Here is a 228,783-nt window from a genome sequence, read left to right on the forward strand (position 1 = left end):
TTCGTGCGGCGGACGCGACAGCGGCGCGGCACGTGGCGATGTGGACGGCCAGCAGCCGTGCGGCGTCGGGGATGTGGAAGCCGGGCACGTCGGCGGCCGCCACGGTGACGTCAGCCGACGCCGTCTCGGCCCGCCCGCCGCGTGGCGGCGGTCAGGGCGGCGCGGATCGCCACGGCGGTGGGCAGGTCCAGACGGCAGGAGGCTCCGCCACCGTTGGCACCCATGACGTCGGTGCCGTTGACGAGCACGGAAGGCGACGGGTACTCGCCGACCAGCTCGACGAACTCCACAGGAAGCCCGTGTTCTGCCAGGCAGGCGCGTAGCAGTTCGCGCGCCGGTACCAGGTTCGGGCAGTCGGGCACGGACCGCAGTTCGATCAGCACGTTCTCATCCTTCACCGCCCGGGACGCCGGATGTGGGCTACGCGGTCGCGAGGTTGAGCAGCCGCGACAGGGCGGTGATCTTCTCCGGGAGGACCCGGTAGTAGACCCAGGTGCCGCGCCGTTCGCCATCGATCAGGCCGGCCTCGCGCAGCACCTTGAGGTGGTGCGAGATCGTCGGCCCGGACAGGTCGATGGTGTCGGAGATGTCGCACACGCACGCCTCTCCTCCTTCCGCGGAAGCGATCATCGAGATCAGCCGCAGGCGGACCGGGTCCCCGAGTGCCTTGAACGCCGGGGCGAGTTCGTCGGCGGCCTCGGGGGTGACGGCCGCCGTGGTCAGGGGGGTGCAGCACGCCTCGGCGACGACGGGGGTGAGGGCGAGGACCGCTGGCTGCTTCGACATACCCCTAGGTTGACAGATGTCGAATCAGTGTGCAAGCTTCTGTTACTTCGACAACATTCGAGACAGGAGATGGTCATGACGGTAGAGAACATCCAGGTGGGCGACTTAGCGGGGGACCCGGCCGAGGCGCTGAACCCGGCTGCCGCGACTGGTGGCTGTTGCGGCAGCGCGACCGCCTTGGACGAGGCTCCGGCGGGCACGTGCTGTGGGACTGCCGCCGCGGCGCAGGTGGCCGGGGCGTGCTGTGAACCGGGCGCGAAGGCCGAGGCGGTCGACGCCGGGGCTGGGTGCTGCGGATGACCGAGGTGTCGCCGGGGTCGACGCGCGCCGTCGGCCCCGGCCTCGCCGAGGTGCGCTTCGTGCTGGCAGGGCCGGTCGGCGATTCCCGGCGGTACCGGGTAGGCGAAGCGTGCCTGTCGAGGTTCGCGACCGCCGCCGACATCGTCATGGGCAAGCCCGCCCCCGACCCGGGGGGCCGCTGCTCATGATCACCGTCCGAGCGATGACGCCGGTGGACGCCGGTGCGGTTCTGACCATCTACCAGGCGGGGATCGACGGCGGCGACGCCACCTTCGAGACCGCCGCCCCGACCTGGGAGCGGTTCGACGGTGCCCGGTTGCGCGGCCACCTCGGCCCGCGCGGTCTACGCCGGGGTCGTCGAACACGGCGTCTACGTCCACCCCGCCGCGCGCGGCCTCGGTGTCGGCTCGGCGCTCCTGGCTGCGCTGGTCGCCTCCACGGAGGCGGCGGGGATCTGGACCATCCAGTCCGGGATCTTCCCCGAGAACGCCGCCAGTCTCGCACTGCATCACCGCGCCGGTTTCCGGGTCATCGGCACCAGGGAGCGGGTCGGCCGCCACCACGGCCGGTGGCGCGACGTCGTCCTTCTGGAGCGTCGCAGCGCCGTCGCCGGCATCTCGTAAATCCCACTGACTTGACGAATTTCAAATTAGATGGCAGTCTAAGCAGTAGAAGTTAGAGGAACGTCGAAATAAGGAGTCGGTCATGTTCGCGATCATCCGCAAGCTCACCGCCGCCCACACCGCCGCCGTCGCGGCCGGGGTCCGGTTCTGCGAGGAGTGCACCGACGCGGTCAGCACTGCGGCCCAGCGCGCCGAGGCCCGGTTCCAGCAGGCCCACGACAAGGCCCTGACCACCGGCTTCCGTTTCTAGTCCGCGCGACACCTGATCAACCCTCGCAGGCGACTGGGACGCAGCCCGCGAGGTCCAACTCGCACTCCCCGAAACCGGCGTGTGCTCCACCAACCTCGTCTAGGACGAGAGCGGACCCGCCGCTGAGGGGGAGTCCTGTGGCACCGCTTCGGCGTCGGACGTGCGACGCGGGCTGGCCATCGGCATCTCCGGCGGGCTGCTGTCCACGGCCCTGCAGCTGGTCGACGCCAGCGCCCACGTGGGCGGCGGCTGCTGCGGGTCGTGACCCACTGTCGGTTCCTGGCGGCCGCCGGGCCCTGGCGGTGCACCCTGGGCCTGCGGCCCACCGAACTGTCGGTTCCTGGCGGCGGCCCGGGCACTGACGCCACCGCCGCGTGCCTGGTCGCCCCGGGGCGCACGCGGCACGACGCACACCGGCTGAGTGCGACATCGCCGGCGCCGCAATAGCTCGAGAAGCCGGCGGGCGTGGGCGAACGACCCCGGTCAGCTGACGCTGTCGACGTGTGTCGCGACAGGGTCGTGCCCGTCGGCGAGCATGTGCAGCAGCAGGGCCGCGATGTTGCGCGCGTCGTCGACGCCCCGGTGGTGGCGTCCTTCCAGCGGCAGGCCCGCGTGGTGGAGGGCTGCGGCCATGCCCGGCCGGCGGGGCAGGTCGTAGGCGTCCGTGTAGGCGGCTTTCAGGTTGATGTGCCGCCCGAACGGATACGCCACCCCGCTGCCCTGGCAGTCGCGGTGGAACTGCTTGCGGTCGTAGTCGCCCCAACTCAGCCATACCCGGTTCGCGGAGTCCTCCTCGCCGACGAGGGCCGTGCACGCTTCGGCGAAGGTCATGCCGGAGTCGACGTCGACCTGGGTGAGGCTGGTCAGCTCGGTGCAGAACGCGCTCACCGTGGAGCGGGTCGGACGCACGAGGATGCCACGGTTGGCTACCCGCTCACGGGCGGCGAGGTCGACGACGCACAGGCCGATCTCGATGATCTGGCTGACCTGTCCGGCCGGCGGCTGCCCGGACCAGCAGGTCGCTTCGACGTCGATCACGTTCACCAGCTGCTCGGACATGCCGGTCACACTAGTCGGCGACGTCGATCTCCACGATCCGATTTCCGCGCCGGCCGCTCGTCGGGCACTCCCACGAGGACCGAGGCGACGAGGGCGACGGCCCGATCGTCATCGTCGGTCAAACGCCGCAGGACGCCCCGCGCGATGGCCACCGGCATCTCGGCGAGGGCCTGAACCAGGCGGATCCGCACCGTGGCGTCCGCGGTGTGTGCGGCGAGCTCGGCGACCAGCGCGCTCATGATCCGGTCCGCGCACCCGGGGTCCCGGGCCAGTGCTCCCAGGACCTCGGCCGCCTCGACGTCGTTCGTGCCCTCGACCACCATGTCGACGAGTGTCGGTACGGCCGAGGTCGCGCCACGCGTGCCCAGAGCCAGGGCTGCGCGCCCGCGTACCGTCGGATCCGGGTCGCCGAGAGCGCCCGTGAGCGCCGCGGTGGCCTCGTCGCCGGGCATCGCGGCGATCGCGAGGACCGCGCGCCGCCGGACGTCGACGTTCTCCGCGGACAGGCCGGACGCCACGCTCGACACACCGGCGCCGCCGGCCCGGGCGAGGGCCCACCGCAGGGCGCCGGCGACGTTCGGATCGGCTTCGGTGAGGACCGCCCCGGCCAGCAGTTCGGTGGGAACCCGCGCTTCCTCGGTCGGGGCGAGGACGGCCTGCTGCCGGCGCGCGGCACTGGGCGAGTTGAGCCCGTGCACAAGCTCGACGATGCGCAGGACGCCCTGCCACTCGGAGGGCTCCGAGGCGTTGACGGCATGGAGCCGTTCGAGGAGCTCCCGCTCCCGGCGCAGTCGGTCCTCGGTCCGGCGGATGAGATCACTGACCAGCGCGGACGGCGTGAACGCCGGATCCCGCAGCGCGCGGCCGATCTGTCGCAGCGACAATCCCAGGGACCGCAGACTCTCCACGTGGAAGATCCGGCGAATGTCCTCGGCGGAGTACTCGCGGTAGCCCCCCACGGTGCGGCCCGTCGGCCGCACCAGCCCGAGAGAGTCGTAGTGCCTGAGCATCCGGGTACTCACCCCCGAGCGCCGCGCCACCTCACCGATCAGCACGCCGCCCCCTCGACCCGTCCCGGGCCGAGCGCGACGATCCGTTTCGCCTCGTCGGCGGCCTCGTCGAAACCGGCATCCTGGTCGTGCAGGAGCCGCTCCGTGGCCCGGGCGTGCGCGCGCACCGCCGCGTCGTCGCTGGCCAGCCCCTTCCGCAGGGCCGGCTCGATCACGTCGCCGAGTGCGACGAGCGCCCGGCTGAGACTGAGTCGCACGTTCCGGTCGCCGCGACCGAGTTGCGCGGCCAGGTCCGCGGCCAGTCCTTCCCGTTCGGCCACGGGCGCGAGGAGGACGGCGGCACGCCAGGCGCTCCGCGCGACCTCGTCATCGGCGTCGTGCAGCAACGACCGCGTGATCGCGGGCCAGGCGCCCGGGTCCCCGATCTTGGACAACGTATGCAGCGCCTGGCTGCGGGCCTGAGCGCCCTCGGAACGCAGTTCCTCGCGGAGTCTGGGCACCGTGATCTCCGACGGGAGGCGGGTCAACGCCCAGGTGAGCATGTCGCGGACGAAGAAGTCCTGCTCGATCGCGCACCGTGCCACGAGCGCCTCGACGGCGCCCGGGTCGGCGTGCGTGCCGATCGCCAGAGCCGCCTTCAGCCGCGTCGACGAGTCCGCGGCGCCCAGCGCGCCGAGCAGGCGGGTCTTCTGGTGTGTCGAGTTGATGGTGACCACCTCCTGCTCACAGTGAAGACCTTGTCACAGTGTCAATGTCAAGCGCGTGCCGCCCGGAGCCTGTCGCGGATCGACCCGAAATGCCCGACCGGCCCAGCCCGAGCGGCTGGTCGAGGTGGCGTGGAAGCCGAGCGCCGGGCTCGAGTGGCGGCCGTGACCGTGTTCCTCCTCGCGCTCGTGCCGGAGACGACCCCAGGCCTGGACCTGGCACTGACACGACATCCATGGTGGACATAAACTGAGATTCATGCCGCTTTCCTATCAAGAACTCTGCGCAGCGCTCGACGGCGAGATCGCCCACCTGGTGAAGGTCGCCGCCGCCGTCGACCCCCACGCCCCCGTCCCGACCTGCCCGACGTGGACGACGGGCTACCTGCTCGGCCACGTCGGCGGCTCCCACCGCTGGGCCACCCGCATCGTCCAGGAGCGGGCACAGTCCTTCCTGAGGCCCGGCGATGTCCCGGTTCCCCGGGAACCTGCGACCGTGGCGGCCTGGCTCGCCGACGGCGGCACGGAACTCCTCGCCGTCCTGCGCGCGACCGACCCGGACACGGCCGTGTGGACCTGGGGCGGCGGTACCCGGGACGCGTCGTGGTGGGCACGCCGCCAGTTGCACGAGACGACCGTGCACCGGGCCGACGCGGAATCGGCGCTGGACTCGGCATGGCTCGTCGAGGACGCCGTGGCCGTAGACGGGGTCGAGGAGTTCCTCGACAATCTGCCGTTCACCCGCATCTGGGCCCCGCACGTCGATGAGCTGCGCGGGACCGGCGAGACCCTGCTCCTGGCCGGCCCCGAGGTCTCCTGGCTGATCACGCTGGCCCCGGACGGCTGGCGCTGGGAGCGTACCGGGGCCGCCGCCGCGACCGTCACGGTGCGTGGCTCCGCGACCGACCTCTACCTGTTCCTCTGGGGACGTCGACCGGCCGCGGACCTGGCGATCGAGGGGGACAGCGCCCTGTTGGACCTCTGGGTCCGGCACTCCGCCATCTGACCGGCGGACATCCAGGCAGCCGTGCCGCCGGACCGGTCCTAGACCGGTTCGGCGGCCGGTGTCCGGGGCCGCAGCTCCGTGCCGGGCCGCAGCGCGATGGTCACCCGTTCCACGGTGAGCACGGTCTCGTCGTCCACGGTCGTCTCCCCTTCGAACATCCAGGTGTCCGACAGCGCGCGCAGAAGGCGCACCCGGTGCTCGAGGAGGTCCCCGGGACCGACCGGGCGGTGGAAGGCGATCCGGGAGATCGCGCCGAACAGCGGCACCGGACGGTCACCTCCGGCCGTGTCGAGCGGTCCACCGGCCGCCAGCAGGCTCGCCGCCTGGCACCAGGACTCGATGAGCAGTACCTGTGGATAGGCGAGACTGCGCCCGTCGGCGAACCACGGCTCGTTGGCGGTTACGGCCTTGGTCGCCGTGAGTGCCTGCCCCGGTGCGAGGCTGGTCACCCGGTCGACCAGCAGCATGGGGTACCTGTGCGGCAGCAGTGTCCGGATCTCATCCGTCCCGAGCGTCATTTTCCGTCCACTTCTGACCGTAGGCGGTCGATGAGGTCCAGCCGGGTGGCGGCCGGACCGTGACAGCGGTGGCCGGCGGCCACCTCGTCGGGTGCGACGACCATCAGCCGCACCCTCCCGCGTGGCCCCAGTCGGTGGTCCGCGCCGGCACCGGGGCCAGCTCGCCCAAGTCTGTCCGCGTCGGCACTGTGGCCATCTCGCCGCGGACCAGGTCCACGAAGGCCGGCAGGCGGTCCACGCCCCAGTACCGGTCGTAGCCGCGGACGAAGTAGGGCACCCCGAACACGCCGTCGACGTGCAGGTCGTGCAGTTTCCCGGTGCCGGCCGCGCGCAGCTCGGGGTCGTCGGCCGCCGTCGACAGCTCGCCCGGGTCCAGCCCGAGTTCCCCGGCGAGGTCGGCGACCACGGTCGGGTCACAGATGTCGCGGCCGGCCCCGAACCGCGCCCGGTACGCGGCGGCGATGAACTCCCGACCCCGCCCCGCGCGTTCCGCCAGCAGGTACGCCAGGTGCGGCACCTCCCACACCGGCTCGCGGTCGGCGGGCCACGCGACGGTCAGTCCGCGTTCTGCGGCGAGCCGGCGCACGTCCTGGAGGATGTAGAGGTGCTTCTCCTTCGACATCGCGGTGTAGACGAATCGTCCGCCTGCCTTGGTGAGCAGCTGTTCGCTGTGCTCGTCGGGCTCCCAGAACGGACGCCAGTCGCACGCGTCGGCGACGTCCGGGTAGCGGGTCGACAGGTCGTGCCAGGCTAACCACGAGTACGGGCTGCGCAGCGAGAAGTAGAACCGCGGTTGTCTCATATCGCCAGCCCCCCGTCGATCGGGAAGACCCCGGCGGTGATGTAGCCGGCCTTCGGCGAGGCGAGGAACGCCACCAGTTCGGCGACCTCCTCGGCCAGTCCGAGCCGGCCGAGCGGGATCTGGGCGAGCTTCTCGGCGCGCAGGGCCTCGGGCAGCTCGGCGGTCATGTCGGTCTCGATGAAGCCGGGGGCCACGACGTTGGCGCGCACGCCGTAGCGCCCGGCCTCCTTGGCCAGTGCCCGGGTGAAGCCGATGATCCCCGCCTTGGAGGCGGAGTAGTTGGTCTGGCCCGGGTTGCCGTACCGCCCGGAGATGGACGAGATCGTCACGATCGAGCCGCCCCTGCGCTTCATCAGCGCGAAGATCGCCGCCCGGCACATCGCGAACGTGCCGGTCAGGTTCGTGTCGATCACGTCGGACCACTCCTCCTCGGCCATCATCACCAGCGGCTTGTCCCGCACGATGCCGGCCGAGGTGATGACGGTGTCCAGCCCGCCGAGCTCCTGTTCGGTCGCCGCGAACAGGTCCCGGCACTCGGCGAGGACCGCCACGTCGACCTGCCGGGTCAGGACCCGGGCCCCCAGGTCCCGGGCCACCTTGGCGGTGGCCTGCGCCGCGTCGGCGTTGGACTGGAAGCACAGGGCGATGTCGTAGCCGTCGGCGGCGAGGCGGTGCACGACCGCGCGGCCGATCCCGCGTGATCCGCCGCTCACCACGGCCACGGGCCTTCGCTCCTCGGACATGTTCACTCCTCCGTGCCGTTGCGGTAGGCCAGGCGTACGGTGGCGATGTCGATGTCGCCGTTGGACAACGTCGCGGAGCAGCGCCAACCGCCGGCCCGCTCGGCGAGGTCGAGCCGTGCGGTCACCGTGTCGCCGGGGAAGACCGGATGGTGGAACCGGACGCTCTCCACGCCGGTCAGTTCCACCTCCCGGCTGCTCATCAGGGCGAGGGCGTGCGCGCTGGCGTTGACGAACTCCACCAGGCACACGCCCGGATAGATCGGGAAGTCCGGGTAGTGCCCGGCGAAGATGGGGTCGGCCGGATCCACCGTCATGGAGGTCACGGCGTGGTGCTCGCCGTGCTCGGACACCACGACCGGCGCGGCCAGCGGGGTGGCCACCCCTCACCCGCCCGTCTTGGCGACGAGCAGGTCGAAGGCGGTGTCCAGGCAGGTGATCTCGCGAAGTTCCGCCTCGTCGATCTTCACCTTGTACGTGTTCTCCAGCACCACCATCACCTCCAACGCCATCAGCGAGTCGGCACCGAGGTCGTCCACGAACTGCGCGGTGTCGGTCACGTCGACCACCTCCGCGTCCAGGGTCTCGGCGATGAGCTGTCGCAGTTGTTCCTTGTCGAGCGTGATGCCCGTCATGGTGTCACTCCTTCATGTGTGGCTTGGTCGGTTGTCCTCGGCGGTGGGGTTCAGCCGAGTCGGAGCAGTGCGCAGCCCACGAGTCCTTCGCGGTCGATGGAGGTGATCACCCCGTGCCGCCCGGCGGTGCCGCCCTCGGCGTGCGCGAGGAGCGCGGCCAACTGGAACGTCGCCGATGCCGCCGAGGTGTCCCCGGTCAGCGCGCTCACCGCCGGGAGGACCTCGCACCCGTCGAGCACGGCCCCGATGGCGGCCCGCTCGGCGTCGCCGCGGTCGTCGACGTAGCCGGCGGGCGCGACCGCCCAGACGTCCGACGCGGAGGCCCCGGCCGCGGCGATCGCCGTGCGCACGCAGCGGGCCAGGACGTCGGCGGCGGAGTGTTCGGCCACCGCGACCCCGAACTCCAGGCTCAGGATCTCGGCGTGCACCGTGCGGCCGTGCTCGCGGGCCGTGTCCGGGGCCTCCAGCAGGAACACGGCGCAGCCCTCGCCGAGCGGCTGGGCCGCCGCGTCTCCGGTATGCGCGAGCCACTCCAGCCACGCGCGCTGCGCCGAGAACTCCTCGACCGCGCCGCACAGGATCGTCCCGGCGTGCCCGCAGCGGTGCAGCCGGGCCGCGTACTGCAACGCCAACAGCCCGGTCACGTGACCGCCGGCGATCGTACTGTTGGGCCCGCGCAGGCCGTGCCAGATGGCGCACTGCCCGGAGGCACAGTTCATCACGGTGTTCGGGAAGCGGGCAGGGTCGACGAAGTACGGCTTGTCCTGCGTCAGCGAGTCCCGGGTGAAGTCCATCATGCTTTTCACGCTGCCGGTGTTCGTACCGAGCACCAGGCCGACCCCGTCGCCGCCGACCCGGTCGGTCTGCTCCAGCAGCATGCCGACGGTGGCGACCGCGATGCCGGTGGCCCGGTCCATCGAGCGGGTGTTCTTGAGGCCCAGCACGCCACGGATGTCGAAGTCCGGCACCACGCCGGCCTCGGGGGTCGGGAGCCGGCTCTCCTGCGACACGGGCGCGACGGCGCTGACGCCGCGCCGGACCCCGGCGGTGAACGCCGCCGGGCCGATGCCGAACGGGGAGACCGCGGACCAGCCGGAGATCGCCAACGGATACTTCACAGGAACCACACACCTTCGTAGTCGGGCCAGTCGCGGGTCAGCGAGGCGGAGTCGCGGCACACCACGCCGGGGAGGACGCGGTCCGGGGTGAGCCCGAGGGCGCGCAGGGCGGGCTCGTCGACGGAGACCGCCGAGTCGGCGGCGAGCAGGGCGCGCAGGGAGCGGCGCGGATCGGGCAGGTCCAGGTACCGGGCGCCGACCCGCAGCCGGGGGAGGGGATTGGTGTCCACGGCGAACGTCACGGCGGAGCCGCGCAGGACCACGTCCAGGCCGCCGAGCTGGCGGTGCAGGCCCCGGGCGAGATAGAGGAGGTCGCAGAACTGCACCTCCGGGCCGCCCCGGTAGGCGCGGTCCACGACGGCGAGGTACCGGCCGGGCATGTCAGGCACCTCCGATGTAGATCGTCGTCCGCGCCGCGGCGACGTTCGTGCCGATCCGGGACGGGGCGCGCAGCCGTACCCCCGGCACGTGCGGGCCCGCGCCGCGGTCCTGGGCGCAGTAGGTGCAGACCTCCCACGAGAACAGCGCCGCGTACTCCGCGAGCAGCCCCGACACCACCGCCGCCGTGGACGGGTGCCTGGCCGCCCAGTCGTCGAGGTCCCTCGGCTTGTGCCCGCCCAGCGCGGTCTGGGTCAGCATCGTCGTGTAGCCGCAGGCCCAGACCAGGACCGACCGGCCCCGCCGCAGCAGCTCGTCGACGAGCCGCAGGACGGTGGTCAGCATGTCCGAGGCGAACGGCGCGCCGGTCACGACCAGCAGCACGTCGGCGGGCGGACGGGCGGCCATCAGTGCCACACCACCCGGACGCCGTCGGCGAGGAGCAGGTCCGCGACCTGCGGCATGTCCACGACCGTCGCGTCGGGGCGCAGGTCCTCGGGGCGCAGCGCGCGGTGGGCCAGGCTCGCGCCGTCCACCCACACCGCGGCGTCGCCGCCGGCCGGTTCGTGCCGGCGCAGCGCCCGGGTCACCCCGTCCTGGACCAGGTAGAGCACCACCCGGTGTCCGGCCTCGGCCAGGATCGCCGCGTCGGCGGCCAGTTGCCGGTCGACACCGGTGTCGACGAGGAGGAATCCGGTCATGTCAGCAGCTCCCCGCCGTCGACGCCGATGACGTTGCCGGTGATCCAGGTCGAGTCGCCGCGCGACAGGGCGAGCACTGCCTCGGCCACGTCCTCCGGGGTGGTCAGCCGACCGCCCGGGTTGGTCGCCCGGGCCCGCTCGACATAGCTCTCGTGGCCGGGGATCCGCAGCAGGGCCGGGGTGATCGTGACGCCGGCCCGCAGCGCGTTGACCGCGACACCGGACCCGCCGAGCTCCAGCGCGAGCTGGCGGACGTGCGACTCCAGGGCGGCCTTGGCCGCCGACACGGCCCCGTAGTGCCGCTGGACCCGGCTGCTGCCGGCGCTGGTCAGCGCGAGGATCCGACTGCCGGGGGCGAGGAGCTTGGCCGCGTACAGATCCTGGGTCCAGTACACGAGGCTGTGCGCCATCACGTTGAGGGTCATGTCGAGCTGTCTGGGCGTGACGGCCGGCTCGTCGCCCGCGGGCAGGAAGGGCGCGAGGGCTCCGAAGGCCAGGGAGTGCACGAGCACCCGGATCCCGTCGGAGCCGGTCAGCTCGGCCAGCGTCGCCACCAGGCGCGCGCGGCTGGCATGGTTGGCGGCGTTGGCGTTGAACAGTTCGGCGCGCACTCCGTACCCGCGCAGCTCGGCCAGCAGTGCCGTGACCTGTGGTTCGGCGGCGGCCGTGTCGAAGTGCACCCCGGCGATGTTGGCCCCGGCCCTGGCCGCGGCGAGCGCGATGGCCCGGCCCAGCCCGCTGGAGGCTCCCAGAATCAGAAACCACTGACCGCGCATCAGGACCCGCCTTCCCTGGTGACGGCGGTGAACGCGACCGTTCCCGCCCGACTGGCGACAGCTATGACATGGGTACGGTGCCCCTCGGCCACCACCGACCGGCCCGGCCGGGCCCCGGCGGGGACAGCGGTGCGCGCCCCGCCGGCCAGTACCGCCGCGACCTGCCAGGCCGGGCCCACGGTGCCGGCGGCCAGCGGCAGCACGGTCAGGTCGTCCGTGAGCCCGCGCAGGGCCCATCCGACTGCGGCCCCGACCGCCGAGTCGTCGGCGAACAGGGTGACGGGCGCCGGTCCGGTGTCCAGCGCGGCCCAGGCCGCATGGACGACGGCCGTGGCGTCGGGTGCGTTCGGCGAGACGAAGCCGGTGTGCGTCGAGACGTGCCCGAGGATCGGGGCACCGCGCCGTTCGGCGAGGTCGCGGAGTTCCAGGACGAACACCGCCGCGCCCTCCTCCGCCCCGGCGGTGCCGTCGCCGGCCTCGGTGGCGCCGGCCAGGATCACGTCGGCCCGGCCCAGGCGCAACGAACGCGACGCGACGTGCAGGGACTCCAGGCCCGCCGTCCACGGCGTGGTCAGCGTCAGGCTGAACGCGCGCGCGGTGTGTTCGATCGCCAGCCTGCTGACGAACACGTTCACCGCGAAGAAGGGCGCCAGCGCCGGGCTGAGGTGCTCGGCGCCGTCCCGCAGCACCGTGTCGTCCATGTCCGTGTGCAGCGCGGACGCGGCGTGGTTCGTGCCGATGGCCACCCCCAGGTCGGGTCCGGGGACCGCGGGCACGCCCGCGAGTGCCCGGCGACCGGCGGCCAGGAGGTACCGGCACGCCGGCGGCAGGTACTTGTACCCCCGGGCCCCCAGTTGGCTCCGCACGTCGAACCAGCCGTCAGCCACCGCGTCCCGGGGCGCGTCGGCCCACAGCCCGGCCGGGTCGTCGCCCCAGGGCGAGGCCGCCCCGATGCCGGTGACGGCGATCCGCGAGGTCATGCCGGCACCCCGCGCAGCAGCACGGACACGTTGTTGCCCCCGAACGCGTAGGCGTTGGCCAGCACGGCCCGGCCCTTCAGCGGTTGGGCGTCGAGGGGCAGCCACACGGGGCACCGCTCGTCCTGGGCGTCGAGGGGGACGTTGGGCGGCACCGTACGTGTGAACAGGATGAGCGCGGCCGTGGCCACCGCGAGACCGGCCGCAGCCCCGGCGGTATGGCCGACCTGCGCCTTCAGGCTGTACAGCGGCACCTTTCTGCCCTCGAACAGGGTCCGCAACGCCTCGCTCTCCACCACGTCGTTGAGCTCGGTGCCCGTGCCGTGCGGCACCACGCAGGCGATCTCCGCGGGCGAGGCGGCCCCGTCCCGCAGCGCCCGGCGCATCGCCGCGTCGATCTGTGCTCCGCCGGGCTCCGGGGCGGTCGGGTGGTGCGCGTCGCAGCTCCAGCCCGTGGCCGCGATCTCGGCGTACACGCTGGCTCCGCGTCGGCGGGCGATGCTGGCGGCCTCCACCACCAGCATCGCCGCGGCCTCGCCGGAGACCGTGCCCCGCCGACCCTGGTCGAAGGGGCGGCACCGCTCCGGGTCGGTGGCGCCCATCCGGTTGAAGTTCGCCACCGCCAGCCGGCTGTACGCCTCGGCGCCGCCGACCAGCACCACGTCGGCCTCGCCGGCTCGGATCATGTCCACGGCGAGCCCGATGGCGTACCCGCTGGCCGCGCACGCGTTGGAGTTCGTCGAGACCGGGCCGTGCCCGCCGAGCAGGTCGGCGACGACGGAGGCCACCAGGTACTCGGTGTGCCACCCCGCCGCCGGAGCCCACTCGCCGGACCGCTCGCGCTCCAGGACCTGGTGATCGCCCATCGTGGTGCCCAGCAGGACGGCCACCCGCTCGGGCCGCACGTCCCCCCGCCGCACCGCGTCGACGATCCCGGCGTCGTCGAGGGCCTCGCGGGCGGCCGCCACGGCCAGTCGCGAGGCCGGGCCGACCGGCGCGTCCGCCCAGGTGGTCGGCTCGGTCGGCAGATCGGCGTCGGGCACCAGGTACACCAGAGGAATGTCGACGTTAGCCCCCGGGTCGGCCACCCGCCGGGGTCCGTGCGGCCCGGCGTGCAGCGCCTCCCAGAGCGTGTCGGCCCCGCGACCCAGGCACGAGATCACACCGAGCCCGGTAATCAGTGCCTGTTCCATCGGTCAGTTCCGTCCGTGCAGGGCCGCCAGGACCCGGTCGTCGAAGCCCACCAGGCTCCAGTCCCGGCGGTTCTCGATCACCGCGTACCCGTGGGTGATCACGCCCGTCGCGGTCAGGACCAGCTCTCCGTCGCGGACCACGAAGCAGTCCATCCGCGCCGTGTAGGTGAAGTCCTTGAAGACGTTGTCCACCGTGAACACCGTGTAGAGGTCCTCCTCCATCAGCGCCTCCCCGATCAGGGAGATGGTGGAGTGCGGCACCACCGGGATCCAGTTGCGATCGGTCAGCAGGGTCCGGATGGAGATCCCGCGCTCGGCGAGGAACAGGTCGACGACCTCCTCCATCTGCCGCAGGTACCCGGACATCTGCATGCGCTGCGTGAAGTGGCAGTACGGGTACGGGATCCGCCACCGCCACGCGAAGGCGTTGCGGCCTGCGGTGAGCTGGGCCAGGACCGGGTCGCCGCCCGACGTGCCCCGGTTGACGGCCAGCGGGCCGACGAGCGGCACCGGCGACGGCGCCGGTCGGGAGATGTCGGTCGTGACGTAGGGGGACAGCGCCGCCGGGGCGGGGTCGCCGGGGCCGTCGCGTTCGTCGAGGCGCAGCGCCACCCTGACCTTCGACACGACGGCCTTGAGGACCTCGCCGTCGCGCTCGACGGTCAAGGTCACCACGAACGCCAGCTCGACGTCCTCGGGCTTCGTCGCGGAGGACACCGTGGCCGTCGCCTCGTCGTCCATGTGCAACGCGTGCAGGATCCGGGTGTCGAGCGACACGAGGTCCACGCACAGGGCGTGGTCCTCGAACAGGGCCCGAGCCGGACTGCCGGCCTGGCGGAAGTGCTCCAGGACAGCCTCCTCGACCAGGTAGTTCACGTGCTTGAATCCGATCCAGGTGCAGATGTTGGAACCCTCGTACCGGGGCCGCAGCCGCACGGTGGTCGTGGTGTCCAGCAGTGGGGACGTCAGGGTGTCGGTCATGGTTGCTCTGCTCCCGTGGTCTGGGCGATCGACGGTTCGATGGAACGGCTGAAGACGTTGACGAGGTGCGCGAAGCGTTCGGCCCGCTCGACCATGGCCAGGTGGCCACAGCCCTCGAGGATCTCGGCCTGGCAGTCCGGCAGCCGGTCGGCGAGGTCGCGGCTGTCGGCGGGAGACGAGGCCGGATCGGCGGCGCCGCCCACGATGAGGAACGACTGGGTCAGGTTCTCCAGCGCGAGCCCCGGGGTCCGCAGGTAGGTGTCGAAGAACCGGACCCAGCCGTACGGTCCGACCATCTCCCGCAACCGCAGGGCGAGGTCCCGCTGGCTGTCGGCGTCCAACCGGCCCGCCGAGCGCACCCGGATGCCCTCCTGCAGGAGCAGGTGGAAGTTGTTGAGGAAGTAGGAGATCGTCTCCCAGTCGAACCGGTCCGGGCTGGGCCGGTAGAACGGGGACACCAGCACCACCGCCTGGGGTGGCTCCGGCAGCTCTCCCCGGCAGAGCAGGTCCAGCAGCAGGTTCGCGCCGAACGAATGCGCCACGACGAGGTCGACCCGGCCGGAGTCCACCGATTCCAGCGCGCGCCGGATCCACGGCACGAGCTCGGACTCCTGACCCCAGCCGGACCTGCCCTCGCTGGCCCACGGCAGGTCCGCCTCCCAGATCTCCAGGCGTGGATCGACCAGCTCGACCATCGGGGACCACACGGCGTTGCTGCCGCCGAGCCCGTTGACGAGCAGGGTGCGCAGGGGCGCGGCAACGTCCGCCGGCCTGCGGAGCCGGGCCTGGCCGATCATCGTGCCGGCCCGGGGCTGGACAGCAGCAGGGTCGCCGTCGCGTCGTCGGTGACGCCACCGGAGGTGGCCAGTGCCGTCGGGCCGTGGCCGCCGTGGATCCAGGTGGCCGCCGCCGCGCACTGCAAGACCCCGAGGGCACCGGACGCCGCACCGTACCGGCGGGACAGATCCACCGGGGTCACCCCCGGCGGGGCGGGACTGGCGTGGCGTTCAGGCACCAGCCACAGGCCGGGACCGGGTACAACCCCGGCGGAGTGCCGTTCGTACCGGCCCAGGGTCGCCCGCGCCGGCACCCCACGCGCCCCGGCGCTGGTGGCCGACTCCACGACCAGTGCGGCGGCGCCGTGGAAGAGGTGCTCGGTGCCGGTGAGTCGGCGTACCAGATCGTTGTCGACCTCGACCCCCACGACGAGCGCGTGGCCGACCCGCCCGGAGCCGACGAGGACCTGGGCCCACCGCACGGCGTCGAGTCCGGAGGTCGCGCCGTTGCAGACCATCAGATTCGCGCCGCGCAGCCCGAACCAGATGGCCACGGACGAGGCGACGACGTTGCTGGAGGCGTTCGGCAGGTCCATCGGGCTGAGCCCGGTGACCGACTCGCGGGCGATGGTCTCCGCCGCGGAGCACACCGTGTCGAGGTTGCCGAGGTTGGAGCTGACCACGACGGCCACCTGCCCGGCGGGCACCGTCGGGGTGCGGTCGTCGAGCAGGCCGGCATCGGTGAGGGCGAGGTGCGCGGCGGCCAGGGCGAGTCGGGTCGCCTCGTCCTTGTACCGCAGGCCCCTCTTCCCCACGATCGAGGCCGGGTCGAACTCCGACCGCTCGGCCACTCCGGGCTCCAGCAGGTGCGCGGGGTCCCCGACGGTGGGGCCGGCGAGCCCGATCCCGGTGACGACCGGTGCCATGTCAGTCCTCCCTCTGCACGATGGCGACGGCGTTGACGCCGCCGAACCCGAACGCCTCGACCTGCGCGACGGCCAGCTCGGCGCTGACCGACCCGCCCCGGACGAACCGCAGGCCGGTGGCCTCGGGGACCGGGGTGTCCAGCCCGAGGGTCGGGGGGATCCGGCCGGTGCGCAGGGCCTGGACGGCGACGACCAGACTCAGCAGCCCCGAACCTCCCGAGGTGTGACCGGTCATCGACTTGATGGCGGTGACCAGCGGGCCAGGGATCCCCTCGAACACGGTGCCGAGCGCGACGGCCTCAGCCTCGTCGTTGAGCAGGGTGCCGGTTCCGTGCGCCAGCAGCAGGTCGACCGCACCCGGCCCGATCCCGGCCCGGTCGTGCGCGTCGCGGATCGCCTCGGTGATGCCGTCGGGGTCCGGGGCGGTGGCGTGGTACGCGTCGCAGTTCACCGACACCCCGCGCAGCCTGGCCAGGGCCGGGCCGTCGGCACGGGACAGCACGATCGCGGCGGCCCCGTCGCCCATCAGCACGCCCCGCCGGTTCCGGTCGAACGGCCGCACGGCGTCCACCGGCTCCGGGTGCACCCGGTCGAGGAGCCCGAACATGCTCTCCGTGATGGTGTCCACCCCGGCGACGACCACGGTCTCCGCGTCGCCCAGCGCGAGCAGGTCGCTGGCCAGCGCCAGGGCGTACAGCGAGGCCGAGCACGCGTTGGAGAACGTGTGGGTGTCGGTGGCCCCGAAACGCTCGCGCAGCGCCGTCCCGAAATGCAGGTCGGCGGGAGTGAGCTCGGCCTCCTTGCGTGCCCACAGCTCGGCGGAACGCAGTTCGCGCAGCCCGGTGCCGATCAGCACCGGCACCTCGGCGAGGTCCTCGGGCAGTCCCGCCTCGGCCAACGCCTCCGCGATCGCCGCCACCAGCCAGGCCGTGGCCCGGCCCGCGGTGTCCGTACCCGGTCGGGGACGGTCGTCGATCTCGTAGGCGTGCCGTGCGCGGAACCGGGTGGCGTCGAAGCCCCGCAGCGGCGCGAGCCCGGTCCGGCCGGCGCACAACGCCTCGAAGACGGCCGGCGCGCTCGCGCCGACACTCGCCACGGCCCCGGTGCCCCGGATCGCCCAGTCGGTGCCGGTCATGGCGACGCCCCTTCGAAACGGCTGAGGATGAGGACAGCGTTGTTGCCCCCGAAGGCCAGCGCGTTGTTCTGCACGACCCGCAGCTCGGCGTCGATGGCGACGTTGGGCACGCAGTCCAGGTCGCACTCCGGGTCGGTCTCCTCGTGGTTGATCGTCGGCGGAATGAACTGCTCGGCGACGGCCAGCGCGCACGCGATCGCCGACAGGGCGCTGGCCGCGCCCATGGTGTGCCCGATCATCGACTTGATCGAGATGGTCCTGGGTGGACTGTCGCCGAAGACCTTCCGGATCGCACCGGCCTCGGTGACGTCGTTGGCCCTGGTGCCGGTGCCGTGCGCCGACACGAAGTCGATCTCCGCGGGGCTGACCCCGGCCCGGCTGTGCGCGAGTTCCATGCACCGCGCGATGCTGTCCCTGTTCGGCGCGACCGGGTGGTCGGCGTCGCAGTTGAGCCCGCAGCCGAGCACCTCGGCGTAGATCTGGGCGCCCCTGGCCAGCGCGGAGTCGAGGCTCTCCAGGAGGAGCACGCCAGCGCCCTCGCCGGTCAGGATGCCCTTGCGGTTGATGTCGAACGGCTGGCAGCGCTCCGGGGCGATCGTGCCCAGGCGGTAGAAGCCGGCGAACGTCTTGCGGCACACGGCGTCCGCCCCGCCGCAGAGGGCGTAGTCGACCTCGCCGGCGCGGACGGCGTCGGCCGCGTACCCGATGGCGTAGTTGCCTGCGGCGCACGCCGTGGGGATGGTGACCGCCTCGACATCGCTGAGCCCGAGTTCCCGGGCGATGCACACCGACAGCCGACCGGCCGGCACCCGGCGGGCGACGACCGGGTCCAGGCCGTCCTCGCCCTCGGCGAGCTGGAGGCCCACCAGATGGTCGAGGTCGCGGGACTCGCCGTCGGTCGTGCCCACGGTCACCAGGACCTTGCCCGAGGACAGCAGGTCCAGGTCCATCTTGGCGTCCTCGACCGCCATCCGGGCCGCCGCGACCGAGAACTGGGTGGCCCGGCCGAGCTCCTCCGGCTTGTACCGCGTGAGCCACGGGCCCGGATCGAAGTCCACGACCTCGCACCCGTTGGCGTACGCGAAGCCCTCGGTGTCGAACGCCCCGAGCGGACGTACCCCGCTGCGCCCGGTCCGCAGTGCCGTGAGGAACTCCCGGACTCCGACCCCGACGCTCGTGACGGCGCCCATGCCCGTGATGACGACGCGGCGGTCGGGGGCCGCGCCGCCTTCCGGGGTCAACTGCTGGTGACCGTTGGTGGTCATGGCGGGTGCCGTCAGTTCCAGTTGGCGGCTTTGGCCACGACGGTGTAGACGCCGTCGAGGTTGACCATCCCGCCCAGCTCGGACTGGTCGATCGTGATGTTGAAGTTCCGCTCGAGGGCGGCGAGGATCTCGATCGCCCGCAGCGAGTCCGCGCCGTGTTCCTCCTTGAACAGGCTCGTCTCGGTGACCTCGTCGGGCTCGATCTCCAGGATGTCGCAGACGATGTCCTTGGCCTGCTGCTTCCACTCTTCTGTCGCGGTAGCCACGGATCGTGTCCTCTCGTTGGGGGTGAACGAGACGAGGCTCGCATGGCCGCGGGGGGCGCGGAAGGCTTCAAACAGGTTGCTGCCACGGCGTTCGCGCGGGCTGAGCGCACTGTGGACAGCTTCCTGCCAAACGCGGGCCGCAGGGGCGGCAGGCAGGCACACTGGAGATCATCTGACCTTTTCCGACATAGTGGCTTGCGTCGTCGTGTGCGCGGTATTACGCTCACATTGTTCGAGATTCGTCGAACATCGAACCAATGGCCGCGGCGTCGGCGACCTCACGCCGCCCGTCGGGCGCTTCCCCACCCACCCCACTGATGCAAAGGACTGACCACCATGTGGTTCCGCATCCTCATCCTCGCCCTGGGGACCTTCGCGATCGGCACCGACGGGTTCGTCGTCGCCGGCGTGCTCGGTGACATCTCCACGGAAACCCATGTCAGCGTGAGCGTCGCGGGCCAGCTGGTCACGATGTTCGCCTGGGTGTACGCCGTGGCGAGCCCCGTCGTCGCCGCCCTCACCGGCCGGTTCCCCCGCAAGACCATGCTGATCTTCGCGCTGGTGGTGTTCACGGTCGGCAACGTGCTGGCCGCTGTCGCGCCGTCCTACGAGGTGCTCGCCCTCGGCCGGGTGCTCGCCGCGATCGGTGCCGCCGCGTACACCCCCGCGGCGTCGGTGACCGCGATCATGCTGGCCCCCGAGGCGGCCCGGGGCCGGGCGCTGTCCGTCGTCATCGGCGGCATCACCGTCGCCACCGTCCTGGGCGTGCCCCTCGGCACGTACCTGGGCAGTCGCACGAGCTTCCACGGCGTGTTCTGGCTGGTGACCGCCCTGGGTGTCGCCGCGCTGCTCCTGATCGCCGCGCTGCTCCCCAAGGTCCCCTCGCCCCCGGCGGTCGACCTGAAGACCCGGCTCGGCATGCTGAAACTGCCCGGGGTCAGGCCGACCCTGCTGGTCAACGTGCTGGCCTTCATCGGCGGTTTCACGGTCTACACCTACCTGCAGCCGCTCCTGACCGAGATCACGCACATCAACGGCCAGACGCTGAGCCTGATGCTCATGACCTTCGGGGTCGGCGGCGCGGTCGGCAACGTCCTCGGCGGCTGGCTCACCGACCGCTGGGGCGCCTACCGGACGGCGCTGGCCAGCCTCGCCACGTTCTTCCTGTTCCTCGCGCTGCTGCCCGTCGTGGCCACGACGGTGGCGGGCGCCGCGGTGGTCATCTTCTTCTGGGGCGTGACCGGCTGGCTCATGGTCGCCCCGCAGCAGCACCGCCTCGTCAGCCTCGCACCCAAGGCCGCCCCGCTGCTGCTGTCCCTGAACGCCTCGGCGATGTACGTCGGGATCGGCAGCGCCGCCCTGGTCGGCGGCACCGTGGTCAAGCTCGCCGGCGTCCGCTACGTCGGCATCGCCGGAGCGGTCGCGGGCGCCCTCGCCCTCGTGCTGTTCCTCATCACGGCGGCGGCCCGCGCCAAGGCCACCCCGGCGACGCCGGAGGCCCAGCCCGCAGGTCGCGGCTGACGGGCAGGTCCCGCCCGCCCCGGGGCAGGTCCTGCCCGCCTGGGTGCGGGGTGGTGCGCTCCACCGCGCCGCCCCGCGCCCGGGGTACCGTGTCCTGTCGACGAACAGGCCAAAGGAGCGCGACATGTCCGCGGACGTAGAGCACCCTCGTACGGCTGACCTCCAACTCGAGCGGGTCCTGCACGCGCTCAGCGACCCGATCCGGCTGCAGATCGTGCGCAACCTCGCCAACTGCGAGTCACTCGCCTGCGGGGCGATGGACTACCCGGTCGCCAAGTCGACGCTGTCGCACCACCTGCGCGTGCTGCGGCTCTCGGGTCTGACCCACACCGACATCGTGGGCACCCAGCGGTTCATCTCCCTGCGGCACGACGACATCGAGAACCGGTTCCCGGGCCTGCTCGCGGTCATCGGGGCCGTCCGGGATCCCCAGCACTCCGCACACTGACACGAAGGTGCCGCCCACCCGGCGACCCCGGGTGGGCGGCACCTTCGTGTCCTAGCGGCTCTGTCCGGGGGTCCAGTCGCCCCATGCCGAGTCGGCGGTCCGGCCACCCGTCTCCCGCAGTCCGCCCGCCTCGGCCGCCCGCGCGAGGATGCGCTGGCAGTTCTCCGGGCTGAAGAACTCCTTGAACGAGGTGAACCCGCCCACGATGCCCATGAACCGGTCCCGCTCGGTCTCGTCGTAGCGCAGGCTGTCGATCACCTGGAGCATCTCCGGCGGGAGCATGTCCAGGGTCGCGGCCCGGTGGTAGTACTCGAAGACCTCGCTGAACGACTCGTCGCGCCAGGCGTGGTAGCCGGCCAGCGCCTCGGCCATGTCCCGGCGCCCCGACAGCCCGTCGTCGACGGCCTCCACCAGCACCTCGACCTGCCGGAAGGCGTCGCTGATCCCGATGCCGGCGATCGGGTCCTTGTGGTAGCCGGCGTCACCGACGAGCACCCAGCCGGGCCCGTACGGATGGCGCATCCACTGCCGGGTTTGCTTGGTGCCGTAGAAGGGTTCGACCTGCCGGCCCTTGCGCACCCGCGCGGCGAGCTCGGGGAACAGGTCCAGGGTCGCGTGGTAGTTGCCCTCGATGTCCTTGCGGAACTCGTGGAACTCGTGTTCGCGCCAGCCGACCATCACGTTGACGCAGTCGTCATTGGTGGGCACCAGGAACAACTCGCGGCCGTCGAGCCTGGTGAAGATCAGGTGGTCGACGTCCGTGCCCTGCCAGTACGTGTACCAGACCGCCGTCAACGGCGGCGTCCCCGACTGCTCCGCCGGCTGGAACGTCGACGCCACCAGGGAGTGGATCCCGTCCGCCCCGATCACGATAGGCGCGTGCGCGACCACCTCGGTGCCGTCGCGTTCGCGGCCGCGTATGCCGACGGCCCGGTCCCCGTCGCGGAGGATCTCCTCCACCGTGAAGCCCTCGTGCAGCTCGGCGCCGGCCTCGACGGCCGCGTCGAGCAGGATCTTGTCCAGCACCTTGCGTCGGGGGGCGACCGCGAACCGCTTGCCGTCCCATTCCGGTGCGGTGCCCGTGATGTAGACGTCGCCCATGCCCCATGTGATCCGGTCGATCACCGGGGCGCCGGTCTTGAGCACCCGGTCGAGGAGATTCCAGCGATCGAGCCGTGCGATCGCCGGATAGTGCAGGTAGTGGGTGGAGATCGCGTCGCTGGGGAACGTCGCCTTGTCGACGAGCAGAACCCGGTAGCCCCTGCGCGCGAGGAGCATCGCGGTGGGCGATCCCGCGCAACGCGCCCCCACAACAATGGCGTCGTACATGGCGCTGCCTTCCGCCGGTGGGATGTTCGGAGTCTCCACGCTACGAATCCCCGGCGTGGCCCCGACGCCGTTGTCCGGTACCTGCAGCCTCCGGCACCGGTGCCTGGCAGCTTGTTGACGATTTCCGGCCGTCGCCGCGCACCGCGTCCAGACTGGGCGCCATGACCCAACGAGTAGCGGTGGTGACCGGTGCCGGCAGGGGCCTCGGGCGGGCGATAGCCCGAAAGCTCGCGGCACGGGAGTACCACGTCGTGGCCGTCGACGTCGCGGCGGAGGCGGCCGACGCCGTCGCGGGGGAGTGCGGCGGGACCGCGGTGTCCGGCAGCGTCGCCGAGCAGGACACCTGGCGGGAGGTGGTCGACCGGGCCGGCCGGATCGACCTGCTGGTGAACAACGCCGGGGTGTGGGAGTACACCACGCTCGCCGACACCACGGCCGAGCAGTTCCACCGGGTGATGGGCGTCAACGTACTGGGCACGCTGCTGGGCACCCAGGCGTGCGCGCCGGTGATCGCCCGACAGGGTGGCGGAGCGATCGTCAACCTCACCTCCGTGGTCGGCCACGTGGTGCGGCCGGCGTTCGGCATCTATCCGGCGTCCAAGGCCGCGATCGTGGCGCTGACCAAGCAGGCGGCCCTGGAGTACGCGGCCCAGGGCATCCGGGTCAACGCCGTCGGGCCGGGCATGACCCGCACGGAGGGCACCGACGGGGCGTTCGGGGCCACCGGGGACGAGGAGGCGGCGCTGGGCCGGCTCGTCCCCCTGGGCAGGCTCGGCGAACCGGACGACGTGGCCGACGTCGTGACCTTCCTGGCCTCCGACGACGCGCGCTACGTCTCCGGACAGGTCCTCTACGTGGACGGCGCCGTGGGCGAGGCCGCCTGGCGGCTGCTGGGCGCGGCCCGAGCACGACAGTAAACCCCGACAATGGAGGAAGCATGAAGTTCGGCATTTCGCTCGTCCCCGACGGCAGCCCCGAGACCAAGGATCCCAAGGAGTACTACGACGACGTCCTGAGGCTGTGCGAGCTGTCGGACGCGGCTGGCCTGGAGTGGGTCAAGATGACCGAGCACTACCTGCACCCCTATGGCGGGTACTGCCCGGACCCGCTGGCCTTCCTCGCCGCGGTCGCGGTGCGCACGGAGCGGATCAGGCTGATGACCGGCGGCGTCATCCCCGTGTTCCACCACCCGGTCATCCTGGCCTCGCGCGCGGCGATGATCGACGTGCTCAGTGGCGGCCGGCTCGACTTGGGCTTCGCCCGGGGCTACCTGCCGTACGAGCACGACACGTTCGCGGTGCCGATGGCCGAGAGCCACGAGCGGTACGAGGCCGCGGTCGGCGCCATCACCCGGCTGCTGACCGAGGACCGGGCCAGCGAGGACACCCCCTTCTTCTCCTACACCGACGCGGTGGCCCTGCCCCGTCCGGTGCAGGACCCGATCCCGCTGTGGTCGGCCGCCGTGCGGACGGAGAAGAGTTTCCTGCGGCTCGCCGAGCTCGGGCACGGCCTGCTGGCCACGCCGATGTTCAAGCCGTTGGACCTGTTCCGGCAGCACAGCGAGCTCTACCGGGGCGCGTACGCCGCCGCCGGCCACGCCCGCCCCGGGCAGATCGCTGCCGGCCTGCCGGTGTTCGTCGCCGAGAGCGACAAGGAGGCCCAGGAGGTCGGTGACCGGCTCTTCCAGCACTACCTCGACGCCTGGGTGGACGCGGCGAACTCCTGGAACGACGTGGAGTCGGGCAGCTTCGCCGGATACACCGACATGGGCAAGCGGCTCGGCTCGATGACCGCGACGCAGTGGCGCGAGTTCGGTTCGGCGTTCTTCGGTTCCCCGGAGCGGGTCATCGACCAGATCCGCGCCTTCCAGGAGAACTCCGGTGGCGTGGACGGGATCATCGCCCAGGTCGACTTCGGCGCGGTGTCGGGCGAGGTCATGGAGCGCAGCGTGCGGCTGTTCATCGACGAGGTCGTACCGGCGGTCAGCGACCTGTGACCGTCCGGCCGCATCCTCTGCCCCAGGTCGGGCGGTCCGCACCGTCGCCCGACCTGGGGCTGGCCGCGGCTTTCCGGGACGCCATGGCGTGCCTCGCCGCGCCCGTCACCATCGTGACGACCGTCGACGTGCACGACACTCCGTGGGGATTCACCGCGAGCGCCGTGTGCTCGTTGTCGCTGGACCCGCCGCTGCTCCTGGTCAGCATCGCCCGGAGCTCGAGCTGTTTTGAGACCTTCAGGACCGCGCCGCGGTTCGTCGTCAACGTCCTCGGCGCCGAGCACCGGGAGCTGGCCGCCCGGTTCGCCCAGCACGGCGCGGACCGGTTCGCCGCCGCCGAGTTCCGGCGGGCCGACGGGACCCGGCTGCCCTACCTGCCCGACGCGACGGCGGTGGTGCACTGCGCCACGGACGACCGCCTCGACGGCGGGGACCATCTGATGCTGGTCGGCCGGGTCCTGACCGCGAGTGCCCGTGCGGGTCAGCCACTCGTGTGGCACCAGCGGGCGTTCGGCACGCTGGGCTGACCGACCCGCGGGTCTCGTCGACACGACCCTGGTCCGACCTGACGGAGGGGGTGACCGCCGGACCGGCGGTCACCCCCTCCGCTCATGCCGGCAGCAGGCCCAACTGCACAGCCCGGGCACCAGCCTGAAACCTCGAACCGGCCCCGAGCCGGCGGAGGATCTCGGCGACGTGTCGCCGGTAGGTCCGCACGGACATGCCCAACTGGCGGGCCGCCGCGTCGTCCTTGTATCCGGCGTTGAGCATGCCGACGATGGCCACGGTCAGTTCCGCCGACTCGTGGTCGTGCCACCGCTGATATGTGTCCAGGTCGCTGGCGGAGTCCCACACCACGTTGAGCAGCCGGTGCAGGCCGTCGAGGACCACCGTGCCGCGGATGACGAGACACTGTTCGTCATAGACCCCGTTGCGGCCCCAGACGACCGCGGACCGACCGTCGACGATGATCGTGTCCTGGAACTTGCTCGTGGACACCCGGACCTTCGCGCCGCGTCGGGCCACCGACTCGGCGTACTTCTGGACGCTGGGCCTGGCCAGCGCCCCGGGGTTGAACAGGTGGCGAACCCCGATGTCCCTCGCCACCATCTCGCCGACCAACCTGCTCTGCAGGTCGAGCTGTTCCATGGTGCAGACGGAGGCGCCGGACGACGCCAGCACGTACTCCCGGTGGACGCCTCTGAGCAGCATCCGAGCCGCGGTGCGCCAGCCCTGGGAGTGGTACTCGATGTAGGTGTCCGTGGTGCTGCGGGTCTCCCGGCTGACCCGGAGCGCCTCGTCGAGGAACCCCCGTGCCTGGACGAGTGAAGCCTCGAGGTTGTCGGGCGTGAGCGTCTGCGTGGATCCGGGTGCTGTCGGATGCCTTGGATACGACAATGTAGCCCCCCGCTACTGAAACATCGATTGACAACACTGAGTCTATGCGGCGCTCGTCAAGTCGACTAGGAAGTGGAATGGAGCACCATGACCGGTAAAGTCCTATCTCATCATCCTATGGGGACACAGTCTGCGTTGTGACCATCGCCATAGACCCTCGTAACCCATGTGAAACCATCTCCTGTCTCACCAGCATCGACGTTAACGTCAGATTTCGAAAGTTCACCTTCCGCACCTATTGCCACCCGCCGATCCCTGGCAGGAACCCGACAGCCCCCTGGCGACGGGTGAACACCAAAGAACATTGCCATCTGGCACGAGCATTCCCGCCGGAATTATGGGCCCATTGTGCTTATTGATCGGCTCGTGGTGGGCCAACGCGGCCTACCACCGCTGACGGTTGCCTCTGTGGCGTGTCGTCGAGCCGGGGGACTCGTTGACCGAGAGGAAGGCGGTCGTCAATGGCATGAGTGGGCTCGCCGGGGATCCTGGCATAGGTCGGCCGGGCGGTCGGGGGTTGGTGTGGAGGGACGGGCTCTGTGTGGTTCGATTTTGATCTCGCGAAGGCGAGCCTGGCGGTCGCGATGGGGACGTTAATAGTCATCTGGCGTCAGGCGCGAACCGCAGACCGTCAGGCCGCCGCTGCGGAGCGTCAGGCCGCGGCTATGGAGGCCACCGCAGCGGTCGCGGCTTGCGAACTGCAACGACTACTAGCCCTGGATGCTCAGGCCAACGCGCCCCGCATTTCCCTGACCTGGGATAACCACCACTGGTGCTGCGCCGAATGGTCATACTTCACCGTGACCTGCACAGGCGGTCCCAACGAACTCGATACCGTCGAGATCCGCGTGCGTCAGGAATCAGATCTCGTCGCCGTCACCTCTGGCGACCACGGGCAACGCGGGCTCGCGCTCCAGTGGCGTGAAGTCTTCAGAGGAACCGACCTGACGTTCGACGGACACGTCGTTGACGGCTACGGATGGGCCGTCTTCGACGTCACCCTCAGCCGAGGAAACGACCGATGGCACACAGCTGTCCGCGTACACGTTCCTGAACCTCACATCACTTACGGGGACTTCCTCGACGAGGTCGGGCGCGACACCGAGGAGTTCGCCAATTACTAGCGGAAGACCGGGCAGGACAGGGCGCCGGCCAGCGGCCGGCGCCCTGTCCTCACCGGGTCAGCAGGGACCGAGATCCTGCCACACCACTCCCCACGGCCCGGAGGTGCCGGGCCGCTGGTTGTAGTTGAGCTGCAGGGCCTTCCACCTGCGGCCCTGGTAGGCGACCTGATCATCGCTCCAGTAGATCGTGCTCGCACTCCAGGCCGCGACCGTGCACGACCCGGGCGGGGTCGGGCTGGGACTGGTGGTCGGGCTCGGAGACGTGGTCGGACTCGGGCTCGGGGACGTGGTCGGGGACGCGGTGGGGCTCGGCGACGGGGACGTGCCGCCCCCGACCGCCTTGGCGGCGTCGGCGATGCCCTCGCCGTAGTAGGAGTTCAATCCCGCGGATCCGGTGCAGGAGAAGTCCGACGACCGGCAGGGCAGGTCCATGGCCTGGGTGGCGAGTTTCGCCCGGGCGTCGGCCGGGGAGATGCCGGGGTTGGCGCTGGCGATGAGCGCCATGACCCCGGCGACGTGCGGGGAGGCCATGGAGGTGCCGCTCATGGTGGAGTAGTTTCCGCCGGGCGTGGTGGAGTACACGTTGCTGCCGGGGGCGGTGACGTGGATCTTCCCGGTGCCGTAGTTGGAGAAGGAGGACTTGGCCTTCTGGTCGTCGATCGACGACACCGAGATGACGCCGGGCAGTTCGCCGGGGATCTGCAGGCAGTCGTTGGTGACCGAACGGTTGGTGGTCGTCGAGTCGTCGGGGCTCTTGCTGTCGGACTTCTTGTCAGCCAGGTCGTAGGACTCGTTGCCGGCGGCGGCGACGTTGATGACGCCCTTGCCCTCGGCGTAGGCGACGGCCCGCTTGGACGCCTCGAGGATCGCGCCCTGGTCGGGGTCGCTGGGGCAGTTGAACAGCCACGGGTCGGTGTAGTAGCTGTTGTTGGTGACCTTGATGCCCTTGTCCGCCGACCACATGAACCCGCAGACGGTGTTCTCCGGGAAGAACAGGTTCTGACCCTCGGGTTCGGCGATCCGGACCGAGGCGATCCGCACGCCCGGTGCGACGCCGATGACGCCCTTGCCGTTCTTGGCCGCGGCGATGGTGCCGGCGGTGTGGGTGCCGTGTTCCTGCACGGGACGCCAGGCGCCCTCGCGGGTGTCGGTCCTGCCGTAGGCGCACGACACCGAGCGCGCCGCGTCGAAGTTGGGCTTGAGGTCCTGGTGCTGGTCGTCGACGCCGGTGTCGAGGTCACCGACGACGACGTCGGAGGATCCCGGGTTGACGGCCCACGCCTTGTCGGCGTTGACCATGGTCATGTCCCAGCGGGTCGACTCGGTGGTGGTGCCGGTGGACTGGCTCGGGGACGCTGGGATCGTGGGGTTGTAGGCGGCGGGCGGCACGTCGGAGGTGCGGGTCGCCCCGACCTTCTGCACGCCGGCGACCTGGCGGACGGCAGCGGCGAAGCCGGTCGAGGTGGAGTGCGCGACCTGGACGCCGATCGCGTCGTAGGAGGCGAAGACCGTGCCGCTGTTGTCGGTCACGGCCTTCTCCGCCGCGGCCACGTCGGCGGGTGCGGAGATCACGAAGTACGCGCGGGTACCGGCGGCCCAGCCGGCCCGCTGAGCGGCGGCGACCGTCGCCTGGTCGGGGGCCACGAACGTGCCCCGCTTGGAGTTGTAGGGCGTGTCGGCCCGGGGCGGGGCGGGGTCGGCGACCGGTGCCGGCGACCGGCCGACGGCGGCCCACGCGGAGGTCGCGCCGGCCATGGCCAGGGCGACGGTGACGCCGATCAGGAGTGTTCGGCGGACAGGACTGTGCAACACGGAGTACTCCCGGTGGTTGAGGGGTGGGTTCCCGGAACCCGACGACGCGGCCCGGGGCGAGGGGCGTACCCCCGACCGCGTCGTCGGGTTCCGGGAAGGGCCGTCTCGCCGGGGCGTCGACCGCCGCCCTACCCGATGGACAGGACCGTACGGCGATCGATGCCTCGCAGGGAATGCGTCAAGGGTCGATCGTGGGGTTACGCGCGGGTTGCGTCGGGTCGAACGAGGGTTGGCTATCCGCCCGGCGGCCCTGCGCGGATCACGCGTCACGGCGACGGGGACCCTTGCTCGCGGCCGGGAGCGTCAGAACCGGGTGTGTGTCATCGTGTACCAGGTCGGGGCGAACACCAGCAGGATCAGCGCTGTGACGACCGCGCACGAGGCGAGGACACGGGCGGTGGTGAGCGGCCCGGGTTCGACGGGTTCGCGGCAGTGCCGTCCGACCGCGACGCATGCCGCTATGGCACCCAGGATGAGGGTGGCGGGCACCAGTGCGAACTCGCCGCGCAGGACGTGGAAGCCGGCCGCGAGGGCCATTGTCAGTGCGAGGCCCGCGCCGGCGAGCGGTGTCAGCCTCGGCAGGACTCTGGTCATCGTCGGCAGGATCAGGCCGATCCCGCCGAGTACCTCGACGAGGCCGATGAACACGATCAGGGGCTGGGGGACCGCCGCGTACCAGGCGACGGCCCGGGGTGCTGCGGCGTAGAGGGCGTTGTCGTAGAGCAGGACCTTGCCGAAGCCGCTGCCGGCGAAGAAGAAGCCGCCCAGTACCTGGAGTAGCCAGAGCGAGCCGTTCAGGACGGAGCGCTTCCGGCGGGCCTCGGGCCGCTGCCGGGGGGCGCTTCGCGGATTCGCGTCGATCTGGGTGTTCATGTCCAACTCCTTCTGTTCGGGGCGTCCGTTCCTGGGAACGTCGTGGCGGAAGTGATCTGACCATCCGGGTGTCGGGCCGCGCGTGGTCCGTGGGACACCGTGGGACACGGGAGATGCCGTCTGGCTGGGAGAACACGTTTCGGCACCGTGACGGTGGGCTGGGACGAGCCGGTGTGGTCGGAAAATGTGCCGCTGTCGCGTCGCCCTCTTGTGTGACCCGCGACACCTGGCTAACGTGGCCGACACGGGGTAAACGGTTTCTATGCCAGGGAGTGGATCCATGGAGCTGTCGCGCCGTAACCTGCTCATCGCCATCGGGGGGACAACAGCTGCTGTGGTGGGACTTTCTCAGACTCCGGCCCGGGCGGCCGACGAGTACGACACCCTGCGCCAGCGCTGGGCGGGCCTTCTGGTAGGAACCGGTTACGACCCCGCGGTCGAGCCCTTCGCGACCCAGTTGGCCAACCAGGCCCAGATCGCAGGCCAGTACCGGACGGCGATGGCCCCGACCGGCACCACCGCGCTGTGGCCGGACCTGCCGCTCGGCTCGGTCTCGGCCAACGTCACGGCCAGTTACCGTCGACTCAACGTGCTGACCCTCGCCTGGGCGATGCCGGGCACCGCGCTGACCGGCGACCCGGGCCTGCTCGCCGACATCAGGACCGGCCTGGACTACCTGGGCGCCCACGCCTACACGGCGGGCGGCACCAGCTACAACAACTGGTGGGACTGGCAGATCGGCACGCCGCAGACCCTGCTGGGCATCCTGTGCGTCCTCGCCGACCAGCTGAGCGGTGCCCAGATCGCCACCTGGTTGGCGGCGGTGGACCACTACATCCCGGACTCGCGGTATGACAGCTACTCGGGGACCAGTACCGGGGCGAACCGGGTCGACCTGTGCATGAGCACGGCGCTGCGCGGCATCCTCGGCCGCGACGCCGCGAAGGTCGCCCTGGCCCGTGACGCCCTGTCGCCGGTGTTCCCGTACGTTACGGCCGGTGACGGGTTCTACCGGGACGGCTCGTTCATCCAGCACACGGTCATCCCGTACGCCGGAGCCTACGGCGCCGTGCTGATCAACGCGCTGGCCGAGCTGTTGTCGCTGCTGGCCGGCTCGACCTGGGCGGTCACCGACCCGAACCGGCAGATCTTCCTCGACACGGTGGAGAGGTCCTACGCGCCGTTCCTGTTCAACGGCCTGGTCATGGACGGCGTCACCGGCCGGGGTATCAGCCGGGGGATCGCGACGCTGGACCCGTTGCGGATCCAGGGTGACGACCACCGCCGGGGCCACAGTGTCATCAACGGCATCCTGGTCCTCGCTGACGCGGCCTCCCCGGCGGAGCGGGCCCGGTGGCGGGGGCTGGCCAAGGGCTGGTACCAGCGCGACTACTGGAGCCCGCCCCTGGCGGACCTGACTCTGGCGGTGCCGGCGCTGGCCCGGGCCAAGGCCGTGCTCGACGACACCTCGGTGAGCCCGATCGCCGAGCCGGTGGGTAGCCGGATCTTCGGCGGCATGGACCGGGTGACGCACCGCCGGCCCGGGTGGGCGCTGGCGATCAGCATGTGCTCGACCCGCACCTCGTTCTACGAGCACGGCAACGGGGAGAACGTGCGCGGCTGGCACACCAGCAACGGCATGGTCTACACCTGGGGCGCCACCACTGGCAACGGCCAGTTCAGCGACGCGTTCTGGCCCACCGTCGACCCCTACCGGCTGCCCGGCACCACGGTGTCCCGCAAGCCGCTGCCGGACGCCGCGGGGCCGGCGTGGGGCGGGCTGATGCCGACCGCCCGCTGGGCCGGCGGGGCCACGGACGGCGAGTACGCCGTGGTTGGCCAGTCCTGCCAGGGAGCCCAGTCCACGCTGCAGGCCAAGAAGTCGTGGATCTGCCTGGACGACACCGTGATCTGCCTCGGGGCCGGCATCACCTCCACCGACGGCTACGCAGTGGAGTCGATCGTGGACAATCGCAATCTCGGTTCGGGTACCGGCACCCAGGCCTTCCTGGTCAACGGCACCGCCCAACTGACGACCGTGGGATCCAGCGGCACCTTCACGGCGACGAGCTGGGCCCACAACCCCTTCGCCGGGTACGTCTTCCCCGGCGGGGCGACGATCAAGGGTGTGCGGGAGGACAGGACAGGGGCCTGGCACGACATCAACGTGAACGGAGCCACCACCGCCCTGAGCCGCAAGTACCTCACCCTGTGGGTCGACCACGGGACCAACCCGACCAACGGTTCCTACGCCTACCAGTTGATGCCCGTCGCCACCAGCGCAGCCACCCAGGCCCGCGCCGCCGACCCGGGTTGGATGACCATTCTCAACAACACCCGCTACCAGCAGGCGGTCCAGATCCCCTCGAAGGGCGTGACCGCGATCAACTACTGGTCGGTGCCCCTCGGCCCGATCGGTGGCGTCATGGTCGACCAGCCGTGCGCGGTCCTGGTCCGGGTCACCGGGAACCAGGCCACCGTCTGCCTCGCCGACCCGCAGCAGAACGTCGGCGAGGTCACGCTCACCTGGAACCGGGCGGTCTCCGCGGTCACCAGCAGGGACTCGACGGTGACGGTCGTGTCGACCGGTGCGTCGCTCGTGCTGAAGGTCACCACGGCGGGCAGCGCTGGCGCCACCCACAAGGCCACCGTCACCCTGTCCTGACCCGTCGAGGGCCCTTCCCTGTCAGACGCCGGCGACGAGGCGTCGGACCAGGGCGGGGAGGGCTGCGGAGATCGGCTCGCGGACCACCTCGGCGGCGAGCTCGTCGTACGGGGTGGGCTCGGCGTTGACGACGATCAGCCGGGCGCCGCCTCTCACCGCGATCAACGGCAGGGCCGCCGCCGGGTACACCTGCAGGCTGCTGCCGATCGCGAGGAACACGTCGCACGCCTGGGCGATGATCTCGGCCTGCTCGATGACCGTCGAGTCGAGCGGCTCGCCGAACATCACCGTGCAGGGCCGCAACACGCCGCCACACGCACGGCACGCCGGATCGTCCTCTCCCGCGACGACCCGGTCGAGCGCCTCGGTCATTCCGCTGTGGACCTGGCACCGCGCGCACCGCACCTGGGTGGCGGTGCCGTGCAGCTCGAGCACCTTGTGTGGGGGCAGCCCGGAGCGCTGGTGCAGGCCGTCCACGTTCTGGGTGAGTACCCGGATCGGCAGTCCGCTGCGTTCCAGTTCGGCGAGGGCGAGGTGTCCGGCGTTGGGTCGCGCGGCGTGCGCGCCGACGTCGAGCCGCATCCGCCAGGCGCGTCGCCGGACGTCCGGGTCGGCCAGGTAGGGGCCGAGGGTGACGAGTTCCGCCGCGGCCGGGTCCTGTCGCCAGAGGCCACCCGGGCCGCGGTAGTCGGGGATGCCGGAGTCGGTGGAGATACCGGCCCCGGTCATCACGGCGATCATGGTGCGGTGAGCGGTCACGCCGACGAAGCTACGGCCGGCAGCTCGTCGCCGCCACCGGATTCTCGCGCCGATCCGCCCGTGGCCAGCCGCATCAGGTCGGAGTCGAGATCGATGGACACCTCCGTGCCGCCCGCGCTCCCGAACTCGTGCTGGTAGGTGTGCCAGGACTCGTCGCGCACCGCCTGGGCGAAACCGCTCTCCATCAGCAGGACCAGCTCGAACGCGGCCCGGTCGAGTCGCCGGCCGAGTTCCGGGGCGTTGTGGTCCTCCGGCGCGGCGAACACCGACGTCGGCACGGTCAGGGCGCGCAGGTAGGCGAACAGGGACCGCAGCTGCTCGTCGACGACCAGCGAGTGGCGGGCGGTGCCGGCCGTCGCGGCGACGATCACCGGCTTGGCGATGAGCAGGTCGCTGTCGAGGATCTGGAAGAACGACGTCAACAGGCCGCTGGCGCCGGCGGCGTAGACCGGGGTGCTGACGACGATGCCGTCCGCCTCGCCGAGTGCGGCGACGGCCTGCCGCAGTTTCGGACCCTGGATCCGGGAGACCAGGGCCGCGGTGATCTCGCTGGCCAGTGCGCGCAGGTCGACGACGGTGACCGCCGTGTCGTGCCCGCGCTGCCCGGCGAGCGCGGTGACCCGCCGGGCGATCCGGTCGGCGAGCATTCGGGTCGAGGACGGGTCGCTGGCTCCGGCCGAGACGACGGCCAGGCGGTACACGGTCATGCTGATGTCCTTAGGGCGAGTTTGCGGCACAGGGCTTCCAGCTGGCCGAGTTCCTCGGGGCTGAGCCTGCTGGTGACGGCGCGGGCGACGTTGCGCGCGTGCTGGCGACCGACGTGGCGTTGGGTGTCGCGGCCGTGGTCGGTGAGGGACACCAGGACGACGCGCCCGTCGCCGGGATCGGCCGAACGTTGCACGAGGCCCCGCTCGACGAGGCGGTCCACGAGGCGGGACAGCGCCGGCTGGCTGAGCAGGACGTGCCGGTGCAGCTCACTGACGCTGATCGGTGCCGGGCACTTCGACAGGGTGTACACCGCGTCGTACTCCCGTCTGCTCAGCTCCCGCCAGGTGTCCTGGGTGGCGAACTCCCTCGACAACGTGGCGTGGGCGGCCATCAGCGCCTCCCACGCGCTGTTGGCGGTCATCACGACTCCTGGTAGGGCGACGCGCCGGTGACGTTGTCTCCCCGGTTGGCGTTGGGGCGCACCTGACGCGGCACGCCGTCGCCGTGCAGCGCCCGCACCCGGTCGGCGTGCGTCGGGGCGTCGGCGACCCCGGGCGCGCGGCGGGCGGCGAGTTCCTTGCGCAGCACCGGCACGACCTCCTCGCCGAGCAGGTCCAGCTGGTTGAGCACGGTCTTGAGCGGCAGGCCGGCGTGGTCCATCAGGAACAGTTGGCGCTGGTAGTCGCCGAAGTGCTCGCGGAAGGTCAGGGTCTTGTCGATCACCTCCTGCGGGCTGCCGACCGACAGCGGCGTCTGCGCCATGACGTCCTCCATCGACGGGCCGTGCCCGTAGACGGGGGCCTCGTTGAAGTACGGCCGGAACTCGCGGATCGCGTCCTGGGACCGGCGGGCGAGGAACGCCTGGCCGCCGAGGCCGACGATGGCCTGCTGGGGGGTGCCGTGACCGTGGTGGGCGAAGCGCTGGCGGTAGAACTCGATCAGGCGGACGTAGTGCTCCTTCGGCCAGAAGATGTTGTTGGCGAAGAAGCCGTTGCCGTAGTACGCGGCCTGCTCGGCGATCTCGGGCGTGCGGATCGAGCCGTGCCACACGAACGGCGGCACCCCGTCGAGCGGGCGCGGCGTGGACGTGAACCCCTGCAACGGCGTGCGGTACCTGCCTTCCCAGTCGACGACGTCCTCCCGCCACAGCCGGTGCAGCAGGTTGTAGTTCTCCAGCGCCAGCGGCAGCCCCTCGCGGAGGTCCTGGCCGAACCACGGGTACACCGGGGCGGTGTTGCCCCGGCCGAGCATCAGGTCCATCCGCCCCTTCGCCAGGTGCTGGAGCATCGCGTACTCCTCGGCGAGCCGGACGGGGTCGTTGGTGGTGATCAGGGTCGTCGCCGTCGACAGGATCAGCCGCTCGGTGCTCGCGGCGAGGTAGGCCAGCAGCGTCGTGGGGGAGGAGGAGAAGAACGGCGGGTTGTGGTGCTCGCCGATGGCGAACACGTCCAGGCCGACCTCCTCGGTCTTCTTCGCGATCCGCACGATCGCGTCGATCCGCTCCGCCTCGCTCGGCGTGGAGCCCGAGACCGGGTCGCGGGTGATGTCGCTCACGGAGAACACGCCGAACTGCACGGTGCACCTTCTTCCCACGTGCCGGCGGGCCGGCAGCTATATGCGTTTGCATATAGCTCAACAGGGGAGCGCGGAGAATATTCCGGGTACCAACCACAGGGTGCCGGGCCCACTCGGCCGGTGCTACCGGTCCAGGCCGGGGTCCGCCGTCAGGATGGAGTGCTGGAGCTGGTGGATCCGTTGCGAGGGCTCCAGCCCGAGATCCTCCCGCAGCGTGGTCCGCAGCCGGTGGAACGCCTCCAGCGCCTCCGTCCGCCGCCCCGCGTGGCACAGCGCGACCATGTACTGCGCCTGGAGGTCCTCATGCAGCGGATGGCGGGCCGCGAGGCTGCCCAGTTCGCCGAGCACCGCGTGGTGGCGGTCCAGGCGCAGCTCGGCGTCGATGCGCTGCTGCCAGACGGCGAGGCGTTCCTCCTCGAGCCGGTGCACCTCGACCTTCAGCACCGGCCCGACCCGGACGTCGGCGAGCGCCGAGTCGTGCCACAGCGCCAGTGCCCGCCCCAGCTGTCGGGAGCCCTCGGCGTAGTCCCCGCGGCTGAGTTCGCGCCGGCCGCTGGCGGTGAGCCGTTCGAACTCGTGCAGGTCGAGCTGGCCGGGCCCGACGTGGAACTGGTACCCGTCGGACGCGGTGGCCAGGACGTCGCGGGCGATCTGGGCCGAGCTGAGCTCCGTCAGGCGGGCGAGCATCCGGCGGATCTGGAGGACATAGGTCTGAATGGTGGTCAGGGCGCTCGCCGGCGGCTCGTCGCCCCAGAGTTCCACGCTGAGCGTCTCGACCGGCACGATGTGGTTCGCCTGCACGAGGAGTAGCGCGAGGACCTTGCGGGGTTTGGGCGCAGTCAATCGGCCGGTGGTGGTGCCGGAGCGCACCGCGAGCTGACCGAGTACCTGAAAGTCCATTGCTTCCCCCGAATGCGCATCGCCCAATCCTCGGGCCGCATCAGCCCGTATGTACTCCCAACTGCTCTTTCACCGGCCTCACAGCGAATGTTACCTGCGGGCCACGATCGTCGATGGTTTCTCGGTTTTCTGCCGGTTCTCAAGTTGAACTCGAGCCAAGTTCGAGTCAGCGCGGAGAATGATCCTTACATAACCAGTACAAATGCTCCGCGCTCGCCAGTAACAGCACGGCTGTCCGCGTAACGGAGAGGAATGTCGTGACCAGACCCGAGACCCCCGATTGGGTACTCTGCGCTGGGTGCCACGCCGTCACCTATGGGAAGCTTTGGACGCGTAACGGCAATATTTGCCCACAATGCGCCCATTATGGTCCGTTGACGGCCACCGAGCGGCTCGCGCTGTTCGCCGATCCCGGCACTGTGGAGCTCCTCGACTTCGACGTGCCGCCCGGTGATCCGCTCTCCTTCGTCGACAAGGTGCCCTACCCGAGTCGCCTAGCCGACGCGCGCTCTGCGACGGACATGTCCGACGCCGTCGTGTGCGCCCGGCTGCGGATCACCGACACGCCCGTGGTCGCCGTGGTGATGGACTTCCGCTTCATGGGCGGCAGCCTCGGCGGCGTCGTCGGCGAGAGCATCACCCTCGCCGCCGAGACGGCCCTGGCCGACCGGTCGGCGCTGCTTCTCGTGACCGCCTCCGGCGGGGTGCGGATGCAGGAGGGCGTCATCGGCCTGATGCAGATGGTGAAGACGACGCAGGCGATCACCCAGCTCGACAGCGCCGGCCTTGTCACGATCTGCCTGATCACCGACCCCACGTACGGCGGCGTCGCCGCGTCGTTCGCGATGCTCGGCGACATCCTGCTCGCCGAACCCGGTGCCAGGCTCGGGTTCGCCGGGCCGCGGGTGATCGCCCAGACGATCGGCCAGGAACTGCCCCCCGCGTTCCAGACCGCCGAGGCGCTGCTGGAACGCGGCTTCATCGACCAGGTGTGTCCGCGCTCCGAGGTACGCGGCCGGTTGGGCAGACTCCTGTCGATCGGCACCCGGCGGGGCGGTTCCCCGCCTGCGGAACCGGTGGTCCAGGTCGCCGTCCGGGACGCGACGCTGCTGTCCCAGCGACCGGCGTGGGACGCGGTCCGGCGGGCCCGCGACATCGGCCGGCCGACGACGTCGGACTACCTGCACATGATGCTCGACGGCTTCGAGGAACTGCACGGCGACCGGATCGGCGGCGACTGCCCGGCGATCATCGGCGGGGTCGGGCGGCTCGGCGGGGAGTCGGTCGTCGTCATCGGCCACGAGAAGGGCCACACCGCCGCCGAACTGCTCGCCCACGACTACGGCATGCCGTCCCCGGCGGGCTACCGCAAGGCCGGACGGCTGATGCGGCTCGCGGCCAAGTGGGGGCTGCCGGTGGTGACACTGGTCGACACGCCCGGGGCGCACCCGGGGCTCGACGCCGAACTGCAGGGGCAGGCGACGGCGATCGCCGAGAACCTCCGCCTGATGGGGGCGTTGCCGGTGCCCGTGGTCACCGTGATCACGGGGGAGGGATGCAGCGGGGGCGCGCTGGCCATCGCGGTCGCCGACCGCGTACTGATCATGGAGAACGGTGTGTACACCGTGATCAGCCCCGAGGGATGCGCGGCGATCCTGTGGCGGGAGCCGGCCGCGGCCCCGAAGGCCGCCGAGGCGCTGCGGTTGGACGCCCGGTCGCTGCTCGAACTCCACGTGGTGGACGGGGTGATACCCGAGCCGCCCGGTGGCGCCGAGTCCGATCCCGCCGGGGCCGCCGCACTGCTGGGCGCGGCGATCCGCGCCGAACTGGCCGACCTCGCCTCGCTGGACTCCGCGCGCCTGGTCGCTCTGCGACGTGCCAGGTTCCGTCAGTACGGCAGGTCGCGTAGTGGCGTCCCCGTGGGCACGGCGGCCGCCGTGTCCGGGAATGAAGGAGGCATCCGATGACGGAGATCATCGAATCGTACGTCGCCGTGGGCCCGCTCGCGGAGGCGCTCGACGACGTCCGCCGCAGCGCGCAGCAGCTCCTCGCGGAGGTGACCACCCCGCCGAAGGCACTACGGATCCGCGCGGGTGACGTGTGCCTCGAGCTGGAGTGGACGGGCCCCACCGACGTCTACGGCGTCCAGGACTCCTCCGACGCCGCACCGCGCCCGGCGAGGCGCACGGCTGATCCGGCGTGCGACTCACCCCCGGCCGGCGGTGGGCACGTGCACTTCTGCTCGCCGACCGTCGGCACGTTCTACCGCTCCCCGCAGCCGGGGGCCGTGCCCTTCGTCGCGGAGGGCGACCAGGTCCGGCGGGGTCAGCAGATCGGCATCGTCGAGGCGATGAAGCTGATGATCCCGCTGGAGGCGGAGTTCGACGGGCAGTTGGCGCGCGTGCTCGTCGAGGACAACACGCCGGTCGAGTTCGGCGCTCGGCTGTTCGCCTTCGTGCCGGAGCCCGCCGGATAGGGAGGTCGCCATGTTCACCACTGTGCTCATCGCCAACCGCGGCGAGATCGCGTTGCGGATCGCCCGCACCTGTCGGGAACTCGGCCTGCGCGTGGTCGCGGTGTACTCCACGGAGGACAGCGACTCGGCTGTCGTGCGGTTCGCCGACCAGGCCGTGTGCATCGGTCCGGCGCCCGCCCGCGGCAGCTATCTGAACCTGTCCGGGATCATCGAGGCGGCCCTGCACGCCGGTGCCGACGCGGTGCACCCCGGCTACGGCTTCCTGTCGGAGATGCCGGACTTCGCCGAGGCGTGCGAGGCGTCCGGGTTGACCTTCGTGGGTCCGCCGGCCGCCGTGATGGAGCGCCTCGGTGACAAGTCCGCGGCGCGCGCGGCGATGGCCGGGGCGGGCCTGCCCATGCTGCCGGGCAGCCTCGAACCGGTCTCCGACGTGGACGCCGCGGCGAAGGAGGCCGCCGACGTCGGCTACCCCGTCATCATCAAGGCGGTGGCCGGCGGGGGTGGCCGCGGCATGCAGGTGGTCAGCGACCCGGGCGAACTTCCCCGGCAGTACCGGGAGGTGCGCGCCACCGCACGGTCGCTGTTCGGCGACGACCGGGTGTTCATCGAGCGGTACCTGCCGTCCGCCCGCCACGTGGAGGTCCAGGTGCTCTGCGACCGGTACGGCGGTGGAGTCCACCTGGGACAGCGGGACTGTTCCGTCCAGCGCCGACGCCAGAAGCTCATCGAGGAGACCCCCGCCCCCGGGCTGCCGCCCGACCTCGCCCGACGGATGGGGGCCTCGGCCCTGCGCGGCGTGCTGGCCGCCGGCTACGTGGGCGCCGGCACGGTCGAGTTCCTCGTCGACGACCTGGGCGGCTACTACTTCATGGAGGTCAACTGCCGGATCCAGGTGGAGCATCCGGTCACCGAACTCACCCACGGCGTGGACCTCGTGCGCGAACAGCTGCGGATCGCCGCGGGGGAGCCGCTGGGCCTGACCCAGGCCGGCCTGCTGGCGCGGGGGGTGGCGATCGAGTGCCGGGTCAACGCCGAGGACCCGGACCGGGCCTTCATGCCCACCCCCGGCCGGCTGACCGAGTTCCGCACCCCGGGCGGGCCGTTCGTCCGGGTCGACACCGACGCTGAGGTGGGCGGCCGGATCTCCGCCGCCTACGACCCGCTCCTGGCCAAGGTCGCCGTGTGGGCGCCGGACCGGCCCCAGGCGCTGGCCCGGATGCGGCGCGCGCTCGACGAGCTGCACGTCGCGGGCCCCGGCGTGTGCACCAACCGCGACTTCCTGCGCGCGGTACTCGACCACCCCGAGTTCGTCGCCGGAACCCACGACACGTCCCTGGTCGCCGCGATCACCGGTTGACCCAGCCATTTCGAAGGAGAGGAACACCGATGTCCACACAGCAGTTCTCCATGGACGATCTGATGACGGTCCTGGTCACCAGGGTCGGCCTGCCGCAACAGGAGGTCACCGACGACCCGCGGCTGACGTTCGGCGACGTTGGGCTGGACTCGCTGGCGTTCCTGCACATCCAGGGCCAGCTCAAGGCCAGCTATGGCGTCGACCTCCCGGTGGACCGCCCGCTGACGTACACCTTCGGGGAGATCCTCGACAGCGTCAACGGTCACCTCGCACGCGTTGAGGAGCGGGTCTCGTGAGCGCCCCGACCGTCGGCCACGTCGACAACTCCGTCCTGATCAACGCCGACCTCGACCTCGTCTGGGCGGAGACAAACGACGTCGAGCGCTGGCCGGAGCTGTTCACGGAGTACGCCTCCGCCGAGATCATCCATCGGGACCGCGACACCGTGCGGTTCCGGCTGACGATGCACCCCGACGAGAACGGCCAGGTGTGGAGCTGGGTGTCGGAGCGCACCGTCGACCCGGAGCACAAACGGGTGGTCGCGCGCCGGGTCGAGCCCGGGCCGTTCGAGTTCATGAACATCGAGTGGGCCTACTCGCCCGAGCGGGAGGGCACCCGGATGCGGTGGGTCCAGGACTTCAGGATGCGCCCCGAGGCGCCGATCGACACGGCGGCGATGACCGAGCGGATCAACGCCAACACCGCGGTCCAGATGGACGTGATCCGGACCAAGCTCGAACGGCTCGCGGCCGAGCGCCACGCGCCGAACCACGACGTCTGACAACCACACACCACCACCAGCGGGGAGACAACATGACCACGAAGTCCGGCAGTCCGGCGACCTCCACCATCAGGTTCGTGTCGATGGACGACGTGCCAGCCAACCGGCGGCGCGGGGGCGACATCCGTACCCTGCTGTCGCCCGGGACCGTGGGCGCGACCTCCGGCTTCCTCGGCACGCTGCGGCTGAAGCCCGGCGAGGTGGTGACGGAGCACCTGCACCCGTACTCGGAGGAGTTCATCTTCTGCGTCGAGGGCTCGGCCACCCTGCGCCTGGAGGGCCAGGACAACCCGCTGCGGGCGGAGCAGGGCGTGCTCGTCCCGATCGGGGTGCGCCACCGCCTGATGAACACCGGTGACACGGAGGCCTTCTTCGTCTTCCACCTCAGCCCGTTAGCGCCGTCCCCGGAGCTGGGACACGTGGACACCGAACCGTTACCAGACGGAGCGTCGACGTGACCACGGGCGGGCGCCGGACCGTGGTGACCGGTGTCGGCGTCGTCGCCCCGGGCGGGGGCAACCGGAAGGACTTCTGGCAGTTGCTGACCTCCGGGCGGACGGCGACCCGGCGGATCACCCACTTCGACCCGACGGGCTTTCGTTCGCAGATGGCGGCGGAGTGCGACTTCGACCCGGCGCGGGCCGGGCTGACCGAGCACGAGATCTTCCGCAACGACCGGTTCACGCAGCTCGCCCTGGTGGCGGCCGACGAGGCGGTGGCGCAGTGCGGCCTGGACTTCGCGACGGGCACCGGCTACGACCCGGACTCCGTCGCGGTGAGCATCGGCAGCGCGGTCGGGGCGACGATCCGGCTCCAGGAGGAGTACTTCGCCGTCAGCGACCGCGGGCGCCACTGGCTCGTCGACGACCGGTACGCCAGCCGCTTCCTGTACCATGCGATCGCGCCGAGCAGCGCCGCGACCGAGGTGGCGTGCCGGTTCCGGGCACACGGGCCGGCCGCGGTGGTCTCCACCGGTTGCACGTCCGGGCTGGACGCGATCGGGTACGGCCACATGCTCATCGAGGACGGCGACGCCGACGTCGTCCTCGCGGGGGCGAGCGACGCGCCGATCGCGGCGATCTCGATCGCGTGTTTCGACGCGATCCGGGCGACGTCGGCGCGCAACGACGACCCGGAGCACGCGTCACGCCCGTTCGACGCGACCCGCGACGGGTTCGTCATGGGCGAGGGCGCGGCGATGCTGGTCCTCGAGGAGTACGAGCACGCCCGCCGGCGCGGGGCCGACATCCTCTGTGAGGTCCGCGGTTTCGCCAACCGGTGCAACGCCTTCCACATGACCGGGCTGCTGCCGGACGGCACGGAGATGGCGGAGGCGATCACCGACGCGCTCCGCCAGGCCCGGCTGGACCCCAGCGCCGTGAGCTACGTCAACGCGCACGGATCGGGGACCAAGCAGAACGACCGGCACGAGACCGCGGCGTTCAAACGCAGCCTCGGTCCCCACGCCTACAAGGTCCCGGTGAGCGGCATCAAGTCGATGGTGGGCCACTCGCTCGGGGCGATCGGCGCGATCGAACTCGCCGCGTGCGTCCTGGCGATCCGGCACGGCGTCATCCCGCCGACGGCCAACCTGGAGAATCCCGACCCCGAGTGCGATCTGGACTACGTGCCCCGGGTCGCCAGGGAGGGCAGGTTCGACACTGTCCTGTCCGTCGGTAGCGGCTTCGGTGGGTTCCAGTCCGCGGTCGTCCTTTCCCGACTCCCTTAGGAGGACGTCATGACCAGGACCGTCGTCACGGGCATCGGGGTGGTCTCCCCGAGCGGCATCGGCGCGGAGGAACACTGGCGGTCGCACCTGGCCGGAGAACTCCAGGTGCGCAGGATCGAGGGTTTCGACCCCAGTTCCTACGCCACCACGCTCGCCGGCCAGGTGCGGGGGTTCGCCGCCCAGGACCACCTCGACGGCCGGCTCACCATCCAGACCGACCGGTGGACCTGGATGTCGCTGGCGGCGGCGCAACTGGCCCTGGACGACGCCAAGTACGATCCCGCCGCCCACGACCCCTACGCCACGTCGGTGGTGCTCGCGGCCGGCTACGGCGGAAGCGAGTTCGGCCAGCGCGAGGTGCAGGCGATGTGCGGGGGCGGGCCGGCGGCGGTGACGGCGTACCAGTCGATCGCGTGGTTCTACGCGGCCAGCGCCGGACAGACCTCCATCCTGCACGGCACCAAGGGGCCGGCGTCGGTGCTGGTCTCCGACGGTGCGGGCGGGCTGGACTGCCTGGGCGGCGCGCGCCGGGTCGTCCGGCGCGGAACCCCGGCGGTGCTCACCGGCGGCACCGAGGCGCCCGTGGTGCCGTACGCGCTGGCGTGCCTGGTCACCAACGGCCGGATGACGACCAGCGCGGACCCGCTGACCGGGTACCGGCCCTTCGACGTCGACGCCGACGGCTACGTCCCCGGTGAGGGCGGGGCGGTGCTGATGCTGGAGAACGCCGACACCGCGCTGGCCCGCGGCGTGCAGCAGATCTACGGGGAGATCGCCGGGTACGCCGCGACCCACGACGCGCACCACCACGAGAATCCGGCCGCCGACTGCCGCCAGCTCGCCCGGGCGATGCGGCTGGCCATCGCCGACGCGGGATTGACGCCGGACGACATCGGCTTCGTCGTCGCCGACGGCGCCGGCACCCCGGCCCTCGACGCGCTGGAGGCCCAGGCCATCCACGAGGTCTTCGGCGAGCGCTCGTCGCGGGTGCCCGTCACCGCCCCGCAGGGGTTCACCGGCCGGATGTGCGCCGGCTCCACGATCAACGTGGCCACGGCCCTGCTCGCCCTGCGCGACGGGATCGTCCCGGCGGTCGGCAACCTGCACCGCCCGGGCCCGTACCAGTTGGACCTCGTGCGCCAGCCGCGCGAGCTCCGCACGGACGCGGTCCTGATCAACGCCCGCGGGTACGGCGGGTTCAACAGCTCGATCGTCCTGAGGCGGTTCCACGAAGAGGGGGAGAGTTGAACACGCAGCGCAACGAGAACCAGGTCCGCACGGTGTTGCGGATGCGGGCCCGCGAGGGGTGCGAGACGCAGTTCGAGACGGCGTGGCGCGCGGCGGCGGCGGAGATCAGCCGGATCCCGGGCAACCTGCGCCAGGAGCTGGTCCGCGACGCCGAGGATCCGCGCACGTTCCTGATCACCAGCGACTGGAGCGACCAGAGCTCCCTCGACGCGTTCGGCCGCAGCGCCGTGCGCGACCAGCTCACGGCGGTCCTGCGGGACCTCCGGGAGTCGGCGGACAAGAACACCTACCACGTTCTGCACGACGTGCCGGCGCAGGGCCCACGGATCCGGGTGGACGTGACGATCACCGTCGCCGAGGGCCAGGAGCAGGCGTACGAGCGCGCGTACCGCAAGGTCGCCGAGCGGATGCGGGGCACGCCAGGGCACGTCCGCGAGGAGTTGCTGCGCGAGCCGGGCACCTCGACCTACCACCTGTTCGCGGAGTGGGAGAACGACGAGGTCTTCAACGCCTGGGCGGATGATCCGGCGCACCTGGAGCAGACCGCGCCGCTGCTGCCGTACCTCCTGGAGAGTTTCCAGCGGACGACGTATCACATCATCGCGCGCCCGGAGGAGTGGCCGGCGGAGGAGTCGCCGCCCGCCGAGCCGACGCCGCGAGCCGAGGATGCCGTGGCCGTGGCCGCGGCGGCCCCGCGGCTCCCGGCCGCCGCGGTCCAACAGCCTCCGGCCGTCACCGCCCCGCAGCCCGCAGCGGTCGTGGCCGCCGAGGCCCCGCGGCCCGTCGCGGTGTCCAAAGTCGGCGCGGCCGACACGGACGTGCTCATCGTCGGGGCCGGACCGGCGGGCCTCACCGCCGCGATCGAACTCGCCCGCCGCGGGGTGTCCTGCCGGATCATCGACAAGCGCGCCGAACTGTCCGGCAGCGCCGACAAGGCGATCGGGATCCAGTGTCGGACCATGGAGATCTGGGAGGACATCGGCGTCGTCCGCGAGGCGATGGACGCCGGCATGTGGCTGCACGGCCAGACGGTGTACGTCAACGGGCGACAGACCCATCAGGTCGACTGGGACCTGCCGGAGCTGCCCTACGCCCACCTCGGCCTGCCGCAGTACGAGACCGAGCGGATCCTCACCAGGCGCCTGGCCGAACTCGGCGTCACGGTCGAGCGGGGCTACGAGCTGCGCGACTTCACCCAGGACGCGTCCGGCGTGACCGCGAGCGTCGTGCACTCCTCGGGCACGGCCCAGACGGTGCGGGCCGGCTACCTCGTGGGCTGCGACGGCGCGCACAGCACGGTGCGCGAGCGCCTGGGCCTGACCTTCGAGGGCGGCATGGGCATGTTCCCGCAACTGTTCATGCTGGGCGACGTCGACCTGGACTGGTCGATGCCGGAGGGCCACCTGCTGCGCATGATCCAGGTGGAGGACGAGGAGATGAAGGGCATGCTCGTGTGCGTGCCGCTGCGCGGGCCGGGCCGTTACCGGGTCGCCACGTTGGCACCAGCGCACCTGCAGTCCGAGGTGGGCTCGGGGCCCGTGCCGCCGGGGTTCTCGCAGGAGTACACCCCGCCGGAGCTGAGCGACATCCAGGCCGTCCTGGACAAGCTGGCCCCGGCCCCCACTACGGCGAGCAATCTGCGCTGGTCGTCGATCTTCCGGATCAAACACGGCATCGTCGACCGGTACCGGGTCGGGCGGGCCTTCGTCGCCGGCGACGCCGCGCACCTGCATCCGCCGGCCGGCGGGCAGGGGATGAACACCGGTATCCAGGACGCCTGGAACTTGGGCTGGAAGCTGGCCCTGGCGGTGCGGGGGCTGGCCACGCCCGGCCTGCTCGACAGTTACGAGGCCGAGCGCCGGCCGGCCGGCAAGTCGATCGTCGACCGGGCCGTCCGGGTCGCGTTCACCGACGAGATGGACATGGACGACGAGAAGGAGCAGTTCCTGACCGAGATGCAGATGACCATGACCTACGTCGGCAGCCCGCTGGTGGACGAGGCGCTGGAGGACGCCGGGACCTTTGTCGCGGGCCCCCGGCCCGGTGACCGGGCGCCCGACGCCGAGCACCTGCGGCGCTTCGGTGTGGGCCATCCGCTGCGCCTGTTCGAACTCACTCGGGGCACCGCGCACACGCTGCTGGTCTACGCCGACGCGGCGACCACCGGCGACGAGATGTTCGAGTTCGAGAAGCTGGCCGGCAGGGTGCGCGGCCAGGACCAGGACCTGATCACCGTGTACGTCCTGGCGAGCCCGGACGCGTCGGTGCCCACGGATCTGGACCTGCCGGTGCTCCGGGACACCGCCGACGCGTTCCGGACGGCGTACGGGATCCGCGGGACGAGCGCCTACCTGATCCGGCCCGACGGGCACGTGGGCTTCCGGTGCGCGCCCGTCTCCTCGGCGGCCCTCGACGGACACCTGGCCAAGATCTTCGCGACCTGAGCCAGCAGGGAGACCACGGGCTACCCGCCCGTGGTCTCCGTCCCCGTGAGGGCCTGCCATTCGGCGCGGCTGACGAACTCCGGCATCGACGGGAACTCCGGATGCCGGGTGAGCCAGTGCGCCAGGTGCTCGCGCACCTCCTCGACCTGGAAGGCCCGGTCCGGCGCGACGGCGAGATGGCGGACCTGGGCCCGCGCCCGCATCACGACGGGGTCCTCCATGGCGCACGGCGTCGCGGCGAACTGCGCCCGGCTCCCGTCGTCGAACGTGCGGGGCGGCGGAGCCGCCTGGCCCTTGTCGCGGGAGAACAACACCTCGTCGCCGCTGTCGACGGCGACCTGGTGGTCGAACCAGGGCTTGAGGGTGCGCACCGCCCAGGCGTGGTAGTCCGTGGCGAAGGCTGCCGGGTCCGCGCACGTGTCGATGGTCGTCGCCACCCGCTGGGCGGCCAGCAACGTCAGCGCGACGCCCTGCCCGAGGGTGGGGTTGGTGTGCGTGATCGAGTCGCCGACGCCGACCAGCCCGGTGACCACCGGGCCGGCCTCGTCGACCAGCCCGCTCCAGCGGTTGTCGAGCCCGGCCATCACCTGTACGTCGCCCATGCCGTCCGGGTCCAGCCCGAGCCACGGGCCGCTGGCCGGGAAGCGTCGGGCCGCCGCGTCGAAGACCGCCGGATCCCGTAGCGCCAGCCGGGTCGGGTCGGTGACCGGCACCGCGAACGTCACGGCGAAGACGCCGTTGTCCGCAGGGAAGACCAGGTTGATGGCGAACGGCGTCACCGCGACGTCCCACACCCGGCCGGGATCCTGCGGACCGTCCGGACGCAGCCGGTACCAGCGGGAGAAGTAGGCCCGCCCGACCCGGTGGCTCTCCACGACCGGCGTCCTGGCCCCCGACTCCGCCAACCAGTCGCCGACCGGTGAACGACGTCCGGCCGCGTCGACCACGAGGTCGGCGGAGAACACCCCGGACGCGGTGCGCACGCCCGTGACCCGCGGGACGTCGCCCCCGTGGTCCATGACGAGTCCCTCGACGGGATCGTCGAGGCGTACCTCGACGTTCGGCTCCCGCGACACCGCGTCGTTGAGCGCCGTCTCCAACAGGATGCGCCGGGTACGCACCGCCACGAGGTCCTCGTCGCCCGGCCGCACGGGCGGATGCTCGGTGAACCAGTCGAACTCGTGGTACTCCCGCGCACCCATGTCCAGCATCGCGGCGTACACGTCGGGCACCTCGGAGCGCAGCACGGTCCGCACCGGGGCGAGGAACGCGTGCGGCTGCACGACCTGAGGGATGCGCGGCCGGGACCAGTCCAGGAAGTCGCCGTCGAGGTCGCCCGTCGGTCGACGTTCCTCGCGCTCGAAGACCACCACCGTATGACCACGGCGTCCGAGAAAGAGCGCGGTCGCCAGACCGCCGATTCCGCCGCCGACTATCGCCACCTGTGCCATCGCGTCGCCTCCGGGTTGTGCCTCGACGCAGGCTGTCCCCCATGATGGCAAGCCTGGCCGCACCGGCCCAGCATGGTGACCTCCCGCCGCCGCGTCAATGGACACGCCGTGGCCATTTCCCGGCCCGTAGTCAGGGCATTCTCCTGTGCGGAGGGTTGTCGGGTTGATAGGTTCCTTGTGCATCACAGCCGGATCACGGCGCCTGCCACCCTGGGTCGCTTCACAGGTGCCGATCAGGCACGACACCGACCGATGGGGGGAATCCGGCATGCACAGGACCGTGATTGTCGCGCGTATCAAGCCGATGGCCGAAGCAGCGGTGGCCGAGGTTTTCGGGAACTCGGACGCGACGTCATTGCCGTACGAGTTGGGCGTGGAACAACGCTCTCTCTATTCGCTCAACGACATCTATCTGCACGTGGTGGATTTCCGTGAGGATCCTGTCGAGACCCTGCGCAGGGCGACGGACCTTCCGGGTTTCCGGCAGATCAGCGCGGAGCTGCGGCCGTTCATCAGCCCGTACGACCCGAACTGGGCCAAGCCCCAGGACGCCGTCGCCCGGGAGTTCTACCGGTGGACCCCGGCCGACTCGAGCGTCCACTTCCGCCACGACCGCTCCTGAGGGCCGGGGCGGCCGGGCGCCGCGCGGGGTAGCCACGATAGACATCGGATGACATGTGGGGTTCTGCCGGTTGACACGGCGAATTCCGCCACTCAACATGAGTACTCATCCGATCACGTGAATCCCCCGCACGAGAGCAGGACACCGTGAAACGCAGATTCCTCGCCGTGGCCGCATGCGCCCTGACCGTCGCCGTCGCCGCACCCGCGCACGCGGCGGTCACCCCCGCCCCGGTGATCGCCACCCCCTCCTCCGACACCCTCGCGCAGCGGATCGAGAAGGCCGCCAACGTCGTACCCTCGGCGGCCCAGCTGGCCTGGCAGAAGCGGGAGCAGACCGCGTTCATCCACTTCGGCCCGAACACCTTCAACGGGGTCGAGTGGGGCGACGGCCATGAGAACCCGAACGTGGTCAACCCGACGAACCTGGACACCGACCAGTGGGCGTCGACCCTGAAGAACGCCGGCTTCGCGCAGGTCACCTTCACCGCCAAGCACCACGACGGGTTCCTGATGTACCCGACCCGGTACAGCGACCACTCGATCAAGGCGAGCAGTTGGCGGAACGGCACCGGCGACATCGTGCGCAGCTTTGCCGACTCCGCGCACAAGTACGGGCTCAAGGTCGGGTTCTACCTGTCCCCGGCCGACCTGCACGAGGCGCTCGCCGGCGGCCGGTACGGCAACAACAGCGCCGCGCGGGCGGCGACCATCCCGGAGGTGGGCCTCGACGGCACCCGGCCGAGCGGTCCGGCCACGTTCGACGTCGTCGCCGACGACTACAACCGGTTCTTCATGAACACCCTCTACGAGCTGTTGACCCAGTACGGGCAGGTCGACGAGGTGTGGTTCGACGGCGCGAACCCGTTGGGCAGCACCACCCAGACCTACGACTACACCGACTGGGTACGCATCGTGCGCACCCTGCAACCCGGGGCCGTCATGTTCGGCGGCACCGACCTGCGTTGGGTCGGCAACGAGGACGGGGTCGCGCGACTGTCGGAGTACGGCGCGCTGCCGTTCACGGGCTCCGCGACGGGGGCCGCCGACCGGCCGACCAGTCCCATCGGCGGGGAAGCCACCGACCTCGGCGACGCCAAGCTCGGGGCGGCCGACTTCCTGAAGTGGGCGCCGGCGGAGTGCGACGCGCGGATCCAGCCGGGTTGGTTCTGGAAGGCCGGCAACGGGCCGAAGACCCTCAACCAGCTCAAGGATCTCTACCACACCTCGATCGGCCGCAACTGTGTGCTGCTGCTCAACACCGCGCCGGACAACACCGGCAGGCTCCCCGCCGATGTCGTGACCCGGCTCGGCGAGTTCGGCGACTGGATCCGCTCCTACTACGGCACCGACGCGGCCCGCACCGGCACGGCGACCAGCACGGACGGCGGCACGGCGGCCAACGCCACCGACGGCGCGTACGACACCGCCTGGAGCCCGACCACCACGACCGGCACGTTGACCGTGGACCTCGGCTCGCCGACGACCGTCGGCGAGTTCGGCGTCCAGGAGAACATCGCCGCCGGCCAGCGGGTCACGTCCTTCGCCGTGGACACCTGGAACGGCACCGCCTGGGTCCAGGCGACCACGGCCACCACCGTCGGCTACCGGCGCCTCCTCAAGCTCGCCAACCCGATCACCACCAGCAAGGTGCGGCTCCGGATCCTCGCCGCCCGCGCCGTCCCCGCGATCTCGTCCTTCTCCGCCTACGCCGGCGACCAGGTCACCAATCTGGCCTACGGCCGCCCCGCCACCCAGTCGACCACCGCGTGGGGCGGCGACGCGGGCCGGGCCGTCGACGGCAACACCAACGGTTCATGGGGCGCCGGGTCGATCACCCACACCAGCGACCCCGCCACGGAAGCCAACCCGTGGTGGCAGGTCGACCTCGGATCCTCGCGGCCCCTGGGCACGGTCAACATCTTCAACCGGACCGACTGCTGCTCCAACCGGCTGACCGACTACTGGGTGTTCGCCTCCGACACGCCGTTCACCACCAGCAAGACCCCGACGCAGCAGGCGGCGACGGCCGGCGTGTGGAGCGTGCACCAGACCACCCAGGCGGGTGCGCCCACGACGATTCCGGTCGGCCGCTCCGCCCGGTACCTGATGGTGCAGCAGGCAGGGAGCCAGATCCTGTCCCTCGCCGAGTTCGAGGCGTACGAACCCACGGCGCTGACCAACGGGGTCTACACCGTCACCAGCGTCGGCTCCGCGAAGAACCTCGACAACCCGGGCGGCACCACGACGGGCACGCAGCTCGTCCAGTGGACACAGCATTCGGGCACCAACCAGCAGTGGCGGTTCACCGGCAACGCCGACGGCACGTACACGATCACCAACGTCGCCAGCGGACTGTGCGTCGACGTCTACGGCGGCTCGACATCGGCCGGGGCGGCGGTCATCCAGTGGACCTGCACCAACGGGGCCAACCAACGCTGGCGGGTCACGGGCGGCACCATCATGGCCGTGCACAGCTCCCTGGTGCTCACCATCGGCGGGGCCGGCGACGGGGCCGTGGCCACCCAGGCGGCTGACACGGGCACGAACCTGCAGCGCTGGGCCCTGACCAGAGTCGGAGCCTGACGGCAGCGGTGGCGGGACCGGTCACCGGCCCCGCCACCGCTCCGCTCCCACGTCCGGCGCCCGACCCTCCGCCGGTGCGGAGCTACAGCCCGCCGAGGAAGGTCCGGACCGCCGCGGCGAAGCCGACCGGGTCGGCGGTGTGGATGAAATGGTCGGTGTCGAGCTCGACGAGCGCGGTGTTCGGCCGTCGCGCGGCCATCGCGCGGCCCTGGTCCACCGGCAGCGCCTGGCTGCGCAGCGCGAGCACCAGCAGCGCCGGGCAGGTGCTGGCCGTCCAGTCGGTCCAGCGGTCGCCGTGGGTGCCCTGCTCGGACAGGATCGTGTCGGCCGGGTGGAACGGCAGCCGCCAACCGCCGGCGGCGTGTTCGCGCACGTTCGCGGCGAACATCGGGGCCATCGGGCCCAGCCCGGCGAGCAGGGCGTCGCGGGTCGGTGCCGAGTACGGCCACGCGGCCAGGAACGCCAGGGGGCTCGGGCCGCCGGTGCGCTGCTCGACCGGGCCGTCCTCGTTGATCAGCGCGATCACCCGCTCCGGGTGCCGGGCGGCGAGTTGGTAGGCGGTGATGCCTCCGCCGGAGTGGCCGAGCACCACCGCCTGCTCGATGCCCAGCGCGTCGAGCAGGGCGAGGGCGTCGGCGACGTAGTCGGCCCGGGCGTAGGTCACGGACCGGTCGGAGTCGCCGTGTCCGCGCTGGTCGGGGGCGATCACCCGCCACTCGTCGCCCAACTCCGCGGCCAGGTCGGCCCAGGTCGCGCCCTCGGCGAGGTGGCCGTGCAGGGCGAGCAGCGGGCGACCGGTACCCCCGAAGTCGAGGTAGGAGAGCCGGCGGCCGTCGATGGTGATCTCGGCGCGGGTGGCGGTGGTGTTCATCGTGTGCTCCTCGGTGCTGGGCTGGTGAGACCACTGTCGCCGGGCACGCGCACCGGCCGCGCACCACCGCCTGACCACCGCTGACCGCGCGACGGCGACTTGTGAACCCTCCCCGGACACACGTCGCTGTTGACCGTTCTACGTGCCGATCCGCAGTTCCGCGCCGTCGGATTCCCGGACGCAGGTGAGGTAGGAATCGGCGTGGGAGCGGCCCGCGACATACGGCCAGGAACAGCTCCAGTCGGCCACGGAGGCGAAGAGCCCCTGGCCGGCGGCCTCTCCCCGCCCGATCGCGGCCTGGTACCTGTTGGCGATGTCGACGATCAGCGAGCACTCGGCAGCGCCTTTGACGAGGGTGACGGGCGAACCCTTGGCTGTGGAACCACACACGGCCGGGGTCGCGGAGGCGACGGGTACGGCGACGGCCCCGGTTGCCGCCGCCGAGGCGTCGACGCGCGGGTCGGTCCGGTGCGTGGGTGTCGACCGCGTCACCACGTAGGTCAGCACGGCCGTGGCGGTCACCGCCACGGCGACCCCGGCCCACACCAACCGTCGCGTCATCTGATGGGTCACCGGGGCCTTGGCACGCAGTACGGCCGGTGCGTCGTTCATGGTGTTGATCTCCGTGTCGTAGGCGGCGGCCACGGTAACAGGGCGCGGGGCCGACCCGACAGTCCGCCCCGGGTCGGTCCCCGCCCCGCCGTCAGACCACGGTCAGGCGCGGCGTTCGAAGGAGGGGGCCGTGCGCCGTCCTGCTCGCTCAGCGCCAGGCCACGTGCGTGGGAGTCACCGTGCCGCCGCGTCCCGACGGCCGGCGACCATCGCGACGACCGCTGTGACCGCCGCGAACGCCAGCCCGAGCGACATCACCGCCGTGCCGGCGACGGTTCCCACGTCCCCTGAGCGGAAGTTGGGCATCATCTTGCCGGCGGCCAACCCGCCGAGAACGATCCACAGCGAGATCAGTGCCGAGAACACCGGTGCCCACCAACGGCCGGACGCCACCACCACCAGGGCGGCGCATCCCGCGATGAAGAGGATCCCCGGCGGGAACCCGCCGAACTTGTCCGGATCGGCGATCCATTGAACGATCAGCCCCACGACGCCGACCGCCAGCCCGGACAACGACAGTTTCGTGCTCTTCGGCGTCGACGAGAATCGCGCCGCGATGGTGTTCGTCATGCTCGTCCCTTCACAGTTGTTGCCACGTGGTCTAGGAGTTGACGGTCGGTCTGGCGCGTCGCCAGCGCACGGAAGCCGTTCCGCAGACGATCGCCGCCGCGAAACTGAGCATCTGGAGCCATGCCCCGGCGGACGCGACCCCTGTCGGGGTGGTGAGCCGGCTGGCGAAGTCCGCGTCAGCGAACCCGCCGACGAGAAAGAAGGCGGACATCACCACTGCCAGCAGCGGTGTGAAACGCCACCACCGCACCATCGCGACCATCGCGGCGAAGCCCAGGTAGATCAGGGGCCCTGGCCCGTCGTACCCGGCCACCAGGCTGCGGGACGCGACGATCTCGGGACCGGCGTCGCCGACCGCCGCGAGGACCAGAGCCGCGCAGGTCGCGATGACCCACCGCCGACGCCAACCCGTTTCGTCCGTGCGCTCGTTCGTCATGGCTCGATCATCTGTCGCGCGGCCGGGGCGGGCGTCCGCTCAGAAGCGGCCTCGGAGGTACGCAGATCTGCGTATCCGTCGGCGGCTACGCGCCAGGGGATCCCGGTCGGACGGCGTCGTCGAAGAGCCGAGGTGTCGGTGGCGGGATCGACGTACCCGTCTCGTGGGTCTGGTGTGGCACGTTCGCCGGGATCAGGCCGCCAGGCCGGACTGGTAGGCGAAGACGACCAGTTGCGCGCGGTCGCGGGCGCCGAGTTTGAGCATGGCGCGGCTGACATGGGTGCGGGCGGTGGCGGGGCTGATCACGAGTCGGCCGGCGATCTCGTCGTTGCTCAGGCCTTCGGCGGCCAGGGCGACGATCTCGCGTTCCCGGTCGGTGAGGGTGCCCAGGTCAGGGTGGGGTCTGAGCGGGCGGGGCGAGGCCGCGACGAACTCGCGGATGACCTTGCGGGTCACCGACGGCGACATCAGCGCTCCGCCCTGGACGACGGCGCGGACCGCGAGCAGGAGCTCGGCGGGTCTGGTGTCCTTCAGCAGGAAGCCGCTGGCGCCGTGGCGGAGGGCGTCGAAGACGTACTGGTCGTGCTCGAACGTCGTCAACACAATGATCTTCGTGGTGGTGAGAGTGGGGTCGGCGGTGATCCGGCGGGTGGCCTCGATGCCGTCGACGCCGGGCATTCTGATGTCCATCAGGACAACGTCGGGCCGGGTTCGCTGCGTGACGGCGACGGCGGCCAGCCCGTCAGCGGCTTCGCCGACGCAGTCCAGGTCGTCCTCGCTGTCGATCAGGGTCCGCAGGCCGAGGCGGACGAGCTCCTGGTCGTCGACGACAACGATCGTGATCATGGTTGAACTCCGGTCGGCAGGCGGGCACGGACTTCGAACCGGTGCTGGGACGTGGGCCCGACGGTGAAGTCCCCACCAAGGGCCCGGACGCGGTCGCGCATGCCGATGATCCCGGACCCGTCTCCGACATCGGGCGGCCCGGCCGTCACCGGATTCGACACGACGAGCAGAATATGGCCGGCTTCATAGCCGACAGTGACGACGGCCTGGCCGGCCCCGCTGTGCCGCAGCACGTTGGTCAAGGACTCCTGGACGATCCGGTAACCGGCCAGGTCGACCGCGTCGGGCAACGCCCTGACCGAGCCCGACGTTTCCAACCGCACCCACACGCCGGCCGCGGCCATCCGCCGCCGCAGTTCATCCAGGCGCGCCAGGCCGGGCACCGGGGCGAGTTCCCCCTCTGCGCCGGACCGGCGGACGACGGCGAGGGTGGCGCGTAGCTCTGTGAGCGCCTGGCTGCTCGTGCGGCTGATGGCCTCCAGCGCGACCTCGGCCTGTTCGGGCTTCTTCGCCAGGACGTGCAAGGCGATGTCGGCCTGCATCTTGATGGCGGCGAGCCCGTGGCCGACGATGTCGTGGACCTCCTGGGCGACCCGGAACCGCTCGTCGTCGACGCTCCGCCGGATCGCCTCGGCGCGGGCCCGGGCGGCGGACTCGTGCCGCACGCGAAGGGTGAAGCCGAGGGAGAACGGGACGACCACCCAGGCGGCGACGGGTACCACCCCCAGCAGCCCGAGCGCCGTGCCGGGGACGGCCAGGTGGATGAGCGTCAGAGCCAGCGCAGCCCCCGCGGCGGGGAGGGCTCGCGCCCAGGGTGCGTGCCGGGCGGCGCTGTAGACCGCGAGCATGAATGTGAGCAGGATGGGTCCGTAGGCGTAGCCGAGGACGAGGTACGCCGACGTGCTGGCCGCCACCACCGCGAGAACGGGCAGCGGCAGCCGTCGACGCACGGCCAACGCCAGCGCGGGCACCACGAACAGCGCGAATCCGCGGAGGTCGATCGGGACCTGGGCGCGGGAGGCGTCACCGGCGAACGCGGTTCCGCCGACTCCGGCGAGGGCCAGGGTGGCGGCCAGCACGCTGTCGGCCAGCAGCGGTCTGGTGATCCTCACCGGTGGGTCGCCCTCATCGGATCCATTCTCGCAGGCCCGTTGGCTGACGTCCGCAGGTGATCGGGACGAACCGAGCCGGGACATGTGCGGAAATGCCCACACAGTGGACATGGCCCGCGGTCGAGGAAGGTGCCCCGACCGGCAGGCTTGACCAGCTTCGGAACATCTACCAAGCTGTGCCAGAGTTCCGGCGCCTCGCGCCGGTCCTCCCTGCCCACGTGGCCACGGTGACGATCCGCCAGCCGACGGAGTGCGGCGCGAGAGGGGACCCCGGAGTGCGGCGACCACACGTGACCGGCGGACGCGACCCGATCCGCGGCGTACTCCTCGACTTCTACGGCACCCTCGTCGCCGAGGACGACCACATCATCGAGGCGATCCACGACCAGGTCCTGGCGACGGCGCGGCACCCCGAAACGGTCACGACCGCCGAGGTGGGGACGGTGTGGTGGTCGGCCTTCCAGGAGCTGGCGGCGCGCAGCCACGGCGGATCCTTCCGGACCCAACGCGACATCGCCGTGTCGTCCCTGGCGGACACCCTCCGGCACGTCGGCTCCACGGCGGACCCGCTGGAGGTGTGCCGACCCCAGTTCGCCTACTGGCGTCAGCCGGATCTTCTGCCGGACACGCTGGCGTTCCTCGGCGCGCTGGACGTCCCGGTCTGTGTGGTGTCCAACATCGACCGGGGCGACCTGCTGGCGGCGCTCGAGCACACCGGGCTGAGCTTCGAGCACATCGTCACCAGTGAGGACGCCCGGTCCTACAAACCCCGACCCGAATGCTTCCTGGCCGCACTCGACGTGCTCGGTCTGCGTCCGGACGAGGTCGTCCACGTCGGCGACTCGCTGTCGGGGGACGTCACGGGAGCCAGCCGCCTGGGGATCCCCATCGCGTGGATCAACCGACGGGGCAGAACACTGCCGGAGGGGCGTTCGGTCACCCATGACCTGCCGGGCCTGGCTCCGCTGCCCGCGATCATCGCGGCCGGTCGCTGACCCCACGACCGGCCACCCGGTCGAGCTGGAGCCGGACCTGATCCGGTGCCGCGGCGGCATCTGATCGAGTTTGATCGTTCGGTACCGGAACCTTGACTCTGATCTGACACGGTCGCAAGCTGGCACCCACCACAGCCGCCGGACACCAGCGCTGGGCACCCGCTCAGCCGCCCCGCTGGTCAGTCGGCACCGTGCGGCGGGACGTCCTCCGCAGGGGCACGGAGGGGCTCTGGCCACCCGTCCTCCACCATTCCCGATCCTTCAAGGAGCTCCGCATGGACCCCTCCCAGCGCGTCGCCGCGCCCGCGGCGACGATCACGACCGCGGCTGGCGGCACACCCACCGGACCCGCGCGCCGGGCCCGCCGCGTGGTGGCCCTGCTCGCCACGGCGGCGACGCTGTCGGCCATCGCGGTGACGAGTACCGCGCAACCGGTCGTCGCCCTGTCGCGGACCGTCCCGAGCGACACGATCAACATCGATCATTCCTATGCGCGCACGCCGCGGATGATCCTGCGCTCGGAGTCCTGGTCGGCCACGACGGCCGCCAGTATGAAGAGGACGGCCGACGACGCCGTCGCGACCGGGCTGGTCAGTCTGGGCTGGAACACGGTCTCGTTCGACGACACCTGGGCCGTGCGCTCCGACTGCACCGACCCGCGCGGCAACGCCGTGGTGCCCAACTGCGCGAACGGTCGCGACACGACCACCGGCAACCTCATTCCGTCGCCGGGGAAGTACCCCAACGGCCTCAAGGACGTGGGCGACTACCTGCACGCCAAGGGCATGTTCTTCGGCGTCTACGCCAGCGGCGGCAGGTACATGTGCGACTCCGGCGGGCGCGGCTCGGCCTCGCCCGGCAGCTACGACCATTTCGACACGGACTTCCGGTTCCTCGCCAGCGTCGGCGCCGACTACATCAAGCTCGACTACTGCGGCGAGCCGAACACGGGCAACCAGTGCTGCTTCACCGTCCTGGACTCCGACACCGAGATCAACACCGCGATCGAGTCGGCGCGCCGGGCGGCGACGGCGATCAACGCGATCCGCACCGACCCCGACCTTGCCAAGCGCCGGTCGATGGTGCTGAACATCTCCGCTCCGGCGTACGCGAACTGGAGCAACGACAAGTACAACACGCCGTTGTTCCAGCGGATGATGAACAGCGTCGTGCCAGCCGGCCACGCCTACCGGGTCGGCGGCGACGTCGGCGCGCCGGGCTGGGCGCTCACGACCAGGCTCGTCGACATGATCGAGGACCTGCGCCCGTACGGCAAGCAGGGCCACTTCCTCGACCCCGACCGGCTGTACTTCGACGACGGGGGCCTGACCACCGACAACAGGCTCGGCGGCTACGCGATGTGGGCGATGCAGAACTCCCACATGGTCGCGATGGTCAAGGGGCCGGGCGCCAACGGAGCCATCTCCGCCGCCCAGGCCGCCCTGATGAACAAGCCCGGCATCACCGAGGTCGGCCAGGACACCCTGGCGGTGCCGGCCAAGCGGGTCGCCCGAGGTTCGGGGTACGACGTGTTCGCCAAGCCGCTGAGCAACGGCGACTACGCGGTCGCGATCATGAACCGGTCGGCGACCGCGCCGGTCACAGCCACGACGAGCGGGTCGGTCATCGGAACGTCCGCGAGGAACTTCACCCTCACCACGATCCTCGGCTCCACCACCTCGCCCGACGCGAACGGCACCTTCAGCGTCACCGTCCCGGCCGGCACGGCGGTCATGTACCGCCTGAAGGCCGCCACGACGTACGCCGCCTGGGACGGCGGAGCCAACGCCCGCAACGCCACCGCGATCACCGACGGCGACGCGCCGAACGCCGGCTCCTTCGACTCCATGGGCCGTACCCTGTCATCCGACCGGCTGGCCGACAACGCCCAACTGCCCGACGGAACCGCGCTCAGCGTCCGCGCCGGGCAGACCGTCACGGTCGGCGGCGTCGGCTACACGTGGCCGGACAGCACGTCCGGCCAGTTCGACTCCGTCAAGCCCGTCGGGCAGACGATCCAGTACAGCTCCACCGGGTCGGTCGTGAACTTCCTCGGCGCCTCTGGCACCGGCGAGTCCGGCGGCATGATCAGCCTCCACTACACGGACGGCACGTCCAGCACCTCGACCTGGGGATTCCCCAGCTGGAGCTGCGCGACCGCGCCGACCTACCCCGCGACGGTCGCGTTCAAGGTGTTCGGACGCAACGACACCAACGGCCCGGCGGACGCCGGAACCGGATACTGCGTCTACACCAGGTCGGTGCCGATCACGTCCGGGAAGACCCTGGCGTCGATCACGCTGCCGAACGCGCCGAACGCGCGCGTCTTCGCCATCACCGGTGGCACCGTCGTGCCGCCCGGCTGCACCGGCACCAACGGCACCGACGTCACCATCCCGGACAACGCGACGGTGAGCAGCACGATCGCGATCTCCGGCTGCACGGGCAACGCGTCGGCGACGTCCACGGCGGAGGTCCACATCGTGCACACCTACATCGGCGACCTGGTCGTGTCGCTGGTGGCGCCGGACGGCTCGGCGTACGTGCTGCACAACAAGGCGGGCGGCGGCACGGACGACATCAACCAGACCTACACGGTGAACCTGTCCGGCGAGGTCCGCAACGGCACGTGGACCCTGCGGGTGCAGGACACCGCCAGCCAGGACGTCGGCCGCATCGACACGTGGACGCTGACGCTGTAGGCGATCCGCTGATCGAAGGCCCCGCAGTTCGCGCCGGACCGCTGACCGGCCGAATGCGGGGCCTTGGCGTCCGGCCCGGCGGGGGGTCGCCGCGCCCGGCCGGCCTGAGTGGCCGCTTCCACAAGGGTCCGACGCGATCCGCTCAGTCGGGCGCCAGGTCCTCGTCCTCGTCCTCGTCGACGGGAAGGTCCGGGGGCGTGGGCACCGGCGATGGCCCGGAACCGCCCCGCGTCGGCGCGGGTGTCGGGGAGCTCCTGGGCCGTTCCGTCAGCCGGGTCAGGTCCCTGGCCTGTCGCTCGGTGACCGGTACCTGCCTGACCACCGGCGGATCGGCGGCCGGACGGGGCGGCTTCGCCATGGCGAGGCTGACGGTCAGGAAGCCGCCGGCCGCCAGCGCCACGGTGACCTTGACGGCCAGGGGGATCCACCGCATCAGCGCCTCCCCGTGCCGGTGCCGGCGGCCATCAGGCCGTGGCCGGTGACGTTCTGGATCTGCAGGCCGGGTCGGGCGTTGACCTCCAGGATCAACGGTCCCCGTTCGGCGTCGACGACGATGTCCGCGCCCAGGTACCGCAGCCCCGTCGCCGCGGCGCACCGGCGCGCGGCGTCGAGCACGTGCGGCCAGTACGGCACGGCCGCGCCGATCAGCCGTTCCGCGGTGTCGGGGTGGTTCTCGGTCGGTTCCTTGCCGACCAGCGCGTGGGTGATCCGGCCGGTGTCCAGGTCCACGGCGGCGCCGATCGCGCGTTGGTGCAGGTTGGCCCGGCCGCCGCTGAACCGGGTGGGCAGCCGGAGCATCGCCAGCCGGGGTTCGTCGCCGACGCAGATCACTCGGATGTCGGGCAGGCCCTGGTGCGACAGCCGGGCCAGGTCCGGGTGCGCGCGGATCAGCGGCTCGAACAGGGCCCAGTCGCTGGGCCGGGGCGAGTACTCACCGTCCAGGATCCGGCGCAGCTGCTCGACCACCATGTCCCGGGTGACGGGCCGGCCGGAGGAGGAGCGCCAGCCGCCGCGTCCCCGGCCGAAGGACAGCATGATGCCGCTGCCGCCCAGGCCCTGGTTCGGCTTCAGGGCCCAGCAGTCCGGCAACCCGTCCCAGTCCAGGGTCGCGATCTCCCGTCGGGAGCGCAGCAGGCCGAGGGTGGGCGAGGTCGGCGCGCCGGCCGCCGTGAGCGCCTGCTTGGTCGCGTACTTGTTGTTGACCAGCCGGATGGCCTCGGCCGGGTTCTCCCGGGCGATCCGGGCGTTGCGGCGGTTCATGCCCAGGACCGCGTCCCAGCCGCGCAGCCGGATCATGACGTCACGCCCTGGGACCGGGCGGTGGGGGTGAACCGCAGCAGCTCGGTCAGCCGCAGGCCACGGTACGTGCCGACCACCGCCGTCCACACCGCGCACACCACCGCCAGTTGCAGCGGCACCGCTTCGGCGACGTGCCGCACGTACGGGGTGAGCATCAGCAGGGCCACCAGGATGGCCGCCCCGACGGTGAGGGCCGCGCCGACCGCCGCGGCGCGTACCCCGTCGAGGTCCCACTGCTCCCACAGCCGCTCGGTGATGATCGCGGTGACCACCACCGGCAGGGTGGTTCCGAACGAGTCGGCGAGGTCGGCGGCGCCCAACGCCAACTGGGTACCGATCAGCCCGGTGGTGACCACGCCGATCAGCACGCCGAGCCGGGCGACCCGGGGCAGGTGCAGCCGGCGCAGCAGGGGCTGCACGACGAAGCCGAGCGCGAACATCACCGCCGTGAGGGCGAGCCCCAGGGGCAGGCCGGACTGCGCGTACGCCAGGGCCAGCAGCACCGGGCTGAACGTGCCCAGCGTGTTCAGCCCGACGACGACCCGTAGCAGCACGATCAGCAGGGCCGCGAGCGGCAGCAGCGCCATCAGGGACACCGCGTCGATCGACGGGGCCTTGGCGAAAAGGATCCGCACCGCCGAGGGGGCCACGGCCGCGTCGGGCCGGGTCAGCAGCCGTTTGCCGACGGCCACCTGGAAGCCCTGGACGTCCTGGCGGCCCAGCAGCACCGGGGTCTCCCGTTTGGCGCGGCTGTTCACGTTCACCTGGGTCACGAACGACCTGCCGGCCAGTTGCAGCGCGGCGTCGACGACAGGGCGTTCCTCCCGGCCGAGGGCGGAGGCCACCGTCACCCGGGGCGCGTGCGCCAGGTCGAAGCCGAGGTCGCGGGCCAGGGCGGTGTCCATCGACGAGGTGGACGCCCCGGTGTCGATGATCGCGAGCGCTTCCACGGTCCGGCCGGTCGGCCCGGTGATCCGGACCATCTCCCGCTCGCCCACGGTGTGCTGGGACCTCGACAGGGACCGGGTGGGGGAGGCGAGCACCGCGAGAACCAGGATGCCCAGTCCCAGGGTCGCCGCGAGGACCTTGAGCACCACGGGCACCCGCCGACCTCCGGCACTGTCACGCCAACCCATGTTCGCCCTTTCGCCGGCCATCCGTCCCGGTCGAGGATCCGGGAGGGCGGGGAGCCCGCGGTAGTGACGATCGTCTGGAGGTGCCCGACGAAAGTCGAGAGCGTTCGACGGGTACCGCCGCCGCGGCGCTCCCCGCCGGTCAGTCCACCGCGTTGCGTGCGGGGCCGAGGCGGTGGGCGTGGCTCATCACGGTCGCGAAGCTGAATCCGGCCACCTGCCAGAACCACACGCTGGTGACGGCGAAGCCGATCCCGCCGGCCAGCAGGCCCAGCAGTGACACTGCGAGGCTGGTCAGGGCGATGCCCCAGGCCCGCCAGTACCCGGCCCCGCAGGCGGCGACCCGGCGCAGCGCGCGGACCGGTCGGAGCAGCTCGGCGACGTCGAACGCGAGGCAGTAGTGGGTCATGAACCCGGGGATCGCGGCCACGGCGACCGTGAACAGCACGCCTCCGGCCACGGCGACCACGACGCTGTCCCCGTACAGACCGGCGGCCAGCAGCACGCCGCCGGGCGCGGTGTAGCAGACCATCGCGCCGGCGGTGATCAGCCCGTGCCGCAGCAGACGGCCCGGGTGCCGCCAGCCCGGGAACGCCGGCTGGCCGTGCTGGAGACGGTGGACCACCTGGACCCGGTGCCCGAGGTTGAGCAGCCACCCGACGACCGGCACCAGCAGCCACGCCGCCCCGATCAGCACGTCGACGCGAGCGGCGCGTTCGGCGATCGGGAACCACAGCGACGTCCGCAGCCTCAGCGGCCCACCCAGGCCGGCCGGGGCCGCCGGCGGGACGTGATCTGCCATCGGGACAGTGTCCCCTTTCCTGACATCGCCCACCAGGCCGCCCACCTGCCCGCCCGTCCCGGACCTGGGCCATAGCCGGATGATCAGGAAAAATGAGGATGGAGCCGGGTGATCCCGGTGGCATCATGTGAGAGGTTCTACAAGGAGGCGGTCATGGCGGAATCGGTTCTGCGGAGCGTGGCCGCCGAGGCGGCCACGATGCCCGAGCTCGGCGAGGCGCTGTCCGCCCAGCTCCAGCGGCACGTGCCGCACGACGGCTACATTCTCGCCGGCCTCGATCCGGCCAGCGGGATCGGATGCCTGATAGCCAGGCGGAACTGCTACTCACCCGCTGCCCGGTACCGGTTGGAGGTCGACGGCGGCGGAGCCGACCCGCACCGCTGGGACGACCTGTTCGCTGGCGGCTGCCCGGTCGCGGTGAAGGGGTCGGGCTTCACGGACGAGAGCCGCGACGGGTTCCTGCACGGGCTGATGGCCGAGGAGGGCTTCGGCGCGGAGCTGTGCCTGGCGCTGGTCGAACGGGGCGTGCCCAGGGGCGGGCTGCTGCTGCTCCGCGAACGCGGCCGGCAGCCGTTCCAGGAGACGGAGGCGGACGCGGCCGCCCGGCTCGCCGGGGAGCTGGCCGCCTCGGTCCGGTGTTTCGTCGCGGGGCGGCTCCTGCGCCCCCCTGTGCCCGCCGCCCCGCCCGGAGTGGTCCTGGTGGGCCCGGACCACCGGATCCGCGCCGCCACCCCGGCGGGGCGGGACTGGCTGCGCGTCCTGCAGCGCGAGACGGCGGTGGGCGACGACGAGCTGGACAGCATGATGCTCCCCGTCGCGCTGGCCGCCCAGGGTCGGCCGACCGTCACCCGGGTGCCGACCTCGGTCGGTTGGGTGGTGGTGGACGGCCAGTCCGTGGACGGTACCGGCGATGTCGCGGTCACGATCGGGCTCGCCGGGGGCGCGACGCTGCTCCCCGCGGTCGCCGGCTGGTACCGGATCACCGCCCGCGAACGGGCGGTCGTCGAGCAGGCCCTGCTCGGGCTGCCCGTCAAGCAGATCGCCCGCCGGCTCGACCTGTCGCCCCACACGGTGAACGACTATTTCCGGACGATCTACCGCAAAACCTACGTGACCAGCCGAGAGGAACTGGTCTCCGCCCTGTCCGTCTGATCGGCGGGTTCAGAACTCTCCTGACGCGGCGGAGGCCGGCCCACCCGAACCGGCCGCCGTCGCCGGGAGTACCGCCATGAAAGCACGCATCCGAACGCTCCCCGTCCTGTCCCGCGCCCCGTCGCGCGGAAGGCATGCCTTCACCGTCCCCGAGTGGAGGTTGCCCGGACAGCCCCAAACATTCGGGGGGTCACCTCGTCGGCAGCGGCGGATTGTTGGCCGGTACGTACAACCAGGCGGGCGGGCCAGCCGGTACATACTCGTGGACACCACGAGGGGAGCTGGCGGGATGGTCGGGTTCGACGAGTTCGTGGTGGGACGCTCGCCGCGGCTGCTGCGGCTGGCCTACCTGCTGACCGGCGACCACGCCCACGCTGAGGACCTGCTGCAGACCGCACTGGCCCGCTCGTGGTCGGCCTGGCGGCGGATCGCCGAGGATCCTGAGCCGTACGTGCGGCGGGTACTGGTGAACACGTACAACTCGTGGTGGCGGCGGCGGTGGAACGCCGAGCGGCCGACCGGTGTCCTGCCCGACCTGGTGCTGGCGAGCCCGCAGAGCGGGGTCGACGACCGCGACGCGGTGTGGCGGGCGCTCGGCAGGCTGCCCCACCAGCAACGGGCTGTGTTGGTGCTGCGCTACTTCGAGGACCTCACCGAGGCCCAGATCGCCGATGCGCTGGGCGTCTCGGCCGGCGCGGTGAAGGGCTACGCCGCCAAGGGTCTGGCCAAGCTCCGCCTCGATCCGACCCTGCTGGCCGACCCTGACCTGCCGGAGACGCCCCCGGGCACCGAACGTCTCGGGGGGGTGCGCGACCGGATCCGGTCCCGCCGCCGACAGCGGCTGATCACGGTGGGCGCGGCCTGCGCGGTGATCGTGGCCCTGGTCCTCGGCTACGCCCTGCTTCCCCGCGCGCACCCGGTGGTGCTGCCCCCGACCGAGCGGCGGATCGCCGGCTTCGCCGAGTACGCCGACGGGCACCGGATCGTCGCGGCGGCTGAGGGCACGTACCAGCATCCGGTGACGCTGACCTGGACGCCGACCACTCTGGACGTCATTGTCCTGCCGACCTGCGACGGGGGGTTCGATGTCCGGATCACCGTGCGCGTCAACGGAGGCGACTCCGGCTGGGTCAGCTGCGCCGGCCTCGGCCAGACGTCGTTCACACTCGGTCCGTCGAGCCTGGCCAGGCTCGGCGTCAGGCTCGGTGAGCCGACCATCGTGACCGCGGTCATCGACAACTGGCGGACGGGCGGGGCCGGTCCGGCGGTCGGCCGGATGTCGCTCGGGATCGGCGAGATGGTGCCCTTCGACCAGTACCCGTTCCCGGCCCGACCGGCCCGGCTCGCGCCGTTGGAGCCGCAGAGCCTCGGCGGGCCGACCGAACCGTCAGTCACCCTGTCGGCCGCCGGCCCGCACAGCGTGTCGGTTCCGTGGGGCGCCGCGACGATGATGCTGTGCGGCGCGCGGACACCCGGGATCCTGCACATCAGCGTCGACGGCCGGCCGCTGAAGGCCCAGACCTGGTGGGACTACCAGGCCGGGGCGCACGAGATCACACTCGAGGCGGCCGCCCCGGAGAACACGGTCACCGCCCCCGTCGGTTCCATGGTCACCGTGACCGTCGAGTCGGAGAAGATGAGCGGAGACTGGTACCTGACGGTCACCCCGAACGTCGTCCTGCATCCGGACCGGTGACGACCATCCACTCAGGCCCCGGTGGCGGGACGAGCCGGGGGAAGTCGAGCGACAGGACGTCGCCCCGGGCCCCGGCTATCCTCGCGATTGTGATCATCAACCACAGACACGCGGTCGCCCGGGTCGTGATGCTCGCCCTGGCGGTGGTGTTGTTGGCGGACGCGGCGGCGACGTACCTCGTCGTCACGCCCGGTGTCACCGCCCAGATCGGCCTGTCCTACGCCAACGGCCTCGCGCCCGCCGACCGGGTCGCCGAGACCCGGGACGGGCTGAGGGCCCACGCCGTGCCATTCCTGTTGTTCGCGCTGTGCTACCTGGCCCTTGCCGTCGTCGTCGCCCGCCGGGCCGGGCGGATCGCCGCGATCGTGGTCGGCGGGTTCGTGGCACTGTGGACCATCGTCGGCCAGACGCTGCCGTGGTTGGGCTTCGGCTCGCTGACCAACCCGGTGCCGCGGCCGGGGCAGATCGACTGGACGGTGATCGCCGAGGCGGTGCCCCGGTGGTACGCGCCGACGAGCCTGGCCCTGTTCGCCGCCGAACTCACCCTGGTCGCCGCGGCGACGATCCTACTGATACCTGGCACGTGGGATAGGGTCCGCGCATGAGGCGCGCGGTCGTCCTGGTCGTTCTGCTGGCGCTCACCACCGGGTGTTTCGGAGGGTTGGGCGGCTACCCGAAGCCGGCGGACCTGACGCCGGAGGGCCTGGTGGGCGTGTGGCGGACCTCGGACGGCGGCCGTGCGGTGGAGTTCACGGCCGAGGGTGACTTCTACGCCACTGACGTGGGCTTCATGTTTCTCGACTTCGACGGCGGAAGGCTGGCCAACGGGACCGATCTGCGCCGAGAGAAGGTCTCCGGCTCCGGGCAGTGGGCGCTGGACCCGGCGGGCGACCGGACCGGTGCTCCGGTGTCCCGCGTCGGGTTGCACTTCGACGCGCTCGGCGGGGGAGCACATCGGGCGGCCATGGAAATTCATGCGCAGTGGTCGGACTCGGGCATCGCACTGGTCCACTACGTCGGCGATCCGGACTCCAACGACACGATCAGCTACGTCAAATGTGCTGCGAACTGCCCGAACCCAGCCGAGGGTCACCCTGTGCCCGGTGAACGGATCGGTGCGACCGCAGGGCAGATGGCGGGCACATGGCGGGACGTGGAGCACGGTGGATCGATCACCCTGGACAAGGACGGCCGGTTCCGGGGGAGCGACTTCTCGTACCAGTTCGATGTGCGATGGTTCGGTCCCGGTGTGCTGCCAGGAACGGGCACCTGGAGTGTGGAGCGGCCGCCGGGAGATCGCGCCGGAGCTCTGGCGGGCATCCGGCTCCTGTTCGGCGAGGTGGCGGGACATGCCGTGCACGGAGACAACCGCACGATGCGGGTCTATCGGATCGGTGAGGTGATGGCGCTGGTCAGCGTCACCAGTGATCCGACGGTGAATCCACGGTTCGTGTACATGCGGTGCGGGGAGTGCGGATAGAGGGCCGCCGCCCGGAACCGTCACCCGCGTACCCCTCTGAGGGGTTTTCGACCTGGCGACTCTGCGTGGTCGGTGCCAGCGGCTAGCCTGGCGGGGTGGAGTTCCGGATTCTGGGTGGCGTCGAGGTCCTCGTGGGCGGTCGTGCCGTCGACGTGGGCACCCGGCGGATGCAACGCCGGGTCCTCGGGCTGCTCCTGCTGCACCTCAACGCCCCGCTGACCGTCGAGCGAATGATCGACCTGCTCTGGGGTGCCGACGCACCCGGGAGTGCGCGCGGTGCCCTCCAGGTGCACGTTTCCCGGCTACGTTCCGTGCTCGCCGCCGAACACGCCGACCGGCACGGTGTCCGCCTGCTCACCGCGACTGGCGGCTACCTCCTCGAGGGCGCCCCGGAGCTCGTCGACGCGCACCGGTTCCGGAGCCTGTGCGGCCGGGCCCGCGAGGCGGACGACCCGGCGACCCGGGGCCGGCTGCTCGGCGAGGCACTCGACCTGTGGTCCGGCCCGCCGCTGGGCGACCTGGCCACCGAGCGGATCCGGTGCGAGCACCTGGCCGGCTGGGAGGACCTGCGGGTGTCGGCCGTGGAGTGGCGTGCCGAGGCCGCGCTGGCGGTCGGCGACCCTTCGGGGGTGCTCGCCGAGCTGGCCGCCGTCCGCGCCGGGCACCCGTCCCGCGAGCGCCTCGTCGAGTTGCACATGCTGGCCCTGTACCGTTCCGGCGCGCGGGCGGAGGCGCTCGCAGAGTTCGAACGCGCCCGCGACCGGCTCGCCGAGGAGACCGGCCTGGACCCGCGTGCCGAACTCGCCGAGCTGCACGCCCGGATCCTGCGCTCGGACCCGACCCTGGACCTGCGGGTCGAGCCCGCGCCGACCGGCCCGGCCCCGGCGCAGCTGCCGCCCGTGCACTACGACTTCGTCGGCCGTGACGACGAACTCGGTCACCTCGACGCGCTGCTCACCGGGCGGGACGCGGCGGCCGGGGCGGTGGTGATCAGCACGATCGCCGGCGTCGGGGGCATCGGCAAGACGGCGCTGGCCGTGCACTGGTCGCACCGGGTCCGGGACCGGTTCCCCGACGGCCAGATCTACCTCAACCTGCAGGGCTACTCGGCAGCCGCGCCGCTGCGTCCTATCGACGCGCTGGTCCGGGTGCTCACGGCGTTCGGCGTCAAGGGCGACAAGGTGCCCACCGAGGTCGAGGAGGCCACGGACCTGTACCGCAGCGTCGTCGCCGACAAGCGTGTCCTCGTGGTCCTCGACAACGCCGCCACCGCCGAACAGGTGCGCCCGCTGCTGCCCAGCAACGCCGGCAGCCTTGCACTCGTCACGAGCCGCGACCGGTTGTCCAGCCTCATCGCCAAGGGCGGGGCCACCCGGCTCACGCTGGGCATCCTGCCGCTCGACCGATCCCTGGAACTCCTCGCCCGGGTGATCGGAGCGGACCGTGCCGCCGCCGAACCGGCCGCTTCGGCCCGCCTCGTCGCGTTGTGCGGACATCTGCCCCTGGCGATCCGGATCACCGCGGCGCTGCTCCTCGAACAGCCCGACAAGTCGATCACCGCGCACGCCGACGAACTCGCCGCGACCGACCGGCTCACCGCGCTCGGCATCGCCGACGACGAGCAGGCGTCCGTGCGCGCGGCGTTCGACCAGTCCTACCGGGGACTCACCGGCGAGCAGGCCGGCCTGTTCCGCCTGCTGGGTCTGTTTCCCGGCGAGGACGTCACATCGGACGGGGCCGCCAGCCTCGCGGGGACCAGCCCGGCCGAGGCCAGGGCGCTCCTCGACCGGCTCGCCGCAGGACACCTCGTGGAGACGACAGGCTCCGGCCGGTACACGATGCACGACCTGCTCGCCGAGTACGCCCGGAACCTGTGCGCCGCGCAGGACCCGCCCGAGGCCCGCTCGGCGGCGCTGGTCCGGTTGTTCGACTTCTACCTGTCCACGTCGGCGGCCGCCATGGACCAGCTGCATCCGGGCGACAGCCGCTCGGGGCTGTCCGGCTCGGTGCCGCCGTTCCCGGACCAGGGCACGGCCGCGGCGTGGCTGGACGCCGAGCGGGTCTCTCTGCTCGCGATGGCCGGCCACGACCCGGCCGGTGACCTCGCACGGCCCACGATCGAGCTGGCGGAGCTCCTGTTCCGCTACTCCGACGACCGCGGCCACTACAACGACGGCCTCACCCTGCACTCGCACGCCCTGACGGCAGCCCGGGCCCTCGGCGACGACGACGCGCTGCGCGGGGCCCACAATCTGCTGGGCGTGGCGTACATGCGTCTGAGCCGCTACGAACGCGCCCTCGAACACCTTGGCGAGGCCCTGTCCCTCGTCGCGCCGGACGACCCCATCGCTGAGGCCCCGGTCTGCAACAACATCGGGATCATCTACTTCCGCCTGGGCCGGTATGAGGACGCGCAGACCTACCTCCGCCGAGCCTATGAGGGCCACCGCGCGATGGATGCGCAGCTGAACGCGGTCCGCTCGGCCAGCAACCTCGCGGTGGTCCTCGGCCGGTTGGGCCGCTACCACGAGGCGCTCGGCCACCTCCGGGACACTCTGGACTACCACGTCTCGGCCGGCAACCGGGACCGCGAGGGCCTGACCCTGGACAACCTTGCCTACTTCGAGTGCAGGATCGGGGAGTACGAGCGGGCCACCGAGCACCACCTGCGCGCCCTGGCCATCTTTCAGGAGATGGGCAACCGCCTGATGGAGGTCAACGTGCTTGCCAACCTGGCCGTCGTCCTCGGTCGCCAGGGCCGCCACGCCGAGGCCGTCGCCCACCTGGAGAAGGCACTCGCCCACCGGCGCGAGATCGGGGCCCGCGCGGCCGAGGGCGCCGGCCTGACCGCGCTCGGCACGGTGTACCACCTCTGGGGCCGGCCCGACGAGGCCCGAGAACAGTTCCAACGGGCACTGTCCCTCGGCCGTGACATCGGGGAGCCGTCCCTGGTCACGGAAGCGATGATCGGCCTCGGGCTCGCCGAGTGCCGGCTGGGCCGGCCGGCCGAGGCCGTCCAGCACCACCGGGAGGCGCTGGAGTCGGCGCGCCGGACCGGGGAACGCTACCTCGAGGCCGGGGCACTCGCCGGGCTGGGCGCGGCGTACGTGGCCCTCGGCGACCGGGACACGGCTCGCGAGTACCGCCGGGAGGCGCTCGCCCTGTACACGGCGATGGGCCTTCCGGAGGCCGCCGAGATCCGCCGCCTTGTGAGCTGACACCGCCATCCGCCGACCTCCCGGTCACCCGATTCGGCGCGCTGATCGCGGTGCTGTCCCGTACACCGGAAGGCTGGTCGGCGCGTGGGGTCCCCGGCTGCCACTCGTGGTCTCCGGCCCCGCGCTGGCCCTCGGTGGCCTCCTGTCGCTGCTGTTCGAGCCGGCCACACCGCTGGTGCTGGTACTCGCGGTGTATCTGCTGTTCGGCGTCTTCCAGGGCACCGTCAACCCGCCGATCACCAACACCGCCGTATCGGGCATGCCGCGCTCGATGGCGGGCGTGGCCACGTCGCTGGCCTCCGCCGGCCGGCAGACCGGCACCACGCTCGGCGTCGCGATCGCCGGGACGATCGTGGGTTCGGTCAGCGGCGGCACGGCGTTCACCGACTCCGAGCGCGGGGTGTGGTGGATGGTGTTCGGCCTCGGCCTCGCCATCCTGGTTCTGGGGCTGATCAGCACCGGCGCCTGGGCCAAGGGCACCGCCGCGCGGGCCGCGGCGGTGTTCGAGGAGGTGGACCGGGGCGCTGCCGCCCCGGCCTCGGGTAGCGGCCGGAGTTGGGCGCGCCGGAGGCCTTCCGCAGCGCCCGACGACCTCCCTATTCGACCGTGATCGTGCGGCTCTGCACGCCCCAGTTGTCGGCCTCGGCGCCGGGCAGCCACACGTCGACGATGGTGCCCTGGATCCAGGTGCCGATGTCACCCGCGTAGCAGTGGCCGTAGCCGGCGACCTTCAGCCGGGTGCCCCACGGGATGTAGCGGGTGTCGACGGCGCAGATCCCGAGCCCGGCCGTGTAGCCGCTCGCGGTCTGACCGGTGTCGTTGTAGGACGTGATCTTGTACGTGAACGTGCTGCCCACCGCCAGCGCGAACGGCTCGACGGTCCCGCCGTCCTCCAGCCGGTACGGTCGCGACAGTTGCCCCGTGGACGCGTCGCTCGCGTCGGTCCGCAGTGCCACGACCGTGTAGTGCGCGTTGCGGCAGGGGGACTTGTCGGTGACCGTCAGCGAGGCCTGGCCCCAGTCGTCGACCCATTGCACGGACTGGGCGTTGCGCCACACCCGGTACGCCTTCGCGCCGGCCACCCGGTCGAAGCCGAGGGTCACGACCCCGCCCGACAGTGAGCCGCGCACGTTTCCCGGCGCGGGCAACCGGCCGCTGAGGTCGACGACGGGTCCCTGGCTGACGGCGTCGTGGCTGGGGCCGGCGGGTCGGTCGGGCGGCACGTCGTTGCTGAAGTGCTGGCACGCGGGCAGTGCGGCTCCCGGTCCGCCACCACCGGTGGGGGAGGGCGTCGGCGACGGCCCGGCGGTCTGCGAGGGCGAGGGCGAGGGGTTGCCGCCGGGGCCGGGTAGCGAGAAGTCGTCGGCCCGGTAGGCGCCCTGGCCGTACCAGCCGTGCACGAACACCGTGGCCGTCGAGGCGTTCGCCCCGGTGGTGAATGTGACCGACAACTGCTGGTACGCCCCACCGGTGCCCGGGGTCCAGACACTGTCGCCCCCCGAGACGCCGAGATACACGTAGGCGCCGGTCACCCACGCCGACAGGGTGTAGGTGGTGGACGGCGTGACGGACACGGTCTGGGTGCACTGGGCGGTGTCGGCACCCGTGACGTCGCCGCGCAGGGCCGCGGCCCCCGAGTGCGGGCCGGAGGTGTCGGCGGTCGCGGTGGCGGGACAGGACCAGCCCGACAGTCCGGACTCGAACCCCGGATTGGCGAGGGCGTTGCCGGCCGCCGAGGCGGGGTGGGCGGCGAGGACCGCGGTGGCGGCGACGAGGGCCGCCCCGACGATCGCGAGCGCGCGGACGCGTCTGCGCATGGTCACCAACTCAATTCTTAACAAAGTTTCCGATTGAGAAGGTCACCGTACCGGTAAATATCGACGGGTGTCCCTGGCGGCTGTCCGCCGGGTCGGCAAGCCGCCGCGCACGGGTGGCGGGAGGGCGACGTGGCGGCTATCCGCCCCGGTGGTGGCGCTTCTGGAAGGAAGGTTGCCAGATACTTTGGCGGGTGCACGGCCCCCGATTCCCTCGTCGAGGAGTGTCCACCATGTCCAGACGCATCATCGCCCTGCTCGCCGGACTCGCCGCTACGGCCGCGATGGCGATCGTCCTACCGATCCAGGCGGCCTCCGCCGCGGACTGTGCGTCCGCGTGGAGTTCCGGCGCCGTGTACGTCGGCGGTAACCAGGCCTCGTACAACAGTCACAACTGGCAGGCCAAGTGGTGGACCCAGGGCGAGACGCCCGGTAGCGCCGACGTGTGGGCCGACCAGGGCTCCTGCGGCGGAGGCGGGGGCACCCCGACCCCCGGCACCTGCGACTACCCGAACTGGGCCCAGGGCCACAACTACATCACCGGCGACATCGTCCGCTACACCAACGGCAACCTCTACATCGCCGAGCACGACAACCCGGGCTACGACCCCACCATCAGCACCTGGTACTGGGACCCCTACACCTGCACCGGCGGCGGCACCACCACCCCGCCGCCCAGCGGCGACTTCGTCGTCACCGAGGCCCAGTTCAACCAGATGTTCCCCAACCGCAACAGCTTCTACAGCTACTCCGGCCTGACCACGGCCATGGGCTCCTTCACCGCCTTCGCCAAGACCGGCAGCGACACCATCCGCAAACAGGAAGCCGCGGCCTTCCTCGCCAACGTCAACCACGAGACCGGCGGCCTGTACTACATCGTCGAACAGAACACCGCCAACTACCCCCACTACTGCGACACCAGCCAGTCCTACGGCTGCCCGGCCGGCCAGTCCGCCTACTACGGCCGCGGCCCCATCCAACTCAGCTGGAACTTCAACTACAAAGCCGCCGGAGACGCCCTCGGCATCGACCTCCTCAACGACCCCTACAAGGTCGAACGCGACGCGGCCATCTCCTGGAAAACCGCCCTGTGGTACTGGATGACCCAGAACGGCCCCGGCACCATGACCCCCCACAACGCCATGGTCAACAGCCGCGGCTTCGGCGAAACCATCCGCAGCATCAACGGCAGCATCGAATGCAACGGCGGCAACCCCGCCCAGGTACAAAGCCGAGTCGACGCCTACAAGAAGTTCACCGGCATCCTCGGCGTCGACCCCGGCGGCAACCTCAGCTGTTGAGCGCTGACAGGGGAGTGGCGGGCCCGCGCCACTCCCCTCCACCTGGTTCGTGCCGCGCGGCCTCGCGGGCGATCTCGATCCGGGTCCGCACGGCCAGCTTCGCCAGGATGTGCGACATGTGCGTCTCCACGGTCCGCTTCGACAGGAACAGCGCCTCGGCGATGTCGTGGTTGGTCAGTCCCTCCCCGACCAGCGCGGCCACCCGCAGCTCCGCCGGGGTGAGCGACTCCCACCCGGTGGCCGGGCGGCCCCGGGCGCCCCGGGGACCGCGGCGGACCCCGTGCGCGCGGAGTCGGGAGTCGGCGCGGCGCAGGTCCCAGACGGAGCCCAGGTCCCGGTACCCGGAAAGGGCCTCCTCGTAGGGGAGCCTGGCCGCCCGCTGGTCGCCCCGGGCCGCCAAAGCCACGGCGGCGTCCTCCCGGGCACGGGCCCACAGGTGTGGCCGGCCGACCGTCCCCAGTGCCTCGGAGGCGGCCAGGATCAGCGCGGGATCATCGTCGAGCAGGCCGGAGCACCAGTCCCGGGCCGCGCGCTCCGTCGAGGTGTCCGCCCGGTCGCCGGCCTCCAGGACCGTCCGCCGCGCGGTCGCGGCGTCCCCGCGGGTCAGCGCCAGGCGGGTGAGGTGCGGTAGCCACGACTCCTGGTCATGGCGCTCGTCGCGGGCCAGGTCCAGCAGCAGCACCAGTTCGGCCATGGCCGCCGACGGGTCGCGGTCCCGCTCGGCGTGCTCCGCGCGGGCCATCCGCAGGAAACACTGGCTGCGCGCCGCGTCTCCTGCGGAGATGTCCGGCTCCGCGACGGCGGCGAGGTGCCGGACGACGGCGGGGCGGTCGTCGCGGTGCACGGCGAGGAGCGCGGCGAGCCCGCGCCCGCGCAGCCGCCAGGCCACCAGCTGGTCCAGTTGGCTCTCCTCCAGGAGTTCCAACTCCGCCGCCGCGTCGTCCCACCGGCCTCTGCGGAACCAATGCTCGGCAGCCGTGAGCCGGCTCATCGTCACCCGCATCGGCACCCCGAGCGCGTCGGCGGCGGTCAGCATCTCCGCGACGCTGACGTCGGCCTCGGCCAGCCGGTCCAGGCCGCCGAGCGCGCTGGTCCGGTTGCCCAGCAGCAGCACCCGCAGGTCCCGACCCGCCGGTTCGGCCCTGACCCGCGCCAACGCGCTGTCGATGTCGGCGAGGGCGAGGGCGGGTACCCGCCAGTGCGAGGGCAGCCAGGACAGGGTGTGCAGGGCGTAGCCGGCGGCGAGCGGGTCCACCAGGTCTTCGGCGAGGACCGCGTGTGCCTCGGACTCGCCCTCGTCGAACCGGCCGGCGGACACCAGGGCCAGGGCACGGAAGCCCGCCAGCCGGGCGCGCCAGGCCGGGTCCCGCGCCGCGTGCGCCGCGCCGTCCTCGGCCGTGCGCAGCGCCTCCTCGGTCCGGCCGAGCCGCAGCAGCGCGTACGACCAGGTCCACACGAGGCGCGCCCGGCGGGCAGGGTCGGTGGTGCCGGGGGCGGCCTGCCGGGCGAGGCGGTCCACCTCGTCGTACCGGTCGATCCGGAACATGGCCATCGCCAGCTCCACCTCGAACTCGCCCCTCACGGAGTGCCCGGTGGCCTCGTCGTCGAGGTACCGGCCGAGCAGCTCCACGGCGAGGTGCGGCGCCTGCCGGGACAGCGCGCCGGCCGAGCGGCCCAGCCAGCCCACCGCCCAGTGGTCGCCGGTGCCCCCGGCAGCCAGGAGGTGTTCGGCGACCCGGGTGACCGGGCCGCCCGCGTGGTCGAGCAGCTCGGCGGACTGCCGGTGCAGGGCGGCCCGCAGCCCAGCGGGGAGGCCCTGGTAGAGGACCTGGCGGATCAGGCCGTGTCCGAAGCCCAGCGCCGGCCCGCGTTCGACGAGCACCCCGTGCGCGACCGCCTCCTCCACGGCCGGGATCATCCGGCTGGGTGGTTGTCCGGTCACCGTGGACAGTTCGGCGACGGAGAACTCCACGCCGAGCACGGCTGCCACCCGCAGCAGCGTGCGGGCCTCGTCGGACAGGTGACTCAACCGGTCGGTGATCATGGCGGTGAGGCCGACCGGCGGCGCGAGGTCGCCGACCTGCCCGGGGTCCGGTCGGTCCGGCGGCACCCGGTCGCTCCCGCGCCGGTGGGCGCCGACCATCTCCCGCACGTAGCACGGGTTCCCCCCGGCCCCGGCGATCCAGTCGAGGAGGGCGCGGTCCGGGGTGTCCCCGAGCAGCCAGCCGGCGAGGCGCTCGACCTCCGGCCCGGTCAGCCGGGGGAGCGTCATCACCTCCGCGCCCCTGCCGGCCAGGACGAGACGGGTACGCGCGATGCGGGGCCGCCCCGGCGCCGGCCGACTCCCCAACGCCACCAGCAGCGGGTACTGCCCGGTGAGCTGCGCCAACCGGTCGCACACCAGCAGGCTCGCGTCATCGGCCCACTGCAGGTCGTCGACCACGACCAGGACGGGCCCCGCGCCGCACAGCCGTTCGGCCTCCCCGACCAGCAGTTCGATCCGGGCGAACACCGGGTCGGCGGGCAGCAGCGCCCGGTCGGGCTCGGGGTCGAGGGTCCGCCGAGGGTCCAGGCAGTCGAGCATCACCCGCAGCGGCGACTGGCCGGCGAGCTCCTCCGCCAGGCCCCGGCGGACGGTCACGCCGCGTTCGGCCGCCTCGGTCGTCAGCGCCGCGAGCAGGGCGGACTTGCCGATCCCCGGCTCGCCCTCGACCCACAGGACGCCGCCCCGGCCGCCGGTCAGTCCGGACAGGAGGTCGTGCAGCCGTTGCCGCTGGGGGCCGCGGCCGACCAGCGTCCGCGGCCCTGGTGAGCCCGCCATGGCGGCAGCCTATGCCGATCTTCGATGGTTCGCGAGGGTTCTCGACCGGTGGGACGCAGGTGGCGTTACGTGCGGACACGGATGTTTCGCCCGGGGAACCCGGGGCATGGTCAGCGCCTGCCCCCCTACCCCTCAAGGAGGAGCTATGGATGACAACGCCGGCCTGCTCACGGTGCTCGGTGTGTCCACCGAGGAGGAGACCGTCTACCGCGCCCTGCTGGCCCACCCGGGCTCCACTCTGGCGGCGCTGGCCGACGCCACCGGCTGGGACCGCGCCCGGGTCCGGCGGCGGACCGTCGCGCTGGAGGACCTGGGACTGCTCACCCGGATGCCGAGCCGCCCGCTGCGGTTCGCCCCGGCCCCGCCGGATCTCGCCGTGGAGCTGCTGGCCCTGTCCCGCCGGGAGGAGATCGAACGGGCCAGGATCGGGGCCGCCCGGCTCGCCGAGGAGTTCCAGGCCGCGCCGGCCCCGGCCGTGCACGTCGTGCGGGGCCGGGAGGCGGTGGCGCAGCGGCTGACCCGGGCGGCGCGGGCGGCCCGGAACGAGGTGCTGGTCCTCGGCCGGGTGCCGTTTCTCGGCGGGCGGCACGAACTCGCCCACGAGCTGCTCGCCCGGGGCGTCGGGCTCCGCGCGGTCCACCGGCCGGCGGAGCTGGACAGCGCCGAGGAACTTCGGGCGGTCCGCGACCTCGTCGACCGCGACGCGCAGGCCCGGGTGCTGGACGCGATCCCGCTGGAACTGGTCATCGTCGACCGCGGCACGGCGCTGGTCCCCGTCGTCCTGGCCGACGAGCTGGCGGTCGTGGAGCTGCGGTCCTCGGCGCTGCTCGACGGGTACGTCGCGCTGTTCGACCTGCTGTGGCAGCGGGCGACCCCGTTGTTCCCTGTCGCGGGGTCGGACTCCGGAACCGTTCTGACGCGGTCGGACGAGGAGATCCTGGCGCTGTGCGCCGCGGGGCTCACCGATCGGACGATCGCGCGGCGGCTGGGCGTGGCCCAACGCACGGTGGAGCGCCGGATGCACGACCTGATGGACCGGCTCGGTGCCCGGACCCGGTTCCAGGCGGGGCTGCGGGCGGCCGGGCACGGGTTCGGCGGGGACCCGTGCGGCGGGATGTCGACGGGGCGGGATTCCGCCACCAGTAACTGTTAACAAACCTTGTCAATGACTGGCAGCATGGGCTCGCTGTTCCCCTCCAGCTCAAGGAGTGTCTATGCGAAGAACGATCATCCTCACCGCCGTGCTGGCGGCCGCCGCGGCGGTCGGCCTGGCGCTGCCGGCGCTCGCCGACGCCAGCGCGGTCGCGAACCCCGGTTTCGAGACCGGCACGCTGTCCCCGTGGACCTGTGACCCGACGGCCAGCGTCGTCACAGGGCACGCCAGGTCCGGCAGCTACGCCCTGGCCGGGGCCACCACCAACAGCAGCACCGCGGAGTGCCGCCAGACCGTCGCGGTGGCCGCGAACACCGACTACAGGCTGTCCGCCCAGGTCAACGGCTCTTATGTGTACCTTGGCGTCGTCGGCGGCACCTCGACGTGGACCCCGGGCACCTCGGGCGGCTACAGCCAGTTGTCCGTGTCGTTCAACTCCGGGTCGGCGACGAGCGTGACCGTCTACCTGCACGGCTGGTACGCGCAGGGCACGTACTACGCCGACGACGTCGCGCTCGACGGCCCCGGCGGCACCCCCTCGCCGACCGGGTCCCCGACCGCGAGCCCCACCACGAGCCCGACATCGAGCCCGTCGCCGAGCCCCAGCCCGACGACATCGCCGAGTGACCCCGGGCCGCTGCCGAGACACGCCCTCACCGGGTACTGGCAGAACTTCACCAACGGGGCCAAGGCGCTGCGGTTGTCGGACGTGCCCACGTCCTACGACCTGATCGCCGTCGCGTTCGCCGACACCGACCCGAACAGTTCCGGCGGGGTCACCTTCACCCTCGACTCCGGACTGTCCAACGCCCTCGGCGGCTACACCGACGCGAATTTCACGAACGACGTCGCGACCCTGCACGGCCGGGGCCAGCACGTGGTGCTGTCGGTCGGCGGGCAGAACGGCACGGTCAAGGTCGCCGACTCGACGGCCGCGACCAACTTCGCCACCAGCGTGTCGGCCGTCATCAAGCGCTACGGATTCGACGGGGTCGACATCGACCTGGAGAACGGGCTCAACGCCACCTACATGGCCCAGGCGCTGCGCTCGATCCGGTCCAGCGTCGGGTCGGGGCTGATCATCACGATGGCGCCGCAGACCATCGACATGCAGAGCACCGGCAACGAGTACTTCACGCTCGCGCTGAACATCAAGGACATCCTCACCGTCGTGCACACCCAGTTCTACAACTCCGGTTCCATGCTCGGCTGCGACAACAACGCCGCCTACAGCCAGGGCACGGAGAACTTCCTCACCGCGCTGGCCTGCATCCAGTTGCAGAGCGCACTGCGCCCGGACCAGGTGGCCCTCGGGCTGCCGGCCTCGTCCTCGGCGGCCGGCGGCGGCTACACCGATCCGGCGACGATCAACGACGCCGTGGACTGCCTGGCCCAGGGCACCCACTGCGGCACCTTCCGCCCGCCGTCGACGTGGCCGGCACTGCGCGGCGTCATGACGTGGTCGGTGAACTGGGACGCGTCGAACAACTACGCCTTCGCCAACACCGTCAAGCCGCATCTGAAGAATCTTCCGTAGGAGCCCCTCATGCGCAGTACCCGGAAAATGATCGGCGCCGCCGTCGCGGCAGCCGTCCTCGCCCTCGGCCTCGCCGCCGCCGTCAGCCAGGCCGCCACCTCGCAGGCGGCGGCCGCCAGCGGAGGGATCAAGACCGCCTACTTCACCCAGTGGGGCATCTACCAGAACGGGTTCTACCCGAAGAACCTCGACACCGGCGGGTACGCCGGCAAGCTCGACATCCTCAACTACGCCTTCGCCAACATCCACCCGACCGAACACACCTGTTTCGAGGCCAACTCCGCGGCCAAGCAGGACGAGAGCGACCCGAACGCCGGGGACGGCGCGGGGGACTACTTCGCCGACTACACCAAGAGCTACGGCTCCGACATCAGCGTCGACGGGGTCGCCGACACCTGGGACCAGCCCCTCGCGGGCAACTTCAACCAGCTGAAGAAGATCAAGGCCAAGTACCCGAATCTGAAGATCGTGATCTCGATCGGCGGTTGGACCTACTCGAAGTACTTCTCCGACGCCGCGGCCGACGACGCCGCGCGGAAGAAGTTCGTCAGCTCCTGCGTCGACATGTTCATCAAGGGCAACCTGCCCGCGAACGACGGTCGTGGAGGGCCGGGCGCCGCGGCGGGGATCTTCGACGGCATCGACCTGGACTGGGAGTTCCCCGGCTCCTCCGGCGGACACGTCGGCAACCACGTCAGCACGGCCGACAAGGCCAACTTCACGCTGCTGTGCAAGGAGTTCCGGACCCAGCTCGACGCGCTCGGCGGCTCGAAGAAGTACCTGACCGCCGCCGTGGCCGCCGGCCAGGACAAGATCAAGTACTACGAGACCGACAAGCTCGGCAGCTACCTCGACTACGCCAACGTGATGACCTACGACCTGCACGGCGGCTGGGAGTCCACCGGCCCCACCAACCACCAGTCCCAGGTGTACGAGTCGTCCACCGACCCGATGAACCCGGTCCCCCCGGGCTCGAAGAAGTACTCCGCCGACACCGCCATCACCGCCTGGACCGCGGGCCTGTCCGACTACGGCATCCCCGGCGGCTTCCCGGCCAGCAAGGTCACCATCGGCTACCCGTTCTACTACCGGGGCTGGACCGGCGTGCCGGCCGGAGCCAACCACGGCCTGCACCAGTCCGCGACCGGCCCGGCCCCGGGCCACGCCCTGTCCGGCAACGTCGCGGGCGTGTCCTTCTACAAGGAACTCGGCGGCTTCGTCGACGACCCGAACAAGACCTACTACGACGCCGAGAGCCGGGCCGCCTACTTCTACGACGGCACCGTCTTCTGGAGCGGGGACTCCCCGCGCTCGGTGCAGGACAAGGCCGACTACGCGCACTGCAAGGGCCTGGCCGGCGGCATGATGTACTCCCTGGAGGCCCTCGACGCCGCCGGCACCCTGTTCACGGCCGCCGTCAACGCCATCAACGGCTCGACGTCGGGCTGCACGAGCCCGACCGGGTCACCGACCGCCTCGCCCTCGGGGTCCCCGACCGCGTCACCCACCGCGTCCCCGACGGCCTCCCCGACCAGTTCGCCGAGCCCGAGCCCGACCGGTGGCACGTGCACCGCCCCGGCCTGGAACAGCGGCACGTCCTACGTGCCCGGCGACAAGGTCTCCTACAAGAAGCACACCTGGAAGGCGACCTGGTACTCCACGGGAGCCGTCCCCGACGACCCGACCTCCTGGGCCGTCTGGTCGGACAGCGGTCCCTGCTGACCGGACCCCGCCACGGCGCGGGTGGCGACCACCGCCACCCGCGCCCCTTCCAGAACAGGAGAACGTCCCATGCGCAGACCCGTACTCCTCACCCTGCTGGCCGTCGCCGCCACAGCGCTCGGCGCGGCGCTCGCCGTCACCGTCCCGGCCCTGGCCGACGCCGCGTCGGTCACCAACCCCGGCTTCGAGACCGGCACCCTGTCCGGCTGGAACTGCGATCCGACCGACAGCGTCGTGACCGGCCACGCCCGCAGCGGCAGCTACGCGCTCGCCGGCGCGGCCGACGGCGGCAGCACGGCCCAGTGCACCCAGACCGTCCCCGTCCTCGCCAACACCAGCTACACACTGACGGCCCAGGTCAACGGCTCCTACGTGTACCTGGGCATCACCGGCGGCGCGTCCACCTGGACCCCGGGCACGTCCGGCGGCTACAGCGCCCTGTCCGTCGCCTTCACCTCCGGCAGCGCCACGAGCGTCATCATCTACCTGCACGGCTGGTACGGCCAGGGCACCTACTACGCCGACGACGTGGCCCTCGCCGGCCCGGCGGGCAACCCGTCACCCTCCGCGTCGCCCAGCCCGTCCCCGACGGCGAGCCCGAGTCCCACCCCGACCACCCCGCCGGGCAACGGGTCCTTCCCGAACCCGATCTACCTGATGCCCCTGGAGAACAACCCGCAGAACATCTCCACCGCCATCAGCGCCTCCGGCGCGAAGAACTACAACCTCGCGTTCATCCTGGACTCCGGCGGCTGCACCCCGGCCTGGGGCGGCGACCCCGCACACCCCGTCGCCGGCGACACCACGGTCACCGGGGTCGTCTCCGCGATCCGGTCCGCCGGCGGGGACGTCGCCGTGTCCTTCGGCGGCTACAACGGGACCGAACTGGGCGCCACGTGCGGCGGGTCCGGGGCGCTGGCCGCGGCGTATCAGAAGGTGATCGACAAGTACTCGTTGACCAGGATCGACCTGGACTACGAGGGCGACGACCTGGACGCGAACATGGCGGTCCGGTTCGGCGCGATCAGGGTCCTCCAGCAGAACAACCCGAACCTGAAGGTTTCGCTGACCATCCCGGCGACCACTGTCGGATTCCCGGACAGCGGCAAAGACGAACTCCGCCAGGCCGCCACGGCCGGCGCGCGCCTGGACCTGGTCAACCTGATGGCCTTCGACTACGGCCTAACGAACGCCTCCGACCAGGTCACCAGCGTGCAACTGGTGGCGGAGGCGGCCAAGAACCAAATCAAGGCGGTGTACGGCATCGACGACGCCACGGCCTGGGCGCGCCTGGGACTGCAGCTCATGAACGGCCACACCGACCAGCCGTCCGAGCTGTTCACCGTGGACACGTTCCGCTCCCTGCTGGCGTACGCGCAGGCCAAGCATGTCGGGTGGTTCTCCTACTGGTCGCTCAACCGGGACCGGGCCTGCGATCCGGGGGTGCCGCACAACTGGGCGGACGGCACGTGCAGCAGCGTGGACCAGCAGCCGTACGACTTCTCGAAGGTCATCGCGCAGTACCGGGGGTGATGCCGAGGCGCGTTCCGCGAGGGAACACGCGACAGGGCGCGGACCGTGTGGTCCGCGCCCCTTGCGATCACATGCCGTTGACTGGACCGGGGGTCGCCGACCCCGTGACCGTGTTCGTGACAGTGACTATCCGAAGATGGTGTTGCCTGGTGACCAAGCGCCCGTGCCGACGGTGCGGGCGCTGCCCCAGTTGTAGTTGATGCCGTCGAGGTTCGGGTAGGCGGTGAGGACGCCGTCGGTGCCGACGTGGATCAGGTCGGACTTACCATCGCCGTCGAGGTCCGCGAACCGGGTGTTGACCGTGTTCCAGTCGCCTTCGCCGATTGTGCGGCCGCCGCCCCAGTTGTAGTTGATGCCGTCGACATTCGGGTAGCCGGTGAGGACACCGTTGGTGCCGACGTGGACCAGATCAGCCTTGCCGTCATCGTTGAGGTCCGCGAACTGGGTGTTGGACGGGTTCCAGTCGCCTTCGCCGACGGTTCGGCCGCCGCCCCAGTTGTAGTTGATGCCATCGATGTTGGGGTAGGCGGTGAGGATGCCGTTGGTGCCGACGTGGATCAGGTCGGCCTTACCATCGCCGTCGAGGTCCGCGAACCGGGTGTTGGACGGGTTCCAGTCGCCTTCACCGACGGTTCGCCCCCCGCTCCAGTTGTAGTTGATGCCATCAATGTTCCGATAGGCGGTGAGGACGCCGTTGGTGCCGACATGAATGACTTCGGTCTTGCCGTCGCCGTCGAGATCGGCGAACCGGGTGTTCGAAAGATTCCAGTCACCTTCCCCGATCCTGCGGCTGGAGCCCCACCCGAAGTGGATTCCATCCACATTGGGGTAGGCCGTGATGACGCCGTCGGTGCCGATGAACATCAGGTCGGCCTTCGAGTCCCCGGATACGGAGGTGTTCACCGGAGCCAGGTGTACCAGGAAGCTGTTGAAGATGTCATCCGCCTCGGTCCAGCGAATCAGGGTTGACCCCCAGCTGACATTTCCCCGTGCCTGGCGGGTGTTGCTGCCAGTTATCGCGAAGACCATCCCTCCGCTGTCGCCTTGCTGCACTGCAGTTGCCCCGCCAGGGATGTGACCTTCCATCCCGATGTGCGAACGGCCATTGCTGCCGGTCCAGGAAACCTGCCCATCCACCTTGATATTGCAGACGGCACCTGAAACGTATCCGTCGTGACACACGTAGTCGCCGGTGATGGAGCGTTTCGTGCTGGTCACCGCGAGTGTGAAGGCCCCGCTGCCATAGGGGCCGCCATCCCACTCCTGTCCTCTGGTGGTGCCGTGGCCGGCGGTGTCGATCGCCTCGGCGTCCCAGAGTTGGTCGACCATCGTGACCTCGCCAATGGTCGTGCGGTCCGCGCCTTCCCATTCGGTGGCCGCCTGGCCATCACCACAATGCGCGGCTGTGATGAGGAAGGGGTGATTGTCGGAGTTACGACGCGTCGGCAGCCCCGCTGTACAGCCGCCACCGCCCGACAAGTGGATGGATGAACCAGCCTTCCACGGTGAAGTGTCCTTGGTTCGTGACGCGTCCGAACCGGGTGCGCCCTTCTCCACCACGATAGGCACCTGGGAATCCAGCGTCATCTGAGTCATCGTCTGCGGACCCTTGAGCGCGCGCTCGGCGCGAGCGACGTCCTGCACCCGGAGGTGCAGCGCCGTGCCGTCGGGCGGCAGGAGGATCGATTCCGTACCAAGCGTCGCGTCGCTCTTCGGCTGGAACATCCGATCTCGTGCGGCCTCCAGCGCCTGACGCGTGAAGCGACCTTGCTTGACCCTGGCCAGCCGAACATCCGCCGCGCTGTTCGTCTTGGCGACACGGGCGAGGAAGTCGGCCGACTTCGCGCCGGGCGTGAGATAGACATTCACAACCCCGGCAGAAGCATCGATCTCGACGCCCGAGTACGTGGCGACCGCGGTGGACCTCCCCACGTCGTCCACCGCTCCTGCCAGCGTCCGCAAGGGATTGAGCAACTCCGCCTGCGCCACCTGGGACATCGCCGCGATGTGCTGGTCCGTCCGCACAGTCGTTGGTGCCTGCGCGCGGACAGGTGTCGCCGCAATGAGAGTTCCGGCGAGAATGGCCGAGGCGATACTCAGCACCCTGAGCCCGCTTTGTGTAGATACCATGGTGCGTCTTCTCAACAAGATGTTCTCCCCGTGAGACTTGTTCCGCGACCGGTGTGGAGGCGGCTGGGTCAGTGTTGTCCGGTCTGCTTGCCGCGGTGTTACCACCGGCTACGCTCCTCGGGTGGAGTTCAAGATCCTCGGCACAGTTGAGGCCGTTGTCGCTGGTCAGGTCGTGGATCTGGGTGTACGCCGGCTGGAGCGTCGCCTGCTGGGTGTGTTGCTGCTCCATCTGGGGTCCGCGGTGTCGTCCGAGCGGCTGACGGATCTGGTGTGGGACGGCGATCCGCCCGTCAACGCTCGCCGCACCCTGCAGGTGTTCGTGTCCCGGTTGCGTGGCCGGCTGGTAGCCGTCGGCCGGAGTGGATGCGAGATTCTCGGCGACCCGACCGGCTACCTCGTGAACGGCGATCCGGATCGGGTCGACGCCCACCGGTTCCGACGGTTGCTCGATCTGGCCCGCGGGGCTGGCGATCCGGCCGGACAGGTCGGATATCTCGATGAGGCGGCGCGGCTGTGGCGGGGGCCGGTTCTCGGTGAGCTGTCCTGCGACCGAATTCGGGCGGAGACCGCCGGCTGGGACGAGGACCACCTCTCGGCCGCCGAGCTACGGATGGCCGCGCACCTCGCTCTCGGTCACCACGACCAGGTTCTCGGTGAGCTCGGCACGCTGATGGAGCGGTACCCGCGGGCGGAATCGCTCGTGGAGTTGCTTGTTCTCGCGTTGTACAGGGCTGGCCGGCGTCAAGAGGCGCTCGACGCGTACGCGGCGGCGAGCCGGAGTCTGGTGGACCGGACAGGTCTGGACGCCCGGCCTCAACTCGAGCTGCTGCACGAGCGGATCCTGCGCGACGATCCCACCCTCAACCAGCGGCCGAGGCTGGGCGGTCCGGCCCAACTCCCGCCGAAGGTCGCCGACTACACCGGCCGAGGCCGCGAGATCGACGTCCTCGACCAGCTCGTCGCCAACTGCGACACCACGGCGGTGCTCGTCTCGACCATCGACGGGACCGCCGGCATCGGCAAGACCGCTCTGGCCGTCCACTGGGCGCACCGGGCCCGCCACCATTTCCCGGACGGCCAGCTCTACATCGACCTGCGCGGATACTCTGACAGTCCGCCGACGAGCCCTGCGGTGGCCCTCGCCCGGTTCCTGCGTGCCCTGGGCATCGCGGCCGAACAGATCCCCGCCGACGTGATGGAGGCGGGGACGTTGTTCCGAGGGCTATTGGCCGACCGCCGGGTGCTCGTCGTCCTGGACAACGCGAACAGCGCCGACCAGGTCCGACCGCTTCTTCCCGGGCGCCCCGGCAGCCTCGCCCTGGTCACGAGCCGCAGCCGCCTCGCCGGCCTTGTCGCCGTCGATGGCATGCGCAACGTCACCCTGGATGTGTTGACCACCGAAGAGTCCGTGGCGCTCCTAGCCCGGATCCTCGGTGACCAGCGCGTCATGGCGGCTCCTGAGGACGCGGTCGAACTGGTGGGCCTGTGCGGGAGACTGCCTCTCGCGATCAGGATCTCCGCGGCACTGCTTGCAGAGCGGCCCGAGCACTCCCTTCGGACGCACGTGGCGGCGCTCCGTGACGGTGACCGCTTCTCCGCGCTGACGATCGAGGAGGACGAGCAGTCCTGCGTCCGGGCGTCCTTCGACCTGTCCTACCGGGAGCTCGAACCGGAGGTCGCACGTCTGTTCCGGCTCCTCGGAATTGTTCCAGGTCCAGACGTCACCATCGGCGCGGCCGCCGCTCTGGCGCAGGTCAGCCCCGCACGTGCCAGGCACCTCCTGGATAGGCTCGCGGCCGCGCACCTGATCCAGGAACACGTCCCGGGCCGGTACTCCTTCCACGATCTCATCCGCGTCTACGCCCACCGTCAGGCGACTGTCGAGGACGGCCAGGCCCAGCGCGCGGCGTCGACCGAGCGGCTGATGGCCTGGTACCTGGAGATGGCTCGCACCGCGACCATGCGGCACTATCCGACCACGATCCTGCTCCCGCTACAGACGACTTCCCTTCCCTCCGGGCAGGGAACGGCCGACGACGACCGGTTCGAGCCACTGGTCTGGCTGGACGCCGAGTATCCCAATCTGGTCGCCGCGATCTGGCATGCCGCCGGCCACGGGCCTGCTGAGATGACCTGGCTGCTGACGGACGCACTGCGGAACTACTTCTACAATCGCAGGTTCCCCGGTGACCGGCTTCCCGTGGCCCGGGCCGCGCTCGCGGCCGCCGACGCCGCCGGTGACCTGCTGGGCCAGGCCGCCAGCCACCTGAGCATCGGGCAGGCGTACGCCGCCGTCGGCGACACCGATTCGGCGATCTCCCACTACACGGAGGCCGCGACCAGGGCCAGAAGTACCGACTGGGAGGGCGGGCTCAGAACCGTCCTGAACAATCTCGGCATCGCCTACAAGCACAGCGGGCGGTTCACCGAGGCGGCCTCCAGTTATCGAGAGGTCATCGATCTCGCCAGGCGGTCCGGGGTAGCCGCCGTCACCGCGGTGGCGAACCTGGGAAACATCTACCTGGTCCAGGGGCGGCTCCAGGACGCCCATGCCAGCTTTTCCGTCGCCCTGGCCGCGTTCACCGAGACCGGAAACGCCGCCTCCTTGGCCGCGGCCCATACCAATCTGGGCCTGGCCAACCACGGCCTCGGCCGATACGAGGAAGCGGCCGGGCATCTGCGGGAGGCCCTGCGGCTCAACGAGTTCACCGGAAACAACAGCGGCCTCAGTGAGAGCCTGTTCTGCCTCGGATCGATCCACCGGGACACCGGGGATCTCGACCAGGCCAGGGCGTGTGCCCGCGAGGCGCTGAGAATCGCCGAGGACTCCGCCATCCCCGGTGCGGAGGTCGATGCCCGCAACCTTCTGGCCAGTACGCTCCTCGCCGCCGGAGACCGAGCGGGGGCGTTGCGGGAATACGAGAATGCCCAGGCGATCGGCTCCAGGGAAGGCATAGCGGAGACTCTTCTGGGGCTCGCCGCCACCTACGCGAGCTTGGACCGACCCGCGGACGCGGTGGGCCATGCCGAGCGGGCGCTGGAGTTGTCGCGCACGGGCGGATATCGGATGACCGCTGGCAAGGCGCTGACCGCCCTCGCCAAACTTCATGCCCTCCTGGGCCGTCGCGACCTCGCGGTCGACCTCGCCATGGAGGCCCTCGACATCCAGCGGGAGTCCGGCCACAGGCTCGGTGAGGCCCAGGCCCTCATGGTCCTCGCCGACACCGCGGACGGCGCGCGGGCGAGGGCGCACCGCCGAACGGCGACAGCGATCCTGCGCGAACTGGGTGTGCCCGAACGACCGTGACCGCGTGGGCGGGCGCGTGGACACGTCTGGAACGAGGGCGCAGCCGACGCGACGAAGGCCGCTACTGTCAGATCCGCTGGAGGATGCCGGTGTCCGGGTGTAGTTGTCGGATGGCTGTCGGGTGTCTGGGTCTACTTGTCGGGTCCGGGCGTAGGGCCGGTCCAGGGGCCGGCTGACCACGAAGGTGCGCCTCGCGGTCGAGCAGGGCCAGAAGCCGCTATCGATGTGATCGCGGCCGGTCAGTCAGAGCCTTGATGCGCACGCGGGCTGTCGGTGACGAGTTTGATGTCATCGATAACTGGGTTGCGGCCGGGTGGCCCGGCGGGCACGATCTCCGGCGTGATCGGTGCCGGGAAGTCAGAGTGTTTGATAGTGACGGGGATGCCGGGGGCGGGCAAGTCGACGGTGACCCGGTTGGCGGCCGAGTTGTTGCCCAGGGCGGCGCGTCTTGACGGCGACGTGGTCAATCGACTGGTCGTGAGCGGGCGGGTCTGGGCTTTGGGTGAGCCTGCCGATGAGGCGGCGCGGCAGGTCGACCTGTGCAACCGCAACCTGTCGGCGCTGGCGGCCAATTTCGCCGACGCCGGGTTCACTCCGCTGATCGACTGGATCATCCCGGACCGGCGGCAGTTGGATACCTTCCTTGATCTGCTGGCCCCGCGGCCGGTGCTGTTCGTGGTCCTGGCTCCCGGCATCGAGGCATGTCGCTATCGCAACACGGTCCGAGACCCTGACGAACAGTTCTTCTTCGAAGGCTATGACGATCTGGACGCCGCCATGAAGCATGAACTCGGCGATGTCGGCTGGTGGTTCGACACCTCTGGACTCACCGCCAAGGAGAGCGCCGCGCGGATTGTTGAGGAAGCCGATCGCCGCGCCATCACGAGCGCGGAGAAGTGATCGCTCGGCCGCGTCCAGCCCGGCCGGCCCCGCCGAGTCCGAGAAGTCACCCGGCTCAGACTTGCGCCCCACAAACGACAAGTAGATCCGGACGCCCCATGCAGCAACCGTCCGGATCTACTTGTCGTGCCCCAGGTCAATCTGTCGTCACCCGACAAGATCAGCCGGACGTCGCCGCTACCAGGACGAGCTACGTAAGGGATGTGCCTCGCGCCTCGAGGGCCTCCCGCAGCAGCCGCAGCGCCTTGGGCCCCACGCCGTGCAGCTTGCTCAACTCGGCGGCGGGGACATCCGCGAGCTGGGCGAGGTCGGTGTAACCCGCGGCGTTGAGGGCGCGGGTGGCGGGCGCGCCGATGCTCCGTGGAAGGCCGCCTGTCGATGCCATCATGGCCGGATCATATCCGCGGACGAGCAGGATCACCGCGGACGCCGGGTCAGGGGCGCAGGCCGTCCATCAGGACGGTGAGGAACGCGTCGGCCAGTTCGGGTGACGGTGCGGTCCGGGCGATCGCGAACGTGGCCTCACTGATCAGGGTGGCGGTCACCTCGGGGTCGAGGTCGGTGCGGATCACCCCGTCCCGCCGCCCGCCGGCGATCAGCTGGCGCACGGATCCCACCAGTTCGGCCCGCATCGCCGTGGTGGCGGGCAGGTCGAGGCCGTCGAGGTGTTCGGTGACGGAGTGGTGCGCGGACTGGAAGGCGATCAGTTCGGCGAGGAGGGTGCGCAGCGCCGGCGCGGGTCCGGGCTGGGCCGCGAGGTCGCGCGCCCGGTCGACCACCGGTCCGAGCAGTCGTGACACGGCGGCGTCGAGCAGCGCGTCCTTGCCGCCGAACGCCCGCACCACGGTTCCGGCGCCCAGCCCGGCGCGGCGGGCGATCGCCTCGACGGTGAGGACCGCGCCCGGCTCGGTCAGCAGCGCGGTCGTCGCTTCGAGGGCGAGTTGCTGGTTGCGGACCGCGTCCGCCCGGCGTCCGGCCGTTGTTGACATCTGGAATGACCCTTCCACATAATCATCTGGAACGCATACTCCAGTTATCGTAGTCAGGGGGACCACACCGTGCACCAGCGGATCCTGATCGTGGGCGCAAGCATCGCCGGACTGACCGTCGCACATTGGCTTGACCGGTACGGCTTCCGGACGACCGTCGTCGAGCGCGCCACCTCGTTGCGCACCGGCGGCAACGGGGTCGACCTGCGCGAGGGGGCCGTCGAGGTCGCCGACCGTATGGGAATCCTGCCGGACGCCCGCGCCGCCGGTACCGACGTGCGCGGCATGAGGTTCGTCGACGCAGCGGACCGGACCATCGGCCAGGTCGGCATCGGCGAACCCGGGTCGGTCGAGCTGATGCGAGGTGACCTGGTGGACCTGCTGCACAGGGCGGGAGGGAGCGGGATCGAGTACATCTTCGGGGACGCCGTCCGCGACCTCGCGCAGGACGACTCCGGGGTCACGGTCAGCTTCGAGCACGCGCCGGACCGCCGGTTCGACCTGGTGATCGGGGCCGACGGCCTGCACTCCACGGTGCGCGCGCTCGCCTTCGGCCCGCACCGGGAATTCGTCCGGCACCGCGACCACTACTTCGCGTTCGCCGACACCGGGGTGGCGGCGGGGGAGAACCGGTGGATGACCATGTACAACCTGCCGGGCAAGATGGTCGGGGTGTACCGGTCGGGCAACCACGCCCAGGCCAAGGCGTACTTTATCTTCCGCTCCGCGCCGCTGGACTACGACCACCGCGACGTCGACGAGCACCGGCGGCTGGTGGCCCGGGCGTTCGCCGCCGAGACCTCCTGGTGGATCCCGGACCTGCTGGCCGAGGCGCTGGCCGATCCGGAGTTCTACTTCGACGCGCTCAGCCAGGTACACATGAAATCCTGGTCTTCGGGTCGAGTGGCGCTGGTCGGCGACGCGGCCTGGTGCGCCTCCCCGGCCTCAGGCGCCGGTGCGGAGCTGGCCATGGTCGGCGGCTACCGCCTCGCCGGGGAACTGGCCGCCGCCGGCGGGGACCATCTGGCCGCGTTCGCCCGGTACCACGACGGTCACCGGGTGCTGGTCGACAGCAAGCAGCGGATCGGCCCGAATCTGCGCCTGATGGTGCCCCGGACCGTGCGTGGCCGGTGGTTGCGGGACGCGGCGGCGCGGCTGCCGCTGCTGCGCGCCGCGTCGGCCGTTGAGCGGTGGGTGCGGGCGAGGGTGCCGGCGCTGCCGGAGTACCTGCCGGCCCGCTGACCGGGAGGCGTGGGGTCGCACCGGCCCAGGGCCCGTCGGGGTCGATGCGCCCCACCTGCGTCAGGTATTCGGTCTCTGTCAGTTCGCCCCGCTGTCGTTGCCTGCGCAGCACCGACAGGTGGGCCCGGATCTCGGCCCGGGCGGGCGGCGCGGGCCGCTCGGGTCGCGGGGCGGGGGACGGAGCGGGCGCCGGTGTGTGCCAGTCGGCCCGGACCACGGTGAGCAGGCCCGCCGCACCGGCCGCGACGGCGAGCACGATCATCAGCGGACCCTGGGCCCGGTCCCATTGGCTCAGCGGGCGCTCCTGCTCAGCGATGTCCTCATGGCCCGGGACGTAGCGAATCGGTATCCGCGAGCCGACCGCCGGCTAGCCGGCCCAGTCGCCGAGGGCGATCCGCCGGTTGAGTGGCGCCGCGGCGAGCACCGTGAGGTGGTTGTTCGACCGGCTGTGGTGCGCGTCCACGACCGTGGCCTCGACCACCGTTCCGTAGCGGTCCAGCCGGTGTCGATCCGAGATCTGGTCGGCACCGGCAAGCGCCGCGATCACGGCGCCGACGCCCAGGGCGACGCCCACGGCCAGAGGATGGGACCTGGACATCCGACGATCGTCCCACCCAGCGACCACTTCCGCTGCCCCTGGAGCCAGGGACGAGGTCTTGTCACGGGCAGGGAGCAGCTCTACCGCTGGCCGGCGGGACGGGTGGTCGGCCCGCCTCGGTGGAAGACCTGACCGGTCGGGCGGCGGTCCTCGGGACGGACCGGCGGGATGGACCGGTGCGGCCAGTCCCGTGGCCCGGTCCACAACGCCGGTACCGCGTCCGAGCGCCGGCACAGCTCGTACCCGATGGACTCGTAGTTGACCCGCCAGCCGGCGAAGTGTGGCCAGGCCTCCGCGGCCGTGCGCTCCGCGACGAAACCGGCGGTGACCGCCCGGCCCACCCCATTGCCGAACTCCTCGAAGGTCAGGATGATCGGGTCCGCCGGGCTCGGGTCCGGGTCGTACGCGATCCGGGTCGCCCGGGCGATCTCGCGCAGCGCGGTGAACCCGGCCCGCAGCACCAGTCGGGCCTCCCCGGGGGCGGTCGACGGGCTCAGTGCCAGGTGCAGCGCGGCGGCGTCCATCACGGCGAGCAGGCCGACGATCCAGCTCCGGTACGGCTTCGGGGACCGGAAGCCCATCAGGATCGGATAGTTGGCGTGGCTCTCGCCGATGTCGGCGGCGAGGCGTTCCCACAGCCGGTACAGGTCGGCCAGCTGCTCGACCGTGCCGATCAGGCCGGCGCGGGCCAGCAACTCCGGGCCCCAGGACGGCTCACCGCCGCGCGCGTCCAGCAGGCTCACCTCCACCTCGCGCCGGTTGAACGCCGCGTACAGGGTCGGCAGGTAGGAGATTTGCAGCGCGATCACCAGCGGGCCGCTGGCCGCCGCCGCGAAGTCCACGGCCGACAGGTGCGGCCGGTCGGTGGACGCGAATCCGAGGGTGAACAGGCTCGATCCGGCCTCGCGGACCGCGACGGCCAACGGGAGGCCGGACAGCGCGAACAGCAGCAGGCCGTAGCCGATCAGGAGTCCGCCCAGCCAGCAGATCAGGGTCGCGAGCAGGGTCAGCGGGGCGAGCCAGGACAGGGCGGCGTCGCGGAGCTCGTACCCGGGAAAGGGGCGCAGCGTCACGCACAGGGCAACCCGCCCGGCCCGCCACAGGCGCATCATCAGTGTGCCCGGCTTGCCGCGGGGCACCACGAGGGTGCGCAGGATGCTGGCCACCGTGAGCAGGACCAGGGCCAGGCCGACGAGACCGCAGAGGGGGCGCATTGCTGCACCCTAGATGATCATTTCCTGTGGGCCCGGTTGGCTCAGAGATCGGGCCCGTCGGTCCGGGAAACGGGGCTGACGGCTTTCCTCATGATGTTGTACGCTCCCGGCGATGAGCATCTACTCGAACAGATCGGGGGTCCCGTCCGCGCAAGGTGAGTGCTGATGCACACCATGACCGCGTACGAGGAATCCCGACTTCACTACTGGCGGCACGTGCGCGAGTTCGCCGTACCGCCGTCGATGATCGAATCCGCGACCGCCCGCCGCACCGCGGGCGACTGGGCCGGCGCGTGCACGGCCGCCCGGTTCGACGTCGACCTGGACCTGCGGGCCACCGCCCGGACGTACGGGCGGGAACTCGCCGACCGGATCCGCGCCGATCTGCGCCGACTCGCACCCGACCTGCTGCGCTGGCACCTGCCGAGGATCGCACCCGACGGCCTGTTGCGCCCCGGGCTCACGGTGTCGCTTGCCAGCTACCCGGGTAGCGCGGTGCACCTGGTCGTCCGGACGCCCCCGGCCTGGGCCGACGCGGGGCAACGCGTCAGCCTCACGCTGTGGGACGCGTCGCGGTCCACGGCCGGCGCGGGTCTGCACCCACATCCGCATCCCGACCGGCGGTACCGGCTCGACCTGCACCGGCACCTGTGGGACGCGCACCGGTCGGCTGAACTGCGCGACCGGGCCGGGGCCGATGTCGCCGCCGGGCGGCTGGATCCCGCCGGACTGGTTCCGGACGGGGCCGGATGCGCCGTCGGCCGGTGGGCCAGCGAGGCGGCGATCCTGTTGCGTGCTCGGGGGCTGGCAAGCGGCACTGTCCTGGTGCGGCTCGCCGCCGGACGCCGGCTGGCGCTGCACATGGGCGACACGCACCCGCCGCACCTCACGGCCGCCCCGGCCAGAGGCGAAGCCGCCCGCGCCAGACGCACGGCAGCCCAGGCCAGAGGCACGGCCGTCCAAGCCGGAGGCACTGCCACCCGGGCCGGAGTCGCGGCCACCCGGGCCACACAGGTCGCCGGGGCCAGCCCCGACCGTGCGGCCCATCAGGCCACAGGGGAGGCTTGGCTGATCCTGCCGGACGCGGCGACCTGGGTACCCCCGGATCTGGCTCTGCTCCGCGCCGGACTGATCGACGCCGACCACCTGCATCCCCTGGTCGCGGCGGCGCTCGTGCCGGACGCCCCGCTGGCCGGTGCCCAGCGGACCGCGGCCGGCGGACCCCGCCTCGTCGAATGCCGGGGCGCGCCGCACCGGATCGGGCTCGTCGACGGCGTGCTCGTCCCGCTCGACCACGATCCGGTCGACCTGCGCCGCGAGGAACTGCTGGTCGCACTGGGCGGACCGCCCATGCCGTGCCTGCGGGTCATCGACGAGGTGAGCCGGCGTCCGGAATGCCTGGTCGATGTCCGGGCCCGCCTGGACCACGGCGACGCCAGCGGCGCGCTCGCCGTCGTCGAGGATCTGCTGGGCCCCGGGGCCGTGCTTCGCGCCGGTGCGTTGCGCGACGAACTGGACCTGGCGGCGTCGCGCCAGGTCACCCACGGGCTCTACCGGGCCGCGCTCGCCGGGTTCGGGCCGACCCGGCTCCGCGAGAAACGGCAACCCGGCCAGCCCCGGTCCGCGCAGGAGCGTCGGGCGAGTGACGAACGCGACCGCGCGCGGCGCTCGAACCAGCGCCGCGCGTCCTCCTGCTGACTCCAGCTCATCCCGCCGCCGCGCGGCCCACGAACTCATCCCGCCGCCAGCGGCCCCGTTCGACCCCCATGACCCGATTCATCCGCGGCCGCCACGCGGCTCCTCGACCCCCAAGGTGATCAAACATGCCCATTGCCGCCCGCCCGTTGGACGTCGCCGCCGACCTGCTCGCCCTGCTCCGCGACACCACCACCGAACCCCGCCCCGACGAGCAGCTGGAGGCCCTGACCCTGGCCGTGGCGGCCGACCTGCCGGTACTGCTGTGGGGCGAACCCGGCATCGGCAAGACCGCGGCCCTCACCCAGCTCGCCGAGGAACTCGACCTGCCGTTGACCACGGTCATCGCCAGCGTGCACGAGCCGTCGGACTTCTCCGGCCTGCCGGTGATCGGCGACGACCCGGCCGTACAGGGCGTGCCGATGGCCCCGCCGGACTGGGCGGTGCGCCTGGTGCGGGCCGGCCGGGGGCTGCTCTTCCTCGACGAGCTGTCCACCGCGCCGCCCGCCGTGCAGGCCGCCCTGCTGCGTCTCGTGCTCGAACGCCGGATCGGTGCGCTGACCCTGCCGCCCGGCGTGCGGATCGTGGCCGCGGCCAATCCGCGTTCCTCGGCCGCCGACGGCTGGGAGCTCAGCGCGCCGCTGGCGAACCGGTTCGTACACCTGCAATGGGTCTGTGATCCCGAGGTCGTGGCACGTGGCCTCGGCGGGGTCTGGCCCCGGGCCGTGCTGCCCACCCTCGACCCCGACCGGCTGACCGGGGCGGTGGCATTCGCGCGGCGGGCGGTGTGCGGGATCCTGGCCGCGCGTCCCGCGCTCGCTCACCAGCTGCCGAACAGCGAGGCCCGTCGGGGCGGCCCCTGGCCGTCGCCCCGCAGCTGGGAGATGGCGCTGCGGCTCACGGCTTTCGCGACCGCTTCGGGGGTACGCCGCGAGGTGCTGTCGATGCTCGTCCGCGGCGTCGTCGGCGACGGTCCCGGGCTGGAACTGCTCGCCAGCCTCGACCGGCTGGACCTCCCCGACCCCGAGACCCTCCTGGCGGACCCGGCGTCGGCGGTGCTGCCCGAGCGGGGCGACCTGCGCCAGGCGGTGCTCGACGGCGTGGTCGACGCGGTACGCCGCCGGCCCGGGCGGTCCCGCTGGGACGCGGCGTGGGCGGTCCTCGTGCTGGCCCTGGACACCGGGGCCCCGGACCTGGTGGTCGTGCCGGCGGCCACCCTGGCGGCGCTGCGGCGCGACGACTGGGAACTCCCGGCGTCGATCGAACGGCTGGCCGGCGCGGTGTCGCTGACCCGGCGCGCGGACCGGGCCGGCGCGCGGGTGGGCCGGTGACCCTCGACCTGGAGAAGCTCTACGCCGCCCGGCTGTACGCCGCCCGGGTCCGGCCCTATCTCGCGACCGCGCTGTTCGCCCTGCACGTGGTGGAGTCTCGACGGGTACCGACGATGGCCGTGGACCGGCACTGGCGCTGCTACGTCTCCCCGGTCTTCGTGGACCGCACCCCGGTGGAGGAACTGGCCGGGGTCTGGGTGCACGAGGTGTCGCACCTGCTGCGCGACCACCACGGACGCGGCGACCGGTTCGCGGCGGCGCACGGGCTGACCGGCCACGCCGAGCGGCTGCGGATGAACATCGCCGCGGACTGCGAGATCAACGACGACGTGTACGGCGACGGGCTGCCCTGCCCGGCGGGCGCCGTCCAGGCGGTGGACCTCCAGCTGACCCCGGGCGAGCTGATGGAGGACTACCTGCTCCAGTTCCGGCTCGGCCCGTTCACCTCGCACCTGGCCTGGTTGGACTGCGGCAGCGGCGCCGACGGTCTCGAACGGGACTGGGACCTGGGCCCCGACGGGGCGCACGGCCTCAGCGCGCAGGAGCGCGACGCGGTCCGGTTCCGGGTCGCCCAGGGGCTGATCGGCCGCCCGGGCAACGCCCCGCAGGGCTGGCAGCGGTGGGCTGACAAGGCGTTCCACCCGCCGCAGCCGTGGCGGGAACTGCTCGGCGCCGCCGTCCGTTCGGCCACCACAGGTGCCGGGGTGGGCGAGGACTACACCTACGGCAGGCCCGCGCGCCGCGCCGCCAGCCTGCCCGGCGTCGTCCTGCCGAGCCTGCGCCGCCGACCGCCCCGGGTGTGCGTGGTCATCGACACCTCCGGCTCGGTGAGCGACGCGGAACTGGGCAGCGCCCTCCTGGAGGTCGCGGCGATCTCCCGGAGCGTCGGCGGCCGGCGCGACCTGCTCAGCGTGCTGTCGTGCGACGCGGCCAGCCATGTCGCGGATCCGCTGTGCCGCGCCGAGGGGATCGCGTTGCTGGGCGGCGGCGGGACGGACCTGCGCGCGGGTTTCGCCACGGCCCTGCGCGCCAACCCCCGCCCCGACGTGATCGTGGTACTGACCGACGGGCAGACGCCCTGGCCGGACCGCCGACCGCCGTGCCGCACGGTGGTGGGGCTGTTCCCGCGGGCACCCGAAGTCCGGGAGGCGGACCCGGACTACGTGCCGGACACGCCGCCGGACTGGGCGCGGGTCGTGACGATCGGGTGACTCTGGTCGCCCTTGAGGAGGGCAGCCGTCAGCGGCCCCGGTGTGGCGGGGTCACTCCTGACTCAACCGGGACCCCACGAGCTGCGGTCGCGGCTGCTGTGTCACGGCTCCCACTCTGATGTAGCTGGATGTGCACTCCTGATCAAACGGGTCCTGACCCCGGCGTCAACTAGGCCTGGTTGAACAGGTGCTCCGTGGGGCTGTAGTCAATCTTCCAGTCCGTGTAGACGCCCAAGGAGTTATCAGTCAAGCAACGGAGCCCGACGCTGATCCAGCGCACATCTTGGCCGTCGCGCAGGGCGAACCCTACGGCCACAGTGAACTCGTCGCCGCCGCATGGACACTCGCACTCACCCGGATCCGCTTCGGTCCAATACTCGGCGCTGTCGGCGATGAATGCGGCAACTCCACAATTCACGCAAACTCGCTGGGCGCAGCCTTCCTCATCGTCGAGGGCGACGCGGAACGAGTAGCCGCCGCATGGGCGACACGTGGACTCGACCACGGTGTCGACCGGATAGCCGCCAGCCTGAAAGTGGCGTATGAACTCGGCGAGGTCGGCAAACTCCTCACCGCGCCACATTTTGCCTGACTTGTTCAGCGTCACCGCGACAGTCTGTCCGATGGCACCATGCTGGGCGGTTGCGGTAGTCGCGGGCGGCCCCAGGCTGACGGCCATCGGTGGCCACACCGGCACGAGAACGGCGGCGTCGAGCCTAGGTCAATGACGGGGCCAACTCGCCCCACCTGCCGGCGGTCGCGTGTGCGCGCTGGACGGCAGGGTGGTGGCGGCCGAGGGCTTGGGCAATGTCCGGCATCGGTCGGCCGTGGTGAGGGCCGGGTAGCCTCTCCTGGTGATCAATTCCTCCGTGCTGCCGCTGGCCGCCGCCGACGTCGACCGCGTCGTCAGCGCGGCCGTCGACGCCCTGACCGGGGCCCTCGATGAGGACTGGACCCGCCCCGCCGCAGGCCTCGACTGGTCCTGCTGGGAGACCATCGAGCACACCGCCGACGACCTGTTCGCCTACGCCGGCCAGATCGCGCCGAAGCGCCCGGCGCTGACCGGCCACGTCCCGTTCGCCTGGCAGCGCAAGCGCCCCGACGGCCCGGCGGCCACGATCTTCGGCGACCCGGCCTACGGCCAGGCCGGACTGCTCCAGGTCCTCGACGCCAGCGGCGCGCTCCTCACCGCGATGGTCGCCACCGCCGACCCCGCGACCCGCGGCCACCACATCTTCGGGGTCTCCGACCCGGACGGGTTCGCGGCGATGGGAGTCGTTGAAGTCGCCGTCCACACCCACGACGTCGCGGGCGCGCTGGACCTCTTGTGGTCCCCGCCGACAGATGCCTGCGAGCGCGCCCTGCGCCGGCTGTTCCCGCAGGCACCGCACGACACCGACCCGTGGGACACCCTCCTGTGGGCGACCGGCCGCGGCGAACTCCCCGGCCACCCGCGCCTGGCGGAGTGGCGCTGGTACGGCGAACCCCGCTGAACCGTCGTGTGCGACGAAGGCGGGGCCAGCTACAACCGTCACACCCATCCAAGCCCGCCACTTCCGATGGAGCCAGTTTCGATTGCCTGGAGCCACCGGGCGACGTCAGAGCCAGCGGGGCCGTGACGCAGCCGGCCGCCGATGGAGAGGTGAACGCGGTAACTCGGCCGGTCAGGGCTGACACGGTAGACGTCGCCCTGGATCGGTCCGGAGTCTCAGCGCAGGGCGAGCCCGCCGCCGGTCGCGGCAGACGCACGGACGACCCGCACCGAAGTGCGGGCCGTCCGTGTACGCGAAGGGGTTACAGTGCCCCGAGCACGGCGTCGGGGGCCTCGACCACGTCGGCGGCCGGCGGCGCGCTGACGGTGACGGGCTTGCCCACCTCGGTGTACTTCACCGTGATCTCGCCGGCGGTGCCCAGCGAGACGCTCAGCTTGGTCAGCCGGCCCTGCGCGTCGACGTTCGCGGTGAAGGCGGTCTTGGTGACGTCGCCGAGCTTGAGCTGTTCCAGGCTGGAGACCCCGCCGAGCTTGGTCAGGTCGACCGTGCCGTAGTAGGCGCTGGCGTCGAGTCGCTCGGCGGTCGCGATCGCGCCGAGCAGGGCGGCGGTGTTGGACGGGTCGGCGAGCTGCTTGCGGGTCTTGCTCGCCTCCGGCAGCTTGTCGAGGTTGATGTGCTGCCACTTGTCGGTGGCGCCCGCGATGCCCTCGAACCGGATCCACAGGTCCTTGTCGATCATCACGATCCTGGTGGCGATCTTCTGGCCGGCTGCGGTGATGGTGGTGTCGAGCGCGATCTTCTTGCTCGCCGGGTCGGCCTGGCCGGCGCTGGTGACGGTCTGGCCGGCCGCCAGCGCGGTGTCCACACTGAACACCAGCGGCTGGCCGTCCAGCTTCTTCATGGCGGCGGTCAGGGCGTCCTTGGCCGCGACCTCCGGCGTGGCGGAGGCGGACGGGGCCGCCCCCTTGGCCGAGGGGGAGTCCTTGGTCGCGCACCCGGCGGCCAGCGGCACGGCGGCGGCCAGGGTCAGGGCGACAAGGGTGGTACGGATCTTCACAGCGGTTCCCTCCGTGTACGGCGCGGCGGGGTGTGAAGCCCGCGCCGTGGACGGACGGTAACCAACAACCAGTCCGGGTGTCGTCCGGATTACGGCCTTCAGTGGCCATCGTCACGCCCGGGAACCAGGGGCCGGACGTGCGGCTCACTCGCGAGCCGGACCCCCGGCCAGGGTGACCCGCGGTGACGGTGCCGACGGTCCCGAACCGGTTTTGTCGGTGGCCGTGGGTATGTTCATCCGCGCCTCGCCGATCGGCGCGGCGCGTCCCTCGCGAAGGAGTCTGGTGCGGTGTCAGCCTGGGAGGAGTCGAGTACGGCACGGGTGGTGCCACCCGCGAGGCCGCGCAAACTCGCCAAGGTCCCGTTCGTCGAGTTGGCCGACGGTCGCCTGCAGGGCGTGGTGTCCAGCGGGTCGGACATCGAGCGGGTCTACGTCTCCTCGGTGGCGGCCGGCGACCACGCCTTCTCCTGCAGTACGAACAACAACCGGCCCTGCGGCGGTGCCAGGGGCTCGTTCTGCAACCACATCCTGGCCCTGATCACTGAGGCGGTCCTGCAGTACGGGGCCGAGCGGGTCGCCCGGTACCTGCGGGTGGACCTCGCCGACGCCGAGCCGGACGCGGGAAGCATCGCCGCCGGCATGTCCCGCAACCGTCCGGCGCAGGCCGACAACTCCGCCGCGGCACCGGTGTTCAGCCGGTTCCTGCGCCACCTGGCGTACCTGGAGCTGGCCCCGAGCACCGCGCCACTGCCCGAGACGCAGTGGTTCCCGACGACGAGGACGGTGGCGTGATGCGCGCGGACCTGCTCACCGACCCCGTCGCAGGGCTGGATGAGGCCCTGGCGGTGGTCGACGGGTTCGACCGGGCCATGGTCGGCGGCCTGCTGCGGCCACAGCCAGTCCAGGCGGCCGGCCTGGCCGGGCTCGCCGACGCCGTGTCGGGTACGCCGCTGGCGTCCCGGGTGGCCGAGGCGGCCGCGAAGGCGACGGCCGGGGCCGCCGGCGAGGAGCACCTCCTCGCCCTCGCCGCGGCCCGCACCGCCCTGCTCGGTTCCGTGCACGACGCGCTCATGGCCCGGGTCGGCGAGGCGACCGGCCGCACCGGTGCGCAGCCGGTCCTCCCGGCGACCCCGGGCACGGCACCCGCGCCGAACCTGCTCGCCGCGGCCCGCGCCTGGCTGGCCGACCTGGCGCGCGCCGGGTGGCAGGGCCTCGACCACGAGCTGGTCTCCGGGGCCGCGCCGGTCGTGTCCGCGATGCTGCCGGACCTTGCCCTGCGCCGCCTGTCGACGCTGCTCGACGGGTTCGCAGCCGAACTCGCCGCGTCCTGTCCGGGTGCCACCGCGGACGGTTTTCCCGTGCGCCGGTGGGCCGACCTGTGGACCCGGGCCATGCTGCTCACCCAGCCCGGGGCGGCCGACGCGCCGGCCACGGCCGTCGTGACGGGCCGGCTGCTGCCACTCGGCGTCGACCTGCACGAGCACGCCACCGCCGCGCACGCCGAGGTGCACGCGCTGTTCGAGCCGGCCGACGGCGGGACGCCCCGCCTGGTGCGGGCAGGGGTCTTTGCGCCCAAGCCCGACACTGTCGTCGGCGCCGGGGTCTGGCAGCTGCTCCGCCCGCACCTGTCCCTGCTGGCGGCCGTGAGCGAGGGCCGCTCGATGGACCTGACGGGCATGCCGGTCACCGCCGAGGGCGACCTGGTGTGGGACGAGGAGCGCGCGCGGGTGGGTGAGCCAGCCGACCCGTTCGCGACGGCCCGGGTCGTGCTGCCCACCGCGACGGCCATGGCGGTCGTGCCGCTCGACCGGCACCCCGTCCGGATCGCGGTGCCCGTGTTCCTCGAGGGCTACGCCGCGCACGCCGATGACGACGCGCTGACGTTCACAGTCGCCGGGCACCGGCTCGCCGTGCGCACCGACCGGATTCCGGCCGCGGGCCCGCTGACGCCTGAGGCCGTGGCGGCGTCCCGTGCGTGCATCGGCCTGCTGCGCTGGGACGCCGGGGAGTTCTTCCTCCAGCCGCTGGCCGTGGAGACCACCGTCAAGAAGAAGGTGCTGGCCGTGCACGCCGGGGGCTGGGCCGGCGGCACCACCGACAAACTGGGTGCCAAGGCCGAGAAGGCGGCCACAGAGGCCGTGGCCGTGCTGCGCGAACGTGCGGGAAGGCTACTGAGGACATGACGGAACCGACCCCCGAGGAGAACCGCCGCCAGGTGCTGTACTGGCGGCTGCTCGCCCGGCTCTTCGACCCCGAGGAGCAGGCCGCCCTGGAGTCGGCGAGCCTGGCCGTCGTCGAGGACATCGGCCTGCCCCCTGCGCTGCTGGACCCGCAGGCGTCCGTGGACGCGATCGTGCAGCGCAGCCCGGAGCTGGCCGCCGAGTTCGACGGCCTGATGGTGCGCGAACCCGACCCGGGCGCGCGGGAACGGGCCGGCCAGGTCCCCGACGAGAGCGGCCCAGACCTGACCGACGAGGCCGACCCGGACCTGACCGACCAGAGTGGCCTAGATCGGGTCGAGCAGAGTGGCCCGGACAGGGCCGGCGAGGGTGGCCGGGACCGGGCCGGCGAGGTGCGGCGCGCGGCGCTGGTGTCGAAGGTGCTGCTCAACGTGTTTGCCACCGGTTCGGGCACCGTGTCCGCCGGGCAGTTGGCCCGCTGGCAGTCCGACGCCGGCTGGCTGGAACGCGCGCTCGGCTGCCAGCCCGGCGACCTTCGCGGCGGACGGTCCCGGGCCGGGGGCGCAGGCCGTGGCGTCAGCCCGACCGGGACCGGCGGGAACCGGGCGACGCCGGACCTCAGCCGGCTGATCCCGCAGATCGGCCCCGAGCTGGGCGCACTGGAGGCCGACCTGGTCAAGCGGATGCACCTGCGTGAGGTGCTCGCCGATCCCGCGCTGGCCTCGCGGCTCACCCCGAGCATGTCGCTGATCGAGCAGCTGCTGCGGGACAAGAACAACCTGTCCGGCCTCGCGCTGGCCAACGCGAAGTCACTGATCCGCCGGTTCGTCGACGAGGTCGCCGAGGTGCTCAAGACCCAGGTGGCGAAGGCCTCGGTCGGCGCGCTGGACCGCTCGGTCCCGCCCAAGCGGGTGTACCGCAACCTCGACCTCGACCGCACGATCTGGAAGAACCTCACCAACTGGAGCCCGGAGGAGGAGCGGCTCTACGTCGACCGGCTGTACTACCGGCACACCGCCCGCAAGACGACGCCGTCGCGGCTGATCGTGGTGGTGGACCAGTCCGGCTCGATGGTCGACTCGATGGTCAACTGCACCATCCTGGCTTCGATCTTCGCCGGGCTGCCGAGGGTGGACGTCCACCTGATCGCGTACGACACCCAGGCGCTGGACCTGACCCCGTGGGTGCACGACCCGTTCGAGACCCTGCTGCGCACCCAGCTCGGCGGCGGTACCGACGGCACGGTCGCGATGACGCTGGCCCAGCCGAAGATCGCCGAGCCGCGCAACACCGTGGTGGTGTGGATCTCCGACTTCTACGAGTCGCGGTCCGAGCCGCTGTTCGAGAGCATGGCCGCCGTGCACCGCTCCGGGGCGAAGTTCATCCCGGTCGGCTCGGTGACCAGCGCCGGTCGCGGCAGCGTCAACCCGTGGTTCCGGGAGCGCTTCAAGGACCTCGGCACCCCGGTGCTCTCCGGCCACATCCGCAAACTCGTCCACGAACTCAAGACGTTCCTCACCTGAGAAAGGGTCCAGACGTGTCTGACCTGTTGCGCGCCCCCGCCGAGCTCAAGTACGCCGAGGAGCTCGACTGGCTGGAGTCGATCGACGACGGCCCGAAGCCGTTCGCCTGGCGACTGTCTCCGAAGATGGTCCGGCTGTTCATCCTGGGCTCCGAGCGGGCCGACGGCCTCGACCGGGAGGTGACCCAGAAGTGGTACGGGGACCGCAGCTTCGTCGAGCGGTCCATCGTGACGCTGGCCTCGGACCGGGGCCTGCTGCTGATCGGCGACCCGGGTACCGGGAAGAGTTGGCTGGCCGAGCTGCTGGCCGCCGCGATCAGCCGCAACTCCACCCTCGTGGTGCAGGGCACGGCCGGCACCACCGAGGACCACATCAAGTACTCGTGGAACGTGTCCATGGTGATCGCCAAGGGCCAGTCGCGCGAGTCGATGATCCCCTCGCCGATCATGACGGCGATGGAGACCGGGGCGATCGGCCGGTTCGAGGAGCTGACCCGCTCCACCAGCGACGTGCAGGACGCGCTGATCTCGATTCTGTCGGAGAAGTACGTCTCCGTGCCCGAACTCGACAGCGACAACATCGTCTTCGCCAAGCCCGGCTTCTCGATCATCGCCACCGCCAACAGCAGCGACCGGGGCGTCAACGACCTGTCCTCGGCGCTCAAACGCCGGTTCAACTTCGTCCGCATCCCGGTGGTGACGAACAAGAAGAGCGAGGCCCAGATCGTCAGGTTCCGCACCGAGGAACTGCTGCGTCGGCACCAGATCGAGCTGGAAGTGCCGCCGACCCTGCTGGACGTGCTGCTGCAGAGCTTCGCGGACCTGCGCGCCTCGGCCGCCTCGGCCGGCAGCGACGACGAGAAGTTGGAGTCGGCGCTGTCCACGGCCGAGCAGATCGGGGTCCTGGAGGACGCCATCCTGCACAGCAACTTCTTCGGCGACCGGCAGCTGTCCGCGCACACCCTGGCGTCCTCGTTCGTCGGCTCGCTGACCCGGCGGGAGCCGGAGGACCTGGCGATCCTCAACAAGTACCTGCACGGCGTGGTCGAGCCGCGAAGCAAGGACGAGGGCGGGGCGTGGCCGGAGTTCCTGGCGGGCGGGCGCGACGCGATCGCCACGCTGTCGTGAGCGCTTTCGACGGGCTGCGGGGTCAGTTGCAGCAGGCGGCCGCGACGTTCGCCGACGGGCCTGACGCGCTCGAGGGCATCCTGCTCGGCATCGTCGACGACGTCGACCGCGCGGTACGCGAACCGCTGGAGATCTTCCCCGTCTGCCACCATTCGCCGGCCTCGGCGGTGGCGATGGCGCGCCGGCTGCGGGAGAAACAGCCGAAGGTGGTCTACCTGGAGCTGTGCGAGGACATGGCCCCGCTGCTGCCCGAACTGCGCAACTGCCGGCTCCCTGTGGCCGTGCAGGCCTACGCGACCGAGGTCGACGGCTTTCCGGTCGACTGGTCGCCGCTGTCGTTGGTCGCGCCGATCACCGAGGCGTCGGCGGAGTACCAGGTCATCGCCTACGCGCTGGACACCCCGGGCGTCGAGCTGGTGCTCGTCGACCGTTCCTCCGACCACGTGTTCCAGTGGGAGCCGCGCGGCGCGCCCGCCGAACCGGCGGACCCCGCCGCGCCCGTCGAGGAGGAGGCCGCACTGCACGGCGACGCCGTCGGGGTGGAGATCGGCGACCTGCGGCCGCGGTTCGCCGAACTGGAGGAGCATCTGCTGCACCACGGCCGGGTTCGGCACTGGTCGGAGTGGTGGCACCAGTACGTCGAGCTGCCCCTCGGCGACAGCGACCACGACACGTACCGGCAGGTGATGCTGTTGATCGGCAGCCTGTTCCGCCGGCTGGCCCCGGGGGACCCGGACAAGGTGCGGGTGGATGAGGACCGCGAGCGTCACATGTGGACCAGGATGCGAGAGCACCTGGCCGCGACCGGGACCGACCCGGCCGACTGTCTCTACGTGTGCGGCGCGTTCCACGCGGCCAGCCGGGTCGAGGAGTTCGGCGTGCACGGCGCCGACACGTTCACCGTCAGCCCGCGCACCGCCACCCGCTGGCAACACGGCCTGATCCCGTCGAGCCACGCGGCGATCGAGGCGCAGTTCGGCCTGGCAGCCGGCTCCGTGTCGATCGCCGCGACGACATGGACGACCAACCTCAAACGCACGGGGGTACGACCGTTCCGGCTGGCCGGGCAGGCCGCCGGCCGGACGGTGAAGCCGCTGCCGGCACCCGGGCCGCAGGTTCCGCCCGCAGACCGGCTGTCCGGCTTCCTGCGCCGACCACCGGTCCTCGACGCGCTGGATGAGGCCGAACTCCTCGGCTGGTCCGTGGAGGTCGTCCGGGCCGCCCGGCGCAACGGCTATCTGGCGTCGACCGCCGACGCCATCGCGGTGTTCGAGACCTCGATCCTGCTCGCCGGGATGCGCGACCGGGCCAGGCCCACGCCGTACGACTTCCAGGACGCCGCCGTCACCTGCATCGAGAAGGACACCGTGCCGGGCCGGCGTGACGTGCGCCGCCTCGTCGAGATCATGATGGGCGGCGACCGGATCGGTCAGGTCGGCTACGACGCGCTGCCGCCGCTGGCCCGCGACGTGCACGACCGGCTCTCGGCGCTGAACCTCACGCTGACCCAGCGCGGCGTGCAGCGGGCCCTGCTCGACATCGCCACGCGGCCGGAACTCGGCCGGTGCTCCGACGTGCTGTGGATGCTGCGGTACCTGCTGCCGCACGGCGCGGCCCGACCCATCATGGGGGAGCGCCGCCTCGGCGAGCGGCCGATCCAGGAGTCCTGGGACCTCGCGCTGGGCACCCACCAACGGGCCCTGATCGAACTCGGGTACGAGGGCGTCAGCATCGAACAGGTGCTGGAGCAACGCCTGCGGCGCGCGGCGTACGGACCGCAGGCGACCGCAGCGACAGTGCTGGAGGCGGTCGAGGACGCGACCTTGTATCTGGGCGGCCGTCGGCTCGCCGACGAGCTGGGCACCCGGGCACTGGAGGTGCTGGCGGCCGAACGCACCGTCGACGGCGCCCCCGAGGTGCTGCGCCGGGTGCGCCGCCTGCTGGCGTACTACCGGACCAGCGAACCGCAGCTCCCGCCGTGGATCGGCGCGTTCGTCACGACCGGGTACGCGCACTACTGCACCCTGCTGCCGACCGCGTTCGCCGACGAGGACGCGACTGTCGGCCAGGTCGCCGCGATGCTCGGGTTCCTGTTCAGCATGGAGAGTCTGGCGCTGTCGTTGGGCTGCGACCGGACCCAGCTGGAGCTGGCTGTCGCCCAGTCCCATCCGCGGGAGCCGTCGAAGGTGGCCCTGCTGTGGGCGGCGCAGGTGCACCTCGGCAGCCTCACCCGCGCGGAGCTGCGGTCCCGGTGCGACGACCTGCTGGCCGACCCGCTGGCGCTGCCGGCCTATCCGCGCTACCTGAGCGGGTTCGTGCACGCGCTCGAGCCGGTGCCGGGGCTGACCGACGTGGTGGTGGAGGCGGTGTCGAACGCGTTCGGCCGGCTGCCCGACCCCGTCCTGCTGCCGTGGCTGCCCACGTTGATCTCCACCCTGCGGTCCGGCGGCACCGAACTCGCGCCGCTGCTGATCCGTGAGGCCGGACGGACCTTCCCTGGCCGGCTCGCCGCGTTGGACGCGTGGGTGCCGCCGTGGCGAGCCCGGCCGGAGGTCAGGCCCGGCCTGCCGGTGGCGGGGGCGGGCGGAGTCTCCCTGCTTGCGGCCCATCCCGCGACCTGCGACGCGCTGGCGGCCCTGCTGGGCTGCGACGGGGCATGGCAGGCGGCGGGCCCGGGTGCGGGTGGCGGCGCGGCACTGGTCGGGCGGTATCCGGACACGGCCGCCGCGCTGGAGGTGCTGCTGGCCGCCCGGTGAGGCCGTAGGTGCGGGATAATCAAGACATATGTACCCACAGGTCACCCCGGATTTGCATGGCTATTCAGGATGCTGCATACTTCTGCCATGTCTAAGGTGCTTGGTTCCCTGCCTGTTGGTGAACGTGTCGGGATCGCCTTCTCCGGTGGTCTCGACACCTCGGTCGCCGTCGCGTGGATGCGCGAGCGAGGTGCTGTGCCCTGCACATACACCGCCGACATCGGGCAGTACGACGAGCCGGATATGGCCTCCATCCCCGGCCGCGCCGAGGCGTACGGCGCGGAGATCGCCCGGCTGGTCGACTGCCGGGCCGCGCTCGTCGAGGAGGGCCTGGCCGCGCTGGCCTGCGGGGCGTTCCACATCCGCTCCGGTGGCCGCACGTACTTCAACACCACCCCGCTCGGCCGGGCCGTCACGGGCACCCTGCTGGTCCGGGCGATGCTCGACGACGGCGTGCAGATCTGGGGCGACGGCTCCACGTACAAGGGCAACGACATCGAGCGGTTCTACCGGTACGGGCTGCTGGCCAACCCGTCCCTGCGGATCTACAAGCCGTGGCTGGACGCCGACTTCGTCACCGAGCTGGGCGGCCGCACCGAGATGTCGGAGTGGCTGCTCGCCCGGGACCTGCCCTACCGGCACAGCACCGAGAAGGCCTACTCCACCGACGCCAACATCTGGGGCGCGACGCACGAGGCCAAGTCCCTCGAGCAGCTCGACGTCGGCATCGAGCTCGTCGAGCCCATCATGGGCGTGCGGTTCTGGGACCCGGCCGTGGAGATCGAGCCCGAGGACGTGACGGTCAGCTTCGTGCAGGGCCGGCCGGTGGCGATCAACGGCAAGGAGTTCGCCTCCGCCGTGGACCTGGTGCTGGAGGCCAACGCGGTCGGCGGCCGGCACGGGTTGGGCATGTGCGACCAGATTGAGAACCGGGTGATCGAGGCCAAGAGTCGCGGCATCTACGAGGCCCCGGGCATGGCGCTGCTGTACGCGGCCTACGAGCGGCTCGTCAACGCGATCCACAACGAGGACACCGTCGCGGCGTACCACAATGAGGGTCGGCGTCTCGGCCGCCTGATGTATGAGGGCCGCTGGCTCGACCCGCAGGCGCTCATGCTGCGCGAGTCGCTGCAGCGTTGGGTCGGCTCGGCGATCACCGGTGAGGTCACGCTCCGGCTCCGGCGTGGCGACGACTACTCGATCCTGAACACCACCGGCCCCGCGTTCAGCTACCACCCGGACAAGCTGTCGATGGAGCGCACCGAGGACTCCGCGTTCGGCCCGCTGGACCGGATCGGCCAGCTCACCATGCGCAACCTCGACATCGCCGACTCCCGGGCGAAGCTGGAGCAGTACGCCCGGCTCGGCATGGTCGGCGGCCAGCCGCACCCGGCGCTGATCGGCGTCGCGGAGCCGGCATCGACCGGGCTGATCGGCGCGATGCCGGAGGGCGGCGCCCGGGCGATCGCCTCCCGGGGCCGGGCGGGCGACAACGACGAGCTGCTCGACGCCGCCGCCATGGAGTCGGGCACGGACTAGCCACACCAGCGAGTGAACAGCCGCCCGGTCATGTGCCGGGCGGCTGTTCCGCGTCGCCTGCCCGGCTGACGGGCACCACCGTATGCGGACATTCGGCCGGCACGCTGGTGATAAATAGGGGTGCTGGAAGCCTAGGCTGAGGGCGTGACGACTCTTTCGCGGCCAGGTGTGTCGGCGGGAATGGCCCGCGCCAGAGCGCTGGGCGTCCACGTCGGCCGACCCCGGGTGGCCGCGGACGCCACGGTCGACAGGGCTGGTGAACTGCGGGGCGAGGGCTTGTCCTACCGCCAGATCGCCGAGCGGCTGGCCGCTGAGGGTGTGCCGACGCTGGGCGGCAAGAGCTGGACGAAGGACGCTGTGGTGTACCTGTTGAAGCGGTCGTCGTCATGACGATCGAAGCCGCTGGCCCTGTCTATGATTTCGACTCCGCCCTCGGAGTAGGGCAGGCCCTCGCGGACGCGGCGGGCGGAACACCGGCGCATCTGGTCCGCTCGGACGGAACGTCGGTGTTGGTGCACAGGACGGCTCCCAGCTTCCCGTTGTCGGCTCTCCCGGTCGGTGTGGTCGCCCGAGAGGGAGCCCTACGATGGCGGCGGGTGACGAGCCAGCCGGGTGTCGAGTCCACGGTCGCTGGGGGCTGGGGCGAGACGGTGGAAGTGCTCGGCGCCCTGGAGGACGCGGCGCGAGGGAAGGTCGCGCATCTGATCCGCGGCGACGGCCTGTCCGTCGAACTGCGATCGGACAACGTGGCGGAGGATACGGGCGCGGACGAGGAGCCGGGCGGCGTGCTGGGGCAGGTGCGCCGGTTGCGTGACCGGATCGTCCAGGCGGAGCCGGATCCGGAGCGCCGCAAGCTCTACGCCCGCTCGCTGACCTTGTCACACTACCGCGACAGCCATGACGGCCGTCTTCCCGAGCTGGCGGACTACGTGGCGCAGCAGCGGACGATGGCCGCGCTCACCGGGCTGGACGACGCGGGGATACGGCAGGCCGCGCACGAGGAACTCGTCGCCGACCGCGTCGCATTGGAGGCGTTCCCGCTGCCGGATCACACGACGTGACCTACGAGTACGTCCTCGATGTGCCCGTGTTACGCGCCATTCTCGCTGGAGATCTGGATCTCGACGCGACCGCGGCACGACGGAACGCGCGGCTGATCGTGGCCCGGGGAGTGCTGGAGGCGCTGGTCGAACGCACCCGACTCGACCAGGTCGGGGCGCTGGAACGGATGGCGGCCAGGGCGCAGCGGCATGACGTGCACGACTTCGTCGAGCACAGCCCGCACCTGGATGTGGCTGTGGCCGCCGCGGTGGCCTGGCTCCGGGACGCGGCCCATGTCGCCGACCCGATACTGGGCCTGCTCGTCGCCGTCGCGCGGACCCGCGATCCGGCCGCGTGGATCGCCACCACCGAGGAACGTCAGGTGCCGATCAACAGGGCGTACCCGACGCAACGCCTCCTGGGGCTGCAGATCTGAATCGGCCGCACGCCACCGGCCCACGTCCATGAGCACGCGGACTTCCCGGCTCCGTGGCGACGTCTGTCCAACAGTGACTGACCGTTGCCTCGTGTACACCAAGCGGAGCATGATGGGCACACCTGACCAGACAGAAGGGACTGATCATGGCCAAAGTGCTCATCGTCACCGGGGACGCCGCCGAGGATCTGGAGGTCATGTACCCCTACCAGCGCCTGCTGGAGGACGGCCACGAGGTGCGGATCGCCGCGCCGGCCGTCAAGCGACTCCAGTTCGTGGTGCACGACTTCGTGGACGGGTTCGACACGTACACGGAGAAGCCCGGGCGGACCTGGCCGTCCGACGTCGCGTTCGCCGACGTCGACCCGGCGGAGTACGACGCCGTGGTGATCCCGGGCGGCCGCGCGCCGGAGTACCTGCGCAACAACCCCGACTGTCAGCGGATCGTGCGGCACTTCGTCGAGGCCGACAAGCCGATCGCGCACCTGTGCCACGGGCCGCTGATCGTGGCGGCGGTCGGTGGGCTGGCCGGGCGGCGCGCGGCGGCGTACCCGGCGCTGGCCGCCGACGTGGCCGCCGCCGGGGGCGAGTTCGTCGACGGAGAGGCGGTCGTGGACGGCACCATGGTGTCGGGCCGGGCGTGGCCGGACCATCCGGCGTGGATGCGCGAGTTCATGACGGTGCTCCGCGCGAAGAGCTGACCACACGATTCGGGTAGGGGGCGAGTCGCGCGACCGGGCCGGTCGCAGGCTCGCCTCGGCGTCTCCGTGGCCAGGCCCGGCCAGTTGATCATGACTGGCCGGGTCGTACTAGTCTTCGGGCATGGCCTTGAATCCGGATGAGTTCTACGCCCACGCGGTCGCCGCCGCCGACCAGGAACACCGCCTGCCGTTGGCACGCATGACGGAGTGGGACATCAGCCCGTTCGAGTTGGAAGGGCTGCGCGTGTCGCCGTTGCGGCCGCCGGTTCTGCCCGAGCCGGCCCGGCACGGCGAGGACCCGTCGGACTGCCGCGCGTGCCGTGAACGGGACACGGGGATCTGGTTCAACGACAACTGGCGGCTGCGCAGGATCACGGGCGTCGGCGTGCCGCTGGTGCTCATGCTGTACCCGCGCGACCACTACGACATGGCGGACCTGCCCGACGAGCTGGCCGCGGAACTGGGACTGCTGAGCACGCGCATCGTCCGCCACATCCAGGCGGTGCCGCACATCGCGCGGGCCCACGTCTACCGGATCGGGGACGGCGGCGCGCACCTGCACGTCTGGTTCTTCGCCCGGCCCGAGGGTCAGGCGCAGCTGTACGGTTCCTGGCTGCCCGTCTGGGACGACCTGCTGCCGGAGTACCCGGCGGCGGTGGCGGACGCGGACGCGGCGATCGTGGCCGACGCCCTGGTCGCGTCCTCGGGAGGCCGCCGGTCGGCCACCGGCTGACCCCGCTGGCAGGGTCGGTGGCGCGCGACGCCACCGGCCCTCACGCGCGCGGGATCAGCGCCAGACCGGCCTCGTACACGTCATCGGGTGTCAGGTTTTCGACCCGGGCGGCCGCGAGCACGTCGTCCGGCACAGTTGTGTCCCGTGAATCACCGCCAAAATGATGTGGGGAATGATGATGGAACAGGCTCTGATCGACGCGATGTGGCGCTACCTCGACGCCGGCCTGGCGCTGGACATCGACGCGCTCGACGCCCTCTACGACGACGACTTCGAGAACCTGCGGGTCGACCTGTCCGGCCAGGCCGTCACCCTCACCAAGGCGATGTTCCTGGCGCGCTTCCGGGCCATGCGCGAGCAGGGCGACAAGCTCGAACCGACCGACGACGTCACCTTCCCGGCCACCACGGTCTTCGGCGACCACGCGTCGGTCATCATGCGCCGGGTGAAGGACGGCGAGCCGGTGCTCTACACCTTCGTGTGGCGCCTGGAGGACGGTCGACCCGCCACGATCCTGCGGGAGATCACCTTCGACAAGGACGTGAGCTACCTCGTCGCGATGCTGGCCCAGCGACAGGCCTGACTCCCGGGCTGCGGTGCCGGTTGACGGGCCGGTCTTGCCGCGCCGACTCTGGCATGGTGGAGTAATGCAGAGCGTGTATGAGGCAGCCGGCGGCAGTGAGGGCCTGCTCCGGCTGGCCGAGGCGTGGCACTCCCGGGTGATGGCCGACGAGGTGGTCAGCCACGCGTTCAGCCACGGATTCCACCCGCGGCACAACGAGCGGCTCGCCGCGTACTGGGGCGAGGCCCTCGGCGGGCCCACCGCGTACTCCGACGCCTACGGGGACGAGACCTCGGTTGTGCGGACGCACAGCGGCAACGGTCCGCACGAGGAGATGGACCGCCGGGCGATCGCCTGTTTCGACCAGGCGCTGCGGGACGTGGGCATCGGGGCCGAGCCGCTCCGGCAGGTGCTGCACGACTACTTCGCCTGGGCCACCGCGACGATGGCGCAGTACCACGAGTCCGCTGACGACGTCCCGGACGGATTGGGCATTCCGCGATGGTCATGGGACGGTCCGAAGAGTTGACTTCGTTGATAGTGGATCAGGCGGCGAGCGGTTCGAGTCCCTTCGGCGCAAACAGTTGGACCTGGGTTACGTCCTCCTTTCGGCTCACCGTCGGATCTCCCGGCAGAGCCCGTTGTTGAATAGCTGTGCCGGCTGGCCTTGGTAGCCGAGGGTCTGGCCGTGCCCTGGAGTGGGGCGTGATATATCACAGTTCGTCGTAGTCCAATAGCCCATTTTCCAGTACGTGTGTACGGAAGCCTCCTGGGCCAAAGGGCAAGTGATACTCGCTCTCCAAAAGGCTATCGGCTAGCGCCTCGACCATGACTGTCGTTAGCTTCTTGGCGCGAATCGCATCGCATAAGAGTGGAACAGTCGCTGTGACTCGAATTCCCTTTTCTTCTGCAATTGTGCGCGCGGTGGCGTCGTCAATCACGACCTCGCACCCATAGATCTGACCCATGGCAAGAACGCCACATTCGCCCATGTTCTTGCCATCGACGACCAGTCGGTCGACGTAGTGGGCAAACGCGGCGCCGAAGCCTTGGTCGGTCGACCGGTGCACATGGATCCAGTCGGCATCGAGTGCTGCACCGACTGTGGGAACGTTCGCGGTAGCGTTGACGAGTTCGCGCTCAACGCTATCAGGAATGTAGACTGGGCGATTATCTGCAAGAAACCGCAAGACGCCCAGCCAGCCGTTTATTGTGAAGTGTCTCAGTGGGCCCGTATCAAAAACCCAGGCGTTGCTGGGGATGGTCACGAAACAAACTTCCAGATTTCGTCGGGCCGCCGCTCGCGAGTGTGTGGCAGATCTGTCTCGTCGACCGTGTATTGAAGCAGGTCCAGCGCCCGCTCGCGGCTAATTCGCTCGTCGCGCGCTAATCGCAGAACCGCGCGTGCGAATGGTCGGGGAACTGTCGTTCCCTCCAACTCCTCAAGAGGAACATAGAGATTCAACTCAATGATATCTGCCTGGGTGGTCCGATAGTTGCGTACAGAGGCAACTGCCTGACTATCGGCGAGCTTTAATTCCTTCAAGCGTGTTGCGAGAGTGGACATATCAATCCGGAATTTGCTCGCAAGTAGAATAGCCGCATTGCGCTCCCCTACTTGGTCAACCTTCTCTTGCCAGTGCCGCCTAACTGTGGATTCGGGCAAAAGCAGTGCGCGTGCGAATCGGTCGAGGCGTGACTCCAATGGGACGGTATCATCGGAATGGCTAGCTATCCGCCAATCGACGGTGTACGCGTCCGCAATTAGGTAATGGCCGAGTTCGTGCGCCAAGGCGAGTCGCCTGCGACCAACCTTCATATTACTGTTGACGAGAGTGACGCCTCCACGACGCAACAAGATCGTCCCGGCATCGGCGGTGTCCTTCCCGACATCACGAGAGAACGCGAGTAGTCCGACCTTGGAGACGGCGCTTGAGAGGTTAGTGATTGGTTCCTCCGCCGGAAGGGTCATCAATTCACGCGCCTGCACAGCTAGCGCCTCGGTTTCAGCATTTGTCGAAGGCTGTCTGATATCTGCCTTTGAAACTATTTCGGAGGCATCTAGACCTAGCTCGGCGACCTTCAGGGAATCCACGAACTCGACATCATTGGAATGCTTTGCGAGCAATGCATCGATCTGGGAGTCGGCAGTGTCCAGCCCCTGGCTGGATCGATGTGCGACAAGGGCGGGGACTGGATCTTCGAAGAACGTAGACATGCGTACACGGGTGGCTGTGGCGATGTCTGATAGCTCGAGTGCCGTGACCTTGCGGATGCCCCCCTCGATCTTGTTTACGACCGTGCGATCAAGGCCGATCGCTCGGCCTAGGTCTTCCTGACTCAGGTCCGCGCGCTTGCGCGCTTCTCGGATGCGCTCGCCCAGCGTTCGCGCGTCGATTTCGGCCATAGTGCGATTCTCGCACACTGTAGTCGACGGGGAAAGGTGGACCGTATAGCTTCGTGGACAAGATCCTTCCGGCAGGGTTGTGCCTGTCGGAAGGATCTTGGACAGCCTGCCCTCGAAGGCTGAACACGCTGGGTGAAGTCATGCCCGCCGGCCTGGCGGGAACTCCCGTCCGGAGCACCTATTCGCTCATCCGGACGGAACGTGGCAACCATGGGAGCCGCGAATCATGCTCGAAGGCCATCTCTGGCGCGCCCGGCGCCGGGTGGACCCAGCTCCACCATGCCCCGTCAGTTGGCGCTATCGACCCCACAGTCCCTGGATTCCTAGTGTCGAAGCCGACCGGTACACGGCCGGCCGAACCAAATCCTGTGAGGACATCCATGCGCACGATCAGACTCGCCGCCACCGTCGGCACGGCACTACTCGTCGCCGGCGGCCCGGCGGTCAGCCCGGCCGCCGCCAGCCCCCCGACCGCCACGCTCGCCTGGCACACCTGCAGCACCGGCCCCGACGACGCAGACGGGGCGGCCCTCGACGCCGCCGGCGCCCAGTGCGCGGAGGTGGCGGTCCCGCTGGACTACTCCCGCCCGCGCGGCCGGACCATCACCATCGCACTGTCCCGGCTCGCCGCCACCGACCCGGCCCATCGGCGCGGTGCCCTGATCCCCAACCCCGGCGGGCCCGGCGACCCCGCACTGACCCTGGGGGTCGAACTCGCCCAGGCCGCGCCGGCCCTCGCGGCCCACTACGACCTGATCGGGATGGACCCGCGGTTCGTGGGCCGCAGTACCCCGCTGAGCTGCCAGTGGGACACCGGCCTGTCGATGCGGGGGGCGGGCCCGACCCGGCAGACCTTCGCCGAAACCACTGTCCGGGCCAGGGGACTGGCCGCCGGCTGCGTCCGGGGCAACGAGGATCTGCTGCCGTACGCCTCCACCCGTAACGCGGCCCGCGACATGGACCAGGTCCGTGCCGCCCTCGGCGAGCCCACGCTGTCCTATCTCGGCTGGTCGGCGGGCAGCTACCTGGGCGCGGTGTACACCCAGCTGTTCCCGGGCCGCGTCGACCGGTTCGTGCTGGACAGCGCCGTGGACCCCGACACGTACGGCCCCGGCGTCACCCGGGCTATGGGGGCCCCGACCGAGGCGGCGTTGCGCAACTGGGCAGGCTGGGCGGCGACCCGCGACGCGACGTACCACCTGGGTGCGACCCGGGAGGCGGTGCTGGCCACCGTGGACCGGGTGCGGCGGGCCTCCGAGGCGCGCCCGCTGCGGGTGGGGGAGTTCGCGGTGGACAGCCAGCTGCTGCCGGAGCTGTTGTTCCTGCCGATCCGGTTCGACACCGACGCCGACTACGCCGGGATCGCCGCCGATGTGCGGGTACTCGCCGACGCCGCCGACGGCCGCCCGGTCACCCCGTCCCCGGGCCTGCTGGCCAACCTAACCATGATCACCGGCCCGGGGACCGGGGACGGCACGTTCCTGCTCTGCGCGGACCGGGCCGCCCCGCGCGACCCGGAGACCTACTACCGCGACATCCAGGCGCACCGGGCGAGTGAGCCGCTGTTCGGCCCGCTGACCCGCAACGTCACGCCGTGCGCTTTCTGGCCGACTGCCCCGGTCGAGTCCCCGACCCGGATCCGCAACAGCGTGCCGGCCCTGATCGTGGGGGCGACCGGCGACCCGCGCACCCCCTTCCCGGGGCAGTTGGCCATGCACCGCGCGCTGGCCGGTTCCCGGATGGTCACCCTGGACAACGCGTTCCGGCACCTGGTGTACGGCGTGGAGGACAACCCGTGCGTGGACGGCGCGGTCAACCGGTACCTCCTCGATGGGGTGTTGCCCACGGCGGACCTGACCTGCGCCCGGGTCAGCGGCGCAGGTAGCTGAGGACGGCCAGTACCCGGCGGTGACCGTCCTCGCCGCCGGCCAAGCCGAGCTTGGCGAAGATGTTGCCGATGTGCTTGGCCACCGCGGCGTCGCCCACCAGCAGTTCCCGGGCGATCGACGCGTTGGCCCGGCCCTCGGCCATCAGGGCGAGCACCTCCCGCTCCCGGGGGGTGAGCGCGTCGAGCGGCCCGGCGACCCGTTGCCGGGCCAGTAGCTGCCGCACCACGTCCGGGTCGATCACCGTCTCACCGGCGGCGACCCGGACGACGGCGTCGGCGAACTCGGACACCTCACCGATCCGGTCCTTCAACAGGTACCCGACCCCGCCGAGCCCGGCCGGCCCGAGCAGTTCCGCGGCGTACGCCGTCGCGGCGTGCTGGGACAACACCAGCACGGCGAGCCCGGGGTGCGCGTCGCGCAGCGCCACCGCCGCGCGCAACCCGTCATCGGTGTGCCCCGGCGGCATCCGCACATCGGTCAACACCAGATCAGGCCGGTACTCGCCGACAGCGCCCAGCAGCGCCTCCGCGTCTCCGACCGCCGCCCGCACGGTGTGCCCGAACGACTCCAGCAGCCCGACCAGCCCGGCGCGCATCAGCACCGAGTCCTCGGCGAGCACTATCCGCAGTGCCACGGCAGCTCCACCCGTACCGAGGTCGGCCCGCCCACCGGGCTGAGGACCGTCAGCCGGCCGTCGAGCACCGCCGCCCGGTCCGCCAGCCCCTGCAGTCCGGTGCCGGCGGCCGGGTCGGCCCCACCGGCCCCGTCGTCGACGACGTCGAGCACCAGCAGCCCGGCCCGGCGCTCCCCGCTGACTGTGATCCGCTCCGCGGCGGCGTGCCGGACGGCGTTGCTGACCGCCTCGGAGACCACGAAGTAGGCGGTGGACTCCACCGCCGACGAGGGCCGGGCGTCCAACCGGATGTCGAGTGCCATCGGTACCGGGCAACGCTCGGCCAACTCCTCCACGGCCGCGGCGAGCCCGTGGTCGGTGAGCAGTTGCGGGTGGATGCCCCGGACCAGTTCCCGGATCCCGGTCAGCGCCTGGCGGGCCTGCCGGTGGGCGTCGCCGACCAGCTCCCCGGCCCGGCCGGCGTCGGGTCCCAGCTCGCGGGCCGCCAGTCCCAGGCTCATGCCGAGCAGCACCAGCTGCTGCTGGGCCCCGTCGTGCAGGTCCCGTTCGATCCGCCGCCGCTCGGCTTCGAACGCCGCGACCAGCCGGTCCCGGGACCGGGCGAGGTCGCGCACCTGTCGTCCCAGCTCGGCCTCGGTCGGCGCGAGTAGCCAGCGAGCGAACGCCGCCTGGGCCCCGGCGAGCACGCACAGCCCGTAGGCGACCAGCACGGTCAGAGGCAGCACGGCCCCGAGACTGAACAGCACCGCCTCCCCGAAGGTGTCGATGAGGTGCTTGCCGAGTCGCAGTTGCGCCGAGTTGCCGATCACCACGAACACGGGCAGGGTGAGCAGCACCAGGCACACCGCCAGCACGGCCAGCCCGATCAGGTCCGCCACGGGCAGCACGGTCAGCAGGCACAGCGTGTACCCCAGCTCCCGCCACGTCGCGCCCTCCCGCAGCCGGGTCCCCAGCCAACCGCGCCGACCGGGACCGGTCGGGCCGTGCGGGTCGGGCACCCCGGCCGGGTGCAGCAGCCGCAGCCGCCTGCGCTCCCACCGGCCCACCGGCACCCCGACGAGGACGAGCGTCGGCACGGCGACCAGCAGTCCGGCGGCCGCGATCAGCGGGGTGGTGACGAGGTAGGCGAGGCACCGCCACGGCCACCAGGAGCGCAGGAAGCGCACCGGGTGCGCCATCGTGGGCCACAGGGGGACTTCGGTCGACATGTCGACGACGCTACTAGGCTGCCCGTCCCCGGAAACGGTCCCGGGATCCACCGCGACGGTAGACCTGGCACTACCGCGGTGGGCCGTGTCAGGAGCACTGGAAGACGGTGGTGACCGGTCGGTCCGGGCAGTCGAGGCAGGTGAACAGGTAGAAGGAGCCGGCGTCGCCGAGCATGAGTCCGGCGTCTTCGTGCCCGGTCGGCCGCTGCGCGGTACCCGTGGAGTGGTTGAGCGCCGTCCATTCGGGCAGCCATCGGTCGTAGGAGCAGGGGTTGCCTTCCCAACTGGCGATGGTGAGCAGGTACCGCATGGGTCGCCCACAGGAGCAGTCGGGGAACTCGGGGGACTGGATCCAGTCGATCCAGCCGCCGACCTTGGTGCCCGGCGCGGCGGCCAGCTCGTATTCGTACCGGTGGCCGGAGGTCCTCTCCCAGGCCATGACCTCGTCGTAGACGGCTTGGTCGAGTTCGTGTCCGGACGGGTATTCGGTCACCCGCTCGGGGCTCAGTACACAGGGATTGGGCAACAGCTCGTCGTCGGTGAGCACCTCGATCAGGGGCCCGGGGCCGATGTCAGCCGGTGAGACCGTCGTCGAGTCGCGCCAGTACACCTTGAGCAGGGCGATGTCGTAGTCGCCGTGTTCCCACGCCGGACACCACAGCAGTTGGAACAGGTCCGTGCCGGGCGGGAACGGCAGCTCGGGCACGTCGCGGGCGAACAGTTGCAGCACTGGTACGAGTGGCTGGGTGCGGGGGGTCGCCGTGTCGCCGGCCCTGCCGGGTGGCCGCCATGCGCCGTGGCCGCGGTCCGGGTCGTCGCACCCCGGCCACGGCTCTCCCGACGGCCACCACAGGGGTCCACCCAGCGAGCTGTCGGAGCGGGTGGGCGCGCCGTGCCGGGGGTGCAGCCGGACGGCGGTGCGGGTCAGCGGTCCGAGCTCGGGGAACAGCGCCGGCAGGTGCACGGTGCGGTCGGGGGTGCGGATGGTCACGGCCGCAGAGGCTACATGGCCCCGCCCACAACCTGAGCGCCGAGTACTCCGGCGGGTCTGAACTGGATGGCAGACCGACGCGACGGTGGAGGACCTGGTGTCGTCGGGGTCGCAACCTGGGGCGAGGATGGTGTGATGCCGGACCTGTTGTGGGATGACGTTCGAGAATGGTTCTCTCCTCAGGAGAACGGGTCGTTGCCGGATGTGTGCGTGGACGCGACGACGATCGCGGACTGGCAACTGGTCTTTGACCTGGTGCGGACCGAGGGCTGGGCGGTGCGGTACTCGGTTGGCGATGTGCGGGCCGAGCTGCCGGCCAAGGCCGACGGGATCATGGATCGTGCGGACGCCGAGAGCGTGGAGTTGAGAGTCTGGCCGGTCGCCGATGTCTTGATGATCTTCCGGATGTACTCGGCTGCCAGCGTCGATTTCGATGTCGATCTGCGGGAGTTGCAGGGCCAGGAACGTCTGGATGTGCTGTGCGAATTCCTCACGAAGCTGGGCCGCACGCTCGGTAAGCCGGTGCTGATGACACCGGAAGGCGCCCCGGACTACCCGCTGATCGGCTACGAGGTCGAGGCGGACCGAGTGGTGATGTTCGCACCCGCCTGGGCGGAGACGACCGCGACGGACACCGACTGACGGCATGTGGCACGGGCTCATCGAGACACCGCGGTTCTGTCGGACCGGCATGTCGTGACCGGCCGAGTCGCCCTGCGAGGGGGGCCTTCGTGCCCGCCGGGTTGCGGGCGCGGTGGGGTCTCCGGCGGCTGAGCTGATGGGCGGACAGGGTGCTCCGGGTGTGCGGTCATCGGCGCGGAGGGCTGGCGGACAACCTGTCAGGCTCGGTACCGGATGCGGGGAGGCCGTGCGTTGAGAGCCTGGCGGCGGCCCCGGTCTTCGGCTACCTCAGATCTTTGGTCATGAACACGCGGCTGGTGCCGGGTGGGTCGCAGGGGATTTCGCCGAACACCTGCCAGCCGTGCTGTTTGTAGAAGTCGGGCGCTTGGAAGCTGATGGTGTAGAGCACGGCGGACCGGCAGCCGCGCCGGCGACCTTCGGCTTCGGCTTGCCGCAGGATCTCGCTACCCAGTCCGCTGCCTCGAAGCTCTCGCGGCACATGGAACAGGTCGACGAAGAGCATGCCCAGTGAGGTCCGCCCCGTCAGGCCGCCGACCACGCGGTGCGTCTGCGGGTCCTGGACCAAGACGGCCAGTGGCCGGTGATCATTGAGTCCCGTCGCCTGCATGTTGAACTCGGTGAGCGAGTCTGCGATGAGCGCGACGTCGCCAGCATCGGGCGCATCGGTGACGACGATCTCCGGAAATGGCGGCGTCTCGAGGTCTGTCGACTCGTCCATTCCGCGGGGCAGGGGCAGGTTCGTCATCGGATCGCTCATGGGCCGACCCTAATCCGAGGGTCTGAGATCGCAATCCCGCGCCGATCCCGGTGCCCGGCACAGTCCAACCTTCGCGGGTGACGACAGCGGCAGAGCTGGTGAACGACCTTCAGCTCTGCCAGACCTCTGCCAATCCCGTCAGCGACCTGGCAGAGCGACGTTTGCATGAGCTTTGCCAAACCAGTTCTGCACTTGGCGGAGCGGAACTATATACCGAATTGCATGTTTTACGCCGTTGGCAGAGTTGCGGCAGAGCCCGTGAGAGCCGATCTGCGGCGATTTCGCGACTCGGTCGATGGTCGGTTGTGGGTATGGGCACCGCGTCCGTCAGCGAATGGAACTCAGTAAAAGGCCAGGTCAGTGGCATGTTGATCTGTCGTGGCGGTGATCTCGTCGCAGTTCCACATGCTCCTGACGGGCGTCGACTCCGAGGCGGGATGGCAGGGAAAACGGGCTCTGACCTGCACTGTTAGAGCTGTGGCAGAGGTGGATGCGTTACTGGAGCATCGACCATCGTCGGACCAGGTCGACCTTCCTAACTTCTGGAGCCTTGCCGTCATCCTCACCGATCCTGCCCTGTCCACCTCCGTCCATGGCCCGCCGCGATCGACCAGGGGTGGCGCGTGCTGACCTGCGAGCTGTCATCCACTCTGCCTGCCGTGGCTTGGAGCGGATCGTCGCGGATCCATGTTGACCACCCCGTACGGATCGACCCCTGCACCGCTTCTGTGAAGAGTGCTTCGTAAAGGGGATCGAGGTGCTGGCCCGGCCTGGTAAAACGCTGCGGCCCGTGACCTCTGCCCGGCCGCCGGGCGGAGGTTGGCAGAGGTCTGGCAGAGGTGTGGCAGAGCGCAGGGCGTGCGCCAGCTCTGCCAAAACCCGTTTGGTTAGTGAGAGGCAACAACCACGAACACGCCGACTGTGTCCGTGCTTCAGCGACGAAAGAACGCGTCGCGCGCGGCAAGAACTCCGCCGACGTCGTCGGGTAGTTGCCAGTGACGGACCCGACGGTGTGCACGCAGCACGAACCGTTGAGCCGGCCACAAGACCCGACGCCTCGTCGACAATGTGGCCGACGACCGACTGGGTGGACAACGCCGGTCACGCGACGGGATCGGCCCCGACTCGCAAGACCGTCATGACCTCATCGCGGCCGACTGCCCGGCGGTGATCCGTTCAACCATGCCGGCCAAGTTAACACCGGAATCGGCCGGCCGGGCGCCCTCGGTCACTTCTCGGTCAGCGGTGACCGACGGTGCCGAGACATCGACAGGAACGTACAGGGGATCGGCCGTTGGGTGAGATCCCGAACGGCCACGGCCATGTCCGTATTCGACCAGCGTGTGCGGCCTTTCCCGCGCACGTTCCCACGCCAGACAGACTGTAGACAGTCTCCCCCCAGGCGTATATCCAGCCACCGGCACTACTCACGGAGACCCACATGCCCGCTGCCGCCCGCCGCCCCGCAGACCGGGGCTTCAAGATGCGCCTACGTTCCTCAGTCGGTAACCCGCTGATGGCGATCCTCGCCCTCCTGCACACCCACCGGGTCGCCAACACCGACCAGATAGCCCGCGCCATGCGCGCCCCGCAGACCACGACACGTACCCGGCTGCGCAGGCTGCGCGAGCACGGCCTCGTGGTCGTCAACCGCCTCGGCGTGCAGGCCGGTTCCACCCCGCAGGTGTGGTGGCTGACCGAGGCTGGCGCCCGGGAGGTCGCCGGCACCGCCGCCGGTGTCGTGAAGCACCGGTCGGACTCCTCGTTGCTGCACTCCCAGGCCATCACCGAACTGTGGGTCACCCTGACCGAGAACGCCGAGCACGCTGGCCTGCGGGTGGTGGACTGGAAGACCGACCATGCCGGCTGGCAGACGTGGACCAGCCCGCAACATGTCCGCAGCCAGCTCACCCCGGACGCCACCGTCGTCGTCGACCTGCCCGACGGGCGCAGGTCGGCGTTCCTCGTCGAGGTGGACCTGGGCACCATGACCCAGGCCGTCCTGCGGGCGAAGGTGGAGCGGTACCTGCACTTCGCCCAGGACGCCGGCTGGCGCGGCCAGCTCCCGCACTGCCCGGCCCTGCTTCTGCTGACCACCACCAGCCTGCGGGCCGAGACGTTCGTCGACAAGACGGCCAAACTCCTCGACCCGATCCGCCGACGCGGAGGCTGGGGACGCGATGAGGCCGAGATGTTCCGGCAGCTCAACTTCGACCCACCCCGCCCGATCACCCCCTCGGCCGCCGCGTGCGGCCTCGTGCGCACCCCGGCCGACGCGGTCGGTGAGCAAGTGTGGCTGCAAGGCGCCGCCGCGGCCCCCGTGACCCTTCTCGAACTCCTCGGCCCCCTGGCCGCCGAGCAGGCCGAGTTCGACGCGGTCGAAGAGGTCGAGGGACCGCCGCGCAGGCGTCGCCGACACCGCCGGCTCCTGCTCGCCGCCGTCGACCATGTGACCGCCGGACGTGACGACGACGCGGCACGCATGCTGCGGTACATGACCGCCGACCCGCTCGACCTCGCCACGGATGACCCTGACCGCGCCGACCTGCTCATCGCCCTCGGCCGCAGTCTCCAGGACCGGCGCGCTGTTCACGACGTCGACACTGAACCCATCCTCGAAGGCCTCGCCGCCGAGTACCGAAGGCTGTGGCAACGCCAGGCACGGATCCTCATCCGCGCGACCGCCCACCTGCGCGCGGCCGACCCCGCACTCATCGGCCTCGCGTCTCGTCTCGCGGCCGGACGCCTCGCCGACGACGCCATGTTCCAACCCCTGGCCAGCCCACCCGGGCGCACCCGGGAACAGATCCAGACCACACTCCTCGACGACTACCGGGCCACCCGCGACCAGGTCATCGCCGATCGCCTGACGTTGCTCAGCCGCCGCGAGCGCCGCCACGCCGACCCCGCCGGGTGGGCGGGCGAACACGACGCCGAACACCTGCAGGTGTGTGCCGGGTGCGCCCTCATCTGGCCGTGCGCCCGAGCTGAACGGACGTGCGACTACTGCGGCGGCACGTTCCTGCCGTGGACCCGACGCCACGAGGCGGTGACCCTGCAACGGCACCTCGACGCCATCCGTGCCCGCCTGGACTGAACTACCCACAGGCCATCGTGCGTCTCCGAACCGTGCCGGCCCTGGTGGTGCGGGCTTCGGGCGGCCCGTGAACTGGTCACCCTGCCACCGCCGCCGCACCACTACGGGCTACCCGCCCAACACTCCACCGGCCCGGCCCGTGGGTGTTCCTCAGCCTGCGAGCGGTGACCGGGAGACGGCTACTCTGCCCTGATGGCCGCAGCTGTGGAGCTCTACTTCGACCCCGTCGCCGAACGCCGGATCCGGACCCTCTGGAACGCGTTGGAGGACGCGGGCGTCCCCACCCTGCGCGACCTGACCCACGGCAAGCACCGCCCGCACGTGTCCTTGTTCGGCGCGGACCGCCTCGACGGCCCGGCCGTGGCCGAAGCCCTGGCCGGCCTGGACCCCGCGCCTCCGTTGCTGTTGCGCCTCGACCACGTCGGCCAGTTCGTCGGCCGGGTGCTGTGGCTCGGACCGGTGCCCACGCCGGAGCTGATCGCGCACCACGCCGCGGTGCACGCGCGACTCGACGCCGCCGGGATCGGGGGAAACGACAACTACCGAACCGGTTCATGGGTACCCCACTGCACGCTCTCGATGCGCGCCCCGCGCGAGGCGATGGCGGCGGCACTGCACCGTTGCCTGGACGTGCTGCCGATCGAGGCGCGGGTGTCGGGGGCGGCGGTGGCTGATCACGCGCGGGGCCAGTACACCCCGCTGGGTGTCTGAGCGGTCTACCGGCCGCGCCGGAAATCGGCGCGGTGCGGCAGCCGCGTGGACGGCGGGCGGGGTCTCAGGTGGTGCGTTCGTCTGCGAGTTCGATGGTCAGGTGTGGCCAGGCGGTGTGGGTGAGCTGAACGAGTTCGGGGGCTGACACTGTCGCCGACGTGCCGAGCGCCGCGTCGAGGAGTAGGCGCACGGTGGTCCCTGTCGTGCCGGCGTGGGGGACGGGGATCAGGTCGGTGACGGGTATGCCGTGTTCGTAGCGTTGGGTCCATGCCCCGTCGCGGCAGTGGTTGGTGTGGACGAGCCACTCACTGAGCGCCGCGACGACGGACATGCCCCGGCGGGGGTGGGTGTCGGGGAGCTGTTGGGCGTCGGGGAAGTCGAAGTACCGCAGATCTTTGGTCGCCATGACAGGCTTCTTGATCGGCCGGCCCTGCTCGTCGTGGCGGGTGTCGGTTCCTCGCCCGTTGTCGGCCACGGACACGGAGCCGTCGTCGTGCAGGGTGACAACGCACCGTCCCGCGGTCGTGTTTTCGGCCTCGTCGGCGGCGTAGGCGACGACCTCGAGGATCAGGTGCGCGATTCCGCCGGGAGCAAAAGTCGCCGGTTGCTGGCGGACTTCGGCGAGGTGTTCGCCGTCCACGGTGCTGGCCCAGTCATGCGTCGTGTTGCGCCACGGCATCTTTGCGTCATCCACGCACGGATTTTCCCAGGCGTCGCCCGCACCAAGATCTCGCCCCGGGCTTGTTAGCAGCCACGAGATTTCGTGCCGGTCGTGCTCTGCCAGCGATGATGGCTTTGGTAATGGTTGTGTACCGTTGCGGGGACCTCCCGCGCTCCATAGCCTTCGGTGATGGAGCTTGAGGTTCGGCACCTTCGGGTGCTCTGCGCGGTCGCCGCCAGTGGGAGCCTTCGCCGCGCAGCCTCCGTCCTGGGGGTCTCCCAGCCGGGTCTGACCGCCCAACTGCAACGCATCGAAAGAGCGCTGGGCGGCGACCTGTTCGTCAGGCACCAGAACGGGGTGACGCCCACGCCCCTCGGGGAGATCGTGCTGGCCCGGGCGCGAGCGGTGCTCCCGACGGTCGACGATCTGCTGCAGGTGGCCACGCTGGCCGCCGGTCGCGGCGTCGACCGCCATCGGTTCCGGTTGGGGTCGGTCAACACGCCGCTGCTCGGCGGGCTGGTCACGGCGATCCACTCGTTGTTCCCGTGTTCGGAGATCACCCTGCGCGCGCAGGGCTCATCGTTGCCGCTCGCCGATCACATCGCGGCCGGGCGGCTGGAGGCCGGCGTTCTCGGTGACTGCCCCGCGTACGAGCTTGAGCCCCGGCACGGGGTGGTGTACCACCCGGTGGTCACCGAACCCGTCTTCGTCATGCTCCCGGCCGCCCACCGGCTCGCCGACCGCGCCGAGATCACTCTGGCGGATCTGGCCGACGACGACTGGGTGCTGCCGCAGCCTGACGACGACCGGATCAGGGAGTACTGGTCGCTCACGGCCGGCTTCCACATCCGGGTGCCTTATGAGGCGGAGGGGCGGCTCGTCGTCGAGGTCGTGCGCTCCGGCCACGCGGTGTCGCTGTGCCAGCCGACCTTCGACGAGGTGCCCGGCATCGTCGTCCGCCCGATCGCGGGGACGCCGCTGTGGTACCGGCATGTTCTCGCCTGGCACCGGTTCGGCCCGCTCGCGGCGCGGGGAGAGGCTTTGACGTGCCTGGTCGCGCAGGCGTATGAGGCCGCGGTGGCCCGCAGCCGGGTGTACTCGCGGTGGCGCGAGTGTCAGGGATTCGGCGCGGACCTGACTGCGGCTGGGCCGGAAGTGCCAGGTCACGTCCTGCCTGACCTCGACTGATAACCCCGAGTTATGCGGCTCTGGGGGCTGCCTGGTGACCGTGGACGGGTGTTCCGCTAAACGGCAGTGAAATATTACATGCCACCAAGCGACGAGCGTCGCACCGCGCCATCCGTACACCCGTGGACTGCTCGACTCGGTGCCGCGCGTCGACCGGTGGCCTGCCACGTCCCGTTACCGGACCCCCACGAAAAAGGAGTAGTTCCGTGCACCCCTTCACCCGCATGACAGCGGTGGTGGCCAGCCTGATCGTCACCGCCACACTCGGCGTTACCGGGACCGCGTATGCCGCCCCGCGCTCGGCGACTGCCACCGAGGCGTGCAAGTTGCCCGGCCGTACGGGCTGGACCGACGAGGGCCACGACACCATGCACCCGGTGTTTCACCCCTCGACGGGAAAGGCCCGGGCGGTCATGCTGTTCGTCGACTTTCCCGACGCCCCGGCGCCGAGCGGCGACACCGATGAGTACTACAACTGGCTCCAGCCGGGCACCGACTGGTACCGGACGGCGTCGAACGGGCGGTTGAACCTGACCATCGATCCGGTCAGGCGGTGGTTCCGGATGCCGCAGGACTCCGGCTCCTACGGCTTCGAGCGGGGGATCAGTTTCGAGCAGCAGGAGCTCTACATCAAGCAGGCCGTGGCGGCGGCCGACAGCGTCGTCGACTTCTCCCGCTACGACCTGGTCTACCTCGTGCCGCCGAAGAACGCCGCGCGGATCACGTTCTCGCCGGCCTTCATCGACGACCGGGTCGACAGCCCCGGGGTCGTCGCCGACGGTCACCCGCTGCGGTGGGGGGCGACGTTCGGGCAGGACATGTGGCGCTGGGGCTCGAAGGTGCTCAACCACGAGACCGGGCACACGATGGGACTGCCTGACCTGTACGCCTTCACCGACCCGGACGGTACCGGTGACTGGCACCGCTACGTCGGCGGCTGGGACATCATGGGCGACATCGCGGGCAACGCGCCACAGTACTTCGCCTGGCACGCCTGGAAGCTCGGCTGGCTCGACGACAACCAGGTCTTCTGCGCGCCGCAGCACGGGCGCGCCACCTTCCCGCTGACCCCGATCGAGCGGGCCGGCGGGCGCAAGATGGTCGTCATCCGCACGGAGGAGACGACGGCGTACGTCGCCGAGTACCGCCGGGCGATCGGCTTGGATTCCAAGGCGTGCTCGTCCGGCGTGGTCATCTACAGGGTCGATTCGGCGGCGTGGTCGGGATACGCGCCGATCCAGGTGATGGACTCGAAGACGGATGCGTCTCCGCCCGCTGGCTGCAGGCCACTGGATGACGGTGCCTTCCGGGCGGGACAGGTCTTCGAGGACACCGCGGCCGGTGTGCGGATCCGGGTGATCGCCTCCGGTGACGGCGGCGGCGTGATCGAGGTTCGCGGAAGCTGACCTCCCGCCCGGGGATTCGCTGGGAGCGGGGCTGGGGTTCGGCGACCTCAGCCCTCCCCTCGGCAGCCGCCAGACAAGGGCGCAGCAGCAGGAAGCCGAGCAGCGCGCCGCCCGCCAGCGCGGGGCGGTGCCACGTCGGTTCGGTCTGCCATAGTGTTGATCATGAGCAGACTGGTCCAGATCGACGGTTACCGACGCTTCTGGGCCGCCAGCACGGTCTCGGTGTTCGGCACCCACATCACCACGATCGCGCTCCAGATCCTCGTGGTGGAGGGGCTGCGGGCGAGCGCCACCGAGTACGGGCTGGTCAGTTCGGCCCGCTGGCTGCCCTACCTGCTGTTCGGCCTGGTCGCGGGCGTGCTGATCGACCGGCACCGGCGCAGGCCCGTCCTGGTCTGGTCTGACCTGGGGCGGGGCCTGCTGCTTGCCGCGATCCCGCTGCTCTACCTGGGTGAGGCGCTCAGCCTGACCACCCTGGCGGGGCTGTTGTTCTGCTTCGGCATGCTGTCGTTGCTCTACGACACCGCCGAGCAGGCGTACCTGCCCAGACTCGTACCCCGGGAGCTGCTCACCCCGGCCAACGCCCAGCTCCAGCTGACCACGAACCTGGCGCAGACCGCCGGGCCGGCGCTCGGCGGCGTGCTGATCAGGGTGATCACGGCCCCGATCGCGATCGTCGTCGACGCGGTCAGCTATCTCGCCTCGGGCCTGGTGCTGGCCACGATCCGCACCTCCGAACCGGCGCCCCAGCCGGACGAGCGCCGTGATCTGGTCCGTGAGCTGCGCGAGGGGCTGTCCTACGTGTACCGGCATCGCCTCCTGCGCGCGCACGCGATCAACGGGCACCTGTGGTTCCTGGTCCACAGCGCGCTGACCACGGTGCTCACCTTCTTCGTGGTCGAGAAGGGCCAGCTCGGGCTGGGCGCGTTCGGTCTGGGCCTGGTCTACGCGGCTGGCGGCGTCGGCGCGGTGCTGGGCAACGCGCTGTCCAGCCGGCTGTCCGCCCGCCTGGACGCCGGCCCCACCATGGTGCTGTGCTCCCTGGCCAAGGCTCTGCCATGGCTGCTGGTCGTGTTCGCCCGGCCCGGGTCGGCCGCGCTGCCCATGGTCGCGTTCGGCCTGTTCGGCTTCTGGTTCCTCCTCGGGGTGTGCGGACCGGTCGAGATGGGCTGGCGGCAGTCGATCACGCCCGACGCGCTCCAGGCCCGGATGGGCGGCACGATCCGGTCGGTCAACCGGGCGGCGGTCGTGATCGGCGCCCCGCTCGGCGGGCTGCTCGCCGACCACACCAGCGACCGGTGCGCGCTGTGGGCGGGGATCGTCGGCCTGGCCGTGGCCGGCGGCTACGCGTACTGCTCGCCGTTGCGCCGGGCCAGCTACGCCGACGCCGCGCCAGAAGCCCAGCCGGCATCACCGCGTGTGTGAATGCCGCTGGCTGGGGACGGCCCGCGACCGCCCGGCCGGCGCGGGAGGTGCCGACGGGGCGGCGGCGCGTAGGAGCGTGCGCTGAGTCTGTACCCCGACAGTCCCGTGGCAGCCCGGCTACGAGGCGTCGTTGAAGCGTACGAGTGTCCAGCGTGCCGGCGGGAACTGTGCCGGATCGTCGTCGGTGACCCACTCGGTGACGGCGGCGTTGCGCACATTCGCCACCTCGAAGGGGTAGTAGTGCCCGAGCAGCCCCAGTCCGCCGAACGATGCCGCGACGGTCTCGGCGTGCCCCACGATTAGGACTGTCCCGCCCCGGTGGCGTGCGGCGATGTCGACGAGCGTCCTGGACACCCGGGTGACCAGCTCCGCCCACGTCTCGTTGTCGCGTTCGAACGGGCGGAAGACTCCGCCGCCGTCGACACTGTGGTCGCGCCGTAGTTCGGCGATCGGCATCCCGTCGGCGTACGGGGGCGTGTGCCACGTGCACAGCCCGCAGTCGGTGGCGGCGGGGACGCCCAGCTGTTCAGAGATCGGTGCCGCGGTTTCCCGCGCGCGCCGCAGTGTCGAGGAGTACACCGCGATGCGACCCCAGTCGGCGGCTTGACCTTTGATGCGCGACGCGAGCCGCGCGGCCTGCTCGTGGCCGAGTGGGGTCAGGCCGCCGCATGTCCGTGGGCCGCCGACCACGCGCTGTGCCTTGTGTACCGAGTCGCCATGTCTGACCAACACCATCCGAGTGCGCACAGCTCCCAACAATACGAAGCTGCCGGGTATCGGCTGCCACCAGCTGGGCGAAAAGCCGATCATGAACGGGTGACGCGAGATCTGGGAGCCGACGGCGGCCATGGCCCCGCGCCCGTGGTCAGCCGGGGAGCTGTTCGGTGTTCTGGGCGGCGGTGATCAGCCACCGGCCTTCCTCTTTGGCCAGGACGTACATCGGGGTGGTCGGGTTGCCCTGTGGCACGCCGTCGAGGGTGCGGTATTGCCCGCGTCCTTTGACCGCCGCGACGTCGGGTCGGATGAACAGCACGTCGACCAGTTCGTAGGTGACGGTCTGCTGCGCCATCGCTCCCGGCAGCGCCTGGCGGGTGAAGTCGGCGATCTCGGTCAGGCCCCACAGCAGTCTGCCGCCGGCGGTGGTCCAGATCGCGTCGTGCCGGAAGAGGCTCAGGAACTCCTCGGGCGACTCGTTGCGTTGGGAGTGTTCGATGGTGGCGATGACCTGGCGGATGGCTTCGATGTCGGGGCTCTGCTCTGTGCTCACGTCGATCAGCTTCGCGCTTCAAGCGGACTTGAGGTCAAGCCCCTGAGGCCCGGTACCCGTGTGCTGGAAGGATATCGAGGCCGGTGTCGCAGGTGCGGCTGCTTGTCAGTGCAGGGCGTGGGTCAGAATCACGCCAACCGCGGCGGCGAGCAACGCAACGGCGGTCACCTCGGCCAGGATGGCCCAGCGCAGAAGTTGGGCTTTGCCCCGGTTCTGTCGCTGCGCGTATCGGAGCACGTCGAGGTTGCTGTCCACGATCATCCGCAGCGCTCCCCGGGCGGTCAGCACGCGCCAAGAGCCCTCCACGGTGCGTTGAAGCTGGTCCGCGTTGGCTCGGGCATAGTTGCGTACGGCGTTGGTGAGCAGGCCCAGAACCGCTGCGGCGACAAACAGCAGCAGGGCCAGCAGGACGATGACGACGGCCTCGCCGGGCGGTTGGTACCCGTTGGCCTGCGTCACCAGCGCGGCCAGCGCGAACAGCAGTGCGACGAGGCCACCGGATGTGGTGATGACGTTGTTGCCCCTGTTCTCCAAGGAAGCCTTGCGACTGTCCTGGAAGGTGAGCTCCCGCTCGACGACAGCGGCCAGCAACTGGATGCCCTCGTTGTCGGGTTCAGAACCCATCAGCCCGGCCCGATCCAGTCCTGCTGGATCCCGGGCTCGTCCGACAGGCCCAACCCGACGTAGCCGTCCTCGATCAGCGCGGCCAGCAGGCTCTCCGGCACCTGCGTCTCTTCGCCGGCGCGGTGGATCACGCCGGACTCGTCTGTCCAGTCGCGTCGGAATGTCACGGACACCATGTGACTCATGTCCATGAATGTAACGTCACCGTGGCCGGCTGCGCCACCACCCCGGTCGGGTGGAGCCAGCCAGGACCGGCGGTTCCCGTCACCGATGCCGTGACCACTATGCGGTGGAGCTGGTGAGTTGATCGCCGAGGGTACTGCGTCGATACAGGGTCTGTCGGCCACTGCGGGATCTGGTGACCAGCCCGGTGTCGTGCAGCACCCGCAGGGTCTGGGACACGGCACTCGGGCTCACGCCGACCCGGCGGGCGATCTCGCTGGTGGACAGTGGCTCGTCGAGCAGGCCGAGCAGGCGTGCCTTCGCCACGCCGATCAGCGCGTCCAGGGCGGTCGGGTCCACGGTCGGGGCCGCCCACAGGGTCGCCACGCCGCGGCTGGGGTAGGTCAGTGCCGGTGGCATGTCGGAGGTGACCGGCGGGGCCGGTTTGTGCGCGAACACCGACGGCATCAGCAGTAGCCCGTGCCCGGCCGCCGCGACCCGGAACTGGCTGATCATCCGGTCGATCGTCAGGGCGCCGTCGCGCCAGCGCACGTGCGGGTGCAGGTCGGCGAACAGCAGCCGTGCGCCTCCGACGGCCAACTGCCGGGCGCGGTAGGTCATGTCGGCTTCCGCGACGAGGCGGAGGTGTGCCCAGAACGGTTCGATCGCGATTCTCCAGTACCGGTGAAGCACGTCGCCGATGGCGTCGCGCAACGTCGCGGCGGTGTGCTCGTCCTCGGTGCGCAACTGGTGGGGCACGGGGCTCGGTGCGTGGGCGGCGGTGAGGTCGCGGCGGATCAGCTCGGCGGGCGTGGCCAGCAGGACCGCCATTTCGTCGGCGAAGGTCGGCGCGAACGTCGTGGGCCGCGGGGTGAGGAAGTCCGGCAGTGTCAGGCGCGGTCCGACGAGTGACACCAGCAGGTCGACATCCGCCGGGTCGAGCCGGCTCAACGCCGTGCGGCGCCAGGGGAGGTGCAGCGCGTGCACGCCGGGGTCGCGGAGGATCCGCAGGCTGAGCACGGTCTCGTTGATCGGGGAGATCGCGAAGCGGGTGTCGGCGAGGTCCTCGACGCCGAGTTCGTAGATGATCATTAAGGTGTAGCCTACATCGATTCCGCGGCCGGCCCGTCCCGTCGTGGACTGGACGGCGTGACGACGACAGTGACCGGCCGGCTGGTCGGAATACTCGCCCTGACCTGCGGCGTGGCCGTGGGGACCATCTATTTTCCGCAGGCGATCAGCCCCCTGGTCGCCGCCGGGCTGGGGGCGGACCCGGACGCCGCCGCGGGTGTGGTGACCGCGACCCAGGTCGGGTACGCCCTCGGAATCCTCTTGCTGGTCCCGCTCGGTGACCGGCTGCCGCACCGGCCGTTGCTGGTGACACTGCTGGGCCTGACCACCCTGGCGCTGGCGGGCGCGGGCCTCGCCCCGGACCTTCCCGCGCTGGTCGGGGCCAGTCTGCTGGTCGGGGTCACCGCTGTCGTGGCACCCATCATGGGCCCGCTGGCGGCGGGGCTGGTACCGGCGCACCGGCGCGGCGTGGTCAGCGGGACGCTGCTGAGCGGGTCGATCGCCGGCATGCTCGTGTCCCGGGCGTTCGGCGGGATGCTCGGCGAGGCGCTGGGCTGGCGGGCGCCGTACCTGATCGCGGCCGTGTTCACCCTCGCCATGGCGCTCGTGCTCCTGCGGGCGCTGCCCGACACCACGCCCACGTCGCGGCATTCTTACCGCACGCTGGTCATCCAGCCGCTGCGACTGCTGCGCACCGAACCGCCGCTGCGCCGGTCATGCCTGAACCAGGCCGCCGCGTTCGCCGGTTTCTCCGTCGCCTGGACGTGCGTGGCGATGCTGATCACCGGGCCGGTGTACCGCCTCGACGCCCGCGCGGTGGGACTGCTGGCACTGGTCAACGCGGCCACCATGGTGTGCGCGCCGCTCGCGGGTCGACTCGTGGACCGGCACGGCCCCGACGCGGTCAACCGGGTGACCCTCGCCGGCATGGCGGCCTCCGCGGCGGTGCTGGCTTTCGGTGCGGCCGGCGGCACCGTCGGGCTGATCGCCGTGACCGTCGGCCTGCTCCTGCTCGACGTGGCGATGCAGTCCGGGATGGTCGCCAACGGCGTACGGATCTACGGCATCGCAACACACGCGCGCAGTCGCCTCAACACGGCCTACATGACCTGCGCCTACGTCAGCGGCGGCGCGGGCTCGTGGCTCGGGACACGCCTGTACACGACACTGGGCTGGGTCGGGGTGTGTGCGCTGATCGCGGTGCTCGCCGTGGCCGCGCTGATCCGGCACGCCACGTGCCGCGAGTCCGTCGGCGCCGGCCAGGACCAGGTTGCCGCCGACACCGCGCGGGTGTCGTCGTGACGGCTCGGGTTCTCGATGACGGCGGCCTCCGTACTATCGTCGGCGGAGTGGATCATGAATTGCTGCCCGACCGTGGGGCCATCCTCGCGGTCGCCGACTCGCCGTATCTGCGCTACCAGTTGCGCGGCGAGGCCACCGGTCACCGGCTCGGCGACGCGCTGTTCGTCCGGTACGCCGCCGGCGACGGCCACTCCGCCCTGCTCGTGGGCCCTCCCGGCGACGCGCGCCGGCTCATCGACATGGTCGACCTGGCCGGGCTCGACGGGCTGCACGGACCGCCCGGGATCGAGCTGCCGTTTGCTGGACAGACCGACGAGTGGGAATTCCGGTGGACGCACACGATCCAGGAACTCGACCCGTCCGCGCCCACCATGGTCGTGCTCGACGGTCGGCGTGACGCGGACGAGATCAATGCCGTCCTCGACCTCGCGCTGCCGGCGAGTCAGGTCCGACCCGGCCAGCCGCAGGTGATCGCCTGGCTCGGCGTACGCGTCGCCGGCCGGATCGCCGCGGTCGCCGCCGACGTCGGTCGATCCGGGGTGGGCATGTTCGGCGGGTTCGCGGTGCACCCCGACTTTCAGGGCCAGGGCCTCGGCTCGGCGCTCACCACCGCACTCACCCGCCGGCTGATCGCCGACTACGGTGTGGCGGCGCTGAGTGTCTACAGCGCCAACACGTCAGCGATCCGGATGTACGCCAAGCACGGCTACATCGACACGGTCCAGCGATGCTCGGGCCGCCTCACCGTCGCGGGAGTGCGGTGATCCGTGGTCGGTGGGTCCCGCGATGAAACGGGGTGGTCAACGGACCCGAGCGAGTCACTTGCTGGCCCGCTGCCGGGCCTTCTCGATCTCGTTGATGTGGGCTTCGGTCCATTCCCGGAGCGCGGCGATCGGGCCGGCCAGGCTACGGCCCAGCTCGGTCAGGTCGTAGTCGACCCGGGGCGGGATGGTCGGGTGCACCGTACGGGTGAGGAATCCGTCGGCCTCGAGTTGGCGCAGGGTCTGGGTGAGCATCTTCTGCGAGACGCCCTGGACGCGTCGGGCCAGGTCGGTGTAGCGCATGGTGCCGTCGATCAGGGCGTCGACGATGAGGATCGTCCATTTGCCGGCGATGTGGTTGAGGACCTGCCGGGTGGGGCACTCGGCGGAGTAGACGTCGGCGGGCAGGCCGGAGGATTCCACGATGGTGCGCACCCTTGGGAGAGTAACGCACTCTCAAGTGCCTTCTTCCGAAAGGAGAGCGACTCTCTGATAGTTAGTGCATGACGAACCGCACGCTCTCTGTCGCAGACGCCATCCGTACCCGCCGCGCAGTCCGCCACTACCGACCCGACCCCGTCCCTGGCGCCGACCTCGAAACACTGCTGGACCTGGCGATCGAGGCGCCGACCAGCTGGAACCTTCAGGATCGGTCCATCATCGTGGTGTCCAGCGAGGAGGGCCGTGCCGGCCTGACCCTGGCGACGGGCGGGCAGCCCCAGCCGCAGGAGGCCCCGGTGGTTCTGGTCTTCGTGGCCGAACCGTGGGCCTGGCGGGAGGATCGCAGCGACGTCTATGCCCACGCACGCGGCAACGGGGCCTGGAGCGAGGAGTTCATCGCGATGTTCTCCACCGCGTCGACGGCGTTTCAGGCCGGGCTCCAGGACCGCGGACTGCTGCGCGAGTACGCGGTCAAGGACGCCATGATCGCCGCCAGCTTCGTGATGTTGGCGGCCACGGAGTTGGGGCTGGCCACGTCGCCGATGAACGGGTGGGACGAGGCACTCGTGAAGAAGGCTGTTGGCATCGACGACCGCGAGGATCTGGCCATCGCGCTCCTGGTGTCGGTGGGCTATCCGGCCGAGCGGCCCCGTCATCCTGGCCGCCGAGCCCGCAGCCGCAATGTCTACCGGGAGCATTTCGGGGCGGGTTGGTAACAGCTGGACGGGCGTCGAGATTGGCCGCCCTGGTCACTGTGGCGAGGCGCAGTGACCAGGGCGTTGGCCTGGGCGCTGATTGCTAGCCGCGCCCAGCTGCGACACCCCCGTGCGTTGATCCACTAGGTGTCCGTTGTTCAACCGGGCGGGCGTTCTGGCGGGCGGATTCTCACTAGCGTTGCCTGCACGCGATCATGGCAAGGCAACGGGGGAAAGTCACCATGTACGATTTCCACACACATCGACGCCGTCGACCAGGTTCGTTCACAGCAGGCCTGGTGGCCTCGATTGTGGCGGCTGCCCTGCTGATGAGTACCGGCGCGGCAGCGGATCCGGGCGGTACTCCCGCCTTCCGCCCGCTGACCGGGGTTGGCTCGGGCACCACCGCCGATGTCATGAACGCGCTCGGCGGAACGCTCACGCTCAACGGCCAGCCCGTGGTCGGCTCTTTTGACGCGACCGGCTCGGCGACGATTCACCCCAAGGACACCTGCACCATCGCCCGGCCCGGCACCGACGCCGCCGGCCTTACCGCGCTGCGCGCCTCCATGGCCGCCGGAGACGGCTGCGTGGACTTCGCCCGTCTGTCCTACGTGCCGGAACCCACACCCGACAGCGTGACCTACCTGCCATTCGCCCGCGACACGGTCACCTTCCTGGTGTCACGGACCGGTTCGGTACCTCGGCTGCTCGACGCCGACCGGCTGCGCGGGATCTACACCTGCCAGGACACCGCCTACCGGCCACTACTGCCGCCGGTGGGCAGCCGGCTGCGCGCGATCTGGCTGGACTTTCTGTCGATCGCGGAGGGCCAGGTCGCATCGTGCGTCAGCCAGGTACCCCGGGAGAACGACGCCAGCGCGCTCGACGGCACCTCGATTCTGCCGTTCTCGATCGCACAGTACGCCTCCCAGTCAGCCGAGACGGTGCCGAGTACCGTCACGAATGCCGCCGTCGGCCGGATCACCGGCGCGACAGGCGGCGATGGCGGTGCCCCGCTGGCCGTCAACCGATTCGGATACGACGGTGACGTCAGCTGGGCCACGACCTCTCCGGACCTGCCGCAGCGGCTGACCCTGGTCCAGCTCCAGCGCCTATACCGGTGCTACAACTCCACGATCTCCGGGGTCACGGTCAGGCCGCTGCTACCGACCGGCGTCTCGCCGGTCCGGGACGCCTGGCTGACGATGATGGGCATCCGGGACTCCGACATCGCCAACGGCGACTACCCGTGCATCGGGTTCGTCGGCAGCTCCGCCAACGACACCCGGACGCTGCCAGGTGACGGGATCCTGCCGTTCTCGGTCACCCAGTTCATCCAGCAGTCGTTCGGTCTGGCCACTGACATGCGCGGCGCGGCGACTCTCGGGGAGATCGGCACCTACCCGGCGCGGCCGATGTACGTCGGCAACCCGAACTACAGCCCGGCCCTCGTGCACGACGTGTACATCGCCGTGCCCACAGCGAAGCTGGGCGCGACGCCGTGGAAGGAGACGTTCGTCGGGGAGAACTCCCTGCTCTGTAAGGACAGCTACACCATCCGGCTGTACGGCTTCACGACCCTGCCGAACGGCGCCTGTGGCGGCGGCACACCCGACAGCCAACGCCACACCGGGAACGGGAAGTTGGTCGGGGTCGGCTCGGCCAGCACCGCGCCGGTGATGGGCGACATGTCCTCGACCATCCACATCGACAACGCCGAGCAGCTCTCGTCCTACTGGTCGAGCGGTTCGGACGCCGGCCTGCCCTGCGGCATTCCCCGGCCGGCCGACGACGCCCAAGGCGTGTCGGCCCTGCTGGAATCCCGCAGGCGCGGCGACGGTTGCGTGGACTTCGCTCGGGTCTCCAACCGCGACCCGGTCGCCTCGCCGAGCGACCCCGCCCTGGTGTACGCGCCCTACGCGCTGGACAGCGTCAGCTTCGCGGTACCGGCCGGCGGTTCGGCCCCGCGACGGATGACCCGGGCCCAGTTGCAGAACGTCTACCGGTGCGGCGACGCGGCGCTCACCCCGATGTTGCCGGCGGCAGGCTCCGAGCTCCGGGCGACCTGGTTGCGGTACCTGTCCATCACGGCGGCGGAGGCCGCCGGCCTGAGCTGTCTGAAATCGACCGACGCGGCCGGCCGTTTGGTCGCGGACAATGACGGGCGGGTGCTGACCAACACCGCGATCGTGCCGTACTCGGTGGCCAACTACCTCGCCCAGGCCGGCACCACCGCCCCGGACCTACGCGGCCGGGCGGTACTGGGCACGGTCACCGATCCGGTCGGGCCGGCCCCGATCCGGCCGAACGACGCGGCGTACCCGGAGAATGTGTCCTTCGCCGTGCGCGGGGACGTAGCCTTCACACGCCGGTTGTCCCTCGCCCGGCTGCAAGCGATCTACACCTGCGCCGACCCGACGGTCACGCCCCTGCTGCCCGTCGCCGGTGCCGTACGCACCGCCTTCGCAGCCTTCCTGGAGATCGACGAGCCGCTGCTCACCGACGGTACCTATCCGTGCGTGCGTACCACCACTGGCGGGTCGGCCCTCGCGGAGAACGACGCCAGCGGTCTGACCGGGGTCTACGTGCTGCCGTATTCGATCAGCGCCTACGTCGACCAGCTGCTGGGTACGGCCCCCGACCGCCGGGGCGCCACGGTGCTCGGCGTGCTGGACCAGGGCGGCGGCCCACCCAGCCTGCCGATGGCGCTGGACCCGGGCTACGTGCCCGAGCTGACCCATCGGGTCTACAACGCGCTGCCCGAGGCGACGATCAACACCAGTCCGCTCAACGAGGTGTTCTCCGGGCCCAATTCCCTGATCTGCCAGCAGCCCGGAGTCCTGTTGTCGCACGGCCTGGCCCCACTGACCGCGACCGACGCCGAACCCTGCGGCTCGCTGCAACGCCCGACAGCCACCGCCCCAGCCGCCGCGAACTCGACCATGCTGCGGTCCATGACCCCACTCGACGAGGGCCGAGTCCCGGGCAGCGGCGCGACCGCCCAGGCCCGGCACGGCCGGTGCACGTTGACCGGCGGGTTCACCAACGACTCCCGGGGCCGCTCCATCACGGTCACGGCCACGGTCACCGGCCCCCGATGCAAGGTCCAGATCTACGCTGTCTTCTATCAGCAGTCCGACGGCGCGACGGTCGCGCCCGACCAGCGTCAGGTCGAGTTCGTCAACGGCGGCACCCTCAGCCTCACACACACCCCCGGCACCTGGGCGTACCGCCTCGGCGGCGTGTCCGACCTGATCGGCCATCAGTTGCAGGACGCCACCCTGCGGGTGTCGGACATCTCCGCGGGCGCCCCGTCCGGCGAAAGCTCCCTCGGCATCTACGGCGAACCGGTGCCCGACGTCTTCGGACTGACCGTGGTCAGCTCCGCCTCAGGGGCCAGCGTCACCTGGAACAAGAAGCCCGAGGTCGCCTCCTATCGGGTGTACCGACGCGCGGTCGCCAGCCAGACCGACTTCAGCCTCCTCGCCGTCGTGCAGGCCGACCCCCAGCAGCTGTGGACCGAGTCCTACTTCGACCGGATCGCCCACGAACTCAACGAGTACGCCTACCGCGTCGCCCCGATGTACCTCGACGCCGAGGGCTCGAGATCCGCGGAGGTGCGCACCGTGCCGGCGACCCCAAGCCGGATCAAGCACTACGTCGCGATGGGTGATTCCTACGCCTCCGGCGAGGGCGGCCGGAACTACGTCGACGGCGACGGCAGCAAGTGCCACCGGTCCTACGGCAGTTACGCCGCTCTGTTCAAGGACCCGGCGGACTCCCAGGGCATCCTGTCTCTCACCCATGCGGGTAAGGCGAGACTGGACCTGGTGGCCTGCTCCGGCGCGGTGATGCGCAACATCGTGCCCGGCCTGCCCGGCAGCGCCCCGCTTCTGGACCGGCAGGGCAAGGACATCATCCCCGCGGAGCCCGGCAGCGAGCCACAGCCGAAGATGGAACCGTGGCGGTCGCAGGTCTGGGGCAACGACCCGAGCCCCAGCAGGGTACTGTCCGCCGATTATCAGGTGCGGATGCTGAGCAGGACGAACGCGAACATGCCCGTCGACCTGGTGACCCTGTCCATCGGCGGCAACGACGCCGGCTTCTCCAACGTGCTCAAGTACTGCGTCTACTACGTCTGCGACGACTACGAGACGGTCTTGCTCGCCAGGATCGAGAGCATGCGTCCCATGCTGGCGGCGACCTACCAGCAGGTGCTTGACAGTTCCGGCGACGCGCAGGTGCAGGTCATCGGCTACCCGGCTCTCTTCCCCGACAGCGGCCCGGTCAACTGCGCACTGTGGAACCTGCCCGGCTGGACGCCTTTCGTCAAGCTGTCGCCCACAGAGATGACCATGCTCAACCGACTCGGTGACCGACTCAACAAGGTCATCCGGGAGACCGTCAAGGACGTGGGCGACGTCAACGGCCGGATCGGCTATGTCGATGTTCGCCCGCTCTTCTCCGGCCACGACATCTGCGCCGGAGAACCCTGGCTGAGGCAACTGCTGCCGACCCGGATCGGCCTCGGGATGCTCCAGGAGGGCGGACACCCGAATCCGACCGGCTGGTCGCAGGAGGCCGGCTACATCCCGCGTCAGTTCCTCGGCACCGACTGACCGACGCGTCGGGCCCGAAACGGGGGCCGTCCACCGCTGTCGGCGACCACCTGATCAAGGATGTCGCCGCCAGCGGTGGTCCATGCCCATATGGATCGTCCCGCTTATCTTCTACCGTCCCGTTTCCAGCCGCGGGAACCCTGTGTGACCTGCCGGCGGTCACCCCCAGAGCAGGGGTGACCGCCGACGATCAGTCGGCCACCCGGTACCAGCCGCAGTCCCAGACGAAGCGGCCGCCACCGCCCTGGCACATCCGGGTGTCGTAGAAGACCGACAGGAACTTCTGGTCCGCGGCGGGCAGGTCCTGCCGGAGGACGGAGAACTCCATACTCTGCAGGGTCCAACCCGGGTGTAGCTCGAGGTTCGGGTCCTCCATGCCGCCGTCCAGCCTCTGCCGCAGCCAGATGCTGGGGGTCTCACCCTTATGGTTTCCCGAGATCGCGTTGTTCCACCAGAGATAGGTGTGGGTGGCGGATCCCCATTCGTTGGTGATCGAGTTGAAGAAGGACGCGGAGATGGAGATGTTGCAGTAGTACGCTCCGTCGACCTGCGGGCCGCGTATCAGTGTGCCGAGGACGTAGACCTGCTTGGCCAGCATCCGGCCCTCCGCGACCACGGCGAATTTCGCGTTGTACGTGCAGCCGCCGCTGTCGAGTGTGAAGTCCACCCCGTTGTTCTCGTTCCACAGAGTGGTCCGGCCGGGCACCTTCACGTAATGGAAGCCGCTCGCGTACGCCGGCACGGCCGCCAGCCCGAGGGCGAAAGCCAGCGCGAGGCACGCCGCAACGAGCCGGCTGAGGACCCTCGACCCAGTCATACGGGGTACCTCAGCTGCAGAAGTTCCGTCACGTGCGCCCCGCTGCCACCCACCGAGAGTTCGACGTTGCAGGTGGTCCAGCTGTCGTCGGAGAGCATCTCTGCCATGGAGCCGCCCCCGGCCGGCGTGGTCGAGACCACCCGACAGGTCCGAAGGGTGACCGGGAATCCGTGGTTCACCGCACCGCCGACAATCGGGGACTGATTGTCGATCCGGCCGAGGATCGCCGTGCCCCGACGGTCCACGACCGTCACACCCAACTGGTCACGGGCCGCCGCGACGTTGGCCTGGACGATGTACTGGCCGACGGAGAACGGCACGATGTAGCTGGGGTTCGCGTCCAGGATTCGCCCGTCGTCGGGGAGCACCGAGCCGCCGAGGTCGGTGAGGCAGGGGTAGTCGTTGTTGGTCACGTCGGCCTCCACGATGCCCATCTCCCGCAGCCACTCGGTCCGCAGTCCGGAGCCCCGGCGAGGCAGCACGGGCCGGACCGGGTTGCCGCTGATCTGTGTGGTGTAGCAGCGGTAGATCCGCTGTAGCTGGACCTTCGTCAGACTCTCCGGCAGGTCGCTGCCGGCACTGACCGCGTAGGTCATCGCATCGTTGCCGAGCGGAACGGACACTGGTGCGGCGATCTGGTCCGCTGCCGAGCTTCCGGTCGCGCCCGCCAGGGTGACACCGGTTGCCGCGACCGCCACCAGCCCCACGCCCAGGGCGACAGCCCGGCCGATTCTCCTGATTCTCATATCCCCGTTGTTCTCTTCTCCGCATCGCTCCACGGCCTGCCGCACCGGTGAGGACTCACCGGCGTCATCAGGTCACGCGCTGGTCCTGAACCCCACGAGCGCGCGTGGACGCCGCCAAGATCATTCGCGCCGCAGCCTTCAGGAGCGCCGTGTCGAGGTGAACGCCGCACATGGGCCGGAAGAACAGCCAAGGACAGTGGCTCAGGCTTCCTGGCCTCGGGCGTGGTGCTCTTGGGGCGTCGCACCCTGTCAAAGAGGCCGCCGAGCCCTGGGCCGCATTGTCTACCGGGAGCTTTTCGGGGCGGGTTGGTGACAGCTGGGAGGGGCAGCGATGTTCGCCGCCCTGGTCACTGTGACGAGGCGCGGTGACCAGGGCGGCGTCGGGAATGCGCCGTGGCCGAGGACGACTGAGCCCTCGGCCACGGTGTCGCTCAGCTCTCCACGCGGTGGCTGGCCCAGAAGCTGGTCAGGTCGGTGCTGGTCTTGGCCTGCGCCGCCGCCTTGAACTCCGCGGTGGTGGACACGCCGTACCAGTGTGCCTGCGCGTACTCGCGCATCAGGTTCGCCATCGCGGTGTCGCCGAGTACCCGGCGCAGGTCGTGCAGGGTGCACTTGCCGTAGCCGTAGACGACGGTGGCGTAGCGGGTGGAGTGCTGGTCCCAGTACCCCATCGAGTTGGTCAGCTTTTCCGCCGCCGATTCCCAGCTGATCGAGCAGCCCGCGCCGTCGATGCCGTCCTGCAGGTCGGTGGCGTAGTCGGTGAACGCCTCGTCGAGCCAGGGGTTGGCGTACTCGTCGTCGCCGACGATGCCGTAGAACCACTGGTGGCCGAGTTCGTGGGTGACGGCAGTGGCCTGGGTGAACACGACTCCCGGGTACTCCATGCCTCCGAACCAGAAGTTGCTGTGCAGCACCACGTCGACCTCGCCGTAGGGGTAGGCCCCGAACCGGCTGGCGTGCCCGTCCATCGCCGCGGCGGCGGTGGCCTGCGCCCCGGCGGCGGCGGAGGCGGTGATCCCGCTGGTCCACCAGGTGCGCACCGTGACCCCGCCGGGTGAGGTGACCGAGGAGGTGCTGAACGGGCCGGCGGCCCAGGCGAAGTCGCGGACCTTCTTCGCGGTCGCCGTCGTCACGGTGCGGCCCGTGCCGCCGGGGGCCGTGGTCGAGGTGCCGGTGGCCGGGATCCGCAGCGCCGACGGGTGGTCGAGGACGACGGTGAAGTCGCTGGCCAGGGTGTAGAAGGACTCGCCGTTGTTGGTGTACGGGTCCAGGTGCCAGCCGGCGGCGTCGCGCACCGCGAGCACCGGCAGCGCGTTGCCGACGAAGGAGTACGCGCCGTCGCGGCCGAAGCGGTCCGAACCGTCCGGCACCGCGATCGACAGGTCGAACGACACGCTGCCCGAGGCGCCCTTGGCCAGGGGCGCGGGCAGGGTGACGGTCAGCGCGGTGCAGTTCACGGTGGGCGTGGCGGCGGTGCCGCCGGTGACGTTGCCGACCGTGATCGGGGTGCCGGTGCAGCCGTTGCGCCAGTTGTCCCACAGCCGCAGGACGACCTTGTCCAGGGGGCTGTCGGAGGCGTTGGTGAAGGTGACCTTCTCGGTGCCGGTCCAGTTCGCCCCGGTCGCGTCGCTGGTCAGCTTCACGTCGTAGGCGGCGTTGTACGGGGTCCGGGTGCCGTCCGCCACCGGAGGGGTCGGGCTCGGCGTCGGGCCGGTCGAGCCGCCGGACGCGTCGATCGTGATGTCGTCGAGCACGAAGCTGGTCTTCAACGAGGAGTCCTCGACCCCCTGGAAGGCCAGGGTCACGGTCTGCCCGGCCAATGCGGACACGTCGAAGGTCCTCTTCGTGTACCCGGCCTTGCTGTCCGCGTTGGAGTAGCTGCCCACCGCCTTGGTGCCCAGCGTCGCGGTCAGTGTGTCGTACGCGGTGCCGCCCGTCTCGGCGGTGTCGACGTGCAGCCAGTACGACAGGGTCACGGTCGTGCAGCCCGAGGGCACCTTGACCTGCTGGGACAGCGAGTCGGTGTGCGCGGTGCCGTACCCGTTGAGCCACGCGTCGCGGGTGCCCGAGTGCGCCGGCTGGTCGGCGAACGCGCCGAGCACGCCCGGGGAGGCGGTCCACGGCGTGTCGCCGGCCTCGAAGCCGGGGTTCGGCACGGCCTGGGTCGCGGCGCACGAGCCGCCGACGGGGGAGGGGCTCGGGCTGCCCGCCGGGGTCGGGGTCCCCGCACAGGCGGGCTCGCCCGCCTGGGCCCCGACACCGGTGGCGGTCCACGCGGCCTTCACGGCGGCGCACTCGGCCGCACCGTACAGGTCGTTGGCGGCCCTGATCGTGGAGACCCGGGCCAACGGGTACGTCTCGGTGGACACCATGTAGGTGGTCAGTGCCCGGTACCAGATCTTGCCGGCCTTGTCGTTGCCGATGCCGTTGACCGCCGGCGCGCCGCACGACGGGCTGTTGTAGGACACGCCGTTGACCGTGCGCGTGCCGGAGCCGACGGCGAGGAGGAAGAACAGGTGGTTGCCGATTCCGGAGGACAGGTGCGGGTCGATGGAGGTGCCCATGCCGGGGTACCAGCAGGTCTTGGAGCTGCCGTCCTTGGCGGGGTCGTCCATGTAGCGCAGTGGCCTGCCGTCGCCGAAGATGTTGATCTTCTCGCCGATCAGGTAGTCGGGCACGTCGGCCGGGTTGTTCGCCGCGAACTCCACCAGGGTGCCGAAGATGTCGCTGTTGGCCTCGTTGATGCCGCCGGACTCGACGTAGACGCCCGCGTCGGGGTTGCCGTAGTCGAGTTTGGCTGTCGCGGCGGTGACGCCGTGGCTCATCTCGTGCCCGGTCACGTCGAGGGAGGTCAGCGGGCTGGAGCCGCTGGCCCCGTCGCCGTAGACCATGCAGAAGCACTCGTCCATCCAGTACGCGTTGTCCAGCTTGGTGCCGTAGTGCACGAAGGACCGCGAACCCACGCCGTCGTTCCTGATGCCGGAGCGGTTGTGGGTGGACTTGTAGTAGTCCCAGGTGGCCTGGATCCCGTAGTGCGCGTCCACGGCGGCCGTCTGCCGGTTGGCCGCGGTGCCGTCGCCCCACGCGTTGTCGGCGTCGGTGATGGCCGTGCCCCAGCCGGCCGGCGGTGCGCCGCCCGGGGCGTCGGCGTCGCCGGCGTCGCGGGTCTCGCCGTTGCCCCGCGCCGGGTCCTTCATCTCGTACTGGCCGTCCGCGCGCCGGGTGGTGGACACCGTGACGTCGCCGTCGTGGTACCCCTTCCCGCTGCCCGGGACCAGCGCGGTCTGGGTCGCGTGCGCCGCGGTGGTCCGTGCGCCGGTCCCGGGCTTGCGGGCCAGCAGGCTCGTGACCTGGGTGGAGGACCGGCGCACCTGGCCGGTGGTCGCGTCGACGTACACGGTGAGCTGGCTCGGACCGCCGTCGGAGCCGACGCCGTCGACGCCCACCCGCCAGACGAGCACCGGTCGGGCGCCTGTCGCGTCGACGGCCAGCTGCGGGGTGGCCCGCACCGTGTGCCCGGTGAACGCGGCCGACGCGGCGTCGGCGGCCCGTGCCGCCGGCACGGTGGCCTGCGTCGACAGGTTCAGTGCCGTCGGCAGTGTCACGGTCGCGTCCCGGAACTGGCCGCCCGGCGCGCTGTGCACGATCGTGTCCCCGCCCAGGACCGGTAGGCCCCGGTAGGTCCGGTCGAAGCGGACGTGTCGGGTGCCGTTCGGGTCGACGATCGCGTCGCGGGGCTCGAACGCGTCGTCGGCTCCGGCGTGCAGTTCGGCGCGGTGCGCGGACAGGGTGTTGCGGGCGTCGCGCACCGCTGTGGACGGGCTGACGGGTCTCGGGTCGGCTGCCGCGCTGATCAGTGGTACCGCCAGGACGCCGCCCACGAGGGCGATCCCGGTACCGGCCAGCACGGCGCGCCGAAGCGTTGTGCGCTCCATGGCGTACTCCTTGAGGGGGGATGGAAGTAGCCAGGAGCGTAGGAGGATCCGGATTAACAGCACCTGAACAAAGACGCAGGTTCGGCCAATGGGGGGACAGTAGATGTTCAACACCTACGGGTAACTTCGCGGTGATGGGAGGTCCGAGGGGACCCCGGACCTCCCTTGTGTCAGCGCCACACTCCGGTGATCGGGGCCGCGTTGACCGCGTTGTTGATGGGGGCCAGCCCGTAGGCGTCCTCGATGGTGCGCAGGACGTTGTAGTGGTTGATCTGCTGGGTGTACTCCCCGGGTCGGACCTTCTCGCCGACGAACAGGGTGGTGATCTGGTTGACGGAGCTGAAGTTGTCCTCGTCGAAGGTGACGATCAGCAGACTGTTGTGGGTCCGGGCCCACTGGGCGTAGTCGTCGAGGTTGTCCCTCAGCCAGGTGTCGCCGGTGCTGACGGGGCAGTCGTGCATGTCGTCGCACATGTCCGGGACCACGAACGACACGGTCGGCAACCGCGTGTAGTCGGTCGGGAAGCTGTCGAAGGTGAGGTTGCTGTCGGAGGGCACGTTGTCGAACTTCACCCACGGGTTGTGCTTGCGCACGTACAGGGGCGCGGGCAGGCCGTCGTCGCAGTCGGTGTCGCCGTCGAAGGGCATGCCCTCGGAGTACCCGGTGAAGGTGTAGTCGGCGTCGATGAGCTGGGCGCCCAGGTTGGCCTTGTCGGTGAACCCTGGCACGCAGCTGTCGTCGGTCACGCCCTGCCGGGAGCCGGAGAACAGGGCGACGTAGTTGCCCTGGCTGGGGTGGGTGACGCCGAACGACCGGCTGAAGTTCGCACCCTGCGCGGCCAGGGAGTTGGTGTACGGCGCGTCGGGGCTGCCGATGATCGCCGAGCGGTCCTTGTTCTCGAACATCACGATCACCACGTGATCCGGCCGGGGCACCCCGGTCGCGGCCATCGCCCTGGTGCCACCGGCCGCGACGGCGGCCCCGGTTCCTGCGGTGGCGAGCGCGGCGACGACGGCGACCGCCAATACGAGTCTTGTGCGCATGTCCTGCTCCTTGCGTGAGGGGTGAGAGAGGCAGTCGACATCGTGCGGCCCGTTCTGCGATCAAGGGAATACCGTCGATGACGCGGGGATGGCGCACACGGGCCCAGCGCGGGGCGAATCATGACCGATCTGAAAATCCAGTACCCGGAGGTAACCGTCAGCGGGTCCACCGGATGCCGTGGAAGCCGGGCTGCAGGTCGAACAGGACCAGGTGGGCCAGCGTCCCGCCGATCAGGCGGAGTTCGGTCACGTCCTTGTGCGAGGCGAGGGTGTCCATGCGCCAGATCCGGTAGGCGTGCGAGACCGTGACCCCCGGTCCCATCCGCAGCGTCATCTCGTAGTGGGGCCCGCCGGTGGGGAACCACCGTCCGTAGTAGTGCTCGGAACTGCTGCCGGCAAGGTGGTACTCGAGCGCGTACGTCTCGTCCTTGCCCAGGGGCGCGAACAGGAGTTCGGCCGCCGCGAGCCCTTCCGCCGGGTCGACGCGGGTCTGGCCGAGGGCGCAGTCGCGGCCTGCCCGGATCGTGGGCAGCGTGTCGCTCTGGGTGTGCTGGAGGACGACATAACGCTGGACGCCGCTCTGTCTGGCCCGGAACACCAGCCGCACCGTGGACTCGAAGCGGTTGTCTCCGACATCGGTCACGTCGTCGTGGACGCTGAGGATGTCGACGTCGGGGTCGGCGGGTGCGCCCAGGGCGGATCTCAGCCGCCGGGCGGGCAGTCGGGGCGTGCCGGGCACCAGTGGAGTTCGTCCGCGCGAGCCCGCGGGCGCGGCGAGCAGCTTCCGCAGGGCCTGGTGGGGGAGTTCCAGGAGGGTCTCGAGCTCCGCGAGCGCGCGCAGGGCGTCGGGGCTCCTGGGCCTGCTGATGCCGCGCTGCCAGTTGCTCAACGTGGACACGCTGACGGCCAGGCCGCGGTCGACGAGCCGCTCGTGCAGCCGGTCCAGGCTCAGACCCCGGGCGGCGATCGCCCACCGCAGTGCCGTGTGGAACGGTGCGTCGTCGGTCACGCCCATGAGAACGATCCTAAGTTACTGGTGCGTACTGGATATTCCAAAATGCTGGTGATGAATGCGCTTTCAACCCACTCATCCGATTACGGGGATCACGGTCGTGTTCCCTGGACACGGGGCCGGGTCGCACTATGGCAGTGAACGTCAGGTGTGGTCGACATCGAGAAATCCAACACCGGCGGGTAACGGGAAATGTGAAATGCGATATAGCACCGCGCGTGAGGGGCCGGGAAAGCTACCGGGGCCACGGCGCGGCGGAGGAGCGCGGTGGCGGTCCGCAGCGGGCGCACACCGGAGGAGAGACGCGTGACTGACCGCATGTTCCTGGTCCGGTGTGCCGGTGTCGTGACCCGGGTCGGGCCGCTGGTCCGACGGGGGACGCGGGTCGGGCGCCGGATCACCGTTGGGGCGCTCGTCGGGATGTTGGTCCTGGCGGCCTGTTCGTCGCCGGGGTCCGCCCCGGCGGCGGACCAGGGCCGGTCCTGCCTGACCGGCGCGCTGCGGTACCAGTTCGCCGACGCTGAGGCCGGTCCGGCCAAGCCGCTGACCACCGCGCCCGCCCGCGACGCCGGCTGGGAACTGTGGGGCGCGACGGGCGTCGAGAAGGCCACCCACCGGCTGGCGGCGGGCCGGACCGACCCGGGTTCCGGGGCGTTTCGGGCCTGCGCTGACGGGCCGGTGCGCGCGGCCGAGGTGCGGTTCGACTCCACCGGGCCACTGTGGCGGGTGGTCAGGGAGCGGCACGGCGACGACGTGTACTCCTTCGCCACGCCCGGCCGGGACCTCGCCGGCACCGTGGACCTGGGCCCGGTGCAGGCCCCGGCGGACATCCGCAACGCCTGGCACGTGGCCGACACCCTCACCCTGCTGTACGCCCGCCGGGCCAACCCGACATCGGAGTGCTGGACCCGGCACCAGCCGACCGGCCACTGCGACCTGCTGACCGTCGTGTGGGAACAGCGCGACACCGACGACGCCGGATACTGGGACCTCGGCGACACCATGCGGGTCATCCTCGCCGGCGCCATGACCGACTCCAAGCACCTCGTCCTGCACGAGGCGGGGCACTGGTGGCAGTGGCAGCTGCACAACCACACGTTCCCCGACGTCACCGGGTGCGACAACCACATGGTGGACCGCAGCAGCTCGCGGTCCTGCGCGTGGACCGAGGGGTTCGCCGACGCGGTGGCCGCCTACACCCTGGGCGACCAGCGGTACGTGGACGAGAACGGCGGGACCTACCAGATCCGCAACGACCGCGACACCCGCGACTACGACGCCGGGGACACGGTGCAGGGCCGGGTCGGCGCGTGCCTGCTCGACCTGTGGGCCCCCGACGGCCCCGACGGCGGGAACTGGGACCGCACCGTCGAGCTGATGACCCGGCGGAAGAGCGCCGACTTCCGGGCGTACTTCATGGTGGACCGGCCGGCCGTCGGGCTGGGCACCACAGGCCCGGCCCGCGCGATCCTCACCCGGCACACGATCACCTACTGACCGCGGGCGGGGCTGTCACCAGATGTAGAAGTGCCTGAAGTACCAGCCCGGGACGGCGGGCGCGTCCTTGAAGGTGCAGGCGAAGGTGAACTGGTTGGACTCCTCGTACTGGTACCGGACGTTGTCGCACTCCTGCTGGGTCTGCCAGACCCCGGCCTCCATCACGCCGCCACCGGCGGAGGCGGGGTTCGCGCCGAGGAGTACGACAGCGGTGGCGGCGGCCATTACCGCTCCCCGCAGCATGTTCTTGGTCAGCATCGACGTTCCTCTCATCGGGCTGCCGGACGGTCAGCTCCGTCGAGCCTGGCAGCCCGGCCCTGCCAGGACATGTCGGGTATTCACCGGACAAGCGGGTGATGTCGGGGGCGCGAGTGTCGTGACGGCGCCCAGGCATGGCTCGGGCGAGGCGCCCGGACGGCCTGACGTCAGGAAGCGTGCAGCGTGGTGAGGTCCTGCCGTGGCTGGGGGAGACGGAGTGCGGCGATCTGGGCTCGGGTGTCGGCATCGGGGCGCAGGCCCCAGCGGGTGAAGAACCCGGTGAGGTCCGCGCCGGCGACCCGGGAGGCGGTGACCATGAGGTACCGCGTCGTGTTCGTGTCGGTGTCAGTCGCCGCGCGGGCCGCCTGGTGCAGTTTCGGATAGAAGTCCTCGCCGAAGCCGAGGCGGAGCTGCTCGAACATCACGAGCATGGTGAAGTACTCGGCTTCGTGGCCGGCCCGGTCCTCGGCGAGGGCGTTGTAGTCGCGTCGGGCGTCGGGGAGAGCCAGGAACGCGCGGGCCCTGTCGTAGGACTTCTCCTCGGTCAGGCGCGGCGGGGTGCGCAGCGCGCGTTCCACGGCGAGGGAGTAGACGTTGACCGTGACCTCGGTGACGGCGTCCCACTCCCAGGAGGACTGCTGGTGCAGGTGGCCGAGTTCGTGCCACAGGCCCCACGCCGAGCGCGCCCCGGCAGGGGTAAGGATGTCGTCCATGAGGTCGGCGGGCCAGTGGACCCTGTAGTCGTTGGCGTCGGGGTTGGTGTCCGCTTTGCCTTCGGAGATGTAGTAGAGCAGCGGGCTGACCTTGTCGCGGTCGTCGGGGCCGGGCTGACCGCTGATCGTGTCCTCGATCCCGACGATCTGGTCGTAGGCGGCCATCAGCCCGGCGGCCTCCGCGGCGTGCTCGCGGGCCTTCGGCAGTGTCACGGTGAGGACGACGTGCCTGCTGGCCAGCTGCGCGATCGGTGAGTCACCCGTCGAGGCGAGGACGTCGCGCCACTGCTCCGGGGTGGTTGTGCCGAGCCGGTACAAGGGAAGGGGTTTCGCGGACTCGCCCAGGGTCACCGTGATGTTCGAGCTGGTGCGCACATGCAGCGCTCCGCCGGCCGGGTCGGTGATCGTCGTCGTCCTGCCCCGCAGCGGGTAGCTGCGGGCCTCGGCGTTGGAGCCTCCCAGGCCGGGGACTCCGACCACCAGGTCCGGGACGGGGCTGCCGTCCGGCCGGTCGACGGTGACGGTCAGCGCGGTACTGGCGGGCACCGACCAGCCCGTGGGCTGGAAGTCCGCCAGCTGGAAACTACGGTTGAGTCGCTGCCGCTCGGTCTCCGCCGACGGCAACGCCGAAACCACGATCGTCCGTGAGCCCGGCGACCTCGGACCGGGAGCGCCGGCCGGGCCGGTCGGTGACGTGCAGGCGGCCACCGCCAGCAGCACCGTCAGGCCGGTCAGGGCTCGCCGAGAACCAGACACCGGAGCGCCCCCATCCGTTCTGTGGGACGCGCGGTGGCCGTCCATGGAAATGTTGTCAAAAAGTGCGAGGACCTGGGCCCGCTCGGCGAACGTGACCGTCCCGAAACGGCTGGCCAGGCATCCGCGAACGAGCGCGCCGTCGTCACCGTGACGGTTCGCTTTCCATCGTGCAGGGCACGGGCGGGTCGCCGCAGGAACTTTCGTCTCGGTTCGCGGGCCGATCGTCTCCTTCGGCGGCATGTCGGTCCCGGTGATGAGGTGCTCATCAGTAGCCAGGGGACGCTCCTCGGCTGCGGCCAGAAGGGCGCGGACCGTGTGGTCCGCGCCCTTGGCTGTGTGTCGTATGTCAGGCGAGCTTGATGCCGTTCCAGTCCCAGCCGGCGGCGGCGGGGATGGTGTTGCCGGTGAAGCCGGTGAGGTCGCCGTTGTAGCTGGCGGACAGGGCGGTCAGGACGTCGATGGCACCGTCGGCGTGGTGGTACAGGAGGCCCACGTCGGTGCGCTTGTCGCCGTTGAAGTCGCCGGTGGTGAGGCGGATGGCGTTGTAGTCCCAGCCTGCTGCGGCGGCGATGGTGACGGCGTTGTTGAAGGTGCCGATCCGCCCGGTGGTGTCGGCCATGGCGTGCATGAAGGAGATGCGGCCGTCGGTCTGCTTGTACATGACGCCGAGGTCGGTGCGCTTGTCGCCGTTGAAATCGCCGGGGTAGAGCTGGAAGGAGTTCCAGTCCCAGGCGCCGGCGGTGATGGTGGTGCCGCCGAGGTCGAAGCCGCCGATGTGACCCGCGGTGTCACCGAGTGCGGTGATCGGCTGGATGCTGCCGTCACCACGGCGGTACATGATCGCCATGTCGGCCCGACCGTCACCGTTGATGTCACCGGAGGTGAGTTTGATGCCGTTCCAGTCCCAGCCGGCGCTGGCGGGGATGGTGTTGCCGGTGAAGTTGGTGAGGTCGCCGTTGTAGCTGGCGGACAGGGCGGTCAGGACGTCGATGGCACCGTCGGCGTGGTGGTACAGGAGGCCCACGTCGGTGCGCTTGTCGCCGTTGAAGTCGCCGGTGGTGAGGCGGATGGCGTTGTAGTCCCAGCCTGCTGCGGCGGCGATGGTGACGGCGTTGTTGAAGGTGCCGATGCGCCCGGTGGTGTCGGCCATGGCGTGCATGAACGAGATACGCCCGTCAGCCTGCTTGTACATCACGCCCAGGTCGGTGCGGCCGTCGCCGTTGAAGTCGCCGGGGTACACCTGGAAGGAGTTCCAGTCCCAGGCGCCGGCCGGGATCGTCGTGCCACCGAGGTCGAAGCCGCCGATGTGGCCTGCGGTGTCGCCAAGCGCGGTGATGGGCTGGATGCTGCCGTCACCACGGCGGTACATGATCGCCATGTCCGCGCGGCCGTCCCCGTTGAAGTCACCGGAGACCTGGAGCGGCGAGCTGGACGACGACGGTGGCAGTGCGGCGAGCCCCGAGGGGGAGACGTAGGCGCTGACGGTCTTTCCTTCGCCGCTCTGGTAGCTGCCGACGGGGACCTGGGCGGCTGAGATGACCTCCGTGAGGACGGTGGAGGTGGTGTTGTCGGTGCCGAAGTTGCCGTTGGTGATCTCGATGGAGCCGTCGGTGTTGGTTTTGGTGACGAGGCCGACGTGGTCGGCGTGGCTGGCGTAGCCGTTGGCGTCGACGGTGGCGTTGTAGACGGCGGCGTCGCCGATTTGTGGCCGGTAGTTCGGGTCGGTGTGCAGGGTGCCGTGGTTCTTGCCGTAGTTGTAGAACGTCCAGGACCCTTGGGTCAGTGTGTTGACGTCGATGGAGTGGTCGCCGGCATTGGCCCAGACCCAGCCGGCGAAGTCGGCGCACCAGGGGAAGCCGGTGCAGCTGTTTTCCTGGGGGCCCTGGAAGCCGCTGCCGCCGAGGCTGTTGGTGTCGCAGTAGTGCCGACCTTCGTTGGCGCGGGCCAAGCTGGCCACGTCGCTCGCGGTGGCGGCGTGCGCCGGGCTGACGGCGCTGAGCAGGCCGCTGGTGAGGGCTGTGGTGGCGACGAGAGCCGCGAAGGCACGTCGGATCTGCTTGTTCAAGGGGTGTCCTTAGAGGAATCGGTTGGCAAGACGCCAGTGGGAGAGCGCGGGGTGTCGCGGAGGGTGCACAGGTCGCGTGTGGCACCTGGTGCGGTGGCTTCGTTTGGGGCGAGGTGGAGATTCACCTGCGGTCGGGTCCGGCGCGGATCGAAACGCCCAGGCTCGGTGCGCCCAGGCCGTAACTGTCGGCGACGGTGAACGACCGGGTGGAGCGGTCCGGGCTCATCGCGGCGCCGAAGCCGGTGAGGCTCACCGCGGTGAGCGACAGTGCGACGATCCTGGACATGGACAGACTCCACCCGTTGACGTAATTGGCTCATTGATTGGCTTATCGGCATTCCGCCCCGGTTTGGGGTGGCGCTTCCGATGTGCATAAGCCTGCCGGAGCACAACAGGGCTGTCACTACCTACGGGCTGGCACCAAGGTGCCCGGCGCGAAGGTGCCAGGACGCGACGGCCCGGTCCGAGATCGCGGCCGTGGGCACATGGATGCCTCGATCACGACCGCCGGGGACCACCCTGGAGTTGCCGGGCCCAGCGGCCACGGCGTCTCAGCTAGCCTCCTACGATGGCTTCTGATCCCCGCACCGAACTAGACCGCGAGTTCTGGCATCCGTTCAGCGCGACCTTCGCGGCCGGCGATCTGGCAGCCCACATGGCGTTGCACACCCCGGATGTCATCCGGGTCGAGGCGGACCACGGCTGGCTCGGCGGGCTGGCTGAGTACACGCGGCGCACCGGGGAGTTCCTTGCCGAGATGTCGGCCCTGGGCACCAAGGTCGACCTGCAGTTCCGCTTCTCCGAACGCCACATCACGTCCGATCTCGCCTCCGAGCGGGGCGTCTACCGACTGAACCTGACCACGAACGACGAACAGCGCTCCGTCTACGGCAGCTTCCACACGATCGCCCGCAAGCAGGACGGCAATTGGCGACTCGCCGTGGACTACAGCTCGAACGAAGGCGGCACGATCACGGCAGAGGACTTCGAGGCACTGAATGGTTGACCGCGTCCGGCCACTCGTCTGAGGCGCCGACGACCTGCCGTTGGCCACTGGCCGCGCCGACACCCGGTGTCTCAGTCCCCACAGGACACCTGGAGTAGGCCAGGCACCGTCCTGACCGGTCGAGGAGGGCACCGGCTACTGAGCTTCGGGCCTCACGGGTTGCTGCTGCCGCTTGCCGGCATGGCTCGGTAGGAAGTCGTCAGTGAACTCCTCGCCGGCGAGGGCGGCGTCGACCCGGGCGCGGATGTAGGCGCCGGTCACCGGGCAGTCCAGCGGCCGGTCGTCGGGACACGCCAGCAGGTGTTCCAGGACAGCGGCGGCCCGGGTGAGCCTGGCGATGCGGGCCAGCATCCGCTCCCGCTGCTCGGTGATCAGTGCGCGCCGATCGGCGACGTGTTCGCTGTCCATCACGGCCGCGGTGTCGGCGAGCGGCATCAGGCCGTCGTTGTGCCACAGTTGGGCGTACGCGAGCCTCTGCAGGCCGGCGTGGTCGTAGTAGCGGACCCGCCCGCGCCGGACGGCGGGCCCGGTCAGGCCGCGCTCCTCGTAGTAGCGCAGGGCGGGCACGGACAGGCCGAACGCCTTGGCCACCTCACTGATCGAGAACAGCGGCTCCACGGTGCCTCCTTGCGCTCAAGTGCACTTGAGCGTGAACGATGAGGACATCCTAACTTCCGCCTCGAAGGGCAGGACCGTCCCATGCCGACCTCTTCCTCCGGCGTCACAACCCCACCGCCGGCATCCGCCGGCCACACCCCCAAGGCGGGTGCGCTGCTTGTCGTCGGCTTCGTGCTGCTGAGCCTGAACACCCGGGTCGCGTTCGGGCAGATCGGGCCGCTCGCCCCGGTCGCCCACTTCAGCTCCGGCGCGGTGACCGTGCTGGGCCTGCTCCCGCCGCTGTGCATGGGCCTGTTCGCCCCGCTCGCCCCGCTGGTGCGGCGCCGGCTCGGCGAGGAGCGCGGCCTGCTGTGGGCCAGCGTCGTCCTGGTCGCCGGCGCGATCGTGCGCACGATCGGCATGCCGGGCCTGTACGTCGGCACCGTCGTCGTCAGCCTCGCCATCGCGATCGTCAACGTGCTCGTGCCCGTCCTCGTCCGGGCCCGCTTCCCCCACCGGCACGTCGGCACCATGATGGGCGTCTACGCGCTGTCGATGGGCGTCGGCTCGGCGATCGTCGCCGCCATGGTCGCGCCCGTCGCCCAGGCGTCCGGCGGATCCTGGCAGCTCGCGATCGGCCTCGCCGTCGTACCCGCCGTGCTCGCCGCCGTGGGCATCGCCCCGCAGGCCCGCGCCCGCCGGCCCCGGCCCACCACCGGGGGAACCGATGCGGCCGCGCCGCGCCGGCACGTGGCCCGCACCGGGCTGGCGTGGAGCCTGACGGCGTTCTTCGGCATCCAGACCCTCGCGTTCTACACGGCCCTCGCCTGGCTGCCGTCCGTCCTCATCGCCTCCGGCACCAGCCGGACCGCCGCCGGAGTCTGCCAGGCGGTCCTCATCCTCGGCGTGGCCGCGGGCGGCTTCATCGCCCCGGTCCTCGCCGCACGCCGGCCCGACCAGCGCCCGCACATTCTGGGTACCGTCCTGGTCAGCGCCGTCGGGTTCACCGGACTGCTGCTCGCCCCGACCGGACCGTCGGCACTGTGGGCCGCCGTTCTCGGCATCGGCCTGGGTGCCGGACAGTCCCTCCCAGGCGTGCTCTACGCCCGCCGGGGCACCGATCACGAGCATGTCGCCGCGCTGTCGACCATGGCCCAGACCTGCGGCTTCCTCATCGCCGCCACCGGCCCCGCACTCGCCGCCGTCCTCCACGGCGCGACGGGATCCTGGACCGTCCCGCTCGCGACGGTCATCGCGGCCCTTCTCCTCGGGGGCGCACTGAGCATGCGAGCAGGCCACGACCCCCAGCGTGGGTGTTCTTGACCGGACGACGGGGAAGTGGGCGTGGAGACCGCGCGCGTTCGCCTGGACGCACATCGGGCCTCCCGCCTGCCGCGTGAGACGGATCTCTGGCTCGCTATCCCGCCGCACGGTACGCGCTCAGGTCGGCGGCGGGAAGTGCCGGTCGTCTAGGGCGACACGTCGTATGACCGGCCTCAGGGAAATCCGCGGCGGCGGTCAGGCGAAGTCGGCCACGTGGTCGGCGGCCCAGGTGGCGAAGGAGAGCGCCGGGCGCCCGAGGACCACCGCGACATCGTCAGTCACCTGCTCCGGAGTCTGCGCCAGTGCCGCCCATCCCGCCAGGGCCGCGTCGGCGAACTGGGGGCTGCCCATCGCCGCGGCCAGCATCGGGCGCATCGCGTCGGCGGTTACGTCCTGCCATCGCAGCTCGCGGCCCAGCGACTGTCCGATGATGCGCACCTGCTCATCCTGCCGGACGGTCTCTGGCCCGCTGAGCACGTAGGTCTGCTGGTCGTGCCGCTCGTCGACCAGCGCCTCGACAGCCACCGCGGCGATGTCGTCCTCGTGGACCAACGAGCGGGCCGCCGCACCGTACGGCCAGCGCACCACCCCCTCGGCACGGATCTGGGCGGCCCAGCCCAACGCGTTCGTGGCGATTCCGGTCGGACGTAGCACCGTCCAGGGCAGACCCGCCGAGGCGACGGCGCGCTCGGCCACCGCCCAGAACGAGTCCGGATCGGCTCCGGCTGACGCGGCCGACACGTAGACCACGCGGGGCGCGCCCGCGCTGGCCAGAACATTCATCACCTGTGGGGCCAGCTCGCCCGTGACCGCCGGGTCGACGAACGGCCAGACGAGGAACGCCGCCTCCACGCCCTCCATGTGTGGCCGGAGACTGTCCGGATGGGCCAGGTCAGCGGCGACCACCTCAACACCGGCCGGCAGAGTCGCGCGTGCGGGGGAACGCGTGACCGCGCGCACGCTCCGGCCGGCCGCCACCAGCCGGTCCACCACGCGCCGCCCGACGTTGCCGGTCGCACCAGTTACCAGGATCATGGTCGTCTCCAGGGGTGTCTCGGGAACTCGATGCGGCCAACCGTAGAACCTCAACAACGGTTGAGATCAAGTCTGGTGGGCACGATCGGGGCCGTGAAACCACGACACGTCGCGGGAGTGGCGCGAGTCCGGCCTGGCCATCGGGCAGGGGTCGCACCGCTGCGGCGCCACCTTCCCATGACGGCACCGAGGATGACGTAGGAGTCGACCACTGTCGGTCCACGGTTGGCCTGGCCGGGTGACGTCTTCCCGACCGGCCTGACCGTAATCGCTCCCATCGGCCCGGTCCGCGCCGTCCGCTGGCTGGCCGGCGACGTCCGATGGTGCTGTGATGGGCGGATGCGACGAATGCTCGCCCTTCTCCTGTGCGCCGCGACGGTGCTCACCAGTTGCCGGCCCGCCCACGGTTCCGCCGGCGCCGAGCACCGGATCACGGTGGCCGGCGTGACCCGCACCTATCGGGTGCACATCCCGGCCGGCGGGTCCGGGGCCGGACCGGTCGTGCTCGCCCTGCACGGCGCGCTCGGCACCGGCGAGGGTCTGGAGGCGCTGACCGGCCTGGACCGCGTGGCCGACGAGCGTGGCCTGATTCTCGTGTACCCGGACGGCTTCGACCGCTCCTGGGCCGACGGCCGGGGAGTTTCCCCGGCGGACAAGGCGCACATGGACGACGTCGCCTTCCTCGCCGCCGTGCTCGACGCGGTGCGGCGCGACCACCCGGCCGCCGACCGGAGCCGGGCATTCGTGCTCGGCATGTCCAACGGCGCGATGATGGCCCACCGGCTGGGCTGCGAGCTGTCCGACCGGATCACGGCCGTCGCGGCGGTCGCCGGTGGCATCCCGGCCACGGTGGCGATGGGATGTCATCCGGCCCGGCCGCCCCGGATGCTCGACATCCAGGGCACCGCCGATCCGCTGGTGCCGTACACCGGGGGCGAGGTCACCGTGCCCGGCACCGGTCAGCAGCGCGGCGAACTGCTGTCGGCGTCCGACACGGCCACGCACTGGGCCCGACTGGCCGGCTGCGCCGGTCCGCCGACGGCCGCCGCACTGCCCGACCGGGTGGACGACGGCACCACCACCGGCACGCTGACCTGGTGCGCGGGCCAGGTGGAGCTGTACGCCGTGACCGGCGGCGGGCACACCTGGCCGGGCGGCGTGCAGTACCTCCCGGCCGTCGTTGTCGGCCCGACGGCCCGGGACTTCGACGCCAGCCAGGTGATCGGAGCGTTTTTCGCGCGGTAGCGGCCGCGGACGGATCCCTGGCGGCGGCTCGTCCACCCGATCGTGCGCTTGCCGTCACGTCCGTCCGAGCGCGGATCGGAGTCACCCGCACCGCGCCGCCGTCACCAGGGCACCACCCCCGCGTCCTCGAAGAACTCGCCGGTCGGGCCGCCGTCGGGGAGCGTCGCGAGCCGGATCGCGACCGCCGCGCCCTGCTCGGGGGTACGCACGCCGCGGTGGCCGTTGAGGTCGGTCGCGACGAAGCCGGGACAGCCGGCGTTGATCAGGATGGGGGTGTCGCGCAGTTCCTTGGCGTACTGGATGGTGACGGCGTTGAGGAACGTCTTGGAGGGCGAGTACGCGGCCGACAGCGGGCCGATGACGTCGGCCCCGGCGGAGCTGGTCTGCCGGGTGAGGGAGCCGACGCTGCTGGACATGTTCACGATCCGGGGCGAGGCCGACCGGCGCAGCAGGGGCAGCATCGCGTTGGTGACCCGGATGACGCCGAGAACGTTGGTCTCCACGGCCAATTGGACCGCCGCCAGGTCCACCGTGGTGGGGTGTTGCGGCATGCCGCCGGTGACCGCGGCGTTGTTGACGAGCACGTCGAGGCGGCCGGCGCGTTCGGTGACCACCTCGACGGCGGCGGCCACGCTGGCGTCGTCGGTCACGTCGAGGGGTACGCCGAACGCGTCGACGCCGGCCGCGCGCAGCTTCTCCACCGCGGTGTCGCGGCGCTGCCCGTCGCGGGCGCCGACGCCGACGCTCCAGCCGAGGGCGCCCAGGCCGGCCGCGATCTCGTACCCGATTCCCTTGTTCGCGCCGGTGACCAGCACGATCTTCTGTTCGCTCATGCCTGTGATCCTGCCGGCGACCGGGCGGGCCACCAACACCGTTCGGGTGGGCGACGATACCTGCGGGGTATCGGTCGGCTGTACCGTGGCGGGATGGAGACCCGGGAATTGCGGTATTTCGTGGCCGTCGCCGAGGAGTTGCACTTCGGCCGCGCCGCCCAGCGGCTCGGGATCGCGCAGCCGCCGCTGTCGAGGGCGATCGGGCAACTCGAACGCCGGCTCGGGGTGGAGTTGCTGGCCCGGACGAGCCGCGTCGTGGCGCTGACCGAGGCGGGCGCGGTGCTGCTGCGCGAGGCCCGCGCCGCTCTGGACGCGGTGGCGGCGGCCGAACGTCGGACCCGCCGGGCCGCCCAGGCGACGACCGGCCAACCCGGCCTGGTCCTCGCAGCGAAGGCCGGCGCGTCCGGTGAACTGCTGTCCCAGTTGCTGCGGGCGTACGCCGCCGAGCCCGACGCGGCCACCGTCGAGGTGCTGCTGTGCGGGATCGCCGAGCAGGAACGGCTGCTGCGGGACGGGCGCGCCGACGTGGCGTTGCTGCACCGGCCGTATGACTCCACGGTCGGACTGGACACCGAGGAGCTGCGCACCGAGGGGCAGGTCGCGGTCCTGCCGGCCGGACATCCCCTCACCGGCCGGTCCCACCTGCGGATGGCGGACGTCACGGGGCTCCCGGACCTGCCGACGCCCCGCTGGCCCTGCCCCGATGGCGCCTACGAGGACGGCCCGGGTCCGCAGGTGCGCGACGCCACGCAGCTGTACCAGCTGATCGCGCTCGGCAGGGCCACGGCGGTGATGCCGGAGTCCTGCCGTGCCCAGTTGCGCGACGACCTGGCGGCCGTGCCCGTCGTGGACGCGCCGCCCGTCACGACCGTCATCGCGTGGCCGCCACACAGCCGGTCCCGGGCCCTGGCCCAGCTGATCCGGACCGCGACGCGCCTCTAACGTCCGCGCCGCGCGGTCCGGACCGCGAAGGCGGCGGTGACGGCGAGCAGCAGTGGCCCCCAGGCCAGCAGCGGCGCGTAGCAGACGGTCATCAGCGTGGCCCATGCTCCCTTCGGGGCGTCGGCGTCGGCCAGGTTGCCGGCCCAGTGCACCGCTCCCCAGGTGGTGACGTAGGTGACCGCGATCCCGCCGAGGGCGGCGGGGATGATCGCGGCCAGCCGGGGGATCCGCCGCCCGCCGAGCACCGGCACCCAGCGGGGCATCCGCTCGCCCCACGGCCGGACCAGGCCCATGGTCAGGAAGGCGAGGGTCTCGGCGAACAGGCTCAGCACGATCAGGTACGCCGTGCCCCAGCCGGGGGTCAGGGCCTGCATCCGGTCCAGGCTCGGGCCGGTGAACCCCATGGACAGGCCCGTGCCCATCGCCAGCCGCCACAGGCCCGACGGCACGGCGGTGAGTGCGGCGGCGCGGGCGGCCCGGTCGGCCCAGCGTGGTACCGCCGACACTGTGGGCTGCGGGGCGGGGATCGTGGTGACGGTCGACATGGGAACCTCCTGGTCAGTGCGCTTCTTGTGTCTCAAGCCTGGTCGGGAACGCCGCCTACGGGCAGGTGCCGACCGGCATGTTCCCGGCCGGCGGGGACCCGGCGGATGTGCCATTCGGCACGGTGTGCCGGCGGGCCGCTGGCCCTAGGCTGGGCGGCATGCGGACGAAGATCAACTGGCTACTGGGTGTGCCGGCGACGTGCCTGATCGCGCTGGGCACGATCCTCGCCTGGGGGCGAGCAGGCTGGCTGGTGGTGCCATCGGCCATCGCCGTGCTCGGGTTGAACGCGATCGTCCTGGAGCACACGCGGGAGAAGACGGCTCGGCTCGAGGGCCCCGCGCGGGAGAACGCCGCCCGGCGCGGCGGCCCGGCGGGGGACACGGGCAGCCGGACGGCCCAGGGCCCGGCGGTGGGTCAGGTCGCGGCGCTTCTCGCCGTCACCGCCTCCGGCACGACGCTGTTCGCCGGTACCGGCTGGTTCGGCGTGACCCTGCCGGCCGGAGCCCGGGCCGGTGAGAACGCCGTCGCCGGCATCGTCGGGCTCATCGAGGTCGTCGCGCTGCTGTTGGTGCTGTTCCTCGCGGTCCGCCGGGCACCGGTCCGGCAGGCGTGGCTGGCCGGCGTGCTCCTCGGCGCGGCCGTGGCACTGTGGCCGGCCCGGTTCCTCGGGTTCACGGGCGGCGGGCTGCTGGCCTGCGCGTTCTGGGCCATGGCCGGGGCACTGTCCGCCACGGTCGGCCTCTACCTGCGGGCCCTCGACGCGCACCGTGTCCGGTCCGTGGCCCTCGCCCGGCGCGAGCAGCGGCTGGCCCTGGCCGCCGACCTGCACGACTACGTCGCGCACGACCTGAGCGAGATGGTCGCCCTCGCCCAGGCCGGCCAGTTCGTGCCGGCCGAGGCGGCACCGGCCCTTTTCGAGCAGGTCGAACAGGCCGGCATCCGGGCACTCGCCTCGATGGACCGCACGGTCGGCGTGCTGCACTCCGGCGAGGACCAGTCCGTCGCCCCGGTGCCCGACCTGGCCGACCTGCCGGCGACGATCGACCGCTTCGCCCGAAGCACCGACGGGGTGGTGGACGCGGACCTCGGGCCCGTCGACGCGCTGCCACGGGAGGTGACGGGCACGGCGTACCGCATCGTGGTGGAGGGTCTGACCAATATCAGGCGGCACGCGCCGCACGCCGGCAGAGTGCGGGTGAGCGCGCGGGTGCACGGCCGCGAGCTGCGGGTGGCGGTGACCGACGACGGGGGAGGCGGGACGGTGAGTGAGCGGCGCGGTGGGCTGGGCCTGGTGGGACTGACCGCGAGGGTCGAGGCGCTCGGCGGCACGCTCACCGCCGGGCCGGACGGTCCCGGCTGGCGGATCGCGGCACGGCTCCCGGTGGGTGCGGCATGATCCGGGTGCTGCTCGCCGACGACCAGGCGAACATCCGCGGCGCGTTCCGGATCATCCTCGACGCCCAGCCCGACATCACGGTGGTGGCCGAGGCCGGCGACGGGCACTCGGCGGTCGAGCAGGCCCGGCACCTGCGGCCCGACGTGGTGCTCGCCGACATCCGGATGCCCGGCCTCGACGGCCTGGAGGTCACCCGGCTGCTGGCCGGCCCCGGCGTCGCCGACCCGCTCCGGGTCGTGGTGGTCACGACCTTCGACCTCGACGAGTACGTGCACACCGCGCTGCGCAACGGCGCGTCCGGCTTCCTGCTCAAGCGGTCCAGTCCCACGCTGCTCGCCGAGGCGGTGCGGGCGGCCGTCGCAGGGGACGCCCTGATCAGCCCACAGGTGACAGTGCGGCTGCTCCGCCAGCTCAGCGCGCCCCGGGCCGCCGAGCCGGCCGAGGCGCTCACCGCCCGGGAGGCTGAGATCACCACCCTGGTCGGCGGGGGCGCGACGAACAACGAGATCGCCGCAGAACTGTTCATCTCCGCGGGCACGGTCAAAAACCACCTGGCGAACATCCAACGCAAGCTCGCGGTCCGCAACCGGGTCGGCATCGCGGCCTGGGCGTGGGACAAGGGGCGCTGACCGGCGGGACCATCCCCGGCCGCGAACTCGCCGAGGCCCCGCGCAGCCTGCGGTATGCATCTCGACCCCTGGACTCCGCCTCGGCCCGACGAGATCCAGGACCCCTTAGCGGTCGGCCAGGAAGTCCAGCACCGCCCCGGCGACGGTTCCGGGCGCCTCCACGTGCGCGAGGTGCCCGACCGTGTCGAGGATCAGCAGCCGGCTGTCGGGGATCGCCGCGGCGACCCGGGGCGCGACCCGGATGTCGATCAGCCGGTCCCGTCGGCCGGCGATGACCAGGGTCGGGGCGGTCACCCCGGCGGCGGTCCGCCACAGTGAGCCCCCGCCCGGTAGCGGCGCGCGCAGGAAGGCGCCCACCAGGTCGCGGAAGGTCCGGACGGTGGCGGCCGGGTACCAGGGCAGCCCCTGGCGTCGGCGCACCTCGTCGGCGACCCGGGCGACCCGCTCCTCGGTGATCAGCGTCGGGTCGCCGTAGCACCGCAGCAGGTTGTCCCGGGCCACCTCGGTCGGGTCCAGCGTGGACAGGTACCGCGCGGACAGGACGTGCACCCACGGCACCAGCAGCAGCGGCAGCAGCCGGGAGTGCTCCGACCAGCGCGGATCCGTGAACGGCATGGCCGGGGAGATCAACGTGAGGCTGCGGACCAGGTCGGGCCGGCGCGCGGCGACCACGATCGACACCGTCCCGCCGTGCGAGTTGCCGAACAGGTGCACGGGCCCGCGGCCGGACTCCTCCAGCCAGCGGATCGTCCGGGCGGCGCAGGCCGCGACCCCGTAGCGTCGGCCGGGTTCGCTGCGCCCGAAGCCGGGCAGGTCGATGGCCTGGGCGGACAGCCGCGACGTCAGGAGCGGCGCGAGGTCCGCCCAGTCCAGACCCGATCCGCCCAGGCCGTGCACGTACAGGGCGGGCTCGGCGTCCGGGTCGTCGCCGGGGATGTCCCGGATGTGGGTGATCAGGCCGTCCAGTGCGACCGCGCGGCCGGGCGGGAGGGGTGTGGTCATCGCCCCAGCGTGCCACGCGTGAGCGGTGCGGGTGTCGTTGTCCCCGCGACGGCGAGACTCCACAGATCAACCCCATTTTCGGATACGGCAGACACCTGCCCGGTCACCATCGGCCGCCGGAGTGCTGTGCCTGACGTGGCTTCGTCGCCCGGGAACCCGCACTTGAACGTGTTCATTTTCCGCGCTACGCTCCGCTCACTTGAACGCGTTCAAACGGGGGAGTGGTTGTGGCACGGTTCCGAGGAATACCCGTCCTGATCGCCATGCTCGTGCTCGCCGGCTGCGCGGCGCGCCCCGCAGCACCGGTGCCCGCTGGCGCACCCGGACCAGCACCGTCCGCCGGATCCGGGTTCGATCCCACGGTCCGCTTCGCCAGCTTCGGCTGGCTGCCCGACGGCCTGGTGACGCGGACCGTCACCATCGAGCGGGGCACCGACAGCGCCTTCACCATCGAGGCAGGGAAGCCGACCAGCAGTATCGGGCCCAGAGTCGTCGCCACGTTCTCCCGACCGGGTGCCCGGCGGGCCAGCTGCGTGGCCGACCACGTGATCGCGGGCGCGTCCGCCGGTGCGACGACCGAGCCGGCTCCAGCGATCAACGGCCACCCGGCGTCCTGAATCGAGACGGGCGGCGACGAGTCCCGGTCGCTGCTGCGGTGGGAGTACGCCCCGGGTGCCAGGGCCGAGGTCCGCGCGGATGACCTCGGCACCGGGCAGGGCCGCGCGGAACTGCACCGGATCGCCACCGAGCTGCGCCTCGACGGGACCGAGCGGCTCAGATTCCCGCTGGCCGTGACCGGAGTGCCGGCCGGTCTACCGCTGGTCGCCGTCTCCGTCACCGAGCGCTCCAAGGCGAGTTGGGCCGCCGGGCTGGTCTTCAGCGCCGCCGACGGGTACTGCCCGGTCCGGGGCGCCGTGCCGGGCACGCTCACGATCGCGGCGAGCGCGTACGTGCCCGGCATCGGCTGGGGTGGCGGCCAGTCCAACGCGACGGTCGACGGTCACCAGGCCAACCGGGACCACCAGGGCGAGGCGGAGGGCCTGGCGGTCTTCGACGTACCCGGCCCGCAGGTCAGCGTGGCGGCCGGCGACCAGGCGACGCTCCGCCTCCTCGGCCCGGATGGCCTCACCCGGCTCTACCGCGCCGTCACCGTTCTGGGCGCCGCGCCGAACAGCCCGACGGAGGCCCCGGACACGTCGGCGTGGACGGACACCCCGATGCGCTAGTGGATGCCGCGTTCGGCGGCCGTCCAGGTGAGCGTGGCGGGCTTGCGGCCGGTGGTCGTGTACTCGATGAGGGCCGTGCGAGCAGCGTCTACCGATACCACCGCCCGGTCGGCGGGAATCGTGACCACCGGCCCCTCGGCTTCCATGACCTCGATCGGACCGGTCGACGGAAGTTGCACCGCGTGTGATCCGTCTGGCAGCCAGGTCACTGCTGCCCGTCCTTCCTCCACGTCGACATCGACGCGCAGTTCGGCGTCGGCCTGCGGGTCGGCGGAGTCCAGGTCTGGGTTCGGGCTGATCCAGATGGTCAGGCCGGCTCCCCCGTGTGGCTTGAGAGATGCCGAGCGGGTATCGAAATACTCCGCGGCGTCGTCGGGTCCGTGAAGGGGCTCGACGCTGCAGTAGTCGATGTAGGTGAACGTCATGGCTTGGCTTTGATCCTCTCGCCTGTGCCTTCGAATTGTCCCCGCCACCAGGACTGACCGCCATCGCGGGTGACCCAGACCGTCAACGTCGAACCGTTAGGCAGGATCGACGGCAGCACCTTCTCGCAGGTCAGCTTCCAGTCCCGGTCCCACTCGTTGGAGCCGCAGACGGTGTTGTCGATGATCACCTCAGCCGCTGGCATGTTGTGTCGGCGCATGTGGGCGGCGACCTTCGCCTCCACATGCAGGTACGCGACGTCCGGGGGAACGCCGGAGCGAAGCCTCGGCACGTCAAGGTCATCGGCTATGGAGGTGTCCGTGCCTCCGGACCGTAGCTCCTGCCCGTTGAAATGACCGATCGTGGCACGACCGTCCTTCGGCGGGCGAGGCCGAAAGCGCGCACCCCGCACGCGGACATGCGCCGGCACATCCGGCCCCATCAGGGGTCGCGTTCCCCACCGAGCTGTGGCCGGCCGAGGATAGTCCTCAGCCCGCTCCCGGTCCGTGTGTATCGCTGGACCTGCAGTCGTGGGCGTCGGCCGTGGGGAGTCGCCGGCGCCCAGGCTCAGTTTCCCAAGCTGCTGGCCTGCGGGATCTGGCCTTGGGCCTTGGTCTTGGCAAGTGCGGCTTGCTTCTTGCCGCGGGCGGAGGCTTCATTTGCCATGTTGATGAACTGCAGTAGCGGTCCCGGGTCGCCGCCGGACAAGGCCGTTTTGACCACGCGTTCTGCCTCGTCGAAGGCCGGGTAGGTGGCGAGGATCGCCTCCTCGGCCGTTCCGATGGAGGAGATCGACGTGTTCAGCTTGACGGTGACCTCTTGCGGGGTCATCCCGTCTTTGATCTCTCCGACCGGGAGGCGAGCGTCGCCGACGGCTTTGAGGGCGTGGCCGAGGGTGATCTGAGCGTCGTCGAACGCGTTGATCACCTGCGTCATGTGCTGGGCGACGCCGAGGAAGCCCTGGCCGAGGGCCTGGGTGCGGACCCGGTCGGCGTGGTCGCGGCCTCCGGAGGTGTGGGTCTTGGCCTCATCGAGTTCGGTTTCAGCTCCGGAGAGCGCGGTGAGAATGTCCGCCGACGCGGTCATCGGAGGCCTTTCTGTAGGTTCCGACTGTGCGGAACCGCAGCCTAAGAGATACCGTCGTGTTTGGACAGACCCGTGACTCTCCGTTGAGAAATCCGGTGGAAATGCCCGGGGCTGGTGGAATCCGCCGGGCCACATTTGGCGGCGCTGATGTACCTGGCCGTGACGGAGCCGAAGCCGTCCTTCGGCGGACCGAGGTGCACCGCGCTGTTGGCGCGGAACATCCGTGCTGGGCGTAGATCGCCGCGAGTTCATCCGGTGGGCGGCGGTGCGCAAGCCCAGCCGTAGTGGGCGCGGAGTTCCTGATCCACTCGGTCGACAAGAAGCAGGGGAGCGCTCGGCATCGCGCTCGCCGCGACGATCGCATTCAGCCGCGTCCCGGAACTTGCCGCTTGGGCACCCGGCGAGCCCGCGCTCGTGCAGTTGGCAGGGCGAGCGTCATCCACACGGCCTTCGCCGTAGGAGCGTGAAGCTGGGTCGCACAATCCGGAAGCCTCCAGCAATTCGGCAGCAGGCTATCCGGATTGTGCGACAGTCATTCACACCCAGTTGGCGAATCCAGAGTGAACCCGAGCCTGGCAACGTCACGGGCTCCGCGGCGTCGGTGCGCCGTCCTGCCCGTGCGGAGGACCGCGGCACAGTCACTCGGGGCCTGCCGCGCCCCGCGGCCAGCACGGAAGACAGGGTGAGGCATGACCGCCGGCTGGTGAGTAACTGTGGTCAGCGGAACAGCTCAGCCGCCGAAGGCGGTCTTGCCGCCGTCGAACACCATCTGCGCGGCCGTCATATAGGGGAAGTCCGGCGACGCCAGGGTCACCGCGAAGGCGGCCACCTCGTCGGCCGACGCCATCCGCCCCAGACCCGGGACGTTCGATTTTCCCCAGGTGGTGGCCATCACCTCCCACACGGAGTCCGGTAGATCCATGGCGCCGGCCGCCCGGCGGACCAGTTCCGTGTTCGTGGTACCGGGCAGCAACGCGTTGATCCGGATGTTCTTCGCGGCGTAGTCGGCCGCGGCGGACTGCACCAGCCCGACCAGCCCGCGTTTGGCGGCGGCATACGCGGAGCGGCCCGCGGCGGTGGAGATCGCGTTGGATGACGAGGTCACCAGAACCACGCCGCCGCCCCGGGTGAGCAGGTGCGGGATCTCGTACCTGAGGGCCAGGAAGTTTCCGCGCAGGTTCGTGCCGACGACGTCGTCCCACTCGGCGGCGGAGTACTCGTGCAGTGCCTTCTGCTGGGTTATGCCCGCGTTGTTGAAGCACACGTCGAGCCCGCCGTAGGTGGACGCGACCTGGTTGACGAACCGCCGGACGTCGTCTTCTGACCGCACGTCCGCCCTGATGTAGGTGGCTTCGCCGCCGGCCGAGCGGATCTCGTTCTCCACCTGCCGGCCCAGTGCCTCCCGCCGCCCGCAGAAGCCGACCTTGCCGCCCTCCGCGGCGAACTGCCGCGCCGCAGCCCGACCGATCCCGGACGTGCCGCCGGTGATCAGCACCGTCTTGCCCTCGAACCGGCGGCTCCCCGACGGCCGGATCACCGGGGTCGGCGAGCCTGCCTGGGCCAGGGCCACCCCGCCGACGACGCCTGCCAGCACTCCGCCCACCCCGACCGCCCCGGTGGTGAGGATCCTGCGCCTGCTGTGCTTTTTGGTACCGGCGTCCGCGGCGCCCGTGTCCTCTGCGTCCATGGTGTACCTCTCTCGATCTCCTGCTGACTGCTCCGAGCCTGCCCGCCGGCCGGGACGCACACCTCGGCTGCGGGGCCCGACCGTGCGGCCTCAGGTACGGCGGGGTCCTACCCGGGGAGGAGGTTGCCGCCGCGGGCCGCTGGCTACGGTTGCCGGGTGATCTTGCACTGGATTGACTGGCTGTTCGACGAGCGACTGTGGCGGGCCCGGCTCGCGGTGCTTCTCGCGCTCGCGGTCGGCTACCTCCTCGTCCTCACCGATCCGCAGGCCCCACCCAGCCGGGTCGACTGGGTGTTCGCCCTGGTCGCGGTCGCGACATGCGTGCGGGCGGGCCGCTGGCCGCTGGGCTCCACCCTGATCCAGGCGGGACTGCTGGCGGCGGCCTTCCGGTTCGGGGACACCGGCCCGATGGTCGGCAAGGTGGCGGCCGGGGTGGCGATGTTCGATCTGGCCGCGCGCGGTCGCGGCTGGCGACTCGTGCTCGGGGTGGCGGCGCTGGTCGGGGCGTACATGACGCACCCGGGCGGTGAGATTCCCGCGCTGCTGTACCGCGCGGTGACGGTCGTCGGCCTGTCGACCCTGGTCGGGCTGCATGTACGTTCCGTGCGTGACCTCAGTGCGCAGGCCCAGCGGGGTGCTGAGGCCGAGCGGCTGCGCAGAGTGTCAGAGACCCGGGCCGCCCGCGCCGACGAGCGCACCGCGATCGCGCGGGAACTGCACGACCTGGTCGCCCACCACGTGGCTTCGATGGTGCTGCGGGTCAGCGCAGCCCGGCACGTCCTACGGCCGGTGGATCCGCGGGTGGGTGCGGTTCTGGACGACGTGCACGCCACCGGCACCTCGGCACTGACCGACTTGCGCGGCCTGGTCGCCGTGCTCCGCGCGCCGGAGTCCGTGGCCGACGTGGCCCTCGCCGATCCGGCGGAGCTGCCCGCGGCGCTGCGGGATGTGGCCGACCGGGCCCGCCAGCTTGGCCTGGAGGTGGAGTTGACCGTGGACCCGGCGATCGGGGCGCTGGACGCTGTCCGCGGCCTGGCTGTGCTGCGCCTGGCTCAGGAGGGGCTGGCCAACGTCGCCCAGCATGCTGGCCCGCGGGCGACCGCGCGGGTCACGGTCCGGGCTGCCGCGCACGGCACGGCCGCAGTGGAGATCGTCGACAGCGGCCCACCCGGCTCCCCGTCGCCGGGCTCGGCGGAGCGGGACGGCGCGGGGCGCGGGCACGGGTTGGTCGGGATGCGCGAGCGGGTCGCGCTGCTCGGCGGCACCTTCGCCGCCGGCGCACACGGCCGGGGCTGGCGGCTGGCCGCGTCCCTGCCGCCGGTCGCCGAGGTGGCCCTGTGATCCGGGTCCTCCTCGTCGACGACCAGCAGCTGGTACGGGCGGGGCTGCGGATGCTGTGCGACGCGGAGCCGGACATGCAGGTGGTGGACGAGGCCCGCGATGGCCAGGAGGCGATCCGGCTCGCGGCCCGGACCTCCCCGGACGTGATCTTGATGGACCTGCGCATGCCAGGCATGGACGGGGTGACGGCGACGGCCCAGATCCTCGCCGCACGGCCCGCGACCCGGATCGTGGTGGTCACCACGTTCGACGACGACGACCACCTGTACCCGGCGATCGCCGCAGGGGCCTGCGGATTCCTGGTCAAGGACACCGCGCCCGAGGACCTGCTCGCCGGGATCCGCCGGGCCGCGGCCGGCGACAGCCCCTTTAGCCCAGCGGTCCTGCACCGGCTGGTCTCAGCCGCCATCACCGGCCGCGGCGGCCGGACAGCCGCCGAGCAGCCCGCGGACGCGGGGCTGTCACGCCGCGAGTCGCAGGTGGTCGGACTGGTCAGCGCTGGCTTATCCAATGCGGAGATCGCCGAGCGGCTTCACCTCGGGGTGACGACCGTGAAGACCCACGTCGCCGCGGCGATGGCCAAGACCGGCGCCTCGAACCGGGTTCGGCTCGCCGTGTACGGGATCCGGCTCGGCCTGGCTTCCGAGCCGGCCGGCGCCTGAGGCGAAGGGACGGCCGGCACGCCGCACCGCCGGCTGTGTCGGCGACACACGAGCAGACCTGGCTCGCCGAAGGCACCGCCCGCCACGTCACGGCCAGCGGCCGTGCGGCTCCGGAGCTGAAAGTGTTCACCCGGCCTCGTCGGGTTTCTGACTCTGCGGGTCGCCGGGCCGGCCGATCTCGTGCTGTGATGCTCACATGAGGGCACAAGACAACGAGGCGGGACCTCAAGGGCGGGCGGCCGTCGCCGGCGGGGTGTCCCCAGCGGTGGTGGCGGTCGGATTGCTGGCTTTGGCTGGCCTTGTGGCAGGAGTTGTCATTCCGTGGGGAAAGCCCCCGGTCGTGCAGGCGTGGGTGCCTCCGTCTCCGGCAGCGACGCCGGCGGGGCTCGTGTCGAGCCCGCGACCCGTCCCGTCCTGCGACGCGGTGGCCGAGCTGATGCGGGGCTATTTCCGTAGCACCAAGGGCCCCGTCGCCGCGCAGACCATCGATGACATCAGCGGCTCGTTCACCTCCTGCAGCGTGCGTGGTGGTGTCGATGTTGACGGGGGCCCGACCGCAATGATGCGGGTGACCTACGGGCGTGCGGTGGCGTTCGGCTCGGAGTCGGCCGACAAGCGTGCCCGTGACACCGTCGACCGCCAGGCCGACGGGGCCTGTGTCGAGGATGTCGTCGTGGTGGCCTCCGGAGCCGAGCACGCGGTCCGGTGCGGGGACTCCACCCCTCGAGTCCACGAAATCGCCCTGATCGCAGACCACGGCACCTTCGCGTCAGTGGAGTTCACGGTGCACTCCGCCCCGGACCCGGGCGGACTGCGACGCCTCCTGGCGGTGCGAGCCGACGTCGCCGTGAAGGCACTGTTTGACCGCATCCGGTAACCCGCCGCCTTCGAAGCCAGACACAGGTGTTCGCCATGCGCGCGGGCAATTCCTGGTGGGCAGGAGCGCCCCGCGTGTGGTGGCGAGGCTTCCGGGTAGGTGTCAACAAGATCACAAATCGGTGCCGCTCCGGCATCCACGGCCATAGCCTGCGGCCATGACTGACGCTGTGACCCTGACCCCGGCCGAGGCGTACGCGTTACTGCTTTCGGGCAACCGGCGTTTCGTCGCCGGCGAGCCGCAGCACCCGAACCAGGACTCCGCGCGCCGCGCGGAGACCATGCCCGGCCAACGTCCGTTCGCGGTGCTGCTGGGCTGCTCGGACTCACGCCTGGCTGCCGAGATCATCTTCGATCGCGGTCTGGGAGACCTGTTCGTGGTCCGCACCGCCGGGCACGTCGTGGGGGCGGAGGTGTTGGGCAGCGTCGAGTACGCGGTCAGCGTGCTGGGCTGCGCACTGGTGGTCGTGCTGGGACACGACTCCTGCGGCGCGGTCGCCGCCGCCCGCACCGCCGTGGCCGACGGCATCACCGCCACCGGGTACGTGCGCGACATCATCGAGCGTGTGACCCCCAGTGTTCTGGCGGCCCGCGCCGCCGGCCTCGACCAGGACGACGACATGATCGCCGAACACATCCGCCACACCGTCGATCTGCTCCTGGACCGCTCCCGGGTACTCGCCGAGGAGACCGCCGAAGGGCGCGCGGCGGTGGTGGGCCTGTCCTACCGGCTGGCCGACGGAAGCGCCCGCCTCGTCACGGCGCGCGGTCTGCCGGGGGAGACGATCGACCTGGGCGCCTGACCAGCGGACGCAGGTGCCTTTCCGGGCGTCATGGGGCGCAACACATGGTGGGTGAGGCGTCGGCGTGTGTGCGTTTCAACCTCGAGGCCGGCAATGGCACTCGGGTCACCGAACCGACTTTCTGTGAACCGGGAGGGGGATCCGTCGCGGTGCCGTGGCGAAGTGGGTTCGGAGTGTCAATGCCGACCATCGGGCTGTTCTTCACACAGCAGCGACGGGCGCCCTCGACGGCGTGAAACTCGGTGGCGCCTGACGGGGCGCTGCGGGAAATTCGGGGCGCGGATGTCGGCGGGTGCTGTCATGATCCGCGCATGACCTGGACCTCACCGCACCCCGACCGGGTGCCGCCGCCGGAGTTCGCCGACGAGCGCGCGACCCTGCACGGTTTCCTCGACTTTCACCGCGACACCCTGCTCCGCAAATGCGCCGGGCTGACCTCCGAGCAGCTGAAACTCGCCCCCGTCCCGACCTCCGGGCTGACCCTGCTGGGCCTGGTGCGACACCTCGCGGAGAACGAGCGCTGGTGGTTGCGTACCTGCGCCCTTGGCGAGGACCTACCCAATCTGTATTGCACGACCGAACTCCCCGACGGCGACTTCGACCTGGTGGCCGACGCCGACGCCGAGGCGGACCTGGAGGTGTTTCGCCTGGAGCGGTTGGCCGTGGATCAGGCGACAGCGGGCCGGTCGCTCGACCACGCGTTCCAGGCGCCGGGATCGAGCGGGACGCAGATGAACCTGCGCTGGGCGTACCTGCACATGCTCGAGGAGTACGCGCGGCACAACGGGCACGCCGACCTGCTACGCGAGGCGATCGACGGCGTCACCGGCGAGTAGCCCGGGACTATCTGCCACGTGACCCACCTGTGAAACGGCTTGTGACTGGGATGCCAACGGGGAGGCCGATGGCGCGACCGAGCCGATCCACGACCTGCCGCGCGGCCGGGTCCGTGTCCAGGTTGGCCGCGACGTCGAGCCATCGGCTGCGATCATCGACTCACGAAGCGAGAAGGCCTCGACGAACGTGGCGAAGTCCCCCCAGGGCGTGGACGGGTCGCTCGGCCGGTCTGGCGTAGGAGGATTTCTGCGACCAGTAGGTTGGGTACCCAGCACAGGAACGGCACGATCACGTAGGCGCGCAGGAACGCTTCGGGGTGGGTGATGCCGTCGCCGGACATCAGTGGGACGAGCGCGACGAGCCAGAGTCGTAGTGTGACGGCCGCGTACGTCATCGCGAAGGCGCGGACCGCCCAGCGTCGGTGGGCGGTCAGGTCACCGGCTCGCGCCGTCCGGATCGCCGCGATGGCGAAGAGCACCCACAGCACCGCGAGGGCACCGAAGCCGGCGGTGCCGATCGGGCCGGCCAGACTCATCGGTGCGAGGACAGCCCCGGCGGTGCCGCCGAGCACGATGGCGGCGATTACGATCCGGCCGGTGAGCCGGTGCAGCCGGGGTGCCCTTCGGCGCAGTCGCGTGGCGAACTGGACGGGGGAGAGCAGCAGGGCCAGGCCCCCGCACACCACGTGGAGGTAGAAGAAGCCCTGCGCCCAGGCCGGGCGGTTGGCGTAGTTGGCGGCGAGTTGGCCGTCGTTGCGGGACAGGCCGGCCAGCGAGTCCGTCAGGTACGGCAACACCGCCAGCACTGCGATCGCCACGGCGCTGAGCGTGATCCACCAGAAGGCCACCAACCCTCGCCGGGTGGGCCCGCTTCGTACCGATGCCCCGGTAACCGTCATGACGTACCTTTCTCTCGGGTGGTTCGGCTCCTCTCGGGAGCTTCGGCGCTGAGCGTAGGAATCGCCGCCGGGGCGGGGCGACACTCGGCTGAGGGGGCTGGTCTCACCCCTTTGAGGGGTATGTCGATGGCAGCCTTGCCAGGTGTGGATCTCGTGCGGTCTGATGGGGCGTGCCCACGCCTCCTCGTGCTTGGCTGCCCCCGGCCACCGATGTGTGGCTCGGGTGCGGCATGCTCGTGGCGCTGATCGTGTTGACCACGCTCGTGCCGCCCGGAGCGCCCTACCGCGACGCGCGTGTGCTCGATGTGGCGCTGGTGGGTGTGAGCGCCGTATGCCTGATCTGGCGTCAGGTCCGCCCGCTGACGGTGATCTTCGCGACCTCGGCGATGTTGGTGCTCAGCTCGGCGATCGGGTTCCCGCCGTCGTTCATGCAGTGGCCGGCGTGGATCTCCCTGTTCACCTGCTACTCACTGCTCGGGCTGCGGCCACGTACGCTGGCGGCGCTGGCGGCGGGGTCGGCCGTCGGAGGCTACATCCTGTTGGACCGCTCGACCGCCGGCCCGCAGGAGCTGGTGTGGGTCACGGCATGCTTCCTGGCCGCGACGGTCGGCGGTGACACCGCCCGAACCCGGCGGACGGCGGCCGAGGCCGCACTGCGGCGGGCGGCGATCGAGGCGCGGGAGCGGGCACTGGACGCCGAGCGGATCGTGGCCCAGGAGCGGCGCCTGCTCGCCGGCGAGCTGCACGACGCCCTGGGGCACGCCGTGAACGTGATGGTCATGCAGGCCGGGGTCGCCCGGCGCGTGTTCGACGACAACCCGCAGTTCGCCCGGGAGGCGTTGGGTCACATCGAGACGGTGGGGCGCGGCGCGCTCGACGAGCTGGACCACATGCTGCAGATCCTGCACCCGGTCAGTGACGGGGCCGACGTCCTGCTCGCGGACTCAGCCACGCCGGACCTGACGGACCTGACGGACCTGGCCGGCCAGGTCCGAGCGGCCGGACGCGAACTCGAACTGGAGCTCAACCTCGGCGATATCGAGGTGAGCGCGCGCGGCGCCCGGACCCTGCACCGCGTCGTTCAGGAGGCCGTCACCAATGCCCTACGCCACACCTCATCCGGCCCCATCAGGGTCGGCCTTTCCCAGGAGGGCACCGACGTGCGCCTCGAGATCATCAACGATCAGCGGGGACATGCCGCCCCGGCCACGGGCCGAGGTCTGATCAACATGCGTGAGCGGGTACTGCTGGAGGGCGGACGTTTCCAGGCCGGGCCCGTCGACGACAGCTTCCGGGTGCTCGCGGTCATCCCGGCGCGGGCTGACCTGCCGTGATCAGGGTCCTGCTCGCCGACGACGACGCACTCATCCGGGGCGGCCTGCGTGCGCTGCTGGCAGCCGAGGGCGACATCACGGTGGTGGGGGAGGCTGTCAACGGCGCGGACGCCGTGCGCGAGGCCGCCGCGCTGCGGCCCGACATCGTGTTGATGGACATCCGGATGCCGGTTCGCGACGGCACCTCGGCGACCAGGGAGATCGTGTCATGGGCCCCGCCGAGGCCACGGATCCTGGCGTTGACGACATTCGACCTCGACGAGATCGTCGACGGCGCGCTCACCGCCGGGGTCGACGGCTTCCTCCTCAAACGCGCCACCCCGGAGGAGGTGATCGCCGGGATCCGCACTGTGGCGGCCGGCGACGCCCTGGTGGCGCCCTCGGTCACCCGCCGCCTCCTCGAGGCCTACGCCGGGCGACGCGCACCGGACGTCGCCGACTCCGCGCGTGCCGGCCGGCTCACCGAACGCGAGGCCGACGTGCTGCGCGCACTGGCCAGTGGCCAGTCCAACGCGGAGATCGCCACGTCGATGTACGTCACCCTGGAAACTGTCAAGAGCCACATCAAGAACCTGCTGGCCAAGCTGGAGGTACGCGACCGCACGCAGGCGGTCGTGTGGGCCTACCGCACCGGCTTCACCGACGCCCGGCCCACTCGTCCCTCGATAACGGTGCGGGATCAGCCTCGAAGGTAGGACACACCGCACCGTCTTCGGCCGTCACGCCTCCCCGGCGGTGCTACGGCTCGCCGGGTGCCGTCGTGCACCCCTCGACCTGGACCTGGTCGGTGTCGAACGTGTAGCGGCGGGTGTCGACGCCGTCGACGAGCATGGTGCGGTGGGGAACCGGCTGGCCGTCCTGGCCGAGCTCCATAGCGCGGCCTTGCCCCGCCCGCAGTCGACCCGACGACGTTCGCCACGGCAAGATGGAACGAAGCTACGCGACAAGCTGCACCATCCCTCGCGGCGGGCGTGCTCGGCACGATAGCCGTCATCAGGGGTGCGCCACGCGTCAGGCGCTGGTGGGACGACCAAGTGATCCCGACCGTCCAGACTGCGCGGAAGGGGATCACTCGACGGCATGAGGCCGTCGCCGATGACGCCAAGCCGAGATGGCGAAATCGAGCAGGACTGGATCATCGCCGACAGGATGCGGGCACTGTCCAACGCTCGAGTGGAAGACGATGTCGACCTTCCGGAACTGCGGAGAGCGATGGAGAAGCTTTCAACTCAGCAGGTCACCGACGTGGTCAATCGGATGCTGGCGACGAACAACTCCATACTCGACGGCGAGACAGCGGAGATATTCGCGGGGATCTTCCGAGGTGGTCACATCGTTGACGGCGAGTACGTGCCGTTGAGAAGTGACAGGATCAAGGAAGCACTGAGCCTTGAACTGCTGAAGCCCTTGGCGGCATCCTGATCCTGGCATTCGTGACTATGCGGTGGCGGGCGACCCGACTCCAGAACGTAACGCTGCCGCGTCCGTCTCAATCATCTTCCCGCGCTGCGTACCTGCTTGTCGCCTCATCGTCGGTCGTGAGGATCGCTGCGATCAGCAGGTTCGCTGCGGCGTCGCAGCGTTCGTGGTCGCCCGTGACCATCCGGTCGAACAGGATGCCTTTGAGGCCCGAGGTCAACGCGGTAGCTGCCGCCTCGGCAGCCGCCCGGGGCCGGCCGGCGGCGGCGAACAGCTCCGCGGTGTAGTCGACCCAGTCCCGGAAGCCCCGCTGGGCCGCGACCGGCTCGGGGCCGCCTTCGGTGAGCGCGGCGGCCATCAGATGGAACATGACCGTGAAGTGGCCGCGCTGGCCCGGGTCGGTCATCACCGCCCAGGCGGCCCGTGCCCGGCCGGCCGGGTCGCCGGCCCCCGCGATCAGCTCTTGGGTTCGGGCCCGGTGCACGGCGAGCGCCGCCGACAGCAGTTCCTCGCGGGAGCCGAAGTAGTGCACCAGCATCCGGGCGCTGGTGCCCAGCTCGGCGGCCAGGCCACGCAGGGAGAACTGGGCCAGGCCGACGTGTCCGATGTGGTCGAGGGCCGCCTCGGCCAGGGCCGCGCGGTGGGCGGTGTCCGGGAGCCTGGCCACTTGTCACCTCTTGACTGAAGCACGCGTTACACCTATGGTCGTCGCCATGAGTGTAACGCCCGTTCCAGATATTGGGGAAGCTGTTCACCGTCCCGCACCCTCGGATGCGGGACACCGTCGAGTGCGGTGGGCGATCGCGGCGGCAGGCCTGGCGGCCGTGTTGCTCACCACCGGTTGCGCCTCCGATGGCGGCGACCGGACGGAGAGCGGAGCCAGGGACGCCAGCCCCACGGCGGCCGGGTCGAAGGCCGGCGGCTCGAACGGCTCACCGACCCTGCGTCCGATCACCTCCTGCGACGAGGTCGCGCCCCTGGTCGCGCCGTACCTCCAGGGCATGCAACTCATCGCCGAGGCCTCCACCGCCGGCCACGACGGCTTCACCTGCCACTGGACCACGCCCGTCGGCTCCTCGGACACCCGCAACCTCACGGTCGGCGGGACCGTGGTGGATGACGTGCCGCCCCGGCCCGACCAACTGCCGCCTCCCATGACCGAAGTCAAGGACGAACGGATCGCGGCCATGCACGGCATCGCCTGGTCCTACAGCCTGCCCAACGACTACTCGTCAGCCGTCACCTACACGATCCGCACCCCGCACGCCGCCATCGTCCTCACCGCCGGCCAGTGGGGTGACCGCCCGGCCCTGGATCCGAAGACCGCGATCGACGCCGCGGTCAAGTTGCTCATCGCCTAGACGGACTGGCCCCGGTGCTGCCGCCCGGTCAGCACCTCGACCGCGCGGTCGAGGATGTCCGGGGTGGCGGTGAATGGCAGCCGCAGGTAGTGGTTGAGGGTGCGGTCGGCGGAGAACATCGGCCCGGGTGACAGCTTCAATCCCGCGCGGGCCGCGCGGGCGGCGAGGGCGGTGGCGGTCGTGCCGTGCAGCCGCAGCCACAGGCTCAGCCCGCCCTCGGGGAGGGTGAAACTCCAGTCCCCGGCACCGGTCAGCAGCGCCGCGAGATGGTCTCGCTGCGCGCGGAGCCGGTCCCGCCGGTCGCGGAGCAGCTCTCCGGGGTCGGCGAGGAGTTCGCAGGCGATGAGTTGCTCCAGCGGCGGCGGGGACAGCCGCGCCTGGAGCGGGTTGTGCAGGAGTTCACGGACCCGGCCGGCGCTGGCGCGCACCCATCCGACTCGCAGGCCGCCCCAGACGAGTTTGCTGGTCGAACCGATCGAGATCACGGCGTTGCCGGCGAGGTGGGTGATGGGCTCGGGCTCAGAACGCAGGTCCAGGTCGCGCAGCGTCTCGTCGGCGACGAGCGCCACGTCGTGCCGGCCGGCGAGCTCGGCCAGCCGGAGGCGCAGGTCGGCGGGCATGAGTGCACCGGTGGGGTTGTGGAAGTCCGGGGTCAGATAGGCCAGACCCGGCCGGACGGTGCGGACGGTGTGCGCGAACCGGTCGGGGTCCCAGCCCCCGGCGGTGACCGGAGCGGCCACCAGCCTGGCGCGCCGCCGCCGTAGGACGGCCAGTGCGCCGTGGTAGGTGGGGCTCTCCACCAGGATGGGCCGGGCCCTGTCGTGCAGGTGGTCGACCAGCAGGGTAAGGGCGGCCCGGGCGCCGGAGGTGACCAGGATCTGGTCGGGGCGGGTCGCCAAGCCCTGGCCGGTGTACCGCTCCGCGAGGAGTTCTCGCAGCTGGGGAAGGCCGGCGTCCGGCTCGGCCGAGCCCACGAGCAGGGCGGCTGACCGTTCCACCGCGCGCCGGGAGGCCTCCAGGTAGGCGGCGTGCGGGGCGGCGGTCACCGCGCGGGTGAAGTCCAGGGCACCGTCCTTCTCCGCCGACCAGGGCGCGGTGCGTTCGGTGACCGTCCGCGGAAGCCGGACCTCGCTGCCGCTGCCGGGCCGGGTGCGCACCCAACCGGTCTCGCGCAGCGCAGTCAGGGTGCTGACCACGGTGCCCCGACTGAGCCGAAGCGTCTCGGCCAGGGCGCGCTCGGACGGCAGACGGGTGCCGACCGGGATCCGCCCATCGAGGACAGCGTCACGGATCGCCGCCGCGAGCACCTGAGTCAACGGGCCCGGTTCCCGCCGCCAACTGCCGAGCATCGCGGTGAAGGTCACTGGTCCAGTTTCGCACAACTGGACCAGGACCCCGGTCGGCGCCCGCTCGTAGGGTCGAGCCCACCGAACCGAGGAGTAGCCCGTGTATCCCCAGCTAGCCGCAGACCTGACCGAGTACGACGCGCACTGGACACCAGCTGCGATCCTCCCGGCGCTGGTCGGAACATGAGCGGCTGGTTGCGCCAGGCCACCGGCGGACTGCCGAGGATCTTCTGGTACCTGTGGACGGCCTCGCTGATCAACCGGGCCGGCGCCGTGGCGAACCTCTACCTCGGCGTGTACCTGTACTCCGTCCGCCACTTCGACGCCTCCTACGCCGGCCTGGTCATCGGCCTCGGCGGGATCGGCACCGCGCTGGGCACGCTGCCGGGCGGGATCATCGCCGACCGGTGGGGGCGGCGGCCGGCGATGCTCGGCGCGCCCGTGCCGGCGGCGGCGACGCTACTGGCCCTGGGTTGGACGGACAACCAGGCCGCCATCCTGGTGCTGTCGCTGTTGCTGGGGGTGTGCGGCGGCATCGCCCGGCCGGCGTTCACCGCCACGATCATCGACGTGGTCGGCGCGGCCGACCGGGTCCGGGCCCTGAACCTGAACTACTGGGCGTTCAACCTGGGTTCGGCGGCCGCGGCGCTGCTCGCCGGCCTGCTCTCCCGGATCGAGCCGAAGCTGCTGTTCGCGACGACGGCCGCGGCGCTGCTCGCCTCCACGGCGCTGCTGGCGTTGAAGGTGCCCGAGACCAGGCCCGTCACCGGGACGGCCTCAGCCAGCGGGGTCGGACTCGGCGTCGTCTGCCGGGACCGGACGTTCATGGTCTTCGTCGGCCTGACCCTGCTCGGCTGGACGATGATCGAGACCAACAAGATGCTCCCGATATCCCTCGTTGCCGACGGCCTGGACGTCACGGCCTACGGGCAGGTCATCGTGGTCAACATGGTGCTGATCGTCGCCGGGCAACTGTTCCTGCCCGCATTGGTCGCCCGGTTCCGCCACGAACACGTACTGACCGCCTCGGTGCTGTTCATCGGAGTCGGCTTCGGCCTGGTCACCCTCGCCAACTCGCTATGGACGTACGCACTGACCGTCGCGGTCTGGACGGTCGGCGAGATGCTGATGACACTGACGAACTCCACACTGACCGTTGAGCTGTCACCCCCGGAAGCCCGTGGCCGGTACCAGGGCGTGTTCGGGTTCGGCCTCACCGGCGCGATGTTCTGCGGCCCGGCGTTCGGCGGGCTCGTCACCGACCGCCTCGGTCCGGACGCGCTGTGGATCGGCGTGTTCTGCCTCGGCCTGGTCCTGGCGGTGGCGCACCTGGCCGCCGGCCGGGCCCGGAACCGCCGGGCAGCGGCACTGCTGACCCTGGTTCCCGAGCCGGTCGGGGTGTGACGCCAGGCCCTCACCGATCCGCCGGCGGCAGAGTCGGGGCAGGCACGAACCCATGGTTTGCCCTGGACACACCGATCGCACAGCCCCGCCAGCAGGGCCCTAACCCACCGCCACATTGCGAACGGACATAGCGCTACGAATCACTCTCTGTGAACTCGTCGGTCCTCGCATGATCTGGCGAGCAATTACCGCCCTGACCTGGCTCTCGCCACATGTGCGCAGGTCGGCGGCCGTCATCGCTTCTCATCCTGAGTGGCGAATGTCGGGCTGACCGATTGTTGGGTGCTCCCGGCCTTTCAGCGTTGACTCGTCACGAGGCCGGCCACTCAGGCTGGTGCCAGCAACACCCGCCGCAGGTCGTTGAGGTTCTCCCGCGCCTCGGCGGCGTCGGCGGCGTGGACCCAGGCGCGCATCCAGAAGTCCGACGCGAGCGCCAGAGCCTCGACGGCCATGCCGATCAGGTCGGGTCCCGGCGTCGGCAGCGACGTCTTGGCCTTCCCCTTGAGGCTCCGCCCACCGGGCAGCGAGGCGGCTACCAAGCCGGCCAAGGCCACAACCTCGTCGGGAAAGACCTCACGGTTCCAAGTGAGGCTTCCTGTCACGACTCCACTCAACGTCGAGGTCACCGCGAGCACCCGCTCCGCAGACGACAACGCGGCCAGGTCGTCGAGCAGATCCTGCGCGCCGTCACTGTCAAAGAGCCCTACACCGAATGTGCCCACATCACTACCCATCTAAGCTCGACCCGCACACCGGCCGCCGAATTGGCGGAACGCGTCGACCTAGGCCCGGGTCATCCACGCACTCCACGCTGAACTCGAACAACTCAGAACCAGCCGCCCCTACCCGACAACGTCCGCCAACCGCGCTAATGCTGCCAGCGTTTGAGCACCGCGAGATCGCTGGGCGCCTCCGGCCACACCTGCAACTGGACGCGTTCCATGGTCGCCGGGTCCTCGTCGGAATCGATGTCCAGCCGCCGGGCTTCAGCCAGGTTCGCCCGGGCCACACGCACCCTCATCCACCCGCCCGGAACCGTGAACCGGGCAGCGTCCGGCTCGAAATCGGTGCACCCCATCACCACCAGCCGCCCCGACCGGACTTCGACGCTGCCCTCGACGACGTGGTCGAACACGGTCTCGTCCGCCGACGGCCGGCCGGGCAGAACCTCGACCGTCACTGTCACGGAGACGTTGACCTCGGTGCCGACCGCAAGAGCATCGCCGGCCACAGCCAGTCCATCCAGCACGGCCTGATCGGTCCACGCATCGCCCAGGTCCGTCAGCGACCCGTCATCGAACACGTGGAGCTGGTGGTAGTCCGCGAACAAGGTCAATTCAACTGGCATCGAGGAATCATGCCACCCGCAGATCCGGGCCGGTCCTACAACCCGGCCGGATGCCCGGACAGCCAGTCGCGATGTCGACCCTTCACCGCGTCCCGCTCGGCGGGACGACGGCATGATCACGTTCATCCCGCCGTTATAGGAGTGAGGAGAGATACAGCCACCGCAGGCCAGGGTCGGCTAACAGCACTTTGGCGATCATCGCACTGCACGCCGGCAGCGAACCTGTCTACAGGCCGTGAAGACCGTCAAACGGCGACCGCACCGTCGGGCTGGACACCGACACCATCGCCGACCTCAACGCCTACCGGGTACGCCCGGCCGCGCAGAAGTCGCCGCCGGGCCGGCCTGGCCACGTCCCTCCGTCAGGTCGACAATTCCTCCGCGAGGGTGAAGGCTGGCTGACGCCCCGTCAGGTGCCGCTGACGATGCGCCGAGATTCACCCCGGGACAAGGTCCAGCCAGTCCTACGACCAGCTCACGCCGGTGGGGCGCTGCCCGTCTGCGGCGAAAGAGACGGCGATCGTCCTTGCTGTGGGAATCGACACGACGGCGAGCTCAGCGGGGATGATCACATCGGCGGCGTCCGCCGACTCGATGACTGTGAGCGTCGTGGTGGGCTCGAGCTCCTGGACGTGGGTTCCGTCTGGAAGCCACCTCACGGCAGCTCTTCCCATCTCCGGGTCGATGTCGATCCTCAGGCGCAGGGAGTCGACGTTGACGTCCCCGCGAGGGTCCGGGCCCTGGTCGGATGTTCCCCACCACAGGGTGTGGGCGGATCTGCCGTCTCGCAGAATCCTCTGGGTCTGCTGATCAAACTGCTCGCCCGCGTCGTTCGGGCTGGTCAGCTCGTACGCGACCCCGTTGTGGTCGTACATGACTGCGATGGTCATTTCCTGATCCTCTCACCTGTGCCGACGTAGACCCCGCGTGCCCACATCTTCCCGCCGTCGTCGGTAGCCCAAACCGTGAGTCGGGATTTGGGGGGCATGATCGAGGGCAGGACTTTGTCGCACGTCCAGGCCTTGTCCCGGTCAAAATCTCGCGTCCCGCACACGGTGTTGTCGATGGTGATCTCCGCTTCCGTGAGGCTTTCGCTGCGCATAATCGCGGCGACTTTGGTCTCGGCGTGAACGTATAGGGCATCGTTGGGGCGGGGAAACGGTTCCCAGCGCAGGTCTGCGGCGATCGCCGGGTCGGGCCGGTTGGACAGCAGTTCCTGGCCGCGAAACACCGCGACTGTCGGCCGAGGAAGCCCGCCTTGACTTCGCGGGGTGAAGTGGCTTGCGTCGGCCGACGCGCGTACATGCGCCGGAATGTGCGTGGGGCGGTCCCATTCTCCGCCTCGTAAGGAGCCGGTTGCGGGAGTAGGCAGATGGGCACCGGCCGAGGATGCGCCGGCGTCCTCTGCCAGAGCGGCTAAGGTCTGTCTTCAATGTTGATCTTCGCGTAGTGTCGATGGATCTGATTCTGGTGGGTGCTGACGGGGGTCGCGGCGTGCAGGTCGATCGGGTGCCGTTTGATCTGGCGGCCTATGAAGAGCATGTCCGTTCGATTCGGTGCTTTGTCTGTCAGTTCCTTGATGGTGATCCCGGCTTCGAGCACGAGTTGGTCTTCGATGACGGAGAGCACGTCGCGTTCCTCGGCAAGAATCCGACGATGTACGGGCATGTGTTGGTGGCGCCGCGCGAGCACGTGGAGCACGTCGTGCGGGACTTCGACCAGGACGCCTACCTGCGCCTGCAGGCCGTGCTGTATCGGGTGGCCCGGGCGGTGGAGGTCGTCGTGCCGTCCGAGCGGACCTACCTGCTCTCGCTGGGCAGCCAGCAGGGCAACACGCACCTGCACTGGCACATCTCGCCGTTGACTCCGGGGACTCCGCCGGAGCGGCAGCAGTACCACGCACTGATGCACGAGAACGGTGTGATCCCGTGGTCGAAGGAACAGGCCACAGAGTTGGGCGCGAAACTACGGGCGGCGTTGACGGCGGGCCCGGTGTAGGCGGTCACAGCCATTCGCCGATCATGGCGATGAGGACGGTGGCCTCGTGGCGGACGGCGAGCTTGTCGAAGCGGGTGGCCACGGCCCGGTTGCGCTTCAACCGATTCATGCCGCATTCCTCGGCGTGGCGAGCCCGGTAGGCATCCTTGCTGAACGCCGGCGGTCGCCCACCGGGCCGGTCCTTTGTTCTTGCGGTTGCGTTTCTGGTCATCCGGTTCAGCGATCGTGGCCTTGATCCCGCGTTTACGCAGGCAGGTCCGGTTGGCCTTCGAGGAGTACGCCTTGTCGCCCAACACCCGGTCCGGCGTGGTGCGCGGACGCCCGCCACCCGGGCGCGATACTCCGATGGCCTCCAGCACGGGAACGAACTGCGAGGAATCATCCCGCCGGCCGGCCGTGATCACGATCGACAGGGGCTTCTGGCCCTGCTCAACCGCCAGGTGCACCTTCGTGGTCAACCCGCCCCGGGATCGACCGAGTCCGTGACCGTCGGGCTCGGTATCGATACCACCCGGTTTCTCCTTCTGCTCGTCCCCTTTTTACGGGCACCGGCGGCACGCTGATGCGCCTGGCCACAGTCGAGTCCACCGACACGTCCCAGGTGATCAGCCCCTGCGCGTCGGCCCGAGCTTGAAGGCCCGTCACGATCTGCTTCCAGGTCCCGTTGCGCCGCCAACGGCGAACAAACGAGTAGACCGTCTGCCACGGCCTGAACCGCTCCGGCAGATCCCGCCACGGCACCCGGCCGGAGTCCGCCGCCGGATCCCGTACGGCTCCGCCGCCGGTGTGGGCGGCGAGCGAAGGGCAGCCCACACCGGCGGCCGGGGTGATGCTCGACGAGAACGGCGACCTGGTGGTTCGGCTTGTGGCGGATCCGACCGGATCCCGGTGATCGCTGTGTGGCGCGATCCACAGGTAACTGCAATCTACTGCGCGAATCGTGGCGGTGTAGGTCAAATTCAACGTTGACAGCAGGCCCGGGCAGGCCGCAGTGGTGTCGCCGACGGGTGTGATGTGGGCGACCGGCTCGCCGGTTGTCGTACCGGGCAGACCATATGCCCCGTAAGCCGATGCCTGTCAGGACGGTATGACGACACGGTCTTTGAGGCAGTGTTACAGGCCGTGTTCTTTTACCCTTATCCATTTGTGTGATGCCTAATATGGGCGCTGGCCTGCAACAACCCCTTGTGCTCCAACTTTCGTGTGCGTAGCCTTCGGGCCCTTGAACGTCTTGGGCTACGGGGGTTGTGGTGTCCATCCGTCGATTCGGGCTGCCTGCGGCAGCCCGCGCGTTCGCCGGTTCCATCCGTCATGGTGGAGTGTCGGTAGGAATTGTCCTCGGTCTCGCGGTCGGGCTGACTCCGGCCGGGGTGGCTTTCGCGGGGCCGGGTGGTGCAGCGCCGGGGGTGTCCGAGAAGTCGGTGGCGGTCCGGCCGGTGGCGGGGCGTGGTGCCGCGCCGTCCGAGGGCCCGGTGCCCCTCGTGGATCACAAGGATGTTCCGGCCGGTGGTGCCGGCAGCGTGACGGTGTCGGCCGACGCGGCCGGCGCCGTGGTGGGTGGCCTGTCGATCGCCGCGGCCCCGGTGCAGGTCGCGGTCGAGCCGCGCAAGACTCAGGGATCGCTGGCTCAGCCTGTGGAGCGACCTGCGGCCTCGCCGAGTTCGGTGCGGGTCGAGGTGGCCGATCAGAAGGTGGCCCGGGCGGCGGGTGTGGCCGGTGTGGTGTTGTCGGTCGCTCGGGCGGACGGGGCGGCCTCGACGGGGCCGACCCGGTTGCGTCTTGACTATTCGGGTTGGGCGAAGGCTTTCGGGGCGGACTACGCGAACCGGCTGCGCTTGTACGCGTTGCCGGCATGTGCGCTGAAGACCCCGGAGCGCCGGGAGTGTCAGACTCGCACGGATCTGGGCGCGGTGAACGCCGGTGGGGCGCTGACCGCCGAGGTGGGCGTGCCTGCCACTTCCACTACGGCTGATGGATCGACCGGTGCGGGCCCGGCCGGCCGGCTGCGGTCGGGTGCGGGCACGATGGGCCTGCGGTCCGAAGCCGCGCCGGCGGCCGCGCCGATGGTGCTCGCGGCGGCGGCGTCGTCCTCGTCGGCGGCGGGTTCGTTCACGCAGACGTCGTTGTCGCAGGCTTCGTCGTGGGCGGCGGGGTCGTCCGGCGGCGGCTTCTCCTACACGTATCCGCTCAGCGTGCCGCCGGGTGTGGGCGGTCCGGTGCCGAACCTGGCGTTGGCGTATTCGTCGAGCGCCACGGACGCCGAGACCCTCGCGGCGAACGGGCAGACGTCGTGGCTGGGCGAGGGCTTCGACCTGTCAGGCGGCGGGTTCATCGAGCGGTCGTACCGCTCGTGTGACCAGCAGGGCTATGTGGCGACGGTGTCGTGCTGGATGGGCGAGAACGCGAGCATGGTTTTCAACGGCCGTTCGCAGTCCCTGGTGTTCGACAAGGCCTCGTCGATGTGGCGGGCAGGAGATGACTCGGGCCTGCGGGTGGAGCGGCTGTATGACGCCACCTCCGGCAGCGGCGCGCTGAACGGGGAGTACTGGAAGGTCACCACCACCGACGGCGCGGCCTACTACTTCGGCCGGCACAAGCGTTACGCGACCGACACTGCCGTGACGAACTCGGTGCAGACCGAGGTGGTGTTCGGCCTGAACGCGGGGGATCCGTGCTACGTCGCGAACAACCCCGGCTGGTCGGGGTGCCGGCAGGCGTACCGGTGGAACCTGGACTACGTGGTCGACCCGCGCGGGAACTCGATGACGTACTTCTACTCGAAGTACTCGGGCTACTCGCAGGTGGCGATCTCGTCGAACATCTGGCAGTACGACCTGGCCGCGAACCTCGACCACATCGACTACGGCACCCGGGCCGGGTCCGAGGGGTCCGGATCGGCACCGGCCCGGGTGGACTTCGCCGCTGTGAACCGGTGCGGGCAGGTCACCTGCGTCGACGCCGACTACTGGGACACCCCGCTGGACCTGTACTGCGGGTCGGCGTCGTCGTGTCCGAACACGCCGTCGCCGGTGTTCTTCAACAAGTACCGCCTCGCGCAGATCTCCACCAAGGTCCTGTCCGGCGGGTCATACCGCAACGTGGACGTGTGGAGCTTCTCGCACGCCTGGCCGGGTACGCCGTCGGTGCTGGGGAACACGACGGGTGGTGACGCGTCGCCGAACATGTGGCTGCGCACCATCTTCCACACCGGGTACGCCGCGGACGGCGCGGGCGCGGACGCCCCAGCGGTCTGGCTGGGCGCCGGACCCGGCTCGTCGGGTGCCTGGCAGTCCTACGCCCTGGCCAACCGGGTCTCCTACGGGTCGAACATCGGCGTCGGAGCCCTGTTCCACTACCGGCTGGGGTTCATCGACTACGGCACCGGCAGCAACACCCTCGTCACCTACGCGGGGGCCGAGTGCCCGAACCAGGGTGCGATGCCGTTGCCGGACGCCAACCCGTACCGCTGCTTCCAGCAGTGGATCAAGCCGCAGATAGCCGCCCCTGACTTCGCCTGGTTCCAGAAGTACGTCGTCACCCAGGTGGTCGACCGTGACCTGGTCGGCGCCTCGCCCGACGAGGTGACCTCCTACGCCTACTCCACGGCCGGGACGTCCGACACGGCGCTGTGGCGGCACGACGCCGGCGAGGCCGTACCGTTGGCGAACCGGACGTGGTCGCAGTGGGCCGGCTATCCCACGGTGACCACCACCCACGGTGCGGCGGGTGGGCCGCAGACCGTGAGCCGGGCGCTGTATCACCGCGGGTTCAACGGCGACGGGATGGCCTCGGGCGACTGGACCTCCAGGGCGTGGGGGGCCCGCAAGGTCGGGCTGGTCACGCCCGTGCTGCCGGCCTCCGGCATCAGCGGGCAGGCCGGGATGCTGGCCGGTGCGGGCGGCATGTGCCTGAACGTGGTCGCCGGCGCAACGACCAACGGCACACTGGTCAGCGTGGACCCCTGCACCGGTGGCCCGGAGCAGGTGTGGGTCCGCAAGACCAACACGCCGACCACTCAGCTGGTCAACCCGCAATCGGGGCGCTGCCTGTCCTATGACCCCGCGAACACCGCCAACACGTCGATCATGTCGTTGTGGGACTGCGGGAACGGCACCGGTCAGCAGTGGCAGTACCAGAGCGACGGGAGTTGGAAGAACCCGACCTCCGGGCGGTGCCTGTCACCGTCGGACGCGGGGTCCAACCCGCACGCCACCGCCTGGCTGTGGGACTGCACCCAGGCCCCCAACCAGCGCTGGACACCCAGGGCCGACGGCGGCTGGACGGTCAACCAGGCCAACCGGTGCGTCGACGTCGCCAACGCGGGCACCGCCAACGGCACCGCCGTGCAGGTCTACGACTGCCACGGCGGCACCAATCAGATCTGGCAGCCCCAGCCCAACGGCACCCTCCTCAACCCGGTTTCCGGGCGCTGCCTCACCGTCAACGACAGCGGCGGAACGCCCAAGGGCCGACCGGCGTACCTGTGGGACTGCAACACCCCGCTCACCGGGCAGATCTTCATCCCGCAGACGAACGGGACCGTGAAGAACCCGAACTCCGGCCTGTGCCTTGACCCCACGACCAATCCGCTACGCAACGCACCCCTTCAGGTGACCGACTGCACAGGTGCTCCCACCCAGCAGTGGACCACCCGCGTCGAGGACACGGCCGGCCTCGACGGGGCCCTCCGCGAAACCGACCAACTCGACGGCGCGCAGGTCTCCGCGTCCACCATCAACGTCACCACCACGAAGGTCAACGCCACCCGCCCCGCCGCGGGCTCGGGCGGGCCGGACGTCACCGCCCGCCAGACCCTGAACACCGCCACCCGCACCCGTACCTGGATCGCCGCGACCGGCACCTGGCGCCAGACCGGCACCGACACCGCCTACGACGCCTACAGCCTCCCCACCGACGTCACCAACTACGGCGACTTCGCTGTCACCGACGATGACACCTGCACCCACACCGACTACGCGCGCGACACCGCCGCCAAGTACCTGATCAACTTCCCGTCGCAGGCGGTCACGACCACGTGCGGGCAGGTCTCCGGCGACGGCGACGTGCTGGCGGGCACCCAGACCCTCTACGACGGCGGGGCACTGAATGTCGCGCCCACCAAGGGCCTGGCCAACCGGACCAACGCCCTCGCCGACCTTGTCGCGGGCGTGCGGACCTGGAAGCAGTCCGGCAGGGCCGGCTACGACGCCAACGGCCGGGTCGTCGACTCCTGGGACGCCCTCGACCGGCACACCGGCACCGCCTACACCCCGGCGACGGGTGGCCCCGTCACCTCCATGGCCGTGACGAACAATGCCGGCTGGACCACGACCAGCACCATCGAGCCCGGCCGAGGCCAGCCGACATCGGTGGTGGACGCGAATGGCAAGAAGACCCAGGCCACCCTCGACCCCCTCGGCCGGGTCACGGCCGCCTGGGCTCCCGGCCGCACGCCTGGTACCGACACCCCCAACACCGCTTTCAGCTACGTGGTCACCGGCAGCGCCGCGCCGTACGTGAAGACCAGCCGGCTCGGGCCGGCCGGCAACACCTACGACTCGTACGCGATCCTCGACGGCAGGCTGCGGGCCCGACAGTCCCAGACCCCGGTGCAGGACGGCACCCGGTCGATTTCCGACACCGCCTACGACAGCGCGGGCAGGGCGTTCAAGACCAGCTCGTTCAAGAACAACACCAGCGGGCCCAGCGGCACCCTGGTCGGGTTCAACGACGCGGACATCGCCAGCCAGAACAGGATCACGTTCGACGGCCTGGGCAGGGTCGCCACCAACCAGCTGTTCGCGTGGGGCTACGAGCAGCCCGCCTACCGCACCACCACCTCCTACGACGGAGACCGGGTCACGGTGACCCCACCCGCCGGCGGCACCGCGACCACCACGTTCCTGGACGCGCGGGGCCGGACGACGACGGTCCGGCAGTTCCTGGGCAACCTGCCCGCCGGCGGCTTCCAGGACTCGACATACGGGTACGACCGGCTCGGCCGCCCGCGCTGGCAGAAGGATGTGGACGGCAACACCTGGAACACCACATACGACCTGCGCGGTCGGGTCAAGGCCAAGACTGACCCGGACGCTGGCACCACGACGCCCACCTACGACGATGCCGGGCAGTTGTCCGGCGTCACCGACGGGCGCGGGGCGGCTGTCGCCTACAAGTACGACGTGCTCGGCCGCAAGACCCTCGTCAAGAACGCCACGACCGGCGTGACACTCGCGTCGTGGACCTTCGACAATCTCCTCAAGGGGCAGCTTGACTCGTCGTCCAGGTTTGAGGGCGCCGACGAGTACAAGACGTCGGTGACCGGCTACGACAACGGCTACCGACCCACCGGAACCTCGGTCACGGTCCCGAACTCGGCCGGCACTCTGGCCGGCACCTACAACACGAGCCTGACCTACACCGCCGACGGGCAGGTCTACCAGATCGGCTACCCGGCCGCCGGCGGACTGGCTGCCGAGACCGTCAGCAACACCTACAACACGATCGGCCAGCTCATCGGAGTGGCCGGGACCACCGGCTATTCCGACCGGTACCTGTCTGATGTGTGGTACTACCACGACGGCGGGATCAGCCAGCGCACCCTGGGTGACCCGGCCACGGGCAAGCGCGTCAAGGTGACCACGCTCCGCGACGACGTCACCCTGCGCACCACCAGCAACCAGGTCCACACCGAACACCCCGGCGGCCCGGACACCTGGGACCAGCAGCTCGTCGAGGCCTACAGCTACGATCCCGCCGGCAACGTCAAGGGCCTGCGCGAGACCGTCACCGGGACCACCGGCGGCAACCCCTGGGGCACCGTCCCGACGGGCACGGTCTCCCAGCAGTGCTTCACCTACGACGGCCTGCGCCGGATGACCGAGGCGTGGACCACGACGGCGGACACCTGCCAGGCCTCGCCGTCCACCGGCGTGACCGGCGGCCCGGATCCGTACTGGACGTCCTACACCTTCGAACGCACCGGCGGACGACTCACCGAGACCAAGCACGCCGTCACCGGTGGACCCGTCACCTCCGACACCGTGCGCACCAACTACACCCCGGCGGCCCAGGCCACCCGGCCGCACACCGTGACCCGCACCGACACGACCGTCGGCGGTGGCGCGTCGGCCACCACCGACACGTACAGCTACGACGACGCCGGCAACACCAAAACGCACAACGGCTACACGTACACGTACAACGAACTCGGCAAGCTGTCGACCGTCACCAACAGCTCAGGTCCGACCACCTCGTTCGTCTACGATGCCGACGGCAACCGGATCCTCCGCAAGGACTCCACCGGAACCACCCTCTACCTCGGTGGTACTGAACTGCACGCCGACACCCCGACTTCCGCGGTCACCTGCGTGCGGACCTACTCCACCGGAGCGGTACGCACCGCCGGCGGGTTGACCTGGATGACCGCCGACCACCACGGCACCGCCCAGACCACCATCAACGCCAGCACCCTCGCCCTCACCCGCCGCAAGACCGACCCGTACGGCAACCCCCGCGGCACGGCCCCCACTTCGTGGCCCGACCAGAAGGGCTTCGTCGGCGGGGCGATGGACGCCGACACGGGGCTGACCCACCTCGGAGCCCGCGACTACGACCCGAAAACGGGCCGGTTCACCACGGTCGACCCGCTGTTCGATAGCAAGAACCCGCAAAGCTGGAACGGCTACTCCTACGCCGGGGGCAACCCCGTCACGATGTCCGACCCGGATGGGCGGCGTGCCGTCGATCCGGACACCGGGCGTGCGGATGACCGGAATGCTTGTGGCGCCAGAACCGTTGAGACCCTTCAGCAGATTAATCGTGTGGTCACCGCACGCCTTCGCACCGCTGCTCGAAAAGGCGAGAACGACGATGGAGTCCTTAGCTTCGGCAAGAAGGCTGCTGCCGTGGCGGGGGCAGCTGGTGCTTCCCGTTATGTCACGGCGCCGGATGCGGCGTACTTCTGGTCCGGCAGAACATATGAGCCGAACGGATCCTTCGTGGATGCTGGTCCCGGCTCGGTCGCGGACGGAATCGCATCGAGAAACGGCGGGATCACTCTTGAAATGTTGATGAAGCAGCGAGGCATCGTGCTTCCGCCATGGGATGCGGGCAATCCAGACGTGGTGCGAGCATGGGAGCAAGCCTCTGCTGAATATGCGGCGCACGCCTCAGGGCACGTTAGGGTGGTGCTCGGAGAGAATCTGCGTGGCGGAAATATCTGGGACACCGAAGAGTATGACCGATTGATGAGCAATCCAAAGGTCACGAAGATTACCGTTATCGGACTTGACGGAAAGGAACAAGGGAGCTTCGACATCAACAGAATGGCCGCCACCGCGGAATCGGCCGCGCAAGCGGAAATGATCGCAGCTGAGGAGATAGCCATGGCGGAGGCTGCCGCACTGGCAGAGGAAAGGGCAATCTTCCTGCTGGAAGAACTCGCCTTCGTGTCAGAGGAGGTGGGCGATGGAGCGGAATGACGGCGCTCGGACGGTGTCGCCACATGTGGAAGCCTCGCCAGGCGAGGGGCCGTGTACCGACTCTTGGCGCTGACTGATGTCGGCCAGGATCTCCTGAAACGTTGTCTGAATGTGGAGGTGTGCGATCTTGCAGGATGAATTGCTGAGCCGAGCTGTGATCGTCTACGTGTGGGGCAACCCGGCGTGGCAGGTGCCTTCTTCACATCCGGAAGCGGTACGCGATGTGTTCGGCGAACAAGCCGACCAGTTGCTGGTCCGTATCGAAACGCTCCTCCGAGAGGTCGGAACGATCCAGTTTGACGACGATCTGGCCATCTATTCTCGCCGAATCCAGGAAGCCCTACGCCTGAGTCATCCGGAGTTGAGCCGCGAGGCCGGCGTGGCCTTGGCCGGGAAGCTGACTTATGCGTGGCGTTAGATTCGGTCGCGTGTGGCCGTCGATCCTCACGTCCCGACCCTGCTGGCAGAACTCCCAGCTGGCGTGGCTGACGATCGGGGCAGTCCGCGCGGCCTGGGGGCCGCCGGAGTTGCCCCCGCCAGCCGTCACCGCGCTCCGGCACGTACCAGGCTGAATCCGCCGCAGGCCGGAATTCCGGATCCGGCGAGTGCCTCATCGGCGCCGGATCCGGAATTCGCGGCTCACCACCCGGCGGGAAGTAGTTTCAGCCCCTGGAGGACGGTCATGGAACTGCCCTTGCCCAGGCCCGTGACGCTGACGCCTGTGGTCATGCCGTCGGCCCCGTAGACCGTCACGTAGTCGTCCTTCGTGCTCTCCGTGTAGCCGACCGTCGCCGGGTGGCCGTCCACCGTCGTGCGCGTGGCGGTCGGCGGCTGGTCCTTCGGTATCTCCGCGCCCGGCCACGCCCGGACGGTGACCAGTTGCCCGGAGCCACCCGGCGAGCCGTAGGCGACCCGGACGGACCACGCCTGCGGCCGGCCGTCCTTGTTGACCAGGCCCGGGGTGTGGTCCACGACCACGTCCGCCACCGGCAGACCCAGCATCGTCGGCGGTGCCACGAACGGCAACGGAATCGGCTGGCCCGCCCCTATTCTCTCCGTCTCCGCCATGTGCACCAGCACAGCCTTCACCTCCTCGGCGGTCATGTGGGGGGCCAGCTCACTGGCCGACGCCGACGCTGACGCCCAGCCGCCCGGCGCGTACTCCCAGCGCAGCGCGAACATGCCGCCCTGCCCCCTGGCCGAGGTGTCGAGCCATCGACTGGGCACTCCGCGCACCGTCGGCCCCGGCGTCGTGTCGGCGGGCGTGGGTGCGTTCATGCCCTTGGTGTACAGGCCCAGGCCGAAGGGTCCCGCCTGCACGGCGACCCAGCTTCGACGCGCGTTCACGGACCGGTCCTCCGTCGTGCCGGGCGGCAGCCAGCCGAAATCCACATAGCTGATCAGCGGGTCGAATTCCTCCGGCAGCACCGCGCTCGGCGCGACAGTCGCAGTCGCGCTCGGAACCGTGCTGGGTGGCGTGGCCGGTGGTAGGGCCCGGCTGTCGCCCCGGCTGGCCAGCACGCCGGCGGCCAGCACCACCAGCACCCCTAGCCCGGCCGCACCCGACGTCACCAGCCGGCGTACCCGCCGGGTCCGCCGGCCTTCGCTGATCGCCCGGTCGAAGTCCACCCCGGATGCCGGCGCGTCCTGGAGGGCCTGCTCGAAGAGTTCACGGGTGTCCATCTCAGCTCTCCTGCGTGGTCAGGGTACGTCGAAGGGCGTCCAGGCCCCGGGCGGTCTGGCTCTTGACCGTCCCCTCCGAACAGCGGAGGATCTCGGCGGTCTCGGCCACAGACAGGTCGAGGTAGTACCGCAGCACCAGGGTCGCCCGCTGCCGCTCTGGCACTGCGCGCAGCGCGGCCCGCACCGTCAACCCCGTATCCGGGTCGTGTTCGCCCGTAGGCGCGACGCTGCGCTCCGGTGGTTCGGCGAACAGTCGGACCCGCGCGCGCCAGCCGGTCCGCTGCTCGCTGAGGAACACCCGCAGTAGCATCGTCCGGACGTAGCCGTCGAGGTTGTCCGTTCGGGACGCTTTGCGCCAGTGCACGTACAGCCGGGTGATCGTCACCTGGACCAGGTCGTCGGCCCGGTGCCAGTCCTGGCAGAGCAGGTAGGCCACCCTGCGCAGCCATGGCGTTCGAAGCCGGACATAGTCCACATAATATTGCTCATCACGCACCGTCATCCGCCTCTCGACTGTCTTCGTGCCTCTGACGCCACCGGCCCGGCGCGGGGTTGCATCCCTGCGCGACCTGAAGACGAAGAAGCGCCGCGGAGGCTCGGCTGTGTCTCGCCCGCCGACCGGCCACGGGCCATCGAGCGTACTCAGGCCGGGTCGAAGACCAGTGCCGCGTGCTCAGCTGACTGCGGTCCCGAGCCACGTGGCCAGCTGGTCGGGCAGTTCCTGCTGGTCCTAGCCGACCCACACCACGTGCCCGTCCGGCCGCAGCAGCACGGCGGGCACGTCAAGCTCCTTGCTGACCTCGACGACGTGGTCGACCCGGCCCGCCCAGCCCGCCACCGAGAGACGGCCGGTTTGGTCGAGCAGCAGCGCGCGGCCGGCGTGCAGCAGCTCATAAGGGCGACCCTGCTACAACTCCACGTAGCTGAGCCGCCGGCCGAGCAGTTCATGCCCCTCGCCGAGGTCGTAGCGGACCCCGATCGCGATGATGTTCTCGAGCAGGTACCGGTTGACGTCGTCGATGTCGATTAGCTTCGACACCAGCCGGCGCACCGCCCGCGGTCCCGGCTCGAGCGACATCAGGTGCATCTGCACGCGGTTGATGTCCAGCACCGCCGCAGCCACCGGGTGCCGTTCGGCGTGGTGGCTGTCGAGGAGTCCCGCCGGTGCCCAGTCGCCCACTCCGCAGCCAGTTTCCAGCCAAGATTGAACGCATCCCGGATGCCGAGGTTGAGGCCCTGTCCGCCCGTCGGCGGGTGGATGTGGGCCGAATCATCGGCCAGGAGCACCCGGCCCACCCGGTAACGCGCCATCTCAGCCCGCAGGTGACGGGTTCTGCGGCGGTTGGCCCATAGGAGGTCCATAAGGACCTGCACCGGTAGCAAGGAGAACGGGATCGGCCAGCCACCCCAGACCTGACGGATCGGGCGCTCCGTGGGGAATATCTCCGCGAGCGCGCGGCCGACAACGCCGAGACCGAGACCGGGCCGGCGTACCCGGGAACATCCCCGCGAGCGCGGGGCCGACAGAGCATCTGACTACGGATCAGAAGGTTAGGGGTTCGAGTCCCTTCGGGCGCACTTATAGGTTGACCAGGCCCCATCCCCCGAACGGGGGATGGGGCCTGGTTTGTTTTCCGGGCTGGAGCCTCGGCGGAATACCCGCGCTTCCCCTCGTATCCCCGCGCGTAACCGCGACACACGAGGAACAACGGAGCAACACGGAGCTGCTGTAGCGCGGGCGGAATGGGCCGAGTGGCGGGTCGCGTCAGACGATTCGGCGCAGGGGCCTGGTCATGGGCGGATGGGAGCCTTGCGCACAGCTGTAGTCGAGCCATGAGCGCAGGGGCATGTGGCCGTCGCTCCGAGACCCCGCAGTGCACGTTCGTGCGTAGGGAACCAGGGTCGACACGGTCGGTGGAGCCTCGCGCCACCCAGCCTGCGAGAACGCGGCCCGCAGATCCTTAGCCCCTGGTAACGCCCAGTCCTGTGCCTTCGCCGTCATCGGTCGCCTCGTGCGCCCAGCGCGCAGCTTTACCAGCGGGCCGCCGACGGCGGCGACGTGACCGCGCTCATCCGCCTCGCCGACCTCCTGACCCGGCGCGGCGACCACGACGAGGCCGAGCTCCTGTAGCGCCGGGCCACCGGCGCCGGCGACATCGCCGCGCTCAGCCGCCTCCGCCGCCAGACCACTGCGCCCACCTCCCTCGCGCACCTCCGCCGAGTCCTCGAAGCCGCCCGCCAGGCCGGACGCATGCTGGTTAACCAGGCCGCCGCTACCGAACCCGTCACTCAGTTAGATCAAGGTGTGCTGCCGGGTCCATGATCGAGGGGTGGACGACCCAGCCGGCCGCGCTGGCCCGGAGACTTGGTGTGCCGGTGGTCCGGGGTCAACCGGGTGACCCCGCTGCGTTAGCCAACTGCGGCATTGTGGTTGACGGCCCGGGATCAGCTTGGCGTTGTGTGGGGGTGGGTGCCCCTATGGGTTTGGTCAAGCGCGGGGTGAGCTCAGTTTCGTGGTGAGTTCGGCGAGGCAGTGGTTGAGGTCGTCGAGTGTGTCGAACTCGTAGTGGGTGCTCCCGACGGTGTCGGTGGTGAGGTTGACGACGTCGAGTTCGGCTTCGCCGCTGGTCCAGACGGTGAGGTGGGCTTCGAAGTCTGCGGACTGGCAGGTGATCCAGGCTGCTGACTTGTCTCGGGTCGGGCCGACTGTGAGGGTCAGGTGATGGCCGCGGTCGCCCAGGTCGGGGCGTGGGAGTTCACGGCGTTGGCGAAGTCGGCCAGGTCGAGGTCCATCACGTTGGTCACCTTACGGGGACTGCCCCCGGTTCCCGGCTGGCGGCTATGATCCGGCGACTATCGATGACCATGAAGGGCGTGGCCATGTCTGAGACGATGCGGGCCCCGGAGAAGACGGCCCCGGCGCTGTGGCGGCGCGACCTCGTGGCAGTGACCGCGGTGATCGCGCTCGCCCTGATGTTTCAGGGCAAGGGTCTGCTCGCCGGGCTGTGGGAACCGCTGCGCTGGGTCGCGGTGCTGCTGTTCTTCATCGGTCTGTGGTTTCTGGCGGTCAGCGCACGCGCTGTGCACCCTGACAAGCCCATGACGCTATCGTTCGGCTTCTTCACCCTCGCCCTCGCACTGGCCCTGTGCTGGTTGGGCCCGGGGGCGGGCGGCCTGATGCGTGTCAGATACGACGGCGAGCACACTGTGTGCGGTTCGATTGGCCGGGTACAGGACGGTTTCTTGCCAGTCACCGAGGAACAAAACCCTGACGACAACGAAACAGGCGGGCTGAACCGGATCCCCGTCAGCCAGATCAAGGCGATGTGGAACGTCAAAAAGTGCTGAACGACGGCTCGGCGACCGAGCGACGATAGATCCCTCCAGTGGCGAGGTGGACATCTCCTCGCGCACGGATTCCCGATCAGGCTCGATCCGGTCTACAGGCGCTGACCGCTGAGGGACGCGGACAGTTCCCGGGTGGCCTGGCGGATGAGGAAGTACAGCTCGACGAGCTCGTCCGGCACGGGCTGGGCCTGTTCGGTGGAGTTGGCGACCTTGGCGAGCTGGTTGATGTTCGTCCCGATCCCGCGCACCTGGCTCTCCAACGAGACGAGTTCGTTCTGCCTGGCCGCGAACTGCTCCCACAGCCGGGCGACCACGGCCGCGAACTGCTCGACGACACCCACCTGCTCCATGCCCCCATCCTGCCGCCAGGCCCCGTCACGGCGGACCGGTGCGGCCAGCCGGGCTACCTGGGGGTTCGACAACCGGTGACTATCTTGCCCGGATATGATCTGTTGTGGCCGTTGAGGGGTCGACGGTCCTGGGGTCGTCGGCGCACCTGGAACGGTTGAGGGGCTGTCCAGGACGGCGCGGACCCCACCCGCCGTGGGGTGGGGTGGCGTCGCGCGCTGGCCGTTGTCCGAACGCCACCCCGGCCGCCCCGCTGGTTTCGTCGTCGCGGCTCCCCAGATCGCGCGCACGGCGGAGACGATCACCGGCCGCACCGCAGCAGTCCCCGCGGCCGGCGATCCTCTCCTGTCGCACTGATGAGCCGGGCCGGCGTGTCCGGGACCGGCGCACCTCGGGTGCGGGGGAGGCTCGCGGAGACGGGACCGGTACGCGGCCCTGGGCGGGGAAGGTCTGATGATGCCGGCACAGCACGCCGATCTCGGCGCGGTCTACACCACTGTCCTGGAGGAGGTCGACGCCGCCGCGTGCGCGTTCGACGACTCCGACTGGGCTCAACTGGCCGGTGCCGCCGACCGCCTCGCCGAGGCCGCCGCCCAGCTCCGCGACATGGCCGACGTCGCGTACGACCGGGGCGTTGACGGCCGCTCCGCCAAGGAGGTCTACGCCGACCTCGCCGAGCACGAGCTCCTGGGCGACCTCGCCGAGTTCCTGCACCCGACCCTCGCAACCGCCCACGGCACCGCCGGACACAACCGCCTCGCGGTCCTGCTCGAAGAGATCAGGCCGAAGCTGAAGCCGGGAACGCCCTGAGCTGGCCAAACGCGGGCTACCAGTTGATAACTCATGTTATTAACTGACCGGCGCTCCAGCCTTTTCCCAAATCCCGGGAATTGGTCAGCTCCCGGCCCAGCGCGGCCGGCGGCGTCGAGGGCGTGGAGCGCCACCAGGTCGTGGTCGGTGAACGCGCTGGGTGAAGGCGATCTGAATGCGGGTGCCAATAGCTTTCGGGGCAGGGCGGAACGCTTCCGCCCTAGTCACGGAGGAGGTCCAACGCATGAAGTGGCCAGTTCGTTTGGCGGGAATCGCGCTCGCCGTCAGTGCCGTCGCCGCAGGCGTATTCGTCACACCGCAGGCCGCCCTGGCGCGCGGTGGCTGCGCTGATGGCGAGGACCCGTCGACGTTTTCCACCCACCGGACGGTGCGATCGGTTCGGGCCGCCAGCGGCGCCCTGTACGAGTTGCGATACGACGATGTAACTCAATGCGCGTGGGGGCGGATCTCCCAGGGCCACAGTTTCGACTCGTTCTGGGTGGATCGTGCAGCCTCGCTGACGGAGGCTTACGCCGGCCATTGGGAGCCGCAGTTGGGGTACGGCTTACTCACCCAAGGCGTCACCGGCGCCTACACCGGGGCTTACAACGACTCTCCGCAGGTGATGCGTGCCTGTGGGAGCTCCAACGGGCAGATCGTGTGCACGCAATGGTTCTGACCTCCGCGCGGTCTGTCTAGGTCGCCGGCGTCTTGGTTTCTTGGTAGATAGCTGGCTTTCCAGGAACCAAGGAACCAGAGCAGGAGGGCGGGCCGCGGCTGGCTGCCGCGGCCGGTCACCGAGTGGCCTTCCGTTCTGTCTGCCCCACCTGCCGTGGCCGGCTGACGCCGGGTGGCCTCGCTCCGCGACCCAGTCAGCCTGACGAACATCGAGACGGAGACGGGCTGGCCAGTGGACAACCAACCCGGGTGTGGACAACCACCCCCAGGTCAGCCGTGCGGCCTGCCGGTGGCACCCTCGTCCTGAACACGCCGAGGCCCCGACCTGATGGTCGGGGCCTCGGCGTGCGGGGTCAGTACGCGTAGCGGGCGAGGGGGTCGTTGTCGTTCCACATGGTGTTGAGTCGGGTGACGGTGCGCTGGTAGGCGGCTTCCTCGGTGACGGTGAGGAAGGTCAGGCAAGCCACGCGATCTACGCCTCCGACCGCCACTGCCGGATCCACGATTCGCCCACGTACCGCAAGGCGGCCGTGAGGCTCACGTCGAGCAGGGCGTCCCCAACGCCCCCGAACCGCTGCAACGCGTCCACGTCCCGCCGGTCAAAGTCGAACTGCGACGAGGTCGGCACGTTGGCCGGCAGCCGGCTCCGCAACGAGATCCTGCGGTAGATCAACAACTGACACATCAGCATCCGCCAGTACGTAGGGCGGTCCTGCGGGCGGAAGTTGTACAACGGATTACAGAACAGTCCCAACGACTTGACCCGGCTGTCGCCCGGTGACGCGTACAGCTCCAGGTAGCGGCTCTCGAATTCCTCCCTGGTGGTCAACCGCCCGGCATCCCGATGGATGCACAGCTCGATGGCCGGATCCAGCCGGCCCCGAGTGAGTCCTTGCCACCAGTACGTCGCCGGATCCGCGGCCCGCTTCTGCCGCCAGCCGGGCACCACCGGGTCGTACCGCAGCGCCGGGTCGATCGCGGCGATCACGTAATCGTCGAGGTGCACCTGGTAGGCCGCGCGGGCCAGGGTGTAGATCTCCGAGACCCGCTGGTCGTAGCTGAGGTCCACCAGAGTGAGCTTCTCGGTCAGCAGTGTGTGCAGCGCGAGCGGCTCGAGGAGCGCCCGGGCCAACGAGATCACCTCGGAGGACCTGCTGAGCATCCAGAAAGCGTTGATGTCGCGGGTGGCGCGCAACTCGGGCCAGCGGCGCCCGTCGGCCAGGTCGATGATTCGTGACGCGGCGAAGTCGCAACTGTCGGCCAGCTTGATGATCAAGGGCTCGGCCTCGTCGTAGATCCGTTTCCGCGCGGCGTACTCGTACTCCCGGCGGCTCTGCTCCTCCGCCGACTCGCGGGCCAGGCTCACCTTCAGTACCTCGAGCTCCCGGCTCGTGCGGCGGGTCGCCCGCGACACGTAACCGGCCGAGACTAGGGCGAGCAGCGCGGAGAGCGTGGCAGTGCCTGCGGTCAGAACGTCACGTGCCGACATCCGCTCAGGGTAGTGGTTCCCGCCGATATTCCCCACCGCCGTCAGTGCACGCTGACCGGCCGGTGCCGAGGTCGCAGAGTAGGCGCCGACAATGGTGAACGGTCCCGGCTGTGAGGTCGTCCGAAGCCGGTAGATTGATGACAACAGATTGCCCTGAATCTACGATCGACGTGACTCTGGTCGATGCAGTAGGTCAGGAGGCTGGGCGCGATGGTCGATGAACGACGTCTCTCGGACGCGGTCGCACAGCCGATAATCGCGGCATATCGGGCGGGTGGATTTGCGCTAGCCCTGCTTGTCCTGGGTGCCTTGCTGATGCTGAGCGGTGCCACCTTGGCTAGCGGTGTGTTCGGCTATGTCATCGTGATTCTTGGTTTCGTCCTGGTCATCGCGCCGTGCTACTTCTTTTACGTTCGAGAGATTCGTCCGCTGACCCGCGCCCAGGCCGCAGGGGAGCAAAGCCGTGAGATGCTCGATACGATCCAGGACGTCGCAGTCATGATGACGGAACTGACGCTCCAGTATCAGGCGCTTGCCTTCAAACATGCGGACAAAGTGGCGTCGGCCATCGAGACCGTTAGACCGATCGTGAGGTCGATCGGATTTCTCAACAAGGTGGCGGATCACCCGGCTGTCGTGAGTACAGACAACCTTGCCCGGTCCATCGTTCGCGTAACGGGCAACGCACGGGATGTTCTCGATGACGTACACGCGGCACTTATCGCTTCCGACCCGACCGAGCTGCGGAAATACCTCGCGAAGTTGCAGTCATTGAAGGCTCGGACGGTCGAGGTTCTAGCCGCCGCCGACTCAGCTAGATGATCGATTCCCGGTCTGAGCTGGGACATCGGCACCCGTAGACGTGGGTGGAGGGTATCCGTTAGTCGGTGTGTGAAGACTGACTTGGATACCCTCCTGATCGCACTGTATGTCGAGATCGATGACCATGTGGTGCCGGCTCGCCGGAGAGCCGTTCGGCCTGGCGCGTTCGGGCTGAAGCTCTCCGATGCGGAGTTGGTGTGTCTGGCCGTGGCGCAGGTGCTGCTGGGGTTCTCTTCTCAGCATCACTGGCTGCGGTTTTGTGCGAGCAGGCTCGGGCATCTGTTCGGCGTATCTGCCGCGGCAGCCCGGCTATCACAAGCGGTTGCGGGCTGCTGCGGCGTTGATCTGCGCCGCGACGCATCGGCTGGCGTCGCAGATCCCGTCGGCCACCGATGACATGCGGCTCATCGACGCGTCGCCGTTGCCGTGCGGCATGTCGCGGGAGACGGTGAAACGTTCCGAGCTGGCCGGGTGCGCCAGTTACGGCTATTGCGCGTCGCATTCGCGCTGGTACTGGGGGTTGAAGCTGTATCTGGTCACCAGCCTCGACGGCATGCCCTACGCGTGGTGTCTGGCCGATCCGAAGCTCGGTGAGCGCGAGGTTGCCGCCGAACTCCTCGAACACGCCCGTGACCAGCAGTTCCTCGCTGGCGGTGTCGTGTTGATCGGAGACAAGGGCTTCGCTGGGGCCGACTTCGCCCGCCAGATGACCGAACTCGGCATCACGTTCGTGCGTCCCGACCGGCGTGACGAGACCGCCGACATGGGAACCTCGCCCCGATCCGTCAACGCATCGAATCAATCTTCGACACGTTGAAAGGCCAGCTCAGCCTGGAACGACACGGCGGACGAACACCCGCCGGGATATTCGTCCGCATCGCTCAACGCATCCTGGCCCTGGCCGCCGCGATCTGGCACAACTGGCTCACCGACGCACCCGTAAAACGCTCACTCATCGCCTACGACCACTAGTAACCCCAGCCCACACCAGGAATCGATCATCTAGTGTCGTTTGTGGAGTCCCGAGCGGAGGGCCACCGCGATTCCGAACTGTACTGGGCAGCTTGCCGCGCAGTCGAGAGCGGTGCAGACCCGAGCGTGTTTGACGACCTGGTGGGCGCGGCCTGCCGAGCTGGCCTGAGCGTTGCGGAGGCGCGCAGGACAGTCGACAGCGCCCGCCGACGAGTGGCCTAAAGGGAGTGACAAAACTGAACATCGTTGACGTGAACAGCCTGCCGGAGCCACTCCCGCAGGCTGATATTGATGGTACGCGCCGCCTGCGCCTGACGCCCGCCTCGGCGATCAGGGTCCGCCCGGTGCACTGGGTATGGCAGGACCGGATGCCGTCCGGTGCGCTGACCCTGATTCCGGGCCGTGAGGGCATCGGCAAGTCGCTGACCCTGGTGTGGTTGACCGCCCAGCTCACCCGGGGCACGCTGCCGGGCATCCACCTGGGCACGCCGCGCCCAGTGTTCTACGCGGCTACCGAGGATTCCTGGGGCCACACCATCGCGCCGCGCTTGATCGCGGCCGGGGCCGATCTGGACATGGTGTACCGGGTCGAGGTCGACATCGACGGCGTGGGCAGCATGGCACCGCTCGCGCTGCCCCGGGACAACAACGCACTCGCCGCCGAGATCACCCGCCTCGGCGTGGCGATGCTGGCCCTCGACCCGCTGATGTCGGTGCTCGGCGCGGGCATCGACACCCACCGGGACCGAGAGTTGCGCACCGCGCTGGATCCGTTGACGGCGCTGGCGGACAGGACCAGCTGTGCGGTCGCGGGGCTGGCGCACTTCAACAAGGCCAGCAGTGCCGACGCTCTCAACCTCATCACCGGGTCGCGGGCCTTTTCGGCAGTCGCACGCGCTGTGGTGTCGATCGTGCGTGACCCCGACGACGAGGACGGCGCGTGCGTACTGTCGCAGTCCAAGAACAACCTCGGCCGCCTGGACCTGCCGTCACTGCGCTACGTCGTGGACTCCGCTGAGATCCCCACCGACGAGGGACCGGCCTACGTCGGTCGGCTGCGGTTCACCGGCGAGTCCGACCGCAGCGTGTCCGACATCCTCGCCGAGCGTGGCGATGCCGACGAGCGGGCCGAGCGCAACGACGCCGCCGACTGGTTGCGCGAGTTCGTCATCGAGTCCGGCGGACAGGTCGAACGTGATGAGCTGGTCAAGGCCGGCAAGATCAACGGGTTCGCGATCCATACGTTGCAGCGCGCCCGCAAGCGCGCCGGGGTGGTCATCGAGAACACTAGAACCAAACCGCGCCGCACGCGGTGGCGCCTCGACGCGGACACCGAGGATGGCCAGTCGTCGCAGTCGCAACAGTCACGACAGGGTGTCGGGGACTCGGTGACAACCGTCGCCACTGTCGCGACTACGCCGAACGCGGGCGCCACCCTGTGCCCGACCTGCGGCGAGACGTTCACCGGCTACATCGGCATCCACCGCGCCAACTGCACTGGCAGGGTAGGCGCGTCAGGATCACTGGCCGCGTAGTGCGAGACCGTCCGGAGCGGCCCTCTACGCGCACGCTCAGAGTCGCGTACACCTCTTTGACCAGGGCACGGCCATGGACGCTCCACGGCCGTGCCCCGTCTTACGGAAGGATGGCAGCCATGACCCACCCGACCACGCCCGCGCCGCTCGGCCCCGAGGATGTGCACGCCGCCGCAGCGACCCTTCGGAAGATCATCGCTGCCGTGGAGTCCGGTGCACTGGACGCGCACCCGTTGATGCTCGCTCGGCTGACTGGCGCGCTCGATGTGCTCGACGTGCTGGATACAGGGCGAGCCGATGGGGCTGCTAGGTGAGCTGGCAGGCGGAGCCGCACGCGGGGCACTGGGCGCGCTTCGCGTTGGACGTGACGGGTAACCCGCAGGTCTTGCACTGTCCGTCTTCCCAGAAGCCCTGATCAGGGCCGAGCCGATTGCCGTAGTAGGCACGGTCCGGCCACGCGACGGCTGACAGATCTGCCGGGTCGTGGTCTTCCTCGGGGGCGTCCCTTGCCCAGAGGGTTGCCTGAGCGAGTATCAGGGTGGCGCGGTAGCTGCCTTCCGACTCATCGTGAAGTGGCAGGACTTCCCGCAGCACGTCGACCAGTTCTCGGGCGTCGAGTTGTCGCAGTTGCCCCACGAGCCGTTCGCGTGCCTCGTCGCAGATCATGGCCGACACCATAGGGGCGAACGACGGCCGTACGCCAGATCGTTTACAGCTAATGGACCTGGAGATCTGCCGGGAACTCGGCGACCGGCACGGCGAAGGCGCGGCCCTGAACAACCTCGGGACCGCGCTACGTGAGGTACGCCGTTTCGACGAGGCGATCGACGCCCTCCAACAGGCCGTGGACATCGCCCGGGAGTTCGGCGACCGGCACGGAGAAGGCATTACCCTGAACAACCTTGGGCTCGCGCTGCAGGAGGTGCGGCGGTTCGCCGAGGCGATCGAAGCCCACCAACAGGCCGCTGACATCGCCCGCGAGCTCGGCGACCGGCACGGCGAAGGCCAGGCTCTGGGCAATCTCGGGATCGCGTTGCAAGAGGTGCGCCGGTTTGACGAGGCGATCGGGTGCCTGGAGGAGGCATTACGGGCGTTCATCGAGACCGGGGACGATCACAACGTCGGAATCCTGCGCGACTGGCTCGACCGGCTCGGCGATTCGTAGGACGGGCACTCGGCGCTTTGAGTGGGCAGCTTCAGGTAACACCCAATATCTGAAGCTGGCTCCCGGAGTGACTTCAGATATCACGTTCCAGGCGGGTTTCGATCCCACCGGAATCACTTCAGATATCACGGCCGCTGTTCCGCAGCCCCGACGGCACGGCCCTGGCCATTGTCATGCTGCGAACCCGGTCGAGAGCACCTGCCACCTCCGACTCGAATACGAATCCCCTCATGGAGCAGCACCATCACATCTCCAAGTGGCCACCGTGACAAGAGAGCTGTCGCCGGGCATCGGTGCTTCTGTACCGCTCGCGGTGCGAGTATCAGTGTCCCAGGTGGATGAATGGTGCCCATCGACTCGGAACGCAGCGGCCTTCCTGGCGGTCGATGTCCCGAAGCGCACGTACTGCCGAATGTAGAGCGGCAGCGGCGCTGCGGGGGCTGGCCCCGTTGGAGGCCAGGAAGGTGCGATATACGTGCGCCGCGACTTCAGCAGCAGAGTTATCACCTATCGACCATAGGGTCGAGATCACCTGTCGGTACCCTGCCATTTGGAATGCGGTGGCCAGGGACATGGCCTCATCGATGAGCTGGACTCCGCCGACGGCTGTCACGCAGGCTGACAGGTAGGCGAGTTCCAGTCCGGTTCCTTGACGGCTGGCGATGTCGACGATGGATAGGTCTGCGTCGTGGAGGATCAGGTGGCTGGAGGATGGGTGAGTGAGGGACTGGCTGCCGTGGCAGGCGAAATGTACCGAGGGGTGGTTGCCTAGTTCGCTTAGCACCGCTTCTCTGGTGGCATCGGGCCCGTTCAGGAGTGTGAGTTGGGTTCCGAACAGGTCTGAAAGCAGTTCGCGCTCCACCTTCACAGACGGCAGCGGCAATTGTCCTGGTGTATTGGGCAAGGTGACGGCCAACATTTGTTTTGTCCGTGCGGGTCCCTCCGCTGCGGCTCTGGCTTTGAGTAATGCGTGCAAGGAAGGCGTATAGGAAGAGATCACTCGATCCATGACAGTGCGCCCCTGGCTGGGGGCCGCGTGATGATCCCCGCCCGCGTGTAGCGGGACTAGTGTCAGTGGGCCAGTCGCGCACCACCACAATCGGGGCCAGTTGGCGTCTGGTCTCGGAATTTCGGTATAGCCCAGCGCAGTCAAAACTGGAAGGCATACCAGCTTCCACAGTTCCATGAGGGTTGCGGAGATCGCCTGCTCCAGGATCACTCGATCGAATTGCGATTGCTTCCCTTGGGCGAATATTTGCAGAGCGGTCAGGTATTGGTTGGTCAGGTCGCGAGCCAGATCCCACGAAAGGTCGGGAAGCGGCACAAGGTCCACGCCTTCATTACGCACGATCAGAGCATCGCATCGGACGCTCGATACATTCACGACGACCACCGGTCCGCCCGCAGCAGCGGTTCGCAGCTCCTCCCAGCCTCGTGATCGGAGGAAGTATTGGAATTCGGGGAGCCCGCGAACCTGACGTATCAGTGTGGCCCATCGGTCCGCGAGAGCCTTTCTTCGGTCGGCGAGTACGGTGGCCGCGTGCTGTGGTTCAGGGAGGGGCGACCGGACTTCGGGCCATTCATCAAGTTCCGTACGGAGTCGTTCCAGCTCCGTGGCCAGTTCCGGATGGATCTGATGCAACTGTGTGAAGTCTCCTCTTGCCTCCAGCAGTTGGGTCCACAGAACCGATCGGCCGTGCTCCAGTAGCTCTACTGCCCGTTCCCATTGTCCCAGTTCTATGGCGCAGGCGGCAGCTCTGGATGCCAGCCCCGTCCACTCCGTTGCTCTTTGCTCCCGGGTCTCGCGGTCAAGTGCCCTGGACACCGAAAGTGGCACCAGTTCGACTGCTGCGGAGAAACCCTCAAGGGCCGCACCGAACAACGCGGTCCGACGGTGGCCAGCAGGCAACCTTAGTGCCATCGAAAGGGTCGCCTGACCCCAACTAGTTGCTGCCCGAAGTCGAGCCGAGATCGTGCCTGTCTCAGTATCGACTGCGGTTCGCCAATGCCCGAGCGCCTCGCTGAGGTCTTGGTCGCCAGTGTTTTGTCGGAATCGGCTCCAAAGTTTGTTAGCCAGGTTCGCCGTCCATGCGGCCATGTCGGGGTGGCCACCCGGCGTGACGAGAAGTACGCGCCTGGCTAGATCAATCGCTGTGGACAGGTCCGCCAGGTCACCCGTGTGCTCAAACCAGGCATGGCTGGCTGTGGACAAATTTCCGAGGCATGCGCCATAGGAAGGGCTGTCGGCACGTACCAGGGTCGTCGACAATCGGAGTGCTTCAAGGCTGCTGGTCAGATCCTCGATCGAATGTGAGGCTCGGTATCGTCCCAGCAGCGCAGTGCCGAGCAACTGCAGATGCCCCGGGTAGTCCGCGTCCGTTGGGGTAGTTGCCTTGACAGACCGGCGTAGCACGTCGATAGCCGCATCAATATCTGATCGATCGCCTAGGCGCTGATGGCGTACGTAGAGTGCCGCCGCCAGAATCTGCAGGGTCCCCGTAGTATTAGGAGCCCCTGACTGGTTGCGGGTTACGGCGTCGCGTGCGGTACTGACGGCCTCGTCCAGATCGTATGAGTCTCCGATCTGGTCAAACCTGCTCAGCAGTGCTGCGCTCAGGTTACTCAAGTACATTGCGTGCTGTGCGGATGTGCCAGATATCCTGACTACCTCGCGCTGGAGGTCCACCGACTCATGCAGGTCGGACACGTCACCCAGATGAGCGAATCTACGCCGCAGGGCCGCGGCGAGGGTGTTCAAGCACATCGCACGGGAGTTGTCATTTGTGGAGTTGACCAGGATTGACTGTCGGCCAACAGCGATCGCCTCAGTGAGACTGTCAACTTCTCCGGTCGCCTCGAAGCGCGTCAACAAGGCGTCGCTGAGGTTGTTGAGTCCAGTCGCCCGTTCGCGAGCGTCACCCTTCAGGCTCTCTCGCAATACTGCGATGGCCTGCATCAGATCTGTCGCAGTTCCAGTTCGCTCGAAGCGACGGCGGAGCGCGGCGCCCAAGGTGAATTGGGATGCAGTTCGGTTGGCACTGCCAACCTCGAAGCCTTCGGATGCCTGTGCGAGAAGCTCTACCGCCGCATCGAGATCAGCGGTTTCGCCACCCCACTTTGCGCGTTGGAACAGAGCCGTACCGAGATTGCCTAGACAGGCGAAGTAGAGCGGTTCGGATGGGTCAATGAGCAAGCTGGCATTTCGCAGTGCCTCGATAGCGCTGGATAGATCATCGGAATTGCTGGATCGCTCGAAACTCCGGCAACTCGCTGCCCCGAAAGTCACGAGCAGGTGCACATTTGATGGATGGTCACGAGGGATAACCAGCAGACCATCCCGCAAGACATTCAACGCCTCGTCGAGATCAGTGTCCAAGCCAGAGTATTCGAACCTGCGAACCAAAACAATGGCAAGGGTGCCAACGTAGGCGTAGTAGTCTTCATGCTTCGCGGAGGTCTCCGCGACAGACCTACGCCAGCCGTCAACGGCGGCATCCAGGTCGGAAGGGTCGCTCAGCGTGGCCCAGAAGCCGGGAACCCCCGCTGACGCCTTACCTAGCGTCGACACCAGGTTGGCGAGATACATTGGCCGGCTGGCGTCACTGTCCGGACACTGGACGATCACCTGTCGAAGCAGGGCGATCGCCTCGTCTAGGTAGCCCTGATCGCCTGCGTGCTCGAAAGCCAGGACAAGGGCAGTGCTTAGGTTGTTGAGGGACTCGATCCGATGATGATCGTCCCTTCCTTCCGTCGCGATCGCCTCGCGGAGAACGCTGATCGACTCCCACAGGTATGCGGGAACGGTGTCGCACCGATACTTCTCCTGCAATATCGCGCCGAGGTTGGACAGGCAGTTCGTGCGGTGCTCGCCCTTCTGCGGGACATGGGAAAGCGCCCAGCGCAGCAGGGTTTCACCAGAGTGGAGATCATCTACGTCGCCGCCTGATTTGAAGCGGTTCGCCAAGGCGCCACTCAGGTCGACGACGCTGCGTCCGAAGTCGGGATCGTCCAGTCTGGTGGTGGACACGACGCGGCCGAGATAGTGGATCACCCGATCAAGGTGCTCCCTGTCGCCGTCACGATTCCACAGATCCATGCTCCCGTTTGCCCAGAATGTCCATACCGCGCGAGCGTCATCAACGATGTCCCCAGGCAGCGACTGAGGCTCAACATCACTGAGCAGCCGAAAGAGGCCTGCCGCATTGGACTGATCCAGAGCACGCTCATCCCCGGATCGCGCCAAGGCGCGAGTCGCGTACAGCTTGGCTAGGACGCCTACGGCCTCAGCGTCAACGGCGTCCAGTTCACATTCGATCCCGCCAGTGCCCATTCCCGTAGCCCGGATCAGTGAAACGGTGTCGCCCCATGCGCCCTCGTAGAGGACGCCTGCGGGGTCCCCATGGTCCAGGTACAGCGCGATCCTGGAGCGGATGTCCCGCAGCAGCCGGTCTCGGGCTTGTCTGTCGACCAACACCACGCGGCCCACCCTGTCGTTGAGGCATTGATGCATTAGTATCAATCTTGGCCCTAGCAGGTTGACAACAGCGGCAAAGCGTGACGTCACCGGACACGTGCACCTCGACCGCTGGATCAAGCAGGTGGGATGATGGCGGTGACAGACCCGATCGACGAGCAGTGGGCCCGGGCCTGGTGGTGTGGCCATCTCACCGAACTGCGCACGGCTGCCAATCTAGCCGGCTGGCGTGACCTGTTGGACCGGATCTTTCAACAGATACGTCAGGGCGGCAGCGCGCTATCGGGGTTCCGGCAACTTGGCGGGCAAACGGAGCCGACGCGCGACAGTCAATCCTCGGCGGGCACTGAGCAACTGTGGAGTCCAGTCCACGTCAACAGTGTCTACCACTGCCCTAATGTGGATGATCGGTGCCGCCTGAAGGCCAGCAGGGACGAACATGGCCGATGGCCGCTCTGTCACCTCGGGTCAGATCCAGACGGGATGCCGATGACGCCGATCGCTCAGCCGGCCGACTGATGCTGGAAGGATTTTTCGTCGAGGCGGGCAAGAAGATTTCCGATCGATGGATGGCATCGGTGCTGCTACCGGGTTTGCTGTTCCTTGCGATTGCGGCCTGTGCGGCCTCGCCTGGTCGACACGGCCCGATTGACCTAGCAGCTATCGCCGGTTGGTTCGATCGGCTGCTGTACCAGCAGTATCCAACCGCGGCCGGTCGCACGACGCTCTTCGTTGTCGTGATGATCTCGGCCGCAGCAACGGCGTTGCTGATGCGGTGGGCCGGAATCGGCATCGCTCGGCTCTGGCTCGGCCAGACCCGATGGCTACCGTGGCGACGTGCCACGCCCCCTAGGTGGTCGACCCGGATAAGCGAGCACCTTCGGCGGGTAGAGCAGTATGTCAACGCCGAATACGGAGTCGCGATGGCCCTTGTCTGGCCGCGGCTGTGGCAGATAACTCCGGACGGCGCGAAAAGGGAGATTCAGGCGGCATGGGATCGATACGCGTCAGCGACGATTCGAGCCGCTTGGGCCTTGCCCTACCTCGCGCTCGCCGTGGCCGAACTCTGGTGGCCAGGCCTGTTGATTGCGCTCGGATTGTCGGTGACTGCCTGGCTGCGGGCCAGCAGCGCCATCCGGGCGTTCAGCCAACTGGTCGAGGCGACCGTTGATACCCAACTCCGCACCTTGGCTGACGTTCTAGGCGTTCTCCTGCCGCACAGTCGGGTCATGCCCGCGCAGGGGGCGATCATCAACGAGCTCCTCAACAAGGGCCGCACTGTCTCCGGGTAGGCAATTCCTGGGAATCGGAGGCGTCGCGATGGGGGAGGCGGCCCACGCTCCTGAACGACGCGGACTTGACCATCGCGCGGGGGTGGTCTGACGTCCTGGGTCTGATCACCGCACTAGTAGTGCTTCGTCATGATCTGGGTTTTTCGCGGGGTCTTGTTGTAGGGAAACGGGTTTGGCAGGTGGGGCATGCGCCGGTCAGGCGGGCGAGGAGTGCTTGCAGGTCGCGGAGCACGCCGTAGAGGGTCAGGCCGGCGCGTGGACTTTTGGGTGTAGTCGTTGCAGGGTGCAGAAGGCGTGAGCTGCGGCGACGAGGGTGACGTGGTGGTGCCAGCCGGCCCATTTGCGGCCTTCGTAGTGATCCAGGCCCAGGCCGGTCTTGAGTTCGCGGTAGTCGTGCTCGACGCGCCAGCGGAGCTTGCAGGCCGCGATCAGCTTGCTGCGGCCCATCGCGGCGGGCAGGTCTGACAGCCAGTACCGGGTCGGTTCTTTCGCGCTGGCGGGCCATTCGGCGATGAGCCAGACCTCGGGCAGGTCCTGGCCTTTGTGGAGCCGCCGGGAGGCGACGCCGGCCGGTCGCACCCGGGTGAAGACGAACCTTGAGGCCATCGGCCGGTGTCGTCCGTGCCGCATCTTCGATCCGATGCGCCAGGCCACTCGAACAGCGGCTCGGTGTCCCCGGGCTGTGATGAAGGCTTTGACCGTGACCGGCTCGTCGCGATAGACGGCCAGGGGCCGCGGTCCCAGCCCGCTGTAGGGCACCGTGGTGCGCACCGCCCCGGCAGGCAGGACCCGCAGATCCTCGGCGACCTGCACCGCGTAACGGATCCCGCGTTGAGTCAGACCGTGCCGGAAGTACGCGTTGCTCCCGTAGCCGCAATCAGCCACAAGAACCGGCGGCACCGGGATGTCCCAGTCAAGGATCTCGTCTATCGCGTCCAGGGCCAGCCGCCACTTCTCCCGGTGGACCTCCGCCTCGGGCAACGCGCACCGCGCCCGGCGATGGGCGATGTCCGAAGGAGCCTTCACCGAGCCCGGATCCCACGACTCGGGCACGAACAACCGCCAGTTCACCGGACACGACGCCTCATCCGAGGCCAGGTGCACGGTCGTGGACACCTGACAGTTTCCCGTCTTACCCAACGTGCCGGAGTACTGACGGGCCACACACGGCGACGAAGTCCCGGACTTCGGGTAACCGGTGTCATCGACCACCCAGCCCGCAGGCTGAACGACCGGATACATCCGCCGGGCGATCGCCGCCCGCACCGGCACCGGATCCCACGGCGTGTTCGCCAGGAAATGCTGCAACGACTGCTCATTGACCTCACCCAGACGAGCCGCCATCGGCTGCACAGACTTACGCCGACCATCCGTCATCAACCCGACCAGGTACGCCGCCGAACGATCCTGCCAACCCCTCCGCGTCAACGACGCGAACACCTCACCCACGAACCCCTCAAGATCGGCACGAAGCCGGTCACCCTCACGGACATCCATACACTACAAACGACCAACACCCCAGATCATGACGAAGCACTACTAGGGCCGAGTGGGGAACTGGGGATGTTTCAAGACAAACTCTGCGTCGGCTCCGCGCCGGCCGCGCCCTCCGCTGCGGGGACCTCAACCAGCGGATGCCACCCGTCGACCGCCGTACCAGTTACCCACCCTTGTGGCCACCAGCGCCGCGACGATCCGGGGGGTCTTCAACCGCCCGCGCCTCGCGGAACTTGGCACCGCCCGTGGTCAAGGTCGCTCGATGAAACCCGGCATCTCCATGAAGGTCGCCCTGTTGGATCAGGCGTTCCCAGTGAAGGTCGCACTGTCGAACAGCGCGTCCCCGGTGAAGGTCGCCTGGGTGAACCAGGCGTCCCCCGTGAACGTCACGCTGCCGAACCTGGAGACACCGGTGAACCAGGCGGTGTTGAGGCGGCAGTGGTTCATGTTGAGGTCAGTGGGGGTGGCGCCGGCGAGGTTGACCTCGATGTCCCAGTAGGACGCCATGCGCCTGGCCTTCGAAGAAATGCTCCACTGGCTCGGCGAGTCCTACGGATACTCCACCACCGACGCCCAATTACTCCTAACCGCCGCCGCTCCGTACTGGACTGGTCGTGTGCTTAGTTGTTGGGGTATATCTCCACGTACCAGTCGCCGGTCAGGTACCGGGCCTCGATGGTGATGGTGACCGGGGTGCCCGGCGGAATGTCGGGGACGGCGGGTCCCTCGTAGTCGTATCCGGGCCCTGACCTCAGGTCTCTGACGTGTCCGGAGGCTTTGTAGTCCCACCAGGTCTGGGTCTGTGTCAGGGTGCCGTTGACGCTGAGGAGCAGTTGGCCGGGCGCCTGTGTGTGATACACGACCGTGAGATGGCCCCATGAGACGGTGGCGCTGGGGTTGTCCGCGGACAGGACGGTGTAGTTGAGCTCGGACGGCAGGCGCTTGTCCAGCGGTGTGAGGTGCGCGGGCCGGGCCGGTAGCGGGTATTGCTCGAACGGCACCGGCTCGCCGAGGGCGACGGCGACGTTGACGTCGGTCGGGACGGTCGCCGGGACCGGATGCGTGCCGCCGTGTGCGTCGTAGGGCACCGGGTCTGTGAGGGTGACGGTGACCGGTTCACCGAGCCGGAGCTTGAGCGGGGCCAGCTCGGCCTGTGTGTAGTACGTGTAGCCGTTGTCGGGTTCGTTGACGTTGCACGTCACGCCGTGCGGGGCCGGTTTGCCGTCGAACAAGACCGTGGAGAACGTCACGTGCAGGTCCTCCTTCTCCGGCCGGGTGCAGTGGAAGAAGAACCCGACGTCGAGGCTGGCCGGGACCCAGGTGACTGTCACCGGCCCGGTCACCGTGCCCTTGCCCACAGCGACGACGTGGTAGCCGTCGTGGTACTCGGCGAACCCGCCGATCCGCCGTTCGGCCGGTGGCATCGACGTGTTGACCCGGGGCGTGACGAGCACCCCGAGCACCACGGCGAGTACCACCGCCGCGACCACCCCGACCACGGCCAGCCGCCGGCGCCGGTCGATGCGGCCCCGAACCGCGACGAGCCGCTGCGTGCCGGCCGGCTGCTCCGTCAGGTGCGGTTCGGGCAGCTCGCGCAGGGTCGGGTCGAGGCGGAGCTTGGCCAGCCCCTTGGCCGCGTAGTTCTTCACCGCCCCGGCTGACACGCCCAGGGTCTCGGCGATCTGCGCCTCGGACAGGTCCTCGAAGTACCGCAGTACCAGCACCGCCCGCTGCTGCCGGGGCAGGCGGGTCAACGCCCGCCACACCTCGTCGCGGTCCTCGACCTCGCCCTGCGCACCAGACCAGGCCCGTTCCGGAAGCACCGCCGTCGGATGCTCAGCGGTCCACCTCCGCCGCCACCACGAGTTGAACGTGTTGACCAGCACCCGGCGCACGTACGGCTCCGGGTCCTCGTCGATCCGCCGCCACGCCGACCACGCCTTCACCAGCGCCGTCTGCACCAGATCCTCCGCCGCCGCGTGATCACGCGTCAGCAGCAACGCCAACCGCATCAGGCGCTGTGACCGCGTGATCACGAACTCGTCAAACCCCGTGCCGGCCGTCATCCCGCCGTGCCCTCCCTCGATCGGTGTGAACCTAGTACCCGACGGCGAGGCGATTCGGTTGGACGACCCGGCCAACAAATTTCCCGACCACCGTCGCCGACCGGCCCCCGCTGGCCGACCTGCTCACCGCAGACCACGCCGACCGGCTTGCCGCCGGGCTGACCGGTCAGCGCGGCTGGCAACGCTGCCCGCGCGGGCGGGCCTGATCTTCAGGGCACTGGTCGAAGTGTTCCCGCCAACCAGGATCATCGAGGATAAGCGGTTCACGGCGGAATACTTGTCGCTCCGCCACAGTGGGCGTTGGGTCGTTGAGTCGGGAGCGCCGTCGTTAACATGCGCGCCGTTTGGTCGACGGCGGTGTGTACTCGTGATCGTCTGAGATCCGCCACCAATTCGGCGACGACGGTCTTGAGAGCCTCGTTCACACGGCGCAATTCGACATTCTCTTTCCGTAGTTCATGAGCCCAGTCGACTGCGGTGCGGGGGTTTTGGTTCAGGCTTCGACCCTCGGCTTCGTCTTGGCGGACCCAGGCGCGGACGGACTCGGCAGATTTGACTCCGAGGTTGCGAGCTACGGTGGCGTGGGCAGAGGTGTCGGATCGGTGCTCCATGCGGATCTCCGCGTACATCTCTACCGCGCGTCGACGCACTTGCAGTGGATACGGTCTGCCCCGTGCCATGGAATCCTCCTTTCAGCCCGGTTTGCCATGTGGGTGCGGGGTTGTCCTTTGTGCGCCAGCCGGTCGGGGTGAGCGCCGGTGCGGCGAGGGCGGTTGTGGCTGCCGTCGTGATGATCCTGGAGTGCACGAGCCCTCCTGCGGGGTTGCAGCCGGGCGGGTTCGGGATTGTTCACGCGGCGAGGGTGACCGCCCAGAGGTACGCGCCCGTGTTGGCCGCGACGGTGATGTCGTGCACGAAGCGGTCGATCATGTCGCGGGTGACGCCGGGCATGGTGATGGCATGGCTCCAGCCCCCGCGCACGGCCAAGGACCACTTGCGCACCACCGGCTGGGGCGGCCGGCGCAGTGCCACGGTCATCGAGTGCCAGCGGCTACGGCCGCTGGTGTGAGGTCGGCCGAGATGGTGCCCCGCCGGCAAGCCGGCGGGGCACCATCTGTTGGGTGGTTACGGGCGGGGGTTGCCGTAGCCGAACGTCGAGCTGCGCTCGTCGGCCGGGTCGATCGTCCAACGTAGGTTGAAGTTCGCGGTGGCCGGCTCGAACGTGCCGATCTTGGCGCCTGTGCCGTCGCCGCCCCAGTTGCCGGCCAGTGGCGTCCAGCCGCCGCCGCCGGGACCGTACTTCACCGTGGTCTCCCGGTTGTCGTTCGGGGTGTTGGTCCAGCGCAGGTGGAACGTCGAGGTGGCCGGGTCGTACACGCCGATCTTGTCGACGGCGCCGCCGCCCCAGTTGCCGGCCAGCGGGATCCAGCCGGGGTTGCCCCACTGGACGGTGGTCTCCCGGGTGTCGTTCGGAGTGTTGGTCCAGCGCAGGTGGAAGGTACCGGTGCTCGGGTCATAGATACCGATCTTGGTTCCCTCCGCGTCACCGGCCCAGTTGCCGGCTATGGGGATCCAGCCGGGGTTGCCCCACTGGACGGTGGTCTCCCGGTTGTCGTTCGGGGTGTTGGTCCAGCGCAGGTGAAACGTCGAGGTGGCCGGGTCGTACAGCCCCACCTTGGTCTCCGAGCCGCCGCCCCACTTGCCGGCGATCGGGATCCAGTTCCCGACATTGCCCCATGTGAAGGAGACGTCGGAGACACCGGTGGAGTTACTGTTCCGCAGCTGGAACACGCCGTCGCGGTAGATGCCCGGCGTCGCCGATCCGTTGCCATCCCAGTCGCCCATGACCTCACGGATCTGAACATTCTTGACGGCCGTGTCGTCGATGATCTTGTTGTACCGGTACGCCTTGTAGTCGCCGTTGGGGTGGCTGTCGATTTCGGTGTCGTTGATGGAGGCTCGGGGCACGAAGTGCACCGGGGTCGCGCCGAAGGCGTAGTAGGAGTAGTGGACGTGGTCGGCCTCCCAGGCGTTGAACAGGATCACGTGGTCGTAGTAGCTGTCGAGGATGTCGCCGGCCTGTAGGTCGGTGCGGGCGATCTCGGTGGAGACGCCGGGCAGGCCCTGGGTGTTGGGGTCGGAGTTGAGGTGCCAGGCCATGTCGACGAATCCGGAGCAGTCGCGACGGTAGTTGCGGTCCCCGGTCGGGCCGGGTGAGCTCGCGCCCTGGTTGTAGTCGCCGGGCTGGTGGTCGACCCAGTACTGGGCGCGTTCGATCACCTCGGAGCGGCTGATCGAGCCGCCGAGGCTGGAGGTGAACGAGGCGTGGGCCGGAGTGACGGCGGCGAGCAGGCTACCGGTCAGGGCGGTGGCGGCGACGAGGCCCGCGAGGGCACGGCGAACGTACGTGTTCATGGGAGAGGTGTCCTTCTGTGTGGTGAGGGATGGTCAGGAGCAGCCGGGAAGCTGGGCTGCGATGTCGGCGGGTACTTCGGCGGTGCAGTAGTGGGCGGAGCCAAGGCTGATCGCTTGCCAGGTCCCGGCGGCGTGCCGGAACAGCACCCGGGACGGCTGGGTGGTGCCGTCGGAGACCGTTCTGGCTACGGAGTAGTCGCCGGCGCAGACCACGGCCTCCATCGCCGCCGGCTTGCCGGCCCGGGAGTAGAAGTCCCCGGCGCTGTTCTTCAATGCGGGGACCAGCACCTCTGCTGTCACTGGACACGCGGGAGTAGTGGTCGTGGGAGTGGGTCGGGCGTCCTGCGTCGTGGCCTGGATTGTGGGCGGTCTGACTGACTGGCTGGGCTGTACCGCGCCGGCCGTCGGGGTGCCGTGTGTGGCGGTGGGTGCAGTTGCCTGGTCGCTGTTCGGGGAGCCGCAGGCGGTCAACGCCAGCGCGGTACCGATGCTGGCCAGGGCTAGCATCGCGAGTCGTCTCATGGTGTCGGGGTGTCCTTCGGGTCAGTCGACCAGATGCCAGTCGGCGAGCCCAGGGGTGCCGCGGAGGGCTCGGGTACACAGGTCGCGTGCGGTCAGGAGTGCGGTGCCTTCGTCCTCGGCAAGGACGAAGACCGCCAGGTCGATGCCGTCGGGTCCGGCGCGAACCCGCAGGTGCTCGACGTGGTTCTCGGGTCTGGCGTGGCTCCACAGCAAGTCGGTGATCGCGACCGGGTCGGGGGTGGTCTCCTCCGTGGCGGGCCTGGTGAGGGTGAGGGTGATCAGGTGCATGGCGGTTCCCGTCATGGCTCAGCCCCGTAGCCGTCGGCGACAGTGGCCGGGCGGGTGAAGTGGTCCGGGCTCACCGCCGTGGTGACGCCGACGCCGAGGCCGGTGAGGGCAGCGGCGGTGAGGAACAATGCGACGATCCTGGACATGGACAGACTCCACCCGTTGACGTAATTGGCTAATTGATTGGCTTACCGGCGTTTCGCCCCGGTTCTCTCGCGGCGCTTCCGATGTGCATAAGCCTGCCGGAGGACCGATAGGACTGTCACTAGCTACGAGCTGTCCCCAACGTGCCTGGCACGAAGGTGCCAGGACACAACGGCCTTGCCCACGATCGCCGCCATGGGCACACTGATGCCCCGATCACCACCAACAGGGACCATGGGTGTGCGTGGGGAGGCTCGCCGGGCGGCTGGAGCTGGAGTTGTCGGATGAGGCTGACGCGCAGGGAGGACCGCCAGGCGGCAATGGCTGCGGAGAGGCCGGAACGGATCTAGGGCACTACTTATTGGACACCGGCGAGGTCCCCGACGGCGTAGACAGGAACCGGTCATCCGTCGATGTCACACGGCCCAGGAACCCGGCCCACGCCGACGTCACCGACGACCCACTCCAGCGCCGCCGGCACCCCACGACCTGCGGCCACCTTCGGATCCGGCAGGCTTGACGTTTGACGACGTTCGCCGTGCCGTCAGCGGAGAACTAGCTAAAGAACTGCTTGGTGATGGGGTCTTCGATCGTTGGAGATTTCATGCCCCCGTCGTTACAACTGCAGTCGGATCGTCAGGCGCAGCGGCGCCTGGCGGTCCTACGCCACGTCGAAGAGGTCACAGGCAGTGTCGCGCAGACCTGCCGGTACTACGGCATCAGCAGGAACTGCTTCTACAAGTGGCAACGCCGATACCAGGAGGTAGGCCTCGACGACGCCGGCGTGTTCAACGACAAGCTCCAGGAATGGGAGGACTACTACAACTACCACCGCCCGTACGGCGGCCTGGCCGGCCAAACCCCGTACGAGCGACTCAAACAGAAACCCAGACCCAGGTGTAACCAAGCTCCGGCAGACGCACAACTAGCTCACGTCAAGCTCGGCTGGGTGTCCGGCGGCGTCGAGGAGTGCGGCGGCTGCGTTGCACGCCGCCGGGTCCTCCCCGGAGCCTGCGGCCCGCCCTCGCCAGTGCGTGGCGGCAGCAGCCAGTAAGTCGAGGCGCCCTGCGGCACGCTCAGCCAGTTCCCCGGCGGCCTGGTGCGGGTCGACGCGGCGGTGCACGCGGTTGATCGCCATGCCGATCAGGCCGGCGGTGGCGACCCGGTCAGGGTCGCTGCGGCTCACGCGCGGACCGCCTGGACCTGGACCCAGCCGGGTTTGGCGGTGAGCTCTGCGGCCAGGGCGTCGGCCTTGGCCCGGGGTGAGGTGTTCGACGAGGGCGTCGCGGCCGGCGATGGTCACCTGCACCTCGAAGGTGCCGTTCGGGTGCAGCCGCACGATCACCTCGGCCCGTTCGTGGTCCTCAAGGAGGCCGTTTCACCAGTGCGCGACCGTCGTCATCTCCACCCCCAAAGCCTCGAACACCTGTACGTACATGTCAAGGCGGCGCGCCACCTCGAGAACGGGACGTTGCCTGTGACTGAGCGCTTCAGTTGGCCAGTTCCATGCTCGGTGGTGGTCCGGGATGTTGTTGCGTCGGCCTGTCGGGCGAGTTGCTGGGCGTGGTTCTCGACGAGCAGTCGGACCCAGTCGGCATCTCGACTGCGGCGGACACCGCCGCCAGGACCCCGGCGTGCTCGAGCGCGGGGAACACGCATCCACAGCGTCGGCTGGTCTGCACCCCGCCTCCCGGGCGGACCTGGACGGACCCGGACGGCGCAGAACTGTCTTCAGCCGGGCTCGGGTGATGCGATGTCTGCGGGTGGCGCTCGCCACGAATATGACGACAACGGGATGGGTACCGATGAATCTCAAGCTCAAAATAGCTGCCGTGGTGTGCGCGGCGGCGCTGATGTCCTCGATCGGTGTCGCAGCCGTGTCCAGCTCCCCGGCCATGGCCTCCGACCCGGGGGCGAACTGCAACATCTCCGCGTCAGGTTCGCCGGGATGGACCACCTTTACTCTGCACGTGGCGAGCGACACCTGCGCGTGGAGAGTCCGGCCGTACGCACTGTGCAATGACAACACGACGTGGAAGTTCGGCGACACGCTGACCGCCGCCGGCGCCAGCCAGACCAAAAGCTGCCCCATCTGGGGCCTCAACGACTGGGGCTACGACTTCTGGTCCGGCGAGTCTCCGTCGGTCTACCACCACGTCTCCATGAAGTAACCGTGGAACAAGCTGCCGTCACCTCAGCGCGGTGGCGGCGGCACCCGCACCAGGACTCGTCGATCTTGCAGTTCACGTAGCGCGCAAGAAGAAGATCAGCGAATGCGCCAGCACGCGACTAGACACCCACGGATCCGACCTCATCCGCCGCCGTCCGCCCAGGACCCATAGCGCCAGAACACCCTAAACACGCCCCGGATCATGAACCGGGACGTCGCCCCTTCCTGTCCTTGACAAACCGCACCTACGCATCTGTGCTGATGGCCGGGAAGCTTCGCCGGTTTGGTGAAGCGCCTCGTGTTTGTGGCTGATGAGTGGTGCCGCTACTGGAAGCGGGAGACGAAGCGGCGTTGCCAGGGTGTCTCGACGGCGCGTGGAGCGTAGTGCTCCCGGACGTAGGCGACCGCCTCTCGGTTGGGTATCCCGTCGAGCACGGCGAGGCAGGCCAGCGCGGTGCCGGTTCGTCCGTGTCCACCGGCGCAGGCGATCTCGATGCGTTCGGTCTCGGCGCGTGCCCATGCCTCGCGCAGCGCGTCGGCGGTTGTGGTGTGGTCGGACGGCAGCCAGAAGTCGGGCCAGCGGAGCCAGCGGTTTTCCCAGGCGGCGGGCGGTGGCCGGTGGCCCAGCAGGTAGAGCGCGAAGGTGGGCTGCGGGCCTTGGGGGAGCGGCCTGCTCAGGCCACGGCCGCGGACGAGCCGGCCCGAGGGCAGTCGCAGCACGCCCGCCATCGTGGGTTCCCATGTGGCGGTCACGGTGCGAGCGTAGCCAGGAGCTTGCGCGGAGCGGTCTCCCGGGGGCCTGGAAGTAACAATCACAAACACCACTACCAAGCAGTCGTTGACGCGGACCCCGGGAATCGGTTACATGCCCAACTATGAAGAGCCCGGTGGTGGGCGATTTATGGAATCAATGATGGGTGTTTTTGCAAGGGGCTGGCCTCTTGGCCGCGAAGAATGTATATATGTGGAAGAGCGACTTGCCGGACCAGAGGCAGACCATTACACTCCGCTTCTAACTATCCTCCAGCGGTGTTACAACACGTTGAGTTACGGCAAAGGACCGCTCGATGACTGAAGCAGCTCGGCAGTCCCGTCGTGATAAGTTGTGGATCTGGTCAGTTGCCGTCAGTTCCGTCTTCATAACGTTGACGTGCTGCTGGGTTGTCGTGCTGCATTCTTTGATACCCATAGGGGCTGATGCCGTCTGTGGAGCATGGGCATCAGGTGCCGGGACTCATCTTGTGTTGAATCGTGACGATTCCTTTGTCGCCAAGGACTTCCCAGACCTAGAAAGCGGCGCCAAATTATCTGGAGACGGGAGTTGGCGTATGTCTGACTTTGGGTATGGTACTTCCGTCAAGCTCGACTTTCCTGCCAGCACGGTCGATTATGGAATTGGCGCGGAGCGGGACAATTTCGGAAGGGTCGGTTTGTTCCTCACGGTGGGCGACCCAGATGCCCAAAAGCGAATCCAGTTCACCAGGATATCCGCCTGTCGATAATTGGATAGAAAGAGGTATGCCGCACCTTCGAAGGAATCATGATTCTCGAAGGGTGCGGCAAAATTGACGGCACGTTCGAACAGCTGCTTTAAGGCTTCGGCCGTTTGTTCCTCGTGAGGCGTCGTGAATTGCTACCGTCGCGATCAGTTCGGACCGTTGACAGCCCGCTCTGGCCGACTCCTGAGAATGGACCAGCCGGCGACGGGGCGGGTTTTAGTAGACGTCGCAACACGGACGGATCGTTCGACGCTCGCAGCGCGGTGTAGAGGTCGGCTGGCAGGGAACCTCGGCGCCGGCGCTGACCGCAGCTGTGCGCTGCCGGGTGTCGGCTTGACGTTTCGGCGAAGTGGAGCGTTGATCAGCGTCGTGGAATTCATGGACGCTGTCGCCCGCCGCGGGCGCGTAGGAGAAGTTTTCAAGGGTGCCCAGTGCCGGGGCCGGTCAACGGCACGGCGTGGGGGAGTGGTCCGGTGAGCGTGCCGCGATGGTTTCGTGACGGGTACCGCGACGCGGTGTGGGAGTCGGAGGTGTTGACCGCCGATCACAAGGCGGTGGCGGAGATCTACGCCCGTCACGCGCGAGACATTCGCGGTGACAAGTCCTCCGAAGCGGATCTGGCCTGGCTCACCTACGACCGGTTGCAGGCCGCGGCCGGTATCCGCAGGCGTAGCAAGGTGAAAGCGATCCTCGACGACCTGGAGGCCGGCGGATGGTTGGTGGTGGTGCAGCGGGTACATCGTCGCCCGACCGTGTACCGCCTGGCCATCCCTGATTCCCCGGAGACCCCGATAACGGGGACTACGGTAGTTCCGCCTGGTGGGACCACGGTAGTTCCACCATTGGTTCCGGGGCGGAACCACGGTAGTCACGTCCGGGCCGGGAACGGGGGTGTCGGTAGTGTCGACGTCGGAACTCCACCACTAGAAGAACTACCATCCATCTCTTCACCATCAGGCCCCGCCAGCCCGGCCGACATCCGCCGCGTCGTCGAGGCCACCGGGGCTGACGAGCGGCAAGCCGCCGCGATCATCGCCAAGATCCGCGCCGACAACCACATCACCCACTCGCTCGGCGCGTACCTGCGGGCCATCCCCGACAGCGATCTCCGCCGCCACCACGCCAGCCTGCACGGACACCGCCACGACGACGCGAAGAACGCCGCGGATTTCGAGGACCGACGCCGCACTGCCCCGGACTGCATCCACGGCTATCCCGCTGGCGCGCTCATCCGGCCGTCCACCGGTCGCGCACTCTGCCCGTTGTGCCATCGCGGGAGGCCGGCGTTGACGCCCAACCAGGGCAAGCCCGGGCGATAGCTGGTGGTCTGCCACCGGCGGCCGTCACTCCGCGTCCGGGCCGATCCTGCGCGCTGGCGCGAACACCGTGGTCAGGTAGGCGTGCGAGAGGGCGAAGGCCGCGAACCCGAGCATCAGCGCCGTGCCGACGTCGGCCCCCCAGTTGATCAGCGGCGCGACCTTCCACATCACGGCGTAGACGGCGAGGGCCGCCGGAAGCGCGAAGAGCAGCCAGGACCACCGTATCCAGTCGAGGGTGGAACTGAGCACGAGGACCGAAACGAGCACCGCCCCGGCGAGGAACGCGGTCCCGGCACCGACTCGGCCGTGGACGTGCGGCACGGCGGCGGCGGCCGCCAGGACCAGCAGCACCGCGCACCAGATCACCAGCGGCCCGCGCGGCGCGCCCCGGTTCCCGGTGCGCTTGCGCAGGTGGCTGTCCGCGAGCCGTGCGCCCGTCACCACGATCCCGCCGAGCAGGGCCACCCATGCCAGGATCGACGCCCACCCGCCCGTGTCCACCCAGTTCGACAGGTGGCTGGTGTGCATCGGGTCGTGCGTCACCTCGACGGTCGCCCACACGAGCGCGGTGGGGGACTCCACCGCGGTGACGAGAACGGTGATGGCGGCGACGGCGATGACGAGCGCGGCGGAGACGAGCCACACCGACATCCGCCTGTACGCCGACACCCTGGTCGCGCGATCGGCGGCTTCGCCCGCGAGGCGGCGCGCGTCCGGGTCGATCGCCATCCAGGCGGGGCGCCGGCAACCGGGCGTGGTGTCGGGTGTCGCGGACGGGGGCGGGAGCTGCGCCCGCACGTCCGCCAGGTTTCCCCGGCCCTTGCTCGCCCGGACGAACAGGGCGGCCGGCCCGAGCACGAGCACCGCCACGATCACGGCGTACCGCAGGAAGAGGTCGACGCTGCGGAGGTGGGAGTCGTTGCGTTGGGCGACGGCGAGCGTGCCGAGGCCGAGCGCCGACACCAGGGCGCCGCGGGCCGGCAGTCCCCACAGCAGGGCCAGTGTGGGCAGTGGCCGGATCACGGACATGGCGATCTGGGCCACGAGGCCGAGGAAGCCGGCCTTGCGGCTCGGCCACGCGGCCCGGAGCGCGACCAGCCCCAGGCCGGTGACGAGGCGGCCGCGGTAGCACGGGCCGAGAACCACGGGGGTCTCCGCTCCGGTGGTCAGGGTCGAGAGTTCCTGCGGCTTGCCGGGTGCCCCGGCGGGGTCGTCGCGGCCGGTGGCCCACGGGAGCACTGGGTCGATGGCCTTGAGTTGCAGGTGGCGTTTCACCCTGTCGGCGAGGTTGCGGATCTTGGCGCTGGGCCACGATCCGTCCGCCATGAATCCCGCACCCACCTCTGTGGCCAACGCGTCGGCCTTCTGCGCGGCCGAGGCGAGAAGTGTCCCGTCCGACCTCGTGGGCCGGGTCAGGCAGTCGGTGACGAGCATCTCGACCACGTTGGCCGCGGTGTCCGCCCGGCCCCACATCCAGTCGTTGGACCGCCACCGTGCGCTGAGGAAGCCGGCGAAGTTGAAGAGCTGGTTGCCGGCGAGCTTGCTGTCGGAGTCCAGCCAGGATCTGGTGAGGTCGGGCATCCGGCCGTCGAGCATGCCGGCGGCCCAGCCGTGGCCGACGGTGCTGCGCAGGTCGACGAGCGTGTCGGTCAGCGGTGAGCACGCGTCCGCGCCGAAGATCGAGAACTGCACGAATTGGGTACTCTGCGGGAGCCCGCCCGCCGGGGCGTACAGCGGGCCGAGGTCCTGGGGACGGGGCGCCAGCCCGGGAAACTGGCGGAGCAGCTGGAAGGGCGACTCCGCCCAGCCGCGGGCCGCCACGTAGGTGGGGTCGCCGCGGTCGGGTGGCGCGGGCAGGTTCGGCGACAGTTCGGTGACCGTGGCGCGGTGGGCGCCCAGGTGGTCCCACAGGAGCGTCAGGGCGGTGCCACCCCGGGTCGGGTCGGTGAGATGCGCGGCGTAGGCGTCGTGGAACGCCGCGTCGTCGACCTCCCCGTCGAGTGCCGCGACCAGTTCCTGGGACAGACCGAACTGGCTCTCGCGGACGTGGCCCCGGTCGATCGCCCGCCCGAACCACTGCTTGGTGATCCGCGGCGAGGGCGTCGTGGCGAACTCGTGGTCGGCGAGGTCGCGGAGTGTCCGGGCGACGAAGCGCACCCGGTAGAGTTTCCGCTTCACCTCGGTCAACCGCGCCAGGTGTTCCTCGTCGGGTTCCCACCCGGGCGCGGACACGTGGTCGGAGACGAACAGTTCGATCGCGCGGACCCAGGACACCAGGAAGTCGGCGACCTCGTAGAGGGCCGTCAGGTCCCCGTGGGTGGCGAACGCCCGGACCGGGTCGCTGCACGCCTGCAGGTACGGCGTGCGAAACGCGATCGCCTGCTCCCCGTACTTGTCGGTGCTCCATCCGGTGGGCACCCACGCGAACCACGCCTGGTCGCTGACGACCTGCAGGGGACGGCGCAGCAGCAGGGTGAGCCGGGGGAGGTCCCTGCCGGCCCGACTTCTCGCGTAGGCGACGTACCCGCTGTCGCACCGCGTCATCGCCGCCGCCGGGACGCCGCACGTGGCTGTCAGGTCGCGGAGCTGGTGGGTGAACGCGTCGCAGTCGGCCTTGCGCCGCGACGCCTGCTCATTGTGTTCGCGCAGCACGTCGAGGTCGTCGCGGACGCTTTTTCCGGCGGCGCGCATGCCGATCAGCCGGATCAGGAGACGGGGCACGGTGTACGCGCTGATCTCGGACTCCCCGACCGTACCCGTCGCCGGCTTTCCCGGGTCGGGATCGAAGTAGAGGAGCCTGCGCTGGGTGGGACGGTCGGCGGGGGAGTCGGCGATGGCGCGCAGCGCCCGGGCGATGGCGATGTTGTCGAACACGCCACCGTCCATGATCGCGAAGGGGTCGCCCTCGTACTCCCGGGCGAGGGACAGGCTGTCGGTGAGGTACGGCATGGCGACCCTGCCAGCCTGGCGCTCCCGCTTCGACGGCCGCCACCGCGCGATCCGGCGCGCGAACGGCGTCGCGGACGGCACGTTGGCGGGTTCGAAGGCTGCCGGGAACGACGAGGTGGAGCGGGCGGCGAGTGCGAGCCGCTCCACCAGGAAGGTGTTCCAGTCCACCCGGTCGGCCTGCAGGTCGGTCAGGTGCAGCGGAAGATCGGTCAGGGCCGACCCGCTGACGGTGGGCCGCCGTGCGAAGGAGAACCACGCGCGGCCCTCGTCCGTGCCCGGCTCGCGGGCCTCGGGCCGGCCGTTGCCGCCGTTGCGCGGCAGCAGGGTCGCGCTCAGCGAGATCACCAGGTGCGCTCCGCCGGGCGCGTCCGGGTCGGACTTCGGGTCGGTCACGAATGCGGACAGCCGGTCGCGGATGCGGGGGTAGAAGTACTCGTCACCACGGAGGAGGGACAGTGCCCGCCGGCCCGGCCGCTTCTCGACCGGGCGCATCAGTTTGGGCAGGTGGGCGACCTCGCGCCACAGGCCGTGCAGGCCGTCGAGGGTCTGGCCGCAGGACTGGGCCGTGCCGTACACGACGGCGTTGAGCCCGCCGGCGCTGGCTCCGGCGAGGACGTCGATCTCCACGTCGCGGTACCCGGCGAGGTCGAGCAGGTGCCGGTACACCGACAGGGGGGTCCCGGCCTCGAACGCCTCCCCTGGGCGGGCGCGGCGCAACAGGTCGACCTCCGCCATCGCCCCGCTGATCCACACGGCCAGACTCACGCCGCCGCGCATCGCCAACGCGAGGCGCAGGGTGGGTCGCATGTCGGGTCGGGAGCGCTCCTCCACTGTCACAGCCTAGGACAAATTGGGAAATGTATAAGAATAATTTACCACTGTGGATGCCTCCGGGCGCGGACGCCCCTGACCGGTTCCCGACACCGCTCCTCATCGGACGTCCCCCGCCTCGTAGGGTCACGCGAGATCCGACAACCTGTGGGGAGTGGCGGTGGGCATCAGCCGGCGGGACCTCGTGCGGTCCGTGGCCCTGGGCACCGGCGGCCTGCTCGCGGGCTGCACCTCCACCAGCCAGGCCCGGCCGCCGTCCGCCACGACCCGGGTCACCCAGCCGCCCCCCGACTGGTCGGCGCTCGGCCGCAGCCTGGCCGGCGACCTGGTCCGACCCGGCGACAACGGGTATGAGACCGGACGGCTCCTGTTCGACCCGCGCTTCGACGCCTCCCGCCCGGCCGGCATCGCCTACTGCGCCGGGCCCGCCGACGTCGCCGAGTGCCTGAGGTTCGCCCGGCTGTCCGGCGTGCCCGTCACGCCCCGCTCCGGCGGACACAGCTTCGCCGGCTACTCCACCGGCCCCGGGCTGGTCATCGACGTGACCCGGATGAACACCGTCTCCGACGTCGGATCCGGCCGGGCCCGGGTGGGGGCCGGCACCCGGCTGGTCGACCTGTACACGGCGCTCGACGGCCACGGCGTCACCGTCCCCGGCGGCTCCTGCCCCACGGTGGGCGTGGCCGGCCTGGCCCTCGGCGGCGGCATCGGCGTCGTCAGCCGGGCGTACGGCACCCTCAGCGACAACGTGGCCGCCCTGCGGATCGTCACCCCCGACGGCATCGTCCGCGACTGCGACGCGGAGCGCGAACCCGACCTGTTCTGGGCCTGCCGGGGCGGGGGCGGCGGCAACTTCGGCGTCGTCACCGAGTTCACGTTCACCACCCACCAGGCCCCCGAGCCTGTGCTGTTCTTCCTGAACTGGCCGTGGCGGGCCGCCGCGCGGGTCATCTCCGCCTGGCAGGACTGGGCACCGGCCGCACCCGATCAGCTGTGGTCGAACCTGCACGCCCTCAGCGGCCCGGAAGGTCCCACGCTCCAGGTCGGCGGAACCTGGCTCGGCACCGAGTCCGGAGCCGCCGAACAGATCTCCCGCCTCGTGCACCAGGTCGGCTCCAGCCCGTCAGGTTCGCCGTTTCGCACCCCGTACCTGCGGGCCATGATGATCGAGGCCGGCTGCGGGGACCTGTCGGCGGCCCAGTGCCACCTGCCGGCGCAGGACCCGGCCGGCCGACTGGCCCGGGAGTCGGAGTTCGCCCGCTCCCACATCGTCAACCGCCGGCTGTCCGCCGACGCGGTCGCGGCGATCATCGCCGCCGTCGAGGGACGGCAGGGGATCGGCGGCGGGGGCGAGGGCGGCATCGCGCTCGACGCGCTGGGCGGGGCGGTGAACCGGGTCGCGCCGGGGGCCACGGCGTTCGTGCACCGCGACGGGTTGTTCCTGGCGCAGTTCACCACCACGTGGACCGCGGCGGCCACCCCGGACGTGGTCGCGCGCCAGCAGGACTGGCTGCGCGCCTTCCACACCTCGATGGCCCCGCACGCCAGTGGCCGCGCCTACCAGAACTACCTCGACCCGGAGTTGACCGACTGGCGGCGGGCGTACTACGCCGACAACTACCCCCGCCTCCTCGACGTCCAGCGCCGCTACGACCCCGAGCGGCTGTTCTGCCTCCCGCAGGGCATCGGCGCACCGTAGCGGGGCCGGTGCCTACCTGGACGGGGCGTCGGTGCGGCCCCTCGCGGCGCAAGCTGTGAGGATGACCTACGTCAGATTTCAGAATCCGCTCCCCGATGAGCTGGGCAGGTACGTCGGCGTCTTCGGCCTGGTCAACACCCTGGCGAAGAGGCGTGTCCTGACCGAGGAGCAGGAGCGCTTTCGGCGGCTCAACAACGACTTGTACGACAGCGCCTACGACAACCCGGCCGCCGTCGACGCCACCGTCTACGACCACGACATCAACCCCGGTGCCGCCGCCTGGTTCAAACCGGCGGCACAACACCTGATCGACCGTGTCGACGGCTATCTGGAGATCCTCGCCGCGCATGGTGTCGAATGTGTGCGCGTCGACTCTCATGACCCGGGCCGTGTCATCTACGAGGACGACCACCAGATAGTCGTCGTGCCGCGTTGACACTCCGGTATCCCTGCCTGTTCGACGTCCAGCGCCGCTACGACCCCGAGCGGCTCTTCGGCCTCCCGCAGGGCATCGGCGCACCGTAGCGGGGCCGGTACCTACCTGGAGCCGCGGAGAGGAGCCGTGAAGGAGCCCGGGTCGTCGAAGACCGCGTCCAGGGCCGCGTGCGCCCCGCCCCGCGCGGCACTGGTGAACCCGAGAGTGGACGTCAGCACCTCGCACCCGCCGGCCCGGGGCGCCATGACCCGCTCGTTGACGATGCGGCGGGTCGTGGTCAGCAAGTAGTCGCTGAGGAGCGCGAAGTAGCCGCCGACGATGACGGCGCGCGGGTTGAGGACGTCGATGAGCAGCCCGATGCCCAGGCCCAGGCCGTGGGCGATGCGGTCGAGCGCGGCGAGGGTCCGTTCGTCGCCGGCGTCGGCCCGGGCGCGGATGTCGGCGATGCGGTCCTCGAGGTCGCGGGTGGGGTCGCAGACCGGGTCGTCGGGGTCGGCGGCGTGCCGCATCAGCGCGTTGAGGCCGATCATGGTCTCCCAGCAGCCGGACCGGCCGCACGCGCACGGGTACCCGGCGAGGTCCAGTGGCATGTGGCCGACCTCGCCGGCGATGCCGGCCGCGCCGAGGAGCGGTTTGCCGTCGGCGATGATGCCGGCGCCCACGCCGACGTCGCCGGTCAGGTAGATGAGGTCGTGGATGCCGTGGGGTGCGGCCAGCATGTACTCGGCGATCGCGCCGAGTTTGGTGTCGTTGGCCAGGGTGATGGGCGGGGTCGGCTGCGGCAGGCGGCGGAGGAGTCCGGCGATGACGGGCAGGTGCGTCCAGCCCATGTTGGCGGCGAAGAGGACGGTGCCCGACGCCCGGTCGACCTCGCCGGGGGTGGCGACGGTGACGCCCGTGACGTCGAGGCCGTCGGCGCGCAGGCCGGTCAGGGCGTCGTGGATCAGGCCGGCGACGGCGTCGAGGACCGCGCCGCTGTCCTGGCCGGGCGTGATCGTGATGCGCCGGTCCAGGAGCAGGTCGCCGCGCAGGTTCAGCGCGATGGTCCGGGCGTAGTCGACGCTGATCTCCACGCCGAGGCCGCAGATGGTGGCCCCGTCCAGGTGAACGGCCTGGCGCGGGCGTCCGATCGCGCCGTCGCGTTCGA

The 228,783-nt window shown here is 70.2% G+C and carries 211 protein-coding genes, 1 tRNA gene and 6 pseudogenes (1 of these 218 running past the window's edge); 105 read left to right on the top strand and 113 right to left on the bottom strand.

The window, feature by feature from the left end; genetic code table 11:
* Positions 1-110 precede the first annotated feature (110 nt).
* Entirely contained in the window at positions 111-383 is a 273-nt protein-coding gene (locus IW245_RS02475) for a hypothetical protein (protein ID WP_231398628.1), read from the bottom strand.
* A 37-nt stretch (positions 384-420) separates the two neighbouring features.
* Positions 421-786: an ArsR/SmtB family transcription factor gene (locus IW245_RS02480; protein ID WP_197001572.1), complete on the bottom strand. Its 366-nt coding sequence runs from the start codon at positions 784-786 to the stop codon at positions 421-423.
* Between the two features lie 341 nt (positions 787-1,127).
* On the opposite strand from IW245_RS02480, the pseudogene IW245_RS02485 reads away from it, so the two are divergent.
* The 3 genes and pseudogenes from IW245_RS02485 to IW245_RS02495 all read left to right on the top strand — a co-directional run.
* A pseudogene (locus tag IW245_RS02485) lies at positions 1,128-1,274 on the top strand (transcriptional regulator); the annotation flags it as partial.
* Positions 1,271-1,709: pseudogene (locus IW245_RS02490) on the top strand (GNAT family N-acetyltransferase). The pseudogenes IW245_RS02485 and IW245_RS02490, both read left to right, overlap by 4 nt.
* 82 nt (positions 1,710-1,791) lie before the next feature.
* Complete coding sequence (locus IW245_RS02495) at positions 1,792-1,959, top strand: hypothetical protein (protein ID WP_197001574.1); 168 nt, start codon at positions 1,792-1,794, stop codon at positions 1,957-1,959.
* Between the two features lie 483 nt (positions 1,960-2,442).
* Here the strand turns inward: IW245_RS02495 and IW245_RS02500 are convergent, their stop codons facing one another.
* From IW245_RS02500 to IW245_RS02510, 3 genes are read right to left on the bottom strand one after another with little or no spacing between them, the layout of a single operon-like run.
* Complete coding sequence (locus IW245_RS02500) at positions 2,443-3,018, bottom strand: 3'-5' exonuclease (RefSeq protein WP_197001575.1); 576 nt, start codon at positions 3,016-3,018, stop codon at positions 2,443-2,445.
* 5 nt (positions 3,019-3,023) lie between these two features.
* The gene (locus IW245_RS02505; protein WP_197001576.1) at positions 3,024-4,073 is read right to left on the bottom strand and encodes a HEAT repeat domain-containing protein; all 1,050 of its coding nucleotides are present in this window, start codon (positions 4,071-4,073) and stop codon (positions 3,024-3,026) included.
* Positions 4,067-4,735, bottom strand: a complete 669-nt coding sequence (locus tag IW245_RS02510) for a HEAT repeat domain-containing protein (RefSeq protein WP_197008283.1) — start codon at positions 4,733-4,735, stop codon at positions 4,067-4,069. The genes IW245_RS02505 and IW245_RS02510 overlap by 7 nt, the downstream gene beginning before the upstream one ends.
* A 256-nt stretch (positions 4,736-4,991) precedes the next feature.
* On the opposite strand from IW245_RS02510, the gene IW245_RS02515 reads away from it, so the two are divergent.
* Positions 4,992-5,738: a maleylpyruvate isomerase family mycothiol-dependent enzyme gene (locus tag IW245_RS02515; RefSeq protein WP_197001577.1), complete on the top strand. Its 747-nt coding sequence runs from the start codon at positions 4,992-4,994 to the stop codon at positions 5,736-5,738.
* 38 nt (positions 5,739-5,776) lie between these two features.
* Here IW245_RS02515 and IW245_RS02520 read toward each other — a convergent pair whose 3' ends face one another.
* The 18 genes from IW245_RS02520 to IW245_RS02605 all read right to left on the bottom strand — a co-directional run bounded on the left by IW245_RS02520 (position 5,777) and on the right by IW245_RS02605 (position 18,925).
* Positions 5,777-6,256, bottom strand: a complete 480-nt coding sequence (locus IW245_RS02520) for a 3-hydroxyacyl-ACP dehydratase FabZ family protein (protein ID WP_197001578.1) — start codon at positions 6,254-6,256, stop codon at positions 5,777-5,779.
* A 103-nt stretch (positions 6,257-6,359) separates the two neighbouring features.
* Positions 6,360-7,058: a 2-hydroxychromene-2-carboxylate isomerase gene (locus IW245_RS02525; protein WP_197001579.1), complete on the bottom strand. Its 699-nt coding sequence runs from the start codon at positions 7,056-7,058 to the stop codon at positions 6,360-6,362.
* Positions 7,055-7,801, bottom strand: coding sequence for a 3-oxoacyl-ACP reductase FabG (gene fabG / locus IW245_RS02530; protein WP_197001580.1), 747 nt, complete (start codon positions 7,799-7,801; stop codon positions 7,055-7,057). Before fabG ends, IW245_RS02525 begins: the two co-directional genes overlap by 4 nt.
* Before the next feature lie 2 nt (positions 7,802-7,803).
* On the bottom strand, positions 7,804-8,181 hold the full coding sequence (locus tag IW245_RS02535) for a 3-hydroxyacyl-ACP dehydratase FabZ family protein (RefSeq protein WP_197001581.1): 378 nt from the start codon (positions 8,179-8,181) through the stop codon (positions 7,804-7,806).
* Positions 8,182-8,184: 3 nt separating this feature from the next.
* On the bottom strand, positions 8,185-8,433 hold the full coding sequence (locus IW245_RS02540; protein ID WP_197001582.1) for an acyl carrier protein: 249 nt from the start codon (positions 8,431-8,433) through the stop codon (positions 8,185-8,187).
* 50 nt (positions 8,434-8,483) lie between these two features.
* Positions 8,484-9,551 (bottom strand): beta-ketoacyl synthase N-terminal-like domain-containing protein, encoded by a 1,068-nt coding sequence (locus IW245_RS02545; protein WP_197001583.1) that lies wholly within the window; start codon positions 9,549-9,551, stop codon positions 8,484-8,486.
* Positions 9,548-9,931 carry a hypothetical protein gene (locus IW245_RS02550; RefSeq protein WP_197001584.1) on the bottom strand — a complete coding sequence of 128 codons (384 nt, stop codon included), beginning with the start codon at positions 9,929-9,931 and terminating at the stop codon, positions 9,548-9,550. Before IW245_RS02550 ends, IW245_RS02545 begins: the two co-directional genes overlap by 4 nt.
* 1 nt (position 9,932) lies before the next feature.
* Complete coding sequence (locus IW245_RS02555; RefSeq protein ID WP_197001585.1) at positions 9,933-10,337, bottom strand: hypothetical protein; 405 nt, start codon at positions 10,335-10,337, stop codon at positions 9,933-9,935.
* Positions 10,337-10,630, bottom strand: a complete 294-nt coding sequence (locus IW245_RS02560; RefSeq protein ID WP_197001586.1) for a DsrE family protein — start codon at positions 10,628-10,630, stop codon at positions 10,337-10,339. The genes IW245_RS02555 and IW245_RS02560 overlap by 1 nt, the downstream gene beginning before the upstream one ends.
* Entirely contained in the window at positions 10,627-11,406 is a 780-nt protein-coding gene (locus IW245_RS02565; RefSeq protein WP_197001587.1) for an SDR family oxidoreductase, read from the bottom strand. Before IW245_RS02565 ends, IW245_RS02560 begins: the two co-directional genes overlap by 4 nt.
* Entirely contained in the window at positions 11,406-12,386 is a 981-nt protein-coding gene (locus IW245_RS02570; protein ID WP_197001588.1) for a beta-ketoacyl synthase N-terminal-like domain-containing protein, read from the bottom strand. The genes IW245_RS02565 and IW245_RS02570 overlap by 1 nt, the downstream gene beginning before the upstream one ends.
* Entirely contained in the window at positions 12,383-13,576 is a 1,194-nt protein-coding gene (locus IW245_RS02575) for a beta-ketoacyl-[acyl-carrier-protein] synthase family protein (protein WP_197001589.1), read from the bottom strand. Before IW245_RS02575 ends, IW245_RS02570 begins: the two co-directional genes overlap by 4 nt.
* 3 nt (positions 13,577-13,579) lie before the next feature.
* A complete protein-coding gene (locus IW245_RS02580) occupies positions 13,580-14,557 on the bottom strand; it encodes a hotdog family protein (protein WP_197001590.1) in 978 nt (325 codons plus the stop codon).
* Positions 14,554-15,354 (bottom strand): alpha/beta fold hydrolase, encoded by an 801-nt coding sequence (locus tag IW245_RS02585; protein ID WP_197001591.1) that lies wholly within the window; start codon positions 15,352-15,354, stop codon positions 14,554-14,556. The genes IW245_RS02580 and IW245_RS02585 overlap by 4 nt, the downstream gene beginning before the upstream one ends.
* Positions 15,351-16,259, bottom strand: coding sequence for a beta-ketoacyl synthase N-terminal-like domain-containing protein (locus IW245_RS02590; RefSeq protein WP_197001592.1), 909 nt, complete (start codon positions 16,257-16,259; stop codon positions 15,351-15,353). Before IW245_RS02590 ends, IW245_RS02585 begins: the two co-directional genes overlap by 4 nt.
* A 1-nt stretch (position 16,260) precedes the next feature.
* The gene (locus IW245_RS02595) at positions 16,261-17,394 is read right to left on the bottom strand and encodes a beta-ketoacyl synthase N-terminal-like domain-containing protein (protein WP_197001593.1); all 1,134 of its coding nucleotides are present in this window, start codon (positions 17,392-17,394) and stop codon (positions 16,261-16,263) included.
* Positions 17,391-18,659, bottom strand: coding sequence for a beta-ketoacyl-[acyl-carrier-protein] synthase family protein (locus IW245_RS02600; RefSeq protein ID WP_197001594.1), 1,269 nt, complete (start codon positions 18,657-18,659; stop codon positions 17,391-17,393). Before IW245_RS02600 ends, IW245_RS02595 begins: the two co-directional genes overlap by 4 nt.
* An 11-nt stretch (positions 18,660-18,670) precedes the next feature.
* Positions 18,671-18,925: an acyl carrier protein gene (locus tag IW245_RS02605; RefSeq protein ID WP_197001595.1), complete on the bottom strand. Its 255-nt coding sequence runs from the start codon at positions 18,923-18,925 to the stop codon at positions 18,671-18,673.
* Positions 18,926-19,261: 336 nt separating this feature from the next.
* Here IW245_RS02605 and IW245_RS02610 point away from each other — a divergent pair, with 336 nt between their 5' ends.
* Together IW245_RS02610 and IW245_RS02615 are read left to right on the top strand one after the other, a co-directional pair.
* Positions 19,262-20,446, top strand: a complete 1,185-nt coding sequence (locus tag IW245_RS02610; RefSeq protein ID WP_197001596.1) for an MFS transporter — start codon at positions 19,262-19,264, stop codon at positions 20,444-20,446.
* A 124-nt stretch (positions 20,447-20,570) separates the two neighbouring features.
* The gene (locus tag IW245_RS02615) at positions 20,571-20,894 is read left to right on the top strand and encodes an ArsR/SmtB family transcription factor (RefSeq protein ID WP_197001597.1); all 324 of its coding nucleotides are present in this window, start codon (positions 20,571-20,573) and stop codon (positions 20,892-20,894) included.
* A gap of 51 nt (positions 20,895-20,945) precedes the next feature.
* On the opposite strand, the gene IW245_RS02620 is transcribed toward IW245_RS02615, so the two are convergent.
* The gene (locus tag IW245_RS02620; RefSeq protein ID WP_197001598.1) at positions 20,946-22,262 is read right to left on the bottom strand and encodes an NAD(P)/FAD-dependent oxidoreductase; all 1,317 of its coding nucleotides are present in this window, start codon (positions 22,260-22,262) and stop codon (positions 20,946-20,948) included.
* Positions 22,263-22,384: 122 nt separating this feature from the next.
* Here IW245_RS02620 and IW245_RS02625 point away from each other — a divergent pair, with 122 nt between their 5' ends.
* The 3 genes from IW245_RS02625 to IW245_RS02635 are packed head-to-tail and all read left to right on the top strand — an operon-like array spanning position 22,385 to position 24,746.
* Positions 22,385-23,140: an SDR family NAD(P)-dependent oxidoreductase gene (locus IW245_RS02625; RefSeq protein ID WP_197001599.1), complete on the top strand. Its 756-nt coding sequence runs from the start codon at positions 22,385-22,387 to the stop codon at positions 23,138-23,140.
* A gap of 20 nt (positions 23,141-23,160) precedes the next feature.
* Positions 23,161-24,219 (top strand): LLM class flavin-dependent oxidoreductase, encoded by a 1,059-nt coding sequence (locus IW245_RS02630; RefSeq protein ID WP_197001600.1) that lies wholly within the window; start codon positions 23,161-23,163, stop codon positions 24,217-24,219.
* Positions 24,216-24,746 (top strand): flavin reductase family protein, encoded by a 531-nt coding sequence (locus IW245_RS02635; protein WP_233473192.1) that lies wholly within the window; start codon positions 24,216-24,218, stop codon positions 24,744-24,746. Before IW245_RS02630 ends, IW245_RS02635 begins: the two co-directional genes overlap by 4 nt.
* 82 nt (positions 24,747-24,828) lie before the next feature.
* Here IW245_RS02635 and IW245_RS02640 read toward each other — a convergent pair whose 3' ends face one another.
* Positions 24,829-25,617, bottom strand: coding sequence for a helix-turn-helix transcriptional regulator (locus IW245_RS02640; RefSeq protein ID WP_197001601.1), 789 nt, complete (start codon positions 25,615-25,617; stop codon positions 24,829-24,831).
* A 539-nt stretch (positions 25,618-26,156) separates the two neighbouring features.
* On the opposite strand from IW245_RS02640, the gene IW245_RS02645 reads away from it, so the two are divergent.
* Entirely contained in the window at positions 26,157-26,741 is a 585-nt protein-coding gene (locus IW245_RS02645) for a hypothetical protein (RefSeq protein WP_197001602.1), read from the top strand.
* Between the two features lie 57 nt (positions 26,742-26,798).
* Here the strand turns inward: IW245_RS02645 and IW245_RS02650 are convergent, their stop codons facing one another.
* Both IW245_RS02650 and IW245_RS02655 read right to left on the bottom strand, forming a co-directional pair.
* The gene (locus tag IW245_RS02650) at positions 26,799-28,553 is read right to left on the bottom strand and encodes a S8 family peptidase (RefSeq protein WP_233473193.1); all 1,755 of its coding nucleotides are present in this window, start codon (positions 28,551-28,553) and stop codon (positions 26,799-26,801) included.
* Positions 28,554-28,856: 303 nt separating this feature from the next.
* Entirely contained in the window at positions 28,857-29,426 is a 570-nt protein-coding gene (locus IW245_RS02655) for a DoxX family protein (protein ID WP_197001603.1), read from the bottom strand.
* Between the two features lie 337 nt (positions 29,427-29,763).
* Here IW245_RS02655 and IW245_RS02660 point away from each other — a divergent pair, with 337 nt between their 5' ends.
* Positions 29,764-32,091: a polysaccharide lyase 8 family protein gene (locus IW245_RS02660; protein ID WP_307788859.1), complete on the top strand. Its 2,328-nt coding sequence runs from the start codon at positions 29,764-29,766 to the stop codon at positions 32,089-32,091.
* A 21-nt stretch (positions 32,092-32,112) separates the two neighbouring features.
* Here the strand turns inward: IW245_RS02660 and IW245_RS02665 are convergent, their stop codons facing one another.
* From IW245_RS02665 to IW245_RS02685, 5 genes are all read right to left on the bottom strand, one after another.
* Positions 32,113-32,850 carry an SIR2 family NAD-dependent protein deacylase gene (locus tag IW245_RS02665; protein ID WP_233473194.1) on the bottom strand — a complete coding sequence of 246 codons (738 nt, stop codon included), beginning with the start codon at positions 32,848-32,850 and terminating at the stop codon, positions 32,113-32,115.
* Entirely contained in the window at positions 32,847-33,557 is a 711-nt protein-coding gene (locus IW245_RS02670; protein WP_197001604.1) for a CE1759 family FMN reductase, read from the bottom strand. The genes IW245_RS02665 and IW245_RS02670 overlap by 4 nt, the downstream gene beginning before the upstream one ends.
* On the bottom strand, positions 33,554-33,979 hold the full coding sequence (locus IW245_RS02675) for a MarR family winged helix-turn-helix transcriptional regulator (RefSeq protein WP_197001605.1): 426 nt from the start codon (positions 33,977-33,979) through the stop codon (positions 33,554-33,556). Before IW245_RS02675 ends, IW245_RS02670 begins: the two co-directional genes overlap by 4 nt.
* Complete coding sequence (locus IW245_RS02680; RefSeq protein WP_197001606.1) at positions 33,979-35,133, bottom strand: LLM class flavin-dependent oxidoreductase; 1,155 nt, start codon at positions 35,131-35,133, stop codon at positions 33,979-33,981. Before IW245_RS02680 ends, IW245_RS02675 begins: the two co-directional genes overlap by 1 nt.
* A gap of 123 nt (positions 35,134-35,256) precedes the next feature.
* Positions 35,257-36,033 carry an AfsR/SARP family transcriptional regulator gene (locus IW245_RS02685; protein WP_197001607.1) on the bottom strand — a complete coding sequence of 259 codons (777 nt, stop codon included), beginning with the start codon at positions 36,031-36,033 and terminating at the stop codon, positions 35,257-35,259.
* Between the two features lie 257 nt (positions 36,034-36,290).
* Between IW245_RS02685 and accA the strand changes: the two genes are divergently transcribed.
* Genes accA through IW245_RS02730 form a run of 9 tightly spaced genes read left to right on the top strand, consistent with a single transcriptional unit; the run spans position 36,291 to position 46,068 of the window.
* Complete coding sequence (gene accA, locus IW245_RS02690; protein WP_197001608.1) at positions 36,291-38,000, top strand: acetyl-CoA carboxylase carboxyltransferase subunit alpha/beta; 1,710 nt, start codon at positions 36,291-36,293, stop codon at positions 37,998-38,000.
* A complete protein-coding gene (locus IW245_RS02695; RefSeq protein WP_197001609.1) occupies positions 37,997-38,509 on the top strand; it encodes an acetyl-CoA carboxylase biotin carboxyl carrier protein in 513 nt (170 codons plus the stop codon). The genes accA and IW245_RS02695 overlap by 4 nt, the downstream gene beginning before the upstream one ends.
* Before the next feature lie 10 nt (positions 38,510-38,519).
* On the top strand, positions 38,520-39,866 hold the full coding sequence (locus tag IW245_RS02700; protein WP_197001610.1) for an acetyl-CoA carboxylase biotin carboxylase subunit: 1,347 nt from the start codon (positions 38,520-38,522) through the stop codon (positions 39,864-39,866).
* Between the two features lie 29 nt (positions 39,867-39,895).
* Complete coding sequence (locus IW245_RS02705; RefSeq protein ID WP_197001611.1) at positions 39,896-40,162, top strand: acyl carrier protein; 267 nt, start codon at positions 39,896-39,898, stop codon at positions 40,160-40,162.
* Positions 40,159-40,647, top strand: a complete 489-nt coding sequence (locus IW245_RS02710) for an SRPBCC family protein (protein ID WP_197001612.1) — start codon at positions 40,159-40,161, stop codon at positions 40,645-40,647. The genes IW245_RS02705 and IW245_RS02710 overlap by 4 nt, the downstream gene beginning before the upstream one ends.
* Positions 40,648-40,679: 32 nt before the next feature.
* Positions 40,680-41,105, top strand: a complete 426-nt coding sequence (locus IW245_RS02715; protein ID WP_197001613.1) for a cupin domain-containing protein — start codon at positions 40,680-40,682, stop codon at positions 41,103-41,105.
* Positions 41,102-42,376, top strand: a complete 1,275-nt coding sequence (locus tag IW245_RS02720; RefSeq protein ID WP_233473195.1) for a beta-ketoacyl-[acyl-carrier-protein] synthase family protein — start codon at positions 41,102-41,104, stop codon at positions 42,374-42,376. Before IW245_RS02715 ends, IW245_RS02720 begins: the two co-directional genes overlap by 4 nt.
* A 9-nt stretch (positions 42,377-42,385) precedes the next feature.
* Positions 42,386-43,624 (top strand): beta-ketoacyl synthase N-terminal-like domain-containing protein, encoded by a 1,239-nt coding sequence (locus IW245_RS02725; RefSeq protein WP_197001614.1) that lies wholly within the window; start codon positions 42,386-42,388, stop codon positions 43,622-43,624.
* Positions 43,621-46,068, top strand: coding sequence for an FAD-dependent oxidoreductase (locus IW245_RS02730; protein WP_197001615.1), 2,448 nt, complete (start codon positions 43,621-43,623; stop codon positions 46,066-46,068). The genes IW245_RS02725 and IW245_RS02730 overlap by 4 nt, the downstream gene beginning before the upstream one ends.
* 20 nt (positions 46,069-46,088) lie before the next feature.
* On the opposite strand, the gene IW245_RS02735 is transcribed toward IW245_RS02730, so the two are convergent.
* Complete coding sequence (locus IW245_RS02735; protein WP_307788860.1) at positions 46,089-47,789, bottom strand: NAD(P)/FAD-dependent oxidoreductase; 1,701 nt, start codon at positions 47,787-47,789, stop codon at positions 46,089-46,091.
* On the opposite strand from IW245_RS02735, the gene IW245_RS02740 reads away from it, so the two are divergent.
* Positions 47,788-48,141, top strand: coding sequence for a TcmI family type II polyketide cyclase (locus IW245_RS02740; RefSeq protein ID WP_197001617.1), 354 nt, complete (start codon positions 47,788-47,790; stop codon positions 48,139-48,141). The genes IW245_RS02735 and IW245_RS02740 overlap by 2 nt on opposite strands.
* A gap of 146 nt (positions 48,142-48,287) precedes the next feature.
* Entirely contained in the window at positions 48,288-50,726 is a 2,439-nt protein-coding gene (locus IW245_RS02745) for an alpha-L-fucosidase (protein ID WP_197001618.1), read from the top strand.
* An 82-nt stretch (positions 50,727-50,808) separates the two neighbouring features.
* On the opposite strand, the gene IW245_RS02750 is transcribed toward IW245_RS02745, so the two are convergent.
* The 6 genes from IW245_RS02750 to IW245_RS02775 form a co-directional block, all read right to left on the bottom strand.
* Positions 50,809-51,597 carry an alpha/beta fold hydrolase gene (locus IW245_RS02750; protein WP_197001619.1) on the bottom strand — a complete coding sequence of 263 codons (789 nt, stop codon included), beginning with the start codon at positions 51,595-51,597 and terminating at the stop codon, positions 50,809-50,811.
* A gap of 138 nt (positions 51,598-51,735) precedes the next feature.
* Positions 51,736-52,209, bottom strand: a complete 474-nt coding sequence (locus tag IW245_RS02755; protein ID WP_197001620.1) for a hypothetical protein — start codon at positions 52,207-52,209, stop codon at positions 51,736-51,738.
* A 174-nt stretch (positions 52,210-52,383) separates the two neighbouring features.
* Entirely contained in the window at positions 52,384-52,779 is a 396-nt protein-coding gene (locus IW245_RS02760; RefSeq protein ID WP_197001621.1) for a hypothetical protein, read from the bottom strand.
* 31 nt (positions 52,780-52,810) lie between these two features.
* The gene (locus IW245_RS02765; protein ID WP_197001622.1) at positions 52,811-53,215 is read right to left on the bottom strand and encodes a hypothetical protein; all 405 of its coding nucleotides are present in this window, start codon (positions 53,213-53,215) and stop codon (positions 52,811-52,813) included.
* Positions 53,216-53,407: 192 nt separating this feature from the next.
* A complete protein-coding gene (locus IW245_RS02770; RefSeq protein WP_197001623.1) occupies positions 53,408-54,061 on the bottom strand; it encodes a response regulator in 654 nt (217 codons plus the stop codon).
* Complete coding sequence (locus IW245_RS02775) at positions 54,058-55,173, bottom strand: sensor histidine kinase (protein ID WP_197001624.1); 1,116 nt, start codon at positions 55,171-55,173, stop codon at positions 54,058-54,060. Before IW245_RS02775 ends, IW245_RS02770 begins: the two co-directional genes overlap by 4 nt.
* Before the next feature lie 290 nt (positions 55,174-55,463).
* On the opposite strand from IW245_RS02775, the gene IW245_RS02780 reads away from it, so the two are divergent.
* Complete coding sequence (locus IW245_RS02780; RefSeq protein ID WP_197001625.1) at positions 55,464-56,168, top strand: HAD family hydrolase; 705 nt, start codon at positions 55,464-55,466, stop codon at positions 56,166-56,168.
* 275 nt (positions 56,169-56,443) lie between these two features.
* On the top strand, positions 56,444-58,870 hold the full coding sequence (locus IW245_RS02785) for a proprotein convertase P-domain-containing protein (protein WP_197001626.1): 2,427 nt from the start codon (positions 56,444-56,446) through the stop codon (positions 58,868-58,870).
* Positions 58,871-59,012: 142 nt separating this feature from the next.
* Here IW245_RS02785 and IW245_RS02790 read toward each other — a convergent pair whose 3' ends face one another.
* From IW245_RS02790 to IW245_RS02805, 4 genes are all read right to left on the bottom strand, one after another.
* Positions 59,013-59,303, bottom strand: coding sequence for a hypothetical protein (locus IW245_RS02790; protein WP_197001627.1), 291 nt, complete (start codon positions 59,301-59,303; stop codon positions 59,013-59,015).
* Positions 59,303-60,166 (bottom strand): sugar-transfer associated ATP-grasp domain-containing protein, encoded by an 864-nt coding sequence (locus IW245_RS02795; protein WP_197001628.1) that lies wholly within the window; start codon positions 60,164-60,166, stop codon positions 59,303-59,305. The genes IW245_RS02790 and IW245_RS02795 overlap by 1 nt, the downstream gene beginning before the upstream one ends.
* Complete coding sequence (locus IW245_RS02800; protein WP_197001629.1) at positions 60,163-61,305, bottom strand: 7TM domain-containing protein; 1,143 nt, start codon at positions 61,303-61,305, stop codon at positions 60,163-60,165. The genes IW245_RS02795 and IW245_RS02800 overlap by 4 nt, the downstream gene beginning before the upstream one ends.
* Before the next feature lie 139 nt (positions 61,306-61,444).
* Positions 61,445-62,104 (bottom strand): DUF4013 domain-containing protein, encoded by a 660-nt coding sequence (locus IW245_RS02805; RefSeq protein ID WP_197001630.1) that lies wholly within the window; start codon positions 62,102-62,104, stop codon positions 61,445-61,447.
* A 153-nt stretch (positions 62,105-62,257) separates the two neighbouring features.
* Between IW245_RS02805 and IW245_RS02810 the strand changes: the two genes are divergently transcribed.
* The 6 genes from IW245_RS02810 to IW245_RS02835 all read left to right on the top strand — a co-directional run bounded on the left by IW245_RS02810 (position 62,258) and on the right by IW245_RS02835 (position 70,260).
* Positions 62,258-63,256 (top strand): helix-turn-helix transcriptional regulator, encoded by a 999-nt coding sequence (locus IW245_RS02810; protein WP_197001631.1) that lies wholly within the window; start codon positions 62,258-62,260, stop codon positions 63,254-63,256.
* Between the two features lie 289 nt (positions 63,257-63,545).
* Complete coding sequence (locus IW245_RS02815) at positions 63,546-64,952, top strand: SigE family RNA polymerase sigma factor (RefSeq protein ID WP_197001632.1); 1,407 nt, start codon at positions 63,546-63,548, stop codon at positions 64,950-64,952.
* 89 nt (positions 64,953-65,041) lie between these two features.
* The gene (locus tag IW245_RS02820; RefSeq protein ID WP_197001633.1) at positions 65,042-65,557 is read left to right on the top strand and encodes a hypothetical protein; all 516 of its coding nucleotides are present in this window, start codon (positions 65,042-65,044) and stop codon (positions 65,555-65,557) included.
* Entirely contained in the window at positions 65,554-66,432 is an 879-nt protein-coding gene (locus IW245_RS02825; protein WP_197001634.1) for a hypothetical protein, read from the top strand. Before IW245_RS02820 ends, IW245_RS02825 begins: the two co-directional genes overlap by 4 nt.
* Before the next feature lie 95 nt (positions 66,433-66,527).
* Positions 66,528-69,650 carry an AfsR/SARP family transcriptional regulator gene (locus IW245_RS02830; protein WP_197001635.1) on the top strand — a complete coding sequence of 1,041 codons (3,123 nt, stop codon included), beginning with the start codon at positions 66,528-66,530 and terminating at the stop codon, positions 69,648-69,650.
* A gap of 106 nt (positions 69,651-69,756) precedes the next feature.
* Positions 69,757-70,260: an MFS transporter gene (locus IW245_RS02835; protein ID WP_197001636.1), complete on the top strand. Its 504-nt coding sequence runs from the start codon at positions 69,757-69,759 to the stop codon at positions 70,258-70,260.
* On the opposite strand, the gene IW245_RS02840 is transcribed toward IW245_RS02835, so the two are convergent.
* Positions 70,247-71,467, bottom strand: coding sequence for a carbohydrate binding domain-containing protein (locus tag IW245_RS02840; protein WP_197001637.1), 1,221 nt, complete (start codon positions 71,465-71,467; stop codon positions 70,247-70,249). The two genes, IW245_RS02835 and IW245_RS02840, sit on opposite strands and share 14 nt — an antisense overlap.
* Positions 71,468-71,697: 230 nt before the next feature.
* Between IW245_RS02840 and IW245_RS02845 the strand changes: the two genes are divergently transcribed.
* Positions 71,698-72,765 (top strand): glycoside hydrolase family 19 protein, encoded by a 1,068-nt coding sequence (locus tag IW245_RS02845; protein ID WP_197001638.1) that lies wholly within the window; start codon positions 71,698-71,700, stop codon positions 72,763-72,765.
* Here the strand turns inward: IW245_RS02845 and IW245_RS02850 are convergent.
* Positions 72,755-75,586 carry a helix-turn-helix transcriptional regulator gene (locus tag IW245_RS02850; protein ID WP_197001639.1) on the bottom strand — a complete coding sequence of 944 codons (2,832 nt, stop codon included), beginning with the start codon at positions 75,584-75,586 and terminating at the stop codon, positions 72,755-72,757. The genes IW245_RS02845 and IW245_RS02850 overlap by 11 nt on opposite strands.
* 145 nt (positions 75,587-75,731) lie before the next feature.
* On the opposite strand from IW245_RS02850, the gene IW245_RS02855 reads away from it, so the two are divergent.
* The 4 genes from IW245_RS02855 to IW245_RS02870 all read left to right on the top strand — a co-directional run bounded on the left by IW245_RS02855 (position 75,732) and on the right by IW245_RS02870 (position 81,531).
* Positions 75,732-76,739 carry a helix-turn-helix transcriptional regulator gene (locus IW245_RS02855; protein ID WP_197001640.1) on the top strand — a complete coding sequence of 336 codons (1,008 nt, stop codon included), beginning with the start codon at positions 75,732-75,734 and terminating at the stop codon, positions 76,737-76,739.
* Between the two features lie 61 nt (positions 76,740-76,800).
* On the top strand, positions 76,801-78,276 hold the full coding sequence (locus IW245_RS02860; RefSeq protein WP_197001641.1) for a chitinase: 1,476 nt from the start codon (positions 76,801-76,803) through the stop codon (positions 78,274-78,276).
* Positions 78,277-78,285: 9 nt separating this feature from the next.
* The gene (locus IW245_RS02865; protein WP_197001642.1) at positions 78,286-79,998 is read left to right on the top strand and encodes a glycosyl hydrolase family 18 protein; all 1,713 of its coding nucleotides are present in this window, start codon (positions 78,286-78,288) and stop codon (positions 79,996-79,998) included.
* A 69-nt stretch (positions 79,999-80,067) separates the two neighbouring features.
* The gene (locus IW245_RS02870; protein WP_197001643.1) at positions 80,068-81,531 is read left to right on the top strand and encodes a carbohydrate binding domain-containing protein; all 1,464 of its coding nucleotides are present in this window, start codon (positions 80,068-80,070) and stop codon (positions 81,529-81,531) included.
* Between the two features lie 126 nt (positions 81,532-81,657).
* On the opposite strand, the gene IW245_RS02875 is transcribed toward IW245_RS02870, so the two are convergent.
* Positions 81,658-83,634 carry an FG-GAP-like repeat-containing protein gene (locus IW245_RS02875; protein ID WP_197001644.1) on the bottom strand — a complete coding sequence of 659 codons (1,977 nt, stop codon included), beginning with the start codon at positions 83,632-83,634 and terminating at the stop codon, positions 81,658-81,660.
* 148 nt (positions 83,635-83,782) lie between these two features.
* Here IW245_RS02875 and IW245_RS02880 point away from each other — a divergent pair, with 148 nt between their 5' ends.
* Both IW245_RS02880 and IW245_RS02885 read left to right on the top strand, forming a co-directional pair.
* The gene (locus IW245_RS02880) at positions 83,783-86,968 is read left to right on the top strand and encodes an AfsR/SARP family transcriptional regulator (RefSeq protein WP_197001645.1); all 3,186 of its coding nucleotides are present in this window, start codon (positions 83,783-83,785) and stop codon (positions 86,966-86,968) included.
* A gap of 339 nt (positions 86,969-87,307) precedes the next feature.
* Positions 87,308-87,868 (top strand): AAA family ATPase, encoded by a 561-nt coding sequence (locus IW245_RS02885; protein WP_197001646.1) that lies wholly within the window; start codon positions 87,308-87,310, stop codon positions 87,866-87,868.
* A 190-nt stretch (positions 87,869-88,058) separates the two neighbouring features.
* Here IW245_RS02885 and IW245_RS02890 read toward each other — a convergent pair whose 3' ends face one another.
* Entirely contained in the window at positions 88,059-88,256 is a 198-nt protein-coding gene (locus tag IW245_RS02890; protein ID WP_197001647.1) for a helix-hairpin-helix domain-containing protein, read from the bottom strand.
* Positions 88,257-88,302: 46 nt separating this feature from the next.
* Positions 88,303-88,857, bottom strand: coding sequence for a TetR/AcrR family transcriptional regulator (locus IW245_RS02895; RefSeq protein ID WP_197001648.1), 555 nt, complete (start codon positions 88,855-88,857; stop codon positions 88,303-88,305).
* A 69-nt stretch (positions 88,858-88,926) separates the two neighbouring features.
* On the opposite strand from IW245_RS02895, the gene IW245_RS02900 reads away from it, so the two are divergent.
* The gene (locus IW245_RS02900; protein ID WP_197001649.1) at positions 88,927-90,099 is read left to right on the top strand and encodes an FAD-dependent monooxygenase; all 1,173 of its coding nucleotides are present in this window, start codon (positions 88,927-88,929) and stop codon (positions 90,097-90,099) included.
* A gap of 367 nt (positions 90,100-90,466) precedes the next feature.
* Here IW245_RS02900 and IW245_RS02905 read toward each other — a convergent pair whose 3' ends face one another.
* Both IW245_RS02905 and IW245_RS02910 read right to left on the bottom strand, forming a co-directional pair.
* Positions 90,467-90,697 (bottom strand): hypothetical protein, encoded by a 231-nt coding sequence (locus IW245_RS02905; protein ID WP_197001650.1) that lies wholly within the window; start codon positions 90,695-90,697, stop codon positions 90,467-90,469.
* Positions 90,698-90,777: 80 nt separating this feature from the next.
* On the bottom strand, positions 90,778-91,911 hold the full coding sequence (locus IW245_RS02910) for a hypothetical protein (RefSeq protein WP_197001651.1): 1,134 nt from the start codon (positions 91,909-91,911) through the stop codon (positions 90,778-90,780).
* Between the two features lie 165 nt (positions 91,912-92,076).
* On the opposite strand from IW245_RS02910, the gene IW245_RS02915 reads away from it, so the two are divergent.
* The 3 genes from IW245_RS02915 (at position 92,077) to IW245_RS02925 (ending at position 96,148) form a co-directional block, all read left to right on the top strand.
* Positions 92,077-93,609 carry a hypothetical protein gene (locus tag IW245_RS02915; protein ID WP_197001652.1) on the top strand — a complete coding sequence of 511 codons (1,533 nt, stop codon included), beginning with the start codon at positions 92,077-92,079 and terminating at the stop codon, positions 93,607-93,609.
* 125 nt (positions 93,610-93,734) lie between these two features.
* Positions 93,735-94,937 (top strand): AAA family ATPase, encoded by a 1,203-nt coding sequence (locus IW245_RS02920; RefSeq protein WP_197001653.1) that lies wholly within the window; start codon positions 93,735-93,737, stop codon positions 94,935-94,937.
* The gene (locus IW245_RS02925) at positions 94,934-96,148 is read left to right on the top strand and encodes a vWA domain-containing protein (RefSeq protein WP_197001654.1); all 1,215 of its coding nucleotides are present in this window, start codon (positions 94,934-94,936) and stop codon (positions 96,146-96,148) included. The genes IW245_RS02920 and IW245_RS02925 overlap by 4 nt, the downstream gene beginning before the upstream one ends.
* Positions 96,149-96,317: 169 nt before the next feature.
* On the opposite strand, the gene IW245_RS02930 is transcribed toward IW245_RS02925, so the two are convergent.
* The gene (locus IW245_RS02930) at positions 96,318-96,755 is read right to left on the bottom strand and encodes a hypothetical protein (RefSeq protein WP_197001655.1); all 438 of its coding nucleotides are present in this window, start codon (positions 96,753-96,755) and stop codon (positions 96,318-96,320) included.
* 247 nt (positions 96,756-97,002) lie between these two features.
* Here IW245_RS02930 and IW245_RS02935 point away from each other — a divergent pair, with 247 nt between their 5' ends.
* Entirely contained in the window at positions 97,003-97,641 is a 639-nt protein-coding gene (locus IW245_RS02935; protein ID WP_233473176.1) for a DinB family protein, read from the top strand.
* 301 nt (positions 97,642-97,942) lie between these two features.
* On the opposite strand, the gene IW245_RS02940 is transcribed toward IW245_RS02935, so the two are convergent.
* On the bottom strand, positions 97,943-98,698 hold the full coding sequence (locus IW245_RS02940) for a hypothetical protein (protein ID WP_197001656.1): 756 nt from the start codon (positions 98,696-98,698) through the stop codon (positions 97,943-97,945).
* A 288-nt stretch (positions 98,699-98,986) separates the two neighbouring features.
* Here IW245_RS02940 and IW245_RS02945 point away from each other — a divergent pair, with 288 nt between their 5' ends.
* The 13 genes from IW245_RS02945 (at position 98,987) to IW245_RS03005 (ending at position 111,825) form a co-directional block, all read left to right on the top strand.
* Positions 98,987-99,490, top strand: a complete 504-nt coding sequence (locus IW245_RS02945) for a hypothetical protein (RefSeq protein ID WP_197001657.1) — start codon at positions 98,987-98,989, stop codon at positions 99,488-99,490.
* Complete coding sequence (locus IW245_RS02950) at positions 99,490-100,881, top strand: hypothetical protein (RefSeq protein ID WP_197001658.1); 1,392 nt, start codon at positions 99,490-99,492, stop codon at positions 100,879-100,881. Before IW245_RS02945 ends, IW245_RS02950 begins: the two co-directional genes overlap by 1 nt.
* On the top strand, positions 100,878-102,401 hold the full coding sequence (locus IW245_RS02955; RefSeq protein ID WP_197001659.1) for a vWA domain-containing protein: 1,524 nt from the start codon (positions 100,878-100,880) through the stop codon (positions 102,399-102,401). The genes IW245_RS02950 and IW245_RS02955 overlap by 4 nt, the downstream gene beginning before the upstream one ends.
* Positions 102,402-102,415: 14 nt before the next feature.
* Entirely contained in the window at positions 102,416-103,528 is a 1,113-nt protein-coding gene (locus IW245_RS02960; protein ID WP_197001660.1) for an ATP-binding protein, read from the top strand.
* A complete protein-coding gene (locus tag IW245_RS02965) occupies positions 103,525-106,284 on the top strand; it encodes a DUF5682 family protein (protein ID WP_197001661.1) in 2,760 nt (919 codons plus the stop codon). The genes IW245_RS02960 and IW245_RS02965 overlap by 4 nt, the downstream gene beginning before the upstream one ends.
* A gap of 87 nt (positions 106,285-106,371) precedes the next feature.
* Positions 106,372-107,823, top strand: a complete 1,452-nt coding sequence (gene argG, locus IW245_RS02970; RefSeq protein ID WP_197001662.1) for an argininosuccinate synthase — start codon at positions 106,372-106,374, stop codon at positions 107,821-107,823.
* Between the two features lie 144 nt (positions 107,824-107,967).
* A complete protein-coding gene (locus tag IW245_RS02975) occupies positions 107,968-108,213 on the top strand; it encodes a recombinase family protein (RefSeq protein ID WP_197001663.1) in 246 nt (81 codons plus the stop codon).
* Between the two features lie 206 nt (positions 108,214-108,419).
* Complete coding sequence (locus IW245_RS02980) at positions 108,420-108,884, top strand: hypothetical protein (protein WP_197001664.1); 465 nt, start codon at positions 108,420-108,422, stop codon at positions 108,882-108,884.
* Positions 108,881-109,300, top strand: a complete 420-nt coding sequence (locus IW245_RS02985; RefSeq protein ID WP_197001665.1) for a hypothetical protein — start codon at positions 108,881-108,883, stop codon at positions 109,298-109,300. Before IW245_RS02980 ends, IW245_RS02985 begins: the two co-directional genes overlap by 4 nt.
* A gap of 146 nt (positions 109,301-109,446) precedes the next feature.
* Entirely contained in the window at positions 109,447-110,001 is a 555-nt protein-coding gene (locus IW245_RS02990; RefSeq protein WP_231398633.1) for a DJ-1/PfpI family protein, read from the top strand.
* Positions 110,002-110,122: 121 nt separating this feature from the next.
* Positions 110,123-110,734, top strand: a complete 612-nt coding sequence (locus tag IW245_RS02995) for an HIT family protein (RefSeq protein ID WP_197001666.1) — start codon at positions 110,123-110,125, stop codon at positions 110,732-110,734.
* Between the two features lie 172 nt (positions 110,735-110,906).
* The gene (locus tag IW245_RS03000) at positions 110,907-111,317 is read left to right on the top strand and encodes a DUF4440 domain-containing protein (RefSeq protein WP_197001667.1); all 411 of its coding nucleotides are present in this window, start codon (positions 110,907-110,909) and stop codon (positions 111,315-111,317) included.
* A gap of 64 nt (positions 111,318-111,381) precedes the next feature.
* Positions 111,382-111,825, top strand: coding sequence for a group II truncated hemoglobin (locus IW245_RS03005; protein WP_197001668.1), 444 nt, complete (start codon positions 111,382-111,384; stop codon positions 111,823-111,825).
* Positions 111,826-112,009: 184 nt separating this feature from the next.
* Here IW245_RS03005 and IW245_RS03010 read toward each other — a convergent pair whose 3' ends face one another.
* Positions 112,010-112,564 carry a PIN domain-containing protein gene (locus IW245_RS03010; RefSeq protein WP_197001669.1) on the bottom strand — a complete coding sequence of 185 codons (555 nt, stop codon included), beginning with the start codon at positions 112,562-112,564 and terminating at the stop codon, positions 112,010-112,012.
* Positions 112,561-113,703, bottom strand: coding sequence for a helix-turn-helix domain-containing protein (locus IW245_RS03015; RefSeq protein WP_197001670.1), 1,143 nt, complete (start codon positions 113,701-113,703; stop codon positions 112,561-112,563). Before IW245_RS03015 ends, IW245_RS03010 begins: the two co-directional genes overlap by 4 nt.
* A 380-nt stretch (positions 113,704-114,083) precedes the next feature.
* On the opposite strand from IW245_RS03015, the gene IW245_RS03020 reads away from it, so the two are divergent.
* Positions 114,084-115,592, top strand: a complete 1,509-nt coding sequence (locus IW245_RS03020; protein WP_197001671.1) for an alpha/beta hydrolase — start codon at positions 114,084-114,086, stop codon at positions 115,590-115,592.
* On the opposite strand, the gene IW245_RS03025 is transcribed toward IW245_RS03020, so the two are convergent.
* From IW245_RS03025 to IW245_RS03035, 3 genes are all read right to left on the bottom strand, one after another.
* Positions 115,573-116,187, bottom strand: a complete 615-nt coding sequence (locus IW245_RS03025; RefSeq protein ID WP_231399219.1) for a LuxR C-terminal-related transcriptional regulator — start codon at positions 116,185-116,187, stop codon at positions 115,573-115,575. The genes IW245_RS03020 and IW245_RS03025 overlap by 20 nt on opposite strands.
* A 23-nt stretch (positions 116,188-116,210) precedes the next feature.
* Positions 116,211-117,434, bottom strand: a complete 1,224-nt coding sequence (locus IW245_RS03030; protein WP_197001673.1) for a sensor histidine kinase — start codon at positions 117,432-117,434, stop codon at positions 116,211-116,213.
* 88 nt (positions 117,435-117,522) lie between these two features.
* Entirely contained in the window at positions 117,523-118,425 is a 903-nt protein-coding gene (locus IW245_RS03035; protein WP_197001674.1) for a YwqG family protein, read from the bottom strand.
* Between the two features lie 135 nt (positions 118,426-118,560).
* Between IW245_RS03035 and IW245_RS03040 the strand changes: the two genes are divergently transcribed.
* Positions 118,561-119,067, top strand: coding sequence for a hypothetical protein (locus IW245_RS03040; protein ID WP_197001675.1), 507 nt, complete (start codon positions 118,561-118,563; stop codon positions 119,065-119,067).
* Between the two features lie 262 nt (positions 119,068-119,329).
* Here IW245_RS03040 and IW245_RS03045 read toward each other — a convergent pair whose 3' ends face one another.
* Positions 119,330-119,824 carry a GNAT family N-acetyltransferase gene (locus IW245_RS03045; RefSeq protein WP_197001676.1) on the bottom strand — a complete coding sequence of 165 codons (495 nt, stop codon included), beginning with the start codon at positions 119,822-119,824 and terminating at the stop codon, positions 119,330-119,332.
* Between the two features lie 1,441 nt (positions 119,825-121,265).
* On the opposite strand from IW245_RS03045, the gene IW245_RS03050 reads away from it, so the two are divergent.
* Together IW245_RS03050 and IW245_RS03055 are read left to right on the top strand one after the other, a co-directional pair.
* Complete coding sequence (locus IW245_RS03050) at positions 121,266-122,921, top strand: replication-relaxation family protein (RefSeq protein ID WP_197001677.1); 1,656 nt, start codon at positions 121,266-121,268, stop codon at positions 122,919-122,921.
* 192 nt (positions 122,922-123,113) lie between these two features.
* Positions 123,114-123,632 (top strand): 2'-5' RNA ligase family protein, encoded by a 519-nt coding sequence (locus tag IW245_RS03055; protein ID WP_197001678.1) that lies wholly within the window; start codon positions 123,114-123,116, stop codon positions 123,630-123,632.
* Positions 123,633-123,696: 64 nt separating this feature from the next.
* Here IW245_RS03055 and IW245_RS03060 read toward each other — a convergent pair whose 3' ends face one another.
* Complete coding sequence (locus IW245_RS03060) at positions 123,697-124,326, bottom strand: DNA topoisomerase subunit B (protein ID WP_197001679.1); 630 nt, start codon at positions 124,324-124,326, stop codon at positions 123,697-123,699.
* 156 nt (positions 124,327-124,482) lie between these two features.
* Here IW245_RS03060 and IW245_RS03065 point away from each other — a divergent pair, with 156 nt between their 5' ends.
* The 4 genes from IW245_RS03065 to IW245_RS03080 all read left to right on the top strand — a co-directional run bounded on the left by IW245_RS03065 (position 124,483) and on the right by IW245_RS03080 (position 128,312).
* Positions 124,483-125,481, top strand: coding sequence for a LysR family transcriptional regulator (locus IW245_RS03065; protein ID WP_197001680.1), 999 nt, complete (start codon positions 124,483-124,485; stop codon positions 125,479-125,481).
* A 73-nt stretch (positions 125,482-125,554) separates the two neighbouring features.
* Positions 125,555-125,683 (top strand): ABC transporter ATP-binding protein, encoded by a 129-nt coding sequence (locus IW245_RS42580; RefSeq protein WP_197008291.1) that lies wholly within the window; start codon positions 125,555-125,557, stop codon positions 125,681-125,683.
* A 4-nt stretch (positions 125,684-125,687) separates the two neighbouring features.
* A complete protein-coding gene (locus tag IW245_RS03075; RefSeq protein WP_197001681.1) occupies positions 125,688-126,887 on the top strand; it encodes a M6 family metalloprotease domain-containing protein in 1,200 nt (399 codons plus the stop codon).
* A 162-nt stretch (positions 126,888-127,049) separates the two neighbouring features.
* Positions 127,050-128,312, top strand: coding sequence for an MFS transporter (locus tag IW245_RS03080; RefSeq protein WP_197001682.1), 1,263 nt, complete (start codon positions 127,050-127,052; stop codon positions 128,310-128,312).
* 117 nt (positions 128,313-128,429) lie between these two features.
* Here IW245_RS03080 and IW245_RS03085 read toward each other — a convergent pair whose 3' ends face one another.
* The 5 genes from IW245_RS03085 to IW245_RS03105 all read right to left on the bottom strand — a co-directional run bounded on the left by IW245_RS03085 (position 128,430) and on the right by IW245_RS03105 (position 131,457).
* A complete protein-coding gene (locus IW245_RS03085) occupies positions 128,430-129,047 on the bottom strand; it encodes a histidine phosphatase family protein (RefSeq protein ID WP_231399221.1) in 618 nt (205 codons plus the stop codon).
* Positions 129,048-129,177: 130 nt separating this feature from the next.
* Entirely contained in the window at positions 129,178-129,579 is a 402-nt protein-coding gene (locus IW245_RS03090; RefSeq protein WP_233473175.1) for an SgcJ/EcaC family oxidoreductase, read from the bottom strand.
* Positions 129,580-129,684: 105 nt separating this feature from the next.
* Positions 129,685-130,203 (bottom strand): hypothetical protein, encoded by a 519-nt coding sequence (locus IW245_RS03095; RefSeq protein WP_197001684.1) that lies wholly within the window; start codon positions 130,201-130,203, stop codon positions 129,685-129,687.
* Positions 130,203-130,388: a hypothetical protein gene (locus IW245_RS03100; protein ID WP_197001685.1), complete on the bottom strand. Its 186-nt coding sequence runs from the start codon at positions 130,386-130,388 to the stop codon at positions 130,203-130,205. Before IW245_RS03100 ends, IW245_RS03095 begins: the two co-directional genes overlap by 1 nt.
* A 97-nt stretch (positions 130,389-130,485) precedes the next feature.
* A complete protein-coding gene (locus tag IW245_RS03105; protein ID WP_197001686.1) occupies positions 130,486-131,457 on the bottom strand; it encodes an ArsR/SmtB family transcription factor in 972 nt (323 codons plus the stop codon).
* A gap of 57 nt (positions 131,458-131,514) precedes the next feature.
* On the opposite strand from IW245_RS03105, the gene IW245_RS03110 reads away from it, so the two are divergent.
* Positions 131,515-132,738: an MFS transporter gene (locus IW245_RS03110; protein ID WP_233473174.1), complete on the top strand. Its 1,224-nt coding sequence runs from the start codon at positions 131,515-131,517 to the stop codon at positions 132,736-132,738.
* A gap of 47 nt (positions 132,739-132,785) precedes the next feature.
* Entirely contained in the window at positions 132,786-133,502 is a 717-nt protein-coding gene (locus IW245_RS41995) for a GNAT family N-acetyltransferase (RefSeq protein WP_197001687.1), read from the top strand.
* A 54-nt stretch (positions 133,503-133,556) separates the two neighbouring features.
* Here IW245_RS41995 and IW245_RS03120 read toward each other — a convergent pair whose 3' ends face one another.
* Entirely contained in the window at positions 133,557-133,934 is a 378-nt protein-coding gene (locus IW245_RS03120) for a winged helix-turn-helix transcriptional regulator (protein WP_197001688.1), read from the bottom strand.
* A 68-nt stretch (positions 133,935-134,002) separates the two neighbouring features.
* Between IW245_RS03120 and IW245_RS03125 the strand changes: the two genes are divergently transcribed.
* Together IW245_RS03125 and IW245_RS42000 are read left to right on the top strand one after the other, a co-directional pair.
* Positions 134,003-134,656, top strand: coding sequence for a nitroreductase family protein (locus IW245_RS03125; protein WP_197001689.1), 654 nt, complete (start codon positions 134,003-134,005; stop codon positions 134,654-134,656).
* Between the two features lie 278 nt (positions 134,657-134,934).
* A complete protein-coding gene (locus tag IW245_RS42000) occupies positions 134,935-139,257 on the top strand; it encodes an SGNH/GDSL hydrolase family protein (RefSeq protein WP_197001690.1) in 4,323 nt (1,440 codons plus the stop codon).
* Between the two features lie 190 nt (positions 139,258-139,447).
* Here the strand turns inward: IW245_RS42000 and IW245_RS03135 are convergent, their stop codons facing one another.
* The 5 genes from IW245_RS03135 to IW245_RS03155 form a co-directional block, all read right to left on the bottom strand.
* Positions 139,448-140,074: a hypothetical protein gene (locus IW245_RS03135; protein WP_197001691.1), complete on the bottom strand. Its 627-nt coding sequence runs from the start codon at positions 140,072-140,074 to the stop codon at positions 139,448-139,450.
* Positions 140,071-140,820, bottom strand: coding sequence for a hypothetical protein (locus tag IW245_RS03140; protein WP_197001692.1), 750 nt, complete (start codon positions 140,818-140,820; stop codon positions 140,071-140,073). The genes IW245_RS03135 and IW245_RS03140 overlap by 4 nt, the downstream gene beginning before the upstream one ends.
* A gap of 431 nt (positions 140,821-141,251) precedes the next feature.
* Positions 141,252-144,755, bottom strand: a complete 3,504-nt coding sequence (locus tag IW245_RS03145; RefSeq protein WP_197001693.1) for a M4 family metallopeptidase — start codon at positions 144,753-144,755, stop codon at positions 141,252-141,254.
* A 170-nt stretch (positions 144,756-144,925) separates the two neighbouring features.
* Positions 144,926-145,798 (bottom strand): alkaline phosphatase family protein, encoded by an 873-nt coding sequence (locus tag IW245_RS03150; RefSeq protein ID WP_197001694.1) that lies wholly within the window; start codon positions 145,796-145,798, stop codon positions 144,926-144,928.
* Between the two features lie 157 nt (positions 145,799-145,955).
* Entirely contained in the window at positions 145,956-146,813 is an 858-nt protein-coding gene (locus IW245_RS03155; protein WP_197001695.1) for a helix-turn-helix domain-containing protein, read from the bottom strand.
* Positions 146,814-147,116: 303 nt separating this feature from the next.
* On the opposite strand from IW245_RS03155, the gene IW245_RS03160 reads away from it, so the two are divergent.
* Positions 147,117-148,307 (top strand): hypothetical protein, encoded by a 1,191-nt coding sequence (locus tag IW245_RS03160; protein WP_197001696.1) that lies wholly within the window; start codon positions 147,117-147,119, stop codon positions 148,305-148,307.
* Positions 148,308-148,322: 15 nt separating this feature from the next.
* Here IW245_RS03160 and IW245_RS03165 read toward each other — a convergent pair whose 3' ends face one another.
* The 4 genes from IW245_RS03165 to IW245_RS03180 all read right to left on the bottom strand — a co-directional run bounded on the left by IW245_RS03165 (position 148,323) and on the right by IW245_RS03180 (position 152,385).
* Positions 148,323-148,565 (bottom strand): hypothetical protein, encoded by a 243-nt coding sequence (locus tag IW245_RS03165; protein WP_197001697.1) that lies wholly within the window; start codon positions 148,563-148,565, stop codon positions 148,323-148,325.
* Positions 148,566-148,732: 167 nt separating this feature from the next.
* Entirely contained in the window at positions 148,733-150,034 is a 1,302-nt protein-coding gene (locus tag IW245_RS03170) for a M60 family metallopeptidase (protein ID WP_197001698.1), read from the bottom strand.
* 346 nt (positions 150,035-150,380) lie between these two features.
* A complete protein-coding gene (locus IW245_RS03175) occupies positions 150,381-152,099 on the bottom strand; it encodes a CHAP domain-containing protein (RefSeq protein ID WP_197001699.1) in 1,719 nt (572 codons plus the stop codon).
* A 121-nt stretch (positions 152,100-152,220) separates the two neighbouring features.
* Positions 152,221-152,385 carry a hypothetical protein gene (locus IW245_RS03180; protein ID WP_197001700.1) on the bottom strand — a complete coding sequence of 55 codons (165 nt, stop codon included), beginning with the start codon at positions 152,383-152,385 and terminating at the stop codon, positions 152,221-152,223.
* Positions 152,386-152,667: 282 nt separating this feature from the next.
* Between IW245_RS03180 and IW245_RS03185 the strand changes: the two genes are divergently transcribed.
* Positions 152,668-153,105 (top strand): YybH family protein, encoded by a 438-nt coding sequence (locus IW245_RS03185; protein ID WP_197001701.1) that lies wholly within the window; start codon positions 152,668-152,670, stop codon positions 153,103-153,105.
* Between the two features lie 135 nt (positions 153,106-153,240).
* Here the strand turns inward: IW245_RS03185 and IW245_RS03190 are convergent, their stop codons facing one another.
* The gene (locus IW245_RS03190; RefSeq protein ID WP_197001702.1) at positions 153,241-153,723 is read right to left on the bottom strand and encodes a MerR family transcriptional regulator; all 483 of its coding nucleotides are present in this window, start codon (positions 153,721-153,723) and stop codon (positions 153,241-153,243) included.
* Between the two features lie 81 nt (positions 153,724-153,804).
* On the opposite strand from IW245_RS03190, the gene IW245_RS03195 reads away from it, so the two are divergent.
* Positions 153,805-155,025 (top strand): MFS transporter, encoded by a 1,221-nt coding sequence (locus IW245_RS03195; protein ID WP_197001703.1) that lies wholly within the window; start codon positions 153,805-153,807, stop codon positions 155,023-155,025.
* A 195-nt stretch (positions 155,026-155,220) separates the two neighbouring features.
* Here IW245_RS03195 and IW245_RS03200 read toward each other — a convergent pair whose 3' ends face one another.
* Positions 155,221-156,060, bottom strand: a complete 840-nt coding sequence (locus tag IW245_RS03200) for an SDR family oxidoreductase (protein ID WP_197001704.1) — start codon at positions 156,058-156,060, stop codon at positions 155,221-155,223.
* 348 nt (positions 156,061-156,408) lie between these two features.
* On the opposite strand from IW245_RS03200, the gene IW245_RS03205 reads away from it, so the two are divergent.
* On the top strand, positions 156,409-157,305 hold the full coding sequence (locus IW245_RS03205; RefSeq protein WP_197001705.1) for an extracellular catalytic domain type 1 short-chain-length polyhydroxyalkanoate depolymerase: 897 nt from the start codon (positions 156,409-156,411) through the stop codon (positions 157,303-157,305).
* Positions 157,306-157,406: 101 nt separating this feature from the next.
* Here IW245_RS03205 and IW245_RS03210 read toward each other — a convergent pair whose 3' ends face one another.
* Positions 157,407-158,138 (bottom strand): SDR family NAD(P)-dependent oxidoreductase, encoded by a 732-nt coding sequence (locus tag IW245_RS03210; RefSeq protein ID WP_197001706.1) that lies wholly within the window; start codon positions 158,136-158,138, stop codon positions 157,407-157,409.
* 93 nt (positions 158,139-158,231) lie between these two features.
* On the opposite strand from IW245_RS03210, the gene IW245_RS03215 reads away from it, so the two are divergent.
* Positions 158,232-159,080, top strand: coding sequence for a LysR family transcriptional regulator (locus IW245_RS03215; RefSeq protein WP_197001707.1), 849 nt, complete (start codon positions 158,232-158,234; stop codon positions 159,078-159,080).
* Here the strand turns inward: IW245_RS03215 and IW245_RS03220 are convergent.
* Positions 159,077-159,625: a hypothetical protein gene (locus tag IW245_RS03220; protein WP_197001708.1), complete on the bottom strand. Its 549-nt coding sequence runs from the start codon at positions 159,623-159,625 to the stop codon at positions 159,077-159,079. The two genes, IW245_RS03215 and IW245_RS03220, sit on opposite strands and share 4 nt — an antisense overlap.
* Positions 159,626-159,783: 158 nt before the next feature.
* Here IW245_RS03220 and IW245_RS03225 point away from each other — a divergent pair, with 158 nt between their 5' ends.
* Positions 159,784-161,022 carry a sensor histidine kinase gene (locus tag IW245_RS03225; protein WP_197001709.1) on the top strand — a complete coding sequence of 413 codons (1,239 nt, stop codon included), beginning with the start codon at positions 159,784-159,786 and terminating at the stop codon, positions 161,020-161,022.
* Positions 161,019-161,651 carry a response regulator gene (locus IW245_RS03230; RefSeq protein WP_197001710.1) on the top strand — a complete coding sequence of 211 codons (633 nt, stop codon included), beginning with the start codon at positions 161,019-161,021 and terminating at the stop codon, positions 161,649-161,651. Before IW245_RS03225 ends, IW245_RS03230 begins: the two co-directional genes overlap by 4 nt.
* Positions 161,652-161,756: 105 nt before the next feature.
* Here IW245_RS03230 and IW245_RS03235 read toward each other — a convergent pair whose 3' ends face one another.
* Positions 161,757-162,653: an alpha/beta fold hydrolase gene (locus IW245_RS03235; RefSeq protein ID WP_197001711.1), complete on the bottom strand. Its 897-nt coding sequence runs from the start codon at positions 162,651-162,653 to the stop codon at positions 161,757-161,759.
* Positions 162,654-162,880: 227 nt separating this feature from the next.
* On the opposite strand from IW245_RS03235, the gene IW245_RS03240 reads away from it, so the two are divergent.
* Complete coding sequence (locus IW245_RS03240; RefSeq protein WP_197001712.1) at positions 162,881-163,270, top strand: hypothetical protein; 390 nt, start codon at positions 162,881-162,883, stop codon at positions 163,268-163,270.
* 174 nt (positions 163,271-163,444) lie between these two features.
* The gene (locus IW245_RS03245; RefSeq protein WP_197001713.1) at positions 163,445-163,879 is read left to right on the top strand and encodes a hypothetical protein; all 435 of its coding nucleotides are present in this window, start codon (positions 163,445-163,447) and stop codon (positions 163,877-163,879) included.
* Here the strand turns inward: IW245_RS03245 and IW245_RS03250 are convergent.
* The 4 genes from IW245_RS03250 to IW245_RS03265 all read right to left on the bottom strand — a co-directional run bounded on the left by IW245_RS03250 (position 163,876) and on the right by IW245_RS03265 (position 167,075).
* On the bottom strand, positions 163,876-164,304 hold the full coding sequence (locus IW245_RS03250) for an Imm1 family immunity protein (protein WP_197001714.1): 429 nt from the start codon (positions 164,302-164,304) through the stop codon (positions 163,876-163,878). The genes IW245_RS03245 and IW245_RS03250 overlap by 4 nt on opposite strands.
* Complete coding sequence (locus IW245_RS03255) at positions 164,301-164,732, bottom strand: DddA-like double-stranded DNA deaminase toxin (RefSeq protein ID WP_197001715.1); 432 nt, start codon at positions 164,730-164,732, stop codon at positions 164,301-164,303. Before IW245_RS03255 ends, IW245_RS03250 begins: the two co-directional genes overlap by 4 nt.
* A gap of 137 nt (positions 164,733-164,869) precedes the next feature.
* A complete protein-coding gene (locus tag IW245_RS03260; RefSeq protein ID WP_197001716.1) occupies positions 164,870-165,388 on the bottom strand; it encodes a DUF6244 family protein in 519 nt (172 codons plus the stop codon).
* A 730-nt stretch (positions 165,389-166,118) separates the two neighbouring features.
* Entirely contained in the window at positions 166,119-167,075 is a 957-nt protein-coding gene (locus IW245_RS03265; protein WP_197001717.1) for an SDR family NAD(P)-dependent oxidoreductase, read from the bottom strand.
* A 156-nt stretch (positions 167,076-167,231) separates the two neighbouring features.
* Here IW245_RS03265 and IW245_RS03270 point away from each other — a divergent pair, with 156 nt between their 5' ends.
* The 5 genes from IW245_RS03270 to IW245_RS03290 all read left to right on the top strand — a co-directional run bounded on the left by IW245_RS03270 (position 167,232) and on the right by IW245_RS03290 (position 171,593).
* Positions 167,232-168,416, top strand: a complete 1,185-nt coding sequence (locus IW245_RS03270) for a sensor histidine kinase (protein ID WP_233473171.1) — start codon at positions 167,232-167,234, stop codon at positions 168,414-168,416.
* Positions 168,413-169,078, top strand: coding sequence for a response regulator (locus tag IW245_RS03275; protein WP_197001718.1), 666 nt, complete (start codon positions 168,413-168,415; stop codon positions 169,076-169,078). Before IW245_RS03270 ends, IW245_RS03275 begins: the two co-directional genes overlap by 4 nt.
* A gap of 388 nt (positions 169,079-169,466) precedes the next feature.
* Positions 169,467-169,955, top strand: a complete 489-nt coding sequence (locus tag IW245_RS03280) for a hypothetical protein (RefSeq protein WP_197001719.1) — start codon at positions 169,467-169,469, stop codon at positions 169,953-169,955.
* 157 nt (positions 169,956-170,112) lie between these two features.
* Positions 170,113-170,757, top strand: a complete 645-nt coding sequence (locus IW245_RS03285) for a carbonic anhydrase (protein WP_197001720.1) — start codon at positions 170,113-170,115, stop codon at positions 170,755-170,757.
* Between the two features lie 311 nt (positions 170,758-171,068).
* Positions 171,069-171,593 carry a DinB family protein gene (locus IW245_RS03290; protein ID WP_197001721.1) on the top strand — a complete coding sequence of 175 codons (525 nt, stop codon included), beginning with the start codon at positions 171,069-171,071 and terminating at the stop codon, positions 171,591-171,593.
* 152 nt (positions 171,594-171,745) lie between these two features.
* On the opposite strand, the gene IW245_RS03295 is transcribed toward IW245_RS03290, so the two are convergent.
* The gene (locus IW245_RS03295) at positions 171,746-172,411 is read right to left on the bottom strand and encodes a DUF2306 domain-containing protein (protein ID WP_197001722.1); all 666 of its coding nucleotides are present in this window, start codon (positions 172,409-172,411) and stop codon (positions 171,746-171,748) included.
* Positions 172,412-172,722: 311 nt separating this feature from the next.
* On the opposite strand from IW245_RS03295, the gene IW245_RS03300 reads away from it, so the two are divergent.
* Both IW245_RS03300 and IW245_RS03305 read left to right on the top strand, forming a co-directional pair.
* Entirely contained in the window at positions 172,723-173,826 is a 1,104-nt protein-coding gene (locus tag IW245_RS03300) for a sensor histidine kinase (RefSeq protein WP_197001723.1), read from the top strand.
* The gene (locus IW245_RS03305) at positions 173,823-174,521 is read left to right on the top strand and encodes a response regulator (RefSeq protein ID WP_197001724.1); all 699 of its coding nucleotides are present in this window, start codon (positions 173,823-173,825) and stop codon (positions 174,519-174,521) included. Before IW245_RS03300 ends, IW245_RS03305 begins: the two co-directional genes overlap by 4 nt.
* Before the next feature lie 43 nt (positions 174,522-174,564).
* Here IW245_RS03305 and IW245_RS41420 read toward each other — a convergent pair whose 3' ends face one another.
* Positions 174,565-174,699 carry a hypothetical protein gene (locus tag IW245_RS41420; protein WP_267920124.1) on the bottom strand — a complete coding sequence of 45 codons (135 nt, stop codon included), beginning with the start codon at positions 174,697-174,699 and terminating at the stop codon, positions 174,565-174,567.
* A gap of 207 nt (positions 174,700-174,906) precedes the next feature.
* On the opposite strand from IW245_RS41420, the gene IW245_RS03310 reads away from it, so the two are divergent.
* Positions 174,907-175,248 (top strand): hypothetical protein, encoded by a 342-nt coding sequence (locus IW245_RS03310; protein WP_197001725.1) that lies wholly within the window; start codon positions 174,907-174,909, stop codon positions 175,246-175,248.
* 67 nt (positions 175,249-175,315) lie between these two features.
* On the opposite strand, the gene IW245_RS03315 is transcribed toward IW245_RS03310, so the two are convergent.
* Entirely contained in the window at positions 175,316-175,912 is a 597-nt protein-coding gene (locus IW245_RS03315) for a TetR family transcriptional regulator (RefSeq protein ID WP_197001726.1), read from the bottom strand.
* 121 nt (positions 175,913-176,033) lie between these two features.
* Between IW245_RS03315 and IW245_RS03320 the strand changes: the two genes are divergently transcribed.
* Complete coding sequence (locus tag IW245_RS03320; protein WP_197001727.1) at positions 176,034-176,606, top strand: hypothetical protein; 573 nt, start codon at positions 176,034-176,036, stop codon at positions 176,604-176,606.
* Here the strand turns inward: IW245_RS03320 and IW245_RS03325 are convergent.
* Positions 176,603-177,970 carry an aminotransferase-like domain-containing protein gene (locus IW245_RS03325; RefSeq protein ID WP_197001728.1) on the bottom strand — a complete coding sequence of 456 codons (1,368 nt, stop codon included), beginning with the start codon at positions 177,968-177,970 and terminating at the stop codon, positions 176,603-176,605. The genes IW245_RS03320 and IW245_RS03325 overlap by 4 nt on opposite strands.
* 165 nt (positions 177,971-178,135) lie before the next feature.
* Between IW245_RS03325 and IW245_RS03330 the strand changes: the two genes are divergently transcribed.
* Positions 178,136-179,356, top strand: a complete 1,221-nt coding sequence (locus IW245_RS03330; protein ID WP_197001729.1) for an MFS transporter — start codon at positions 178,136-178,138, stop codon at positions 179,354-179,356.
* A 326-nt stretch (positions 179,357-179,682) separates the two neighbouring features.
* On the opposite strand, the gene IW245_RS03335 is transcribed toward IW245_RS03330, so the two are convergent.
* From IW245_RS03335 to IW245_RS03350, 4 genes are all read right to left on the bottom strand, one after another.
* Positions 179,683-180,078 (bottom strand): DUF4259 domain-containing protein, encoded by a 396-nt coding sequence (locus IW245_RS03335; RefSeq protein ID WP_197001730.1) that lies wholly within the window; start codon positions 180,076-180,078, stop codon positions 179,683-179,685.
* Positions 180,079-180,224: 146 nt separating this feature from the next.
* The gene (locus IW245_RS03340) at positions 180,225-180,692 is read right to left on the bottom strand and encodes a competence protein ComJ (protein ID WP_231398639.1); all 468 of its coding nucleotides are present in this window, start codon (positions 180,690-180,692) and stop codon (positions 180,225-180,227) included.
* Between the two features lie 476 nt (positions 180,693-181,168).
* Positions 181,169-181,594, bottom strand: a complete 426-nt coding sequence (locus IW245_RS03345) for a hypothetical protein (RefSeq protein WP_197001731.1) — start codon at positions 181,592-181,594, stop codon at positions 181,169-181,171.
* A complete protein-coding gene (locus tag IW245_RS03350; protein WP_197008296.1) occupies positions 181,591-182,115 on the bottom strand; it encodes a DddA-like double-stranded DNA deaminase toxin in 525 nt (174 codons plus the stop codon). Before IW245_RS03350 ends, IW245_RS03345 begins: the two co-directional genes overlap by 4 nt.
* A 44-nt stretch (positions 182,116-182,159) precedes the next feature.
* Between IW245_RS03350 and IW245_RS03355 the strand changes: the two genes are divergently transcribed.
* Complete coding sequence (locus IW245_RS03355; protein ID WP_197001732.1) at positions 182,160-182,702, top strand: HIT family protein; 543 nt, start codon at positions 182,160-182,162, stop codon at positions 182,700-182,702.
* Positions 182,703-182,872: 170 nt separating this feature from the next.
* On the opposite strand, the pseudogene IW245_RS42005 reads toward IW245_RS03355, so the two are convergent.
* Together IW245_RS42005 and IW245_RS42010 are read right to left on the bottom strand one after the other, a co-directional pair.
* Positions 182,873-183,148 (bottom strand): annotated as a pseudogene (locus IW245_RS42005) (transposase); the annotation flags it as partial.
* The gene (locus IW245_RS42010; protein WP_307788952.1) at positions 183,132-183,515 is read right to left on the bottom strand and encodes a transposase; all 384 of its coding nucleotides are present in this window, start codon (positions 183,513-183,515) and stop codon (positions 183,132-183,134) included. The gene IW245_RS42010 and the pseudogene IW245_RS42005, both read right to left, overlap by 17 nt.
* Positions 183,516-184,108: 593 nt before the next feature.
* Between IW245_RS42010 and IW245_RS40235 the strand changes: the two genes are divergently transcribed.
* Positions 184,109-191,185 (top strand): ricin-type beta-trefoil lectin domain protein, encoded by a 7,077-nt coding sequence (locus IW245_RS40235; RefSeq protein ID WP_197001735.1) that lies wholly within the window; start codon positions 184,109-184,111, stop codon positions 191,183-191,185.
* A gap of 127 nt (positions 191,186-191,312) precedes the next feature.
* Complete coding sequence (locus IW245_RS03375; protein WP_197001736.1) at positions 191,313-191,603, top strand: hypothetical protein; 291 nt, start codon at positions 191,313-191,315, stop codon at positions 191,601-191,603.
* Positions 191,604-191,824: 221 nt separating this feature from the next.
* On the opposite strand, the gene IW245_RS03380 is transcribed toward IW245_RS03375, so the two are convergent.
* The 3 genes and pseudogenes from IW245_RS03380 to IW245_RS03390 form a co-directional block, all read right to left on the bottom strand.
* Complete coding sequence (locus tag IW245_RS03380) at positions 191,825-192,868, bottom strand: hypothetical protein (protein WP_197001737.1); 1,044 nt, start codon at positions 192,866-192,868, stop codon at positions 191,825-191,827.
* A gap of 1 nt (position 192,869) precedes the next feature.
* Positions 192,870-193,364 carry a SigE family RNA polymerase sigma factor gene (locus IW245_RS03385; protein ID WP_372445072.1) on the bottom strand — a complete coding sequence of 165 codons (495 nt, stop codon included), beginning with the start codon at positions 193,362-193,364 and terminating at the stop codon, positions 192,870-192,872.
* A 234-nt stretch (positions 193,365-193,598) separates the two neighbouring features.
* A pseudogene (locus tag IW245_RS03390) lies at positions 193,599-194,173 on the bottom strand (FAD-dependent monooxygenase); the annotation flags it as partial.
* A 203-nt stretch (positions 194,174-194,376) separates the two neighbouring features.
* On the opposite strand from IW245_RS03390, the gene IW245_RS03395 reads away from it, so the two are divergent.
* Positions 194,377-194,446, top strand: a tRNA-Arg gene (locus IW245_RS03395).
* A 910-nt stretch (positions 194,447-195,356) separates the two neighbouring features.
* On the opposite strand, the gene IW245_RS42840 is transcribed toward IW245_RS03395, so the two are convergent.
* Positions 195,357-195,608: an immunity protein TriTu family protein gene (locus IW245_RS42840; RefSeq protein ID WP_504739612.1), complete on the bottom strand. Its 252-nt coding sequence runs from the start codon at positions 195,606-195,608 to the stop codon at positions 195,357-195,359.
* 119 nt (positions 195,609-195,727) lie between these two features.
* Here IW245_RS42840 and IW245_RS03405 point away from each other — a divergent pair, with 119 nt between their 5' ends.
* The gene (locus IW245_RS03405) at positions 195,728-196,216 is read left to right on the top strand and encodes a hypothetical protein (RefSeq protein ID WP_197001739.1); all 489 of its coding nucleotides are present in this window, start codon (positions 195,728-195,730) and stop codon (positions 196,214-196,216) included.
* A 92-nt stretch (positions 196,217-196,308) separates the two neighbouring features.
* Here IW245_RS03405 and IW245_RS03410 read toward each other — a convergent pair whose 3' ends face one another.
* On the bottom strand, positions 196,309-196,566 hold the full coding sequence (locus IW245_RS03410; protein ID WP_197001740.1) for a MobC family plasmid mobilization relaxosome protein: 258 nt from the start codon (positions 196,564-196,566) through the stop codon (positions 196,309-196,311).
* A 451-nt stretch (positions 196,567-197,017) separates the two neighbouring features.
* Between IW245_RS03410 and IW245_RS03415 the strand changes: the two genes are divergently transcribed.
* Together IW245_RS03415 and IW245_RS03420 are read left to right on the top strand one after the other, a co-directional pair.
* A complete protein-coding gene (locus IW245_RS03415) occupies positions 197,018-197,374 on the top strand; it encodes a hypothetical protein (protein WP_197001741.1) in 357 nt (118 codons plus the stop codon).
* A gap of 244 nt (positions 197,375-197,618) precedes the next feature.
* Entirely contained in the window at positions 197,619-198,053 is a 435-nt protein-coding gene (locus IW245_RS03420; RefSeq protein WP_197001742.1) for a hypothetical protein, read from the top strand.
* A gap of 471 nt (positions 198,054-198,524) precedes the next feature.
* Here the strand turns inward: IW245_RS03420 and IW245_RS03425 are convergent, their stop codons facing one another.
* Positions 198,525-199,541 (bottom strand): hypothetical protein, encoded by a 1,017-nt coding sequence (locus IW245_RS03425; RefSeq protein ID WP_197001743.1) that lies wholly within the window; start codon positions 199,539-199,541, stop codon positions 198,525-198,527.
* Between the two features lie 210 nt (positions 199,542-199,751).
* Here IW245_RS03425 and IW245_RS03430 point away from each other — a divergent pair, with 210 nt between their 5' ends.
* The 4 genes and pseudogenes from IW245_RS03430 (at position 199,752) to IW245_RS03445 (ending at position 203,184) form a co-directional block, all read left to right on the top strand.
* Positions 199,752-200,363 carry a hypothetical protein gene (locus IW245_RS03430; RefSeq protein WP_197001744.1) on the top strand — a complete coding sequence of 204 codons (612 nt, stop codon included), beginning with the start codon at positions 199,752-199,754 and terminating at the stop codon, positions 200,361-200,363.
* Between the two features lie 69 nt (positions 200,364-200,432).
* Positions 200,433-201,335: pseudogene (locus IW245_RS03435) on the top strand (IS982 family transposase).
* A 251-nt stretch (positions 201,336-201,586) separates the two neighbouring features.
* Positions 201,587-202,870, top strand: coding sequence for an AAA family ATPase (locus tag IW245_RS03440; protein ID WP_233473169.1), 1,284 nt, complete (start codon positions 201,587-201,589; stop codon positions 202,868-202,870).
* A gap of 119 nt (positions 202,871-202,989) precedes the next feature.
* The gene (locus IW245_RS03445; RefSeq protein WP_197001745.1) at positions 202,990-203,184 is read left to right on the top strand and encodes a hypothetical protein; all 195 of its coding nucleotides are present in this window, start codon (positions 202,990-202,992) and stop codon (positions 203,182-203,184) included.
* Here the strand turns inward: IW245_RS03445 and IW245_RS03450 are convergent.
* Positions 203,177-203,536, bottom strand: a complete 360-nt coding sequence (locus IW245_RS03450; RefSeq protein ID WP_197001746.1) for a hypothetical protein — start codon at positions 203,534-203,536, stop codon at positions 203,177-203,179. The two genes, IW245_RS03445 and IW245_RS03450, sit on opposite strands and share 8 nt — an antisense overlap.
* A 52-nt stretch (positions 203,537-203,588) precedes the next feature.
* Here IW245_RS03450 and IW245_RS03455 point away from each other — a divergent pair, with 52 nt between their 5' ends.
* Complete coding sequence (locus IW245_RS03455; protein WP_197001747.1) at positions 203,589-204,035, top strand: tetratricopeptide repeat protein; 447 nt, start codon at positions 203,589-203,591, stop codon at positions 204,033-204,035.
* 322 nt (positions 204,036-204,357) lie between these two features.
* Here the strand turns inward: IW245_RS03455 and IW245_RS03460 are convergent, their stop codons facing one another.
* Positions 204,358-208,512, bottom strand: coding sequence for a CHAT domain-containing protein (locus tag IW245_RS03460; protein WP_197001748.1), 4,155 nt, complete (start codon positions 208,510-208,512; stop codon positions 204,358-204,360).
* Positions 208,513-208,638: 126 nt separating this feature from the next.
* On the opposite strand from IW245_RS03460, the gene IW245_RS03465 reads away from it, so the two are divergent.
* Both IW245_RS03465 and IW245_RS03470 read left to right on the top strand, forming a co-directional pair.
* Positions 208,639-209,028, top strand: a complete 390-nt coding sequence (locus IW245_RS03465; protein WP_197001749.1) for a hypothetical protein — start codon at positions 208,639-208,641, stop codon at positions 209,026-209,028.
* Entirely contained in the window at positions 209,028-209,801 is a 774-nt protein-coding gene (locus IW245_RS03470; RefSeq protein ID WP_197001750.1) for a hypothetical protein, read from the top strand. Before IW245_RS03465 ends, IW245_RS03470 begins: the two co-directional genes overlap by 1 nt.
* A 243-nt stretch (positions 209,802-210,044) precedes the next feature.
* Here IW245_RS03470 and IW245_RS03475 read toward each other — a convergent pair whose 3' ends face one another.
* From IW245_RS03475 to IW245_RS41425, 8 genes are all read right to left on the bottom strand, one after another.
* Positions 210,045-211,298 (bottom strand): IS701 family transposase, encoded by a 1,254-nt coding sequence (locus IW245_RS03475; RefSeq protein ID WP_197001751.1) that lies wholly within the window; start codon positions 211,296-211,298, stop codon positions 210,045-210,047.
* Between the two features lie 300 nt (positions 211,299-211,598).
* Positions 211,599-211,805 (bottom strand): pentapeptide repeat-containing protein, encoded by a 207-nt coding sequence (locus IW245_RS03480; protein ID WP_197001752.1) that lies wholly within the window; start codon positions 211,803-211,805, stop codon positions 211,599-211,601.
* 113 nt (positions 211,806-211,918) lie between these two features.
* Positions 211,919-213,364 carry a SigE family RNA polymerase sigma factor gene (locus IW245_RS03485; protein ID WP_197001753.1) on the bottom strand — a complete coding sequence of 482 codons (1,446 nt, stop codon included), beginning with the start codon at positions 213,362-213,364 and terminating at the stop codon, positions 211,919-211,921.
* A gap of 849 nt (positions 213,365-214,213) precedes the next feature.
* A complete protein-coding gene (locus IW245_RS03490) occupies positions 214,214-214,402 on the bottom strand; it encodes a hypothetical protein (protein ID WP_197001754.1) in 189 nt (62 codons plus the stop codon).
* An 87-nt stretch (positions 214,403-214,489) separates the two neighbouring features.
* Entirely contained in the window at positions 214,490-215,779 is a 1,290-nt protein-coding gene (locus IW245_RS03495) for a hypothetical protein (protein ID WP_197001755.1), read from the bottom strand.
* Positions 215,780-215,812: 33 nt separating this feature from the next.
* Entirely contained in the window at positions 215,813-216,079 is a 267-nt protein-coding gene (locus tag IW245_RS03500; protein ID WP_197001756.1) for a hypothetical protein, read from the bottom strand.
* Between the two features lie 243 nt (positions 216,080-216,322).
* Entirely contained in the window at positions 216,323-216,604 is a 282-nt protein-coding gene (locus tag IW245_RS03505; protein WP_197001757.1) for a hypothetical protein, read from the bottom strand.
* On the bottom strand, positions 216,601-216,735 hold the full coding sequence (locus IW245_RS41425) for a hypothetical protein (protein ID WP_267920109.1): 135 nt from the start codon (positions 216,733-216,735) through the stop codon (positions 216,601-216,603). Before IW245_RS41425 ends, IW245_RS03505 begins: the two co-directional genes overlap by 4 nt.
* Positions 216,736-217,337: 602 nt before the next feature.
* Here IW245_RS41425 and IW245_RS42585 point away from each other — a divergent pair.
* Positions 217,338-217,448 (top strand): annotated as a pseudogene (locus IW245_RS42585) (hypothetical protein); the annotation flags it as partial.
* A gap of 210 nt (positions 217,449-217,658) precedes the next feature.
* Here the strand turns inward: IW245_RS42585 and IW245_RS40240 are convergent.
* Positions 217,659-217,919, bottom strand: coding sequence for a hypothetical protein (locus IW245_RS40240; protein ID WP_231398640.1), 261 nt, complete (start codon positions 217,917-217,919; stop codon positions 217,659-217,661).
* A 619-nt stretch (positions 217,920-218,538) separates the two neighbouring features.
* Between IW245_RS40240 and IW245_RS03515 the strand changes: the two genes are divergently transcribed.
* Complete coding sequence (locus IW245_RS03515; RefSeq protein WP_197001759.1) at positions 218,539-218,904, top strand: hypothetical protein; 366 nt, start codon at positions 218,539-218,541, stop codon at positions 218,902-218,904.
* A 323-nt stretch (positions 218,905-219,227) separates the two neighbouring features.
* Here the strand turns inward: IW245_RS03515 and IW245_RS03520 are convergent, their stop codons facing one another.
* Positions 219,228-219,632 carry a protein-tyrosine phosphatase family protein gene (locus tag IW245_RS03520; protein ID WP_197008298.1) on the bottom strand — a complete coding sequence of 135 codons (405 nt, stop codon included), beginning with the start codon at positions 219,630-219,632 and terminating at the stop codon, positions 219,228-219,230.
* A gap of 1,300 nt (positions 219,633-220,932) precedes the next feature.
* Here IW245_RS03520 and IW245_RS03525 point away from each other — a divergent pair.
* The gene (locus IW245_RS03525) at positions 220,933-221,721 is read left to right on the top strand and encodes a hypothetical protein (RefSeq protein WP_197001760.1); all 789 of its coding nucleotides are present in this window, start codon (positions 220,933-220,935) and stop codon (positions 221,719-221,721) included.
* A gap of 24 nt (positions 221,722-221,745) precedes the next feature.
* On the opposite strand, the gene IW245_RS03530 is transcribed toward IW245_RS03525, so the two are convergent.
* Positions 221,746-225,501, bottom strand: coding sequence for a DUF3376 domain-containing protein (locus IW245_RS03530; protein ID WP_197001761.1), 3,756 nt, complete (start codon positions 225,499-225,501; stop codon positions 221,746-221,748).
* Positions 225,502-225,661: 160 nt separating this feature from the next.
* Between IW245_RS03530 and IW245_RS03535 the strand changes: the two genes are divergently transcribed.
* Both IW245_RS03535 and IW245_RS03540 read left to right on the top strand, forming a co-directional pair.
* Positions 225,662-227,200, top strand: coding sequence for an FAD-binding oxidoreductase (locus IW245_RS03535; RefSeq protein WP_197001762.1), 1,539 nt, complete (start codon positions 225,662-225,664; stop codon positions 227,198-227,200).
* 61 nt (positions 227,201-227,261) lie between these two features.
* Positions 227,262-227,636, top strand: a complete 375-nt coding sequence (locus IW245_RS03540; RefSeq protein WP_197001763.1) for a hypothetical protein — start codon at positions 227,262-227,264, stop codon at positions 227,634-227,636.
* A 101-nt stretch (positions 227,637-227,737) separates the two neighbouring features.
* Here the strand turns inward: IW245_RS03540 and IW245_RS03545 are convergent, their stop codons facing one another.
* Positions 227,738-228,783, bottom strand: the 3' portion of a protein-coding gene (locus IW245_RS03545; protein WP_197001764.1) for an ROK family transcriptional regulator. Its footprint extends 223 nt past the window's final position; only the last 1,046 of its 1,269 coding nucleotides appear in the window; the start codon falls outside the window, past its right edge — the gene reads right to left on this strand; it ends in the stop codon at positions 227,738-227,740.

Origin of the sequence: Longispora fulva (genome assembly GCF_015751905.1) — a bacterium.
Classification (GTDB): domain Bacteria; phylum Actinomycetota; class Actinomycetes; order Mycobacteriales; family Micromonosporaceae; genus Longispora; species Longispora fulva.

What these genes read in the sequence shown, in the direction of transcription:
- IW245_RS02480 (WP_197001572.1), bottom strand. Translation starts at nt 786, where the DNA reads ATGTCGAAGCAGCCAGCGGTCCTCGCCCTCACCCCCGTCGTCGCCGAG.
- IW245_RS02495 (WP_197001574.1), top strand. Translation starts at nt 1,792, where the DNA reads ATGTTCGCGATCATCCGCAAGCTCACCGCCGCCCACACCGCCGCCGTC.
- IW245_RS02500 (WP_197001575.1), bottom strand. Translation starts at nt 3,018, where the DNA reads ATGTCCGAGCAGCTGGTGAACGTGATCGACGTCGAAGCGACCTGCTGG.
- IW245_RS02515 (WP_197001577.1), top strand. Translation starts at nt 4,992, where the DNA reads ATGCCGCTTTCCTATCAAGAACTCTGCGCAGCGCTCGACGGCGAGATC.
- IW245_RS02520 (WP_197001578.1), bottom strand. Translation starts at nt 6,256, where the DNA reads ATGACGCTCGGGACGGATGAGATCCGGACACTGCTGCCGCACAGGTAC.
- IW245_RS02525 (WP_197001579.1), bottom strand. Translation starts at nt 7,058, where the DNA reads ATGAGACAACCGCGGTTCTACTTCTCGCTGCGCAGCCCGTACTCGTGG.
- fabG (WP_197001580.1), bottom strand. Translation starts at nt 7,801, where the DNA reads ATGTCCGAGGAGCGAAGGCCCGTGGCCGTGGTGAGCGGCGGATCACGC.
- IW245_RS02540 (WP_197001582.1), bottom strand. Translation starts at nt 8,433, where the DNA reads ATGACGGGCATCACGCTCGACAAGGAACAACTGCGACAGCTCATCGCC.
- IW245_RS02550 (WP_197001584.1), bottom strand. Translation starts at nt 9,931, where the DNA reads ATGCCCGGCCGGTACCTCGCCGTCGTGGACCGCGCCTACCGGGGCGGC.
- IW245_RS02555 (WP_197001585.1), bottom strand. Translation starts at nt 10,337, where the DNA reads ATGGCCGCCCGTCCGCCCGCCGACGTGCTGCTGGTCGTGACCGGCGCG.
- IW245_RS02560 (WP_197001586.1), bottom strand. Translation starts at nt 10,630, where the DNA reads ATGACCGGATTCCTCCTCGTCGACACCGGTGTCGACCGGCAACTGGCC.
- IW245_RS02565 (WP_197001587.1), bottom strand. Translation starts at nt 11,406, where the DNA reads ATGCGCGGTCAGTGGTTTCTGATTCTGGGAGCCTCCAGCGGGCTGGGC.
- IW245_RS02570 (WP_197001588.1), bottom strand. Translation starts at nt 12,386, where the DNA reads ATGACCTCGCGGATCGCCGTCACCGGCATCGGGGCGGCCTCGCCCTGG.
- IW245_RS02575 (WP_197001589.1), bottom strand. Translation starts at nt 13,576, where the DNA reads ATGGAACAGGCACTGATTACCGGGCTCGGTGTGATCTCGTGCCTGGGT.
- IW245_RS02580 (WP_197001590.1), bottom strand. Translation starts at nt 14,557, where the DNA reads ATGACCGACACCCTGACGTCCCCACTGCTGGACACCACGACCACCGTG.
- IW245_RS02585 (WP_197001591.1), bottom strand. Translation starts at nt 15,354, where the DNA reads ATGATCGGCCAGGCCCGGCTCCGCAGGCCGGCGGACGTTGCCGCGCCC.
- IW245_RS02590 (WP_197001592.1), bottom strand. Translation starts at nt 16,259, where the DNA reads ATGGCACCGGTCGTCACCGGGATCGGGCTCGCCGGCCCCACCGTCGGG.
- IW245_RS02595 (WP_197001593.1), bottom strand. Translation starts at nt 17,394, where the DNA reads ATGACCGGCACCGACTGGGCGATCCGGGGCACCGGGGCCGTGGCGAGT.
- IW245_RS02600 (WP_197001594.1), bottom strand. Translation starts at nt 18,659, where the DNA reads ATGACCACCAACGGTCACCAGCAGTTGACCCCGGAAGGCGGCGCGGCC.
- IW245_RS02610 (WP_197001596.1), top strand. Translation starts at nt 19,262, where the DNA reads ATGTGGTTCCGCATCCTCATCCTCGCCCTGGGGACCTTCGCGATCGGC.
- IW245_RS02615 (WP_197001597.1), top strand. Translation starts at nt 20,571, where the DNA reads ATGTCCGCGGACGTAGAGCACCCTCGTACGGCTGACCTCCAACTCGAG.
- IW245_RS02625 (WP_197001599.1), top strand. Translation starts at nt 22,385, where the DNA reads ATGACCCAACGAGTAGCGGTGGTGACCGGTGCCGGCAGGGGCCTCGGG.
- IW245_RS02630 (WP_197001600.1), top strand. Translation starts at nt 23,161, where the DNA reads ATGAAGTTCGGCATTTCGCTCGTCCCCGACGGCAGCCCCGAGACCAAG.
- IW245_RS02655 (WP_197001603.1), bottom strand. Translation starts at nt 29,426, where the DNA reads ATGAACACCCAGATCGACGCGAATCCGCGAAGCGCCCCCCGGCAGCGG.
- IW245_RS02670 (WP_197001604.1), bottom strand. Translation starts at nt 33,557, where the DNA reads ATGACCGTGTACCGCCTGGCCGTCGTCTCGGCCGGAGCCAGCGACCCG.
- IW245_RS02675 (WP_197001605.1), bottom strand. Translation starts at nt 33,979, where the DNA reads ATGACCGCCAACAGCGCGTGGGAGGCGCTGATGGCCGCCCACGCCACG.
- IW245_RS02685 (WP_197001607.1), bottom strand. Translation starts at nt 36,033, where the DNA reads ATGGACTTTCAGGTACTCGGTCAGCTCGCGGTGCGCTCCGGCACCACC.
- IW245_RS02695 (WP_197001609.1), top strand. Translation starts at nt 37,997, where the DNA reads ATGACGGAGATCATCGAATCGTACGTCGCCGTGGGCCCGCTCGCGGAG.
- IW245_RS02700 (WP_197001610.1), top strand. Translation starts at nt 38,520, where the DNA reads ATGTTCACCACTGTGCTCATCGCCAACCGCGGCGAGATCGCGTTGCGG.
- IW245_RS02705 (WP_197001611.1), top strand. Translation starts at nt 39,896, where the DNA reads ATGTCCACACAGCAGTTCTCCATGGACGATCTGATGACGGTCCTGGTC.
- IW245_RS02715 (WP_197001613.1), top strand. Translation starts at nt 40,680, where the DNA reads ATGACCACGAAGTCCGGCAGTCCGGCGACCTCCACCATCAGGTTCGTG.
- IW245_RS02725 (WP_197001614.1), top strand. Translation starts at nt 42,386, where the DNA reads ATGACCAGGACCGTCGTCACGGGCATCGGGGTGGTCTCCCCGAGCGGC.
- IW245_RS02740 (WP_197001617.1), top strand. Translation starts at nt 47,788, where the DNA reads ATGCACAGGACCGTGATTGTCGCGCGTATCAAGCCGATGGCCGAAGCA.
- IW245_RS02735 (WP_307788860.1), bottom strand. Translation starts at nt 47,789, where the DNA reads ATGCCGGATTCCCCCCATCGGTCGGTGTCGTGCCTGATCGGCACCTGT.
- IW245_RS02750 (WP_197001619.1), bottom strand. Translation starts at nt 51,597, where the DNA reads ATGAACACCACCGCCACCCGCGCCGAGATCACCATCGACGGCCGCCGG.
- IW245_RS02755 (WP_197001620.1), bottom strand. Translation starts at nt 52,209, where the DNA reads ATGAACGACGCACCGGCCGTACTGCGTGCCAAGGCCCCGGTGACCCAT.
- IW245_RS02760 (WP_197001621.1), bottom strand. Translation starts at nt 52,779, where the DNA reads ATGACGAACACCATCGCGGCGCGATTCTCGTCGACGCCGAAGAGCACG.
- IW245_RS02765 (WP_197001622.1), bottom strand. Translation starts at nt 53,215, where the DNA reads ATGACGAACGAGCGCACGGACGAAACGGGTTGGCGTCGGCGGTGGGTC.
- IW245_RS02770 (WP_197001623.1), bottom strand. Translation starts at nt 54,061, where the DNA reads ATGATCACGATCGTTGTCGTCGACGACCAGGAGCTCGTCCGCCTCGGC.
- IW245_RS02785 (WP_197001626.1), top strand. Translation starts at nt 56,444, where the DNA reads ATGGACCCCTCCCAGCGCGTCGCCGCGCCCGCGGCGACGATCACGACC.
- IW245_RS02790 (WP_197001627.1), bottom strand. Translation starts at nt 59,303, where the DNA reads ATGCGGTGGATCCCCCTGGCCGTCAAGGTCACCGTGGCGCTGGCGGCC.
- IW245_RS02795 (WP_197001628.1), bottom strand. Translation starts at nt 60,166, where the DNA reads ATGATCCGGCTGCGCGGCTGGGACGCGGTCCTGGGCATGAACCGCCGC.
- IW245_RS02800 (WP_197001629.1), bottom strand. Translation starts at nt 61,305, where the DNA reads ATGGGTTGGCGTGACAGTGCCGGAGGTCGGCGGGTGCCCGTGGTGCTC.
- IW245_RS02805 (WP_197001630.1), bottom strand. Translation starts at nt 62,104, where the DNA reads ATGGCAGATCACGTCCCGCCGGCGGCCCCGGCCGGCCTGGGTGGGCCG.
- IW245_RS02810 (WP_197001631.1), top strand. Translation starts at nt 62,258, where the DNA reads ATGGCGGAATCGGTTCTGCGGAGCGTGGCCGCCGAGGCGGCCACGATG.
- IW245_RS02815 (WP_197001632.1), top strand. Translation starts at nt 63,546, where the DNA reads ATGGTCGGGTTCGACGAGTTCGTGGTGGGACGCTCGCCGCGGCTGCTG.
- IW245_RS02825 (WP_197001634.1), top strand. Translation starts at nt 65,554, where the DNA reads ATGAGGCGCGCGGTCGTCCTGGTCGTTCTGCTGGCGCTCACCACCGGG.
- IW245_RS02840 (WP_197001637.1), bottom strand. Translation starts at nt 71,467, where the DNA reads ATGCGCAGACGCGTCCGCGCGCTCGCGATCGTCGGGGCGGCCCTCGTC.
- IW245_RS02845 (WP_197001638.1), top strand. Translation starts at nt 71,698, where the DNA reads ATGTCCAGACGCATCATCGCCCTGCTCGCCGGACTCGCCGCTACGGCC.
- IW245_RS02850 (WP_197001639.1), bottom strand. Translation starts at nt 75,586, where the DNA reads ATGGCGGGCTCACCAGGGCCGCGGACGCTGGTCGGCCGCGGCCCCCAG.
- IW245_RS02855 (WP_197001640.1), top strand. Translation starts at nt 75,732, where the DNA reads ATGGATGACAACGCCGGCCTGCTCACGGTGCTCGGTGTGTCCACCGAG.
- IW245_RS02860 (WP_197001641.1), top strand. Translation starts at nt 76,801, where the DNA reads ATGCGAAGAACGATCATCCTCACCGCCGTGCTGGCGGCCGCCGCGGCG.
- IW245_RS02865 (WP_197001642.1), top strand. Translation starts at nt 78,286, where the DNA reads ATGCGCAGTACCCGGAAAATGATCGGCGCCGCCGTCGCGGCAGCCGTC.
- IW245_RS02870 (WP_197001643.1), top strand. Translation starts at nt 80,068, where the DNA reads ATGCGCAGACCCGTACTCCTCACCCTGCTGGCCGTCGCCGCCACAGCG.
- IW245_RS02890 (WP_197001647.1), bottom strand. Translation starts at nt 88,256, where the DNA reads ATGATGGCATCGACAGGCGGCCTTCCACGGAGCATCGGCGCGCCCGCC.
- IW245_RS02895 (WP_197001648.1), bottom strand. Translation starts at nt 88,857, where the DNA reads ATGTCAACAACGGCCGGACGCCGGGCGGACGCGGTCCGCAACCAGCAA.
- IW245_RS02905 (WP_197001650.1), bottom strand. Translation starts at nt 90,697, where the DNA reads ATGTCCAGGTCCCATCCTCTGGCCGTGGGCGTCGCCCTGGGCGTCGGC.
- IW245_RS02910 (WP_197001651.1), bottom strand. Translation starts at nt 91,911, where the DNA reads ATGCGCCCCCTCTGCGGTCTCGTCGGCCTGGCCCTGGTCCTGCTCACG.
- IW245_RS02915 (WP_197001652.1), top strand. Translation starts at nt 92,077, where the DNA reads ATGCACACCATGACCGCGTACGAGGAATCCCGACTTCACTACTGGCGG.
- IW245_RS02920 (WP_197001653.1), top strand. Translation starts at nt 93,735, where the DNA reads ATGCCCATTGCCGCCCGCCCGTTGGACGTCGCCGCCGACCTGCTCGCC.
- IW245_RS02950 (WP_197001658.1), top strand. Translation starts at nt 99,490, where the DNA reads ATGCGCGCGGACCTGCTCACCGACCCCGTCGCAGGGCTGGATGAGGCC.
- IW245_RS02955 (WP_197001659.1), top strand. Translation starts at nt 100,878, where the DNA reads ATGACGGAACCGACCCCCGAGGAGAACCGCCGCCAGGTGCTGTACTGG.
- argG (WP_197001662.1), top strand. Translation starts at nt 106,372, where the DNA reads ATGTCTAAGGTGCTTGGTTCCCTGCCTGTTGGTGAACGTGTCGGGATC.
- IW245_RS02990 (WP_231398633.1), top strand. Translation starts at nt 109,447, where the DNA reads ATGGCCAAAGTGCTCATCGTCACCGGGGACGCCGCCGAGGATCTGGAG.
- IW245_RS02995 (WP_197001666.1), top strand. Translation starts at nt 110,123, where the DNA reads ATGGCCTTGAATCCGGATGAGTTCTACGCCCACGCGGTCGCCGCCGCC.
- IW245_RS03000 (WP_197001667.1), top strand. Translation starts at nt 110,907, where the DNA reads ATGATGATGGAACAGGCTCTGATCGACGCGATGTGGCGCTACCTCGAC.
- IW245_RS03005 (WP_197001668.1), top strand. Translation starts at nt 111,382, where the DNA reads ATGCAGAGCGTGTATGAGGCAGCCGGCGGCAGTGAGGGCCTGCTCCGG.
- IW245_RS03015 (WP_197001670.1), bottom strand. Translation starts at nt 113,703, where the DNA reads ATGGCCGAAATCGACGCGCGAACGCTGGGCGAGCGCATCCGAGAAGCG.
- IW245_RS03020 (WP_197001671.1), top strand. Translation starts at nt 114,084, where the DNA reads ATGCGCACGATCAGACTCGCCGCCACCGTCGGCACGGCACTACTCGTC.
- IW245_RS03025 (WP_231399219.1), bottom strand. Translation starts at nt 116,187, where the DNA reads ATGCGCGCCGGGCTGGTCGGGCTGCTGGAGTCGTTCGGGCACACCGTG.
- IW245_RS03030 (WP_197001673.1), bottom strand. Translation starts at nt 117,434, where the DNA reads ATGTCGACCGAAGTCCCCCTGTGGCCCACGATGGCGCACCCGGTGCGC.
- IW245_RS03040 (WP_197001675.1), top strand. Translation starts at nt 118,561, where the DNA reads ATGCCGGACCTGTTGTGGGATGACGTTCGAGAATGGTTCTCTCCTCAG.
- IW245_RS03045 (WP_197001676.1), bottom strand. Translation starts at nt 119,824, where the DNA reads ATGAGCGATCCGATGACGAACCTGCCCCTGCCCCGCGGAATGGACGAG.
- IW245_RS03050 (WP_197001677.1), top strand. Translation starts at nt 121,266, where the DNA reads ATGCCCGCTGCCGCCCGCCGCCCCGCAGACCGGGGCTTCAAGATGCGC.
- IW245_RS03055 (WP_197001678.1), top strand. Translation starts at nt 123,114, where the DNA reads ATGGCCGCAGCTGTGGAGCTCTACTTCGACCCCGTCGCCGAACGCCGG.
- IW245_RS03065 (WP_197001680.1), top strand. Translation starts at nt 124,483, where the DNA reads ATGGAGCTTGAGGTTCGGCACCTTCGGGTGCTCTGCGCGGTCGCCGCC.
- IW245_RS03080 (WP_197001682.1), top strand. Translation starts at nt 127,050, where the DNA reads ATGAGCAGACTGGTCCAGATCGACGGTTACCGACGCTTCTGGGCCGCC.
- IW245_RS03085 (WP_231399221.1), bottom strand. Translation starts at nt 129,047, where the DNA reads ATGGTGTTGGTCAGACATGGCGACTCGGTACACAAGGCACAGCGCGTG.
- IW245_RS03095 (WP_197001684.1), bottom strand. Translation starts at nt 130,203, where the DNA reads ATGGGTTCTGAACCCGACAACGAGGGCATCCAGTTGCTGGCCGCTGTC.
- IW245_RS03100 (WP_197001685.1), bottom strand. Translation starts at nt 130,388, where the DNA reads ATGAGTCACATGGTGTCCGTGACATTCCGACGCGACTGGACAGACGAG.
- IW245_RS03105 (WP_197001686.1), bottom strand. Translation starts at nt 131,457, where the DNA reads ATGATCATCTACGAACTCGGCGTCGAGGACCTCGCCGACACCCGCTTC.
- IW245_RS03125 (WP_197001689.1), top strand. Translation starts at nt 134,003, where the DNA reads ATGACGAACCGCACGCTCTCTGTCGCAGACGCCATCCGTACCCGCCGC.
- IW245_RS03135 (WP_197001691.1), bottom strand. Translation starts at nt 140,074, where the DNA reads ATGACTGGGTCGAGGGTCCTCAGCCGGCTCGTTGCGGCGTGCCTCGCG.
- IW245_RS03140 (WP_197001692.1), bottom strand. Translation starts at nt 140,820, where the DNA reads ATGAGAATCAGGAGAATCGGCCGGGCTGTCGCCCTGGGCGTGGGGCTG.
- IW245_RS03145 (WP_197001693.1), bottom strand. Translation starts at nt 144,755, where the DNA reads ATGGAGCGCACAACGCTTCGGCGCGCCGTGCTGGCCGGTACCGGGATC.
- IW245_RS03150 (WP_197001694.1), bottom strand. Translation starts at nt 145,798, where the DNA reads ATGCGCACAAGACTCGTATTGGCGGTCGCCGTCGTCGCCGCGCTCGCC.
- IW245_RS03155 (WP_197001695.1), bottom strand. Translation starts at nt 146,813, where the DNA reads ATGGGCGTGACCGACGACGCACCGTTCCACACGGCACTGCGGTGGGCG.
- IW245_RS03165 (WP_197001697.1), bottom strand. Translation starts at nt 148,565, where the DNA reads ATGCTGACCAAGAACATGCTGCGGGGAGCGGTAATGGCCGCCGCCACC.
- IW245_RS03180 (WP_197001700.1), bottom strand. Translation starts at nt 152,385, where the DNA reads ATGTCCAGGATCGTCGCACTGTCGCTCACCGCGGTGAGCCTCACCGGC.
- IW245_RS03185 (WP_197001701.1), top strand. Translation starts at nt 152,668, where the DNA reads ATGGCTTCTGATCCCCGCACCGAACTAGACCGCGAGTTCTGGCATCCG.
- IW245_RS03195 (WP_197001703.1), top strand. Translation starts at nt 153,805, where the DNA reads ATGCCGACCTCTTCCTCCGGCGTCACAACCCCACCGCCGGCATCCGCC.
- IW245_RS03200 (WP_197001704.1), bottom strand. Translation starts at nt 156,060, where the DNA reads ATGATCCTGGTAACTGGTGCGACCGGCAACGTCGGGCGGCGCGTGGTG.
- IW245_RS03205 (WP_197001705.1), top strand. Translation starts at nt 156,409, where the DNA reads ATGCTCGCCCTTCTCCTGTGCGCCGCGACGGTGCTCACCAGTTGCCGG.
- IW245_RS03210 (WP_197001706.1), bottom strand. Translation starts at nt 158,138, where the DNA reads ATGAGCGAACAGAAGATCGTGCTGGTCACCGGCGCGAACAAGGGAATC.
- IW245_RS03215 (WP_197001707.1), top strand. Translation starts at nt 158,232, where the DNA reads ATGGAGACCCGGGAATTGCGGTATTTCGTGGCCGTCGCCGAGGAGTTG.
- IW245_RS03220 (WP_197001708.1), bottom strand. Translation starts at nt 159,625, where the DNA reads ATGTCGACCGTCACCACGATCCCCGCCCCGCAGCCCACAGTGTCGGCG.
- IW245_RS03225 (WP_197001709.1), top strand. Translation starts at nt 159,784, where the DNA reads ATGCGGACGAAGATCAACTGGCTACTGGGTGTGCCGGCGACGTGCCTG.
- IW245_RS03230 (WP_197001710.1), top strand. Translation starts at nt 161,019, where the DNA reads ATGATCCGGGTGCTGCTCGCCGACGACCAGGCGAACATCCGCGGCGCG.
- IW245_RS03235 (WP_197001711.1), bottom strand. Translation starts at nt 162,653, where the DNA reads ATGACCACACCCCTCCCGCCCGGCCGCGCGGTCGCACTGGACGGCCTG.
- IW245_RS03250 (WP_197001714.1), bottom strand. Translation starts at nt 164,304, where the DNA reads ATGACGTTCACCTACATCGACTACTGCAGCGTCGAGCCCCTTCACGGA.
- IW245_RS03260 (WP_197001716.1), bottom strand. Translation starts at nt 165,388, where the DNA reads ATGACCGCGTCGGCGGACATTCTCACCGCGCTCTCCGGAGCTGAAACC.
- IW245_RS03265 (WP_197001717.1), bottom strand. Translation starts at nt 167,075, where the DNA reads ATGGACGCAGAGGACACGGGCGCCGCGGACGCCGGTACCAAAAAGCAC.
- IW245_RS03285 (WP_197001720.1), top strand. Translation starts at nt 170,113, where the DNA reads ATGACTGACGCTGTGACCCTGACCCCGGCCGAGGCGTACGCGTTACTG.
- IW245_RS03290 (WP_197001721.1), top strand. Translation starts at nt 171,069, where the DNA reads ATGACCTGGACCTCACCGCACCCCGACCGGGTGCCGCCGCCGGAGTTC.
- IW245_RS03300 (WP_197001723.1), top strand. Translation starts at nt 172,723, where the DNA reads ATGCTCGTGGCGCTGATCGTGTTGACCACGCTCGTGCCGCCCGGAGCG.
- IW245_RS41420 (WP_267920124.1), bottom strand. Translation starts at nt 174,699, where the DNA reads ATGGAGCTCGGCCAGGACGGCCAGCCGGTTCCCCACCGCACCATGCTC.
- IW245_RS03310 (WP_197001725.1), top strand. Translation starts at nt 174,907, where the DNA reads ATGAGGCCGTCGCCGATGACGCCAAGCCGAGATGGCGAAATCGAGCAG.
- IW245_RS03330 (WP_197001729.1), top strand. Translation starts at nt 178,136, where the DNA reads ATGAGCGGCTGGTTGCGCCAGGCCACCGGCGGACTGCCGAGGATCTTC.
- IW245_RS03345 (WP_197001731.1), bottom strand. Translation starts at nt 181,594, where the DNA reads ATGACCATCGCAGTCATGTACGACCACAACGGGGTCGCGTACGAGCTG.
- IW245_RS03355 (WP_197001732.1), top strand. Translation starts at nt 182,160, where the DNA reads ATGGATCTGATTCTGGTGGGTGCTGACGGGGGTCGCGGCGTGCAGGTC.
- IW245_RS03380 (WP_197001737.1), bottom strand. Translation starts at nt 192,868, where the DNA reads ATGGACACCCGTGAACTCTTCGAGCAGGCCCTCCAGGACGCGCCGGCA.
- IW245_RS03405 (WP_197001739.1), top strand. Translation starts at nt 195,728, where the DNA reads ATGACCATGAAGGGCGTGGCCATGTCTGAGACGATGCGGGCCCCGGAG.
- IW245_RS03410 (WP_197001740.1), bottom strand. Translation starts at nt 196,566, where the DNA reads ATGGAGCAGGTGGGTGTCGTCGAGCAGTTCGCGGCCGTGGTCGCCCGG.
- IW245_RS03415 (WP_197001741.1), top strand. Translation starts at nt 197,018, where the DNA reads ATGATGCCGGCACAGCACGCCGATCTCGGCGCGGTCTACACCACTGTC.
- IW245_RS03420 (WP_197001742.1), top strand. Translation starts at nt 197,619, where the DNA reads ATGAAGTGGCCAGTTCGTTTGGCGGGAATCGCGCTCGCCGTCAGTGCC.
- IW245_RS03425 (WP_197001743.1), bottom strand. Translation starts at nt 199,541, where the DNA reads ATGTCGGCACGTGACGTTCTGACCGCAGGCACTGCCACGCTCTCCGCG.
- IW245_RS03430 (WP_197001744.1), top strand. Translation starts at nt 199,752, where the DNA reads ATGGTCGATGAACGACGTCTCTCGGACGCGGTCGCACAGCCGATAATC.
- IW245_RS03445 (WP_197001745.1), top strand. Translation starts at nt 202,990, where the DNA reads ATGACCCACCCGACCACGCCCGCGCCGCTCGGCCCCGAGGATGTGCAC.
- IW245_RS03450 (WP_197001746.1), bottom strand. Translation starts at nt 203,536, where the DNA reads ATGATCTGCGACGAGGCACGCGAACGGCTCGTGGGGCAACTGCGACAA.
- IW245_RS03455 (WP_197001747.1), top strand. Translation starts at nt 203,589, where the DNA reads ATGGACCTGGAGATCTGCCGGGAACTCGGCGACCGGCACGGCGAAGGC.
- IW245_RS03465 (WP_197001749.1), top strand. Translation starts at nt 208,639, where the DNA reads ATGATGGCGGTGACAGACCCGATCGACGAGCAGTGGGCCCGGGCCTGG.
- IW245_RS03470 (WP_197001750.1), top strand. Translation starts at nt 209,028, where the DNA reads ATGCTGGAAGGATTTTTCGTCGAGGCGGGCAAGAAGATTTCCGATCGA.
- IW245_RS03475 (WP_197001751.1), bottom strand. Translation starts at nt 211,298, where the DNA reads ATGGATGTCCGTGAGGGTGACCGGCTTCGTGCCGATCTTGAGGGGTTC.
- IW245_RS03480 (WP_197001752.1), bottom strand. Translation starts at nt 211,805, where the DNA reads ATGGCGTCCTACTGGGACATCGAGGTCAACCTCGCCGGCGCCACCCCC.
- IW245_RS03485 (WP_197001753.1), bottom strand. Translation starts at nt 213,364, where the DNA reads ATGACGGCCGGCACGGGGTTTGACGAGTTCGTGATCACGCGGTCACAG.
- IW245_RS03490 (WP_197001754.1), bottom strand. Translation starts at nt 214,402, where the DNA reads ATGACCGTGGCACTGCGCCGGCCGCCCCAGCCGGTGGTGCGCAAGTGG.
- IW245_RS03495 (WP_197001755.1), bottom strand. Translation starts at nt 215,779, where the DNA reads ATGAACACGTACGTTCGCCGTGCCCTCGCGGGCCTCGTCGCCGCCACC.
- IW245_RS03505 (WP_197001757.1), bottom strand. Translation starts at nt 216,604, where the DNA reads ATGACGGGAACCGCCATGCACCTGATCACCCTCACCCTCACCAGGCCC.
- IW245_RS41425 (WP_267920109.1), bottom strand. Translation starts at nt 216,735, where the DNA reads ATGTCCAGGATCGTCGCATTGTTCCTCACCGCCGCTGCCCTCACCGGC.
- IW245_RS03515 (WP_197001759.1), top strand. Translation starts at nt 218,539, where the DNA reads ATGAATCTCAAGCTCAAAATAGCTGCCGTGGTGTGCGCGGCGGCGCTG.
- IW245_RS03520 (WP_197008298.1), bottom strand. Translation starts at nt 219,632, where the DNA reads ATGGCGGGCGTGCTGCGACTGCCCTCGGGCCGGCTCGTCCGCGGCCGT.
- IW245_RS03540 (WP_197001763.1), top strand. Translation starts at nt 227,262, where the DNA reads ATGACCTACGTCAGATTTCAGAATCCGCTCCCCGATGAGCTGGGCAGG.